We start from the raw sequence: 230686 nt of genomic DNA, 5'->3' as shown, positions 1-230686 counted from the left end.
CGCACGCGCGGATCGTGTCCATCGACACCACGCACGCGCGCGAGATGCCCGGCGTCCGCGCCGTCATCACCCACGAGGACGTGCCCGGCACCCCCCGGCACGGCCGGGGCACCCCCGACCGTCCGGTGTTCGCCTCCGAGGTCGTACGCCACCACGGCGAGCCCATCGCCGCCGTCGCCGCCGACCACCCCGACACCGCGCGGATGGCCGCCGCCGCCGTCATCGTCGAGTACGAACTCCTCGACCCGGTCACCGACCCGGAGCAGGCGTTCGAGGCCGAACCCCTGCACCCCGACGGCAACTTGATCCGGCACATCCCGCTGCGCCACGGCGACCCGGAGGCGGCGGGCGAGATCGTGGTCGAGGGGCTGTACCGCATCGGACGCCAGGACCCCGCGCCCATCGGCGCCGAGGCGGGACTCGCCGTGCCGCGTCCCGACGGCGGGGTGGAGCTGTACCTCGCCTCCACCGACCCGCACACCGACCGCAACACGGCCGCCGCCTGCTACGGACTGCCCGCCGACCGCGTGAAGATCGTCGTCACCGGTGTGCCGGGCGCGACCGCCGACCGCGAGGACCAGGGCTTCCAACTCCCGCTCGGTCTCCTGGCGTTGAAGACCGGCTGCCCGGTGAAGCTCGCCGCCAACCGCGAGGAGTCCTTCCTCGGTCACGCCCACCGCCACCCCACCCTGCTGCGCTACCGCCACCACGCGGACGCCGAGGGCAAGCTGGTCAAGGTCGAGGCGCAGATCCTGCTCGACGCGGGTCCCTACGCGGACACCTCGGCGGACGCGCTCGCCGCCGCCGTCTCCTTCGCCTGCGGTCCGTACGTCGTCCCGAACGCCTTCATCGAGGGCTGGGCCGTGCGCACCAACAACCCGCCCTCCGGCCATGTGCGCGGCGAGGGCGCGATGCAGGTGTGCGCCGCCTACGAGGCGCAGATGGACAAGCTGGCCAGGAAACTCGACCTGGACCCGGCCGAGTTGAGGCTGCGCAACGTGCTCGCGACCGGTGACGTGCTGCCCATCGGGCAGACCGTGACCTGCCCGGCGCCGGTGGCCGAACTCCTCCAGGCGGTACAGGAGTTCCCGCTGCCGCCGCTGCCCAAGGACACCCCCGAGGAGGACTGGCTGCTGCCCGGCGGTCCCGAGGGCGCGGGCGAGCCGGGCGCGGTGCGCCGGGGCGTCGGCTACGGACTCGGCATGGTCCACATGCTCGGCGCCGAGGGCGCGGACGAGGTCTCCACGGCCACCGTCAAGGTCCACGACGGCGTCGCGACCGTGCTGTGCGCGGCGGTGGAGTCCGGTCAGGGCTTCACCACGCTGGCCCGGCAGATCGTCCAGGACACCCTGGGTGTGGACGAGGTGCACGTGGCGCCCGTCGACACCGACCAGCCCGAGGCGGGACCCGGCTGCCGGGGACGGCACACCTGGGTCTCCGGCGGCGCGGTGGAGCGCGCGGCCAAGATGGTCCGCACCCAGTTGCTCCAGCCGCTGGCGCACAAGTTCGGCATGTCCACCGAGCTGCTCCAGATCACCGACGGCAAGATCACGTCGTACGACGGCGTGCTCTCGACCACCGTCGCGGAGGCGCTGGAGGGCAAGGAGCTGTGGGCGACCGCCCAGTGCCGCCCGCATCCGACCGAGCCGCTGGACGGCGCCGGACAGGGCGACGCGTTCGTCGGGCTCGCCTTCTGCGCGATCCGCGCGGTGGTGGACGTGGACGTGGAGCTGGGCGCCGTTCGGGTGGTCGAGCTGGCGGTCGCGCAGGACGTGGGACGGGTGCTGAACCCGGCGCAGTTGCGCGCCCGCATCGAGGGCGGGGTCACGCAGGGCGTGGGGATCGCGCTCACCGAGAACCTGCGCACCCCGCGCGGTCTGATCCGGCACCCCGATCTGACCGGGTACGCCCTCCCGACGTCACTGGACGCGCCGGACATCCGTATCGTGAAGCTCGTCGAGGAGCGGGACGTGGTCGCGCCCTTCGGCGCCAAGTCGGTCTCGGCGGTGCCGGTGGTCACCGCCCCGGCCGCCGTCGCCTCCGCCGTCCGCGCGGCCACCGGCCGCCCGGTCAACCGCCTCCCGATCCGGCCTCAAGCAGCAGTGGTGACCTCGCAGTGACAGACGAAGCGGCAGACGAAGCGACAGGCGAGCCCCGATACGAACCCGCCCCGAGCGTGGGCAAGTTGTTCCTGTGGGTGCTGTTGTTCATCGTGGCGGCGGTCGTCGTGGTCCTCGGCGGGATCTACTTCACCTGAGGCGAGGGCGGCGCCCGGTGCCCCGGGGTGCGGGGGTGTCTCGTACGTCACGTCCTTTTCTCACGCCGTGACGCAACGTGCGGCGGGGGCGGGGCGTCTTTACTGACGGGCCGTTGTCAGTGGCGCGGCGTAATGTTCCGGGCGGTGGGTTTCCCGGCCGCGTGCAGCGGGTGAGCCCGGACGCGTCCCGTCTCCAGGGAAGCCGTACGACGACGTACCGACGTACCTATGAAGATCGCGGGGGAAGCGATGAGCACGACCGAGACCGAGGTCACGGCGATCACACTGACCGAGGCCGAGCTGGACCGCTACGTCACCCACGCGCCCACGCGCGGTCTGCTCTCCGGTCCCGGACTGCCCGCGCACACCGGTCTGCTGACCTTCGCCGCGCTCCGCACGCACGGACTGCGCCGCCTGGGCGATGCCGCCGAGGCGGCGGAGGGGCCCTTCCGGCTCGCGGAGGAGCTGCGGGACCGGCTGGTGATAGGCGAACTGCTCGGTCCGGCCGGTCTCGAACAGCAGTCGATCCTGCTCGACGGGGTGACGGGCGAGCTGACGACGGCGTACCTGTACGACCCTGCCCACGCGCACCCCTTCGCCCCCTCCCTCGCCACCCTGCTGCGCTTCGCCGCCGTCACCGAGGAACTGGCGGGTCTGCGCGGCAGGTTCGCGAGCCTGCGCGGGCGGTACGGCACGGAGACGGCGGCCGAGGCGTCCCGCCGACTGCTCGCGCTCTTCGAGGAGGGCACGGACGGCGCGGTCCCCGCCTACTGGAAGGTGGCGGCGTTGATCCGCCCGCTGTCCCTGGTCGCCGCGCCGGGACGCTCCGGCGGTCTCACCCTCGACCTTCCCGGGCGGCTCCTGGAGGAGGAGTTCGGCTCGGGCCGGGTGGTCCGCTTCGAGGAGGTGGACTTCCCCCGCACGCTCACCCACGAGCCGACACGCCGCTTCCTGCGGGAGACGGGGCTGCCGGAGGAGGCGGTGCTGTTCCACGCGGACGCGGACGGCCCGCTGCGCACGCTCACCGAGTACTTCTCGGAGGAGGGCGCCGAGGACTACCCCCTCGACCTCCTCCCCGCCCACGCCGACCACCTGATCCGCCTCGGCCACCTGGTGGAGGACACCAGCCTGGTGCTCGACGGCCGCACCGGCGCCGTCCTCAGCTACTCCGAGCCGGACGGCACCCTCCACCCCCTCAACACCGACACCTCCACCCTCGCCTACACCCTCTGGCTCCTCCACCACGAACGCACGATCGACGACCACCTCTCCCACGAGCTGACGACCTCCGCGTACGACCAACTCGCCCTGACGATGCTCGACACGCTGGCGTCCCTCGACCCCACCGGCACCGACCCGTCGACGGACTGGCACTACTGGACGGAACTGTTCGCGGACGAGGCGGGCGGGGCGCTCTGACGCCCGCGGCTGCTGCAGTCGGTTTCGCGGATCGTGCGGATACGCCAGGATTCGCTACCCTCGCAAGCCCGCGACCAGTGCATTCCCAAATTCGCCACTTGTCACGCCACCCCGTTCGCAAGGCCGATTCGCTACCCAAAGTGGGGCAAGTTGCCGAACTCGTCTTGGTCATGCTTGAGTGCGCCGTCGACTTGCGGTTATCTCGTCTGGTGACGCCGGGTGAAGCGGTCGCCCGGCGCAACGGCTTCCCGTGGATACACGAGGCCCGGCCGCGGGGTGCATCCCGAAGCCGGGCCGGTGTGCGGGAACAGGGTGGGTCCGGCCGGGTATGAAGCGGTCGGGCCCACTCGCCCTGACCAGCCGTCCGGTTCACCCTCTTACGCGTCACATGAAGTGATCAACGCATCCCGCAATGGCAGTGACCGCCGTGAGGAACAAGGCCGCTAACTGCACCCAGTCCGACACCTGGCGGTGCCGTCGGCGCCTTCCCCGTCTCGTCGATCGCACCATCTCGCCGATCTCCCGTCTCTCAGCATCCCCAACGTCGTTGGGACCTGCCGATCCGGCAGGCGTTCCAGGAGAGACACATCGGCCTCTGGCAACCTACCGGCACGCCAGGGGTCCGCACGACCGGACGCCCCTGTTCGCCAGGCTTCGCCAGGGTCAACCCCGGGGACCGCTACCGGGACGGCCGACAGCGGTGCTGTCCGGTCCGGCCGAGACGGAGCCGGGACGGACGAACGAGGGGACGGCAGCCGGGTGGGCTGCCGTCCCCTCGTTCGTCACGTCAAGGCGCCGGAGGCCGTGGCGGGAATCGAACCCGCGTAACTCGCTTTGCAGGCGAGTCCCTGAGCCACTCGGGCACACGGCCGTGTGTTGTGGAATGAACGTAGGTGGGGGTCGGAGGGTGGGGCAAGGGGTGCAATGTGACTGTCATGGGGCGTTCATGAGCGGGGGAGGGATGGTGGGGCTCTGGACAGGGGTCAAAGGGGGGAATGGGACTTACGCTGGCCCGCATGACCGCCGTTGAGCAGCCCGACAGTGTTGTTGTGGATGGAGCCGCCGCCGAGTCCGATGAGGGTGGGGTGCTGGGGCGGGCTTATCGGGCGCTCAGTGTCGGGGTCGTGTCCGTGGTGCTGCTCATTGCTTTTGAGGCGACTGCCGTGGGCACGGCCATGCCCGTTGCCGCGCGGGAGTTGGGCGGGGTGGCGCTGTACGCGTTCGCGTTCTCCGGGTACTTCACGACCAGCCTCACCGGGATGGTGCTCGCCGGGCAGTGGGCGGACCGGCGGGGGCCCCTGGGGGCGCTGAGCGCGGGGATCGGGGCGTTCGCGGGCGGGCTTGTGGTGGCGGGGACCGCGCAGGTGATGTGGGTGTTCATCCTGGGGCGGGCGGTGCAGGGGCTCGGCGGCGGGCTGGTGATCGTCGCGCTGTACGTCGTCGTCGGGCGGGCGTACTCCGAGCGGCTGCGGCCCGCGATCATGGCGGCGTTCGCGGCGGCGTGGGTGGTGCCGTCGGTGGTCGGGCCGCTCGCGTCCGGCGCGGTGACCGAGCATCTCGGGTGGCGGTGGGTGTTCCTCGGCATCCCGGCGCTCGTCGTGCTGCCGCTCGGGCTCGCCCTGCCGCAGATCCGGCGCCTGGCCGGCGGACCGGTCGGGGTCCGGGGCGCCTCCTCGCTCGACCGGCGCCGCATCCGGCTCGCGCTCGCCGTGTCCGTCGGCGCCGGACTGCTCCAGTACGCCGCCCAGGACCTGCGGCCGCTGTCCGTACTGCCCGGACTCGCCGGTGCCGCGCTGCTCGTGCCCGCCACGCTCCGGCTGCTGCCGCGCGGCACCTATCGCGCCGCGCGCGGGCTGCCCGCCGTCGTGCTGCTGCGCGGGGTGTCCGCGGGGTCCTTCATCGCCGCCGAGTCGTTCGTACCGCTGATGCTCGTCACCCAGCGGGGGCTCTCGCCGACCCTCGCCGGGTTCTCGCTCGCCGCGGGCGGGGCGACCTGGGCGCTGGCCTCGTGGGTGCAGTCCCGGCCCGCGACCGCGCCGTACCGGGAGCGGCTGATGACGTTCGGGATGCCGCTGGTCGCGGGTGCGATCGCCGCGGCGCCGAGCGTGCTGGTGCCCGCCGTACCGGTGTGGGTCGTCGCCGTCGCGTGGGGGTTCGGCTGCTTCGGGATGGGGCTCGTGATCAGCTCCACCAGCGTCCTGCTGCTCCGGCTCTCCGCCCCCGAGGAGGCGGGCGCCAACTCCGCCGCGCTCCAGATCTCCGACGCCCTGTCCAACGTCGTCCTGCTCGCGGCGGCGGGCGCGGCGTTCGCCGCGCTGGGCGGGGGCAGCACGGCGGCGCACACCACCGGCTCCCACCCCGCCGCCTTCGCGGTCGTCTTCCTGCCGATGGCGGGGGTGGCGCTGGCGGGGGCGTGGGTGACGACACGGCTGGGTGAGCAGCGGGGCGAGTAGTACCAACGTGACCCCATGCGGTGGTACCGTTTTGGTATGGCTATGAATCTGCGTCTGCGCGACGACCAGACGGAAGCACTGAAGCTGCGAGCCGAAGAAGAGGGTGTCAGCATGCACGCCATACTGCTGAGAGCCGTGGACGACTATCTGGCTCGGACGGCTCACGAGGCACTGGTCCGCAAGGCCGCGAAGGAGCAGACCGTCAAGTGGGCCGAACTCCTGGAGCGGCTCAAGTGACGTACATCTATCTGTCGGCCGAGGATGTCCTGGCCATCGCGGCGCGTGCCGTCGATGACCAGGACATCGTCGTACGCGACCTGGGGCTGCTGGAGTCCGCCGTGCACCGCCCCTCAGCCTCGATGTTCGGACAGGAGGCGTACACCGACCTGTTCGAGAAGGCGGCGGCGCTCCTGCAGTCGCTGGCTATCAATCACCCCTTCATCGACGGTAACAAGCGCACGGCCTGGGTGTCCTGCGTCGTCTTTCTGGCGATGAACGACGTGCAGTTGCGACCGGACATCGACGCGGCCGAGCGGCTCGTCATCGCTGTGGCGACGGGGGATACGGAAGAGGTCAAGGCCATCGCCGAGGCTCTGCGCGACCTGTCGGAGTGACCGATGTGACGTCGGTCCCAACCGGGACGGCGTCCGCCTCGTCCGCCCTCGGGGGGCGGTTGCGCGCCGGTAGGGTGGCCCGGTTGTTCTTCGTAGTCGAGCCGCCCCCAGCCCCCACCCCGGAGACCGTGACTACCACCGCCGCCTCAGCCGCCTCCCACCATCTGTCCCCCGCCTTCCCCGGCCGCGCCCCCTGGGGCACCGCCAGCAAGCTGCGTGCCTGGCAGCAGGGGGCGATGGACAAGTACATCCAGGAGCAGCCGCGTGACTTCCTCGCCGTCGCCACCCCCGGCGCAGGAAAGACGACCTTCGCGCTGACGCTGGCTTCCTGGCTGCTGCACCACCATGTCGTGCAGCAGGTGACCGTCGTCGCGCCGACCGAGCACCTGAAGAAGCAGTGGGCGGAGGCGGCGGCCCGGATAGGGATCAAGCTGGACCCGGAGTACAGCGCGGGTCCCGTCGGCAAGGACTACCACGGCGTCGCCGTGACGTACGCCGGTGTCGGGGTGCGCCCGATGCTGCACCGCAACCGCTCCGAGCAGCGCAAGACGCTCGTGATCCTGGACGAGATCCATCACGCCGGTGACTCCAAGTCCTGGGGCGAGGCGTGCCTGGAGGCGTTCGAGCCCGCGACCCGGCGCCTGGCGCTGACCGGTACGCCGTTCCGCTCGGACACCAACCCGATCCCCTTCGTGACGTACGAGGAGGGCAACGACGGCATCCGGCGCTCCGCCGCCGACTACACCTACGGCTACGGCAACGCGCTCGCGGACCACGTCGTCCGCCCCGTGATCTTCCTCAGCTACAGCGGTCAGATGCGCTGGCGCACCAAGGCGGGCGACGAGATCGCCGCGCGGCTCGGTGAGCCGATGACCAAGGACGCGGTCAGCCAGGCGTGGCGCACCGCGCTCGATCCGCGCGGTGAGTGGATGCCGAGCGTGCTGCGCGCCGCCGACCAGCGGCTCACCGAGGTCCGGAAGGCGATCCCGGACGCGGGCGCGCTCGTCATCGCCTCCGACCAGGACTCCGCCCGCGCCTACGCCAAGCTCATCCGCGAGATCACCGGCACCAAGGCCACGCTGGTCCTCTCGGACGACACCGGCGCCTCGAAGCGGATCGACGACTTCAGCGCGAGCGACGACCGCTGGATGGTCGCGGTCCGCATGGTGTCCGAGGGCGTCGACGTGCCGCGGCTCGCGGTGGGCGTGTACGCGACGACGATCTCGACGCCGCTGTTCTTCGCGCAGGCGGTCGGGCGTTTCGTACGGTCCCGGCGGCGCGGCGAGACCGCGTCCGTGTTCCTGCCGACCGTGCCCGACCTGCTGACCTTCGCCAACGAGATGGAGAAGGAACGGGACCACGCCCTCGACAAGCCCAAGAAGCAGGGCGAGGAGGACCCGTACGCCGAGTCCGAGAAGGAGATGGACGAGGCGAACAAGCAGCAGGACGAGGACACCGGCGAGCAGGAGCAGTTCTCCTTCGAGGCGCTGGAGTCCGAGGCGGTCTTCGACCGGGTGCTGTACGACGGTGCCGAGTTCGGCATGCAGGCGCATCCGGGGAGCGAGGAGGAGCAGGACTACCTGGGCATCCCGGGGCTTCTTGAGCCCGACCAGGTGCAGATGCTGCTCCAGAAGCGGCAGGCACGGCAGATCGCGCACAGCCGCAAGAAGCCGGACGCCGAGGCGGACCTGCTGGAGCTGCCCGCCGAGCGGCGCCCCGTGGTCAGCCACAAGGAGATGATGGAGCTCCGCAAGAAGCTCAACACGATGGTGAGCGCGTATGTGCACCAGAGTGGCAAGCCGCACGGGGTGATCCACACCGAGCTGCGGCGGGTGTGCGGGGGTCCGCCGAGTGCGGAGGCTACGGCGGGACAGCTCAGGCAGCGGATCGAGAAGGTGCAGGAGTGGGCTACGCGGATGAGGTGACGCTCCGCTGGGTTCGACGACGATGTCCCACCCGCCCATCCGTCTCGGTCCGCTGAGAAGCGGGACTCACGGGGCTCCGCCCCGGACCCCGTAGGGCTCCGCCCCGGACCCCGTGAAGGACAACCCCGGGTCCCTCTCCGGCCTACCCATACACGGCCAAAACACCCACCCCGCCCCACTCCCCGCCCGGATTGTGGACGAAGCCTTCCGCTGAGCGAACCCGCTTCGCTACTGTCCCGCTACGCATACGCCCCGTGGCAGCGCCGCCGCGGAGCGCAGCCGTGAAAGCGACAGGGTCCGGAGCCGCCGGGCCGTCCTGCCGATCGGCGCCCTCGCAGCGCGTCGCCGACGGGATCCGCCCGGCGCCGGTCGTCGCTCGCGGGCGCCGACCTCACCGCCGAAGGAGTGGGCGTCGTGACCGCGGAGACCTCCCAGACGCTCGACCGGGGACTGCGCGTCCTCAAGCTGCTGGCCGACACGGACCACGGGCTGACCGTCACCGAGCTGTCCACCCGGCTGGGAGTGAACCGGACGGTGGTGTACCGCCTCCTCGCCACGCTCGAACAGCACGCCCTGGTACGCCGCGACCTCGGCGGACGCGCCCGCGTCGGGCTCGGAGTACTGCGCCTCGGACGCCAGGTGCACCCCCTCGTACGGGAAGCCGCGCTCCCCGCGCTGCGCTCGCTCGCCGAGGACATCGGGGCGACCGCCCACCTCACCCTGGTCGACGGCACCGAGGCGCTCGCCGTCGCCGTGGTCGAGCCCACCTGGACCGACTACCACGTCGCCTACCGCGCGGGCTTCCGCCACTCCCTGGACCGCGGCGCCGCGGGCAGGGCCATCCTCGCCGCCCGCCACTCCCGCGCCGCCCACCCCGGCTACACCCTCACCCACGGCGAACTCGAAGCCGGAGCCAGCGGCGCGGCAGCCCCCCTGGTCGGCGTCACCGGTCTCGAAGGCAGCGTCGGCGTCGTCATGCTCACCGACGCCATCCCCGACCGCGTCGGCCCCCGCGTCCTGGAAGCAGCCCAGGAAATCTCCGAGGCGCTGCGCTGACGCGGGGCGCGCCGCTCGGTTCGACCCGTGCCTTCGGGGGCCCTGTCGCCCGCGCCGCGCGGTCCGGCGCGCGCTGTCCGCGGGTGCGGCTGAGGGATGCCGACTCCGGCTGCCGTGCCCGGTTCAGGCTGCGCCGCGTCATCGACGTGCCCGACTCCGCCTGTTGGCGTGGTGCGTTGCCCCGACAGGTATGCGGCGTGGTTCCGGCGCCCGGCCTGGGTCCGCCCCCGTTCGCGTCACCCGTCGCCAGGCCGCCTGCCCGGCAGGCATGCGGAGCGGTACCGACTCGCGCCCCGGTCCCCGCCCCTCGCGTCGTTCGCCCCGGCCCGCCCCTCCGGAGCCCCGGCAGCCCGGCAGGTGCGCCGAGTGGCTCCGGCGCCCACTGGGCCCGCTCCGAATCCGCTCCCGGTCACGGGCTCGCTCCCGCTACCGCCCCCGGTCCGGCCGTCCGCCCTCAGGTCTCCCCGCCCCAGCCGACGTACCGCCCCATCAACCCCACCTCCACCCGGAGCCGCCCCCGCCCCACCCCACCCGGCGCGTTAGATTGTGGGCGTGTTTTCTCGTCTCTCGCGTCTTCAGGCCGTTGCCGTGTGTGCTGTGCCCGTGGTCGGGCTGATCGTCACGGTGGCGGTCGCGCCGTTGCCGTTCGCGGTGGCGCAGCCGGGGATGACGGCGAACGTGCTGGGGAAGAACCACGGGACGCCGGTGATCACCGTGTCCGGGGCGCCGGTCAGGAAGACCAGCGGTGAGCTGCGGATGACGACCATCGAGGCGACCTCGCCGGACGCGCGCGTCAGCCTCGGGGACGTCGTGGACAACTGGTTCCGGACCGACCGCGCCGTCATGCCGTACGGCTCGGTGTATCCGACCGGCAACTCCCTCAAGGAGATCGAGAAGCACAACTCCGCGCAGATGCAGGAGTCCCAGAACGCCGCCACCGACGCCGCGCTGAACTATCTGCACCTGGACCCCGACCACGTGAAGGTCGACCTGCGGCTCGCCAACGTCGGCGGACCCAGCGCCGGGCTGCTCTTCACGCTCGGCATCGTGGACAAGCTGGAGGGCGACGGCAGCGGCGGCGACCTGACCGGCGGTCGTACCGTCGCGGGCACCGGCACCATCGACGCGGACGGCAAGGTCGGCGCGGTCGGCGGGGTGCCGCTGAAGACGCGGGCCGCCCGGCGCGACGGCGCCACTGTCTTCCTGGTGCCGAAGGCCGAGTGCGCGGACGCCAAGGCGGAGCTGCCCAAGGGGCTGCGCCTCGTCGCGGTCACCGACCTCAAGGGCGCCGTGAACTCCCTGGTCGCCCTGGAGAAGGGCAAGGGGAAGATCCCCAGTTGTTGAGAGGAGACGCCCCCTAGCCCGGCGCTTCCCCCGCCGCCTGCTCCACCAGCGGGATGATCCGCAGCGGCACCGGCGTCTCCATCACGATCGTCGTCGACGCCCGCTCGATCCCCTCGAACCCCACCACCCGGTCGATCACGCGTTGCAGATCGGCGTTGGAGCGGGCGACCAGGCGGCAGAGCATGTCACCGGTGCCCGTCGTCGTCAGCAGCTCCAGGACCTCGGGGACGCCCGTGAGGTGGGCTCGTACGTCCGGTCCCCGGCCCTGGCGGATCTGGAGGGTCGCGAAGGCGGTGACCGGGTAGCCGAGAGCCGCCGGGTCCACCTGCGGACCGAAGCCGCGGATCACCCCGCCCGCCCGCAGCCGGTCCAGGCGCGCCTGCGCCGTACCCCGGGCCACCCCCAGACGGCGGGACATCTCCAGCACACCGATGCGCGGCTCCTCGGCAAGCAGCACGATGATCCGGCCGTCCAGATGATCGATCGCCACGACGCCCTCCCGGGATGGTCATCCTGTACAGAAAGTCCGCCGGTACGGCCGTACGGCTGAACAGACTGCCCAGTCAATACGCGAACTATTGCGCACCTTGCGGACCGGAGCCACCCTTCGGCTATGACGCAGACCACAGACCACACTCCCGACACCGCCCGGCAGGCCGACCCCTTCCCGGTCAAGGGAATGGACGCGGTCGTCTTCGCCGTGGGCAACGCCAAGCAGGCCGCGCACTACTACTCCACCGCCTTCGGCATGACCCTGGTCGCCTACTCCGGACCGGAGAACGGCAGCCGGGAGACCGCGAGTTACGTCCTGGAGAACGGCTCCGCCCGCTTCGTGCTCACCTCGGTGATCAAGCCCAGCACCCCGTGGGGCGAGTTCCTCGCCCGGCACGTCGCCGAGCACGGGGACGGCGTCGTCGACCTCGCCATCGAGGTCCCCGACGCCCGCGCCGCCTTCGCCTACGCCGTCGAGCACGGCGCCCGCCCGGTCACCGAGCCGTACGAGGTGAAGGACGAGCACGGCACCGTCGTCCTCGCCGCCATCTCCACCTACGGCGAGACCCGCCACACCCTGGTCGAGCGCTCCGGCTACGACGGTCCGTACCTGCCCGGGTACGCCGCCGCCGAGCCGATCGTCGCGCCGCCCGCCCAGCGCACCTTCCAGGCCGTGGACCACTGCGTCGGCAACGTCGAACTCGGCCGCATGAACGAGTGGGTGGAGTTCTACAACAAGGTCATGGGCTTCACGAACATGAAGGAGTTCGTGGGCGACGACATCGCCACCGAGTACAGCGCGCTGATGTCCAAGGTGGTCGCGGACGGCACCCTCAAGGTCAAGTTCCCGATCAACGAGCCCGCCGTCGGCAAGAAGAAGTCCCAGATCGACGAGTACCTGGAGTTCTACGGCGGCGCGGGCGTCCAGCACATCGCGCTGAACACCAACGACATCGTGCGCACCGTCCGCACCATGCGCGCGGCCGGAGTCCAGTTCCTCGACACCCCGGACTCCTACTACGACACCCTCGGCGAGTGGGTCGGCGACACCCGCGTGCCGATCGAGACCCTGCGCGAGCTGAAGATCCTCGCCGACCGCGACGAGGACGGCTACCTGCTGCAGATCTTCACCAAGCCGGTCCAGGACAAGCCGACCGTGTTCTTCGAACTCATCGAGCGCCACGGCTCGATGGGCTTCGGCAAGGGCAACTTCAAGGCGCTGTTCGAGGCGATCGAGCGGGAGCAGGCCAAGCGCGGGAACCTGTAGGCGAGTTGGGGGCGCCGCAAGCTGCTTCGAGAGGTCGGCGCCCCCACCACTGGCTACAGCGCGTCCTCCGGCAGCGTCCCGTCCTCCGGGTCGCCCAGCCCCGCCACCGCCCGCCGCGCCTCGGGCGCCCACACCGGCGAGAAGTACGGGTTCACAAGCAGCGCGTCCGACAACTGCCGCCGGGCGAGCCCCACATGTCCCAACTCCCGCTCGATCATGCCCCGGTGGAAGGCGTGGAGGGAACTGCGCACCCCGCCGCCCTTCGCCTTGTCCGTCGCGACGGTCGCGTACTTCAGCGCCTCCTCCTCGTCGCCCGCCCGGTGCAGCGCCCAGCCCAGCGCGTCGGCCACCTCGATGCCGGGCTGGCGCTTCCACTCCGCGCGCAGCCGGGTCACCGCCTCGTCCGGGTCGCCGTGGTCCGCCTCCAGGCGCCCGAGCACCAGCTCCTCGTCGACCCCGCCGGAGGCGGCCCGCGCGGACAGCGTCCGTACCGCCGCGTACTGCTTCTCGGCGTCCTGCGCGCGACCCAGCGACTCGTACAACTCCCCGAATTCCAGGGCGGTCCGGGGGTCCGGCTGCTTGGCGAGGGCGTCGCGGTACGCGGTCAGCGCCTGGTCGGTGCGGCCCAGCGCGGCCAGCGTCCGCGCCCGCCCCGCCGCCGCCGTACCCTGCGCCGGGTCGAGCCGCAGCGCCGCCTCGAAGTGCCGCAGCGCGTCGTCCCGGTCGCCCCGCTCCCACGCCAACTGCCCGACCCCGGCCAGCCACGCCGCCTGCTCGGCGGGCGTACCGGCGGAAGCCGCCGCGTCCGTCAACTGCGCCACCGCGTCCTCGCGCCAGCCCCGGTCCCGGTACACGGCGGCCGCCCGCGCCATCACCGCGGGTCGCTCGGCCGGGGAGGTGCGCAGCGCCATCAGCTTGTCGAGGGTGCTCCGTGCCCTGGTGTAGTCACCGAGCCCGTTGTACGCGTCGATCAGCGGCGGATACGCCGACCAGCGCTTCGGCGTCAGCTTCAGCGCCTGCTCGCCGTACCGCTTCGCCGCGGGGAAGTCCCGGCGCGCGTTGGCCAGCGCCGTGAGCGCGCCGAGCGCCTCCGCGTTCCGGGTGCTCCTCACCTGGAGCGAGGTGTTCAGCGCCCGCTCCGCCTTCGGGAAGTCCGCCGCGTCGGCCGTCTGCCGCCCCCGCGCCACGTACGCCGCGCCCAGCGCCGCCCAGGCTCCCGCGTCGGCGGGGTGCTGCCGCACCGCACTCTCCTGCCGGGCGATCAGCTCCGTGAGCTGGGGCAGCGCGGCGGGCAGCCCGGTGGTGACCGCCGTCAGCGCCATCGCCCGGGGACCCGGCGCCGGAGCCGGGGGACGCTGCTCGCGCGGCCGGGGACCGGTGGGCGGCAGGGCGAGGACCGCCCCCGCCGCCGCCCCGCTCACCAGCGCGACGGCCAGCAGCCGCCGGGGCCACCGCCGCCGACGGCGCGGCGCGGACTCGGCCACCAGGGACGTACCGGGACCGGCGTGCCCGTACTGTCGCTTCTCCATGCGGCAACTGTGCGTCAATATGACAAGCGCATCCGGGTGGCTCAAGGGCGGCGCGTGCGGGGTTCACACCGATGGCCCCGAGTGCGACGCTCGGATCATGAGCCGTATCGAAGCGCCCCGCGACGACGACACCATGACCGTCGGCAGCCTCACCGACCGGCTCCTCGCGGGGCTGCCCGCCGAGGCCGTGCTCACCGACCCCGAGGTCACCGTCTCCTACGCCAACGACATGGCGAGCTTCTGCCCCGCCGGAACACCAGCCGTCGTCGTACTGCCCCGGACCGTCGAACAGGTCCAGCACGTCATGCGCACCGCCACCGAGCTGCGCGTGCCGGTCGTCCCGCAGGGGGCGCGCACCGGGCTCTCCGGCGCGGCCAACGCCTCCGAGGGGTGCGTCGTGCTGTCCCTCACGAAGATGGACCGCATCCTGGAGATCAACCCCGTGGACCGGGTCGCCGTCGTCGAGCCCGGCGTCGTCAACGCCACGCTCTCCCGCGCCGTCGGCGAACACGGTCTGTACTACCCGCCGGACCCCTCCAGTTGGGAGACCTGCACCATCGGCGGCAACATCGGCACCGCCTCGGGCGGGCTGTGCTGCGTCAAGTACGGGGTCACCGCCGAGTACGTCCTCGGGCTCGACGTCGTCCTCGCCGACGGCAGGCTCATGTCCACCGGGCGCCGCACCGCCAAGGGCGTCGCCGGGTACGACCTCACCCGGCTGTTCGTCGGCTCCGAGGGCTCGCTCGGCATCGTCGTACGCGCCGTGCTCGGTCTGCGCCCCAAGCCGCCCGCGCAACTGGTGCTGGCCGCCGAGTTCGCCTCGGCGGCCGACGCCTGCGACGCGGTGTGCCGGATCATGGCGGGCGGACACGTGCCGTCCCTCCTGGAGCTGATGGACCGTACGACCGTCAAGGCGGTCAACGACTTCGCCCGCATGGGACTGCCCGAGACCACCGAGGCGCTGCTGCTCGCCGCCTTCGACACCCCGGACCCCGCCGCCGACCTCGCCGCCCTCGGCGCGCTGTGCGAGGAGGCGGGCGCCACCCAGGTGGTGCCCGCCGAGGACGCCGCCGAGTCCGAACTCCTCCTCCAGGCCCGGCGGCTCTCGCTGACCGCGCTGGAGGCGGTCAAGGGCACGACGATGATCGACGACGTGTGCGTGCCCCGCTCCCGGCTCGGCGAGATGCTCGCCGGGGTCGAGCGGATCGCCGCCGCGTACGACCTCACCATCGGGCTCTGCGCGCACGCGGGCGACGGCAACACCCACCCCACCGTCTGCTTCGACGCCCTCGACCCCGACGAGTCCCGCCGCGCCCGCGAGTCCTTCGACGAGATCATGGCGCTCGGACTCGAACTCGGCGGCACCATCACCGGGGAGCACGGGGTGGGGGTGCTGAAGAAGGAGTGGCTGGCCCGGGAGATCGGACCCGTCGGGGTCGAGATGCAGCGCGCGGTGAAGGACGTCTTCGACCCGCTCGGCATCCTCAACCCCGGCAAGCTCTTCTGAACACCCGCCGGGTGCCCCGCCGTTCACCTGGCGAGCAACTGGTCGAGCGCGGCGTCGATCCCCAACTGCTCCGCCTCGGCACCCGGCGCCACCACCCGCAGCGTCCGCTCCAGCCACGCCGAGACCTGCGGCGTCGGCGCCTCCAGGAGGGCGTCCCCGTCCGGCGAACTGAGCGCCATCAGCACGACACTGCGACCGTTCACCTTCGTCGGCCACACCCTGACGTCCCCGTGCCCGCACGGCCGGAAGACCCCCTCCACCAACAGCTCCCGGGCGAACGTCCAGTTGACCGGGAAGTCGGAGTTGATGTGGAACGTGACGTGGATCGCGTACGGGTCGTCCGAGCGGTAACTCAGCCGCGCCGGGACCGGGATGCTCCGCTCCGGCGAAAGGATGAGCTTGAGCTCCAGTTCCCGCTCCACCACCGTGTGCTCCATGACCTGCGTTTCCTCTCTCACCGGGACCTCCTGGACGGGCCCACGGGAAGGGAGAGGGCGCTGAGGCTCCGCCATTACGCGACTTCCGAAAACTTTTTTCCGACGCCTCCCCCGCTCCTTCGCGCACAGGTCCGGCATCGCCCGGAAAGGGTGGGTCCGGCCGGACTGGCGGTGCCGGATGCGCGGGTCTGATAGATGTGGGGGTTCCTATCCCACCTCCGAGCAAGCAGATACGGGACGGACTTGGCTTCTCCCTCGCCTAACGGCGGGGGATTCCAGCGGTCGCCCGCTGGGCTTCCTGCTTCGTCGACGACCGCCCCGTCCGGGAGGACTCCCGTTGAGGTCTTACACCGCCTCCACAGGCAACGGCCGCCAGCCCGGCGGCCAGAATGTTGCGTGCCGCGTTCACGTCGCGGTCGTGCAAGGTGCCGCACGCACACGTCCATTCGCGGACGTTCAACGGCAGGCTCTCGCGGATCTCACCGCAGGTTCCGCACAGCTTCGAACTGGGGAACCAGCGGTCGACCACGACCAGGTCGCGCCCGTACCAGGCGCACTTGTACTCCAGCATCCATCAGAGTTCCGCCCACGAGGCGTCCGAGACGGCGCGCGCGAGCGTGGCGTTCTTGAGCAGGTTGCGGACGGTGAGGTCCTCGATCACGACCGTTTGGTTCTCACGGACGAGACGAGTGTTCAGTTTGTGCAGGAAGTCCCGGCGCCGGTCGGCGACCCGGGCGTGCACCTTGGCGACACGACGCCGGGCCTTCTCCCGGTTCGCCGAGTCCTTCCGCTTGCGGGACAGCTCCCGGTGGGCCTTGGCGAGCCGGACGCGGTCCCGGCGTTCGTGCTTCGGGTTGGCGACCTTCTCTCCGGTGGACAGGGTCACGAGGGAGGTGATCCCGGCGTCGATGCCGACCGCTGCCGTGGTGGCCGGGGCGGCGGCGACGTCGTCCTCGCACAGCAGGGACACGAACCAGCGCCCGGCCGCGTCACGGGACACGGTCACCGTGGAAGGCTCCGCCCCCTTGGGCAGGGGGCGCGACATGCGGATGTCCAGCGGCTCCGGCATTTTCGCCAGCGTCAGACGGCCGTCGCGCCATGCGAAGCCGGACCGGGTGTACTCGGCCGCGGCGCGGGACTGCTTCCTCGCCTTGAAGCGCGGGTACTTCGCCCGCTTGGCGAAGAAATGCGTAAAGGCCGCCTGAAGATGCCGCAGCGCCTGCTGGAGCGGAACCGAGGAGACCTCGGTGAGGAAGGCGAGTTCCTCGGTCTTCTTCCACTCGGTCAGCATGGCCGACGACTGGGCGTAGGAGATGCGGCGTTCCTCGCCGCGCCAGGCGCGCGTGCGCTCCTCCAGCGCCTTGTTGTAGACGAGCCGGACACAGCCGAAGGTGCGGGACAGCTCCGCCGCCTGCTCGCCCGTGGGATAAAAGCGGTACCGGTACTTGAACGCCCGCTTCACCTGCCGCCCCATGCGTCACACTCTCTCAGCTCCCGTGTGCACCCAGGGGGACAATCGGCAGTCGACGGACGCCGAATCGCCCGGGCGGCGATTCGCCCTACCCTGTCCTGCCCCGCAGGAGTCCGTTTTCTCCCCGGCACGAAGGCCGGGGCATCCACGGAGGAACCCCGATGAGCGCCCCTACGCCGGCCCACGGTGACGACAGGCCCCGTGAGGGCTACTACCCGGATCCGTCCATTCCCGGTTACGTCCGCTACTGGAACGGCACGGCCTGGATGCCCGGGACCAGCCGTCCCGCACCGGCCGACGGCGAGCCGCTCACCCCGCCCGGTGGCCGCGCGGCCAGTCCCGCGGTGGTCGAGGAGACGGGGCCCCACTTCTTCGACGAGGAGCCGCCCACGGGGAGTCCGGCGTGGGACACGGACGCGCCGGTGGCGGACACGTTCCTGAGCCGTCGGCCTACGCCGGGGCCGGGGGCGCCGCCGGTTCAGGGGGCGTCGGGGTTCGGTGCGGGTGGGGACGGTTCGGGGGCGGGTGTTCCCTTCGCGCAGGGTGGTGCCCAGGGGGCGGACGGTTCCGGGTTCGGGGCGGCTCCGCAGGGACCGGTCGGTGGGGGAGTTCCGGGGGCGCGGGGTCCGGGTGGATCCGGTGAGGGGGTGCCTGTGGCGTCGGGCGGGCAGTTCGCCGCTCAGGGGGGTGCCTCCGGTGGTGCTCCTGGGGCAGGTGGGGCGGAGGGTGGCAATTGGGCTCCGGGCGGCACCCCCGGTGGGGCGAACGGTCCTGCCGGACCTGAAGCCCCGGGTGTGGCCGCCGGTGGGTTCGGTGGCGTTGGCGCTCCCGGTGTGCAGGGGCAGGGCGGAGTCGACAGTCGTCCCGGTGGGCAGGTACCCGCTGGGGCTGGTGATGCCCATGGTGCTCAAGGTGCCACTGGGGGCGGTGGTCCCGCGGCGGGCGCCGGTGGCTTCGGTCCCGCGCACTCCGGGAACCGTCCCGGCGGGGCGGGTGGCCGTCCCGAAGGCGCGGCCGCTCTGGGGTTCAACGTCGTCACCCCGCCCGGTGCCCCCGGTGGGTTCGGGTCCGTCGTGCCCGGGGCGCGGAGTGCGCAGGCGGGTGGTCCCACCGCGCCGGATCGCGGCGGGCAGAACGCCGGAGGCGGGCAGGCGTCGTGGGCTCAGCAGGTGCATCGGTTGGCCGGGGGAGGGGAGGAGCAGACGGTCGCGCCGTGGAAGCCGGTGGTGGAGGACCCGTTCCTCGCCGCGGTGAGACGGCAGGCGGCGGGGCGCCCCGCAGGGCTCGGCAAGCGACTGGTGGCGCGGCTCATCGACAGCCTCTTCGTCGGCGCGGTCACCGCGGCCGCCGCCGTACCCCTGGGCGTCCGCACCGTGGACCACCTGCGGCACAAGGTCGAGGCGGCGCGGCTGTCGGGCCGTACCGTCACCGTCTGGCTGATCGACGGCACGACCGGCACGTACCTCGCCGTCGTCCTCGCCGTCCTGCTCCTCTTCGGCGTCGCCTACGAGGTGCTGCCGACCGCGAAATGGGGCCGTACCCTCGGCAAGCGGCTGGTCGGGCTCCAGGTGCGGGACATCGAGGCGCACGAGCCGCCGACCTTCGGCGCCGCGCTGCGCCGCTGGCTGGTGTACTGCGTGCCCGGACTCCTCGGGATCGGGGCGGTCGGGGTGCTGTGGGGGCTGTTCGACCGCCCCTGGCGCCAGTGCTGGCACGACAAGGCGGCGCACACCTTCGTGGCGGACTGAGGGCGCCGGACGGTACTCCGTACGGCCGCCCGCCGGGTGCGGAGCCGGGGCGTTCGCGGTCCACTCGGGCCATGAGCAGCGAACCGCCCTCCGGCTCCGGACCGCAGCCCCCCGACGACGATCCGCTGAGGAAGCGCCCCCCGTCGGAGCAGGGGTGGGGCTCGCCGTACGACGCACCGCACGGCGGCCGGCAGCCCCCGCCCCCGGGCGGCGGTCAGCAACCACCCGGCGGTCAGCAACCACCCCCCGGCGGTCCCCAGCAGCCCGGCGGCAACCCCTACGGCCCGGGCAACCCCTACGGCGGTCAGGGCGGCGGCGGTCCGTACGGCGGTCAGGGCGGTCCCTACGGGGGGCAGGGCGGCGGTCCCTACGGCGGTCCCGGAGGGCCAGGCGGTCCCGGTTATCCCGCCGACCCCCTCGCCGGGATGCCCCCGCTCGCCGAGAGCGGCAAGCGCACCATCGCCCGCATCCTCGACATGATCATGGTCGGTATCGTCGTCTGGCTGGTGACCTGGGCGTTCGGGGTGCACCAGTACGACGTGAACGGCCAGGGCATGAACGCCGGGAAGTCCTTCGCGCAGTCGATCATCGCGGCGATCCTCTACATCGCCTACGACACGATCCTGATCGCCAGGACCGGCCAGACGCTCGGCATGAAGTGGTTCCACATGCGCGTGGCCAACCTGGACAACGGCTCCACGCCCTCCCCGCAGACCTCCCTGGTCCGCGCCCTGGTGCTGTGGCTGCCGTTCGCCTTCTGCTGCGCCTGCATCTGGACCGCGATCTGCGGCGGCTGGAGCTACTTCGACCGCCCCTACAAGCAGGGTCTGCACGACAAGGCGGCCAAGACGGTGGTGGTCAGCACGCGGTAGCCGACGGCGGGCACAGGGCGGCGCTCACGTACGGAGAGGGGCGGACCGGGGCGAGACACCCGGTCCGCCCCTCTCCGTACGCGTGCGAAGCGGGGCGCGAACTCCCGTCAGGAAGCCGTCCGTTCACGCACCGGCTCGGCCGAGGCGCCGACCGGCTCGCGGCGCGCGCTCTCCAGCCGCGTGGGCGCGGGCATGGTCCGCGGCGCGGTCTCGGGGTGCGCGGCGCGCGCCCGGCGGGGGTGCGGCACGGTCATGGCCACCAGGACGCCGAGGGCGAGCGCGGCCAGGGCGATCACGGCGATCCCGGGGCCGGAACTCGTCTGCGACAGCAGCAGCATGGCGAGGGTGGAGAAGATCACGGTGCAGGAACCGTAGGCGAGCTGTGCGGTGGTCGGACGAGGCATGGCAATCGTGTCCTCGGAAGATGAATGTGGGGGTGCCATCGGACTCTCCCCGCGTCCATGCCCGAGTCACGCGCCGGGTAAGCGTGACCTTGCCCGGGGCGCCGGTGCACAGGGGGCGCACGGAGTCATGACCTTCGCCAACTGGGCGGATGCACGCGCCCGTTGAGGGGACGCGCTCATCCGTAAAGCGGACCCCCGCTCCGCATAGTGCACCTGTCCTGTACAAGTCAAGGTCTGTCTTTTCTTCTAAACCTCTAGTCAAATAACGGCACTTGACTACACGCGTTGATCGTGCGCGCACGGATCCTTCCATGAACCGGAACCCTCCTGCCGTGCGCGCGGCGCGGGGGAGGAAATCAAGTGACCAGCAGATCCTGGACGTTCAGAACCACGGCGATAGGCGTAGCCCTCGCCGCGGCCTCCGCCACGTTCGTGACGTTCGCCGTCGCGGAGGCGAGCGCGGCGCCCCGGTCCGCGGCCGAGAACCGGCACGACCCGGCGCCGGTCGCCCAGCGGAAGCACGACCTCGACGGTCCGCTGAGCAAGACCCAGCAGGCCCAGCGCCGGGAGGCGGTCTCCCAGCTCATCGCGGGCAAGACCAAGCTGCAGGACCGCCACGGCTCCAAGGTCGTCCAGCTCAAGAGCAAGAAGGGCGACAGCAAGTACGTCGAGCTGGGGCGGGAGAAGACCGACAAGATCTTCACCATCCTGGTGGAGTTCGGCGACAAGACGGACTCCCGGTACGGCGGCACCCCCGGGCCGCTGCACAACCAGATCGCCGCGCCGGACCGCAAGAAGGACAACTCCACGGCCTGGCAGAAGGATTACAACCAGGCGCACTACCAGGACCTCTACTTCGGCACCGGCAAGAACACCGAGTCGCTGAAGAAGTACTACGAGAAGCAGTCCTCGGGCCGCTACTCGGTCGACGGTGAGGTCACCGACTGGGTCAAGGTCCCCTACAACGAGGCCCGTTACGGTTCCAACAAGGCGTCCACCGGCGCCTGGTACGCGGTCCAGGACGGCGTCAACGCCTGGGTCGCCGACCGCGAGGCGGCCGGTGACAGCGCCGCGGAGATCCACGCGGAGCTGGCCAAGTACGACCAGTGGGACCGTTACGACTACGACGGCGACGGCAACTTCAACGAGCCCGACGGTTACATCGACCACTTCCAGATCGTGCACGCCGGTGAGGACGAGTCCGCGGGCGGCGGCGCGCAGGGCGAGGACGCCATCTGGGCGCACCGCTGGTACGCGTTCGGTACCGACGCGGGCGCGACGGGTCCGTCCGACAACAAGCTCGGCGGCACCCAGATCGGCGACACCGGCATCTGGGTCGGCGACTACACCATCCAGCCGGAGAACGGCGGACTCGGCGTCTTCGCCCACGAGTACGGTCACGACCTCGGGCTGCCGGACGAGTACGACACCGCCGGGGGCGACAACTCCACCGGTTTCTGGACCCTGATGTCCTCCGGTTCCTGGCTCGGCACCGGCAAGGAGTCCATCGGTGACCTGCCCGGCGACATGAACGCCTGGGACAAGCTGCAGTTGGGCTGGCTGACCTACGACACCGCCAAGGCGGGCGTCTCCTCCTGGCACAAGCTGGGTCTTGCCGAGTACAACACCAAGTACCGTCAGGGGCTGGTGGTTTCGCTGCCGGACAAGGCGGTCACCACCGAGGTGGTCACCCCCGCGCAGGGCGCCAGCCAGTGGTGGAGCGGCAGCGGCAACGACCTCAAGAACACGCTGACCCGGTCCGTCGACCTCACGGGCAAGTCCTCGGCCACGCTGAGCCTGGACGGCTGGTACGACATCGAGGCCGGCTACGACTACCTCTACACCGAGGTGTCCACCGACGGCGGCGCCAACTGGACCGCGATCAACGGCACGGTGGACGGCGCGGCCATCCCGGAGGACGGCTCCGGCAAGCCCGCGCTCACCGGCACGGTGGACGCCTACAAGAAGCTGTCGTTCCCACTGGACGCCTACGCGGGCCAGAAGATCCAGGTGCGGTTCCGCTACCAGACGGACGGCGGGGTCGCGCTGAAGGGCTTCGCCGCCGACGAGATCACGGTCACCGCAGACGGCTCCGCCGTCTTCTCCGACAATGCCGAGTCGGCGGACGCCGGTTGGACCGCCACCGGCTTCTCCCGGATCGGGGCTTCCTTCACCAAGGACTACGCGCAGTACTACATCGCGGAGAACCGGCAGTACGAGTCGTACGACAAGACCCTCAAGGTCGGTCCGTACAACTTCGGTTACGCCTCGAAGCCGGGCTGGGTGGAGCACTACCCGTACCAGAACGGCCTGTTGATCTGGAAGTGGGACACCTCCCAGGCGGACAACAACACCAACTCCGAGGACGGGCACCCCGGTACGGGTCTGATCCTGCCGGTCGACTCGCACCCGGCGGCGATGAAGTGGTCCGACGGCACGCTGCTGCGCAACCGCATCCAGGCGTACGACTCGCCCTTCAGCCTCTACGGCACGGACGGGATCACGCTGCACAAGAGCGACGTCGCGACGAAGTTCAAGGCGTCGAAGGGGGTGTCGGTCTTCAACGACCACGCGAGCACCTACTACGACCCGGCGAACCCCACCGGGGGCGTCAAGATCACTGACACCAACACCAAGATCAAGATCACCAAGGAGGCGGCGGACGGCTCGACGATCGAGCTGGAGGTCGGGCGCGCGGTGAAGTAGTCGACATCATCGCAGGTCACAGACGTATCGGCGGCAATCCCCTGGCGGGTTGCCGCCGATCGTGTTTAGGTGCGTCCTGTGGACGGCTTATTGACACCGGACGGAACGGGGATGTGACCGCATGGCCGCAGGAGGCTTCAGCAGACTGCCGAACGGCACGGTGGTGGTGGCGCTCAACCTGCCGCACGGCTCCGCCGGGGTCCGCGTCCTGGTGCACGCCCGCAACCGGGCTCGCGCCCTGACCCGCCTGCGCAACCTCGGTCTCCGAGCGGTGTACCTCCGGGGGAACACGGCGCCTCCCACCCCGGACGAGATCACGGCGGTCCTCCACCACCCGGACGGCCTGGTCTGGCGCACGACCCCCCTGGACGGCACGTCGCCCTCCGGCCTGTGGCGCCCCATCCGCTCCCTCCTACGACCTGCGGTTTTGCCGGGGCGGTGAGGTCCGCCGTCGGCTGCGGGTGCGTTGTGGCCGGTCGCGTAGTTCCCCGCGCCCCTTGGGTGGGACCGGTTCCGTCGGCTGCCAGGTGACCCGGCGGTTCTGTCGAGGGGTGAGGTGCGTTGTCGGGTGCGGGTGCGTTGTGGCTGGTCGCGCAGTTCCCCGCGCCCCGTGGGTGGGACCGGTTCCGTCGGCCAGTGACAACGGGGGCTCCTGCTGACCGACGTCGCTGGTCCCACCCCAAAGGGGCGCGGGGAACTGCGCGACCAGCCACCGCGTACCCGCACGTCGGACGGAGTCCTCAGCCGCTGACCACCGGCTTGCCCGTCAGCTTTACTCCGGCTTCCCGCAGGGATTCCAGGGCGCGGTCTGTTGTTTCCTGGGACACGCCTGCGGTGAGGTCCAGGAGGACGTGGGTTCGGAAGCCTTCCCGCGCCGCGTCCAGGGCGGTAGCCCGCACGCAGTGGTCGGTGGCGATGCCCACCACGTCGACCTCCTCCACGCCCCGTTCCCGGAGCCAGGAGGCGAGGTCCGTGCCGTTTTCGTCGGCGCCTTCGAACCCGCTGTAGGCGGCGGAGTACGCGCCCTTGTCGAAGACCGCGTCGACCGCGCCGGAGGCGACCGCGGGGGCGAAGTTGGGGTGGAAGCCGACGCCCTCGGTGCCGGCGACGCAGTGGGCGGGCCAGGAGTGGACGTAGTCGGGGTTGTCGGCGAAGTGGCCGCCGGGGGCGATGTGGTGGTCGCGGGTGGCCACCACGTGCCGGTAGCCGGAGCCGGCCGCCTGGCCGATCAGCTCGGTGACGGCGGCGGCCACGTCGGCGCCCCCGGCCACCGCGAGACTGCCCCCCTCGCAGAAGTCGTTCTGCACGTCTACGACGATCAAGGCGCGGCGCATGCTGGTGTCCTTCGAGTGGGGTCCAAGGAATCGAGCCTAGAGACTTCCGGGCTCCGGCGGGAGAGGGCGTGAACGGCGTACAGCGGTCCCGCTCTAGCTACCCGAGCCCAGGTGCACGTACTCCGTCGGAAGGACCGGCTCCCCCCGGGAGAGCTGGGTCGCCGACAGCGGCAGGTTCGCGCGGGCGGCGCTGTGCCGGTCACGGGCCACGTCCAGCGGCTCGCGGGCGATCACCTCGCCGCCCTTGACCAGCTCGACCAGCAACTGCCGGTCCGCCAGCTCGTCCGGCACCGCACCCGTGCCCACGACCTCCGCCTCCGCGATCCCGGAGCCGTCCAGCCGCCGCGCCGCCCACTTGCGCCCGCCGATGGAGGTCTTGCCGCCGCTGGACTTCTTCGCCACCGGCACCAGCGGCGCGGCGGGGTCCGCGGACTCGGCGCGCGCGACCAGCTTGTAGACCATCGAGCAGGTCGGATGCCCGGAGCCGGTCACGAGCTGCGTGCCCACCCCGTACGCGTCCACGGGCGCCGCCGCCAGCGAGGCGATCGCGTACTCGTCCAGGTCCGAGGTGACGACGATGCGCGTCTTGACCGCCCCCAGCTCGTCGAGCTGCCGCCGCACCCGGTGCGCGACCAGCAGCAGATCCCCGGAGTCGATCCGCACCGCGCCCAGATCGGTCCCGGCCACCTCCACCGCCAGACGCACCGCCTCGGCGACGTCGTAGGTGTCCACCAGCAGCGTCGTCCCCGCGCCCAGCGCGTCGACCTGGGCGCGGAAGGCGTCCCGCTCGTGGTCGTGGAGCAGGGTGAAGGCGTGCGCGGAGGTGCCGACGGTCGGGATGCCGTAGCGGAAGCCCGCGGCGAGGTCGGAGGTGGTGGCGAAGCCGCCGATGTAGGCGGCGCGCGCGGCGGCCACGGCGGCCAGCTCGTGCGTGCGCCGGGCGCCCATCTCGATCAGCGGCCGGTCACCGGCGGCGGAGGACATGCGCGAGGCGGCCGCCGCGATGGCCGAGTCGTGGTTGAGGATCGAGAGGATCACCGTCTCCAGCAGCACGCACTCCGCGAAGCTGCCCTCGACCCGCAGCACCGGCGAGCCGGGGAAGTACACCTCGCCCTCGGGGTAGCCCCAGATGTCGCCCCGGAAGCGGTAGTCCGCGAGCCAGTCGAGGGTCGCCGCGTCGACGATCTCCCGCTCGCGCAGGAAGTCGAGCATGGGCGCGTCGAAACGGAAGTTCGTCACCGCGTCCAGCACCCGCCCGGTGCCCGCGACGACTCCGTACCGGCGCCCGTCGGGCAGTCGCCGGGTGAAGACCTCGAACACACTGCGCCGCTCGGCCGTTCCGGCCCGCAGGGCGGCCTGCAGCATGGTCAGCTCGTACTGGTCCGTGAAGAGCGCCGTCGAGGGGACGTCGACCGGCAGCCCAAGGTCCGCTGCGTTCATGGGGAGCGATGGTACTCCCATTTCGTCAGTGTGACGATTTCTGGGGCACGTGGCAGCATTGCTGTGTGACGTCACCCGCTCCCGTAGAGATCGAACGCACCGAGTCGGCGGAGGAGGTCTTCGCCGTACCCGAGCCCGACGTCCCCTGGGTCACGATCGTCCACAACGACCCGGTCAACCTCATGAGCTATGTGACGTACGTCTTCCAGACGTACTTCGGCTATCCCAAGGACAAGGCCACCAAGCTCATGCTCGACGTCCACCACAAGGGCCGGGCGGTCGTCTCCAGCGGCAGCCGCGAGGAGATGGAACGCGACGTGCAGGCGATGCACGGCTACGGTCTGTGGGCCACCCTCCAGCAGGACCGGAAGTAACCCAGACACATGCCCGGACACTTCGAACCGCTCCCCGGCGGCGGCGCGGCCGTCGCGCTCGACGACGTCGAGATCTCCATCATCCGGTCCCTGGCCGTGCAGCTCCTGGAGCTGATCGGTCCCGGTCCCGCCGAGGACGCCTCCGCCGACCCGCTGGCCGGGCTGTTCGCCGAGGGCCCGAGCGAGCCGCCGAGCGACCCGGTGCTGCGCCGGCTCTTCCCGGACGCCTACACCGACCCCGAGCGGGAGCCGGACACCGCCGCGGAGGCGGCCGAGCGCGAGGAGCACTCCGCCGAGTTCCGCCGCTACACCGAGAACGACCTGCGCGCGGGCAAGCGGGAGAACGCGCTCGCGGTGATCCGCACCCTGGACGCCCCCGCCTCGGCGGCGGCGGACGAGGGCGTGGCGGTGCTGAAGCTCTCCCCGGACGAGTCCCGGCAGTGGCTGACCGCGCTCAACGACCTCCGGCTCGCGATCGGCGCCCGGCTGGAGATCACCGACGAGGACGACACCGATCCGCTGTACCACCTCCCGGACCACGATCCGCGCAAGCCGATGGTGCTCGCCTACCTCTGGCTCGGCGGGCTCCAGGAGACGCTCGTCTCCACGCTGCTGCCGTAAACCCCGCTGCCGTAACCCTGTTGCCGTAGCCGTTTGTAACGATCCGCCGGATTTTGTGTTCGCTCAGAGGACGCTCAAATCCGGATAACGATCGCGTCACCGTTGCGGCCTGGTATGTCCTGTTCGCGCGCTCTTTGTCCGCTTCTTCCAGTGTGATGCGCCACACGGACCCCCTGTGATCATTGTTGCGGTCGTGATAAATCTTCACGACCGCCCGGCGAACACCACCCATGTTCGACCGGGTGCGCCACCGAGCCGGCGACCGCCGGCCAGGCACGGGCGGGCTCGCAACCCGCCCAGCTCCATCAGTTCCGGGGGGATCGAAACCCGATCCGAGGCCGCTGACCGGCCGCGGGTCGGCATGGAGAAAGGCGCACCACCATGGCCTCTGAGAAGGTCACCGAAGCCCCTGAGGAGGGGTACGAGCGAGGACTCGGCAGCCGCCAGGTCCAGATGATCGCCATCGGCGGCGCGGTCGGCGTCGGCCTGTTCCTGGGAGCCGGGGCGAACATCGCCAAGGCCGGTCCCAGTCTGATCCTCATGTACGCCCTCGCGGGCGCGATCATCTTCTTCATCATGCGGGCCCTGGGCGAGCTGCTGCTCTACCGCCCGGTCTCCGGTTCGTTCGCCGAGTACTCGCGCGAGTTCCTCGGCCCCTTCTTCGGTTACTTCACCGGCTGGACGTACTGGCTGATGTGGGTCGTGACCGGCATGGCCGAGCTGACGGCTGCCGCGATCTACGTCGACTACTGGTTCCCGGGCGTCCCGCGGTGGGTCACCGCGCTGGTCTTCCTGGTGGTGCTGTTCGGCGTCAACCTGATCTCCGTGAAGCTCTTCGGCGAGCTGGAGTTCTGGTTCTCGATGGTCAAGGTCACCGCCCTGATCGGCATGATCGTGATCGGTCTCGGCGTGCTGACCTTCGGCTTCAGCGCCGCCGGTGACACCGCCTCCGTCTCGAACCTCTACGCGTTCGACGGCTTCTTCCCCAAGGGAATCGGTTCTTCCCTGATGACGCTCCAGGGCGTCATGTTCGCCTACCTCGCCGTCGAGCTGGTCGGCGTCACCGCGGGCGAGTCCGAGGACCCCGAGAAGACCCTGCCGAAGGCGATCAACACGCTGCCCTGGCGCATCGCCCTCTTCTACGTCGGCGCCCTGACCGTGATCCTGTGCGTGGTCAAGTGGACCGAGTTCTCGGCGGGTGTCAGCCCGTTCGTGAAGGCGTTCGCGGAGATCGGCATCCCGGCGGGCGCGGGCATCGTCAACTTCGTCGTCCTGACCGCCGCGCTCTCCTCCTGCAACTCCGGCATGTACTCCACGGGACGCATGCTGCGCACCCTGGCGGACAGCGGCGAGGCGCCGAAGATCTTCTCCCGCCTGTCGTCCTCCAAGACCCCGGCGATCGGTGTCACCGTCTCGGTGCTCTTCATGGGCATCGGCGTGGTCCTGAACTACGTCGTCCCGGCGAAGGCGTTCGGCTACGTCACCTCCATCGCCACCGCCGCGGGCATCTGGACCTGGCTGATGATCCTGATCAGCCATGTGCTCTACCGCCGCAAGGTCGTCGCGGGCAAGCTGCCCGCCTCGTCCTTCCCGGCGCCGGGCGGCTCGGTGTGCTCGTACATCGCGATCGCCTTCCTGCTCTTCGTCACGGGCTTGATCGCGTACGATGCCGACTCCCGCATCTGCCTGTACGTGATGGCGGTCTGGGCCGTCGCCCTCGGCATCGGCTGGTTCGTCATGAAGTCGCGTACGCCGCAGACCGGGGAGCGCGACGAACCCGCTCTGGAGAAGGTGGGCTGACCCCACCGACAGGACCATCCAGGACGCCCGGCCGTCGGGAGTACTCGTGGCACTCCCGCCGGCCGCCGCTCAGGGCGTCCGCCATGTGGGCCGTCCCGTACCGCACCTCGGTACGGGACGGCCCATGCTCCTATCCTGGCGACCATGCTGACCATCACCCAGGACCTGTACGACAAGATCGTCGCCCACGCCCGCGCGGACCACCCCGACGAGGCGTGCGGCGTGGTCGCGGGACCGGAGGGCACCGACCGCCCCGAGCGCTTCGTCCCGATGCTGAACGCGGCACGCTCGCCCACGTTCTACGAGTTCGACTCGCAGGACCTGCTCAAGCTCTACCGGGAGATGGACGACCGCGACGAGGAGCCGGTGATCGTCTACCACTCCCACACCGCGACCGAGGCGTACCCCTCGCGCACCGACATCGGCTACGCCAACGAGCCCGGCGCCCACTACGTCCTGGTCTCCACGGCGGACGCCGACGGGCTCGGCGATTTCCAGTTCCGTTCCTTCCGCATCCTGGACGGCGAGGTCACCGAAGAGGAGATCAAGGTCGTCGAGGCGTACTGATCTCACATCGCGGTCGGAAAATGTCCGGCATGTGGGAACACCTTCCGGGCGGCGGTCCGGGAATCGATACGATGAGCTCATGGTTCTGACCGTGGTGTGGGCCCACCGCCGACGTCCGCGGTGGACGTAGCGAGCCCGCAGCCCCGACGACCCCTTCCGACAGGAGCCCGCAACCATGGCCATCGAGGTCCGCATCCCCACCATCCTCCGCCAGTACACCGACGGCCAGAAGGCGGTCGAGGGCGCCGGGGCGACCCTCGCCGAGCTGTTCGCCGACCTGGAGACCCGGCACGCGGGCATCCGGGACCGGGTGGTCGACGCCGGTCAGTTGCGCCGGTTCGTGAACGTCTACCTGAACGACGAGGACGTGCGCTTCGTGGACGGCATCGACACCAAGCTGTCCGACGGCGACACCGTGACGATCCTGCCGGCGGTCGCCGGTGGGATGGTCTGATCGGTCGTCGGGCTCCATGCGCTACGACTCCCCGCTGGCCGCGGTGGGCGACACCCCTCTGGTGCGTCTGCCGCGGCTCTCGCCGTCCCCCGACGTCCGCCTCTGGGCCAAGCTGGAGGACCGCAACCCCACCGGCTCGGTCAAGGACCGCCCCGCGCTGCACATGATCGAGCAGGCGGAGAAGGACGGCCGGCTCACCCCGGGCTGCACGATCCTGGAGCCCACCTCGGGCAACACCGGCATCTCGCTCGCCATGGCCGCCAAGCTCAAGGGCTACCGGATGGTCTGCGTCATGCCGGAGAACACCTCGCAGGAGCGCCGTGACCTGCTCGCCATGTGGGGCGCGGAGATCATCTCCTCCCCGGCGGCGGGCGGCTCCAACACCGCCGTGCGCGTGGCCAAGGAGCTGGCGGCGGAGCACCCCGACTGGGTGATGCTCTACCAGTACGGCAACCCGGACAACGCGGGCGCCCACTACGCCACCACCGGACCCGAGATCCTCGCCGACCTGCCCTCGGTCACCCACTTCGTGGCGGGGCTCGGCACCACCGGCACCCTGATGGGCGTCGGCCGCTATCTGCGCGAGCAGAAGCCGGACGTGAGGATCGTCGCCGCCGAGCCGCGCTACGACGACCTGGTCTACGGGCTGCGCAACCTCGACGAGGGCTTCGTGCCCGAGCTGTACGACGCCTCGGTGCTCACCACCCGGTTCTCCGTCGGCTCGGCGGACGCGGTGGCCCGTACCCGGGAACTCCTCCAGCAGGAGGGCATCTTCGCGGGCGTCTCCACCGGCGCCGTGCTGCACGCGGCGATTGGGGTCGGGCGCAAGGCGGTCAAGGCGGGGGAGAGCGCGGACATCGTGTTCGTGGTCGCCGACGGCGGCTGGAAGTACCTCTCCACCGGCGTCTACACCGCCGCGACCACAGAAGAGGCGGTCGAGGCGCTGCACGGCCAGCTCTGGGCCTGACCCGCCTCAAGACCACCCGCCTCAAGACCGCCCGCCTCAAGACCACCTGCCACAAGGCTCCTTCCGGTCAAACCCGGGAGGCGCACAAGATCGCGTCAGCCCCCTCCTATGAGGGGGCCAACCGCTTTCTATGGCGGGGCAAAGAATTCCCTGCGGTACTGCCGGGCGTCCGCGCCCCGGGGCTACGTTCCTCCCGCGACCTGTCATGTCACGCTCATCGACATGCCGGACGTCTGAGAGTGTCATGCCCATGACCGCGCGCTCTGCCGCCGCTACGCGCGTCACGTGCCTGCCAATCCAGTGCGAGAACCCCACTTCCCATGGAGGCAGTTCCCCATGCGTGAGTCACGCACCGGCGGGCGGAGACGGAGTCTGTCCAGACTCCTCGCCGTCGCCCTCCCCGCACTCGCCCTCTCCGTCGCCGGATTCACCGCGGCCCCCACGGCCTCGGCCGGCACCACCGCCCCGGCCACCTCCCACGCCTCGCGCACCACCCAGAACCACAAGGCGCTGACCGACCCGGACCGGCAGACCTTCCACACCACCGGCAAGGCCGGCCAGAAGGTCCCGACCACCCATCTGTGCGCCACCGCGAAGGCGGGCCAGGCGTCCTGCTTCGCCCAGCGCCGCACCGACATCAAGCAGCGGCTCGCCTCCGCGGTCGCCGCCGCCACCCCCTCCGGCCTCTCCCCGGCCAACCTGCACAGCGCCTACGCCCTGCCCTCCACCGGCGGCTCGGGGCTGACCGTCGCGGTGGTCGACGCCTACAACGACCCCAACGCCGAGGCGGACCTCGCCACCTACCGCTCCACCTACGGTCTGTCCGCCTGCACCAAGGCCAACGGCTGCTTCAAGCAGGTCTCCCAGACCGGCTCCACCACCTCGCTGCCCACCAACGACAAGGGCTGGGCGGGTGAGGAGGCGCTGGACATCGACATGGTCAGCGCGGTCTGCCCCAACTGCAACATCATCCTGGTCGAGGCCAGCTCCGCGAACGACACCGACCTCGGCAAGGCCGAGAACGAGGCCGTCGCGCTGGGCGCCAAGTTCGTCTCCAACAGTTGGGGCGGCAGCGAGTCCTCCTCCCAGACCACCGAGGACACCCAGTACTTCAAGCACCCCGGCGTCGCCATCACCGTCTCCGCCGGTGACGAGGGCTACGGCGCCGAGTACCCGGCGACCTCGCAGTACGTGACCGCCGTCGGCGGCACCGCGCTCACCACCGCGTCCAACTCCCGCGGCTGGAGCGAGTCCGTCTGGCACACCAGCTCCACCGAGGGCACCGGCTCCGGCTGCTCCGCCTACGACCCGAAGCCCGCCTGGCAGACCGACACGAGCTGCGCCAAGCGCATGGAGTCCGACGTCTCCGCCGTCGCCGACCCGGCCACCGGCGTCGCCGTCTACGACACCTACGGCGGCTCCGGCTGGGCGGTCTACGGCGGCACCAGCGCCTCCGCCCCGATCATCGCCGGTGTCTACGCCCTCGCGGGCACCCCGGGCGCCTCGGACTACCCGGCGCAGTACCCCTACAACCACACCGCGAACCTCAACGACGTGACCAGCGGCAGCAACGGCTCCTGCTCCACCTCGTACTTCTGCACCGCGCGCGCCGGTTACGACGGTCCGACCGGCTGGGGCACCCCCAACGGCACCGCCGCCTTCACCTCCGGCGGCTCCAGCGGTGGCGGGGGCGGCGGCACCTGCACCTCGGCGCAGTTGCTCGGCAACCCCGGCTTCGAGTCCGGCAACACCACCTGGTCCGCCAGCAGCGGGGTCATCAACTCCGACAGCGGCGAGGCGGCGCACGCCGGTTCGTACAAGGCGTGGCTCGACGGCTACGGCTCGTCGCACACCGACACGCTCTCCCAGTCGGTGACGATCCCCGCGGGCTGCAAGGCCAGCTTCACCTTCTACCTGCACATCGACACCGCCGAGACGGGCAGCACCGCGTACGACAAGCTGACCGTGACCGCCGGTTCGACCACCCTGGCGACGTACTCCAACGTCAACGCCGCCTCCGGGTACGCGCAGAAGACCTTCGACCTGTCGTCCTTCGCGGGCCAGACGGTCACCGTGAAGTTCAGCGGCGTCGAGGACTCCTCGCAGCAGACCAGCTTCGTCGTGGACGACACCGCCGTCACCACGAGCTGAACCGCACCAGCACCTTTGGTCCCGCGCGCGGAAGCCGTCCGCGCGCGGGACGCGCGCGTTTGCGGGGAGCCGATCGCGCCGGTGGTACGTCACATCACCAGCGGTGCCGAGCGGCACCGGACACGACGGAGAGGCGGACCCCATGCGCCGTACGACGTCCCGCGCCCTCGCGGCGACGGCCCTGCTCCTGCTGCTCGCGGGCTGCGGGGGCGAGTCCACGCCCTCGGCGTCGACCAAGCCGTCCGCCGTCCCCTCGCGCCCGGGCGGCTGCGCGGACCAGGTGCGGCTGACCTCCGCCGCCGCGGGGAAGACGGTGTGCCTCAAGCGGGGCGGCGAGCTGCGGCTCACCCTCGACGGCACCAGGTCCCGCCCCTGGGAGCCGGTCCGGACGAGCGGTCACGCGCTGACCGCGATCAACGCCGGGATCGTGCTCCAGCCCGGCGACGCCACCGCCGCCTACCGCGCCGCCGCCACCGGCACCGTCCACCTGACCTCCAGCCGCCCCCTGTGCGCGCAGCCCACCAAGCCGGGCGGCGTCTCCTGCAAGGGCATCCAGGAGTTCCGGGTCACCGTGCGGATCGGCTAGGACAGGCCCTAGCTCCCGGCAGCCGGTTCGGTCAGCGCCTCGATCAGATGCGGGGTGACCCGGCGGGCCAGACCCTGGACGGCGTCGTCGCGGGTGCTCTGGATCAACTGGAGCGCGGTCAGACCCTCGGACAGGGCGACCACCAGCCGGGTCAGGTCCTCGGTGGGCACCGCTGCCTGCCGTCCGGTGGCCGCGAGCGCGCGGGCGACCAGTCGGGCGAGCCCCTGGGTCAGCCGCTCCTCGTGCACGGCGAGCGCCCGCGCGGTCCCGGGGTCACGGGCGGCGTGCAGGGTGAACTCCATCGACACCAGGAACCAGCCCCGCTCCTCGGGGCTCTGCCCGATCCGGTCCAGGAACCGCGCGACCGGATCGCCCTCCGCCTCCAGACCGGACCCCGCCTCCGCCAGCCTGGCCAGCAGCCGGTCGGTGTGCGCGTCGTACAGGGCGAGGAACAGCTCTTCCTTGTCACGGTAGTTGGAGTAGAAGGCGCCGCGCGTCAGCCCCGCCCGCTCGACGATGTCGCTGATCGAGGTGGCGTGGAAGCCCCGCTCGGTGAACAGGGCCAGCGCGCTCTCCATCAGCCCGGCGCGGGTCAGCGGGCGGCGCTTGGTGGGTGACTTGGGCACGGCGGAACCTTTCGTACGGCAGCGGGGCGGCGGGCGTTGCCGGACTCCAGTGTCCGGGCTCCCGCTCCGGCGGTGCGCGCGGGGGCTCAGCTCCCGGTGCCGTAGTCGTCGTAGAAGCCGCGACCGGTCTTCACGCCGAGGTGTCCGGCGTCGACGTAGGTCCGCAGCAGATCGCGGGGTCCGGTGGGCAGACCGGGGCGCTCGGCGGCGTAGTGCTCCTCGATGTCGAGGACGACGTCCAGTCCGACCCGGTCCATCATCCGGAACGGACCGGCGGGGGTGTGCATGTTGATCTGCCACATCCGGTCCACCTCCTGCGGGGTCGCGACGCCCTCCGCGACGACGGACAGCGCCTCCCGCTTGATGGCCGCCCAGACCCGGTTGAAGATGAAACCGGTGCTCTCGCGGCGCGCCTCGAAGGGGAAGATCCCGTACTCCGGCAGCACCCGCAGCAGCAGATCGAGGACCGCGCGGTCGGTGCTGCCGCTGGACATCAGGTCCACGGCGGGCTGCTCGGGCGGCATGTAGAAGTGCATGTTCACCACGCGCTCCGGCTCACGCACCCGGTCGGTGAACTGCCGGGTGGGGTACGACGAGGAGTTGCTGGCCAGGATCGCGTCCGGGTCCGCGAGCCGGTCCAGGTCGCCGAACACCTGCTTCTTCAGCTCCAGCTTCTCCGGCACCGCCTCCACCACGAGCCAGCTCCCGGCCAGCGCCGCCGCGAGGTCCTCGCTCGCGACGACCTTCCCGGGCGCCCCGCCGAGGACGGAGGCGGCGACCTCGGGAAGGTGCTCCCCGACCCAGGCGCGGGCGGCGTCGGCGGCGCCTGGGAAGGGGTCGTACACCCGGACCTCGCCGCCCCGGTCGGCGAACATCAGCGCGATGCGGCGGCCGAGCGTACCGGCGCCGATGACGGTCACCGGGCGCTCGTCGACGTCTTCGGGAAGGGTGAAGGACATGGCCGTGCTCCTCTGCGGGCGGATGCATCCCCTGTCGGATACACCATGTATCGAATACATCGTGCATCCGATACATGGTGTACGCAAATGGCGCGGGCGTGCCGAGGGCAGGGGAGTCCCGGACTCGGGACAGGCTGGTGCTCCGCCGGGCGACCTAGGGCCTGTCCGGTGGATCTTCGTGGGCCCGCGACGCCTGGCACGCACTCTCGCCGCACGCCCGAATCACCCGAGTACGTCCAGTACGAGGGAGATCCGGGCGCACGCCGAGAGCACGCACCAGACGCCGCGGGCTGCTCCACGAAGATCCGCCGGACAGGCCCTAGCGCGCCAGGTGGCGGACCTGGTCCCACAGGGCGGGGTCGACGACGCCCACCCGGCGCCGGAAGTCGCGCACGCGGACCTCGCGCAGCTCGTCGGTGCGCAGGAAGCTGGGGCGCCCCTGGGCGTCGCCCACCGAGCCGGGCGGCAGCGGGATGACCCCGGCGCGCTGGTCGTGGTACTTGCTGGTGATCTTCGCGACCGTGACCCGGTCACCGCGCACCGACAGCACCAGACACGGCCGGTCCTTGGAGTCCGGGCGGTCTTCGTAGGGCACGTCGGCCCACCAGATGTCGCCCGGTCGCGGACGGTCCGTCAGAGTCCGCGCGCCGTCCGGGGATCGGGTGCCCGGGCGGGGTCCCGGCGCGGGGCGACCGGGCGGGCGCAACCGCCGTCTGCGCGGACGGTGACCGCGCCCCCAGCCGTCCACCAGCGTGGCGACCAGCGCGAGCAGCACCACCGCCGCGAGCGCGAGCCACCAGGACGTGTCCATGAGGACGACGTTACCGGCGCGCGCCACGCCTCGCGCGCCCTTGGCGCATCCCAACGCGCCCCCGATCCAGCCGAACCGGTGACACCGCAGGTGAGTTCGCCCACAACGGCGCCGGGCGGAGGAGCGACCCGTGCTTTCGCGCCTTACGCTCGACGAACCGCACGCCCCGCCCTTCCGTAATCCGCCCATCCGTCCCCCGCCAACGGAGGTTTCTGCTTCATGAAGCTCACCGTCGTCGGCTGCTCGGGGTCGTTCCCGTCCGCGGAATCGGCCTGTTCGAGCTACCTCGTCGAGGCCGACGGCTTCCGGTTGCTTCTCGACATGGGCAACGGCGCCCTCGGCGAGCTGCAGCGCCACATCGGTCTCTACGACCTCGACGCGATCTTCCTCAGCCATCTGCACGCCGACCACTGCATCGACATGTGCGCCTACTTCGTCGCGCGCTACTACCGGTACGACGGCGGCCGCTGCGCCCCCATCCCGGTCTACGGCCCCGAGGGCACCGAGCACCGGCTGACCACCGCCTACGCCGACACGCCCTCGGCGTCCTCGATGAGCGAGGTCTTCGACTTCCACACGGTCAAGCCGTCCACCTTCGAGATCGGTCCGTTCACCGTGCACACCGAGCGGGTCCGGCACCCGGTGGAGGCGTACGCCATCCGCATCGAGCACGCGGGCAAGTCCCTGACGTACTCCGGCGACACCGGCGTGTGCGAGGCGCTGGACGAGCTGGCCCGGGACACCGACCTCTTCCTGTGCGAGGCCGCCTTCACCCACGGCAAGGAGAACATCCCCGACCTCCACCTCAACGGCCGCGAGGCCGGCGAGACGGCGACCCGCGCGAACGCCGGTCTCCTGCTCCTCACCCACATCCCCCCGTGGACCGACCCCCAGGTCAACCTGGCGGACGCCCGCGCGGCGTACGCGGGCCCGGTGGAACTGGCGCTGCCTCGCACGACGTACGAGCTGTAGCCGCACGGCGCCTTTCGCGCTCGCGGCGCGACGAAGGCCCCGGGACCTCATCGGTCTCCGGGGCCTTCGTCGCGCTGCGGGGAGGACTCACGCCTTGGTGAGGTCCTCCACCTCCTCCTCGGGCTCACGGCCCGGGGTCGGCAGGTCGAACTTGGTGATCGCGAAGCGGAAGAGCACGTAGTAGACCGCGGCGAACACCAGACCGATCGGGATGATCAACCAGGGCTTGGTGGCCAGGTTCCAGTTCAGCACGTAGTCGATGGCACCGGCGGAGAAGGTGAAGCCCGCGTGCACGCCCAGCGCCCAGGTGATGGCCATGGACAGGGCGGTCAGCACCGCGTGGATCGCGTAGAGCACCGGCGCGATGAACATGAAGGAGAACTCGATGGGCTCCGTCACGCCGGTCACGAAGGAGGTGAGGGCGAGGGAGATCATCATGCCCATCACGGCCTTGCGGCGCTCGGGGCGGGCGGAGTGCGCGATGGCGAGGGCGGCGGCCGGGAGACCGAACATCATGATCGGGAAGAAGCCCGACATGAACTGTCCGGCGGTCGGGTCACCGGCGAAGAAGCGGTTCAGGTCGCCGTGGACGATGTCGCCGGCCGCGTTCTTGAAGTCACCGAGCTGGAACCAGGAGACGGCGTTCACGAACTGGTGCATGCCGACCGGGATCAGCGCACGGTTGACCAGACCGAACAGACCGGCACCGAAGGCGCCCAGACCCGTCATCCACTCGCCGAAGTTCGAGATGCCCTCGCCGATCGGCTCCCAGATCAGACCGAAGACGACACCGACCAGGGTGCCGACGAAAGCCATGATGATCGGCACCAGACGGCGCCCGTTGAAGAAGCCGAGCCAGTCGACCAGCCGCTTGCGGTGGTAGCGCTGCCAGAGCACGGCGGCCAGCAGACCCATGATGACGCCGCCGAGAACGCCGGGGTTATTGTAGGTCGCGGCGATGTCCGCGCCCTTCTGGACCTTCGCCTCGGTGACCGGGAACGCCTTGAGGACGTTGCTGTACACCAGGAAGCCGACCAGTGCGGCGAGCGCGGTGGAACCGTCCGCCTTCTTGGCGAAGCCGATGGCGACGCCGACACAGAAGAGAAGGGGCAGGTTGTCGAAGAGCGCGCCGCCCGCGGTGGCGAAGACCGCCGTGACCTTGGCGGGCACATGCAGCTTGTCGTGAATATCGGGCTGGCCGAATCGGAGCAGGATGCCAGCCGCCGGCAGTACGGCGATCGGGAGCTGAAGGCTCCGGCCGACCTTCTGCAGGCCCTGGAACAGGCCCGATCCCCGCTTCTTTGCGGGGGCCGCCTCTGCGGTGGCGGTGCTCATACGTCCTCCATCGGTGATGGTCTACACCACTCAGTGGTGTAGACCTGTTTGTAGCACGATGGCGTCGATATAAGGAACCCGTGAGAACCGGGGGGTTTGGCGGGGCTCCGGGGCGTGGTGTAGACCAGTCTGCGGACCAGCAGCGGTTCCGATGGGTTCGGATCAGGGAGAAGGAACATGGCCACCAAGGCTGAGAAGATCGTCGCCGGGCTCGGCGGCATCGACAACATCGACGAGATCGAGGGCTGCATCACCCGTCTGCGGACCGAGGTCCACGACGCCTCCCTGGTCGACGACGCCGCCCTGAAGGCCGCGGGCGCCCACGGTGTCGTCAAGATGGGCAACGCCATCCAGGTCGTCATCGGCACCGACGCCGACCCGATCGCCGCGGAGATCGAAGACATGATGTGAGCCGACCGGCTCGCCGCGCAGGGGCTCCTTCCCTCCCGACCGGGAAGGAGCCCTTCGTCGCGCCCGCGGGGGAAAGGGACCCCGCCCGCGCCCGATAGGGTCGTCCCCATGTCTCGCATCGACGGCCGCACGCCCGAACAGCTCCGCCCGGTCACCATCGAACGCGGCTGGAGCAAGCACGCCGAGGGCTCCGTCCTCGTCTCCTTCGGCGACACCAAGGTCTTCTGCACCGCCACCGTCACCGAAGGCGTCCCCCGCTGGCGCAAGGGCAGCGGCGAGGGCTGGGTGACCGCCGAGTACTCCATGCTGCCCCGCTCCACCAACACCCGCGGCGACCGCGAGTCCGTGCGCGGCAAGATCGGCGGTCGCACCCACGAGATCTCCCGCCTCATCGGCCGCTCCCTGCGCGCCGTCATCGACTACAAGGCGCTCGGCGAGAACACCATCGTCCTCGACTGCGACGTCCTCCAGGCCGACGGCGGCACCCGCACCGCCGCCATCACCGGCGCCTACGTCGCCCTCGCCGACGCGATCGCCTGGGCGCAGGCCAAGAAGCTCGTCAAGCCCGGCCGCAAGCCGCTCACCGGCACCGTCAGCGCCGTCTCCGTCGGCATCGTCGGCGGCGTCCCGCTGCTCGACCTCTGCTACGAGGAAGACGTGCGCGCCGAGACCGACATGAACGTCGTCTGCACCGGCGACGGTCGCTTCGTCGAGGTCCAGGGCACCGCCGAGGCCGAGCCCTTCGCCCGCGACGAGCTGAACGCCCTGCTCGACCTCGCCGTCACCGGCTGCGACGAACTCGCCCTGCTCCAGCGCGCCGCGCTCGAGACCACCCTCGGCGCCTAGGGCCCTAGGCAAAGCGGCGGTCAAAACAGGGGGGGGGCGCCGGGCAACCCCCGCTCGCCCCACGGCGTCTGTGACGGTACGGGCGCGCGGCCGAAAGACCGCGCGCCCGGCCAGCCGTACCAGGGGAGGAGCACGACATGGCCGCCGGCCGCCGCCGTACCACCGCCATCGCCGCCGCACTGGCGGGCGCCGCGCTCACCGCCGGGCTCGTCGGCGGCTGCGGCGCCGTGGACAAGGCACTGGACTGCGTGCGGACCGCCGACTCCGTCGCGGACAGCGTCACCGACCTCCAGCAGGCGGTGGAGAACGCGAGCGACGACCCCACCCAGGCCGACGCCTCCCTCGACGCCATCCAGAAGGACCTCGACCGGATCGGCGACCGGACCGACGACGCCGGCGTCAACAAGGCCGTCGACCACCTGGACCGCGCCGTGGCGGGCGTCCGCCGGGCGATCAAGGACGGCGACGCCACCCCGGACGTCACCCCCGTCACCGACGCGGCGGGCGAACTCACCAAGGTCTGCACGCCGTAAGGGCGTTGAGCCACGGGGCTCAGTGACCCCGGTGGCGCTCCCGCTGCTCCTCGCGGCGGGCGCAGCGCCGCTCGTGCCGCTCCTGACGGCGCAGGTCCCGCTCCTGGCGGCGCAGCTCCTTCAGGCGCAGCCGCTCGGCCCGGGTCACCTTGCGCTCCACACTGACCCCGCCCCAGAAGGCGAACCCGCTGATGATCACGCGGGGCGCCCCGGGCTCGCCCGGCTCGTCCCACTCGGGGTGCTCGAAGCCGCCCATCACGCCGATGCCGCGCACATGGACCTCGACGCCCGGCGGGACGGTGATCTCCATGCCGCCCAGCACCGCTACGCAGTTGATCTCGACCTCGCGGTCCGCGAAGTTCGCCTCGCGCAGGTCGATCTCGCCGCCGCCCAGGAACGCGAAGCAGGTGAACTTCTTCGGCACCGTCCAGCGCCCCTTGCGCTGGAAGCCCGACAACACCGCCACCGCACCCGTCGAGGAACCCTCCCCGCCGGTGATCCGCGACGCCCAACTCCCCTCGGGGACAGGCTGCTTGACGAACGACACGGGCGACGGCGCCGCCACCCCCGCCACCGGAAGATCCCGGGTCAGCGGGGTCAGCTCGCCGTACGTACGCGCCGTGTACGCGCCCTCAAGACGCTCCTCGAACTCCTGCATGTCCAGGCGTCCTTCGGCCAGGGCGTCGCGCAGCACCTCGGCGACGCGCTCACGGTCCGCGTCGGAGGCCCTGAGGTCCGGGACGGCATCGGGAGAGCGAAGGTCCGGAACAGCGTCGTCGGTCATGACAGCAGACTACGAGACCGCCTTCTCCGCGTACATCTTGGCGATGACCGACTCGATGTCGGGTTCGCGCACCGAGAGGTCCACCAGGGGATAGACCGCCGCCAGATGCGCCACCAGCGGCGCCGCCGACTGCCCCGCCGGGAACGCCAGCCACTGCCGGGGACCCTCCACCCGGACCACCCGCGCCGAGGGCACCTCCACCGGCGGCAGCTCCCGCTCCAGGTCCACCACCAGCGTCCGCTCGCCGTCCGCCGCCTCGTGCAGCCCCGCCAGCGCGCCGTCGTACATCAGCCTGCCGTGGTCGATCACCATCACCCGCGAGCACAACTGCTCGATGTCCTGGAGGTCGTGAGTGGTCAGCAGGACCGTGGTGCCGCGCTCGGAGTTCAACTCCTTGAGGAATCCCCGGACTTTCGCCTTCGAGACGACATCCAGACCGATCGTCGGCTCGTCCAGGTACAGCACCTCGGGGTCGTGCAGCAGGGCGGCGGCGATGTCGCCGCGCATCCGCTGGCCCAGGGAGAGTTGGCGTACCGGAACATCCAACAGGTCCTGGAGTTCGAGGAGTTCGACGCAGCGGTCCAGGTTCTCCCGGTAACGGGCGTCCGGGACGCGGTACATGCGGTGCGCCAGCCGGTACGAGTCGATCAGCGGCAGGTCCCACCACAGCGTCGTACGCTGCCCGAACACCACCCCGATCCGGTGCGCGAGGCGCGTCCGCTCCCGCGACGGGTCGATCCCGGCCACCCGCAGCCTGCCCGCGCTCGGCGTCAGGATGCCGGTCAGCATCTTGATCGTGGTCGACTTCCCGGCGCCGTTCGGACCGATGTACCCCACCATCTCGCCGCGCGCCACGGTGAACGACAGCGAGTCCACCGCCCGCACCTCGCGCCGCTCCCGCTTCAGGAACCCGGTCTTCCTGCGCACCTGGAAGACCTTCTCGACCTTCTCCAGCGCGATGAAATCAGCGTCCGCCATCCGCTAGCTCCCTGTGCTCCGATACGAACGAAGTCCCGCCCGCCACGCCAGCCCCGCCAGCGCGCAGCAGCCCACCGCGACCGGCAGCGGCGCGAACGCCACCCACGCCGGAAGACGCAGCGGATACGGCCGCCCCAGCACATAACAGGCGGGCAGCCAGTTGACGAAGGCCAGCGGCAGCACGAACGTCACCCCGCGCACCAGCTCCCGCCCGAACACCGTCGGCGGGTACTGGAGCAGCGTCGTACCGCCGTAGGTGAACGCGTTCTGCACCTCCGAGGCGTCCTGCGCCACGAACTGGAACGCCGCCCCCGCCACGAACACCGCGCAGAAGATCCCGAACCCGCTCACCACCGTCAGCGGCAGCAGGATCAGCTTCGGCGCCGTCCAGTCGACGTCCAGCTCTGCCAGCGACCAGCCGAGCACCAGCGCGCCCTGCGTCACCCGGCCAAGGCGCCGCAGCGCGAACTTGTCCGCCGCCACCTGCGCGAGGACCGGCGCCGGGCGGACCAGCAGGGTGTCCAGCGTGCCGTCGCGCACCCGGCGCCCGAGGCGGTCCATCGAGCCGATCGCCAGGTCGGCCAGACCGAAGGACAGCCCCGACAGCCCGTACAGGAACGCCACCTCCGGCAGCGTCCAGCCGCCCAGCTTCTCCACCCGCGAGAACATCAGCATGATCGTCACGAAGTCGAAGGAGGTCGCCGCGAAGTTCCCGAACGCGGTCATCGCGAAGGACGCGCGGTACGCCATCGTCGAGCGCAGCCACATGCCCGCCACCAGCCGGTAAGTGCGGGCGCCCTCCCGCACCCGCCCCACGGTGTCCTCAGCCACCCTGGACCACCACCCGCCGCGTCGCCGCCGACTGCAGCAGCCTGCCCGCGCCGAGCAGCGCCACCGCCCACGCGCCCTGGAAGAGATACGTCCCCAGCGGGTCCGCCCGTCCCAGCAGCACGTCCGCCGGAGCCTGAAGCAGCGAGGACCACGGCAGCGCGCGCACGACCTCGCCGAGCGCGCCCGGGAACACGTTCAGCGGCAGCAGCATCCCCGAGCAGAACACCCCGGCCAGCCACGCCATTTGAGCCATTCCGACCCCGTCCATGAGCCAGAACGCGCTCAGCGCGACGAGATAGCGGATGCCGAAGCCCACCAGCATCGCCAGCACGACCGCGACGAGGAAGGCGAGCCACGTGCCCGCGTCCGTGGGCAGATACGCCGGGTAACACAGGACGCCCACCACGAACGGCACGACCCCGCGCCCCAGCAACTGGAAGAACGCCCGCCCCAGATCCGTGGCCAGCCACCACAGTTGAAGATCCGCGGGGCGGTACAGGTCGATCGCCACATCACCCGTACGGATGCGTTCCATCAACTCCTCCTCGGCGCCCCCGCCGCCGATCGCGAGCGTCGACAGCAGCGCCTGCCCCAGCCACACGTACGTCACGGCCTGCGCCTCGTCGTACCCCCCGAGGTGCGGGCGGGCGTCCCACAGGGCGCGATAGGTGGAGACGATGACGAGTCCGAAGACCGTGTTGGTGAACACCCCTGCCGCAGTGGCTGCCCGGTAGGTCGCGTACCGTCTGAATCCCCCTGCTGCGACGGCCGCGTACAACCGTCCCGCGCTCACGTCGGTCCACCTCCTGGACTCTTCGACACCGAAGCGCAGGAGCCTAGTCCGGAGGCCCGGCGACCGGCCACGCATTTTCCGTGCCGGAAGCGTGCCTGAATCCGGGAACGGAACGCCAGGTGCGAGAGTCTTCAAACTGGGGGCGCAGGTAGGCGTACGAGGCGTACGGAAACGTACGACGCGAAACAGGAGTCCGTGCACGAGATGAGCGACGAGCAGCCGCATCGGCCGACCGAGGGCGGGGCGCCCGGCGCACCGCAGCCGGCTGAGGGGCCCGAACCGGGCCACCAGGCGAAGCCGGTCCCCCGGACCCCCGGGGGTCCGGGGGGCGGGACGGCCGAGGGGGACCAGCCACGTGACGCGGGCGATTCCCCTGCGGGGCGCCCTGCCGGAGGTACGGACCGCCCGGGTCCGACTTCCGACGCGGGGCGCCCGGGGCAGGGTGGACGGCCGGGCGAGGGTTCCGGTGCGGGGCGTTCCGGGGCGGGGCGTCTGTCGGGCGACGGCTCCGGTGCGGGTCGTCCCGGTCAGGGTGGCCAGCCGGGTCAGGGTTCCGGTGCGGGTCGCCCGTCGGGCCAGGGTTCCGGTGCGAGTGGTCCGGGGCAGGGCAGCCAGAGCGGTCAGGCCGGTGGTCCGGGTCGCCCGACACAGGGTGGCCAGGCTGGCGGCGCGGACGGCGCGCGTTCGGGCGGTCAGGCTTCCGGTGCGGGGCGCCCCGGTCAGGGCGCGGGCGCCGATTCTCCGGGTCGGGTCGCTCAGGCGGGTCAGCCCGCCGGTACGGGTCGGAGTGGTCAGTCGAACCAGGCGGGGCAGGGCGGACAGCCGGGCCAGGCTTCTGGTGCGGGCGCTCAGACCGGTGGTCCGGGTCGTCCGGCACAGGGCGGTCAGACCGCCGCCGACCGCGCGTCTTCGCAGGGCTCCGGCGCGGGTCGTCCGGGCCAGGGTGCTGGTCAGGTCGGCGGTTCGGGTGGTTCCGGCCGCGAGGGCCAGGGCGCTCAATCCGCTGGCGCCGACCGTCAGGGCCAGGAGCCGTCGGCGGCTCGTACTGCCGACCGTCCGGGCCGGACCGGCCAGGCGCCCCAGGGCACCGGTGCCGAGCGCTCGACGCAGGGCGGCCGGGCGGACCAGCTCGGCGGCGCGAGCCGTCCGGGCCAGTCCCCGTCCGGCGGCGCGGGTCGCCCCAGTCAGACCGGTGACGCGTCCCGTTCCGCGCAGGGTGGCCAGACGTCCCAGGGGACTGGTGCCGAGCGCTCGACGCAGAGCGCCCAGGCGTCCCCGTTCGGCGGCGCGAGCCGTCCCGACCAGGGCTCCGGTGCCGAGCGTCCGGCTCAGGGCGGCGGCGCGTCCCGTCCTGGCCAGACCGGCCAGACCGGCGGAGCCTCCCGTCCCGCTCAGGGCGGCGGTCAGGCAGCCCAGCTCGGCGGCACGTCCCGCACGGGCCAGACCGGCCAGACCGGCGGCGCCGCCGGTCAGGGACCCGGTGCCGACCCCTCCGGGCGCCCCAACCAGGCTCCCCAGTCCGGCCGTTCGGCCTCCGGTGCCCCCGGTGCCAAGCAGGGCACCGCCCAGACCCCCTCCGTCCCCGGACCTCGTTCCGGTGCCGAGGAGACGCCCGCTGCCGAGAGCACGCAGGTGCTCCGGCGGATCAAGGCGCCGCAGGGCGCCAAGGGCGGGAACCAGAGCGAGCCCCCGCCCACCGAGAGCACCCAGGTGCTGCGGCGGATCAAGGACCCCAAGGGCGAGCCGCCCGCAGACGAGCACACGCAGGTGCTCCGGCGCGTCAACGCCCCCCGCCAGGGGGACAAGCAGCCCACCACGCCCGCCGCCCCCACCGTCACCGGCACGGGAAGCGCCGCCGCGGCCACCAGCGTCATCCCCCGTACCTCGGACACCGCCCCGGAGACCACCACCGCAGCCAGCGGCAGCGGTAACGGCAGCGGTAACGGCAACGGCAAGAAGCCCAAGCGCACCGGCTGGCGCCGCTTCGTCCCCGGCTGGCGCCTGATCCTCGGCACCGTCGTCGTCGGCGCACTGCTGCTCGTCGGGCTCTTCTTCCTCGGCTACTCGATGGTGAAGATCCCGCCCGCCAACGCCCTCGCCACCAAGCAGAGCAACGTCTACCTCTACGCCGACGGCTCCCAGCTCGCCCGCGACACCCGCGACAGCCAGGTCAACCGCGAGAACGTCAACCTCTCCGAGGTCTCCAAGAACGCCCAGCACGCCGTACTCGCCGCCGAGGACCGGGACTTCTACACCGAGCCCGCCGTCGACCCCAAGGCGATGCTCCGCGCGGGCTGGAACATGGCCACCGGCAAGGGCAAGCAGTCCGGCTCCACCATCACCCAGCAGTACGTGAAGAACTACTACCTGGCGCAGGAACAGACCCTGACCCGCAAGGCGAAGGAGTTCTTCATCTCGGTCAAGCTCGGCCGCGAGAAGTCCAAGGACGAGATCCTCCAGGGCTACCTCAACACCAGCTTCTTCGGCCGCGGCGCCTACGGCATCCAGGCCGCCGCCCAGGCGTACTACGGCAAGGACGCCGTCAAGCTCGACGCCGCCCACGCCGCCTACCTCGCCGCGCTCGTCAACGCGCCCAGCGAGTACGACGTCGTCGCCCACCCCGAGAACAAGCCCGCCGCCGTGGCCCGTTGGAACTACGTCCTGGACGGCATGGTCAAGAAGGGCTGGCTGTCGCAGTCCGAGCGCACCGGACTGAAGTTCCCCATGCCGAGGGAACAGACCATCTCCACCGGTCTGTCCGGCCAGCGCGGTTACCTCGTCGAGGCGGTCAAGGACTACCTCACCGACCACCACATCCTCACCAAGGAGCAGATGACGCGCGGTGGTTACCGCATCACGACCACCATCCAGAAGGACAAGCAGGACGACTTCGTCAAGGCCGTCGACGACCAGCTCATCTCCAAGCTGAACAAGAACAACAAGGCCGACACCTACGTCCGCGCGGGCGGCGCCTCCGTCGACCCCAAGACCGGTCGCGTGGTCGCGCTCTACGGTGGCATCGACTACCTGAAGCAGTACACCAACGGCGCCACCCGCGGTGACTTCCAGGTCGGCTCCACCTTCAAGCCGTTCGTGTTCACCTCGGCGGTCCAGAACGGCTCCACCACCCAGGACGGCAAGCCGATCACCCCGAACACCTACTACGACGGCACCAACAAGCGCCCCGTACAGGGCTGGAGCGGCGGCGCCTACGCCCCGGAGAACGAGGACCAGAAGTCGTACGGCCAGATCACCGTCCGCAAGGCCACCGACCTCTCCGTGAACTCGGTGTACGCGCAGATGGCCGCCGACGTCACCGGCGCCAAGGTCAAGAAGACCGCGATCGACCTCGGCATCCCCGCCGACACCCCCGACATGTACCCCTCGCCGTCCATCGCGCTCGGCACCGCCAACGCCAGCGTCCTGGAGATGGCCCAGGCGTACGCCACCCTCGCCAACCACGGGCGGCACGGCACGTACACGCTCATCGACAAGGTCACCAAGGGCGGCAACCCGGTGACCCTCCCCGGCGGGCAGTCCAAGCAGGTCGTCAGCCGTGAGGCAGCCGACACCACCACCTCCGTGCTCCGGAGCGTCGTCGAGACCGGTACCGCCATGGCCGCGAAGGCAGCGGGGCGCCCCGCCGCGGGCAAGACCGGCACCGCCGAGCGCGACACCGCCGCCTGGTTCGCCGGGTACACCCCCGACCTGGCCACCGTGGTCGCGGTCATGGGCCAGGACCCGGTCACGGCACAGCACCAGCCGCTGTACGGCGCGCTCGGCCAGCCCCGTATGAACGGTGGCGGTCCGCCCACCGCGATCTGGGCGCAGTACACGAAGGACGCCCTCAGCGGGAAGCCCGCCGCCACCTTCGACCTGGACCTCCAGCAGGGCGCCGAGGTCGAGGCACCCGCCACCCTGGCGCCCACCGAGCCCGGCACCGACGCGGGCCAGGACGGCGGCACCGCCACCGGCACGCCCAGCCAGGGCGCCACGCCGACCGACGGCGGCCAGACCGGCGGCGCCGCCACCGGCACGCCCACCGACGGCGGCGCGACCGGCGGCACCCCGACCGACGGCGGCGCCACCGGCGGCGCCCCCACCACCGGCGGGGCGGCGACCGGCGGAGACGCCGCGGGCGGCGCGGCCACCGGCGGCACCCCCGGCGGCGCGACCGGCGGTGACGCCACCGGCGGCGGTGGCGCGGCCGACGGCGGCGCGGGCGGTCTCCCGGCCGGGCTCGGCGGTCCGGCGCTGAACGGGCGCCGCGACTGACGCCCGTACGGCCGCACGGCTGTACGACTGCATGACTGCACGACGGAGGGGCTGGTGACCAGGTCACCAGCCCCTCCGTCGTATCAGCGGGTCCTACAGGTACAGCCCCGTGGAGTCCTCCGACCCCTCGAACCGGTCGGCGGCCACCGCGTGCAGATCACGCTCGCGCATGAGCACGTACGCCACCCCCCGCACCTCGACCTCGGCCAGGTCCTCCGGGTCGAACAGCACCCGGTCACCGGGCTCCACCGTCCGCACGTTCTGCCCGACCGCCACCACCGCGGCCCAGGCCAGCCTGCGCCCGACCGCCGCCGTGGCGGGGATCAGGATGCCGCCGCCCGACCGCCGCTCGCCCTCACCGGTCTCCTGCCGCACGAGAACCCGGTCGTGCAGCATCCGGATGGGCAGCTTGTCGTGGTGGGGCGTGCTCTGCTCGTCTCTGTTGGCGCTCACACCCCAGAACCTACCCGCCGCGGCTCAGCGCCTGCGCCGCCGGGTCGCGCCGACCACGACCAGACCCACCGCGCCCGCCACGATCAGCGCGGCGGGCACGATCCGCTCCATGCGGGGCGCGCCGTCGTCGTCCACGAACTGGTCCCGTACCTCGGTCATCACCCGGTTGGCCGTGACGAACGCCTGGCCGAAGACGTGGTCGAGGTTGGCGACGGCCTTCGCCTTGGCATCGCCGACGATCGTCTTGGGGTGCACGCGCACCCCGATCTCGTCGAGCGTCTCGGCCAGCACTTCACGACGGCGCTTGATGTCCGCCTCGATCTGCGCCGGTGTTCTGGTGTCCGACGTCTCCGCCACCGTACGGCCTCCGAAGTCTGCTGATGCTTTGTGGTGAACAGTCTGTCAGTTCCTGGCCGCTCCGCACGGCGAGGGGCCCCGGTCCGTCCGATTAGGCTGGCGGGATGAGCGAGCGACTCCAGCCCGGGGACCCGGCCCCGGCCTTCACCCTCCCCGACGCCGACGGCAACGAGGTGTCCCTGGCGGACCACAAGGGCCGCAAGGTCATCGTCTACTTCTACCCCGCGGCACTTACCCCCGGCTGCACCAAGCAGGCGTGCGACTTCACCGACAACCTCGCGCTGCTGGCCGGCGCCGGCTACGACGTCATCGGCATCTCCCCCGACAAGCCGGAGAAGCTGGCCAAGTTCCGCGACGCGGAGTCCCTGAAGGTCACCCTCCTGGCCGACCCCGACAAGCAGGTCCTGGAGGCGTACGGCGCCTACGGCGAGAAGAAGCTCTACGGCAAGACCGTCGTCGGCGTCATCCGCTCCACGGTGATCGTCGACGAGAACGGCAAGGTCGAACGGGCCCTCTACAACGTCAAGGCGACAGGTCACGTAGCGAAGATCATCAAGGACCTGGGCATCTGACCCCACCCCGCCCCACGAACGGCCCGCCCCGGACCCTTCCGGCGCGGGCCGCACTTCTCTCCGCCCCCCCGCTTTCCGTTTTCCGTGCGCGACCGTCCGATAACCGGTTCGTTAGTCCAAGCGGGCGACGAACGTGCGGCCGGGGCGGAGGGGCTGGAGGTGGATCCGAAGAGCTGGAAGCGGCGGTACGTCCACGAGCGGATGAAGAAGCTCGGGGTGGACGTCTCGCACTTCGAGCGTGAGGGAGCCAAGTGGACCAAGCAGGTCCTCGAGCCAGTCGTCGCTCGGTCGAAGAGTGTCAACGAGGTCCTGCGGCGGCTCGGGCTCGACTTGGTGGGCGGCAACCACACGAACATCTCCCGTCGGATCAAGGCCTACGGCATCGACACGTCGCACTTCACGCCGTTGGCCCCCAGGGAGAACCAGAGGCGCGGCCGGACCGGCGTGCAGCTCCTGGCCGAGGACACGTCGGCACACGCCAGACGCATCCCGAGCAGTCGGCTCAAGAAGGCGCTGCGCGAGCTGGGCGTGGAAGAACGGTGCGCCTTGTGCGGTATCGAGCCGGTGTGGCTCGGCGAGCCGCTCCCCTTGGAAGTCGACCACATCGACGGCAACTGGCGCGACAACCGCATCGAAAACCTGCGTCTGCTCTGCCCCAATTGCCACTCCGCGACGGACAGCTACCGGGGCCGGGGAAAGGGGCGCTCCTCGTGAGCAGCGGTGTGCGGTACACCCGAGAGCGCCTGGCCGAAGCCGCAAGGCGGTGCTCAGACATCGAGGAGGTCATCGTCTTCCTCGGCGCCGGTTCGTATGGCGGCCTGCGCCGATACCTCATGAGGCGCTTCGCTCATTTCGGTATCGACGTCTCTCATTTCCCGCCCTTCGGAAGGCGGGGGCGACCCACACCCGAGGAGTTGCGCGTGGCGGTCGCCGCATCGGCTTCTCTCACCGAGGTGCTCCGCCGTCTGGGCCGGAAGAACAACGGCACACAGCGAGCGAACCTCCACCGGTGGATCGCCGAGGACCGTCTGACGACCGCGCACTTTCTCGGGCAGGCTCACCAGCGAGGAAGGCCGGCGGTCAATGCCCGGCGGGCACAGGACGTTCTGGTCCGGCACGACGGCGGGCAGCGCATCGCAACCAAGAGCCTGCGTCGCGCGCTTCACGAGGTTGGCACCCCTGATCGCTGCGCGAAGTGCGGTGTTGGTGCCGAGTGGATCGGCAGACCCATGACGCTGGAGGTCGATCACATCAACGGGGACTGGCGGGACAACCGCCGCGAGAACCTGCGTCTGCTGTGTCCCAACTGCCACGCGATCACGGCCACCTGGTGCCGAGGTGGTCGGCGACGGCATACTTTTCCCCGGTAATGTATGGCCGAGGCAGGCGCCCGTACGCCAACGGCCGAGCGGCGATCTTTAGGTGGTCGTGTTTGTCGGTTCGAATCCGACCGGGCGCACAGGAAAACGGAGTCCCGCACCTTCGAATCGAAGGCGCGGGACTCCGTCGTGAACTCAGCCCAGCAGCTCCCGCACCACCGGCACCAACGCCCGGAACGCCTCCCCCCGATGGCTGATCGCGTTCTTCTCGTCCGCCGACAGCTCCGCGCACGTCCGGGACTCGCCCTCCGGCTGGAGGATCGGGTCGTAGCCGAAGCCGTTCGTGCCGGACGGGGTGTGGCGCAGGGTGCCGCGGAGCTGGCCTTCCACCACGCGCTCGGTGCCGTCCGGCAGGGCGAGGGCGGCGGCGCAGGCGAAGTGGGCGGCGCGGTGTTCGTCCGCGATGTCGGAGAGCTGGGCGAGGAGCAGGTCCAGGTTGGCCCGGTCGTCGCCGTGGCGGCCGGCCCAGCGGGCGGAGAAGATGCCGGGCGCGCCGTTCAGTACGTCCACGCAGAGACCGGAGTCGTCGGCGACGGCGGGCAGACCGGTGGCCTGGGCGAGCGCGTGCGCCTTGAGCAGCGCGTTCTCGGCGAAGGTGACGCCGGTCTCCTTGACGTCCGGCACCTCCGGAAAGGCATCGGCGCCGATCAGCTCATGGGGCAGTCCGGCTTCGGCGAGAATCGCCCTCAGCTCGGTGATCTTTCCGGCGTTACGGGTGGCGAGGATCAAGCGGGTCATGGGGTCAGTATTCACGCCCCCGACGCCGGCCTTGCCCGGCCCCCTGCGGCGCGGGTGCCCGTAGGACGGCACCCAGAGCCGCACCCGCGAGCCCCCGAACCCCCGGAGGGCTAAAGCTCCGCCTGCCCCGCCCCCCGCAGCATCCGCAGGTCGAAGACCTCCGCCATCTTGTGGAAGCCCAGGTCGCTGGGGTGGAGGTGGTCGCCGGAGTCGTACTCGGGGCGGAGGTGGTGGGGGGCGTAGGGGTCGCGGAGGGCGGCGTCGAAGTCGACGACCGCGTCGAAGACCTTGCCCGCGCGGATCTGGGCGTTGACCTGCTGGCGGACGACCTCGCGGGAGGGCGTCCAGCCGAGGTGTCCCTGGAACGGCATCAGCGTGGCGCCGACGACCTTCAGCCCGCGGGCGTGCGCCTGGCGGACCAGCGTGCGCAGACCGTCGGCGATCTTGTTCGGGTCCGCCCGGCGCGGGTTGCGCAGGATGTCGTTGATGCCGAGGTCGATGATCACGACCTTGGTGTTGGGGCGGCCGAGCACGTCCCGCCCGAAGCGCCCGATGCCGCTGGGGTTGTCGGCGGGGCGCCCGAGACCGTCCGCGAGGACCTGGTTGCCGCTGATGCCCTCGTTGACGACGGTGTACCGGGGCAGATTGTCCCCGCTCTCCACGGCCGCGCGCAGCCGCTGGGAGAGCGCGTCGGGCCAGCGCCGGTTGGCGCCGATCGTGGAGGTCAGCCCGTCGGTGATGGAGTCGCCGAAGACGACGGCGGTGCCGTCCGCCTCGTGGCTGATGACGTCCAACGCGGTCAGGTACCGCCAGAAGGGCGTCTGCGCGGTGTACGGCGTCCCGGTGGCGTCCTCGGTGCGGTCGCCCGCCGCGATGTACGAGAGCTGCCGGGCGCGCGGGTGGTAGGTGACCGGACCGGAGGGGGTCGGGGAGTACGTGGTGACCAGCACGTCCGTGTCGTGCGGGATGTTCACCCGCACCGCGTCGCTGGTGATCTGCTCGCCCGCCGGGATGACGACGCTCGCGGCGCCGTTGAAGCTGAGCCGCCGCATCGTTTCCGCACGGGCGGCGGCGGTGTTCTGGCCCGCGGAGACGGCGAGCGAGGCGTGCGTGATGGTCAGCGGGGTCTGGCCGTAGAGGTTGGACAGCGTGATGCGGGCGCTCGTACCGCCCGTGCCCACGTGCACGACGTTGCGCACCGAGCGCCCCGCCATGCCGAGGGTCTCGGTGCCGGGCTCGGCGCCCGCGGGCGCGGCGGACCAGGCTCCGACCCAGGTCCCCGTGGAGGCGGGGGCGACGGTGGAACCGTGGTGGGGGCCGCTGTCGGCGACCGTGCCGCGCGTGGTGTCCTCACCGCGTGTCGTCGTGACGTAGATGACGCCGGACAGGATCACGACGAGTGCGGCGAGCGCACTGAGCAGGGCATAACCGTGGCGCTTGGTCACGCTGGTGCTGATCTCCTCGGGGCCTGGAGCCGGGGGCTCCGCTTCCAAAGATCCCATGATGGGCCATGGGACCGACGGGGTTGACAGGACCCTGCCCGAACCACCCCTCTGACAGACGTGAGGAACCCGTGTTCCGTTCCTGAAGTCCCCAGGAAGGGACAATGTGTGTGCGAGATCACCGGACGGGTGGAGCGAGATGGAACACGCGGAAGAGGACAGGCCGGACGGCGGGGGCGGCGCCCCGGGCGGTACGGCTGGTACGGGCGCTACGGCGGGTACGGACGGTACGGCTGGTACGCCCGGCGCTGTCGGCGCGGTCGGACAGCGGCGGCCGGGCGGCGCGGCGTCGTACCGCACCATGACCGCCTTCACCCCCGCCGACGAGGAACGGCGGCGCGGGGTACGGAACATGAAGCTCACCGCGACCGGGATGCTGCTGTTCGTCGCGGTGGTCTACGTCCTGGCCACCTGGGCGGAGCACGCGGGCGCGGGTCCCTGGTCGGGGTACGTCGCGGCGGCGGCCGAGGCGGGCATGGTGGGCGCGCTCGCGGACTGGTTCGCGGTGACCGCGCTGTTCCGGCACCCGCTGGGGCTGCCCATCCCGCACACCGCGATCATCCCGACCAAGAAGGACCAGCTCGGGGTGTCGCTGGGGGAGTTCGTGGGGGAGAACTTCCTCTCCCAGGACGTCGTACGGCAACGTCTGCGCGCGGTCGGCATCGGCAGCCGGCTCGGCGCGTGGCTCGCGGAGCCGGAGAACGCCGACCGGGTCACCGCCGAGCTGGCCACCGCGCTGCGCGGCGCCCTGACCGTGCTGCGCGACTCCGACGTGCAGGCGGTGGTGGGCGAGGCGATCACCCGCCGGGCGGACTCCCGCGAGATCGCCCCGGCGGTGGGCAAGCTGCTCGACCGGATCGTCGAGGACGGCGGGCACCGGCGTGTCGTGGACCTGGTGATCTCCCGCGCCCACGACTGGCTGGTACGGCACCGCGACGATGTCATGGTCGCGGTGGAGGGCGGCGCGCCGGGCTGGACCCCGCGTTTCGTGGACCGCAAGGTCGGCGAGCGGATCTACAAGGAACTGCTGCGCTTCGTCACCGAGATGCGCGAGATGCCGACCCACCCGGCGCGGGGTGCGCTGGACCGTTTCCTGGTCGACTTCGCCTCCGACCTCCAGTCCGACACCGAGACCCGGGCGCGGGTGGAGCGGCTCAAGAGCGAGGTGCTGGGGCGGGGCGAGGTGCAGGACCTGATCGCGTCCGCGTGGACGGCCGTGCGGTCGATGATCGTCGCGGCGGCGGAGGACGAGCGCAGCGAGCTGCGGCTGCGGGTGCGGGCGGGGCTGATCTCGCTCGGGACGCGGATGGCGACCGAGCCGAAGATGCAGGAGAAGGTGGACCGCTGGGTGGAGGGCGCGGCGGTCCACGTCGTCACCACCTACCGCGACGAGATCACCTCCCTGATCACCGACACGGTGGCGGGCTGGGACGCGGAGCACACGACCCGCAAGATCGAGGCGCACATCGGGCGCGACCTGCAGTTCATCCGGATCAACGGCACGGTGGTGGGGTCGTTGGCGGGGCTGGTGATCTACGCGGTGTCGCGGGGGTTGGGGGCGTAGGGCTGCGCCGCTTCGGCGGGGGTGGGGTGCGGTGGGTTGGTATGCCGGGGGCGAGCTGTTGTTGGGCGAGGATGCGGGGCGGGGCGTTGGCTTGGGTGGAGGCGCCGCTGTCGGTGGTGCGGGTCAGGGCTTTTGCCCGGGTGGGGTGCCGTTGCCAGGGGTGCGGGGCGGGGGATTGCCTCGGGCGGGGGAGTCGCTGGCGGGGGAAGCGGGTGGAGCCTTGGCTCGGGTGGAGGTGTCGGTGACGGGAGAGTGGGCCGGGGCCGTAGGCGTCGACCGGGGGTTGGGGTCGTAGGGTCTGCGCGGCTTCGGCGGGACGGGGGTCATAGCCCTTGGCCGGGGGTCGTAGCCGTTGGTCGGGCTGGCATGTGGGCGTGGGCGACGCTGAACGGGTGATCGTCGGGCCTGTTTCCTTCCGGCCGGGGAACCTGGATCTGCACCTTCGACGAGGAGGCAGCAGCCCATGAGCCGAGCCGAGACACCGGCGTCCCGCCGTACCGCTCCCACGATCACCACCGACATCCCCGCGAGGCTGGACCGGCTGCCCTGGTCCCGCTGGCACTGGACCATCGTGGTCGGTCTGGGCACCGTATGGATCCTGGACGGTCTCGAGGTCACGGTCGTCGGCAACATCGCGAGCCGGCTGTCGGAGCCGGGCAGCGGGCTGACGATCTCGTCGGGGCAGGTCACGGGCGTGGCGGCGGCGCTGTACGTGGCGGGCGCGTGCATCGGCGCGCTGTTCTGGGCGCGGCTGACGGACCGGTTCGGGCGCCGCAAGCTGTTCATGATCACGCTGGCGGTGTATCTCGCGGCGACGGCGCTGACCTCGCTGTCGACCGAGGCGTGGTGGTTCTTCCTGTTCCGCTTCCTGACGGGCTTCGGCATCGGCGGGGAGTACGCGGCGATCAACTCCGCGATCGACGAACTGATCCCCTCCGAGCACCGGGGGCGGGTCGACCTGATCATCAACGGCAGTTTCTGGCTGGGCGCGGTGGGCGGTTCGCTGCTGTCGATCCTGGCGCTGGACACGGCGTTCCTGCCGGAGAACCTGGGCTGGCGGCTGACGTTCGCGCTGGGCGCGGTGCTGGCGCTGGTGATCCTGCTCGTACGCCGTCACGTACCGGAGAGCCCGCGCTGGCTGCTGATCCACGGCAGGGACCGGGAGGCGGAGGAGATCGTCGCGGGGATCGAGCGGAGGATCGAGGCGGACAGCGGCGAGCGGCTGCCGGAGCCGTCGGGGCGCCTGGAGATCCACCAGCGCGGCACGGTGACCTTCCGGGAGATCGCCCACACCCTCTTCGCCCGCTACCGCAGGCGCGCGATCCTCGGCTTCTCTCTCTTCATCGGCCAGGCGTTCCTCTACAACGCGATCACCTTCGGTTTCGGCGCGATCCTGACGAAGTTCTTCGACGTCCCCTCAGGGCGGACCGGCTACTACTTCGCCGTCATCGCCGTAGGCAATTTCTTCGGCCCCCTCCTCCTCGGCAAGCTCTTCGACACGGTCGGCCGCCGGATCATGATCTCCTCGACGTACCTGCTCTCAGGAGTGCTCCTCTTCGGCACCGCCTGGCTCTTCGACCGCGGCGTCCTGAACGCGGCGACCCTGACCGCCTGCTGGTGCGCGGTCCTCTTCTTCGCCTCCGCGGGTGCCTCCAGCGCCTACCTCACCGTCTCCGAGATCTTCCCCATGGAAACCCGCGCGATGTCGATCGCCTTCTTCTACGCCCTCGGCACCGCGGCGGGCGGCATCAGCGGCCCCCTCCTCTTCGCAGACCTGACGGCCACGGGCCACGTCGGCGACACGGTCCTCGCCTTCCAGATCGGCGCGGCGCTGATGTGCGTGGCGGGGCTGGTGGCGGCGGCGCTGGCGGTGAACGCTGAGCGGCGGGGGCTGGAGGATGTGGCTGCGCCGCTGACTGCGGTGGGTGGGGGTGGGGAGGAGAAGTGAGCCGGGGGAGGGCGCAGGCTGGGGCCGACGGGTGACGGGGTGCGGCCCCCACCGCCCTAGGCGGGAAGGCCGCCCGGCGACGCGCCCCCTCGGCGGGACGACCCTTGACCCGGCCGGCCTGCGACGCTCCGGGAGGCGAGGGCGCCGGAGACGCCGAGGACGCACGGCCAGACGTCCACCGCCATGGACGGGACTGAGCGGTGGTGGTCCGGTGACGGCCCAGGAGGCGAGGGCGCCGGTGACGCCCAGGACGGACGGCCGGGCGCCCACCTCCAGGGACGGGGGAACCTAACCCCGTCGGTCCGCGCCGGCCCAGGACGCGAGGGCGACGGCACCGGCGACGCCGAGGACCGACGGCCAGGCGCCCACCTTCTTGGCCAGCGGGTGCGAACCGGCGAAGGCGGCGACGTACGCGGCGGTGAGCCCGCCGGCAACCGCGTTACCGGCCTGAGCCTGCCACTGCCGGGCAGCGGCCGCACCGGCGGCAGCCAGGACAACCCCGCCGAGCGGACGCTTCTTGGTCCAGCGGGCAACGCCGTACCCCCCGACAAGCCCAGCGGCAGCGATCGCCGCACTCGGAACCCTGGCCATGAACGCCTCCTGATTGTTCCCGTATGTCGTGTCTCGGCCGAGGCTAACGCGCGCCGCGGGCCGGGCTTCGACCGGGGCGGACGCGCGCCGGCGAGCGGCCTCCGGCCGGGTGGCGGTGGAGCGGACACGCGCCCACGGACCGCCCCCTACCAGGCAGCCACAGTCGGACATTGGCTGAAACCGCACCTCATACGGCTGGAAGGACGGGGTATCCGGAGCTTTGCCACCCCATGCCACAGCACGCAGGAGGAGCACAGATGACCGTGACGACGTCGCAGCCGAGAACCACCATCCCGGCGCCCCTGTCCCTGACCGACGCGATACGCGAGGCGGGCCAGTACGGGACCAGGGCGGAGGCGGCAGCCGTCACGCATACCGTCCTCACGGCCTTGGCCGCGCTCGTCCCCCTCGAAGACCGCGAGGCTCTGACGGCCACCCTCCCCCCGGAAGCCGCCAACCCCCTCCTCACCCAGCCCCCGGCCCCTCACGCCCTCACGGCCCGCGAGTTCGTCGACTCGATCGCGACCGAGATGAACGTCCCCTCGGCCACGGCCCGCTGGCACGTGACGTCGGTGCTCACCGCCCTGTCCCACCAGTCGGCTACCGTCGCGACGCGCCTCATCAACTGCCTTCCGCCGGGCTACGCGTTGCTGTTCGGTCGGGCGGAGTTGGTGACCGCGGCGTAGGCGTCAGGACTCCAGCGTGCCCGCGAAGTAGCCGAGACCGGGGTCGTCCGGGGTGCCGACGAGAAGCCCGCGATCGAGCAGGATGTTGTTGTGCTCGCAGCTCGTCTCGGGGAGCATCACGCAGGCGTGGCAGGCGGCGAGGTTGGTCCCGATGGCGCCGGACGCCTCGGACTCGACGCACAAAGGGTCTGCGGAACACCACTCGGCGCGGCGAACGGCCGACCGGATCACCCGGTCGAGGCGTTCCGGCTCGCCCTGAGCCACGAGGCCTCCGAGGCTGCCCGCCGAGTCGCTGGTCGCCGTGTACACGAGCACGCCCGCCATGTCGTCGGTGGCGTACAGCCGCTCACGCAGGGAGGCGGCAGGATAACCCGCTTCCAGACTCCACTCGTTGATGAGGGTGTGGGCCAAGGTGTGCAAGAGCACCATGCGAGGTGTCGCCGGAGACGGCACGGCACGGCTCGGATCGTCGGCGCGCTGCTCCAGCACTCGCTGGTGGGCCGTCCGCATGCGTTCGGCCCGGGCCGCCACCGAGGACGTCTTTTCCCAGAGGCCCAGGCGTTCCTCGTCGAGACGCAGGAAGACGCCCTCGCCGCGGACCTCCATGGCCGGCAGCCACCGGAGGGGCTTTTCGGAGAGCGGCATCTCCTTCGCGTCGGTGGTGGACTCCGCGTCGACGAGCCTGGTGAATGCCTTCAGGACCCGCACCTCACGAAGCTTCTTGACCAACATCGGGCCGGTGACACCCAGGGGATCGAGCACACTGCCGTCACCGAGCGGCGTCTCGCAGAGGAATTCTTCCTCACGGGAGTGTTCGCTCTCGTCGTTGCCGGCGCGCAGGCGCTCGTACTCCTTGTTACGCAGGGCGCGGTATCGATGATCGAAGGACGGGGCTGCGTCGCCCTCGGCCTCCTCCTCGCGTTCCGCGTCGAGCAGGGTCATGACTTCGTCCAGGGATAGGGGCCACGGCTCGTCGAAGACGGCGTCGAGATAGGCCTCGACACGCGTGCGGTCGTCGTACTTCCTGAGCTTTTCCCAGTGGTCGGCGAGTGGATCGGAGCGGCGGCTGCTCCACGGCGGGATGGAGAGTGCCGACTTCAGCACCGGCTGCCAGACAGAGGAGGAACCGCGTTGCAGCGTGCGCAGCGGGCGTCCGCAACCCTCGGCGGGGACGGAAGCGCCGAGCCAGGGGCGGGTGCCCCGGCACGTCAGCCCGAGATCCTTCAGCGCGCTCCTGCGGAAGGAACCCTCCATCGAGACCTCGGGCACCTTCCCGCAGGTGCAGGAGACGAGGATCGAGCGGAGCGAGGAGGTACGCCCGGAGGTGCGCATCATGAGCTTGCCCCCGCAGTTCCCGGACGCCCCCGAACCGCCGTCGGTCGAGCGGTGCACCCACTGCCGGTAGGGGAACTCGTCGAGGTGCCCGGCCTCGCAGGCGACGACGAAGCGGGAGGGGACCAGATCCACCTCGCATGTGCCGCAGACGCTCCGACCGGGTGGTGGAGCGAAGTCCCGATGCCTCTGCAGTTCGTTGCATTCGGGGCAGGAATGCATCAAGGGGAAGCGGCGCACCCGCAGACCGTCGTTGCTGTCGTCGTCGGACGCCGGCGGCAGCCGGAAGTGATCCACCCCGAGCAGCCGTTCCAGACGGCGTTCGTGGACGCGCGGCGCCTCGCGGTCGCTCCAGCTCCGGTCGGCCTCGTCCAGGCCGGAGACGATGAAGGACTCGTGGTCGACGGCGACGAGCGAGCCGACGCCGTATGTAGTGATCGCCTGGGCACGACGGACCGTGCCGCGTCGCAGCAGGTTGAGGGCGGGCGTGGAGCCGTTCGCTCCGGTCCGGCGGCGGCGCGTGGGCGGCGGGGTCATCGGGTTCCCTCCATGAACAGAGCAGACTCGGCGTCGACGTCGCGCAGGCTCCACAGCGTGGACCACGCCTCGACGTTGGACTCGTCGTCGTACGGTTTCAGGAGCGCGGGCGCACGGCTGCCCTTCTGCGGTTCGAAGAGCAGCCGGTTGTGAATGTCGGCCATCTCGAGCCACCACATGACGAACTCCTCGAAGCCGTCGTCGACGGCGCGGAGCTCCGTCTCGTCCACCGCGCGGACACGCTCCAGCAGCAGGTCCTTGATACGCCCGCGAAGGACGTCCTCGTAGACCTCGACCTTGCCGGCGCCGTCGTTCGGACGGGCTTCAGGGATCAGGATGCGGGCGAGGGCCACGATCACCGCGTGCAGGCCCCTTTCACGGGCGCGGGCGGAGAACGGGGTCACGGACGTGGACTCGACCTCGCGGTAGAGAGCCGAGTGGTAGTGCTGGAAGTTCTCGTAGTGGGAACGGTCCCGGGCCCGAGCGGAGTTGAACATGACCGCGACCAGGCCCGGATGGGCGCGCCCGACGCGGCTCGTCGCCTGGATGTACTCGGCGGTCGTCTGCGGTTGGCCCGTCACGGCCATCAGACCGAGCCGGTCCACGTCCACGCCCACCGCGATCATGTTGGTGGCGAGCAGGACGTCCACGGTGTCCTCGTCGGGGAGCCGCTTCTCGATGCCCTTGAGCCGCGTGGGGATCTCGCTGGCGTCGATGCGGCTGGTCAGCTCCGAGTAGTTGGCGACCTGGCGCACCGCGACGCCCTCGCGCTCGGCGAGCAGCTCCGAGTAGGCCACGACGTCGTCATGGACCTGGAGTTCGGCCGCGGAGAGGAGTCGCAGACTGTTGAAGTAACCGACGAGACTCCAGTACGCGTCGCGCACCTTGTCGTCAGTGTCCGCGTGCATCGCCCGGTGCAGCAGCGTGGCGTAGGTACGGATCAACAGCGTCGACTGGCTGGTGCCGGGGGCCAGCAGACCGACGTAGCGGCGGCTCGCCTTCTCCTCGCGGGGGGTCTCCACGGCGAACCACGAGTCACGCGCGTCCAAACCGGCGGGCGGGAACTGCCGCACCTCACGGGCGAAGAGGTGGCGGCCCTGGTCGGCCGCACGACGGATGGTCGCCGTCGAGGCGATCACTTTGGGGCGGTCGGCCAGGGCGTCCACGGCGGTCTCGTACAGGCCGGTGAGTGTGCCCAACGGGCCGGAGATCAGGTGGAGTTCGTCCTGGACGATCAGCTCCGGGGGAGGGGTGGCGTCGTGCGGGTCGTCGAGGTTGAAGAGCGCGGACGTCGCCGGGCGCCACGGCATCGAGGCGAACTTGTCGACGGTGGCGATGACCAGTGTCGGGCGTGCGTCGTAGACCGCCTCGTCGATCAGGTGGACAGGCAGTCCGTCGGCGAAGTCGCAGTCCGTGCCGGGGCAGCGTATGTACATCCGCTGGGCGATCGTGTCGGCCTCGTAGTTCCTTGCGTCGAGGCGGGTGCCGCACCAGGGGCAGGCATGCAACTGTACGGGGTTCTCGGTGGCGAGCCGCTTGTCCAGGTCGGCGCGCAGGTCGTCGAGCCTTTCGGCGGCCTCGGCCAACGTGTTCGGCGTGGCCGAGCGGCCAACCCACATACCGACGGAGAACTCCTCATCACCCAGTTCGGGCGTGTGGCGCCGCATGCGCTCCATGGCACAGAGCAGGATCGCCGCACGCTCGAACTGCTGCAGGGTGAGCAGCCGCAGTGTGTAGCGCATGAGGACGGTGACACCGCCGCCGTCGGCCCCCTTGCGGATGCGGCGCAGGAAGGACGTGAGAGCGATCAGTCCGAGGTAGGCCTCCGTCTTGCCGCCACCCGTGGGGAACCACAGGAGGTCGGAGATCTTCCGATCGTCGTGCTTCGGATCGTCGATACCGGCCAGGCAGAGCAGCAGGAAGGCGATCTGGAAGGGCCGCCAGCGGCCGGCGGACGGATCGGGGCTGCCGACGCGTCCGCCCTTCACCCAGGCGCTGCGCGCGCGCTGATCGGCCATGGCGCGGTTGGCGAGCCGGAACGCCCTCATCAGTTCGGGCTTGGCACGGAGCAACCCGATGCCCTCACGGATCCGGCCGAGTGCCTCGCGGCAGGCCTTCACCTGGTCCCGCGCCGGCTTCTCATGAGGACCGCCGATCAGGGCGTCCGCCTCGACCGTCTTCCGGTCGATCCAGTCCTCGTAGCCCCTGGCCAGTGCCTCCAAGGCCGCCAGGACCTCGGCGTCGGGCCGCTCCGCCAGCCCCAGCATCGACAGGGAGGAGCTGTCGATCTCCGGGTTGGAGTCGGTCAGCAGCACCTCCACGCTGGGCACGAACTCGCTGCGCACCTCGGCGACGGCGGCCTCGCGCGTCTCGGTCACTCCGATCGGCGAGGGCACCCAGTCCCATGAGGCGGCGCAGCCGTGCCCTACCGCGAAGGTCGGGGCGTGGCGGTGCAGCAGCCGACTGGTGGCGATGTCCGGGTCGTGCGCGGCGGACGGGGCGGGGCGCTCGACGATCGCGCTGGAGCCGTCGGTGGCCCGGACCTTCAGACCGCACTGGAACAGGGCGAAGGCGTCCTGGAGGTCCCATTCGCCGACCTTCTGTTTGTTGACCAGCGTCACCGTGATCGTGACCGTCCCGGTGATCGGGTCGGGACGGCGGACGACGACGCGCAGCTGTGTCCTGTCGTCGAGGTCCACCCCCAGGCTGCTGGCGGGGGTGGTGACGTCGACCGGCACGTCGGGGAGGTCGAGTTCCTTGCGGTGCCACCGTTCCCGCTGGTCGGCCGTGGTCCGGGCCTCGGCGCGGCGCGCCGGGGTCGGATTGCCCTCCGCGTCGGTGGGCTCGTAGACCGCAGCCCGCGTGGAGACCACGATCGTGCTTATGCCCGGAGCGACCGCGAAGGTCAGACCCATGGAAGAAGGGCGCTTGTCTCCCGAGACGCCGACATCCTCGGCACTGCCGGACTCCTCAGCGTCCCCGCGGTTGGAGACCGGAGCGGCGTCCAAGCCGTCCTGTTCGGCGGCGTTCTCACCCTTCCGTTCCTTCGAGGCACGCGGGTACAGCACGCCTGTCAGGTAGCGGTCGATCGGTGCGTCCTGGGCGAGTACCTCGGCCCGGTCCTCCGGCGCCGCATCCTCGGCAGGGCCGAAGAGCTCACGGCGGAGGCCCGCGAGGAGTTCTTCGTCCCGCACCCGGTAGTGCTCGGAGTGCCGACCTGCCTCGTGCGTCATGCGCCCTGCTCCTTGCCCTCAACTCGTCGAAACATGCCGATGCCGGTGATCCGGGGAACGATCCAAACTCCTCGGTCACCGAGGCCGGCGTTGGCGCCGGCAGCGACGCCACCCGCCACGGTCTCCAGAGAGTCGATCCGCAGCCCATGGATCTCGTCCGGCCACCACGGGTCCCACGTCCGGCTCACCTTCTGCACCCGGAACAACTCCTCCCTGAAGCGCTCTGACGCCTCGCCGATCTCCCGTCCTTCGTGGACCAGGGCGTACGGCGGACTCTGGGACTCGCCCATCGGCAGGTCGTGGCGCTTGCACAGGACCACCTCGTGCCCGGGGCGGACCCGCTCCAGGAGGTACGCCTGGGTCGCTACGGCGTCGGACGCGTGGCCGGGCGGGTCGTCCCCGCAGACGTCACCGGCCTCGGCGACGATCCCGTACCTGTCGTACGACCGCCATCCACCGACGTACCGCCGACCGTTCTTGCGGCCGCCCGCTCTCCGGAAGAGCGGCAGCTCGGGCGGACTCATGTGGTACAGGTCGTGCCGAGCGCGCGTCATCGCCACGTACAGCGCTCGGGCCTCTGCGGGCAGGTCCAGTTGGTCCTTGTACTGCTTGTGCAGCTCGGCGACGCTCGGCGGGGTCAGTATGATCACTCGGTCGAACTCCAGGCCCTTGGCCCGGTGCACGGTGGAGACGACGATCCGCGCGGCCTCCGGGTCGGCCGCCTCGTCGGGAAACCGGCCGTCGGCGAGGAGACGGCGCAGCCGGTCCAGATCGAGCGCGGTGCGCCCCGGCGAGCGCGTGGCGCGCCGCAGCACCGTCCACAGAGCCGCAGCATTCGGTTCATGGGCCAGCGGGATCTCTGCGAGCAGGGAGCGGAACCGCTCCTCGGTCAGACCGGTCGCCTCGGTACGACGCAGCAGCTCTGCCACCCAGTAGGGCACCGGCCGCTCCTCAAGCGGGCGGCGTAGGCGGTGCTCGACGCCGTTCTCGTGGAGCAGGCGGGAGACCACCAGCGCCTGCCGGTTGTCGCGGGTGAGGATCGCGCAGGTGTCGGAGAGCGCCCGCAACCCGTCCAGGGAGAGCTGATCGGTGAGGTCGCCCATGCCGTTCGCTGGGGCGAGAAGCAGGTCGCGCAGCTCCTCGTAGAGAGCCCCGGCATCGTCCGCGTCGGTGATCCGCTGGAGCCGGGGACCGTGCGCCAGCGCGACCCGCGCCTCGGGCGTGGCCGCCCGGAAATTCTGAGTGAGGTGCAGTTCCACCAGGTCGTCCGGGTAGGAACAGCGCAACCAGTCGAAGAACCGGCCGGTCTCGTCCGCGCGCTCGGCCGGGTCCTCGATCTGGAAGCCGTAGACGGACTGCGCGGCGTCGCCGACGACGGTGAAGCCGCAGCTCTCCCGGTAGCGGTCGAGGAGCGTCTCCACCAGTTCGCGGCGGGCGCCCAACAGGTCCTGGACCTCGTCGATCACGACATGGGCGGGATGGACGGCCTCCCCTCCCTCCAAGGCGCCCTTCTCGATCGCCTCGGCCGCGGCGGTGATCCGCTCGTCGAAGCCGACGGCGTGCCACTCGCGGTCCGGGTACGCCTGGCGGAGGATGCCGTACGCCCAGGCGTCGAAGGTCTGGGCGCGCACCCGGCGGGCCCGCTCCCCGTGCCGGGCTATGCGCTCGCGCAGCTCGCGGGCCGCGGCCCGCGAGAAGGTGAGGACCAGGATCTCGGCCGCGTCCAAAGCCTCCTCGGGGTCCTCGTGACCGCACAGGGCGTCGAGCCGGCGCACCAAGGTGTGCGTCTTGCCCGCCCCGGCGCCCGCTGTGACCAGCACCCGGGCGTCCCAGGGCTGCTCGACCACGGCCCGCTGCTCGTCGGTCAGCGGGGGGCTGTCGAGGTAGGCGTCGGTCACTTACGGCTCCAGAGGTGCTCGAACTGGGTGAAGGCGAGCTGGGTGTCGAAGTTGGCGATGTTGTCGCTGACGTCGAGGATCAGACAGGTGTCCTCGCCGCCGTTCCTGGGGCCGCGCAGACCGCGACCGATCATCTGCTGGTAGACGTTGGTGCTGTAGACCGGTCGGGCCACCACGACGACGCGGGTCGCGGGGGCGTCGAACCCCTGGGTGAGCACGCCGTAGTTGGTGAGGACCCGGACACGACCGGCACGGAAGTCCTCGATGCGTCGACGCCGGTCCTGGGCACTGGTGGTCGCGTCCACCGCGGCCGCCCGGATGCCACGGTCGTTCAGCATGGCCGCGAGATACTTGGCGTGGTCCACGGAGGTGGCGAACAACAGCGTCGGCCAGTCCTTCGGGAGTGCGGACACCTCGTCGACGATGCGGCGGCTGCGCGCATGGTCGTCGGCGAGTCGCTGTTCCGCGGCACGGGAGAGCGTCGCCATCCGCTCGGCCTGCGCCTTCTCGTCCCGGGTCAGTTCGATCCGGCCGCCTTCCAGCGTGCGGTGCTCGACCTGTGCGAGCATCCCCCACTCCACGAGGTCCCGATAGGGATCGCCGGAGGGGAAGACGCCCTCGTCGAGCCGCCGGTTGCCGAAGCGGTTCACCAACCGGCGGGTCTCCTCCTCGTTGGTGTTGCGGAACGGGGTGGCGGTCAGACCCAGCAGATGACGCCTGGTCTCGTACTGCGTGAGACCCAACTGCCCGAGGATCTCCGTGTACCGCTTGGACACGGCGGTGTGCGCCTCGTCCACGATCACCAACGACGCCTGCCGCAGCCAGGTGTACGCGTCGGTGCTCAGACACCGTTCCAGCTTCGCGTCCGTCGCGACCACCAGATGGGGGTGGCCCACGACCTCGCCGACCTCGTTGCTGCTCCACAGTCGGCTGATGGTCAGCGGCCGCTCCGCGCCCACCTTGCTCCAGACGAACTTCCAGCTCTGTACCGCCTGTTCGCACAGCTCGTCGGTCTGCGCGATCCACAGCAACGGGCCGTCCAGATCGCCCGCCTGCTTGACCCAGCGGATCACCGCCTCGGCGGTGACGCGTGTCTTGCCGGCGCCGGTGGGCAGCGACAGCATCGCGCGCTGGGGTGCGAGCCGGTCGAGCAAGGTCATGATGTTCCGGACCAGGTCCTCCTGGTAGCCGTGCAGGCCCGGGAAGTCCCGAGGGCCGTCCACGGTCTCGAAGGCGGGAGGGGCGGGCGTCCTGGAGCCGGCGAACGCGGCGGGCAGTCTCAGGTCCGACACGAAGGCGACGGCGGCCGCAGAACCCCCGTAAGCCACGGGTGCGTTGGGGAACCGGGCCTGGATGTCCCGGGCGTGCTGCTGAAGGACGCCGTCGCCGTGCGCGTTGAAGGCCATCTGGGCGATCCTGTGGCCGGAGGGTTCGGCCCCGCCGCTGTCCTGCAGCTCGGTGTCCATCAGGCCCTCGGGGAGCCCCGAACGGAGTGCCTCCGCGCCGATCAGCAGCTCGAGCTTGTCGACCACGTCCTCGGCGTCGCGTACGGCCTTGAGCGCCGCCTTGGTCGCGCCGTCCCGAGCCATGCGCTCCTGGTGCTCGAGCACCGCCCGGCAGCCGGCGGAGCCCAGTCCGAGTTCCAGCTCGCGGTCGATGAGTCGCAACATGGGTTCGGCGTCGAGAGGCACGCGTACCTTGACCGTCCCACCCTGACGCACCGCGTCCAGGGGGCGTGGCTTCGTGCCATTGGGAGTCCGGGTCACCTCCTCCAGCTCGGTGCAACGCTGCACCATACTGTTCCGGTTGCCGCTGTTCAGCCGCTGGCGCAGCGCCGGGTACAACTCGACCAGGGGGACCGGGTCGCCCTCGGGAACCTCGCGTGTCTCCCGGCTGATGACATCGGCGTAGCGGAGCATGCCCCATTTCTCGACCATCAGCTCGGCGTCCGCGGCAGTTGCGACCAGCAGGGCGGGAAGCTGTTCGGCACGCAGCGCCTGGTACTCGGCGGTCCCTACGGCGACGGTGATCTCGTCGTCGGGGCGAGTGTCCCAGGTGTCACCGACGCGGCAGCGGGTCAGGGAGTCCTCGGGGAAGTCGGCCCCGAATCGGGTCAGCATCGCGTAGGTGGCGCCCACGAACGCATCGTCCATGCTCCGGGACACCTCGGAGAGCAACGCGTCCCAACGGTCGGACGGCACCTCGTCGATCGTGGCGGGCAGCCGCAACTTGCGGGCCTTCTCGGGAGAGACGTCGGCGACCGGCAGCACATCGCGGTAGTCCGCGAGCTGGGGTCCGACGGCTTCCCGCAGCGGCTTGATCCCCTGCGAGGTGGCGACGGTCCCGTGCTCCTTGAGCACCCATCGGATGGGCGAGATCACGGCCTTCCGGGTGCTGGACTGCGCGCCGATCCGAAGCGTCCAGTTGTCCACCACGGCGTCGTCGGGGAGAACCCTGAGGAAGGCCGCACGCGATTCCGCCGACAGGGACCGGAACAGGTGCAGCGGTCCACCGATCGCCGAGCCCTCCACCTTCATGCGATTGAGAGAGGGGGGACGGGTCGTACCCTGCTGGGCCAGTACGCGCAGATAAGCGGCGTGAACAGCCTCCCGGTACTCCTCGAACCAGGCCTCGCCCTCCGGCCGCACCGACGACGACGGCCTTTCCCGCAGGCCGATCTCCGGAAAGACGGAGAGGTCGTCGGAGTGGAACTTCTTGTCCACGGCGATGCTCGGGTCGCGCTCGGCATCGACCACCACACCGGGCAGCATGCAGTCGCGTACCGGTCGGAACCTGCCGTCCGCCGTCCGGACCCGCAGCGTCTCGCGTGGATCGGGCACGCGCTCCAGCACCTTGTTCACCAGCCGACGCCCACCGGCCCGACGGAACAGCTCCCAGAACCGCTCCCAATCGGTGCTGCCGTAGCCTTCGAAGCCCCGGTCGAGGACGCTGATGAAGCGACCTTCGGCATCGGCCTCCCGGATGCCCAGGACGTTCAGCGCGTGGGCGAGCGACGGGTCTCCGCCGACCTCGCCGGCCACGTACACCAAGGACTCGCGCAACCCTCCGTCGTCGGCGCGACGGAACACGCGGCCGGGGACGGGAGCGACCATGCCGTGCTCCTCGGTGAGCACGATCCGAGCCTGTCGGGCCTCTTCGGCGTGGGGGTTCTCGACCTCGATCATCTCCGCGAGGATGCGGATCGCCGTGGCGGACGCCTCGGCGGTGCCGCAGGCGACGAGTGCCTCCAACCACTCGCGAACATCGCTTCGTTCGTGTCCGGCCGCTCCGAGGATGTGCTCGACCTTGCCGGACCGGGTCGCGTCGTCCGCCTCGACGCCGGGGTGCAGCCAGTCGGCGGGACGCCCGGGGCACTCGTGCCACATGCGCAGCCAGCGGGCGAGGTGCTTCTGGTCCTTCTTCTCGAAGCGAGGGTGCACGCGCAGCTCGGTCGGCACACGCAGCACCCCTTCCTGGTCGGGGAGCGAAGGGCTGACCGCCGACCGGGACCAGATCTCGCGGGTCAGGAATTCGTCGGCCCAGCTGATCGATTCCTTCACCCGGCCGGGCAGCAGCTTGAGGTACGCGGCAGGGTCCTCGGCGGGGGACAGTCCTGGGAGCGAATCGACGACAAGTGCCGCCGCCGCCCTGATCATCTCCTGGTTGAACGGCGAGGAGTCGAGCAGATTCTGTCGGTCCTCGTTCGTCTTCCAGGCGCCGTTGAGGATGCCGCTCAGGGACATCTCGTACTTGGTCGGGAAGAAGGACCAGAACTTGCCGCGACCACGGGCTCGCGAGTTGACGTACAGTCCGCTCTCCGGGTCCTTCTCCAGGGCGGGAACGCCCCAGGAGAGGTCGAGCGACACCCGGTCGTGGAGTTCGCCGGCGTCCGCCCGAGCCGCGGGGCCGGGAGTGTGGGTGGTGGTGAACACGCGCCACCGGATGGTGGCGGCGGCTTTCCCGGTCCTCTCCTCGATCACGGTGTGCAGGTCACCGGCCTGACGGGCGGTCAACACCCGGCGGACCACGGGCCGGGGACGCCGGTCCTCCAGGACGACCTTCGCGACATGCGGGGAGAAGAGCTGGAAGCCCACCGGGAACTCTTCGCGGGTTTCGCCGTTCTCCTTGGTGCGGTTGCCGTGCATGTCTCGGCCAAGCCGGTCGTCCGCCTTCGCCAGCAGCGGGAGACGGACCACGGTGGTGGCCCAGGTCAGCAACTCGTCCAGGACGGGATCGGCGGCACGTTCGACCTGCATGTCGAGCGGACGGGCCATGCGCAACACGGGGGCGTCGAACTCCGGGCCGTAGCGCTCGACGACACCGGGCACGGACTTGATCTGCTCGTACGACCAGGCACGGTCGAAACCGAAACTTCCGGTGCGGCTGAAGAATTCGGGGGCGTCGGTCACCACGAGGACCGATTTCACACCGACACCGAATCGTCCGATCTGGCCACCGCGTTTCTTCGACATGCTCATCCGGAGAATGGTCTCCGCACCCTCAGGGGTGACGGGATTTCCCTCGTTGGCGCAGTACAGATGCGTCTCGGTGAGTACGGCGTGGACCTTACCGCCCGGCTCTTCGGAGATTTCGTCGGCTGCATTCTGGACGAGTTCGAAGAGCTGGCGATCGCCGTATCCGCCCTGAGTGATGCGACGTTCCCCATTTGCGTGCTCGGCGATGAGGCCGGCGTCCACCGCATAAGTCTGAAGAACGCGGGAGGACTGTTGGAGAACGGTTTCGATGACCGACGGGGACGAAGTCGACACTGTTTCTGCACTCCTGGGATGTCGAGATCCGGGACAAGGCGCGAGCGACGGGCCGGCTGCCGACTCGGGACAGCCGGCCCGTCGCTCGGGCGAGTGATGCCGAGAGGCGCATGGCAACGCCCCGAATCAGTGCTCGTCGCAGCATGCGGATCGTGCTGCGGGCAGCCGGAAACCTGCGGTGAGCTGCTGCTCGGACCGTCAGAAGGTGTCGTCAGGCAGTCCCTGGACCCACTTGGCGAGCTCAGGGAAATACTTGATGAATTCGTCTTCCGTGATTTCGTGTATCTGGATTGTTTCCCGGGCCCGGGCCTTGTTCTCCGCCGTCAGGATATTCAAATGAAATGTGCTGAGGTTGCGAGAATCGGTCAAGTGGTCGCCATGGTCGTCATGGCTCTCGTCGTCCATCGAGTGGTTCCCCCCACAGTGTCGACTTGTCGAAAATGTGTGCGCATGCGGGCACACAAGTCCCCCATGGGCAGGTTGCTCTCCTCGATGGAGACGCTCCCTTTCGAGCAGGCTAGCGGGTTCGGAACCCGGTCCGCCAATGTCTTGCCGGATCCTTTTTCTGGACCCGCGGACGGTTGTTTTTCCGCCTCCGAATCCGGATGGTGGGCATGGCTCCGTCCCGGCCGTCCGCTTTCCCGATTTCGGTTCCGCGAACGAGGAGGCCACTCCACCGGAATCGACGGTATAGGGCGTCTCGCGCGACCGCAAGACCCGACTTCCTTGGAATTCGAGTGCGAAGCGAATGGTTCCGCTTACTGATTGATGGGCAATTCGTCGGAACGGTGGTCAACTCGGCCATATAGGACACTCGGCTGGCACGGTTCGGGCGGTCGAGTGCGGTCAACTGTTGTTTGACAGTGTCGCGTTCGTCAAATTAGCCTCCTGGTCTGCCATACGCGAGCGGGCGTGCGGCTCGGAGGGGAAGCGCAGGTGGCATGTGGAGACAGGTGAGGAGTTCGGGCCCTGGCTGGCCCGGCAGCTCAAGCTCGCGGGGAAGACGCAGGCCGAGTTGGCCGACGAGCTGAAATTGACCCGTGCCGCCGTCTCCGCGTGGATCACCGGCAGGTCGACTCCGCGCCCGACCGTGATGGCGGACATCGCCAAGGCGCTCGGCACGGACGTCGGCACGGTGCACACCCGCACCACCGATACACAGCTCGGCCTTCCGACCACCTGGTACCACCGCCCCGGTCACCCCGACGGAGGCCGCGAACTCGGCAACGCCGCGGCGTTCGCCTTCGACGCGGACGTCCAGGTGCTCGCCCGGGAGACCTGCCAGAACAGCCTCGACGAACGGCTCACGGGGAATGGCCGGCCTGTCAAGGTTCGTTACACCTTGCACGAGCTGACCGGGAAGATGCTCGAGGACTTCCGTGAGGCGATCCTGTGGAACGACCTCTACCCCCACTACGCGGCCGTCTCGGAAAGCACTGGGCACCAGAAGGTCGGACGGGTCGTCGATGCCGGTGTCCGGGACATGTACGAGAAGGGCCGCCTGGTCCTGCTGCGGATCGACGACTACAACGCGTCCGGTCTCACCGGCGACGACTACGCGGACGGGAAGTTCGCCGCCGTGGTCAGAAGGCAGTTGGAGAGCCTCAAGTCCAGCAGCGGAGCGGGTGGTTCGTACGGCCTCGGCAAGGCGACCCTGTGGGCCACGAGCGCGCTGGGGCTCGTGTTCATCAACTCGACCCTGTCCGCGCCCCATGAGGGACGGACGGAGCGACGGGTCATCGGTCGGCTCGAACTCCCCTGGCGGCAGGTGGCCGGTGAGGCGTACGCGGGACCTGCGTGGTTCGGGCGGCCCGACCCCGACTCGCCCGGTGCCCGGGTCGCCCGCTCGTGGTGGGCGGACGAGGAGACCGTGGCTCGTCTGCACCTGACCCGTGAGGGCGACGAGCCCGGTACCTCCTTCCTCGTCGTCGGCGCGCATGACGTCGCCAGCATCGAGGAGAAGGGTCGCTCGGACGAGGACAAGGCGGTGGACGACGACGGGGTGGAGGACACCCGCGACATCGAGCGGATGCACGCCCGACTGGTCGAGGCGCTGAGTCGCGACTTCTGGGCCGCGATGATCGGTGGCGGCGGCAGGCCGCCGTTGCTGGAGGTCTCCGTCCGGTCCCTGCGGAACGGCGAGGAGGTCATCGAGGAGGAGCAGGTCGACCCGTCGTCCATGCAGCCGTCCCGAACCCGTGCCCTGCGAGCCTACTTCGAGGGCACCACCGTCGAGCGCCTCACGGAGGCCGGGCAGGTGGCGGCACGCAGAGTCCCGCTCAAACTGCCCCTGTCCGGAGGAGCCCGGGGAACCCTGGGCACGCACGAAGCGGTCCTTCTGCTCACCGACGCCGCGGAGAACGACAAGGTCAAGAACCGGGTGCATTCGTTGCGCGGCAACCGTATGACGATCAAGAACGCCACGGTGTCGAGCCTGCCGGTGGGGACCAATCCTTTCCAGGCGGTCCTGCTCGCGGGTGAGGCGGCGGGGGAGTCGGCCCCCTTCGCGGCGGAGGCGGAGGATTTCCTTCGGGCTGCGGAGCCGCCCGAGCACGACGGCTGGGGGCAGACCGAGGAGCTGACGCTGCGGTGGTCGCCCTCCGCGTACCGACGCATCAACTTGCTGACGCGGGAGGCCAACCAGGCCGTCAGGGAACTCGTCGCACGATCGAGGCGGAGCGATCGTGCAGGCGGGGAAGTGCTGCGCAAGGCGCTGACGGTGAAGACGAGACCCAAGGCCAAGAAGGCGTCGACCGGGCCGGTGGTTCCCGTGCTGGCCGATCTCGACGCGACTGTCGGTGAGGGTGGGGAGTGGCAGATCGTCGCCGACGTGAGCATCCCGCGCGGTGACGAGATCACGCCCATGGTGCCGGTCGCCCAGTTGGACGTCCGCTCGGGGGGCCGTCCTCGGCTGGAGTGGGCCGAACTCGTGGCCGTCGAGGGCTGTGAGGTGGAGGACGGCGTCCTGCGGTTCGCCCCCGGTGTCCGCCGAGCGAAGTTCCGGGGCTCGACCGATGTCGGCAGCCATCCGGTGAGGACCACGCTCACCCGCCTGGTCGTGGAACTCCGCGCCGGCACGGGGGAGTGACGCGTGAAGATCTATCCGTACAAGCGACTCAACAGGCCGGTCGCGCTCAGGGTGACCTCGGTCTCCCTCAAGCTTCCCGACGGCACTCGCGATCGACTCGAGACGTCCGCGTACTCGACCCAGCAGCAGACCGTCGCGCTCGGGACGGCGGGTCACCACGACTGGGTGACCGCGACCATCGGGCTGTCCGCCACTCTGCCGCCCGGCGCGAACGCGTCGGACGCGCCCTGGTCGGACCTGCAGGTCCTGGCCGTGCTGAGCGACGGGGAGACCAACAGCCGCACCGTGGCACGGTTGAGGAGGGACAGGGACGACGGTCGGGACTGGTCCGGCTCCCTGGAGGTGCTCCGAGACGATCACATGAGCCGAGCCTTCCTCGCCGTGCACGCCGTCGGAACCGTGGACGGAGTGCGTGGCCGGGCCATCGCCGAGACCGATCGAAGCTGGATCGTCGACACCGTCTCGGACGAGCCAGTTCGTGGGCTCCAGCTGGATGTCCAGAAAGCTTCCTTCAGCAAGACCTCCAGGGAGTGGTTGCACGCCTACACCGACGCGCCCTGGATCGTGGACACTGCGGCCCGCGTTCCCACCGTGTTCGTGAACACCGACGTCGAGGGGGTCATGAGGCTGCTGGACGGTGGTGGCTCCGGAGTGGAAGGAAAGGTGCGTGACCTCCTGGTCGCGCAGATGTCCACCGATGTCTGGACCGCCGTGTTCCATGCCGCCGTCGGCGACCTGGAGGTGGAACCCGGCAGCGGCCCGGTCTTCCCGACCGACTGGAAGGGCGAGGTGCTGCGGGAGATGCTCCCGGACGTGGTTCCCGGCGTCCATGTCGAGCAGGCTCTGCGCGAGGTCCATCGCCGGCGCACCGGCGACTCGGGCTGGGCGGAACTGCAGACCCGTATCCATTACGCGGCGGTCCGCCGGGCAGATGCCGCCAAGGCGCTCGGCTACGCCATCCGCAGCCTGGAACAGATGAATCGTGGGAGTGACACGTGATCACCAGACCGAACCACGTGCCGGAGCGGCTGGCCCTGCTCGCCACCTCGGCCGCCGAACCGTTCCTCACGGAGGAGCTGCTCAAGGCTGAAGGGGTGCACGCCGGCATCGATCTCGCCAAGGTCGTCGAGCCGCTCCCCGAGGACGACGCCAGGTGGTCGGTCGAACCGATACGGAGTCTGGTGGAAGACGCCATGTTCGCGTTTCGCGAGGATCGCACCCGAGCCGACGCGTGGCTCGCGCCGCGGCTTCACGCCACGCTACGCCTGAGTCGGCGGGAGGCGGCGGACAAGCGGCTGTGGAACCACCTGGCCCTGGCCGTCGCTCCCGACTATGTCGCCTGGCGTCATCTGGCGGAGCCGACGGCGAAGAAGCCGGAGCCTCGCATCGCTGCGGAGCGCTTCCGAGGTCCTGGCGACCGGCAGTGTTTCTCCCGTCTGTGGTGGGCGGCAGAGCTCTTCCGGAACGGACCGGATTACGAGCCCGTGGAGGTGGCCTGCGGCAACCAGGACCTCATCCATACGGTTCTCCGCCTCGAACTGATCGACCACCGCCCCACGGCTCAGGCCCTGGTCCGGCTCCTGAAGAACGGCCGGGTCGCCAACGGCAGGGAGGTCAACGGCCTGAGCACGGCGATCAACGCGGCCGGTGCGACGCTCGTCTACGACGTCCTGGCGCCGGACGAACCTCGAGATCCCACGCCGTTGCGGGACTGGATCGCAGGTGCGGCCTCGGCCGGACCGGTCGCACGGCGCGGACTGCCGGAAGGCCCGGACGAGGCTCCCGCTCCGGAGGAATCCGTGGCCGCGCTCACCGAGTACTTCGCGGAACTCTTCGAGACCGCGCCCGTCAGGGGCCGGGACAAGAGCTGACCGACCTACCGCTTGGCCGGCGCCGTCCTGCGCGGGCGTGAGGAGGGCGGCGGCACCTGGTCCTCGGCGCGCGGGCACTTGTCCGTGCAGTGGTCCGCGTCCCCACAGCCGTGGGTCCGCAGCTTGGCCCGCTGCTCCTCCGTGGCCGCCTGCCACGGCTTGCGCAGGACCTCGACGTCGGGCGCGGGGAGGCCGAGCGCGGCGCTCAACAGGTGCATACCGAACGCGGGCGGAACGGCGTTGCCCACCTGCTGGGCCTGCGCCTTGCCGGACCACGGATAGTCCGGGGGGAAGCTCTGCAGCATCCCCGCCTCGTTCATGGTGAACCGCGCGCCCTCGTGGACGATGTTCTCGTCGAGGTGTTCGAAGACCACGAAGCGAGAGATCCGCCCGGTGACGGTGGCAGCGGGCTGCTGATCGGTCCGTACACCACGGCGCCCCGGGTTTCCGGCGCTGCCGTAGTTCGAGCGGACCAGGAAGGACGCCGAACGACCGAGATGAGTGCCCACCGGCCGGCGCAGCGCGTCGGCCATCGACCGCCACGAGGGCAGGTGCTCAGCCGCTTCTTCTCCGCGCTGCCGGGCCTTCGACGCGCCGGTGTCGTCCAGGGTCGGCTGACGGACCTGGTCACCGGTCGAGGTGGCCCGCTGGTTCCATACCTTCCGTTCGTAGGCGCGATGGGTCGGAGACGGCAGCGGAGGCGTGCCGAGTCCTACGCGTCGGGCGATCAGCACCGCACGCGATCGCGTCTGAGGCACCCCGTACGTCTCGGTGGCGAGAACGCCGACAGCGACCTCGTACCTCGTCCCGTCGGGCAGCCCCTTGTCCCGCAGCGCCTCGGCGTAGCGCGTCCAGACCGGGGCGACCGTGGGCACCTGCTCCAGGACGATGACGTCGTACGGACGGTGGTCCCGGTTCGGACTCCTGGTCGCCCGGACGGCGTAGCGGAGAGGCTCCAGGACCAGTGCGGTGCGCGGGTCGCTGAGTCTGCTCAGGCCCTTGTCGATCTCTTCGTCGGACTCGCCTGCTATCAGACGGTCGATGAATTTCTTGACCTTTTCCAGGGCCTCACGACCGGCGCCGTGTCCGGCCACCGAGTACGTCTGGCACGGAGGACCACCGGCGAGGATGTTGATCTCCGGCGGAAGCGACTCGAAGCTGTTCCGACGAAACGCGCTCACATCGGCGTGGAGGGTGTCCAACCCTGCTGCGTACCGGGTCAGGCAGGCGCTCTTGTCCCACTCGATGCCGAGACTGGGGATGTCCAGTGCGTGCGCCGCCACGTCCAGCCCTCCGGGGCCCGAGAACAGATCCAGGACAAAAGGGTTGTCGAGGACGTGCTGGGGGGGCGCCGAACTGGTCATGAGGGTGAAGTCTAGCCGGCTCCGGAAGGTGCCGGATCACTGTTCAGGGCCTCGGCGACGGCTCGTCCCAGGGCGTTCCCCACCGGGGGCGGGGTCGCGTGGCCGACCTGCCGGTACCGCGCCGTCTTGAGCCCGCTGATCTGCCAGGACACGGGGAACCCCTGCAGCACCGCGGCCTGCTCGACCGTGAGTTTCACCATGTTGTCCCTGCCGAGTGCCGGGGCCCAGATGAAGTCCGGGCCGGGAACCCGGTCACCTACGGTATGCGCGTTCACGCCCATCGTCGCCCACTTCTGCTTCGCCCTGCTGGGGCCGAGGTCGGCGCCGCCCCGGTTCTTCGAACCGCCCACCAGCGTCGGAGCGGGCTGGTCGGCGCCAGCGGCCCAGCGGTCGGCGTCCGCCCAACCGCGTGCGGCCATGGACGGCCGCAGAGCAGTGCCGACGGTCATCGGTTCCGTGACTGTCGGCACCGGCGGTCGAAATGCTTCGGCCCACTCCTGGCGTACGGCCACCAGCACGCCGTGCTTCCGGCTCTGGGGAACACCGAAGTCGACTGCGTTCATGACGAACCAGTTCAACGCGTACCCCAAGTGATGCAGCTCGGAATGCACGAAGTCACGGAAGCGTCGATGGGCGTCCGCGTGGACGAGCTCCGGAACGTTCTCGATCAGCACCGCGCGCGGTCTGATCGCGTGGACGAGATACACGGTCGCTTCCAGGAGCCGCTCCTCGATGCCGGTGTCCACTCGGCGCGCGGTCGCACTGGATCTCACTCTGGGGAGGCCAGCGGCGAGGAGGTCCACGTCGTAACTCACTGGGTGTTCGGACGGGTCGAAATCCAGCAGATCAGATGTCAGTACGTTCCACTGCGGCCGGTTGGCCCGCAGAGTCGTGACGGCGAGCTCGTCGTCGTCCAGCAACAGGCGCGGCTCGAACCCCGCTTGCTCCAGTCCGAGAGCCAGGCCGCCCGCTCCGGAGCACACGTCGACGAAGGTCAGATCCCCCACGCTTCTCCCTTCGGCGCGCGTTCTGCCAGACGCTGTTCCACAGTGGCGCGTACGCGCGCGGTCACTTCCTCGGGAGCTTCGTGCTCCCAGAACCGCAACACCGTCCAGCCTTGTGCCGTCAGGTGTTCCGTCGTCTCCCGATCACGGGCCATGTTCCGGTCGAGCTTGTTGCGCCACCACTCGGCATTGGCCTTCGGCTGCGTGGCGTGAAGTGGGCAGCCGTGCCAGAAACACCCGTCGATCAGAACCGCGACCTTGGTCCGGGTGAACGCCACGTCGATGCGTCGCCGAGCCATGCCGGGCACGGGGTACTCCACGCGGTAACGCATACCGGCCGCGTGCAGCAGACGGCGCACGGCCAGCTCGGCATTCGTGTCCTTGCCGGCCTGGCGGGACATGCGCGCCGAGACGTCAGGGGAGGAGGGTTTCACGTTGTCCAATGGTGTCGCGCCTCAGGCGTACATGTCGTTCGGACGCGGGCGCCCGGCCGAGGCGACCGGCTCCGCATTCTGGGACGCCGGTCACCTCAGGCTTGCGGAGTCCTGTGGCATTCCGTGTACGGCGTCCCCGACCCGCACCAACACCCCGCCCCCCGCTCCGGCGGCCACTCCGCCGCCAACCCCCGTGCCGCCAGAGTCGTCGCGTACTGCGGGAGCAGCGCCGCGTCGGAGGGGGACGCGCCCTCCGAGGCCGCGAACGCCTCGTAGGAGGGGACCGTGCCGGTGACGATGCCGAGGTTGGGGGTGCCGGAGGTGGCGAGTTCGCGGAGGGAGGTTTCTATGAGGTGGAGGTGGTGGTCGTGGGTGGGGTATTCGGAGGTCAGGGAGGGGTACGCCGTGAGGAGTTCGGTGAGTTCGGGGGCGGGCCAGTGGAGGACGGCGACCGGGAAGGGGCGGGAGAGGGCCTCGCGGGCGGCGTTGAGTTCGGCGTGGAGGCGGGAGATCTCCGCTTCCAGTTCGGCGGGGTTGTCCGAGCCGAGGGACCACACGCGCTTGGGGTCGTGGAGTTCGTCCAGGGAGACCGGGGAGGCGTGCAGGGTGTCGGCCACGCCGTCCCAGTCGTCGTGGGGCAGCCCCAGCATCCGGCGGACCCGGTGACGACCGAAGAGCAGGGCGTGGGTCGCGTACGGCGGGCGCTCCGGGACGTCGGCCAGGAGCAGCCGCGCGCCCTCCGAGTACGTCTCGTGCGCCGCTTCCAGTTCGTCGTGCGACTCCAGGGACTCCGCCACGATCACCCAGGGCGCCGGGTCGCGCGGAGCCGCCATGCGGATGCCGTCGATGATCGCGCGCGCCTCCGCCTCGTGACCGTACTCCCACAGGTTCGACGCCTTGAGCGCGCGGACGAGCTGAGGGTGGTCCAGCGGAGCCGCGCCGGACAGCAGGCGGTCGTACAGCGCGGTCGCCGCGGGGCGGTCGCCGGACAGCTCCAGGTGGGCCGCGGCGCGCAGCAGCAGCGCTTCCGCGTCCTCCGGATACAGCCCGGCGGTCCGCTCCAGGCGTGCCGCCTCAGCGGTGTGGTCGACGTTCTCGGCAGGCGTGTCGGGGCGCATGGGTGACACCGTACTGCCGACCACCGACACAGGTGGAGGGTGCGTCCGGCATCGACCTCCGGGGGAATTCCGGGATTTCTCTTCGAATCCGGAACCACTGCGGGATCTCCCGCGTTCCCAGACAAGAGAAGATCCACGAGCGAGTGCAGGGGCAGGGGGTGGTGTCGGTGCGACCGGTCGTCGTCCCGCTCGTCTTCGTGCAGCTTCTGCTGCTCCAGGCCGCCCTCCTCGGCACCGGCACGCTCTCCGCCGCCGTCGCCCTCGCCGCGACCACCGCGGCCGCCTCCGCGCTCACCGTCTGCTCGCTGGTCGCCCGCCGCGTCCCCGCCGTACCCCGCACCCGCGTGCGTACGGCGATACGCGACCGGGACCGGCGTACGGCCTTCCTGCCGCAGCGTGATCCCGATGCGGCCGGCCGCCGTCGGCCCCGGGCTCCCGGAATCGCCCTCCCGGCGATCCACGCGTAGCCGGAGAAGCAATAGGGAACCCCGACCGGGTTCCGGGCTTCTTCGTGCTTCCCGCGTGCGTCGTCATGCCGCCCTGCCATGCGCCACACCCGGCACGACGCACCCCACTTCCGGAGGGTCCCACCCATGTCCGTCTTCGCCCGGCTCGTCGAGCAGCTCGCGAGCCTGCTCCAGCCGCTCTGCCACGCCTCCGCGGCCGCCGCCGCGATCGTCCTGTTCACCGCGCTCGTACGGCTCCTCGTGCATCCGCTGTCCCGCGCCGCCGCGCGCGGACGGCGGGCGCAGACCGCGCTGCGGCCACGGCTCGCGGAGCTGCGGACGCGGCACGCGAAGGACCCGGAGCGGCTGCGGGCGGCGGTGGCGCGACTGCACGCGGAGGAGAAGGTCTCACCGTTCGCGGGACTGCTGCCGAGCCTGCTCCAGATGCCCGCCTTCTTCCTGCTCTACCACCTGTTCTCCAACACGACGATCGGCGGCGGGAGCAACGGGCTGCTCGCGCACGACCTGTTCGGTGCCCCGCTCGGCGGCCGCTGGGCCGACGCGCTCGGCACCGGCGGGGTGTTCGGGGCGGCCGGGGTCGTCTACCTCGCCCTGTTCGCCGTCGTCGCGGCCGTCGCCACCGTCAACTACCGCACCACCAGGAAGCTGGCGGCCGAGAACCCCGTCATGACACAGGAGAACGCCGTCCCGGGGCTCGGCACCGTCGGGAAGGTCATGCCGTTCATGTCCTTCCTCACCCTGGTCACGGTCGCGGTCGTGCCGCTCGCCGCCGCGCTGTACGTCGTCACCAGTACGGCGTGGAGCGCGGCGGAGCGGGCGCTGCTGTAGCCCGCCGCGCTCCCGGAAACCGTCGGAACAGGTCAGAACAGGATCGACGCCAGCCTGCGCCACGCCTCGCGCGGCAGGTCGTCGCGGGAGGTGTCCTCCTCGACGACCTGGAGGGCGACATGGTCGGCGCCCGCCGTGAGAAAGGACTCGACGCGGTCGCGGATGCGGCCGGGGTCGCCCCAGGCGTACAGCGCGTCGATCAGACGGTCGCTGCCGCCGTCGGCGAGGTCGGCGTCGGTGAAGCCGAGGCGGCGCCAGGCGTTGGTGTAGTTCGGGAGCTGGAGGTACATCGCGACATGGCCACGGGCCAGCGCGCGGGCGCGGGCCGGGTCGGGCTCCAGGACCACGCCGAGTTCCGGCGCGAGCAGCGGCTCGGGACCCAGGATGTCGCGCGCCTCGGCGGTGTGCTCGGGGGTGACCAGGTAGGGGATCGCCCCCAGGGCGCGCTCGCCGGACAGCTCCAGGGTCTTGGGACCGAGCGCCGCCAGCACCCGGCGCCCCGCCGGGACACCTGCCTTGTCCAGCTCGTCGAGGTAGGAGACCAGCGCCGAGAACGGGCGCTTGTACTGCTCCGCCAGCTTGGCGTGGCTCACGCCGAGACCGAGCAGGAAGCGACCGGGGTAGGTGGAGTCCACCTCGGAGAACTGCGCCGCGCTGTCCGCCGCGTCGTACTGCCAGATGCTCTGGATGCTCGTGCCGACGACCAGACGGGAGGTCGCCCCGAGCAGCGGGAGGGCGTGGCGCGGGGCGCTGCTGCCGCCCAACCAGGCGGCGCCGTAGCCGAGTTGTTCCAGTTCCGCCGCCGCCTCGGCGATCGCGTCGCGCCGGTCGGGGTACTCGGAGCGCAGTCCCACGCTCCAGACGCCGTACCGGCCGATCGCGTCCTTGGCGATGCGTTCGCTCGTCGACTCGCTCATCGGGTCTGTCCCTCCGGCTGGGTTGGTGCCGTCGATCGTCGGTACTCGATCGTCGTGCACACCGGTCCCAACCGGAGGGAGCCGCGCGGTAATCCCGGGGCGCGTGAGACGGATGGGGGCGCTCAGCGCGCCAGGAACCGCTCCAGCGCCTCCACCACCAGCCGGTGGTCCTCCACCTGCGGCAGCCCCGAGACCGTCACCGAGCCGACGACACCCACGCCGTCGACCGTGATCGGGAAGGAACCGCCGTGCGCCGCGTACTGATCGGGGTCGAGGCGGGAGGAGTCCTCGAAGGTCGTGCCCTTGGCGCGGAAACGGGAGCCGACCAGGTACGACGCGGCGCCGTAGCGCTCCACGACCCGGCGCTTGCGGGCGATCCAGGCGTCGTTGTCCGGGGTCGAGCCGGGCAGCGCGGCGTGGAAGAGCTGCTGGCCCGCGCGGTGGATGTCGATCGCGATGGGCGCCTGGCGCTCGCGGCCCAGTTCGACCAGGAGCGAGCCGAGCGCCCAGGCGTCGTCGTACGTGAACGTACGGAAGACCAGGCGCCGTTCCTGTTCCTCCAGGTCCGCGACGTCGGGAGCCGGTGCGGGAGTGGACGTCATCAGAGGGTCACCGTCACCTTGTCGAGAGCGGAGCGGCGAGCCGCCTCCAGGACGTCGAGCGCCTCGGCTGCCTCCAGGGCGGACACCGGGTTGGGAGCGGTGCCGCGCACGGCGGCGGCGACGGCCGCGTAGTACGCCGGGTAGTCGCCGGGCAGGGTCTCGACGGCGGTGCCGCCGCCGGTCACCGGGGACTCGCCCGCGCCGAGGCGGCCCCACAGCTCCGACTCCTCGGTGCCCCAGGCGGTGTCCGTGCCGGGGCGGGCGCCGTCGCGCAGCGCCGCCTCCTGCGGGTCCAGACCGTACTTCACGAAGCCCGCGCGCGAGCCGAGCACCCGGAAGCGGGGACCGAGCTGGGCGGTGGTCGCGGAGACGTACAGGTGGGAGCGGACGCCGCTCGCGTGGGTCAGGGCGATGAACGTGTCGTCGTCGGTCTCGGCGCCGTCGCGGCGGACGACCGCCTCGGCGTAGACCTCGGTGACCGGGCCGAACAGGACCAGCGCCTGGTCGACGACGTGGCTGCCGAGGTCGTAGAGCAGACCGCCGATCTCGGCCGGGTCGCCGGACTCGCGCCAGCCGCCCTTGAGCTGCGGGCGCCAGCGCTCGAAGCGGGACTCGAAGCGCCAGACGTCCCCGAGACCGCCGTCCTCGATGAGCTTCTTCAGGGTCAGGAAGTCGTTGTCCCAGCGGCGGTTCTGGAAGACGGAGAGCAGTACACCGCGCTCGTCCGCGAGGGCGGCCAGCTCGCGCGCCTCGGCGGCGGCGCCCGCGATCGGCTTGTCCACGACGACCGGCAGACCCGCCTTCAGGGCGGTGGTGGCGAGCGGCACGTGCGTCTTGTTCGGGGACGCGATGACGATCAGGTCCAGCTCGTCGGCGCGCTCGAACAGCTCCTCGGGCGTGGCGGCCACGCGTACGTCGGGGAACTCGGCGCGGGCCTGCTCCTGCCGCTCGGGGTTCGCGGTGACGACCGTGTCCAGGACGAGGTCGTCGGTGGCGGCGATCAGCGGGGCGTGGAAGACGGAGCCGGCGAGGCCGTAGCCGATCAGGCCGACGCGGAGAGGGGTACCAGTCATGCGTCCCACTTTCGCAACGCTGTTGCCAAAGTGCAAGCGGCGGGGACAATGGACCGTGTGAACAGGACGAAGAGCGGCCCCGGCCCGGTGGGAGCGAACCTCCTCGCGGTGCGGTCCCACAACACCGCGCTCGTGCTCGATCTGCTGCGGGGCGCGGGGGCGGAGGGGATCAGCCGTCTGGAGCTGGCCGAGCGTACGGAGCTCACCCCGCAGGCCGTCAGCAAGATCACGGCGCGGCTGCGGGAGGAGGGGTTCGCGGCGGAGGCGGGGCGCCGGGCTTCCACGGGGGGCAAACCGCGGACGGTGCTGCGGCTGGTCCCCGAGGCGGGGCACGCGGTCGGTGTGCACCTCGACCGGGACGAGTTGCGTACGGTGCTGCTCGATCTGAACGGGACGGTGGTGGGGGAGCGGTACGGGACTGTCGGGCTCGGTGGTGGGGCGGAGGCGGTGCTCGATCTGGTCGCGGCGGAGGTGACGGCGCTGGTCGGGTCGGTGCTGGGATGTGGTGTGCCTGCCGACGCGCCGACGCTGCTCGGGGTGGGGGTCGCGCTGCCGGGACCGCTCGATCACGTCCGGGGTGTACTGCACCGGGTCACCGGGTTTCCCGAGTGGGCGGGGTTTCCGCTGCGGGACGCGCTCGCGGAGCGGCTGGGGGTGCCGGTCGTGGTGGACAAGGACACGAATGCCGCTGCGCTGGGGCTCGCGGCTGGGGGTGAGGGCGGGTCCTTCGCCTACCTTCACCTCGGTACGGGGCTGGGTGCGGGGCTCGTGATCGGGGGGCGGGTGCATCGGGGGGCGCGGACCGGGGCGGGGGAGTTCGGGCACCAGGTGCTTCAGCTCGACGGGCCGGTGTGTCCGTGCGGGAACCGGGGGTGCGTGGAGGTGCTGTGCCTTGCCGCTGCGGGGCGGGGGGAGACGTCCGAGGCGGCGCGGGTGCTGGGTGTGGGGGCGGGGAATCTGGTGGGGTTGCTGGACATCGACCTTGTGCTGCTCGGGGGGCGGACGGTTGCGGGGGCGCCGGAGGTTTATGTGCGGGGGGTGGCGGAGGTTCTCGCGGAGCGGGCTCGGCGGGCGGGGTTGTCGGAGGGGGTGCCGGAGGGGGTGCCGGAAGGGGTGCCTGTACGGGTTGCCTCCGGCGGGGAGCGGGGGGTGGCTGTGGGGGCGGGGCAGTTGTTGTTGGGGTCGGTGTTTGGGCGGGATGGGTAGGTGGGGGTGGTGCCGGGGTTTCCGCCTCGGCTTCGCCTTCGGCGGGGTTGGTTCCCACCCGCACCACCCGTGCGGCTTTCGTTGTCGGGTGCGGGTGGCCCCTGTGGGGGGTTCTCGCCGTCGGCGGCCTTGGGTGCGTGGTGGGGTGGTGCGGTGTTCGCCGCGTGCGGCTTTCGTTGTCGGGTGCCGGTGGGCGCCGTGCGGGGTTCTCGCCGTCGGTGGCCTTCGCGGTGTGCTGCCGTTGGGGGTGGTTGGCGGAGCCGGTTGGGGGAGGGGGGTGCACTGATCGGGGGGAGTTGGTGTGTCGTCCGGGGGTGGGGGGCGGTGTGGTGGGGTTTGTTGGGAAGTTCATATGGTCATGCGATCGTTTTCCCTCGCTTCTCTTCCTTCCGTTTTCTGTCTTGCCTCGGCTTCCGTTCTGCTCCCGTTGAGCCCCTCCGCCGCTTATGCCGCCGCCGGGTGCGCGCCCACCGGGGACGGTCGGACCTTCCCGCTGGAGACCCGGATTCACGGGGGGCCCAACTCCTATGCGGCGGGCGGTGATTACGGGACCTGGTACATCGACCTCACCAACACCGCCAAGGTCGCCTGCACCGGGGTGCACCCGGTCGTCGTCCTCGTGGACGAGCGGCGGGCGCTGAAGCCCGCGCAGCCGAGGATGGATTTCTACGACGGCTCGCGGGCGCGGGCGGTCCGGTTCGTGAGTACCGATGAGCAGGAGCTGATCGGTGTGCTGGAGGGCGACGGGTTCGGGGGGTTCACGGTGGCTCCCGGCAAGACGGTGAGCGTCAAGGTGCGTCTCGCCCTCGCCGCCGACGCCGCCCCCGAACAGGTCACCGCGAACGCCGCCGTCATCCAGCGCAAGGGCGACGACGGGGACTGGGTGGGGGAGTCCAACGCCTACCGGTTCGGCATCACCGACGAGGAGAGCGGCGAGGAGGAGCGGGGTGAGGAGGAGGTGCCGTCGGCACCGGCGATTCCTTCGGCGCCAGCGGTCCCGTCAGCACCGGCGGTTCCGTCGGTACCGGCAGTTCCGTCAGCCCCGACAATGCCGACAGGCGTGCCCGCCGTACCCACCGGCAGCGCCAGCCCCGGTCAGGACAGCACCGGCACCAGCACCGCCGAGACCAAAGCCTCCGGCACCACAAGCCCTCGGACCCCGGCTCCCACCCTCACCGGCGCCGAATCCCCCGGTCCCACCCTCTACCCGACCACCCCCCGCCCCACCCCGACCGCCAAGGCACCCGGCACCGCCGAGACCGCCGACACCGACACCCCCGCCGCCCCCGACGACGTAACGGAGCCGGAGGACACGGAGACCTCGGACGACACAGGGACCTCGGACGACACGGAAGGCACCGACTCCACCCAGGACTCCGACGACTCGGAAGCCCCGGAAACCTCGACCGACCCTGCCGACCGCCCGGAACTCGCCGCAACCGGCCCCACCCCCACCACCCCCCTCCTCACCGCCGCCTCCGCCCTCCTCGCCCTCGGCGCCGCCGCCTCCCTGATCGCCCGCAGGCGCCCCCGCACCCACCCCCGCCGACGTCACTGACCCCGTCACCCTCACTACGCTGGGGGCTGCACCGCACTCAAGCCGGGAGACGGAGACGTACATGGCAGACCGCAAGCCCATCGAGTCGTGGCTCACCGACATGGACGGGGTGCTGATTCACGAGGGTGTTCCGATCCCCGGTGCCGATGCCTTCCTGAAGAAGTTGCGGGAGGCGGAGCGGCCGTTCCTGGTGCTGACCAACAACTCCATCTACACCGCCCGTGACCTGCACGCCAGGTTGCGCAGGCTGGGTCTGGACGTGCCGGTGGAGAACATCTGGACCTCCGCGATGGCCACGGCGCAGTTCGTGAACGACCAGCGCCCCGGCGGCAGCGCGTACGTCATCGGGGAGGCTGGGCTGACCACCGCGCTGCACGACGTCGGCTACATCCTCACCGACCACGAGCCGGACTTCGTGATCCTCGGGGAGACCCGCACGTACTCCTTCGAGGCCATGACCAAGGCGGTCCGGCTGATCAACGACGGCGCCCGGTTCATCGCCACCAACCCGGACAACGTCGGTCCCTCCACCGAGGGCGCGCTGCCCGCCACCGGGTCGGTCGCCGCGCTGATCACCGCCGCCACGAAGAAGAAGCCGTACTTCGTCGGCAAGCCCAACCCGCTGATGATGCGGGCCGGGCTCAACGCGATCGGCGCGCACTCGGAGACCTCCGCGATGATCGGCGATCGCATGGACACCGACGTGCTCGCGGGTCTGGAGGCGGGGATGCGCACCTTCCTCGTCCTGACCGGCGTCACCCAGCCCGACGAGGTCGACCGCTACCCGTTCCGCCCCTCCGAGGTCGTCGACTCGATCGCGGACCTGGTCGACCTGGTCTGAGGTCCGGGACGGGGTCGCGGCGCGGGGTCGCGGCGCGGGGTCGCGGGGCGGGGAACGAGCCGGGGCTCGGGTCTCGGCGCCGAGACCGCGCGCCGAAACCCGCCCGCACCCGAGCCCCACCCGGGTCCCGCCCGGACCCACCCGTTCGGAGCAAGCGCCCCCCTTCCGGGGATGCGGGGGCGCTCCGCTCGGGGGAGCCTCCAGATATCTGGAGGTTCACGATGTGCTCAGCTCGCCTCACTCTCTGTACGTCACTTCTGGCGGCGGTCGCCCTCGCTCCCGCCACGCTCACCACCACCGCCCACGCGGCGGACGGCGGGGTGACCGTGTCCCCGGCCGCGCCCGCACCCGGCTCCGACGTGTCCCTGCGGGTGAACGGCTGTTCCGGCTCGCAGGGCAGCGCGGTGTCGTCCGCGTTCGTCTCCGCCGCCCGGCTGATCGGCAGCGGGGGCGCGCTGACCGGGGACACCCGGGTGCGCACCGCGCTGCAGGCGGGGGCGTACGACGTCACGGTCACCTGCGCCGGACACTCGTTCACCAGCCGGATCAAGGTGGCCGACCGGGCCGCCGGTGACTCCGGCCAGGCGACGGGTCCCGACGACCCGGCGGACGACTCCGGCGAGGAGCCGCTGACCGCCGCCTCGCCCATCGCCCCGGTCCACGCGGGCGGCGGCGGCACGGCGCAGGGCGTCACGGCCCAGGGTCTAGCGGCAGACGACCTCGCGGCAGACGGTCTCGCGGCGGACGGGAAGAGCGACACCCTCTTCGCCACGGTCGCCCCCACCGGCTCGGGTCCCGGCGCCGCGCAGGCGCTGTCCGGGCTGGCTCTCGCGGGCTGCGCGGCGGCGGGAGTCGTCCTTCTCCGGTCCCGCCGGAGACGCGGCACCGACTGAGGGCACGGAACGCGTCATGCCCGATGAATCCACCGCGTCCGGCGAGGGCGCGCACACCTCCGGAACCGGTCGGCTGGTCATGCTCACAGCCTGGGCTGTCCTGCTCCTCGGACTGTGGCTGTGGGGCCGCGAGGCGACCGGACTGCCGGACACCTCGACCGGCGACCTGGCCGGGCTCGGCAGGGCGTACGACGGCACCCCCCTGCCCGCCCCGGCGAAGCCGCTGGACGCCTCGGCTCCGACCCGCCTCGACATCCCCCAACTCGACGTCCAGGCACCGGTGATGTCACGCGGACTGGACAGCAAGGGCGCCATCGTCCCGCCGCCCTTCGACCAGCCGGGTGTGGTCGGCTGGTACGGCGCCGGAACCGCGCCGGGCGCCCCCGGCACCGCGCTGGTGGTCGGGCATGTCGACACCACGACCCGCGCCGCCGTGTTCTACCGGCTCAGCACCCTCAAGCCCGGCGAGAAGGTCCGTGTCGTGCGCGCGGACAACAAGGTCGCGGAGTTCACCATCGACGGCGTCCAGGTGATCCCCCTGACCGACTTCGACGCCGACCGCGCCTACGGCACCCGCAAGCCCGGTCGCGCCGAGCTGCGCCTGATCACCTGCGGCGGCACCTTCGACCGCACCACCCGGAGCTACACGGCGAACGTCGTCGTCTCGGCGTACCTCACCGCCACCGGTCCCTGACCCCGGCCATCCGAAAGCCTCAACTCCCTTTCCTGGACGACCTCGTGGCGTCCGCACCGGTATGCCACGATTGGTACCCGACCGGATGCGCTCCAGGGGGGAATCGCATGTACGACGGCAGGGGGGACCGTCCTTCGGGACGGGCACGGATGTCCGCGATGCTGCTGGGGGCGGCACTGCTCGCGGCAGGGTGTTCCTCGGGGGACGGCGGCGGCAAGGACGCGGGAGCCAAGAACACCGGCGCGCGGATCACCCAACAGCCGCGCGCCACCGACCCGTTCTGGGTCAACCCGGACGGCAACGCGGCCCGCCAGGTCGCCGCCTACGAGAAGGCGGGCAGAAAGACCGAGGCGGACCGGATCCGCAGGATCGCCGAACAGCCCACGGGGGAGTGGATCGGCCCGGAGAACCCCGAGCAGGAAGCCCGCGGCTTCACCGAGGCAGCCGAACGCTCAAGCCGCACCGCCCTGTTGGTGCTCTACAACATCCCGCACCGCGACTGCGGCCAGTACTCGAGCGGCGGCGCGGCCGACGGCGACGCCTACCGCGCCTGGATCGACGGCGTGGCCCGGGGCATCGGCGACCGCCCCGCCACCGTGATCCTCGAACCGGACGCCCTCCTCCACCTGGTCGACGGCTGCACCCCCGCCGAGTTCCACGAGGAGCGCTACGACCTGCTCTCCGGCGCGGTCGACCGGCTCAAGTCCCTGAAGAACACCAAGGTTTACCTGGACGCGGGCAACGCGGGCTGGGGTCACCCCGACCAGATCTACGCCCCGCTGCGACGCGCCGGTATCGCCCGCGCGGACGGCTTCGCCGTCAACGTCGCCAACTTCTACTCCACCAAGGACTCCCTCACCTACGGCAAACGCCTCTCGTCCAAGGTCGGCGACAAACACTTCGTGATAGACACCAGCCGCAACGGCAACGGCCCGTACACAGGCGGAAATCCGGACGAGCGTTGGTGCAACCCGCCGGGGCGGGCGCTGGGCGCCGCCCCGACCACGACGACGGCGGACCCGTTGGTGGACGCCTACTTGTGGGTGAAACGCCCGGGTGAGTCGGACGGCACGTGCAAGGGAGGTCCGAAGGCGGGAGATTGGTGGCCAAGTTACGCCTTGAAGCTAGCGGCGCCCCCAACTCCCTGAAAGGGGCGCGGGGCTGTGTCGATTTGCGGCTCCGCCGCGTGGGCGCGACAAGCCACAGCGCTCCCGCACCCATCCACGAACCCGCGGGAGCGCTATGGAACTTGGACCCACTTCGCCACAGACGGAGTCCCCTGATCGTCATCCACGAACAGCATGTACCACCCCGACGGCACCAGATTCCGACTCGTCGGCACGGTCACAGTGACCCGATCCCCGGACGTCTTGAAGTCCAGCGCGATGGACCGCTGATCCACATCAGTGACATGCGTGGACGCACTCGGCCGGATCAACCGCACCTTCCGAACACTGCGCGCATGCCGAGAGGTGAACGTCCCCGAGTCCCCCCGCGCGATGACACCGGGTCCCCCGCTCAACTCCGGCCGGGCGTCCCGGTAGAGATACGGCGGGCTGTAGACCTCGACCCGCTGCTCGAACACCCCCGGCTTGGTGTTCGCCCTGTCCCCGTACAGCGAGTCGGAGCCGAAGAACAGCACGCGCCCGTCCGGGAGCAGCAGGGAGCCGGAGTGGTAGTTCCGGCCCACCAGCGGGTCCGCGACGCGGGTGAAGCTGTTGCCGTCGGGGTGGTAGAGCCGCGCCTGGTGGATGTTGGAGTCGCCGCGCCCCCGGTAGTCCTCGGAGCCGCCGGAGACCAGCACGGTGTCGTCGGGCAGGATCGAGGACTGCGGATACCTGGTCCCCTTCTCCAGTCGCGGACCGTCCGTGAAGCGCGGTCGCTTGGCCTTGAGATCGATGAGCCGAGTCTTCTTACTGGACAAAGAAGACTCGCCCACCCCGCCCCCGCCGATCACCAGGAACCGCTCGTCCTGGGCCGGAGGCAGCAGCACGGTCCCGGAGGTCTCCAACCGGTCCGGGTCACTGAGCCCGGGCAGATCGGTGAACCTGTTGCTGTCCAGGTCCCAGATGCCGGGCGTGCGCCCCACGTCGTCGGGACCGTAGCCCGCGTTCGACCCGGAGTAGAAGATCTTGCCGTTCTGCAGCAGGAACAGCGCCGGGTAGGTCGGGAACTGGCGGATCTTCTTGGTGTACGTCCACTTCCGGGTCCTGGGGTCGAAGACCTCGTTCTTGCCGGGGACGAGCTGACCGATGTCGTCGAGCCCGGAGACGCTGAGGATCTTGCCGTCGGACAGGGTGGTGAGCGTCGGGTACCAGCGGGCCTCGTGCATCGGGTCGACCTTGATGTACCGCTCGGCCACCGGGTCGAACTCGTAGGCGTCGCGGATGCCTTGGAAGTCCTTCTTGTCGAGCGCGAGCTTCTGCGCGATGCCGTACGTGTTGCGCGCGTCGGCGCCCTTGAGGCCCTGGACACGGTAGTTGTCCTGCGTACCGGTCTCGTACGTGGCGCCGCTGCGCTGCGCCTCGACGTAAATGCGCCCCAGACCGGGGTCGTTGCGCAGGAACTTGCCGGTCTTGCGGTCGAAGACCTTCTTCGCGCGGGCGACGAGCACCGGGTCCTTGGAGACGAACGTCTTGCCGTTGGACCGCCCCGTGAAGCGCGTGCCCGCGGGCAGCGTCATCGGCTTGTCCGGGTTCTCGTTGTGGACGATCATCAGCCCGCCCGCCTTGGTGACGTCGCCCTTGAGCTTCTCGTACCGCTTGGTGCCGCCCGCGATCAGCAGGTTGCCGTTGGCGAGCTGGGTGTGGCCGGTGCAGAACAGGTCACTGGGCGTGGGGATCTTCTTGATCGTGCCCTTGACCGGGTCGTAGAGCCGGGTGTCGAACTTCTTCCGGTCGAAGTTGTCCTGGTTGTTGCCCGACCCGGCGACCAGCAGCACCTTGCCGGTGTGCAGCAGCGCCGCGTGGATGGTGTCCTGGCGGTACTGCTTGGGGAACTCGATGACGTCCCAGTGCCCGTTGGCCGCCTTGTACTCGGGCTCGTTGATCTTGTACTGGTGGTACTGCGCGGTGCCGAAGCGGTAGAGCCAGGGGCCGTTCATGCCCGCGAGCGCGAGCACGACGACGCTGCCCATGGCGAGCCTACGGACCCGGCGGCGACCGGTGTGGTTTCTCATTCGGTACGCCCCCCGAGCCCGCCGAGGGCGATCGGCAGGGTGCCGTCGCGCTCACCGTCCGGCGGTGGTCCGCTCCAGGCGGGGCGGGGGTGCGGGATCTGCCTGGCGGGCTCGGTCACCACCTCGGCTTCGACGACTACCTTGGATCCTGTCACTACCTGGGCCCCGGCGACCGTCTCGGCCTCGCCCATGACCTCGGTCCCCGAGTCCGTCACCCGCCCGACCCCCCGCCGCTCCTGCCACAGCGCATACCGCCACGCGAAGACCGGCGCCGCCGTGATCAGCAGCGCGAACACCGCCCAGGTGATCATCGCCGGATGCGCGTGCCCGAGCGCGAAGCCCGCCGTCAGCGACCCCGCGAAGACGGCGATGAAGAACCAGTGGATGCGGAAGGTCCCGAACAGCGTGTCAGGGCTGGCGGATTCGCCCTTCGGCGTCACCACGAAGCGGCTCTTGCGGCGCAGTACGGCGTCCAGCAGCGAGCGGGCGTAGACCGGCGCGGACAGCGCCGACATCACCATGCCCGCGACCCCGCCGGAGCCCTCCGGCTCGTGCGGGGAGACGTTGTGCCGCCGGTTCCAGACGTACAGACCGATCTGGAGCGCGGAGGCGTTGCCGTAGAGCATCAGCCACACGGTCGGGTCGATGTTCACGCCCGAGGCGCCCAGACCCAGGAACAGGGCGCAACTGAGCGCCGCCAGGATCCAGTTGAGGGCGGACATCGGGTAGAACACGATCATCATCGTGTAGTTGAAGAGCTTGCCGGGCGGCAGCGTGAACAGACCCTTCCAGTACTGCTTGAGGATCGTCTCGTACGTGCCCCGGGACCAGCGCAGTTGCTGGGTGAAGAAGTCGGTCCAGGCGTTCGGACCCTCGCCGACCGCGAGCACGTCGGGCGTGTAGACGGACTTCCACTTGCGTCCGGTGGCGGGGTTCCGCGTCCGGTGCATCTCGAAGCCGGTCGCCATGTCCTCGGTGATCGAGTCGTACAGCCCGCCGATCTGCCGGATGGCGCCGATGCGCACCGCGTTGGAGGTGCCGACGAACATCGGACCGCCGTACCGGTTCCCGGCGCGCTGGATCAGCGCGTGGAAGAGGAACTGCTGCGACTCGGCCGCCTTGGTGACGAAGGTGTCGTAATTGCCGTACACCTGCGGTCCGATGACGAAGCCGACGTCCGGGTCGCGGAAGTAACCCAGCATCCGCTCCAGGTAGTTGGGGAGCGGGACGTGGTCGGTGTCGACGGAGGCGAAGAAGTCGTACGCCTCGCCGTGCGCCTCCAGCCAGGCGTTGTAGTTGCCGTGCTTGGTCTTCGCGCGGTACGGACCCTCGGGGCGGTTCCAGCGCTCGACGCCCTTGCGGCTGAAGTGGTGGACGCCGAGCCGGGCGCAGACCTCCTTGACGGCAGGGTCGTCGCCCTCGTCGAGGAGCCAGACGTGCAGCAGACCCCGGTGGCGCAGCCGGACGGCGGCTTCCAGGGTGCGGGTGACCATCTCCAGCGGTTCCTTGCCCGGCACGAAGGTGGTCAGGAACGCCACCCGGGTGCCGTCCTCGGGCACCACCGGCACCGGGTCGCGGGCGACGAGGGTGGCGTGCGCGTTGGACAGCACGTTCACACAGCGGAAGAACTCGATCAGACCGATCGAGACCAGCATCACCGTGTCCAGGGCGGGCAGCGCGGCGAAGGCGGGATAGTCGCGCTCGGTCCAGTGCTCCGGCTGGAGCAGCCAGCCCAGCAGGACGAGCGAGAGCAGCGGGGCGGCGCCGAGCATGAGCGCCGCGCGTATACGGTGCGGCTCCTGCGCGAGCAGCGAGCGGTAGCGGACGGTGTAGGGCCGGCCGGGCGGCGGCTCGGTCAGCGGTCCGGCGAGGCGGCTGTAGTGCTCGTAGTCGTATCTGGGCAGGTTCCTCCTGATCCTTCGGAACTGGCCGTCCCGGTGCTGGACGGCGCGGAGCCGCGTGGTCCGCGACGGATCGTCGCTCTGGTCATGGCTCTGCCGGGCGCCCTGCGGCGTCGACGTCATGAGTGATCCCCCCACACGCGCGTCGGCGCGTGTTTCGTCGGTCTTCCGCCCCGCCGGTGCCCCCTCGGCCGTCGCGGGACGGTGAACTCCGGTTGACGCGGCATCCCCCTCGGCGCCGCTCGGTCGGCGGGCTCCCCTCCCGCCGGTCGACCACCGGTATCAAACCCCCAACTGCCGTGTTTCCACGGCATGATGGACAACAGGGTTCTACGGCGTCGAGCATGATCGCAAGATGCGAAACGCGGTGTTTACCGGTCAAAAGTGTTCATGTACCGCACAACGCGATCAGGCCCCTCGTTTTCACGAGGGGCCTGATCGTTGTCTGTGCGCCGCCAGGGACTCGAACCCCGGACCCGCTGATTAAGAGTCAGCTGCTCTAACCAACTGAGCTAGCGGCGCCTGCTGACAGAGAAAACTCTACATGACCTGGAAGGGTGCTCCGACCACCGTCGGGGCGGTCCCGGGCGCCCCGGCCTGCGGGGGAGTGGTCGGCGTACATCATTCGGACCGTCAACATGCGCGTCCCGCCGACAGTTGTGAGACTGATCGACGTGCACACTCGCGGACAAATCCACCCCGAATGTGAGGTAGATCGCATGATCGCTCCGGTGTTCGAGGAAATCGAGCCCGTGAGCGACTGCGACTGCCCCGGCTGTGTCCTCGGGCGGCGGACGGCGCCCCGTCCGTCGCCCGGCGGTTTCCACGGCCGCCCGGTGGCGCGGGGTGCCGCGGTGGTGGCCGTGGCGTCCGCCGCGTCCGCCGCCTTCGGGGCCGTACCACAGGCCGTCGCGCTGGCCGGGGAGCACGCCCCGGCCCGTCCCGCCCGCCCCGGCGCCCCGACGGCGGACGGTACGGCCGGCACCCCGCAGGGCGGCACCGCCCCGCTCTTCGGGTCCGGCACCTCACAGCCCCTGACCAGCCGCTCCCCGGCCATGACCCGGACCCAGATCATCAACCGGGCCAAGCTGTGGGTGGACGCGCAGGTGCCGTACAGCACGAGCAAGTACTGGTCCGACGGCTACCGCCAGGACTGCTCGGGCTATGTCTCCATGGCCTGGGGGCTGCTCTCCAACGAGTGGACGGGCAGCCTCGCCCAGTTCGGCGTGAGGATCACCAAGGAGGAGCTGCAGCCCGGCGACATCCTGCTCTTCCACAACGCCGCCGACCCGCAGAACGGCTCCCACGTCGTGATCTTCGGCGGCTGGACCGACTACACCCGCACCGCCTACACCGGCTACGAGCAGACCCCGCCGCACACCCGCCGCCAGAGCACGCCGTACCCCTACTGGAACAACACCACCAAGTACGTCCCCTACCGCTACAAGAACGTCACCAGCGGGGCGTCCGGTTCGGAGCCCACCGGGGGCGCGCTCACCCCCTTCCCCGGCGCCTCGCGCTTCGGTCCGGGCGCGAACAACGCGTACGTCACCCAGCTCGGACAGATGCTCGTCGCGCGCGGCGGCGCCTCCTTCTACACCACGGGTCCGGGACCGGTCTGGGGCGAGGCGGACCGGCGGGCCACCGAGGCGTTCCAGAAGGCGCAGGGCTGGACCGGCTCCGCCGCCGACGGGCTGCCGGGTCCGCGCACCTGGGAACTGCTCGTCACCGGCACCGGCAAGGACATCCCGCCCGTCAAGACGGGCTCGGTGCCCGCCTACCCAGGGCGGGACTACTTCCGTCCCGGCGCGAACAACGTCTACGTCACCCGGCTGGGGCAGCAGCTCGTGAAGAAAGGATTCGGCAGCTACTACGCCACCGGTCCGGGACCCCGCTGGAGCGAGTCCGACCGGCGGGCGGTGGAGGCGTTCCAGAAGGCACAGGGCTGGCGCGGCTCGGCAGCCGACGGCTACCCGGGTCCCGACACCTGGCGCCGCCTGTTCACGTAGCCGCACCGCACTCGCACCCGCACCCGGACGCGGACGCGGAGCCGGACGCCCCCGGCCCGCACCGCCCGACCCCGTCACCCACCCACTGATCCCCGATCTCACCCCTTTGTCATGACGCATCTGGCGCGGAGGCTGGAGGCACCCATGAGCACGACCGCACCGCACACGCACGAGTCCGAGTCCGAGGAACAGCCCGAGGGCGCCCCGGCCCCCACGGGCGCGAACGGCCACCGGCCGCCCCGGCTGATCCACAACGAGGTGACCACCGAGATCCCCGTCCATCTCCTCTTCCGCGACGACCCCGCCCCCGCGCCGGTCCCGCTGAAACCCGCCGTGGTGGGACGCAGACAGGGCACCGGCGAGCAGCCGCGCCTCGCGCGCCCGGCGCCGCGGACCCGCCCCCGCCCGGTGCCCCCCGCCGACCCGGAGCTGGTGGAGCGCCCGGCGCGGGTGCTGCCCGGCGCCGTCGGGGTGTGCGCGGGGCTCGGCGGGGTCGCCGGGTGCCTGGCCACCTCGTGGTGGGCGGGGGTGCTGCCGCCGCTCGCCCTGGAGTCGCTGCGGCTGCCGTCGTACACGGGCGCGGGGCTCGGTCCGGCGCAGTGGGCGGCGTACGCCGGTGCCGGGGCGGTCGGGCTGTTCGGGTTCGCGGGGCTGGCCCGGGGGCGCACCGGACGGGCCTGGGTGCTCGGGATGTTCGGGCGCTACCGGGGCACGGTCCGCCGTACCGGACTGCTCTGGGTGAACCCGCTGCTGCGGCGGCGCCGGGCGGACGTACGGCTGCGGCACTGGCGCAGCGAGGCGATCCCGGCGGCGGACGCGAGCGGGGTGGCGCTGCGGGTGTCGGTGCTCGTGGTGTGGCGGGTGCGGGACACCGCGCGGGCGCTGCTCGGGATCGAGGACCACGAGGGCTATCTGCGCGAGTGCGTGGAGGCGGCTCTCGCCCGGGTGCCGGTGGAGGCGCCGGGCGGTACACGCGGTGGCGCGGACGCGTCGGCGGAGGTGCTGACCCGGCTGGTGGCGGGCGACGCGACCGCAGCCGGTCTTGAGGTCTTCTCGGTACGGCCGCTCCGGGTGGAGTACGCCCCCGAGGTGGCCGCCGCCATGCACCGGCGCCGGATCGCCGCCCTGGACGCCCAGCAGCGGGCCACGATGCTCAGCTCGGTGGTGGACTCGGTGGAGGACACGGTGACCCGGCTGACCGTGCGCGGTCTGGTCGAGCTGGACGACTACGAGCGCAAGGCGCTGGTACGGGACCTCACCGTGGCGTTCTGCTCCGGGCGCGGGGAGCCCGCCTGAGGTCCGCCCGCCCGGGGTGCGCGCACGGTATGGACATGTTCAACTCCCGGTAATAATCTGGCACTTGGTCTAGACCTACTGCACGGCTCAGTGAACTTCCCCCACGTTCTCCCAGGAGCGGCAGCATGAAGACCAAGTTGTCCGCCGCCCTGCTCGTCGCGGTGACCGCGGGAGCCTTCGGGCTCTCCACCACCGCGGCCAGCGGGCACGGCTACACCGACCTCCCGGTCAGCCGGCAGAAGCTGTGCCAGAACGGCACCGTGGCGAACTGCGGCGACATCCAGTGGGAGCCGCAGAGCGTCGAGGGTCCCAAGGGCTTCCCCGCCTCGGGTCCCGCCGACGGCCAGCTCTGCAACGGCGGCGTGAGCCGCTTCGCCCAGCTCAGCTCGCCGGTCACCCCCTCCGGCGGAGCCTGGCCCACGACCCGGGTCACCGGTGGCCAGTCGTACACCTTCCGCTGGCAGTTCACCGCCTCGCACGCCACCACCGACTTCAGCTACTACGTCACCAAGCAGGGCTGGAACCAGAACCACGCGCTCTCCCGCTCCGACCTCAACCTCACCCCGTTCCTCAAGGTGCCGTACAACAACCAGCGCCCGCCGTCCTCCCTCAGCCACAGCGGGACGCTGCCGACGGGGCTCAGCGGGCATCACGTCATCCTCGCGGTGTGGACGATCGCGGACACGGGCAACGCGTTCTACGCCTGCTCGGACGTCACGTTCTGACCTCCGGCCGATCTCTGAGCTTCGCTTGAGTCCGGCCGCGTCGCCGTGCGGGTAGGGTCCGCATGCGCCTGGTGGGCCGACCGGGTCCACCGGGCGCACGAGTCCCGGATCCGACGTACGGGGGGTACGCGCGCCCATGGATTTCTTCGACCTCTGCATGATGCTGATTCTCGGTGTGATAGCCGTCACCGCCGTGGCCCTCGTCCGGCGGGCGCGGCAGCGGCGTGCGGCCTGGGCGAGCGGGCTGACCGCCCGGGCCCGGGTGGTCCGGGCGTGGACGACGGCGCGGGTGGTCAACAACGTGCCGCAGCGGGTGCAGTGGCACGAGTACGACTTCACCACCGGCGACGGCCGCGCCGTCCGCTTCAAGGAGAGCGGAGGTCCGCGCGACCGCGACGAGGGCGACGTGGTCGTGATCCACTACGCCGCGCACGAGCCGGACAAGGCCACGGCCGGTGAGCCCCTGCCGGGCGCGGAGATGGTGAGCACCACCGTGTGGCTGCTGCTCCTCGCCGTGATCGCGGGCTACGTGATCCACGAGTGGGTCACCCTGTCCCGCTTCTGAGCGGCGCCGTCACCCGCGGCTCGGGGTCACGCCTGCTCGTCGTTCGCGTCCTCGGCGCCGACGGCCGGTTCGGGTTCAGCGGGGGCGGTGTTGATCCGCAGGCACCCGTCGTGGCCGAACATCTCGATCAACCGGGACAGGTGGGCTCGGGCCGCGCTGCGGCCGGGGGTGTGGTCGCTCACCGTCGCCCCTCCAGCTCCGCCCACACGATCTTGCCCCAGGGCTTCTTTTCCGTGCCCCACTTGGTCGCCAGCCCCGTCACGAGGGCCAAGCCGCGTCCGCCTTCCTCGTCGTCCTTCGGCGTGCACAGTTCGGGCAGCACGTGGGAGAAGTCCGACACGGCCACGCGGACCAGGCGCCGGGCGGTTGCGGCGCTCTTGGGGTCACGTGGAAGGGTCTCGCTGTACCCGGGGTGTCCGGTCGGACGGGCCCGGGTTGTAGGTTGCGGCATGTCGGTCTGCTCCTTCAGAACGGCCACGCCCCGGGACCGGTCGCACGGTCGCCGGGGCACTGTCCGCTCATGTAAGCGACATGCCAGGGACGTTGACAGGGGCGCAGCGTCCCACTTTCAGCACGCTATTCGCCGACTCCCAGGAACTCCGCCAACGGCCGCAGTCCCGCCGGGTGGTTGGGGAGCGTCCACAGGTCCCGCACGATGGCCACGGCCAACGTGTGGTGCTGCATCCATGTGGGCGCCACCCGGCGCAGGGACTCCAGCGCTTTCACCGCTCCTGCGGCATCCCCGGTGTCCGTGTGCGCCCGGGCCACGTCCAGCAGCAGCCACGTCCGCCAGGACGGCGGGGTGTCCTTGCTCAACCGCATCCCCTTGGCCAGCGCCAAGGCGTCTTGTGGGTGCCCGTACTGCACGGCGAGGCGGACGCGTTCGATGCGGACCGACGACGGGCTGAAGACGCTCACCATGCGGTTGTCGCTGCCCGCAGGCAGCTTGGAGACGCGGGCCGCTTCCTTCTCCGCTTCCGCCATCAACTCCGCCGCACGCTCGTAGTCGCCGCTCCGCGCGGCGGACGTGGCGGCGCTCATGGTGAGGGCGCCCCACACCTTCAGCCCGTCGGCCGTGTCGGTGTGCCCGCCGCTTTCGATGGCTTCGGCCGAGCGGAGGGCGATCCCCAGGGCGTCTTCCAGGCGGCCTTGCCGCTGGTAGGTCCAGGCGACAGAGTTCACGATCATGGGGACCAGGAGCGGGTCCGCGGATTGCTCCGCCGCGCTGATGGCCCGCTCCAGGCTCGTCAGCGCAAGGTCCGTCTTGCCCATGCGCACGGCGACGTGTCCGGCGAGCTGGAGCGCCTTGCCCAGAGCTGCGAAACCGGCCCTACGGTCGTCGTCGCTCCCGGACACCGTGGCGGAACGCGCGTCGGTGATCAGGTCGGGCAGGCTCTTCATCACGGAGTCGAACTCGGCCGCGTGATACCGCGACCACCCGTCCGCGATCTGCTCGCGCAGCCGCTCCATGGAGAAGTCCGGGCCGGTCGGTTCGGGCTGAGGTCCCCACAGCGAGGGCATCACGGCCCGGCGTACAGCGACGAAGCGCGGGCCGTCGCTCTCTCCGCCTGCCGCGACTGCCGGAGGGTCGCCCAGCAGTGTGGTCAGCTCCACGCCCAAGCCGTTGGCGAGAGCGTGCAGCATGGGGAGGCGCGCCGAGTGCTTCCGCCGCTGCTCAAGCTGCCGGATCACATCGACGGACACACCGGAGCGCTCGGCCAGCTCTTCTTGCGTCAGGGAGGCCAGACGGCGCAGCCGACGCAGCGTCTTCCCCAGGTCTTCGTTCGCCACGCCGCCACCGTACGCTGCCGCACCCCACGGGCAGCCGAAGTGCCTGCCGATCCGAAGGGAGCCAAGCCCGATGACCTCCACTGTGCGCTTGCGTCACTACGGCGACGAGGTAGTGGGCTTCGCCTACGGGGCTCCCGCGGCCGAGGGCCGGGAGTGGTGGCGGGAGCACCTGGAGGCGGCACCGGAGCGTACGGCGACGTTCCACGTCTCGGAGCTGATGGTCCGCGCGCCGTGGCGGAAGACGGGCACCGCCGAGCGGCTGCACCGGGCGCTGATGGACTCCCGTGCCGAAGCCCTGGCCGCGCTGCTGGTGGACGTGACCCACCCGAAGGTCCAAGCCTTCTACGAGTCCTGGGGCTACCGGAAAGTCGGGGAGGACCAGCCGTTCCCCGACTCCCCGGTGTACGCCGTGATGGTCGCGGATCTGCCGCTGTCCTGACCGGTACCGGAGCGGCTTCCGAGAACGCCGAAGGCCCCCCGCTCGCGCGAGGGGCCTTCGTTCTGTGCGCCGCCAGGGACTCGAACCCCGGACCCGCTGATTAAGAGTCAGCTGCTCTAACCAACTGAGCTAGCGGCGCGTGACTCTCGCCTTCCGCTCTTCGCGGCTGGCGACAGAGAAAATACTACCCGGTCCCCGGGGGTGCTCGTGACCACCCGCCGAGCGCCTACAGCGCGAGCGACAGCAGTACCGGCGCCGCGCTGCGGTGGAGCGTGTCCGCCGCCTGGCGGAGGCGGTGGGCGCGTTCCACCGGGAGGGAGACGGCGAGGCAGCCGACGGCGGAACCGGCGGTGACGGGGACGGCCGCGCAGACCGTGCCGACCGCGTACTCCTGGAGGTCCAGGACCGGTGCGGTGGGCGGCTGTGCGGCGAGGCGGGACAGCAGCAGTTTGTCGCTGGTGATCGTGTGCGAGGTGAGGCGGGCCATCCGGTGCCGGGACAGATGGTCGCGGCGGGCGCCCGGGTCGAGCTGGGTCAGCAGGCTCTTGCCGACCGCCGTGGCGTGCGCCGAGCAGCGGAAGTCCACCCACTCGTTGACCGCCGGGGCGGCCGGTCCCGCCGCGTACTGGGTGACGTGGACCTCGCCGTCCACGTACCGGCTCAGGTAGACCGCCGCGCCCACCGAGTCGCGCAGCCGGTCCAGGACGTGCTGGATTTTCTCGCGCAGCGCGCGCTCCCGGCCGTGCGCCGAGGTGAGCCGGCGCAGCGCGTCCCCGGTGATCCAGGCGCCGTCGGTGAGCTGCTCGACGTACCCCTCGCGGCGCAGCATGCGCAGCAGGACGGTCAGCCGCTCGGCGTCCAGGCCGGTGCGGCGGGACAGGACGGCGTCGGTGACCCCGGCGGAGTGACGCGCCACCCACTCCAGCACGCGCAGCGCGTCCTGGGCCGAGTGGTACGGGGCGGTCGGCTCGTGCTTCAGCGCCACGGTTTCCCCCTGCGCTCGCTCGCTTGTGGCCGCGAGGTCCGGTCGGGACCGTTTTCCACGATAACGGCCAACGGGCCCCGGAGAGGAGGGGGTTGACAAACTCGCCGGTCCCCCTCCCGGACCCCTCCGAGCTGCGGCGCAGACCCTGTGGCATATGCCGGAGGCATCACCCAACGCCTGGACCTCGGCTTCCCGCGTTCACCCTCCGCGCTCACAGCACCGCGCTGAGGAACTCCCGGGTCCGCTCCTCCTCCGGATCGCTGAAAATCCTCTCCGGCGGACCCGACTCCACGATCCTGCCCTGGTCGAACATCAGCACCTGGTCGGAGATGTCCCGCGCGAAGCCCATCTCGTGGGTCACGCACAGCATGGTGATGTCGGTGCCCCGCGCGATGTCCCGCAGCAGGTCGAGGACGCCCGCGACCAGCTCGGGGTCGAGCGCGCTGGTCACCTCGTCCAGGAGCAGCACCCGGGGTCGCATCGCCAGCGCCCGCGCGATCGCCACGCGCTGCTGCTGGCCGCCGGAGAGCCGGGTGGGCCGGGCGTCGCACTTGTCGGAGAGCCCGACCAGCTCCAAAAGCTCCCGCGCCCGCGCCTCCGCCTCGTCGCGGTCCATGCCGAGGACCTGGACGGGCGCCTCGGTGATGTTGCGCAGCACCGACATGTTCGGGAACAGGTTGAACTGCTGGAACACCATGCCGATCTTCTTGCGCACCTCCCGGATCTGCTTCTCCGGGGCGGGGAAGAGTGCCTCGCCGTCCACGGTGATCGTGCCCTCGTCCGGCTTGGTGAGGGTCATCAGCATCCGCAGGATCGTGGTCTTGCCCGAGCCGGAGGGACCGATCAGGGTCACATGGCGACCGGCGTCCACGGAGAAGTCGAGCCGGTCGAGGACCGTGTTCTCGCCGAACTTCTTGCTCACCCCGGCCAGCCGGATCAGCTCGCCGCCGGGGGCGCTCCCGGCCGGGGTGAGGTCGGCGGCCGTCGGGTTGATGTCAGCGGACAAGGCGTCGCTCCAGGGCTCGCAGGAGAAGGGAGGCCAGATAGGACAGGACGATGAAAGCCACCCCGATCACGGTCAGCGGCTCGGTGAACTGGAAGTGCTGCTGGGAGAAGAGCCGGGCGCGGCCCAGCATCTCCAGCACGGTGATCACCATCAGCATCGGTGTGTCCTTCAGCATGGAGATCACGTAGTTGCCGAGCGCGGGCACCACCCGGCGCACGGCCTGCGGCAGGATCACCGCCGTCCAGGTCCGGCGCCGCGACAGGCTCAGCGCGGTGGCCGCCTCCCACTGCCCGGCGGGCACCGCCTCGATACCGGCCCGGTAGACCTGCATGGTGTACGTCGAGTAGTGCAGCCCGATCGCGACGACACCGGTGGTCAGCGCCGAGAAGGTCAGCCCCCACTCGGGCAGCACGTAGAACAGGAAGAACAACTGCACCAGCAGCGGGGTGTTGCGCACGAACTCGGTGACCGTGCCCACCGGCCAGCGCACCCAGCGCGAGGGCAGCCGCATCAGCAGCGCCCACACCAGACCCAGCGTGAAGGACAGCAGCGAACCGAGCGCCAGCACCTTCAGGGTGACAAGGAGCCCCTGCCAGAAGTACGGCATGAAGCCGCCGACCGCGTTCCAGTCCCAGGTCATGCCGCACCACCCCCGCCGGTGGCGACACCGGTCGTCTGCGCGCGCTTTTGTTCACGCGCCGCCGTCTCGGTCCCCGCGTCCTTGCCGAGCCCCGCCTTCAGCCGCTTCTCCAGCATGCGCATCAGCCGGGTGAGGACGAAGGCGATCACGAAGTAGATGAGCAGCACGTACGCGTAGATCTCCGCGCTCTGCTGGAGCGCGAGCCGCACCAGATTGGCGCTGAACGTCAGATCGCCCATGCCCATCACCGACACCAGCGCGGTGCCCTTGAGCAGCTCGACCAGCAGATTGCAGAACGAGGGGATCATCTCCGGCACCGCCTGCGGCAGCAGGACCAGCCGCAGCCGCTGCCAGGGCGTGAACCCGAGCGCGATCCCGCCCTCGCGCTGCGCGGGGTCGACCGCGTTCAGCGCGCCGCGCACGATCTCCGCGCCGTACGCGCCGTAGGTGAGACCGAGCGCCAGGGTGCCCGCCCACAGCGGGACCAACTGCCAGCCGAAGGCGATCGGCAGCACGAAGAACACCCAGAAGATCATCACCAGCGCCGAGGTGCCGCGGAACACCTCGGTGTACAGCCCCGCCAGGAAGCGGGTGATCCAGCGCTGCCCGGTGCGCGCGACGCCGACCGCGAAGGAGACGACGGTCGCCAACGCCGTGCTGAACAAGAGCAGTTGGACCGTGGTCCAGACGCCCTTGAGGACGAGTATCCAGAGCCCTGAGGTCATCGGCCGCACAGCTCCTTCGCGGTCAGGTCCGTCATCTCGTCCTTGGTGAACCCGAAGGGACGCAGAATCCGGAGCAGTTCGCCGCTCTTCTTCAGCTTGTGCAGCTCGGTGTTGAAGGCGTCGCGCAGACGCGTCTCGCCGGGACGGAACGCGAACGCGCCCCCGTCGATCTGCCGTTGACCCTTCACCACGGGCGCGAACGGCTCGATTGCCTCCGTCTTCGCGGACTTCCTCACCACCTGGCGGACGGTGACCGCCGTACCGGCGAACACGTCCACCCGCCCCGCCTCGACCGCGTTCAGCCCGGCCACCTGGTCGGGCACGATCAGGATGTCGCTCTCCTTGTAGCCCGCGTCCACGGCGTGCTGGATCTGGGCGTACCCGGTGCCGGTCGCGAACCTCGCCTTCTTCGCCACCACGTCCTTGTACGAGCGCAGACCCTTCGGGTTGCCCTTGCGGACGACGAAGGAGTCCAGCATCTGGTAGTCCGGGTCGGCGAAGATGACCTGCGCACAGCGCTCGGCGTTGACGTACATCCCCGCCGCGACCACGTCGAACTGCTGGGAGTTCAGACCCGGGATGAGCGAGCCGAACTCGGTCGGCACGGGCTGCACCGCGTCCACCCCGAGCCGCTTGAAGATCACCCGGGCCAGCTCGGGCGCCTCGCCCGTCAGCCGCCCCTGCCGGTCGATGTACCCGAAGGGCACCTCCCCGGCGATCCCGAGCCGTACGACGCCCTGCGCCCGCAGCCGGTCGAGCAGTTCACCGCCCCGCGTGCCCGCCGCCGGAGCCACCCGGGTGCAGCCCGCCGCGCCGAGCCCGCCGAGCCCGCCGAGCGCCGTCGCGCCGAGCAGCAGCGAGCGTCTGCGCAGGTGTGGCCGGATTCCGTCTCTGCCGTTGCCTGGTGGAGAAGCCATGGCGGCGCCGCTACCCAGCCGATCACGGTGTATGCCCGCCGGTTCAGGACGAGATCAGTGGCCGGGGACGTACCCCCGCTTCTTGTCCACCACGTTGACCAGCGGCCGGCCCGCCGCCCAGCGCTCGTACAACTCCACGAACTGCATGCCCAGTTCGTCGCGCCAGCCGACCGTGTCACCGGCCATGTGCGGAGAGACGAGCAGCCCCGGCGCGTGCCACAACGGGCTGTCGGCGGGCAGGGGTTCGGCGGCGAACACGTCCAGGGCGGCGCCCGCGATCCACCGGTCGCGCAGCGCCCCGGCGAGCGCGTCCTCGTCGACCAGATCGCCCCGGCCGACGTTCACGAACACCGCCGAGGGCTGCATGACCCCGAACCGGCGCGTGTCGAACATGCGGTACGTCTTCTCGGTCAGCGGCGCCGCCGCGATCACCCAGTCCGCGCGGGCGATCAGCCGGTCCAGGTCGGCCGGTCCGTGCACCCCGGTCCTGGGCACCCGGCCCACCAGCGCCGGGGTCACCCCGAGCGCCTTCAGGGTGCGGGCGATCGCCCGGCCGATCGGTCCCGAGCCGACCACGCACGCCCGGGTGCCCGCGACCCGCCGCGTCTCGCGGTGCCGCCACTCGCGCCGCCGCTGGAACTCCACCGTCCCCGGCAGGTCCTTGGCGACGGCCAGCACCAGCGCCGCCACGTACTCCGCGACCGGCTGCTCGAACACCCCGCGCGCGTTGGTCACCACCGTCTCGCTCGCCGCCAGCTCCGGGCACAGCAGATGGTCCACGCCCGCGCTCGCCGTGTGCACCCACACCGGGCGCGGACCGTCCCCCGGCCACGCCGCGCGGACGGCGGTGGAGGCGAAGTCCCACACCAGCAGCACATCCGCCTCGGGCAGCCGCCCGGCGAGTCCGGCGGCGTCGGTGCGCAGCACACGGACCCGGCCGGTGAGCCTGCCAAGGCGGGGCGGCGGATCGGTGTCGAGGACCAGCAGGGTGGGACGGGTCGGAATGTGCATCGGCCTCCCGGGTCCGGGGGCGCGCGGAGCGTCCGGCACTGGCGGACCGACCACGTTGGCACGCCCACCGGACCCCGTCAACGACCACGGCCCGCTCGGCCACGCGGGGACGGTGGCGCCCTTCACCCCATGGGTTCGGCTCCGACGGGGTACGTGACCGGGAGGCGCCGCCCGGCAACCGGGGCGGCGCGCCGACGGCCGGACCCGCACAGGACCCGGCCCGCACACGAACCCGACGGAAGGGCCGACATGACCGCACTCGGACTGCTCTGCACGGACCACCGGGGCGAGGACGACTACCCCCGCATCGAGCAGCTCCTCGGCAGCGACGTCCGGGTGGACCTCGTACGCCTCGACCCGGGCGCCGGGATCACGGGCGCCGCGGAGGAGCTGCGGCTGTCCGGAGCCGACGCGGTGGTGCGTACGGGGGAGGGCTTCACGCACGACGCGGAGGACGAGGCCAACCGGGTGGAGGAGCTGGCCCGGCAGACCGGGATGCCCGCCTCCTCCACCGCGCTCGCCTTCGTCAACGCCGCCCGCGACCTCGGCGCGACCCGCGTCGCGGTGGCGGCGCCCGCGGGCACCCACGAGGACACCGCCCGGCTGCGCGGCTTCCTGCGCGCGGGCGGGCTGGAGGTGACCGGCACCCACACCGCCGAGTCCGGCGGCGACGAGGACGCCCTGCTCGCGCTCGTGACCGCTGCCGACACCCCGGACGCCGAAGCCGTGCTGCTCACCGACCCCGCCCTGGAGGCAGCCGCGCAGGTGCCCGCGCTGGAGAAGGCGGTCGGCAAGCCGGTGCTCACTGCGAGCCAGGTCACCGTGTGGGAGGGACTGCGGCTGGCCGAGCGCCGGGTGCACGCCCCCGACCTGGGCGCCCTGTTCACCCGCACCCCCGCCTCGGAGCTGTGACAGCGGGAGACCGGGGGCGGGGCGGGAAATAAACGGGGACCGTCTCCTGTTGGCCCGTGGCAGGACAGCCACGCCGGACAGCAGGAGGCACCCACCGTGTCGGCAGACGAGATCCGGGGCGCCGCCCTCGGCACCGCCCCCGTCCCCCTCTCCGTACTGGACCTGGTCACCGTCGGCGCGGGCAGCACCGCCACCGACGCGCTGCGCACCAGCGCGGACCTGGCCCGGTTCACCGAGGGGCGCGGTTTCCACCGCTTCTGGGTCGCCGAGCACCACTCCATGCCGGGCGTCGCCTCCTCCTCGCCCGCGGTGATCCTCGCCCACCTCGCCGCCCACACCGAGCGCATCCGGCTCGGTTCGGGCGGCGTCATGCTGCCCAACCACGCCCCGCTGGTCATCGCGGAGCAGTTCGGCACCCTGGAGGCGCTCGCGCCGGGCCGGATCGACCTCGGTCTCGGTCGCGCCCCCGGCACCGACGGGGCGACCGCCGCCGCGCTGCGCCGCAGCGACACCCTGCACGAGGGCGCCGACGACTTCCCGCAGCAACTGTCCGAGCTGACCCGCTTCCTGGACGACGACTTCCCCGACGGCCACCCCTACGCCCGTATCCACGCCGTACCCGGACCGGTGCAGTCCACCAGCCCCGGCGGGGTGCAGTCTCCGCACCGCCCGCCGATCTGGCTGCTCGGCTCCTCCGGCTTCAGCGCGCAGCTCGCCGGAATGCTCGGTCTGCCCTTCGCCTTCGCGCACCACTTCTCGGCGCACAACACCATCCCGGCGCTCGACCTGTACCGGGAGACCTTCCGCCCCTCCGCCGTGCTCGCCGAGCCGTACGCCCTCATCGGCGTCTCCGCGCTGGCCACGGACGACGAGCGCGAGGCGGCACGTCAGGTGCGGGCGGCGGCGCTGAACATGGTCCGGCTGCGCACCGGGCGCCCCGGGCTCTTCCCGGACCCGGAGGAGGCGGCGAAGCACGAGTTCAGCCCGATGGAGGAGGACTTCGCGTCCTCCTGGACGAAGAACATCGTGCACGGCGGCGCCGAGGAGGTCCGCGCGGGTCTGGACGACCTGCACAAGCGCACCGGCGCCGACGAACTGATGCTCACCACCCACGCCCACCGCGGCGAGCTGCGCCTGCGCTCCTACGAACTGATCGCGGACGCCTACGGTCTGCCGACCGCGTAGGAACCCCTGCCCGCCGCGCAGGCGCTCCTACGTGCCGAGCGGCGGGGCGGCGTGCGACGGTCCCGCCGCACAGGACCGCACCCCGAGCAGCTCGGAGATGCCCTCCGGCGGCACCGGGCGGGAGTAGAGCCAGCCCTGCCCGGTGTCGCAGCCGATCCTGCGCAGCCTCGTCGCCTGCGCCGAGGTCTCCACGCACTCGGCGGTGACGGTCAGCCCGAGCCGGTGCGCGAGCTGGATCATCGCCTCCACGATCACCTCGTCGGCGGGGTTGGCGGGCGTGGCCGAGGTGTCGCGCTCGCCCTCGTACTGGAAGCCGCGCACGAAGGAGCCGTCCAGCTTGAGCACGGACACCGGCAGTCGGCTGAGGTAGGCGAGGTTCGAGTAGCCGGTGCCGAAGTCGTCGATGGCGATGCGCACGCCCATGTCACTGAGCGCCTGGAGCGCCTGGATGGGCCGTCCGGCCGAACCCATCACGGCGGACTCGGTCAGCTCCAACTGGAGCAGATGCGGGGCGAGACCGGTCTCGGCGAGGACCGTCGCCACGTCCGTGACCAGGTCGGAGTCCCACACCTGGCGCACGGCGACGTTCACGCTGACGAAGATGGGCGGCTCGCCCGGATGGTCGAGCTGCCACTGCCTGGCCTGGCGGCAGGCGGTGGCCAGCGCCCAGCGGCCGAGCGGCACGATCGAGCCGTCCTCCTCGGCCAGACCGATGAACCGATTCGGCGTCAGGGTGCCGAACTGCGGGTGGTGCCAGCGGATCAGCGCCTCCACTCCGCTGAGCGAGCCGTCCTCCATGCCGACCAGTGGCTGGTACTCCAGGGCGAACTCGCCGCGCTCGATGGCGGGGCGCAGCGCGGAGGTGAGCGCCTGACGGGTCATGAGGTGCGCGTTGCGCTCGGGGTCGAACAGGGTCCAGCGCGCCTTGCCGTCGGTCTTCGCCCAGTACAGCGTGGTGTCGGCCGCCTGCATCAGACCGGTCGCGGTGGTCCCGGCGGCGTGCCGTTCGACGACGCCGACGGAGGCGGTCAGGTTCAGCCGCCGACCGCCCAGGTCGAAGGGCTCCTCCAAGGCGTTCAGCGCGGACCTGGCGAGGTCGGAGAGCTGGTCGGTGCCGGTGGAGTCCTCCACGAGCAGCGCGAACTCGTCGCCGCCGAGCCGCGCCACCAGCGGCGTACCGGCGCGCCCCTGGCCGCACTCGGTGGCCACCCGGGTCAGCCGCTCGGCCACGGCGGCGAGCAGCCGGTCGCCGACGCGGTGGCCGTGGGTGTCGTTGACCGCCTTGAAACCGTCGATGTCCAGATGGCACAGCCCGATCCGCCCGGTGCCGCCCGACTCGCCGGGCTCGGTCTCCAGCGCCGCCGACAGCCGCTCGAAGAACAGCGTGCGGTTGGGCAGCCGGGTCACCGGGTCGTGCATCCGCAGATGCCGTATCCGGGCCTGGAGTTCGCGGCGGGCGCTGATGTCGGTGAGCGACAGCAGGACACCCGGACGGCCGTCGGCCAGCGGGGCGACGGTGATCCGCGCCCACACCGCCGTGCCGTCGGGGTGTTTCAGGCGCCGGGTGCAGCGCAGCCGGGCGCGGCGCCCGCGCAGCACCTCGCGGTAGGCGTGCCAGGCGCGGGCGTCGGTGGTCAGGCCGGTCAGATCGGCTGCCGGACGGCCCGTCAGGGTCTCCGCGTCGGTGCCGAGAAGGCGGCCCAGGGCGGTGTTCGCGCTGACCACGAGCCCGTCGCCGTCCACGAGGGCCATGGCGAGCGGGGCGGCCGCGAAGACGCGCCGATAGGTCATGTAGTCACTGTCTGTGACGGCTGACCGGTCGAGGTCTGCCGCGGGCGTCGGCCCTTCGGACGTTCCGCTCACCGCTCGCTCCCGCAGTGCACTCGATCGTTGTCCGTCGTTGTCCGTGCCGGAAAGTGTGCCGATCATAGAGGCTGGTACCGGGGCCTTCCAGCCGGTCTTCAGTGTCCCCGGCGGACCCCACGTTCCGACAGATCGTTTCTGCTCGCACCTGGACGGGTTCTTCAGGGCTCCGACCGGTTGTGACGTTGCGTGAGTGATTCGGGGTGTCGTCCGCCGGTGCACACCGGCGCACGAACGGGCGCACTCACCCTTCCGGTTCAGATAAACAGGGCATCTTCTGACAAACCGCCACAGGCTGGATTCGGTGTCCCCTGAACCGCGTCCGGAGGTCTGTCCGTGCCCAAGCTGCGCAGTGCCGCCGCCGTGGCCACCACGATGTCGGCGCTCGCCGCGACCTCGATCCTCGGCGGTCCCTCCGTCGCCGAACCCTTCTCCACCGCGCCCTGCGCCCTGCACCGCACCACCGCCCACCACTCGGAGGGCGCGGACACCTGGAACCCCGCCTACGCCCGCCCCCTCGGCACCCGGAACGCCGTCCTGGTCTTCCTGTCCTTCCCGGACGCCGTCCCGCGCACCACTCCGGCGCAGTTGACGGCCGACCACTTCCCGGAGACCAGCGACTTCTACACCCGCGCCTCCTACGGCCGCTTCACCCTGCGCCCGCACCCCGTGAACCGCTGGCTGCGGATGCCGCGCCCCTCCACGTCGTACGCCATGAAGCGCGACTGGGCCGCCGCCGACCGGTCCGCCTATCTGCGCGACGCGTTCACCGTCGCCGACAAGGCGGTGGACTTCTCCCGCTACGACGTCGTCTACCTCGTCGCCGACCCGGACGCGCCCGGCGTGGACTCGGACGCGACGAAGGTCGTCAACCTGGACACGCCCGTCCGGCTGGACGGCAAGGACGTACGCCGGGTCGTCACCGTCTTCGAGCAGCATCCGCCGGACCGGCTGGTCCTCGCCCACGAGACCGGCCACGTCTTCGACCTGCCCGACCTCTACCACCGCCCGCTGGACAACAAGGGCGACTGGGACACCTATGTGGGTGACTGGGACCTGATGGGCAGCCAGTTCGGTCTCTCCCCCGACCTGTTCGCCTGGCACAAGTGGCGGCTGGGCTGGCTCGGCCCGCGCCAGGTGACCTGCGTACGGGGCACCGGTCCGACCCGGCTCACGCTGGAGCCGCTGGAGGCAGGACCCGGGGTGACGGTGCCGGGTGCGGCGGGAGCCCCCGCCTTCGGGCTCGGGCGCGGTACGAAGCTCGCGGTCGTGCGCACCGGACCGGACAGCGCGCTCGCCTTCGAGGCGCGCGCCTCCGCCGGGAACGACGACTCCGGCTGCCGGGAGGGCGTCCTCGTCTACCGCGTCCGCTCCCGCGCCGAGTCCGGCGACGGACCCGTCCAGGTGATCGACACCCATCCGCACAGCTCGGCCTGCTGGGAGAACTCCGTCTACCCGCCGCTCGCCGACGCCCCGCTCACGGCGGGGGAGAGCTTCACCGTGCCGGGGGACGGCGTGAAGGTGGAGGTGGAGGAGCGGACGGCGTCCGGGGCGTGGACGGTCTCCATCACGCCGGGCGTGACAGGGTGAGGGACAGGTCCGCGCAAGGGATGCCGGAACGCGGTCAGGCCCCCCGCTCGCGCGAGGGGCCTGACCGTTGTCTGTGCGCCGCCAGGGACTCGAACCCCGGACCCGCTGATTAAGAGTCAGCTGCTCTAACCAACTGAGCTAGCGGCGCCTGCTGACGTCGTAGACCTTAGCATCCTGGTCGGCGGGAGGAAAAATCGATATCCGCACCGCCGCGCGGGCCGCCCGGACCGCCGCCCAGAGCACCACCTCGGGTCCCGGCAGCCACGGCTGCCGGGTGTCCGGCGCGACCAGCCAGCGCGAGCCCGCCGGGCCCGCGGGGTCCTCGCCGTACAGCGCCGGGACGGTCACCGCGTCCCCGGTGCCGTGACACAGCAGCGGCGGTACGGCGTGGGTGCGCGGACCCCACTCCTCCCAGGTCAGCAGGGAGGGCAGCCGCTGAGCCGTGCCCGGCGCGGTGAACAGCAGCGTCCGTCCCCGGTGCACCGCGACCGGACCCGAACCCGGACCCTCGCCCCACAGCCGGTCCAGCATCCGCCGGCCGAAGATCGCCGGGGCGCTCACCACGTCGAAGACGCTCCCGCAGGGCAGCACCACCGGGGCGCCCGGACGCTCCTCCCACAGGGCGAGCGTGCTGCGCGGATACGTTCCGGCGGAGGCGAGCCAGGCGGCGCCGTCGGCGGTGGCTGCGGTGACGTTCGGTGCGCTGCTCATACCGACAGGTCTACCGCCGGTGAGCATCCGCTTCCCCTGGGTTGCGGAAAATAGGGACAGGGCGGTGCGGGAGGGGGTATCTTGCCCGCTCGGCATATGCCAGACGGGTCGGACACGGATGGCGTCGGCGGCGTCAGCGCGGGTCGACGGGCGTACGCCCCTCCGTCTCCGCCCCGCGCATCAGATCCCGCCCGAACTCCACCATTCTCCGGGCATAGTCCTCGGTCCACTCCGCGCGCTCGGCGAGGTCCGCCGAGGTCAGCCGGTCGAACCGGCGCGGGTCGGCGAGCTGCGCCGCCGCGATCGCCTGGAACTCCATCGCGCGGTCGGCCGCCGCGCGGAACGCCTGGGTCAGCTCCGTCGCCCGGGTCAGCAGCGTCCTCGGGTCCTCGATCGACTCCAGGTCGAAGAAGTGCTCCGGGTCTGCCGCCGCCTCGGCGGGCTCGAAGAGCAGGGGCGCGGGGCGTAGCCGCGGTTCGTTCCGACGCGGCGTGGGCTCCGCCATGTCCACATCTCCTCCTCTACGTTTCCGGCCCCCCTCGGGGTGGGCCACCGTCCATTGTCCCGTATGCACGCAAGGGCGCGGCGGTCATCGCGCGGTCGCGCCGGACGCTTGTCGCGGCGCCTCCTTCGAGCTCGGTCATGTGCGCCACCGCGATGACTCAGTGGAACAAAGGTGATCCGTCGAAGGCGCCCGCGTTCAGCGTGATGCCGTGGGCTTCCCCCCTCTCTGCCTTGGGATCGATTCCCTCGGGACTGACGCGCATGCCTGGAACGACAGACATCGGCCGCCCCGCGCCTGCGGACGAGTGAGTTCACCCGAAGCCAGAGTTCTTTCGAGCTCCGCCTCGGCCCGTTCCAGGAGCGCGTTCAGCTCGGCCCCCGTCATGGACTGTGCTTGCCTACATGTCGGGCCCGAGGGTGGTCAGGTCGAAGCTGTCGCTGATGGCCTTGTAGCCGTCCGACGTGAGGTTGACGTGGTCTCCGGTGTCCGAGTCGAAGGGGGCCGGGTCGCTGTTCAGCTTGAGGGAGGGTGGGTCCGTGGTGCTCGCCGGGTCCGGGACCGCCACGGCCGACTCCGCGTCGACATAGCTCACGGTGGGCGTCGTGAAGTCGACCTGATCGGTGATCCAGGTGTTGGCGTCGCCCCTGTTGCCGTCGACGGCGGCGGTGCAGGGGGCATAGCCGTCGCACGGGGTGAGGGTGGTGAAGACCGTCTTGAGGCCCCACGCCTTGAGCTGGTCGCGCAGGAGCCCGTACGACTCCTCCAGGGTGGTGTCGTCGGTGCCCGCCACGATGTCCTTCAGGCCCTCGTCGACGACCACGGTGGTGATGCCGGGCAGGTCGAGAACGTCACGGTCGAGACGGGTCAGTACGGCCGGGCCGCCCCGGTCGCTCTGGTCGGCGGCGAGACGGTTGTTTTCGATGCCGGACGCGACGACGCCGTAGTCGGGAACGCCCTGATCGTTGTTCTGAAGGGCGGTGGCGAGGTCGTCGGCGAGACGGGGGGTGCTCAGCCCCGGGGTGGTGCCGTCGGCGAAGGCGTCTACGAGCTGGTCGCCGAGTACGGCGACGGTGGGCTGATCGCCGCTGGTGGTGACGTCGATCCCGGTGAGGACGTTGGTGAACCAGCCCCAGAACGTCCCCGTGCCGGTGAAGGCACCGGTGCCGGTGTCGGCGGTGTGGTCCCCGGCGCCGACGGCGCTGACGTACTCGGTGGCCGAGCCGGCCCAGCTGTGCTGCACGAGATAGGGCACGTTGTTGGAGAGATGCAGGCTGATCAGGACGGGTACGCCGGCGCTCGCGGCGAAGCCGATCGGGTCGCTGTAGACCTCACCCCCGACGGGAATGGTGACGCTTCGGCTGCCCGAGTTGAAGGTGAGGTCAGTGGGCACCGCGGTCGGGGCGGCACCGGAGGACTGGGTGGCGATCGTGGTGTGGTCGATGGTCAGCGGTGTGCGGCCGAGAGCGTTCGACAGACGGATGCGGACATGCGATCCGCTCACGCTCGGGGTGGCGGCGATGCGGAAGGTCTGGTCCTTGTAGTCGGTGCTCTCGTAGTTGAAGGCACCCTCGTCGGGGGAGCTCCAGGCGCCGGTCCACTTGCTGCCGCCGGGCGCCGTGCCGGTGTCTCGGATGGCCAGGCCCATGATGTGCAGACCAGGCACGTACTTGCGTGCGGCATCCGTCAGGTCCGGGAGCGTTACCGAACTGATGGGAGCGCCTGCCTTGAGGGGGACGGCGAAGGCGTAGATGTTCGCGCTGCGGGTCTCCTGGGAACCGTTGGTGTGGTTGCGGTGCGGGAGGGTGACGGCGGCAAGGGAGTTGGAGCCGTACACCCAGTCGGGGACGTTGAGGTGATACGTCTGCGGATCACTGCCGTCCGCGTAGGTGATCGCACCGCTGGGGCCGCCCGCCTGGCAGTCCTCGTACTGACCGTTGCCGAGGGTGCATTCGCCGTCGCCGACGGAGGTGCCGTCGGGTACGACGGGACTGGTGAAGTCGTCGTCATCGCGCTGCGAGGCGACGAAGCCGTAGGTGGAGAAGCCGAGGAAGACCAGCGCCCGGCCGCTGCCGTTCATCTGGATTGTCTGGTTGGCGGCCATCACGTTGTCGCCGGAGGCGGAACCGAAGTTGGGCAGTGTGAAGGTGGCGCCGTCCACGGTGATCTTGCCGTTGGGCTGCCATCCCGCGGCCTTGAGATCCTGGAGGGACACGGTTGCGCCGACGCCGTCGGCATCTGCCGCGTCCTGGGCGTGGTCGTCCGTGACCGCGGTGTTGTTGAAGGCGTCCTTGAGGCCGGCGTACGTCTTTCCGGCGTGACCCAATGCCGTGAACTGGTACTGCTCCTGAGCGGAGACGTTGCCTGCCGAGTCGATGGCGTACACGTACAGCGTGTGCGTTCCCGGCGCGGTGGGAGTGAGCGTGATCGTCGCGGCGTTGCCCGAGGCCGTGACCGTCTCGGCGCTCGGCGTGTTCGAGGTGGGCGGGCTGGCGTCCAGGTTGTACAGGAACTTGGTCGCGCTGTCGGTGCTGAACTTGAACTTGCCCGAGACCCCCGCGCCCGTGATGCCCGCCGTGTCCTCGGGGTAGAGACCGTCGGTGTTCGTGACCGTCGGTGGTGCGGGAGCGGTGAGGTCGACGGTGAAGTGGCAGCTGGACGAGGCCGCGCTGGTGTCCTTGCCGTCGCTGGACGTGACGTTCCAGCCAACGGTGTCGCCGCTCTTCAGCCCGCTCATGAAGCCGGCGGACAGTTGTTTGGGAGCGTTGGCCCCACTGGCGACGGTGGCGCTGGTGGTCGTGGTGGCCGAACCGCTGTTGCCCCAGTACTTGTAGGTCGCGGCCAGATCGTCCTTGTCCCCGTCGCTGACGGTGGCATTGAGGGTGGGGGGCGTGGTGATGAGCGTCTTGCCGATGACCGGGTACGGGGTGGACGTGCCGCAGCCGACCGAGTGTGTACCGAACTTGGCGGCCAGACTCGCCGGTTTGCCGGGTACGTGGTTGTACTCGATGGACATCGAGGGGTTGTTGGCGAAGCGCTTGAAGTAGTCGCCGTCGCCGCTGTCGTCATGGCTGTTGACCAGGGCGAAGGTCCAGCTGGAGTCGTGAGCGGCCGCCTTCTTCGCGATGGCGGAGGTCACCGAGAAACCGCCGGAGGGCTCACTGGTGCAGGCCGGGCCGAAGCTCTTGGTGGCCAGGAGGCTGGACAGGGACGGCTTGTTGTTCCACGTGGTCTTCGAGCTGATGGAGCCGGACAGGTAGAGCTTGATGTCCGAGGAGAGGCTGCAGCTGGCCGAGTAGTTCTCCTTGGCATCCACCGTGGCGGAGACGATGTGGGTGCTCCAGACGGCCGAAGGGATGCCGAGCTGGAAGTACGAGCGCTCGAGGCCGATGCATCCGGACCAGGCGTTGTAGCCGACCCCGGGGTCGCCGTACTGGGTCGAGTCGTAGTTCTTCGCCGACGGGCACCCCTGCTGGGTCTCGATGTAGTGCTGTTTGCCGCCGGAGGCGTAGTGCGGGTTCCAGGTGGGATCGATGTAGACGGGGTATTGGGTGCTCGAACCGGTGAGCAGTTTCTGATCCGGAGTCAGTGAGAGGGTTGAGCCGGTGACGTCGTCGGCGACACGGGCGACCTTGGCGCCGATGCCGGGAGTTCCGTCGTCGGTGGTGCCGTCCGGGGACCCCGTGGCCTCCGTGTGCGAGCTGGTGCTGACGAGTTCAGTCGTCATGCCGCCGGTGGTGGAGTCCCACATCACCGGCTGAGGGGCGCTGAACATCACCTGCCCCGCCGGAGTGGCTGCTTCGAGGTTGTCGTGACCGTCGTCGGACACCTTCACACCGACGGCGTGCGTGGTTAGTTTCAGGGTGTCGAGAGCCGGATTCGCGGCCGCCGCCGCGGTCTTGACGACGATCAGTTCCGAGAAACCGCCCAGGGGGTTGGCGGTCAGTCGCAGATCCACGTCGTCGAGGACGTCGGGGTAGGTGATCGTGGCGCCGGACACGGTCGGCTGCGGCAACTCCTGGGGCCAGGAGAAGGACAGTTGAGCCTTGCCGCTGGTCATGGAGACCAGCGCGCCGGTGCCGCCGCCCGAGAAGGTCAGTGGTTCGGATGCGGCCTTGGGGCTGTAGCTGCCGTCGGTGTTCTGCCGGAGCGTGGCGTCGACCGGCACCCAGGAACCGTCCTGGCGGACTCGCTGGGGCATGAGACTGGTGGTCCAGGTGACGGTGCCCGACGGGTTGGCCTGGACCGCGGCGGTTTCCGTGGTCAGTGCGTCAACTTGGGCCGGGCTTCCTGTGGAAGCTGCCTTGCTCTGGGCTGTGGCCAGCGCCGCTTGCTGATCCTTCGACAGCCCCGAGGTGTCGCCCGGGCGCGTGGTGCCCAGCGGCCCGTCCGGGTCGGCCTCGGGCAGCGTCGGCGCGGGCTTGGTCCCGGGGGGCGTGGCCGAGCCCTGCGTACCGGAGCCCGCGTCGGCCACGGCGGGTTGCGCCGCCGGGCCGGTGGCGGACAAGGGCAGCAGGAGAGCGAGCGCGATGGCAGCGGTCCGGAATCGCGGCCGTATTCGCCGCTCTCTTCGCATGGAACGACGGCGGGGCTGTTCGGGCACCTGATTCCCCCCAGAAAAACGTGTTCTGACGATGTCAACCCAAGGCGAGAGGACGCTACCGGCGCATCCATGCATCGGACAAGCAGTGTTTTGCATCGAATCCGACCGGCTCAAAGTGAACGAAGAACAACCGGACATTTCTTCCCTAAGAGATGCAACGGCAGACATCTCTGATTTCAAGCATCGCCCTAAATAACACGGGAATTGAAGGTGGTCGGAAAGTTGGGAGATCCTTTGTGATCTTGGCGTGCCCGTGGAGCAGTCTTGATCGTGTGTATGCGGACTTACCTGCAACTACTTGCTAGCTTCACCATGCCTTCACTAGGGGATGGGATTCTAAAGTGGGTGAATGGGCGAGATTCGGGCGGGGTGTGGAGAGGCTCGTCAGGCGGAAAACGTCCGCTCGACTCTGGCTGATCCTCGTCACATTCATGGCGCTCCTGGTGCCTCTTTCCGTGGCCACTCCGGCGCTTGCCGCCGGGGTGGCCAAACACAGTTACCTCGTCAAAACCGGCAGGGAAAAATCCGTTCCCGTCACGCGCGTCAAGGGGCGCCCTGTCAAGCGCCCGCACATGACGCGCTGGAATGCGAAAGACGCCCGGAGAACCTGGCCCCGAGCAGGTGAAGCCGATGCGGCATTGCCGGCGGCCGCCCCGAAGAAGGCGGATGCGCGGTCTGGTACGCAGGCCCGGGCGGGGAATCTGCCCGTCGTCGTCGCCCCGGCGACGAAGGGTGCCCACCGGGCGGCCGCAGGTACCCGGTTGCGCATCTCCCTGCCAGGGCAGTCGGCGGCCCGGCATCTGGGAGTGCGCGGGGTGCTCCTCACCGTGCGGCCCCAGACCGCCACGGCGGGTGGAAGTGCCCAAGTCGGCCTGGACTACTCGGCGTTCAAGGGCGCCTACGGTGGTGACTGGGCCACGCGCCTGCACCTCGTCCAACTGCCGGCCTGTGCCCTCACCACGCCGAGTGCCGCTCACTGCCGCAAGGAGACCCCACTCCCCTCGGCCAATGACGCGAAGCGGCAGCAGGTGACCGCGGCCATTCAGCTGCCGGACACGAAGAACACTGCACACGCGACGACCTCAGACTCCGCGACCGCCTCCCCGATGGTGCTGGCGGCAGTGGCCGGCGCTTCGGGCGGTGGCGGCACCTACGGCGCGACCTCGCTCGCCCCGTCCGGCCAGTGGTCGGCCGGCGGCTCCACCGGAGCTTTCTCCTACTCCTACCCCATCTCCGTACCCGACGTCCCCGGCAGCCTGGCGCCGAGCATCTCGCTGGACTACGGCTCCCAGAGCGTGGACGGTCGCACCTCGTCGACGAACGCCCAGTCCTCCTGGGTCGGCGACGGCTGGGACTACGAGCCGGGTTTCGTCGAGCGCAGCTACGCGTCCTGCGCCGACGACGCGACCGGAGGCTCCCCGAAGACCTCCGACGAATGCTGGTCGGACGACGTCGACACCCTCACCCTGTCGCTGAACGGGGGGTCCAACACGCTCGTCCACGACGACGCCACGAACACCTGGCACCCCCAGGGCGACAACGGCGAGAAGGTCGAGGTCAAGACCGACACGGTCAACGGCGACAACGACAACGAATACTTCGTCGTCACCACCGCCGACGGCACCAAGTACTACTTCGGCCGCAACCGCCTCCCCGGCTGGACCTCCGGGAACGCGACCACCAACTCGGTCTTCACCACGCCGGTGTACGGCAACGACGCGGGTGAGCCGTGCCACGCCTCAACGTTCGCCGACTCCTGGTGCCAGCAGGGCTACCGCTGGAACCTCGACTACACGGTCGACCCGCACGGCAATGCCATCAGCTACTGGTACTCGCCGGAGACCGACTACTACGGCCGGGACAACACCACCACCCCGACCCCGTTCACCCGCAGCGGCTATCTGGCCAAGATCCAATACGGGCAGCTGGACGGGAAGGTCTACGACAGCACCGCGCCCGCCGCCGCTCAGGTGTTCTTCGACACGGCCGAACGCTGCCTTCCCGACTCCGGGTTCGACTGCGCGGCCTCGAAGATGACGTCGGCCAACGCCTCGCACTGGCCGGACGTCCCCGTCGACCAGGTGTGCGCCTCTTCGGGCAGCTGCGACAACCACGGCCCGGCGTTCTTCACCACCAAGCGGCTGACCGGCATCCGTACGCAGGTCCTGGTCGGCACCACCTACAGCGACGTGGACGCCTGGTCCCTCAATCACACTTTCCCCACCACCGGGGACACCACCACCCCGTCGCTTTGGCTCCAGTCCATCACCCGCACCGGCAAGGACGGTGGCAGCCTCGCCTTGCCTGCGATCACCTTCGACGGGCAGGCGCTGGCCAACAGGGTGGACGGCCTGGACGGCTACCAGCCGATCACCCGCTACCGGCTCACCACGATCACCACCGAGTCCGGTGAAGTGATCGCGGTCAACTACAGCGACCCCCAGTGCCACCGCGCGGACACCACCGTGCTGCCCTCCAGCGAGGACGACAACACCTATCGCTGCTACCCGCAGTACTGGACACCACCGGGGCAGACCTCGCCCCAGCTGGACTGGTTCAACAAGTTTGTTGTCAACTCCGTCACCACGGAGGACCCCACGGGCGGCGGCCTGCCTGTCCAGACCTCGTACAAGTACGTGGGCAACCCAGCCTGGCACTTCAACGACGACCCGCTCACCCAGGCCAAGTACCGCACGTGGAACCAGTGGCGCGGTTACGGCACGGTCGAGACCCGCACCGGTACCTCGCCGGAGAAACTCACGCTTTCGCGGCAGATCTTCTTCCGCGGGATGGACGGCGACAAGACCTCGTCGGGCACTCGCAGTGTCACCCTCAACGACAGCGCGGGTGACGACTCGCAGAAGGACTCCGACTGGCTCGCCGGCCAGACCTTCGAGTCACAGTCGTTCAACGGTGACGGCGGAGCCCTGCTGTCGGACGGCGTCTCCGACCCGTGGAGCTCGTCCGCGACAGCCACGCAGTCCCGCACGAAGGCGGGCCTGGACGCGCTGGTCGCGCGTCGTACCAACGTCCAGCGGGCCCACACGGTCACCACCAAGGCGGACGGAACCAAGCAGACCACGGAGATCGACTACACGATCGACGGCTCGACCGGTCTGCCCACGGCTGTGGACGACAAGGGCGACACCGCGACCAGTACGGACGACACATGTACCCGTACCTGGTACGCGAAGGACGCCTCCGGTAATCAGCTGCCGATCCCGCGCCGGGTCCAGGAGGTCTCGGTCGCCTGCTCCTCGACTCCTGACTACGCCAAGGACCTGATCAGCGACGACCTGACCTTCTTCGACAACTCCACGGACAACAACGCCGTACCTACCAAGGGCGACGTGACGATGGTCCAGAAGGCCGACTCGGTCACCTCCGACGGCACCATCCACTACATCACGGCACTGAAAAACACCTACGACTCCTACGGCCGCGAGGTCACCGAGACCGACGCGGACAACCGCGTCACCACCACCGACTACACCCCTGTGAGCGGGGCTTCGCCGACCTCTGTCAAGGTCACCCAGCCGAAGGTCACCGGGCAGACGGCCGGCTTCGCCACCACGACCACGCTCGACCCGGGCCGTGGCGTGGACCTCAAGACCACCGACCCGGCCGGGTACTCCTCCACCAGCGCATACGACCCGCTGGGTCGGCTCACCTCGGTGTGGAGTCCGGGCTTCTCGACCAGCAACAACCCCAACACCAAGTACAGCTACGACCTCAATCCCGGCGCTCCGTCGACGGTCACCACCCAGACCCTGCTCGGCAACAACACTTACCGCACCTCGATCTCGCTCTACGACGCGATGCTGCGCCCTCGCGAGACGCAGACGGCGACCCAGGACGGCGGCCGGGTCATCACCGACACCGCCTACGACAGCCACGGCTGGGCGGTGTCCAGCTCCGACCCGTACTACAACAGCGGCAGCCCGGACCACACCCTCGTGGACGCCGCGGACTCGCAGACACCGTCCCAGACCGCCACGCTCTACGACGGCGCGGGCCGGGCCACCGCCTCCATCGCCTACCACTTCGCCACCGAGAGCTGGCGCACCACGACCGCCTACCCGGGCTCCGACCGGGTGGACGTCACCCCGCCTGCGGGCGACACTCCGACCACGACCTACACCGACGCCCACGGCCAGCTGGTCAAACTGCTTCGCTACCACGGCAGTTCACCCACCGGTGATGCGGACACGGTCACCTACACCTATGACGCGGCGGGGCACCAGGTCGGCCAGGACGACGGCCAGGGGCACACCTGGTCCAGCCACTACGACCTGCTGGGCCGCCGCACTTCGCAGAACGATCCCGACGCCGGGCAGTCCTCGTCGAAGTACGACAACGCGGGCCAGCTGCTGTCGACGACCGACGCTCGCGACAAGACGATCAGCTACCAGTACGACGAGATGGGCCGCAAAACGGCCGAGTTCGACACCACAGGCGGCGCCGACCCGTCCGCGGCCAACGAATTGGCCTCATGGACGTACGACACGCTGAAGAAGGGTGAGCCAACCTCCTCCACCCGCTACGTGGGAGGTACCAGCGGCACCGCCTACTCGGACAAGGTTCTCGGTTACGACAGCCACGGCTGGACGCAGGCCACCGAACTCGTGGTTCCGTCGGCCGAGGGCGCGCTGGCGGGCAATTACATCCACCAGAACACGTACAACCTCACGGGAACGCTGAGCAAGTACACCGACCAGGACCCGGCTGCCGTCAAACTGCCGCAGGAGACCGTCGGTTACACCTACGACTCCTTCGACCGCCCTGTCGCGGTCGGCGGTGTCGCCGGCTGGGAGTACGTCAACAAACTCACCTACACCGAGTTCGACGAACCGCAGCAGTTCACCTACGGAACGTCCGGAAACTTTGCCCAGCAGACCCTGGCCTACGACGACCAGACCCACCGCCTGACCGGCTCCACCACCGTCACCCAGTCCGGCGCGGCGATGGCTGACCAGACCGGCTACACCTACCAGCCCTCCGGCAACGTCACAAAGATCACCGATAAGCTGGAGACCGGTCGGACCGACACCCAGTGCTTCACCTACGACTGGGCGCAGCGGCTCAAGGCCGCATGGACGGCCACGGACAACTGCGCGGCCACGCCCGTGCCGGGTTCCGCCACGACGGTGGGCGGCCCCTCGCCGTACTGGCAGTCGTGGTCCTACGACGCCACCGGTGCGCGGAGCACCCAGGTGGACCACGACCCGTCGGGCAACACCGCCCACGACGCGACGTCCACCTACACGCCTTTCGCGGCGGGCAAGGGCCCGGCGCACGCCGTTTCCCAGGTGGATACGGTGGTACCGGGCGACGCGGCTTCCGACACCACCAACTCCTACACCTACGACGCGGACGGCAACGCCACCACCCGCACCACCCGGGCGGGCACCGACACCCTCACCTACAACGACGAGGACGACCTCACGGAGCTGTCGTCCACGGGCTCGATCGGCGACACCAAGTACCTCTACGACGCCGACGGCAATCTGCTGCTCCGCCGCAGCCCCGACGCCACCACGCTCTACACGGGCGACGAGGAGATCACCCTCAAGAAGAACGCCACCAGCTGCGACGGAGTGCGCTACATCTCCCTCGGCGGTGAGACAGTGGCCAGCCACTCCTCCGACGGCCACGACACCTACCTCGTCCCCGACCGGCAGGGCACCGGCACCCTGGCCATCGACTCCCAGACCCAGCAGGTGGTCCGCCGGCAGTACAAGCCCTTCGGCGAGTCCCGCGACGCGACCGGCACCTGGACGGCCGGGCAGCGTGGCTACGTCGGGGGCACCCAGGACGACAACACGGGCCTGACCAACCTCGGCGCCCGTGAGTACGACCCGTCCATCGGCCGCTTCCTCGCCCCGGACCCCCTGCTGGACCCGAGCGACCCGCAGTCCTGGAACGCCTACGACTACGCCGACGACACCCCGGTCACCGGCTCCGACCCCTCCGGCCTGTGCATGGCCGACCTGTGCGGCGTCGGCTATCCCATCGGCGGCACCGGAACCGGCAAGAACAACCCCAAGCGCTACGTCACGACCGGCCCCGTCGACCCGGGCGGCCCGAACCACACCATGTGCCACTACGGCCAGTGCACCGACGGCCACGCGCTCGGTGGGGGCAAGGGCACAGGTGGCGGCAATATCAGCACCAAGACGTCCGACCGGCAGGCCGAGGCCAAGGCGGCGCAGCGGGCCAAGGCCACCGCGAACGCGGCCGCCGCGGCGGCGAAGAAGCAGACGTCCGGCCTGAAACACCAACTGCTCGGCCTGGTGGCCGATGTCATCGGCGTCACCGACGCCTACAACTGCTTCACCAAGGGCGACGTCATGGGCTGCATCAACACAGCCCTGACCTTCGTCCCCTGGGGCAAGGCATTCGAGGCCATCAAGGTCGGCATCGAAGCGGTCAAGATCTGGCGGGAACTGGACCGCGCCTACGCCGCCGTCAAGGACGCCGAGGAAGCCGCGAAACTGGCCGACGACGCGCTGGACGCGGAACGCGCGGTGGCGAAGGCGGAAGAGGCGGGCTCGGACGGGGTGGGCTGCTTGGAGCAGGCCGCCCACAGCTTCACTCCCACCACCGAGGTCAGACGCGCGGACGGCACATCAATACCGATCAGCAAGGTGAAGGCCGGCGACACCGTCCTCGCGACCGACCCGCAGACGGGCATCACCGCGCCGGAGAAGGTCCAGCGGGTCATCGTCACCACCACCGACAAGGACTTCACCACCCTCACCCTGGACACGGCCCCCACCCGCGGCCCCCCGTCCCGCAAGCCCGCCAAGCAGCAGACCCTCACCACCACCTGGCACCACCCCTTCTGGGACGCCACCCACCACCGCTGGACCGAGGCCCACGACCTCACCCCCGGCACAAAACTCCGCACCACCGCCGGCCACACCCTCACGGTGACGGAAGCCCGCAACTTCCACCACCACGGGATCACTTACGACCTCACTGTCGGCACGCTGCATACGTACTATGTGCTGGCGGGGGCCACGCCGGTTCTTGTGCATAACTGCAACAAGAATCAAGGGATTTACGAGTTCGAGGATCAGCTGAACCCCGGAAAGACGTATGTCGGCAAGACGAAGAACTTCAATAACCGCTTGCAGGATCACATCGACAGTGGGCGCCTGAAGAGTCGCGGAGATGCGACCTGTACGCACGTTTGCGGAACGAATGATGACTTGTTCGTTGCCGAACATCTCCGGATGGAAGAACTGCGCGGTCAGGGAGTCGATCTGTCGAATGACATTGCGTCGCCGGGCAAGAAAATCTTGGAGCAAAGGCAAGATGCCGAAAAATTCGAACAACTCGAACTCTGGTAGGAGCAGCTCGAAGTGACTGATTTCTGGAAGGTCATCGGCTCAAGCTCCGTCCAGGATGAGAGCGAGATCGACTCTGCCCTGGAGCGGATCTCCGGGCAGCTCAGCGTGATGACGCCCGATGCCTTGACTCGATTTGTTGAGCGACTTCGGGAGTCGCTCTATCGGATCGACAGGAGGGATCTGGCGGAGGTGCCAGTGGTGCTTGCCAATGGTTTGAAACTCCCGCAGACGAGCGACCACTTCCTTTATGCCCGATGCGCGTGCATCTTGGCGGGAGAAAGGGCGTACGGCGATGTCCTGAGTTCTGGTGTCGGATTCGATCGCTTCGTTGCGCCGTTTGCTCAGGAGGCTGAGGGGTTGCTCTACCTCGCGTCGGAGCAATACGAAAGGAAGACCGCCTCCAGGATGAACGTCGAGGGCTATTTCTCGATCGAGTCGAGGTCGAACATTCAGGGATGGGTCGACTGATCCCTGCTGGGATTTGATTTACCTGAGGACGTACTGAAGGCCCGCCGGAATGGTTCCGGCGGGCCTTCAGGGTCTTTTGACGGCAACCCGACAGCTACAAGAGGATGCGCGGAGGTGCACTGTCTAATTCAGGCGCAGGCGGCGGAGGGGTCCGAGGCCATCAGGGGTGGGACCATACAAACGGTAAGGACGCGGAATAACTCCATGCCGACATCGAATACGGATGGGCATGGTGAACCGGCTCACCCCTGCGGTCGTTGTGGCCGACTGCCGGAAGACCTGGAGATCAACTGATGTCCCTGATTCGCTTCGACTCGCTCAGCGAGGATCTGCTTGGGGCGCTCGTTGTGTCCGGATGGAGCGCAGGCAGGAAGGTTGATCCAGGTCAATGGGTCGTGCCGCTGGAGGGTGAAGGGTACCGGTCCCATCCATTGGCAGAGGAAATCCTCGCGGCGATGGGTGGGCTCTCGATCGAGCCGGTCAATCCAGTCGGTCCGAATTTCAGTAATGACGAGCCTTACAATTTCGATCCCCTCGCCGCTGGATCAGGGCGGCGTGGTCTAGGAACAGAGGTGGAGGGGCGTTCTCGGTGGGGACTTTTCCCATCGGTGAATGGCTCAGTTATTCCAGCGTGTTCGTCGAAGCTGGGGGGAGGGTGGTTGCTGCTGGCATGGGTTGGATTTGGGAGCTTGGTTCCACATTTGAAGACTCCCTGGAATTGGCGGTCTGTGCGAATCGCCCACTGATCTGTCTGTATTCCGATCCGGGACTCGATCCTTGGCCGACACCTGATTCTCGTTAGCCAATCTCGGCCGCGTAGAGCGTCGCCTAACGGGGCTTCCGGCCGAGTTGACGGCAACTGCTCTCGGAGCTTTGCTGCTCGGCATCCCATACCGAAATCCTCGCCTTAGCACGACACTCCAGCCCTGCTGCTTCGATGGGTGCCTCCTGAGGACGTGGGGAGCTTGCCCATGCACCACACGCAGAGGCTGGGGTCGGCCCACTGCCTGGTTGAACCGTCAGGAACCGGTGACACTGATCGTCCCTGACCCAGGGGCCCAACTCAGCCGACTGCAAGCAGGGGGTGATGCCGGCTAAGTAAGGGCATGGCGTGGTGGACGCGGACTTTGTGATCAGGGGCGCCAGCTCACCCGGTGTTCCGCCAGATGCGCCAGCACCGCATGATTCGCCTCCCACCCGTCAGGAAACTTCACCAGCGTGCCGAGCTGGACCGGTTCTGTGGAGGGGTAGTCGTCCAGGAGGGTGTCGACGCCGGCGCGGCAGACGACGACGCAGGCGTGGCGGTGGCGGGAGGCGAGGACGCAGAGGCGGCCGGTTTCGAGGTGGAAGGCGGTGGCGTCGGGGCGGCCGGAGAGGGGGTGGAGGACGACCGTGACGTCGTACTCGCGGCCCTGGAGGCGGTTGGCCGTGTCGACCGTGACGCCCGTCATGCCGAGGTCGGACAGGGCCGTGCGGATCGCCGCCGCCTGGTCGCGGTGGGCGGTGCCGACGGCGACGCGGGCGGCGGTCAGGGGGGTCGGGTCGGGGGAGCGTTCCGAGAGAGCCGCGCCGCCCCGGTCCAGCAGGCGGCGTACGACCAGGGCCACCGCCCGCACCGCCTCCGGGTCCGTGCGCGGGGTGTGGCGGGCAGGCAGCTCCAGCAGACCCCAGCCGGACTCCGCCGCCTCGTCGATCACCCGGTCCGGACCCGAGCCGTCCGAGGGCACCGCGAAGGACAGACGGCGGTCGCCGTGCCCGGTGCCGCTGCGGAACGGGGTGTACGGGTAGAACGCCGCCGAGACCAGCGGAGCCGCCGAGGCGGGCAGCCGCCAGGACACCGGCAGCCGGTGCTGCGGCAGCCGGGGGTTGTGCGCGAGGAGCGTGCTCACGGCCGACGCCGACGGGTCGTACGACAGCCCCGCCCACTGCTCGCCGCCCACGATAGAGAACGGGTCGAGCTGCCCCGGGTCGCCCACGAACAGCGCCCGCTCGAAGAGCCCGGCCACGGCCAGCAGCGAGTCCGAGCGCATCTGGTACGCCTCGTCCACGATCGCGTGCCGCCACGGCTCGTCCACCGTCACATGCGCCCACTTCGCGGCCGTGGACAGCACCACGGGGAGCCCGGCGAGGTCCGCCGCCTTCGCGGAGGCGCGCACGTTCGCCAGCGCGTCGAGCGAGCGGTCGTAGGCGTCGGCGTCGCTGCTGTGCAGACGGCCCACCGGCAGGTCGGGGTTCTTCTCCGCGAGCCGCAGCACCAGGTCGTCCACCTGCGCGTTGGTCTGCGCCACCACCATCAGCGGGCGCCCGGCGTCCGCGAGTTCGAGCGCCGCGCGGACCACGAGGGTCGACTTGCCCGCGCCGGGCGGGGAGTCCACCACCACGCCCCGCTCGGTGCCGTTGAGGGTGTCGTGGAGGATCGCGTCCGTGGCGCGCCCGGCGGCGGTTCCCGGATCGAAGTCCACCGTGGTCACAGCACGTCCTCCTCGGTCATGGCGTCCGGCGCCTCGGTCACGGTCCCGTCCGGCGGACCGCCGTGGGTCCACGGGGTGTCCTCCTGGTCGGGGAGCTTCGCCCCGCCCCGCTGCTCGTGCTCGAAGAGCGTGAAGCAGAGCCGGTCGCCCTTCTCCGGCACCGAACCCGCCTCGGGCTCCCTGCCCCGCCCCATCTTGTCCGTGATCCGCAGCACGAGCAGCCCCTCCTCGGGGTCGCCCTCGTATCCCGTGAACTCGGCGGACTGCGGCTTGCCGTTCAGCGAGCGGTACGCCTTCGCGCGCTCCGCCAGATGCGGACGGTCCTCGGTGCGCACGGTCACCAGCGGGCGCGGGCTCGGCCGCTTGCCCTCGCTGTACGCCATGACCACGTCGACGACCTCGCCCGCGAACGCCTCCCCGGCCAGCCGCCGCCCCGCCATCACCAGCGGATCGTCCAGCGCCTCCTGCGCCTCCAGACGGGACTGCTCGCGCTCGCGCGTGGCCAGCTTGTTCGCCGCCGTCACCGCGTCGTCCCGGCGCGGCTGCGGGGGCTCGCCCGCCAGCACCCGGTCCCGGTGACCGGTGAACGACCAGCGGTCCCGCGTCCACCGCTCCTCGACGTGCGCCCCCTCGGGCAGCGCCCGCAGCAGGTCGAGGCCGTCCCACACCGCGTCCCAGGTGGGCCGGGTGACCTGTTCCACCAGTTCGCGGATCCTGTGCTCGGCCCGGGTGACGGCGGCCGTGCGGTCCTCCGCGTCCACCGGGTCCTCGGCGGCGGCGAGGGCGGTCCGTGCGCGGTCGTACGCCTCGATGGCCGGGGCGAGGAGCTTGTTGTCGAACGCCGGGTCGGTGGCCGGACCGGCGGGCGGGCAGGTGAGCTGCCCCTGGGCGTCCCGCTCGCGCTCCGCGCGGAAGGCGGCTTCGGCGCCCGAGCCGCCCGCGGGCGGCTCGATCCAGGCGAGGAGGGCGCCCAGATGCTGGTCCTCCAGGCTGCTCTGCCCGGTCGCCCAGTGCCGGGACAGTACCTCGGTGAGCGCGAGCAGCAGCGAGGAGCCGGGCACGCGCGCCCGCTCGCCGTAGTGGGTCAGCCAGCGCCCGAGCAGCGGCACCCGGGGCGGCGCCGGGTTCGGCGCCTCCGGCTCCTGCTCGGCGGTGCGCCGGAAACGCGTCGAGCGACCCAGCAGGCGCACGTACTCCACGCCCGCCCGGCTCGGCACGACGAGCTGCGCCGCGTCCGCGCACAGGTCGACCTCGACCTTGACCCGCTTGCCGGTCTCCGGGTCGGTCTCGGTGCGCTCGGCCGCCTCCACCGCCTCGGCGTGGGAGTCGATGTACGGCAGCACGACGTCGGCCAGTTCGGCGAGGAACGCGAAGCGCAGGTCGCGGTCGCGCGGCTGGGGCACGACCAGCAGCCGCGGCGCGTCCCGGTCGGTGCCGACCAGCGCGCCGAGCGGGGCGCCCGCCTCACCGGAGGTGGTCAGCGGCACGAACACCAGCGGGCGGTCGGAGAGATGACGGTGCCGGACCGTCGTGAGCGGCTGTGCCACGCCGGTGCCGACTGCCTCCAGGCGGGCGAGGGTCGCGATCAGGGACACAGGGACACCTCCCGCGCCGCCGCCGCGTGCGCGAGCGCCTCCGCGCGCAGGGCGGCGGCCCGGCGCAGCGCGGCCACCGCCGGGTCGTCCGGGTCGCCGCTCTCGCCGCGCGCCGCCGAGAGGACCTCCTCCACCGTGCGCAGACCGCCCAGTTCGGCCCGCAGGGGTCGTCCGAGCCGGGTCACCGCGCCGGACGCGCGCGAGCGCTCCCGGCAGTGGAAGGCCAGTTCGCAGGAGGACAGACACTCCGGCGCGTACGTCGCCGGAACCGCGTCGACCGCCGCCGTCAGCTCCTCGGGCGTGCGGTCCGGGGCGAAGCAGGTGCCCTCCGGCAGGGTGTCGGCGATCTCCTCGATCCGGGTGAGCCGGGTCAACTGCCGTGCCGTCACCGCGCGCTGACGGCGCACGTCCACCGCGCGCGCGGTGGGCAGGTTGGAGAAGTCCTTCGGGCACACCAGCAGCACCTCGTGCCGTACCCGGAGCGCCGGGTCGAGCCGGGCGGCGACCTCCTCCAGGGCCAGCGCGTACACCGCCGACTGGCGGGCGGCCGCGCCCACCTTCGACGGGTCGGCCGAACCGTCCAGCATCGGGAACGACTTGATCTCCACGACCGTCCACACGCCGTCCGGGTGCACCACCACCGCGTCCGGCTCCAGGTACACGGGCGCCCCCGCCACCTCCAGGGTGAGCATCGGGTGGTCCAGGAGCGTCCAGCCGCCCGCCTCCGCCGCCTCGCGCAGCGCCAGTTCCGTACGCGCCGTACGCCCCTTGGGACCGTCGGCGGTCAGGTCGGGCACGGCGGCGCCCGCCGGGGGCTCGGTGGCGGGGTCGAAGCAGGCGTGCGCGAGGCGCAGCAGCTCGGCGCCGCGGTCCGCCTTCACGCGCGCCTCGAAGACGTTGCCCCGGATCAGGGCGAACTGGGACTGGCCGTAGTCCGAGGGGGAGCCGAGACCGGTCGCCAGGCGCGCCTTGTCCACCCCGGCGCCGTCCAGGATCGCGCGGCGGCTGCAGCCCGGGTTGGACGCGAGCGCCGCGAGGGCGCGGGCGTCCAGGGGCTTGGCCGGAACCTCGGGACCGCGCAGCTCAGCGAGCCGGTGCCGGAGTGCCGTCGCCCGCTCCGCTGGGGGAGGCGTCCGGTCCTGCCGGGGGATCGACCCGAGACTCGCGCTGCCGTGGAATTCGCTCACCCGCGGAAGTCTGGCATCCGCCACTGACAACGGGGGAGAGAACACCGGCCGGAGCCGCCCCGGCGAGGCTCAGCCGCGCCTTCACCGCGTCCGCCGCGCGCAGCACGTACGGCGCGAGCAGCAGCCCGGCGCCCATCACCGCCGCGCCTGCCACCGCGTCCAGCAGATAGTGGTTGGCGGTGCCCATCACCACGAGCGCGGTGAACAGCGGATAGATCACCGCGCCCGCCCTGGCCAGGGGTCCGCGGCCGTAACGCCACAGCATCACGCCGCAGAACAGCGCCCAGCCGACGTGCAGGCTCGGCATCGCCGCGTACTGGTTCGTCATGCCGCCCATGCCGCGCGGGGCGCTCGCCTCGCCGCCCCACCAGCCGTACGAGCTGTAGTACGCCATGGTGTCGGTGAAGCCGTGCCCCGGGTGCAGCAGGCGCGGCGGGCAGGTCGGCAGCAGCGTGAAGCCGATCAGACCGATGAACGTGGACGTCATCAGCCAGGTGCGCGCCGCCCGGTAACGCGCCGCGTGCGAGCGGAACAGCCAGACGAGTATCGCGGGCGTGACCAGGTAGTGCAGCGAGGCGTACCAGAAGTCCGCGGGCACGCCGAGCCAGGGCTCGCGGGTGAACAGACGGTTGAGCGGGTGCTCGGCGTCCAGGTGCAGCAGTTGCTCGATCCGCAGGATCGCCAGACCGTGGTCCACGGCAGAGGAAACGTCCCCGCGCGCGAGGAGCCGGCCGGCCGAGTAGCAGCCGTAGACCAGCAGGATCAGCGGCAGTTCGGTCCACCAGCGCAACCGGGGTCGCGGCGCCGCCTCGGTGCCCGGTGTCTCGGTCTGCCGCATCCGATCGCCCTCCCCCTTCTGTGCCCCTGCGCGTACGGCCTGTGCCCCTGCGCGTACGGCGCCCCCGTCGGGCGCCGTGACACTTTACGTGCCGGTCTCCGCCCCGCGGGGGCGCTTCAGCCCTGGAAGACGCCGTCCTCGCCCGCCGGGTTGCCCGCCCCGCCGGTGCGCGATGATGGAGGGACCTGGGCTGTCGTTACCCCGGCGGCCACCTGGCATTCCCTTCCCGGAAAGGTCTCCCATGGCACCGCGCATCCTGCTGGCCCGGCACGGACAGACGGCCTGGTCGCTGTCCGGCAAGCACACCGGCAGGACGGACATCCCCCTCCTGGAGGAGGGACGGCGCGGCGCCAAGCTCCTCGGCGAGCGGCTGCACCGCTCCCCGCTGGGCGGGCTCCCGCACGCGGAGGTGCGCACCAGTCCGCTCGTGCGCGCGAGCGAGACCTGCGAACTGGCCGGTTTCGGCGAGCGCGCGACCACCTGGGACACGCTCATGGAGTGGGACTACGGCGCCTACGAGGGGCTGACCCCGGCGGAGATCCACGCCGACCGCCCCGGCTGGCTGATCTGGCGCGACGGGGTGCCCGGCGGGGAGAGCGTCGCGGACGTCACCGCGCGCGCGGACGAGGTCGTCGAGTGGGCGCGCTCCGCCGACCGCGACGTCCTGGTCTTCGCCCACGGTCACATGCTGCGCTCCATCGGCGCCCGCTGGCTCGGTCTGCCCCTGGACTTCGCCGCCCGCATCCGGCTCAACCCGACCTCGCTGTCGGTGCTCGGCTGGGCTTACGGCGAACCGGCGATCGAGAACTGGAACGACGTGGGGCACCTGGTGGGCTGACGGGCGCGGGGCGACGGGCGCAGGGCGACGGACGCGGGGCGGCGGGCCCGGGTCGGCGGGCTCCTCCGCGCGCGGGGTGGCGTACTTCGCGGAAGGCGGCCGTACGCGCGCGTGCCCGTGCGCTCAGACCTGCCGGGGGCGCGGCACCGACGCGTGGCGTTCCAGGAACTCCGACACACCGGACGCGCGCCGGTGCGGCAGCAGCACGCGCGCGGTGCCCGCGAGCATCGTCTGGATGCGCGAGGACTGCACCTGGGCGAGCAGTTCCAGCACCCGCAGTCCGGCGGAGGCTGCCTCGTCGGGGCGGCCGTCGCGGGCCAGGTCGTCGGCGAGCTCCGCGGTGTACAGCGCGATGTTCCGGGTGAAGTGCGGGTCCTGGAGGTCCGCCGCGCGCCGCGCGTGCCGGGCGGCGCGCCACCAGTCGCCCAGCGTCGACCAGCACTGCGCCTCCAGACCCGCCAGCTCGGCCTGCCCGTAGAAGCTCATCCACTCGGGGTCGGTGTCCGACTCGCCCCGCGCGAACAGCGCCTGCGCCCGCGCCATCGCCTGACGGCAGCCCGCGCGGTCCGCGAGCCCCGCCCAGCCGCCCGCCTCGCGCAGCGCGAGCAGCGACATCAGCCGGGGCGAGCCCAGCGGGCGCGCCGCACGCTGCGCCGCCTGCGCCGCCCGCACCGCCTCCCGGGGGCGCCCCGCGTCCCGCGCGAGGAACGCCGTGTTGCAGAAGGCGTGCGCCTCCAGAGCCGCGTCGCCGGTCATCCGGGCGGTGGCCAGCGCCTCCGCGTAGTGCGAGCGGGCGTCGTCGAAACGGCCCGAGTCGTGGGCCAGCCAGCCGACCGAGATGGCCAGTTCACCGGCGCCCGAGTGCAGCCGGTCGGCGGTGGACTGCCGGGTGGCGCCCGCGTCGAGCAGCTCGTAGGCGAGGCGCAGCGGCTGGGCGGCGTGCCGGTACAGCCCGTCGGCGCCGTGCTGGTCGTCGAGCACCCGGATGCGGCGGACCGCCTCCTCGACGGCGGCTGCCTCCGTCGTGCCGGGGCGGCGCGGTGTCCCGGCCGCCGAGGCGTCCGTGGTGAGCCCCAGGGGGCCCAGGGCGGCGGCGGCCATCGTGGCGCCCCCGCCGGTCATGAATGCGCGACGCAGCACGTCGCTCTCCTCGTGGTTCAGTGGGTCGTTCTCGTCCGGCTCGTCCGGGCGGTACGGGTCGTGCGGGTGCGGGTCGTACAGGCGCGGCCGGTCGTACGGGTGGCCCCGTGGCTGCTCCCGCGCGGCCGGCGCCGGACCGGACCGCTCCCTGGCGGGAGCGGCCGGACGTGCCGCCCGCCCGCGGACGGCCGAGCGCGGCGCGAAGCCGAGGTCGGTCAGGGTGCGGCCGGGGAACATGTGCAGGAACACCCGCTCGTACGCGTAGTTGGGACAGCGGATCTCACCCGCCTCGACCCTGCCGACATAGCGCGCGTCACAGCTCACCCGCTCCCCGATCTCGCGGGCCGCGCGCCGTACCAGCGCGGCGAACTCCGCGGGGGAACGGCGGCCGCGCAACTGCCGGAAGGCGGTGTTGGGCCGGGGCGGCCGGTCGGGCTGCGCCGAGGTCTCGGTTGACGACGCCATGGCGGTCCTCTCGTACGAACCGTCGAACCGTGCCCGAGCCGGGGCGAATTCGGGCAGAGCTGCCCGGACGACACCCTGGTTCCGGCGGGCACGAACGTACCGGCTGTGTCCGGCCCGACACGCAGTGTTTGGCTACAAAACGGATATCTCATCCACGATCTGCCATGAACTGCCATCCTTTGCGGCACACTTGCGCCGTAGCCGTTGACGGCATCGCGCGTTGTACCCCATGGACCGCAACGGGGCAGCGTGTGGAGGCCGGCATGGAGACCAGCCAGAACAACGAACCTTGTACGGCGCCGACATGGTCACGGGCGCCGGGCGACGCGGGGTGCGACCTGGTGACGGTGCCGACCCGGCAGGGGCTTGAGGCAGTGGACATCCTGCGCCGGGGCGCGGTCGCGGCGGTCGGCCCGGTCCTGCACGACGACGGCCGCGACACCCTCGGCTTCCTGGTCCCGGCCGGTACGGCGGCGGGCTGGGACCTGCCGGGCAGCACCTGCGTCCGCACCGAGGGCCGCGGTCTGCGCCTCACCCCCGACCCCCCGCTCGCGGGCTCCGACTGGCTCCTGCCCCCCGACGACGGCGACCCCGCCACCGACCCGGCGGTACTGCGGCGGGCGCTGGGGGAGGCGGCGCGGTTGATCGAGGCGGCGGACAGTTGCCGGTGACGGAGCGCTGCCGCTGAGCTTGGCGAGAGGGGTCGACTGCCGTTCACCGCGCGGCCGGGGTGAGCCGGTCGGTAGCGGCCTTTCGTCGGGAGATCGAAGGCGAGCCGGACAACAGCGACCGTTCGCCGGGAGGCCGAGGTGGACTGCCGAGCGCCGCCGGGAGGCTGGTGGGAGCCATCTGCGGCTGCCGCTCCGGGGCGGTCGGCAGGAGGCATCGCTTGCCGGTTCGGGCGCCCCTGAGCGGGGTCCGCCGCCGCGTAGGCGTCGGGGCAGGGCTGCGCCGCTCGCCGCCCCGGGTGTCGCTGACCGAAGGCTGCCGCCGCGTCGGCGTCGAGGTCGGTCGGGGTCGCGCCGCCCGCCGCTTATCCCGCCGCCGAGGCCAGTCGGGGTCGGTGGCGCCGCCGTCGATCTGCGGCCCGGGCGCGTCCGTGCCGTCGTGGTCGCCGCCCCCCGGGGCCCCGTCCGGCGCTCCCCCGTGTCACCTGCGAGAATGGGGGGATGGGCAGGGCCAGGAGCAATCGGCGCGGGGCGTCCGCCGAGGCTGTCGTGGAGGCGGTCGACGGGGGGCTCGCCGAGCTGATCCCGGACCCGGACCGCTCCCGCGCCTGGACCCTCCTGGTCGACGGCGCGCCCCAGTCGCACGTGGACCTGGACGACCCGGCGCATCTCACCTTCGAGTACCAGCGCCGCATCGGGCACGTCATCGACCTCGCCGCGCCGCCCGGCAGGCCGCTGCGCGCCGTCCACCTCGGCGGCGGCGCCCTCACCCTGGCCCGCTACGTCGCCGCGACCCGGCCCCGCGCCACCCAGCAGGTCGTCGAACGGGACGCGGCGCTCGTCCAGTTGGTCCGCCGGGAACTGCCGCTCGACCCCAACTCCCGGATACGGGTGCGCTCGGCCGACGCCCGTGAGGGTCTGGCGAAGGTGCCGGACGGCTGGGCCGACCTGATCGTCGCGGACGTCTTCAGCGGCGCCCGCACCCCCGCCCACCTCACCTCCACCGAGTTCCTGGACGAGGTCCGCCGCGCCCTGAGCCCCTCCGGCATCTACGTCGCCAACCTCGCCGACGGTCCGCCGCTCACCCACCTCCGCGGTCAAATAGCCACCGCCGCCGCCCGGTTCGCGGAACTCGCCCTGATCACCGACGCGGCGGTCCTGCGCGGCAAGCGCTTCGGCAACGCGATCCTCGTCGCCGCCGACACCCCGCTCCCCACGGCGGAGTTGACCCGCCGAGCCGCCTCCGACCCCCACCCCGGCCGCGTCGAACACGGCCGCGCCCTCCTGGACTTCACCGGCGGCGCCGCCCCGGTGACGGACAGCGCGGCGGTGGCGTCACCGGCTCCGCCGTCGGGAGTGTTCCGCTCCAGGTGACCGCTCGGTCTCAGGGGTTTCGCGGCGGCACGGTGTCCCGGTCGACGCGGGTCGGCGGAGTGACCGGCAGGGTTTCGAGCGCGGGTTCGTCCAGCAGCAGTCGGGCCGTCTCCGCCGAGCAGCCGACGTAGGTCGACAGCAGGTCGTAGTCGGTGGTGACCACCCAATCGCGGTCCCGCGGCCACCGGAACTCCGGTCCACTGTCCCCGACCGCGTCCCGCACCGCCTCCCGCACGCTCGCCAGTTCCGTCAAAGTCCCGGTACGGACGAGTGGTTCGTCCTCGCCCCAGAGCAACGCCGCGAGATCGTAGGCGAAGTGGACCGGCTGGTCACCTGACACCTCGGCGAGCACGCGGGCGAGCGTCCGTCGGCTGCCGCTGTCGAGCGCGCCGGACTCGGCCGTCCAGAGCGGGTGTTCCGCACCGTCGTCCGCGTTCCGCAGCCAGTGGTGGGACAGTTCGGCGCAGAAGGGGACGCCCGAATCCTCGGCCCACGCCCGCCAGGTGCGGTCGTGACCCGATCCGTCCGTCGCCTCGAAGCGGTGGAAGATCCGCACGTACGCCTCGAACCCGCTCGGCACCAGCTCGGACACCACGTGCCCAGGACCGGGCTCCGGGCGGCCGAGCCGGTCGTGGAGCCAGTCCAGCTCGGTGCCGTCGTACGTCCAGGGGCGCGTCTGCGTCATGGCGCCATTCTCGCCGCCGGGCGGACGGTGACCGTCGATCAGTACGTCTGTACGTCCACGTGCGGCGGACCGTCGTGCCAGTCGCAGAAGACCGTCACGCGGTCCGTGCTGCGGCTGAACTCGACCCGGATCCAGGTCTCCGTCTTCCACACCTGCATCGACCAGCCGGTCCCCGGGGACGCGGAGACGAGGGTGGCACTGGCCGGTCCCACGTCGAAGACCGCGCGGCCACCGGGGGTGTCGTACGGCTTGACGTCGCCCGCCGGAGCGGGAGCCGAGGTCGTGGGGGAGGAGGGGGTCGGTTTGGAGGAAGGGGTGGTCGTACGGACCGGGGGGCGGGACGGGGTGGGGGTCGCCGCGCGGGGGGTGCCGCCGGACCTCGGGGACGGGCGGCTCGTGGCGGGCGGGGACGGTGAGGCATGGGCGGCGGCTGCCTCGGCGGCCGTGATCGGGACGGCGCGCGGCGGGTCGTACGCCGTGCCCGCCATGACCGTGTGCACGCCCCACCAGGAGAGGGCAACCGCCGCTCCCGTGGCGAGCAGCCACGCCAGTACGTGTACGAGTCCTCTGCGCATCGGGGCCATACTGCCTCAGCCGCCACCGGCCGCGCACGGGGCCCTAGTTGTCCACAGGGAGTTGTCCACAGGCCACGACCCGGCTCGTCCGCATGGCGTACGGTGCGGCGCATGGCAAGTGTGCTCGTGGTCGAGGACGATCAGTTCGTCCGCTCGGCGCTCATCAGGCATCTCACCGACGCCGCCCACACCGTGCGCAGCGTGGGCACGGCGCTGGAGGCGCTGCGCGAGGTCGCCCACTTCCGGTTCGACGTGGTCATACTCGACCTCGGACTGCCGGACCTGGACGGCTCCGAGGCGCTGAAGATGCTGCGCGGCATCACCGACGTGCCGGTGATCATCGCGACCGCGCGGGACGACGAGACGGAGATCGTCCGGCTGCTCAACGCCGGTGCGGACGACTATCTGACCAAGCCGTTCTCCGTCGAGCACCTCTCCGCCCGCATCGCCGCCGTGCTGCGCCGCGCCCGCTCCGGCGGCGGGGAGGCACCGCCCCCGGCGGTGATCCGGGTCGGCGGTCTGACCGTCGACCCGCTGCGCCGCCAGGCGGAGCTGGACGGCAGCCGACTGGACCTGACACGCCGGGAGTTCGACCTGCTCGCCTTCCTCGCCGGGCGCCCCGGCGTGGTCGTCCCGCGCAAGGAACTGCTCGCCGAGGTCTGGCAGCAGTCGTACGGCGACGACCAGACCATCGACGTCCATCTCTCCTGGCTCAGACGCAAGTTGGGCGAGACGGCAGCCCGCCCGCGCTATCTGCACACCCTGCGCGGGGTCGGCGTGAAGCTGGAGCCGCCGCTCGCGGGGGAGTCGCCGCGATGAGATGGGCCCTGGTCAAGGTGTGTCTCGCGGTCACCACGATGGTCGTCGTCGCCTTCGCCGTGCCGCTCGGTCTGGTCGTCCAGGAGATGGCCCGCGACCGCGCGTTCTCCAACGCCGAGCGCGAGGCGGCCGCCGTCGCTCCCGCGCTGTCCATCACGACCGACCGGGACAAGCTGGAGCGGGTGGTGGCCGCCGCCGGGGTCGAGTCCGGCATGGCCGTGCACCTGCCCGCCGAGGACGGCCGCGCCGCCACCGACCTGGGGCACGGCCGGGCAGCCGCCCGCGACATCGAGGCGGTGCGCCGGATGGGCCGTGCCTCCACCGCCGAGGTGCCCGGCGGTTCCGCGCTGCTCCAGCCCGTCGCGCTCGGCTCCGGTGCCATCGCGGTGGTCGAGGTGTGGGTGCCGGAGGCCGAGATGAGCAACGGCGTCGGCACGGCCTGGGCGGTGCTCGCCGCCGTCGGCATCGCGCTGATCGCCGGTTCCGTCGCGGTCGCCGACCGGCTCGGGGTGCGCATGGTGCGCCCCGCGCGACGGCTCGTGGAGGGGGCGCGCGAACTGGGCGAGGGGCACCTCGGCGCCCGGGTGCCCGAGGACGGTCCGACCGAACTCCGGCTCGCCGCCGTCGCGTTCAACTCCATGGCCGACCAGGTCGTCCAGCTCCTCGCCAACGAGCGCGAGCTGGCCGCCGACCTCTCGCACCGGCTGCGCACCCCGCTCACCGTGCTCCGGCTGAACGCGGCATCGCTCGGCGCCGGAGCCGCCGCCGACCAGACCCGCGCCGCCGTCGCCCAACTGGAGGGCGAGGTGGACACCATCATCCGCACCGCCCGCGAGGCCAAGCCGCAGACGGCCGCCGCGGGCCCTGGCACGGGCTGCGACGCGGCCGAAGTGGTGCGCGAGCGCATGGAGTTCTGGTCCGCGCTGGCCGAGGACGAGGGTCGCAAGTGGCGGGTCGCGGGCGCCGAGCGTCCGGTACGCGTCCCTGTCGCCCGCGCCGACCTCGCCGCTGCTCTCGACGCCCTGCTCGGCAATGTTTTCCGGCACACCACGGAGGGAACGGCTTTCGCGGTGGACGTGCACAACGCCGACGACGCGGTGATCGTGCTCGTCTCCGACGCGGGCACCGGCATAGCCGACCCGGAGACCGCCATGGCGCGTGGCCAGGGTTCCGGCACGGCGGGCTCGACGGGTCTCGGGCTGGACATAGTCCGCAGGCTGGCGGAGTCCACCGGCGGCGACGTCCGGATCGGCTCCTCGGTCCTCGGCGGTACCGAGGTGCGCATCTGGCTCCAGCTCGACGGCCGCAAGCCGGACCGGCGCGGCCACCGGGGCACCGAGCGGCGCCGCAGGCGCACGCCCGCGCTGCGCTGACGGACGGACCGCCCCGAGGAGCGCCGCCGTGACACCGCCGAGGCGGCCGGGAGACCACGAATCCGGCGTATTGGTCTCGACCTTTAACCGCTCCCGATCTCTTCCTTAAGCGCACCCTAAGGTCTCGAACGGCCGTCCCTATCAAGCCGATTGCCCGATTCCGCATCGGTAGCGTGCTGCCTCACCACCCCCCACCCCGCTACGAAAGACAGGCACGCGCATGAGCAGCACGCACCGGCGCAGGATCAGCGGCAGGAACAAGGCGATAGGCGGCATCGTCGCCGCGGCCGTCGCCGGTGGCGGCGCCTTCTTCGTGACCGGAATCGCCCACGCGGCCGGTGTCGGCGCCGTCTACACCAAGAACAGCGACTGGTCCTCCGGCTACAGCGGCCAGTACGTCATCTCCAACGACACCGACCAGACCGAGAAGTCCTGGACCCTGGAGTTCGACCTCCCCCAGGGCGCCAAGCTCAGCTCCCTGTGGAACGCCGACTCCAGCGTCAGCGGACAGCACGTCACCGTGAAGGCCGCCAAGTGGGACGAGGGCATCGCCCCCGGCAAGTCCCTCACCGTCGGTTTCGTGGTCAACGGCGGCGGCGACCCCACCGGCTGCCAGATCGACGGCACCTCGTGTTCCGCCGACTCCACCGCCACCCCCGAGCCGAGCGGCCGCCCCACGGACACCCCCTCGGCCGAGCCCACCCAGCCCGCCCCCACCAAGAGCGACACCCCCGCCCCCACCCAGAGCACGGGCAGCGGCACCACCAAGAGCGCCGGCTTCGCGCCGTACGTGGACACCTCGCTCTACCCCGCCTTCGACCTCGTCGGCACCGCCGACGCCACGGGCGTGAAGAACTTCAACCTCGCCTTCGTCACCGACGGTGGCGGCTGCACCCCCAAGTTCGGCGGTGTCTCCGACCTGACCGCCGACGGCGTTGCCTCGCAGATCGGCGCCCTGCGCGCCAAGGGCGGCGACGTCCGGGTCTCCTTCGGCGGCGCCACCGGCACCGAGCTGGCCACCACCTGCTCCTCCGCCGACGCGCTGGCTGCTGCCTACGGCAAGGCCGTGGACGCCTTCAAGCTCACCAAGGTCGACTTCGACATCGAGGGCGCCACGCTGCCCAACGCCGCGGCCAACACCCGCCGCGCCCAGGCGATCGCCAAGCTCCAGGCCGCCCACCCCGACCTGAACGTCTCCTTCACCCTCCCGGTGATGCCCCAGGGTCTGACCCAGGACGGCGTCAACCTGCTCTCCGACGCCAAGTCCAACGGCGTGCGCGTCGACGCCGTCAACATCATGGCGATGGACTACGGTCCGGCGTTCAGCGGCGACATGGGCGACCTGGCCGAGCAGGCCGCCACCGCCACCCAGGCGCAGATCAAGGGCGTTCTCGGTCTCTCCGAGGAGGACGCATGGAAGACCGTCGCGGTCACCCCGATGATCGGCGTCAACGACGTCGCCTCCGAGATCTTCAAGGTCGAGGACGCCACCCAGCTCGTGAACTTCGCCAAGTCCAAGGGCCTGGGCGCGCTGTCCATGTGGTCCGGCACCCGCGACAAGCAGTGCGACGGCGGCACCAAGCCCACCGCCGACGCCACGTGCAGCTCCATCAACCAGGACAAGTTCGCCTTCTCCAAGGCGTTCGCGGCCTACAACTGACCTGCTGATCAGGGGGGACTGATCAGAGGAGCGCCGATCGGCGGAAACGGATCGGCGGCTGACGGCGACCGATGACCCGGGGGCCCGGCGGTGACACACACCGCCGGGCCTTCGCCGTACAGCCGTACAGCCGTACCGCCTTGCAGTCCGCCCGGACGGGCGAGGGCTCAGCCCGCCGACTCCACCGTCGGCAGCGCGCCCGTGCGCGCCACCTCCGCGTACCACCGCGCGCTCGACTTCGGCGTGCGCTCCAGCGTCGCGTAGTCCACGTACACCGCGCCGAACCGCTTCTCGTAGCCGTAGGACCACTCGAAGTTGTCCATCAGGGACCACAGGTAGTACCCGCGCACATCGGCGCCGTCGGCCAGCGCCCGGCGTACGGCGGAGAGGTGACCGTGCAGATAGGCGACGCGCTCGGGGTCGTGCACGCGGCCGTCGGCGTCGGGCTTGTCGTCGTAGGCGGCGCCGTTCTCGGTGATGTAGAGCGGCAGCCCCGGTGCCTCGCGGGTGTAGCGCATGAGCAGGTCGTACAGTCCGCTCGGGTCGACGGTCCAGCCCATCTCGGTGCGCTCGCCCGGGGTCTGGTGGAAGAGGACGTCGTCGGCGGCGGGCCAGGGAGAGTGCTCGCTCGCGCCGTGACCGTCGGCGCGCGGTCCCTTCAGCTCGCCTTCGGCGGCCGAGACGAGGGCGGGGCTGTAGTAGTTGAGACCGAGCGCGTCCAGCGGGGCGTTGGCGGTGCGCAGGTCGCCGTCGAGCACGAAGGACCAGTCGGTCAGCCGGGAGGTCGCCTTCAGCAGCGAGTCCGGGTAGGCGCCGCGCAGCAGCGGACCGTGGAAGACGCCGTTGGCGAGGTCGTCGATGCGGCGGGCGGCTTCGAGGTCGGCCGGGCTCTGCGACAGCGGGCGTACGACCGCCGAGTTGAGGCTGATCGCGACCTTGTTGCGGGCGGGCATCGCCGCGCGCAGCGCCGAGGTGCCGAGTCCGTGCGCGAGGTTGAGATGGTGGGCCGCCTTCAGGGTGGCCACCGGGTCGGTGCGGCCGGGGGCGTGGACGCCGGAGCCGTAACCCAGGAAGGCGCTGCACCAGGGCTCGTTGAGGGTGATCCAGTTCTCCACGCGGTCACCGAGCGCCTCGCCGACCAACTGCGCGTACTCCGCGAAGCGGTGGGCGGTGTCGCGCTCGGGCCAGCCGCCCGCGTCCTCCAGCTCCTGGGGGAGGTCCCAGTGGTAGAGGGTGACGGCGGGCTGGATGCCCTTCTCCAGGAGCTCGTCGACCAGGCGGCGGTAGAAGTCCAGACCGATCTGGACGGCCGGACCCCGCCCGGTCGGCTGCACGCGCGGCCAGGAGACGGAGAACCGGTAGGCACCGAGACCCAGGTCCGCCATGAGGGCCACGTCCTCGCGGAAGCGGTGGTAGTGGTCGACGGCGGTGTCACCGGTCTCCCCGCCCGCCGTCTTGCCGGGCGTATGGCTGAAGGTGTCCCAGATCGACGGCGTACGGCCGCCCTCGCGCACCGCCCCCTCGATCTGGTACGCGGAGGTCGCGGCGCCCCAGAGGAAGCCGGGCGGGAAGGTCACCGGGGAGGTGGCGGCGGAGGTGACCGGCGAGGCGGCGGGGGAGTCGGTGGGGGAGGTGACCGGCGAGGCGGTGGGGGAGGAGTCGGGCATGGAAGCGCTCCCATCGAGAGTCGGGAAGACCGAGAGTCGGCAAGACCTGGGGGAACCTGGGGAACCTTGGGGAAGGGGAGAAGGGGCCGGGGCGACGCTGACCCGGCCCCCGGAGCGGAACCGGTCAGCCCTTGATCGCGCCCTGCATGATGCCGCCCACGATCTGCTTGCCGAACAGCAGGAAGGCGATCAGCAGCGGCAGCGTGCCAAGCAGCGCGCCCGCCATGATCACCGACTGGTCCGGGACATAGCCGGTGCCGAGCGAGTTCAGGGCTACCTGCACGGTGGGGTTCTGCTGGTTCAGGGCGATGATCGGCCACAGGAAGTCGTTCCAGGCGAACACGAAGGTCAGCAGCCCGAGCACCGCCATCGCGGGCCGCGCGGCCGGGAAGACCACGTGCCAGATGATCCGCAGACTGCTCGCCCCGTCCACCCGCGCCGCCTCGATCAGCTCCGTCGGCAGCGCCTGCACCAGGTACTGCCGCATGAAGAACGTGCCGAACGCGGTCACCAGGCTCGGCAGGATCACCGTCTGGAGCTGGTTCGACCAGCCGAAGTCGCTCATCCACAGATACAGCGGGACGACCGCGAGCTGCGGCGGGATCATCATCGTGCCCACGGTCAGCAGGAGCAGCAGCCCCGAGAAGCGGAACCGCAGCTTGGCGAAGGCGAACCCGGCCAGCGTCGCGAAGACCACCGTGCTCACGGTGATCGTGCTCGCCACCAGCAGCGAGTTGAGCATCGCGGTGCCGAGCCCCGCCTGCTCCCACGCCGCCTGGAGGTTCTTGAACAGATTGCCGCCGAACCACAGCGGCGGCGGGGTCTGCGCGAGCCGCCGGTCGGTGCGCGAGGCGGCGATCGCCGTCCACACCAGCGGCGCCAGCGAGACAAGCGCGAACACGGTCAGCGCCACGTACGTCACCGGGCCCGCGTGCAACTGCTTGCCCGCGCCCGTGACCCGGCGCCGCCCGGGCGAGGGCACCGGCTTCGCCGCCTTCGGCAGGGTCAGTTCACTGGTGGTCATTGGGACTTCCTCAGCCATCGGGTGAACAGCAGGTTGACCGCCGCGACGATCAGCAGGATCAGGAACATCGACCACGCGATGGCGGACGCCTTGCCGAGGTTGCCGATGATCCAGCCCTGGTCGTACATGTACAGACCGAGCGTCTGGTACTGGTGCTCCGAGCCGCCCTTGGACCCGCTGACCCCGCCGAACAGCAGCGGCTCACCGAAGAGCTGGGTGGAGCCGATGGTGGAGACCACGATGGTGAACAGCACCGTCGGCCTGAGCTGCGGGATGGTCACGTGCCGGAACTGCTGCCAGCGGTTGGCTCCGTCCAGCGCCGCCGACTCGTACAGGTCCGCCGGGATCGCCTGCATCGCGGCGAGATAGATCAGCGCGTTGTAGCCGGTCCAGCGCCAGACGACGATCGTGGACACCGCGAACTGCGAACCCCAGTCGGATTCGCGCCAGTTGACCGGGTTCACACCGAAGAAGTGCAGAATCCAGTTCACCATGCCGCCGTCCCACGAGTACAGCAGCGTGAAGACGAGCGTCGCCGCCGCGACCGAGGTGGCGTACGGCGTCAGCATCACCACGCGCCACACGGTCGAACCGCGCAGCCGGTAGTTCAGCATGTGGGCGAGCCAGAGCGCCGCCAGCAACTGCGGGACCGTGGAGATCACACCGATGGTGAAGGTGTTCTCCAGCGCGTTCCAGAAGAACTCCGAGGAGAGCAGGTTGCGGTAGTTCGCGAAACCGGTCCAGGACTGGTGGTCGAGCGCCGAGAGCTGTACGTCGTGCAGCGAGTACCAGGCCGTGTAGAGCAGCGGGACCAGGGTGAACGCCGCGAACAGCAGGAAGAAGGGGGACACGAACGCGTACGGCGACGCCTTGGTGTCCCAGCGGTAGAGCCGGCTGCGCCAGGAGACGGGCGCGGCCGGCGCACCGCGGTCCCGAGCGCCCCGGGCCGCGCCCGGCGGGGTGCCGGGCGCGGCCTCGGCGCTCGACGCGGGATGCGCGAGAGCCTCTTTGGACGTCACTGGCCGAGCACGTCCTTGATCTCGGCGGACGCCGCCTTCCAGCCCTCGGCCGGGGACTTGCCCTTCTGCTCGACCTGGAGGATGCCGATGTCGCTGATCGCGCCGTCGATCGGCTTGTCCTTCGGACCGAGCGGCTGGGCCGGGATGGTCTTCGCGGCGTCGGAGAAGATCTGCGTGAGCGGCGCGTCGGAGAAGTACGCGGTGGTGTCCGCCGCGGGCTTCAGGTCCGCGTACGCCGCCGGGGTGGACGGGAAGCTGGCCTGCTTGGCGAAGACCTTGGCCTGCTGCGCGGGCGCGGTCAGCCACTTCGCCAGGGCGACCGCCTCCTTCTGGTGCTTGCTCGCGGTCGGCACGCCGAGGAAGGAACCGCCCCAGTTGGACGCCGCCGGGGCGGGCGCCACGTCCCACTTGCCCTTGCCCGAGTCACCGGACTTCTGCTCGATGTAGCCGATCATCCAGGCAGGGCAGGCGACCGTGGCGAAGGAGGCGTTGGCGAAGCCGTTGTCCCAGGTCGGGTCGAACTGCTTCAGCTTGGCGGACATGTTGCTGGTCGCCACGCTCATCGCGGCGTCCCACGCGGCCTTCACACCGGGGGACTTGTCCCAGACGACCTTGCCGTCCTTGTCGTAGTTCCGCTCGGAGGCGCCGCCCACCGCCGCGTTGTACACCGAGGCCGCCGAGTCGACGTACTTGGTGCCCTTCGGCGCCTTCTTCATGTACTTCTTGCCGAGGTCGACGTACTTCGACCAGTCGCCCTTCCACAGCTCGGCGAGCTTGGTGCGGTCGGTGGGCAGACCTGCCTTGGCGAAGAGGTCCTTGCGGTAACAGACCGCCATCGGACCGGTGTCCGTGCCGAGACCGATGAGCTTGCCGTCCTTGGTGGTGGCCTGGGCGAGCTTCCAGTCCAGCCACTGGGACTTGTCGACGTCCTTGCCGAGGTCGACGAACTTGTTCGCCTGCGTCTGCACCGCCTCGGTGATGTTGCCGACCTCGATGGCCTGGATGTCGTCGGTGCCCGCGCCCGCCTGGAGGCGGGTGAGCACCTTCGGCCAGTACACGTCGGTACGGGTGGTGACGTTCTCCTTGATGGTGATGTCCGGGTGGAGCTTCATGTACTCGTCGTACAGGCCGGCCTGCTTGTAGCCGAAGACGCCGAAGGTGCCGACGGTCAGCGTGGTCTTGCCGCCGCCACCGCCGTCCGCGTTCGACGAGCCGTCGTCCGAGTCCTTGGAGCAACCGGCCAGCAGCCCCGTGGTCAGCGCGGCGGCGGCCATCAGGGCCACCGTTCCGCGAGACCTGCGGATGCTCGTGCGCATTGCGTCCTCCTGTTGCCTGACGTGCCGACCCCCCGGCCAACTGCATGGAACTACTGCTGGAGCTGGGCCCGTTCGTACGCACTGCGGCTCGGGCGGGGAACGTGCGGGATGTGTAGGTGTCAGGTACCGTGGGAGCGCTCCCACGAGTGATGTGTTGAAGGGTCGTCCGTCCGGGGCGGGGTGTCAAGGGAGTGCGCATGCCCAAGTCCCTTCAGTTATCGGGCTGTTAAATAGTCCGGCGCGGCAAGGCGGCACGGACCGGGTGGCGTTGCCGCAGGGCACTGTTACATTCCAGGCCGGGGGCGGGTAAGGCCCGAGGCGCGGGCTGTCGGACGAGTTCGGGTGCGGGTACGGGTACGGCGGGAAAGGCGGAGGCCATGGCGAGCCACGGAGCGCGGGGCGGCCGGAGTGGGGGACGGCCCACGCTCGAGGAGGTGGCCGCCCGTGCCGGGGTGGGCCGGGGCACGGTCTCCCGGGTGATCAACGGCTCCCCCCGGGTCAGCGACGCGACCCGCGCCGCCGTCGAAGCCGCCGTCGAGGAGCTGGGCTACGTCCCCAACACCGCCGCCCGCGCGCTGGCCGCCAACCGCACCGACTCCATCGCGCTGGTCGTCCCCGAGCCGGAGACCCGCTTCTTCGCGGAGCCGTACTTCTCCGACATGCTGAGCGGAGTCGGTGCCGAACTCGCCGACACCGAATGGCAGTTGCTCCTGATCTTCGCGGGCAGCGACCGCAAGCGGCAGCGGCTCGCGGACTACCTCTCCGCCCACCGCGTCGACGGCGTCCTCCTGGTCTCCGTCCACGCCGACGACCCCCTCCCCGACCTCCTCGACCGCCTGGAGATCCCGGCCGTCATCAGCGGTCCCCGCTCGGCGGGCGAGACCCTCACCTCGGTCGACTCCGACAACTACGGCGGCGCCCACTCGGCGGTCTCCCACCTGCTCGCCCGCGGTCGCCGCCGCATCGCCCACATCACCGGCCGCCCCGACGTCTACGGCGCGCAGCGACGGGCGGACGGCTACCGGGACGCGCTGCGCGAGGCGGGCGTGGGCGTGGACGAACTCCTCCTCGAACCCGGCGACTTCACCGAGGACGGCGGCCGCCGCGCGATGACCGAGCTGTTGAGGCGCCGCCCCGACCTGGACGCGGTCTTCGCGGGCTCCGACGTCACCGCCGCCGGCGCCCGCCGCGTCCTGCGCGAAGCGGGCCGCCGCATCCCCGAGGACGTGGCGTTGGTCGGCTACGACGACTCCGCCATCGCCCGCCACATGGACCCACCCCTGACCAGCGTCCGCCAGCCCATCCAGGAGATGGGGCGGGCGATGATCGGGCTGCTCCTGGAGGAGATCGCGGACCGCCGCCCGGCGGCTGCGCGAGGGCTGGAGCGGCGGCATGTGGTGCTGCCCACGGAGCTGGTGGGGCGGGAGTCGGCGTAGTCGCCGCCCCGGAGCGAGCCCTGTTCTCTTCTCTCAGGACCTCCTACTTCTCCCCGTCGGCGGACCGGAGCTGGAAGTCGACGACGACGCAGCCGACCTGTCCGTCGTCGGTGCGGCCGATCCAGACGGGGTAGGACCCGTCGCCCCGGCCGGCACGGAAGGCGATGAGGTTCGGCCCGGACTCCGTGCCGGGCAGTTCGACGCTGAACTTGCTGTCGAGGGGCAGGAACACGTCCTCGTCCAACTGCTCTTCGGTCACCCTGCGCGTCGCATCCAGGAAAGCCGCTGTGCCGGTGTCCACGCCGACCCCGTGGAACTGGCCCTCGCCGAGCAGCCCGAGGTCCTCGTCGGGCCGGAGGAGCATGTCCCACTCGCTGGGCGGGACGTCCAGGAACGTCACCCTGGCCGCGGCGACACCGACCTCGCGTGCCGTGCGCAACAGCGACAGCGTGACCGGGAACTCGCCCGGTGGCACGGCGACGCCCCGCGCGTTCTCGTCGATCCAGCCGGGGTCCGAGACCGCCAGCCGCCCTGACGTGATCCGCAGCAGACCGGCGTCGACGGGCTCGACGACGCCCGGGCCGTCCGGAGTGTCGCACGCACCCGGACTGAACAGTTGCTCGATCCCGGTGGCGCGCAGCGGTCCCGCCCCTTCGTCCACCGACACGTCGTTCAGGACGACGGTCGTGGCGGGCTCGTGGCCCTGCTGGGCGAGGAGCGGTGCGAACACCTGCCAGTCGCCGAATTCCGGTACGGGGTAGAGGAAGTCCTCGACGGGCGCCGGGAACGGTCCGGATGTGCCGGCGCGCGAGGGCTCCGTCGACGCTCCCCTCGGCCCGGCGACCTCGGACCTCACCTCGACCTGCCCGTCGGCCGAGACGGTCGTCGTCTCCGTAATATCCCGCTTCCCGGACGCGTGTTCCCGCTCGCCCGCGAACTGCCATCGGACGTTCCGGTGAGCCAGCAGCATCCCCGTGCCGTGCGGCTTGAGGTCGATCATCTGCATGCGCCAGGACCTGTCGTCGAACAGATACACACGCCACATCCGGCGCGGCCAGAATTCGACCAGCGCCAGCGGTCGCTCCCCCGCGGACAGCAGAACCGCGTAATCCTTCCCGGCGGCATGCTTGCGTGCCGCCACCGCGCGCGACATCGGGTCCGGATGGGTCATTCCCGGATGAGAACCCCACGTCTCGCCGTACGACACATCAAGACTGTCCACCATCACAGCCGCACATCTCCCCCCGAGCATCCGAAGCTTCGCCGTGCCGTCAGTCTGCCAGTGGGGTGTGACACACAGGATTGTCGGAGGCCGGCGGCATGGGGGTACCGACGAAATGGGCCGCCCCAGGTGAATGGCCGCACAGCTCGGCTACCTGCTCACCGCCGGCGCCCTCCCGCAGGTCTCCCTCGGCATCATCCCCACGGACACGGCGTACGGAACCCCCAACCGTCTGAGATCGAACTCCACTTGGCGGCGTTCGAACAGCTCCGCTCCATGGCCGTCTACGGCCCCGACGCCCGAACTCTGATCCGCCGCGCCATCGAGGCGCTGGACCGCCCGAGGAACTGAGTCGACACGCGCCCCCCGTCCCGCCAGACTCCCCCGATGACCAGACGAACCGACACGCCCCCCACGTGGGACGAGCGTGCGCAGCTCACCACGTTCCTCGACTACGCCCGGGACACCGCGCGGGCCAAGTGTGAGGGGGTGTCGGAGGAGGATGCGCGGAAGGCGCCGTTGCCGGGGTCGCCGTTGATGACGTTGTGTGGGTTGATCAGTCATCTGCGGTGGGTGGAGTACTACTGGGTCCAGGTGATGTTCCTCGGGGAGGAGCTTCAGGGACCGCTGGCCGGTGCCACCGAGGACGATCCGGATCCGGAGATGCGGACGGCGGTCGACGTTCCGTTGGGGCAGTTGCTCGCCGAGTACGAGGAGCAGAGCGACCGTTATCGCCGGTTGGTGTCCGAGTACGAGCTGGACGCGAAGGCGAAGCGGCCCATCGGGGACGGGCGGCACGTCGATCTCCGCTGGGTGATCCTGCACCTCATCGAGGAGACCTCCCGGCACAACGGTCACCTCGATGTCGTACGGGAGCTTGTGGACGGGCGGACCGGCGCCTAGCCCGTCGTCTCGTCCACGTGCGTCAGCCGCCCGTCCGTCAGATGCCAGTACCTCTGGTGAGGGGTCAGGCGCCAGGTTTCGGTGGCGGTGAGGGACTGGGTGATCCAGGTGTGGAGCTGGGGGAGGGCCTGGGTGCGGAGGAGGGGGCGGGTGGTGGCGCGTTGGGGGGTGGGGACCGGGTGGACGTAGAGGGAGAAGCCGACCGAGTCGGGGTGGATGCTACGGCCGTAGGTGCGGGGGAGGGGGGCTGTCCAGGACGCGCTCAGGACGATGGTTCCGCCGGCCGGGCCGGTGAGGAAGTCCAGATCTCTGACCTCACTCATGAGCGGACCCAGGTGTTCAGTGATGTCGGTCGTGGTGAGGGGCCAGGCGAGGCCGCGGGGCAGGCGGCGGTTTCGTGCGGACATGACAGAGAGGGTGGCAGAGAGGGTGCCCGGTGCGGAAACGACTTTGGGCCGATCCGTCGGAACGGATCGGCCCAAAGTCCATCAGGGTGAGTGACGGGACTTGAACCCATTTTTTACACAGTTGACCTGCAAGGGTGTCGAGAGGTTGGACAAAGTACCCCCGTTCGATGACGCTGTCCGTACGGTCAACCAGGAGCTGGGGACACTACGCGACAGGCTCGGGCTCCTGTCGACCTATCAGCTCATGGCCTGGTGGTCTACGAGCGACGACTGCGGATGCCCCCGTACCGGCGCAGGGTCAGTGACCGTCTCCGAGCCGAAAGGCTCCATCAGAACCTCAAGCAGCAGCACGTGTACCTCCAGGCGGATGTCGATCGGAAAACTCTGCAGGCCATCGAGGCCGGCCGCAGCGACCCCACCCTCGAAGTCCTGCTCCGGCTCACATACGTCCTCGGCATGCCGATCGAAGATCTCTTCACGGAACGGCCGCCCTCGTCGGAGGGGCGAGGGCGGCCGGACCACTAGGTGTGATACCTCGGGACGCGAGTAGGCGGCCCGGGTCAGGGACGGTAGAACGGGATTGTCGGCCGGTACGGCTCAGGCATCTGCGGGAGCCGCCCGTAGTCGGGAAGCGGCACTCTCTGAGCGCGGGAATCCGCGTCCGTACCAGCTTCAGCAATCGCAGCGGAGTGGTCTTCGCTCACGCCGGTCGGCACCCAGTCCTGTCCGTCCCATTCCTCTACACCGCGCGGCGCATCCGGGTGGACATGCGCGCCGGTGGGTTCGTTACCGAGGGACGCCGCTCGCCGCTCGCCCTGCTCAGGGCGGCGGGCGTCACGGCGTGCGGCCCATTGGTCCAAAGGCTCGTTGTCGTCCGCCACGCGGCGCTCCTTTCTGACTGCGCGATCCAGTGTGTCCCGCCAACGCGGCTGTGGGGAAGGCTGGTTCAGAGAGTGGCCGTCCATCCGCCACGTGCCAGCGTGGTCTCACCGTCGGGTGCGACGGTGACCTCCGCTCCGTAGACCGGGAGTTGACCGGTCTCCACCCAGCGCCAGCGGATCTTGTCGAGGATGTCGTACAGGCGACGCGGGCCACCTTGGTAGACGGTCGCCGTGCGCTCGCCGGGTGCGGTGCGGGCGCGGGCCCAGGAGCCGTCGGGGTGCAACATCCAGGTCATGCGGGCGCCGTCGTCGTCGCTGCCGTTACGGTGCTCGATGCCGGGCGCGGTCAGGGAGAGCATGGACCACACCTCCCACGCCTGCATCACATCCAGCACAGGGAGGGAGGACAGGCTGACCTCGCCGTCGTCGGTGCTGGCCCTGGTGAACAGGTCGTTGAGCGCGGGCGGGTAGTCGTCGCCGGTGCGGGTGGTCATGAACGCCGCCCGGTCCCATTCGACCCGGCCGGTCGCGCCGCCGTCCGGGGTTTTGTCGGCGGTGACGATCAGTCCGGTGCCCGCGATGGTGGTCACCAGGCGGCCGCCCGGCGCGAGGGCGTGGAGCCAGGTGGCGGGGATGCGGGGCACGGACACCATGGACACGATCCGGTCGAAGGTGCCGGGGAGTTCCCCGGCCGCGTCACCCGTGAACACATCGGGGTGATGGCCGATGCAGTCGAGGCGGTCGGAGGCGGCCTCCGTGAGGTATGGGTCAACGTCCATCGTGGTCACCAGCCGGTCGCCGAGCAGGTCGCAGGCGAGAGCGGCGCTGTATCCGGAGCCGGTGGCCAGGTCGAGCAGCCGGTTGCCCTGCATGACGCGGCCGTGTTCGAGCATCGATACGACCAGGCCGGGCAACGTCGACGACGACGTGGGGTGCCCGGTGACCACCTGCCCGTCGGGGGTGTGGTCGGCGTGGACGGGCCCGACGCGGGTGACGAGCGTGGTGTCCGAGTACGCGGCCTTCACCCACGCCTCCTCGTTGGCGGGGCCGTCCACGGCGGTCCAGCCACCGCCACCCGGCACGAACCAGCGGGGGACGAAGAAGTGGCGGGGAATATCGGCGACCGCTGTCCACCAGGCCGAGCTGGAGTGGGCAGCCTCTGCTGCGAGGTCGGCCGCGTACGGCTTCCAGTCCATGTGCATCAGATGACTCCTTGTAGCTCGTCGGCGAGCGCCTGGACGATCGGTAGGCCGGTCTCGGCCTGGATCCAGTCCCATTGCCCGCACGGGTTGACCTCCAGGAACGTCCACGTGCCATCGGGACCGACCACGAAGTCGGCCGCGCCGTAAGCCAGTTTGAGTCGGCGCATGAGACGGCCCATTCCCGCGGCCACGTCGTCGGGCACGGCGGTGACGGAGTAGCTGAGGGACCCGTAGTCGCTGCGCCAGTCCTCGTGAGAGGCGTCGCTGCCCGCGTGGATCGCGGCCGCGAACATCCGACGGCCGACCACGGTCAGCCGGACTTCGTGATCCTTCGGCACCCACGCCTGGAACAGGTGCGCGGTGGTGTCGATGCCGTCCAGGTCGGTGAGGTCGCCGGGGGCCAGGCGGTGGGTGTAGACGGACTTGAGCTGCCCGTCCTCGATGAGTACGGGCGAGGCCACCGGCTTGCACACGATGCCGCCGTCCGCCCGAGCGACGAAGTCGCGTACCGCTGCAGGGGAATTGGTGAGCATGGTAGGCGGGACGCTCAGTCCGCACGCGCGGGCGGCGGCGAGCTGTACCGGCTTGTACTCGGCGCGGGCCATGGTGGTGGGGTGGTTCACCCAGCGGCACTCCAGCGCCGACAAGACCCCGCCGAGACCGGCGCGCGCCTGGGCGGCGGCGAACCTCTTCTCCGGGCCGGACATGTTCTCGGGGAACCGGAACGCCCCGGGGGCGCGGTAGTAGACCGCGCCGACCCGGGACAGATCCACCGCCCGGTGCTCGGTGGCCCGTCCACTCAGTTAACTGGTCGATCCGCGCGGCCAGAGCGAGCTGCTGCGGGAAGTCGGCGGTGTCCATGCGGAACACCTCGACACCCCGTTCGGTCAGCTCTGTGACGACGCGGTCCGTGGGCCAGTCGTCGTTGGCCGCGATGATCAGGACGGGCGAGTTCATCAGTCCTTCGCCCCCTCGTCCAGCGGCGGCGGGTTCTTGACGTTGCCGTCCGGAACGGTCGGCGTGTGCGTGTTCGCCATGCAGGTCAACAGGCCGCCGTCGTACGACAGGTTGACCTGCCGGTCGCGGTCGTAGTGGTGCTGCGGGAGGCGGATGGCGTTGGTGGAGTCGGGGACGCGGGCGAACCGCAGCGCCCATGGACGGGTCTGCGACTCGGACGGCGCCTCCTCGCTGTGCGGGATACGTCCTCCGGGCGGTGCGAGCGGGAACGCCTCGCGGTCGAGAGCGGTGGTCATGTGCTTCTCCCATCAATTCGGTCGTGCACGGAGTGCGGGAACGACCCGGCGCGGAGCGGATGCCTTGCCGCAGGGGAGCGCTTCGAGCTGTGCGCTCTGCGCCGGGAGTTGTGCTCTGCCCGAGGGCCGGGAACAGGCGGCACCGAGTCGCCGGGCAGAAGACTTCGCGGCCTACCCGGTCGGCGTCCGGGTCGAGCCCGGACGGTTCTGCCCGGCCCAGGCGCGGATGACGAGGTTGAAGACGTGCTCGAGGGAGCAGAGGTCGTAGCGGTACCGCGGCGGCGCGACCCAGTAAGGAATGGGCGGGTTGACCCTGGTGAGGGACGGCACGGTCAGGTGGTGGCCCGGGCCCAAGTAGGGGGTGCTGGTGAGGAAGTCGGGCCAGTAAGTGAGTGGCCGCCAGGGGGCGAGCGCCCAGTAGGCCCGCTGGCGGGCGAACGCTCCGGCGATGATCGGACCGCGCAGGGTGTCGCGGGCAGCGGCGGCGATCACCTTGTCATCGTCGCTGTCCACGGCGGTGTGCAGGATGTCGGCGGGGATGCGCACCGCCCCGAATCGCCCGCCGAGCGGCAGTAACGCGCTCCCGAACCTGGTCCAGCTCCGAAGCACTACCTGCGGCTGCGCGTGCGTGCCGGACAGCCAGGAGATGACGGCTTCGGGCGGGTCAGGCTCAGAGCGGACATGGGCCGCCCCTCCGAGCGACGACAGGGACGGCGGCGCGGGCAGATCGTCAGTTTCCTGCGGCACGGCGATGCCTCCCCGGCTGTTTATGAGCCTTGCCCAGCCCCCGGACCGTTCGCACGGTCGCGGGGACCTGTCTGTTAGCAGGATGCCGACGCAAAGAGGCCCCAACTATCAGTCCGCACTGATAGCCGGGGTCAGAGATTGACGCTCAGTTACATGCCGAGGTAGGCGCCGAAGTTTCTGAAGCTGTCGGGCAGTTGGCGTTGGGCTGCTTCCAGTCCGGTGAACGTCTCGCGGACGGTCGGGTGGTAACGAGTCTGCTGCGGGGCGAGCTTCCGCGCCGCAAGCAAGCTCTGAAATGCCTCCTGGACCTGGCCGGTCCACATCTGCGCCCGCGCCACTTCGGCGTGATGGTGAGCGAACCGGGATGGCGCCCAGCCTTCGGGGATCACCATGTCCTTCGCCTGGCGCACTGCCTCCGGGTACAGGTCCAGCTCCGCGTACACGCTCACCCGGTGCACGCCGACGTTGGTGGGCCCGAAGCTGAGCCAGTGGACTGTCTCCGCCGGGCCGGTGCGCTTCGCGATACGGTCCGCCTCGGCGAGGTACTCCTGGGCGGCGTTCTTGTCTTTGTCCCGGCCGGCGAGGACCGCCGCGCCCAGGTGTAGCTGTCCGGCGACGACGTCCCGGACGCGACCAGCCTCCGCCTGTCCGAGGGTCGCCATGCCGAGGCCGACCAGCCGCTTGCCCGTCTTGTAGTCGCTGGCCCGCAGGTAGGCCAGGGCCCGCAGGTACTGGCGCATACCGCCGAGCACGGGGTCGGAGGCGCGCTGTGCCGCCCAGTCCATCCGGTCCAGCGCGACGGTGCACAGGTCCGGGTAGCCGAGCTTGGTGGTGACGTCGTACGCGGTGCGGTAGGTGCTGGCCAGCAACTGCCAGGTGCGTGCGGAGCCGCCGGTGTGCGCCACGGTCGTCGTCTCGTGGATCAGCGCGGGTAGCTCCGTGGCGACCTGCTTGATGTTCGTGGCGCGGACCAGGGCGCACAGCTTCTCGGCCTCCGCCTCCAGATCCTCAATCGGGCGCGGAGCCACGTCAGGGTCGGGCCCGAGGTCGTAGACGTTGAGCGCCTCGCGGATCGGGTTGATGAGGCCGTCGAGCTGGTCGCGCCGCAGCTCCTCGAGGTAGGGCTGCCCGTTCAGCTCGGAGACGGCCACCGACAAGGCGCGGGCGAGCGCTCCCGTCACCGACGGGCTGGCCGCCATGACCCCCTGCTCCACCTTCGTCAGTGTGCTGTAGGACACGTGAGAAAGGTCGGCCAGCTCGCGCTGAGTCAGTTGACGGATTTTGCGGAGGTGCTTGATGCGTGCGCCTGTGTGTTCTTCAGAGTGCCGGGGCATACAGGTCTCCGTTCTGAACTCGACACTCGGAACGGTACCCCGGAGCCACAACTGTGGTACCGGCTCAACGGCCCCCGCTCTACCGCCACATGTGGCGAAGCGGGGGCCGTTGTCGTACGCCGAGATGTGTCCGAGAACGACGAAGCAGCCCCACCCCCCAGCGTGGAGGGTGGGGCCACGTCACAGGTTCAGGACGTCAGGTCGAGGTCGTGGCCGCGTGGAAGGCGCAGTACGGCAGCCCGTGCCAATTGGCGATGCGCTTGGGGCTCGCGGGGCGCCGCACCCACTCACCCTCTTTCGCCGGATGGGGCACTCTCGCCTCTGGTTGGCGAGCCACAACGCCATGTCGTCCGGTGTGACATTGCAGATCGTCGCCTGAACCGCGTCGCCCGTAGTCGGCATTCGTTCGCTTGTCCACGCCGGTCCCACGAACCCGCGGCCTCGGACCCACCTGTGCGGCCACCTGTCGCCGTATGCCTTGACCAGTTGGCGGAACAAGAAGGGTTCCGTTCCCAACTGTTCCCAGGATCACAGAAATGATCAAGGGCTGACCTGCTTTCGCAGGTCAGCCCTTGATCATTTAGGGTGAGTGACGGGACTTGAACCCGCGACATCCTGGACCACAACCAGGTGCTCTGCCAGCTGAGCTACACCCACCACGACCGGCGGTTGAACTTGTCGTTCCCCGACCGGCCGAGAAGAAGTCTACAGGGTTCTCGGGGGTGCTCGCGCACACGTTTCCCTGCGGGGGCTACGGGCGGGGCAGCACGTACTTCGCCGCGATCGTCTTCGCCGTCTCCGAGTCCGGTCCCGGCTGGGGGACGAAGACCGCCTCGCGGTAGTAGCGCAGCTCGGCGATGGACTCGCGGATGTCGGCGAGCGCGCGGTGGTTGCCGTTCTTCTCCGGGCTGTTGAAGTACGCCCTCGGGTACCAGCGCCGCGCCAGCTCCTTGATCGAGGAGACGTCCACGATGCGGTAGTGGAGGTGCGCCTCCAGCGTCGGCATGTCGCGCAGCAGGAAGCCGCGGTCGGTGCCGACCGAGTTGCCGCACAGCGGTGCCTTGCCCGGCTCCTTGACGTGCTCACGGATGTACGCGAGCACCTGCCCCTCGGCGTCGGCCAGCGTCGTACCGCCCGCCAGCTCCTCCAGCAGGCCGGACGCGGTGTGCATCTGGCGCACCACCTCCGGCATCGTCTCCAGCGCGGCGTCCGGCGGACGGATGACGATGTCCACGCCCTCGCCGAGCACGTTCAGCTCGGAGTCGGTGACGAGGGCGGCCACCTCGATGAGCGCGTCGTCGGACAGCGAGAGGCCGGTCATCTCGCAGTCGATCCACACCATGCGATCGTTCATGTGTCTCACCTTACGGTGAGCCGACCCCACCTGAACCCGGCCGTGCGCGAGGTATGGGGGAGGGGAGGAGGCGTGTGACTTCCGCCTCCTCCCCTCCCGCCGACATCCCTACGGGGTCCGTACGGCATCCCGTACGGCATCCCCTACGGGTCAGACCCCGCCCCGCGCCCCCGGCAGCAGACTCACCGCACCCGCCGCGTGCCTGCGGCTCTGGAGCGGGACTCCCCCGTCACGCTCCGAGTGCAGTACGGCGGGCACCTGCCCGACCACGCCGTGACCGGCCAGACCGACCCCGGCACCGGACACCCCGGGCGGCGGCGGCAGCGGGGACTCCTGCTCGACCGGCCGTTCGCCCTGGGGCCTGCGGGCCCGGTAGGCGGCACGGTAGGCGGCAGGCGACGAGCCGAGCTGGCGGCGGAAGTGCCCGCGCAGCGCGACCGGCGAGCGGAAACCGCACCGCCCCGCGACCTCGTCCACGGAGTAGTCCGAGGTCTCGAGCAGCCGCTGTGCCTGGAGCACCCGCTGGGTGATCAGCCATTGCAGCGGCGCGCTGCCGGTGAGCGAGCGGAACCGCCGGTCGAACGTACGGCGGCTCATGTAGGCGCGTGCCGCCAGCGTCTCCACGTCGAACTGCTCGTGGAGGTGTTCCAGCGCCCAGGCGACGACCTCGGCCAGCGGGTCGGCGCCGATCTCCTCGGGTAAAGACCTGTCGAGGTAGCGCTCCTGACCGCCACTGCGGCGCGGCGGGACCACCAGGCGCCGGGCGAGCGCGCCCGCCGCCTCGTTGCCGTGGTCCGTCCGCACGATGTGGAGACAGAGGTCGATCCCGGCCGCCGTCCCCGCGGAGGTCAGCACGTCGCCGTCGTCCACGAAGAGTTCCCGTGGATCGACGTGCACCGACGGATAGCGCTTGGCCAGCGTCGGCGCGTACATCCAGTGGGTGGTCGCCGGGCGGCCGTCCAGCAGACCGGCCGCGGCCAGGACGAACGCCCCGGTGCACAGGCCGACGATGCGGGCCCCCTCCTCGTGCGCGCGGCGCAGCGCGTCGAGCGCCTCCTCCGGCGGCGGGGAGGTGATCGAACGCCAGGCCGGTACGACGACCGTCCCCGCGCGGGAGATCGCCTCCAGGCCGTGCGGCGCGGTGAGTTCCAGTCCCCCTGTGGTCCGCAGCGGGCCGTCCTCGCCCCCGCACACCAGCAGTCGGTAGCGCGGTACTCCGGCGTCCTGGCGGTCGATCCCGAACACCGAAAGCGGTATGGAACTCTCGAAGATGGGGCCGCCGCTGAACAGCAGCACCGCGACGATCTCCTTGCGGCGTCGCCCGGCGAGCTTCCGGGCTGCGGCATCCGGCGCTGCGGTGGAGTCGTGGCTCATACTGCTAAGCCCCCCTCGGTGGTCGCGGCTCCTCGGTTGTGTCGCTCCTGCACGTTTCCCCTCGGTCCTGCACGAGTCCCCCGCCGTAAGACAGTCAAGATCGAATCTACTGGCTGCCGTGGTCTGCCGGTGGCCAGTTCTCCACGTCACGCATTGTCGACATGACAACTTGGCGTGAAGCATTCGATCACGAAGGGTTGCACTCGTGGGCCGCGCAGGGAAGTACGCCTCGGCGCGGTGGCCAAACCGCATAGGGTGCGTGGGGTCTCGTGGACCCTGTTTGTGCAGGTGGAACGGGGGATGAGGGGTGGTTGCGACCCCTCCGGAGCGATATTCAGAAGTTGGCTGAAAAGCAGCGTTCCGAGGCGCGGAAACCGGTCAGTCAACCGGTGTCTGTCGTTCCGCCTCCGTCGCGGCGCGCTCGAAGTGGCGCAACAGGACCCAGCATGTCCCCGTCACCGCGGTGAGCCCCAGACCCGCGCCGGCGGCGGTCACCGGCGCCGTGCCGCACCACAGCAGGACCACGGGGACGAGCAGACACCCGAACACACCCCAGCCGATCACGTCACGCACGGTGTCCGGCACGGACGGCGCGGACGGCGCGGACGGCGCGGACAGGGCGGACGGCGCGGGCGACGCGGACCGCGTGGATGCAGCAGAGGGCGCGGAGGGAGCAGACCGCACCGACGACGCGTACGGCGCCGACGACTCGGCGCGCGGTGCGGCGGCGGCGCGGGGCCGGGATGCGGGCATCGGGGTGCTCCCTGGGGGCTGCGGTTCAGCGGGTTCAACGCGGCCGCGCCCGCTCGGTCACCGGTCGGGCGCGGATTTCCGTACAACGGTCACCCATCGGCGTTCCGTACAACGGTCACCCGTCGCCCCCGGACGGGTCCCGCACCCGCCCGCCAATCCCGCACAAAACCGCGTGTACGGGGCAGCGACCATTGCGCCCCGGGCGTCGCTCGTGCATTCTCCGGGGAACCCCCTGGGGCACCCCGGAGGGCCGCTCACGGAGCGTGCGGGAGATCTGGGCCCGGGAGGCGTGCCGCCGTACCCTTGGGGGTATGGGCTTGGGAAGACGAATCCCGGACACAGCTCCGCCGCACGATGTCCCCCTCCCATAAAAGGATCACAACGCCGAGACAGCCATGGCCGGTCACGAATTCTTCGAACCCGCGGACCGCAAGCGGCCGGTTGCCGAACCGACGGCGGCCGACCCCCTGGCGGCGGAAGAGGCACGCCCTTCCTGCGATCCCGCCTTCCAGCACGGAGTGGTCGTCGGCTTCGACGGCTCCACCTCCAGCGAGCGCGCCCTCGCCTACGCGATCGGCGTGGCCCGGCGATCCGGCTCCGGCCTGATCATCGTCCATGTGGCCAACCGGCTGCCCACCACCGTGTGGGCGGGCTGCGAGCCGCCCGTCTTCGTCGACGTCCCCGACCACCGCACCGAGGTCCTCGGTCTGGAGCTGGCCTGCGCGGACCATCTCGCCGAGGTGCCCTGGATCCTGGTCGAGCGCGGCGGCGACATCTGCCACGAACTCGAGGAGGTCGGGCGGGAGTACGAGGCGGACGCGATCGTGGTCGGCTCGACCCACGGTCTGGTCGGCCGGCTCTTCGGCTCGGTGGCGGGACGGCTCGCCAAACGGGCCCGCCGTCCGGTGATCGTGATCCCCTGACGTCCCGTAAGGGGCGCGCGCGAAGGCGTACGAGACCCCAACGCGCCTGCTGATGCGCCTGGTTGACTCTTGAACCAGGTGTCCGGAAGCCCCCGGCGGGGCATGAACCCGCCGGGGGCTTCGGTGCGTGTCGCAGCGTCGGCGGGTGACGGCCGCCGACCGAGGGGGCGGCACGGAATGGACCCCCACGTCGGGCACGTAGGGGTCCGTTCTCCGAAAGGGAGCGGGTGGACTACTCCACCGTCACCGACTTGGCGAGGTTGCGCGGCTTGTCGATGTCGCGACCCAGGACCTTCGCCGCGTGGTAGGCGAGAAGCTGGAGCGGGATGCCCATGAGGATCGGGTCCAGCTCGTCCTCGTTCTTCGGGACCACGATGGTGCGGTCCGCCTTCTCCTGCTCCTGGTGGGCGACCGCGAGGATCTGACCGCTGCGCGCCTTGATCTCCTCAAGGGCGGCGCGGTTCTTCTCCAGCAGGTCGTCGTCGGGGACGATGGCGACCGTCGGCAGGGCGGGCTCGATCAGGGCCAGCGGACCGTGCTTCAGCTCGGAGGCGGGGTACGCCTCGGCGTGGATGTAGGTGATCTCCTTGAGCTTCAGGGACGCCTCGCGGGCGACCGGGTAGCCCCGGACGCGGCCGATGAAGAGCATCGAGCGGCTCTGCGCGTACTCCTCGGCCAGCTCGCGGACCTGCTCCTCCTGCTTGAGGATCTCGGCGATCTGGGCGGGCAGCTTGCGCAGACCCTCGATGATCCGCTTGCCGTCGCGCACCGACAGGTCACGGGTACGGCCGAGGTGCAGCGCGAGCAGCGCGAAGGCGACCGTGGTGTTGGTGAAGCACTTGGTGGAGACCACGCACACCTCGGGTCCCGCGTGCACGTAGATGCCGCCGTCCGCCTCGCGGGCGATGGCCGAGCCCACCACGTTGACCACGCCGAGGACGCGGGCGCCCTTGCGCTTCAGCTCCTGCACGGCGGCCAGTACGTCGTACGTCTCACCGGACTGGGAGACCGCGACGTACAGCGTGTCGGGGTCGACGACCGCGTTGCGGTAGCGGAACTCGGAGGCGGGCTCGGCGTCGGCGGGGATGCGGGCCAGCTCCTCGATCATCTGGGCGCCGATCATGCCCGCGTGGTACGAGGTGCCGCAGCCGAGGATCTTCACGCGGCGGATGCGGCGCGCCTCGCGGGCGTCCAGGTTGAGACCGCCGAGGTGCACGGTGGAGAAGCGGTCGTCGATGCGGCCGCGCAGCACGCGGTCCACGGCGTCGGCCTGCTCGTGGATCTCCTTGTGCATGTAGGTGTCGTGGCCGCCCATGTCGTAGGAGGCGGCTTCCCACTCCACGGTGGTGGGCTCGGAGCTGGTCCGGGTGCCCTCGGTGGTGTAGGTGCGGAAGTCGTCCGCCTTCAGGGTGGCCATCTCGCCGTCGTCCAGGGTGACGATCTGGCGGGTGTGGGTGACCAGGGCGGCGATGTCCGAGGCGACGAACATCTCCTTCTCGCCGATGCCGAGCACGACGGGGGAGCCGTTGCGGGCCACCACGATGCGGTCGGGGAAGTCGGCGTGCATGACGGCGATGCCGTAGGTGCCCTCGACGACGCGCAGCGCCTCGCGGACCTTGTCCTCCAGCTTCTCGGCCGCCGAGCGGGCGATCAGGTGGGTGAGGACCTCGGTGTCGGTGTCGGAGAGGAACTCGACACCGTCCGCCTCCAGCTTGCGGCGCAGGTCGGAGGCGTTGTCGATGATGCCGTTGTGGACGACGGCGACCTTGTCGTCGGCCGACATGTGCGGGTGGGCGTTCACGTCGGAGGGGGCGCCGTGGGTGGCCCAGCGGGTGTGGGCGATGCCGGTGGTGCCCTTGAAGCGCGCGGGGACCTTGGCCTCCAGGTCACGGACCCGGCCCTTGGCCTTGACCATCTTCAGACCGGCCGACTTCGGGGAGGAGACGACGATGCCCGCCGAGTCGTAGCCCCGGTACTCCAGGCGCTGCAGACCCTCAAGCAACAGCGGGGCGACGTCCCGCTTACCGATGTATCCGACAATCCCGCACATATAAGTCTTCCCTCACCCTGGAGTTTCTCAGCCGTAGACCATGCGGCGCAGTTGCCTGAGCGTCAGCTCCGGCGGCGCCACGGCCCGGTATTTCAGGTCCGCCTCGATCTGTTCGAAGATCGCTGTGTTCCGCAGCCCCTCGGCCTGCAGTTCACGGTGGCGGCGACGGACGTACTCCTGGGTCGTCTCGTCGAACCACGCCAGCACGTCCTGTATCACCCGCAGCGCTTCGCCCCTGCTCAGCGGGGTGGAGCGCGTCAGATGATCGACAAGTTCCTCGTGCACCCGGTAGATCCTGGGGCACGATCGCGACTTTCGCAAGAATCCTGCCCGAAATCGGGCAAGCGCCTGTTGGGGCTCCGATGGGGTGCTGTTAGCCGGAAATCCACCCCGCGTCCTGGGCGGCGTCGCCCGCGCCGGGCACCTTCTGGTGACATGGACATTCCTCGTATGGGCGTACCCGAGAAGCTGGCCGACCGCATGAGCATGGCCGAGCAGCACGAGTATCTGCGCTCCAGGTTCTCCCGGCGGACCATGATCAGAGGCGGCGCGGTGACGGTGGGCACCGTCGTCGGCGGCGCGTTCGTCTCCGGCGCCTCGGCCCAGGCGGCAGCCCCCACGGCGGGTACCGCCGCCACGCTCCCCGCCCACCGCCCCGCCGAGAGCGTCGACGGCGCCCTCGTCGCCCCCTTCGGACGCCATCTCGCCTGGGGCAACGACCCGCGCACCGAGGTCACCGTCTCCTGGCAGGTGCCCGTCGCGGTCAAGCGGCCGTTCATCCGGATCGGCGCCCACCCCTGGGACCTCTCCCGCAAGATCCAGGCCGAGGTCCGCACCCTCTACACCCCCGCCGGAGTCGGCGCCAGCGGCGACCACACCCAGTACTACGTCCACGCCAAGCTGACCCACCTGCGCCCCGGTCAGACCTATTACTACGGTGTCGGACACCAGGGCTTCGACCCCGCCGCGCCCCACCTCCTCGGCACCCTCGGCACCTTCACCACCGCCCCCGCCGGGAAGAAGCCCTTCACCTTCACCGCCTTCGGCGACGAGGGCGTCGGCTACCACGGACTCGCCAACAACGCCCTGATCCTCGGCCAGAACCCCGCCTTCCACCTGCACGCGGGCGACATCGCCTACGGCGACCCCTCCGGCGCGGGCAAGACCGCCGACACCGGCTTCGACTCGCGCACCTGGGACCAGTTCCTGCACCAGACCGAGTCCGTCGCCAAGCAGGTCCCGTGGATGCCCGCCTACGGCAACCACGACATGGAAGCCTGGTACTCGCCCAACGGCTACGGCGGCGAGGAAGCCCGCTGGACCCTCCCCGACAACGGTCCGGACCGCAAGAACCTCCCCGGCGTCTACTCCTTCGTCTACGGCAACACCGCCGTGATCTCGCTCGACGCCAACGACATCTCCTACGAGATCCCGGCCAACCTCGGCATCTCCGGCGGCACCCAGACCAAGTGGCTGGAGACCCAGCTCAAGAAGTACCGCGCCGCGAAGGACGTGGACTTCGTCGTGGTCTTCTTCCACCACTGCGCCTACTGCACCTCCACCGCCCACGCCTCCGAGGGCGGGGTACGGCAGGAGTGGGTGCCGCTGTTCGAGAAGTACACCGTGGACCTGGTCATCAACGGCCACAACCACCAGTACGAGCGCACCGACGTCATCAAGGGCGACAAGGTCGTCAAGAAGCTCCCCATCGGCGGCACCGCCTACCCGGAGAGCGAGGGCGTCGTCTACGTCACCGCCGGTGCCGCCGGGCGCAGCCTGTACGCCTTCACCGCGCCCGACTCCTACGAGGGGCACGAGCACGAGGTCGAGTCGGTCGCCTCCTTCGTCAACCTCAAGGACGGCAAGCACAACGAGTCCGTCACCTGGTCCCGGGTGCGCTACCTCGACTACTCCTTCCTGCGCGTGGACGTCACACCCGCGCCGAAGGGGCACACGGCGAAGCTGACCGTGTCCGGCATCGCGGAGACCGGCGAGCGGATCGACCACTTCACGGTGGCGCGCAAGGCGAAGTAACGCGTCGAGCGGCACGGGAAACGGGCACCCCGGAGGACCGTACTCCGGGGTGCCCGTCGCTTCTGCTCCCTGGTGGGAGCCCTCAGCGCCCGGCGAGCGGGTTCTCCAGGGTGCCGATGAGCTGGAGCGCGCCGGAGGGGTCGGCGAGGTCCACCATCTGCTTGTTGTTGCGCAACTGGAGCCGGTTCAGGCAGGACAGCGCGAACTCGGGGGCGAACATGTCGTACTGCGCGAACTTCTCCGTGAGCTGCGGGTTCGCCGCCTGGTACTCCCGGGTGACCTCCGCGACCGTGCCCCAGAACGCGTCCTCGGTCAGGACGCCCTCGGCGGCCAGGTTGGACGCCAGGAAGCGGAAGAAGCAGTCGAAGACGTCCGTGAAGATCGACAGCAGCTTCGTGTCCTCGGGCACCTCGACCCGGATGCGCCGGACCTCGGGCGGCAGCACCGCGTCCGGGTCCATCACGGCGATCTCCTCCGCGATGTCCTTGTACACCGCGCGCCGGACCGCGCCGTCCTTGAGCACCAGGATCACGTTCTCGCCGTGCGGCATGAACACCAGGTCGTAGGCGTAGAAGCTGTGCAGCAGCGGCACGTAGTACGCCCGCAGATAGTCGCGCAGCCAGTCCACGGGCGTCTGCCCCGAGCGCTCGATCAGCGCGCCCGCGAAGGAGGCGCCGTCCTGGTCGGTGTGGAGCAGGGATGCCATGGTCGCCAGCGACTCGCCCTCGGCGAGCCGGGACACCGGGGACTCCCGCCACAGCGCTGCCAGCATCTTGCGGTACGGCGAGTAGCGGTCGGTCGCCTGCTCGTACTCCAGGTGCCGGTAGCCGACGGCCGCCTGCTCGCGGATGATCGTCAGACCCGTCTCCCGCAGCACCGGGTCGCTCTCGATCAACTGCGCCAGCCAGTCGTTGATCGCCGGGGTCGCCTCCATGTAGGCGGCGGAAAGACCGCGCATGAAGCCCATGTTGAGGACGGACAGAGCCGTCTTCACATAGTTCTTCTCCGGGTGCGAGGTGTTGAAGAACGTCCGGATGGACTGCTGGGCCAGATACTCGTCCTCGCCCTCGCCCAGGCACACCAGATGGCGGCGCGCCACCTCGGCGGCGAACGTCACGCTGAGCTTGTTCCACCACTGCCAGGGGTGGACCGGGATCAGCAGATAGTCCTCCGGGTCCAGACCCTGCCCGGTGAGCACGCCCCGGAACCGCTCCAGGGTGGCATCCCCCAGCTCCCGCCGGAAGAACTCCTCGTACTCGACGCCCGCCCCGGCGGTGAACGCCGCCCGCGAGCGGTGCGCGGCCAGCCAGACCAGTTGCACCGGGCTCGCGGTCTCCGGCGCGTACGCCAGATACTCGTGCACACCGAAGCCGAGCCGCCCGTTGTTCGCGACGAAGCACGGGTGACCCTCGGTCATCCCGGTCTCGATCTCCTGGAACGAGCCGGTCGCCAGCTCCTTCGCGGTGACGCGGGGCTTGGTGAGCTTGTAGCAGGTGCCGGACAGGGTGGAGGAGATCTCCTCCAGATAGACCGGCAGGATCTCCTCGCTCAGCCCGAGCGCTTCCTTGAACTCGATGAAGAAGTCCAGGGCGGCGAGCGGGAGTTCGGAGCCGTCCCGGTGCCGGGTGATCGAACCGGCGTCGACCTGCCAGTGGTCGAGTCCCCGGCGGACGGCGGAGAAGCGGTACGAGGTGAGCTTGTCGTCGCTACGGACGACGTACCCCTCCCCGTCCTCCTCGGGCGTGAGCAGCCGCTCGTGGGCGAACTCCGCGAGCGCCTTGCGGATGAGCAGGCGGTTGGCCTGCTCCCAGCGCTCGGGGGAGAGGTGGGCGACGGAATCGGCGAGCGTCACGCGGCCACCCCCGTCGCCGCCTCGAACCGCTCCCGCGTGCAGAAACTCAGCAACGCCCGCTTCTCCGGCTTCTCTATCTCCCGCACTGCCTCGAAGCCGACAGCCTCGTTCAGCACGTGCACCGCCTTGTTGTGCACGTCCGGCTCCACGACCACGCGCCGGGTCGCCGGGTCCGCGAACAGATGCGCCATCACAGCCGTGATCACCGACCGGGTGAACCCGTGCACAGGCGTGTCCGTGGGCGGCACCAGGAAGTGCATCCCGACATCGCCCTCCTCGGGCTCGTACAGCCCGACCAGCTCCCGGTGCGCGGGGTCGTAGCTCTCCATCAGGAAAGCCGGCACCCCGGACTCGTCCAGCCCGATGAAGGCGTGGTGGTGCGCGTCGGCCGCGATCTCCATGTAGGCACGCTCGACGTCGACGAGCCGCGCGTCCTGCATCATCCAGAACGCGGCCTTCGGGTCCGTGACCCAGCCGTGGACGAGACTGGCGTCCTTCAGGGGGTCGAGGGGACGGATCGTGAAGGTCATACGGCGAACTCCTGGAAGGCGATGGTCTTCTCCACCGGGTAGTACTCCCTGCCGAGCAGGTCGCGGATGATGGAGGCGTTCCGGTAGGGGCCCATGCCCAGGTCGGGGCTGGTCACGCTGTGGGTGTGGACGCCGGCGTTCTGGAGGAAGACGCCCCGGCCCGTGGTGTCGATCGCGTAGTTGCGGGCGATGTCGAAGTTGCCGTGGGAGTCGTAGCGCAGGCGGTCGCGGACCGGCTTGAGGAACTCCGGCTCGCGGTACTGGTAGCCGGTGGCGAGGACCAGGCCGTCGCTCTCCAGCTCGAAGTCCTTGCCCTGCTCCTCCTGGCGGAAGGCGAGGCTGTAGGTGCCGTCCTCGTAACGGGCGCTCGTGAGGGCGGAGTTGGTGAGGAGGCGGGTGGGGACCGGGCCGCCGAGGTTCTTCTGGTAGAGCAGGTCGAAGATCTCGTTGATCAGCTCGCCGTCGATGCCCTTGAACAGACCCTTCTGCGCGGTGGCGAGCCGGTAGCGGGTGTCCTCCGGGAGCGCGTGGAAGTAGTCGATGTACTCCGGGGAGGTCATCTCCAGCGTGAGCTTGGTGTACTCGAGCGGGAAGAAGCGCGGGGAGCGGGTGACCCAGTTCAGCCGGTAGCCGTGGACGTCGATCTCGCTGAGCAGGTCGTAGTAGATCTCCGCCGCCGACTGCCCGCTGCCGACCAGGGTGATGGAGCGCTTCTTCTGCAGCTCCGCCTTGTGCTGGAGATAGCGGGAGTTGTGCAGGAAGTCGCCGCCGAGGTCCTGGCACGCCTCGGGGATGTACGGCGGGGTGCCGGTGCCGAGGACCAGGTGCTTGGCGCGGTAGGTGTCACCGGCGTCGGTGTGCACGGCGTACACGCCGTCCTCGTGACGGACTTCGGTGACCGTGGTGTTGAACCGCACGCTGGTCAGCTTGTTGGCGGCCCAGCGGCAGTAGTCGTCGTACTCGACCCGCAGCGGGTAGAAGTTCTCGCGGATGTAGAACGAGTACAGACGGCCCTTCTCCTTCAGGTAGTTGAGGAAGGAGTACGGCGAGGTCGGGTCGGCCAGGGTGACCAGGTCCGACATGAACGGCGTCTGGAGGTGGGCGCCGTCGAGGAACATCCCGGCGTGCCACTCGAAGTCCGGCTTGGAGTCGAGGAAGACGCCGTTCAGCTCGTCGATGGGCTCGGTGAGGCAGGCCAGTCCGAGGTTGAAGGGACCGAGGCCGATCCCCACGAAGTCAAGGACGGGGCTGGCTTCAGGAAGCGCGGTCAAGGGACTCTCCCAGGTACTGCTCGGCGTGGCCGGCGATCAGATCGAGGACGGCGGCGATGTCGGCCGCGGTGGTCTCGGGGTTGAGCAGGGTGAACTTCAGGTAGTGACGTCCGCCGACCTTGGTGCCCGCGACGACGGCGTCACCGGAGGCGAACAGGGCCTTGCGGGCATAGAGGTTGGCGCGGTCGATCTCGGCGGGGTCGGTGACACCGGCCGGGATGTAGCGGAAGACGAGGGTGGAGAGGGTGGGCTCGACGACCACGTCGTAACGGGGGTCGGTGGCAAGGAGCTTCCAGCCCTCCCGGGCCAGTTCGCAGACCTCATCGAAGAGTTCGCCGATGCCGTCGGCGCCCATCACGCGCAGCGTCATCCAGAGCTTGAGCGCGTCGAAACGGCGCGTGGTCTGGAGGGACTTGTCGACCTGGTTGGGGATGCGCTCCTGGACCATGCGGCGGGGGTTGAGGTACTCCGCGTGGTAGGTGGCGTGCCGCAGGGTGGCCACGTCGCGCACCAGGAGGGCGGACGAACTCACCGGCTGGAAGAAGGACTTGTGGTAGTCCACGGTGACCGAGTCGGCGCGCTCGATGCCGCTGAGGCGGTCGCGGTGCTTCAGTGAGGTGAGCAGTCCGCAGCCGTACGCGGCGTCGACGTGCATCCACACGCCGAACTGCTCGCACAGCTCGGCGATTTCGGGCAGCGGGTCGATGGAGCCGAAGTCGGTGGTGCCCGCGGTGGCGACGACGGCCATCGGGACAAGACCGTCCTGCGCACAGCGCTCCAGCTCGTGGGCGAGCGCGACGGTGTGCATCCGCTTGTCGTGGTCCACGGGGATGGTCACGACGGCGTCGGGTCCGAGACCGAGCAGTTTCGCGGACTTCTTCACGCTGAAGTGGCTCACCTCGGAGGCGAACACCCGCAGTTTGTCGAGCGATTCGGTCTTGGTCTCCTCGCGGGCGAGCAGCAGCGCCTGGAGGTTGGACTGGCTGCCGCCGGAGGTGAAGACCCCGTCGGCGTTCTCACCGAGACCGATGCGCTCGGTGGTCCAGTCGATCAGTTTCCGCTCGATGAGCGTGCCGCCCGCCGACTGGTCCCAGGTGTCCAGGGAGGAGTTGACGGCGGAGAGCACCGCCTCGCCGAGCACCGCCGGTATGACGACCGGGCAGTTGAGGTGGGCGAGGTAGCGGGGGTGGTGGAAGTAGACGGCGTCGCGGAGGTACAGCTCCTCCAGCTCGTCCAGGACGGCGGCGGTGTCGCCGAGCGGGCGGTCCAGGTCGACGGCGTCGATGCGGGGGGTGAGGTCGTCGACGGTGACGCCGGTGAACGGACGTTCGGTGGTGGCCAGTTTGGCAGCCACCCGCTCTACTCCTTCGGTCACGGAGCGGCGGTAGTGCTCCGCGGTGAGGCCATTGAGCAGGTGCGAGCGCATGTGGGGGTCCTCCGAGGGGACTGTCCGTGCGGGAACATCAACTTAGGTTAGCCTAACCTAAGTTAGCTCGCGAGTGATCACGGGGGTGCGGTGACGGGAGTCACGTCGGCGCGGCGCTCGGCTTTGGCGGGCGGGGGCGGGGGGTGCGGTTGCCCGCGCTCGCTCACGTGGGGGTACCGGGGTGCGCTGCCGGTGCGGGCTTGCTACGTGGTCGGCCGTCTGTGGGGCTGGACCGGGCTGCCGATGACCGCTCGCGGGGGAGCGGGGGTGCGGCTCTTGGTGGTGAGCCTGGTGAATTGGCGGGGGGTGGGTGCGGGCCGGGTGAGTCCGACCCCGTCTCCGGCGGCGGCGCGGGGCTGGGCGGGACAGGTGGGATTCGGCGTCATCGCCCCTGCACCGTCCCGGTGTTCAGCCCGCTGTGTCGCGGTGGCGGTTCGCTCCGTGCGTGAGTGACCGTCCCGCACGTGAGCCGCGCCGTCCGTACCCGAACCGGGTCGTCCCGCAGGCGAATCCGGCCGTCTCGCACGCGAACCCGGTCGCTCCGGCGCGATGGCGGCGCGGTCGGCACGTGAAATGGCGCGCCCCGTAGGCGAATCCGGCCGCTCCGCACGTGACGTCAGTCGTGCCGCACGCGCACCCGACCGCTCCGCCCCGGCGGCGAGCCGTCCCGTACACGAACCCGGCCGCCCCTTCCGTGAAGCCCGGTGGGACGGGCTGGGGAACGGGGCGGCCGGGGCCGTCGTCATGCGGGGCTCCTGAAGGTCAGGAAAGGACGGCTCAGCCGACCTTCTTCGCCGTCTCGATGGCCTTCGCGAGGTTCTCGAGGAGCGGGGCGCACTTGGCGTAGGACAGGATCGGCTCGGCGGAGCGCGGGATGACCTGGCCGGCCTTGACGGCGGGGAGCTTCTTCCAGGTCGCCTTGGTGATGTCGGCGGGCTGGAGGGCGGAGGTGCGGTCGTCCATCATGATGATGTCGGCCTTGTACTTGTCGACGTTCTCCCAGCTCAGCGTCTCGAACCAGCCGCCGGTCGCCTTCTTGGCGGACTCCGAGGGCTCGACGAAGTTCACGCCGAGGGACTTGAAGTACTCCAGGTCGGCGGAGAGGTTCGTGCCGGAGACGTAGAAGACGGTCGGCGCGGCGGAACCGGCCATGACCTTGATCTCCGGGCGGGACTTCGCGGCCTTGCGCAGCCGCTCGGAGGCGTCCTCGAAGCGCTTCTTCGCCGCGGTCACCTCGGCGGCCTTCATGTCCGCGCCCAGCGACTCGGCCAGCTCCCACACGCGCTGGAGCGGCTTGGACAGCGGGCGGTCGAAGACGGAGATCGCGACGCTCGGCGCCAGCTTGGCGATCTTCGAGGCGGACTCCTGCGGCACGTACCAGAGGGTGCCCTTGGCGTCGTAGGTCGTGGAGATGAGGACCTCGGGACCGAAGGCGGCGTACTTCTCGATGTTGAACTGGTCCCAGACGTTGCCGAAGACCGTGAGCTTCTTGACGTCCAGGTCGCCCGCCTGCACGTCCGCCTTGCCGTCCTTCGTCGTGGTCGGGCCGAACACGCCCTTGACCTCGACGCCGTAGTCGTGGAGCGCGGCGGCTATGCCGGTGAAGGCGACGATCTTCGTCGGGACGCTGTCCAGCTTCACGGTGGTGCCGCGGTCGTCCTTGTAGCTCCACGCGCCGGACTTGCCGGGCTTGGACTGCCCCTCGGAGCCACCGCTCTTGCCCTTGTCGTCCCCGCAGGCGGCGAGCGCGACGCCGAGCCCGAGAGCGCCGCCCGCGGCGAGCAGACCGCGACGAGTGAGGGTGGTACGCGTGTGGGACATGGAGTGACTGCTTTCGACCGGGGCTTGATCGCCCGCCGGACTGGTTCGGGGCAAGGTTAGCCTAACCTTGCCCTTTGTCCAGGGGGTGGCAGGGGCCTTCCGGTGCGCAAGTGATGCCCGATGGGCCGTCAGAACCTGTGATTCGTGACGACGGCGTTGCCGTAGACGTCGTAGACGGAGACGAATCCGGCCGTGGAGTCCTTCCACGAGGCGAACGCCTCCGCGATGGCGTCCGCCGCGCCCTGCGGGTCCGCGACCGGGGTACGTCCGCCGCCGATGTCCGTGGCGACATAGGCGTTGCCCGCGTGTGCGTCCCAGGTGCCGACGATGCGGTCCACGCGGGCAGCCGCCGACTTCTGCGCGTCGGTGCCGTGCGCGGCGGTCCAGGTCCGGAACTCCCGCGCGTTCGCCTTCGAGCGCGTCCGGTCCTGGTCGGCGGGGAGCCTCTCCGCCGCCCGGGTCGTGCCGTCCGGGCGCGCGGTGTCCTCCAGCACCGAGCAGCCGGTGCCCCCGCCGACCAGGAACGCGGTCAGGGCGAGGGCGGCGAGTGCCCGCGAGCGGGGGCGTGCGGGACGTACGACTTGAGACGTCATGGTCCCAAACCTACTGAGAAATAGCGTAGTTGACGTGACATCAGGTGATCGCGGGGGTGGGATGTGTCACCCCCGCGATCACCTCGGCGGCGGGCCGGAGGCGGCGGAGCGGATCGTCGGAACCTCAGCCCGTCAGACCCAGTTCGCGGGCGATCAGCATGCGCTGGACCTCGCTCGTGCCCTCGCCGATCTCCAGGATCTTGGAGTCGCGCCACATGCGGGCGACCGGGTACTCGTTCATGAAGCCGTAGCCGCCGTGGATCTGGGTGGCGTCGCGGGCGTTGTCGACGGCGACCGTGGAGGAGTAGAGCTTGGCGATGGCGGCTTCCTTCTTGAAGGGTTCACCGGCGACCAGGCGGGCAGCCGCGTCGCGCCAGGCGAGGCGGGCGGTGTGCGCCTTCATCTCCATGTCGGCCAGCTTGAACTGGATGGCCTGGTTGGTGCCGATGGGACGGCCGAAGGCGTGCCGCTCCTTGGCGTAGCGCACCGACTCGTCCACGCAGCCCTGGGCGAGCCCGGTGCCGAGGGCGGCGATGGCGATGCGCCCCTCGTCCAGGATGCGGAGGAACTGGGCGTAGCCGCGGCCCTCCTCGCCGAGCAGGTTGGCGGCGGGGACGCGCACGTCCTGGAAGGACAGTTCGCGGGTGTCGGAGGCGTTCCAGCCGACCTTGGAGTACGGCGCCGCGACCGTGAAGCCCGGGGTGCCGGAGGGGACGATGATCGCGGAGATCAGCGGCTTGCCGTCGGGCTTGCGACCGGTGACCGCGGTGACCGTGACCAACCCGGTGATGTCCGTGCCCGAGTTGGTGATGAAGCACTTGGAGCCGTTGATCACCCATTCGTTCGTGTCCGGGTCCAGGCGGCCCGTGGTGCGCGTGGCACCGGCGTCGCTGCCGCCGTCCGGCTCGGTCAGCCCGAACGCGCCGAGGATCTCGCCCGCGCACAGCCGGGGCAGCCACTCGGCCTTCTGCTCCTCGGTGCCGAAGAGGTGGATCGGCATGGCGCCCAGCGAGACGCCCGCCTCCAGGGTGATGGCCACGGACGAGTCGACCCGGGCCAGCTCCTCCAGCGCGATGCCGAGCGCCAGATAGTCGCCGCCCATGCCGCCGTACTCCTCCGGGAACGGCAGCCCGAACAGACCCATGCGGCCCATCTCGCGGACGATCTCGTACGGGAACTCGTGCCGCTCGTAGAAGTCGCCGATCTTCGGCGCCACGACGTCGTGCGCGAACTCCTCCACCGTGCGGCGGAGTTCCTCCAGCTCGGGGCTGAGACGGTGGTCCATGCTGATCACTGGTCCTTGTCGGGCTGAGTCGTGTTGCCGAGGGCGCGGACGGTTCGGGAGGGGCTCGGGCGGCCCAGGTGCCCGGCCATCCACACGCTGGTGGCGGTCAGGCGGTCGAGATCGACCCCGGTCTCGATGCCGAGGCCGTGCAGCATCCAGACCAGGTCCTCGGTGGCGAGGTTCCCGGTGGCGGACTTGGCGTAGGGGCAGCCGCCCAGACCCCCGGCGGAGGCGTCCACGGTGGTCACCCCGTGCTGGAGGGCGGCGAAGGTGTTGGCGAGCGCCTGGCCGTAGGTGTCGTGGAAGTGCACGCCGAGGGCGTTGGTCGGCACGCCCGACTCGTTGAGCAGGGCGAGCAGTTCGAGCACATGGCCCGGGGTGGCCACCCCGATGGTGTCGCCGAGGCTCAGCTCGTCGCAGCCCATGTCCATGAGCGCCGTGCACACCTTGACGACCTGGTGGAGCGGGACGGCGCCCTCCCACGGGTCGCCGAAGCACATCGACACATAGCCGCGTACGTGGGCGCCCGCGTCCTTCGCCTGCCGCACCACCGGCTCGAAGACGGCCAGCGACTCGTCCACCGAGCGGTTGAGGTTGGCCTTGGCGAAGGACTCGGTGGCGCTCGCGAACACCGCGATCCGGCGGGCGCCGAGCGCGAGGGCACGGTCCAGACCGCGCTGGTTGGGCACCAGCACCGGGAGGTCCGCGTCCAGATCGCCGAGGAGCGGGAACAGCTCCTCCGCGTCGGCCAGTTGGGGCACCCACTTGGGGTGCACGAAGCTGGTCGCCTCGATGGTGGTCAGACCCGCGTCGGCCAGGCGGCGCACGAACTCCGCCTTCACCGCCGTCGGTACGGCCGTCTTCTCGTTCTGCAGTCCGTCGCGCGCGCCCACCTCGTGGATGCGCACCCGGGCCGGGAGATCCGGCGCCGGTACGACCATGGGCAGTCCCTCGGTGCTCACTCCGCCGTCTCCTTCGGCTCGATGACCGCCAGGACCTGGTCCATGGCGACCGTGCTGCCGGGGGTCACGTCGAGTTCGGCGACCGTGCCCGCGTGCGGGGCGGAGACGACGTGCTCCATCTTCATCGCCTCCACGACCAGCAGGCTCTGCCCCGCCTCCACCTCGTCGCCCACGGCCACCTTCACCACGGTCACCGTGCCGGGCATGGGCGCGGTCAGCGAGTCGGCGCCCGCGTGCGCGGAGCGGGTGAGGGAGGCGACGACGGGGTCGTGGTCCCGGACCTGCCAGGCGTCGCCGTCCCGGCCGAGCCAAGTGCCGTCCGGCGGCGTGGCGAAGGTGTACGACACCCCGTCCAGCTCGAACGCGAAGCGGTGCCCGTCCGCCGAGAAGGCCCCTGGGGTCACCCGGACCGGGGTGTCCGCGCCGTCCGGAAGCAGCTCGGTCCCGCCGTCGGCGGTGCGGCGTACGCGCACGGTCACCGGCTCTTGGCCCGGCGCCCGCAGGGGGTGAGGCGTCCAAGCGCGCGCACCACCGAGCCGCCACCCATCGGCTGCGCCGAACGGATTCACCCAGCCGGTCCCGGCCGCCGGGGCGAGCGCCGTCTGTCGCAACAGCGCTGCCGCCGCGTACACCTCCTCCGGCACCTCGGTGGTGACCAGCTCGTCCACCACCCGCTCCACAAGACCCGTGTCCAGCTCGCCCGCCACCACCGCCGGATGCGCCAGCAGCCGCCGCAGGAACCCCGCGTTGGTCGGGACGCCCAGGGTGACCGTCTCCGCCAGGGCGCCGCGCAGCTTCCGCAGAGCCGTCGCGCGGTCGGGGCCGTAGGCGATGACCTTGGACAGCATCGGGTCGTACAGGCTGCCGACCTCGGTGCCCTCGGAGAGACCGGAGTCCGTGCGGACCCCGTCGCCCTGCGGTTCGCGGAGCAGCAGGACGGTGCCGCCGGAGGGGAGGAAGCCTCGGGCAGGGTCTTCCGCGCAGACGCGCGCCTCCACCGCGTGCCCGGTCAGCGTCACGTCCTCCTGGGCGAAGCCCAGCCGCTCACCGGCGGCGACCCGGAGCTGCCACTCGACCAGGTCCAGTCCGGTGACCAGCTCGGTGACCGGGTGCTCGACCTGGAGGCGGGTGTTCATCTCCATGAAGTAGTAGGAGGAGGGGTCGCCGCCCGGCACGATGAACTCCACCGTGCCCGCGCCCCGGTACCCGCACGAGCGCGCCGCCTGCACGGCCGCCTCGCCCATCGCGGCGCGGGTCGCCTCGTCGAGCAGGACGCTGGGCGCCTCCTCGATGACCTTCTGGTGGCGCCGCTGGAGCGAGCACTCGCGCTCACCGAGGTGGACGACGTTGCCGTGCCCGTCCGCGAGCACCTGGATCTCGATGTGCCGGGGGCGGTCGATCCACCGCTCCACCAGCAGGGTGTCGTCGCCGAAGGAGGTGCGGGCCTCGCGGCGGGCGGCCGCGATCTCCTCCTCCAGGGCGGAGACGTCCCGGACGAGACGCATCCCCTTGCCGCCGCCGCCCGCCGAGGGCTTGAGCAGCACCGGGGTACCGATCTCCCGCGCCGCGTCGGCCAGTTGGGCGTCGGTCAGCCCGCTGCCGCTGGAGCCCGGCACGACCGGGACCCCGGCCGCCGCGACCGTCTCCTTGGCGCGGATCTTGTCGCCCATCAGGGCGATGGCGTCGGCGGACGGACCGATGAAGACCAGCCCCGCCTCCTCGCAGGCGCGCGCGAAGCCCGCGTTCTCCGCGAGGAAGCCGTACCCCGGGTGGACGGCCTGGGCGCCGGTGCGGGCGGCGGCTTCAATCAGCCGCTCCACCGACAGATAGCTCTCCCCGGCGGGCGCCGGGCCGATCCGGACCGCCGTGTCGGCCTCCCGGACGTGCCGCGCGTCCGCGTCGGCGTCGGAGAAGACCGCCACCGAGCGCACACCGAGCGCACGGAGCGTACGGATGACCCGTACGGCGATCTCGCCCCGGTTGGCGACCAGCACTGTGTCGAACACGAATTCCCCTCCCGCTACATCCGGAAGACGCCGAACCGGGGCTCTCCCAGCGGCGCGTTGGCACAGGCAGTCAGGGCGAGGCCCAGGACCTGGCGGGTCTCCAGCGGGTCGATCACGCCGTCGTCCCAGAGGCGGGCGGTGGCGTAGTACGCGCTGCCCTGGTCCTCGTACTGCGCGCGGATCGGTGCCTTGAAGGCGTCCTCCGCCTCGGCGGACCACTCCTCGCCGCGCGCCTCCATCTGGTCGCGCTTGACCGTGGCGAGCACGGACGCGGCCTGTTCGCCGCCCATGACGGAGATCTTGGCGCCGGGCCACATCCACAGGAAGCGGGGGGAGTAGGCGCGACCGCACATCGAGTAGTTGCCCGCGCCGTACGAACCGCCGACCACGACCGTCAGCTTCGGCACGCGCGTGCAGGCGACGGCGGTGACCATCTTGGCGCCGTGCTTGGCGATGCCGCCCGCCTCGTAGTCCCTGCCGACCATGAAGCCGGAGATGTTCTGCAGGAAGACCAGCGGGATGCCGCGCTGGTCGCACAGCTCGATGAAGTGGGCGCCCTTCTGGGCGGACTCGGAGAAGAGGATGCCGTTGTTGGCGACGATGCCGACGGGGTGACCATGGATGCGGGCGAAGCCGGTGACCAGGGTCTGGCCGAACTCGGACTTGAACTCGCTGAAGCGCGAGCCGTCCACCACGCGCGCGATGATCTCGCGGACGTCGTAGGGGGTGCGGGAGTCGACCGGGACCGCGCCGTACAGCCCGAAGGGGTCCACCTTGGGCTCGACGGGCGCCGTGACCTCCCAGGGGGCGTCCTTGCGGGCGGGGAGGGTGGCGACGATGTTCCGCACGATCCTCAGCGCGTGGGCGTCGTCCTCCGCGAGGTGGTCGGTGACGCCGGAGACGCGGGAGTGGACCTCGCCGCCGCCCAGCTCCTCCGCGGTGACGACCTCGCCGGTGGCCGCCTTCACCAGCGGGGGACCGCCGAGGAAGATCGTGCCCTGGTCGCGGACGATCACCGCCTCGTCGCTCATCGCCGGGACGTACGCCCCGCCCGCCGTGCAGGAGCCGAGAACGGCGGCGATCTGCGGGATGCCGGCGGCGGACATGCGCGCCTGGTTGTAGAAGATGCGGCCGAAGTGGTCGCGGTCGGGGAAGACCTCGTCCTGCATGGGCAGGAAGGCGCCGCCGGAGTCGACCAGGTAGACGCAGGGGAGGCGGTTGTCGAGGGCGACCTCCTGGGCGCGGAGGTGCTTCTTGACCGTCATCGGGTAGTACGTGCCGCCCTTGACCGTGGCGTCGTTGGCGACGATCACGCAGGTGCGACCGCTGACCATGCCGATCCCGGCGATGACTCCGGCGGCGGGAGCCTGTCCGTCGTACATCCCGTCGGCCGCGAGGGGGGCCAGCTCCAGGAAGGGGGAGCCGGGGTCGAGCAGTGTGTCCACCCGGTCCCTGGGCAGCAGCTTGCCGCGCGCGGTGTGGCGGGCGCGCGCCTTCTCGCCGCCGCCGAGGGCGGCGTGCGCGAGCTTCGCGCGCAGCTCCTCGCCGAGGGCGAGATGGGCCTGTTCATTGGCCCGCCAGGCCGTCGACGCGGGATCCGCCGCGCTCGTCAGCTCCGGTGCCTCGTGCATCCTGCGAACCCCTCACCTTGTTAATGAGCGTTAACGCATTTCCCTCAGGTTAACGACCGCTAACCTCGCTGTCTAGAATGAACCGCATGGCCAGCAGAACCGACGCCCCGACCCGGCGCCAGCAGATCCTCAGGGAGGCCGCGCGCCTGTTCGCCGAGCGCGGCTTCCACGGTGTCGGCGTGGACGAGATAGGAGCGGCGGTCGGCATCAGCGGTCCCGGGCTCTACCGGCACTTCCCCGGCAAGGACGCGATGCTCGCCGAGCTGCTCGTCGGCATCAGCGGTCAGTTGCTGACGGGCGCCCGGCGCCGTCTCTCGGAGGCGGACGGCCACGCGGACGCCTCCGCCGTCCTCGACTCCCTCATCGAGGGGCACATCGACTTCGCCCTCGACGACCGCCCGCTGATCACCCTCCACGACCGCGAACTGGACCGCCTGCGCGAGAGCGACCGCAAGCTCGTCCGCCAGCTCCAGCGCCAGTACGTCGAACTCTGGGTGGAGGTCGTCCGCGAGGTCCACCCACTCCTCACCGAACCCACCGCCCGCTCCGCCGTCCACTCCGTCTTCGGCCTCCTCAACTCCACCCCCCACCTCGGCCGAGCGGGCACCCTCCCCGGCCGGGGCACCACGGCAGCGCTGCTGCACCGGATGGCGCGGGGGGCGTTCGCGTCGGCGGGCGCGTGACGGCTCCGCCGGTGGGGCGGGTGAGATGTGTGGGCTCGCCGGATTCTGAGCGGGCACGCTTCCCGGCCGGGGCTGTGGCGGCGTTGTCGTGCCGGATGGCGTGGGGGCGTTCGCGTCCGTGATCGGCTGGGGCTTCGCCGGTGGGTTGTGGTGGTGGGGCGGGCGGGATGTGTGGGCTCGCCGGATTCTGAATGGGCATGCTTTCCGGTCGGGGTTGTGGCGGTGTTGTCGTGCCGGTTGGCGTGGGGGCGTTCGTGGGCGGGAGGGGCTGGGGCTCCGGCGGTACGCTGCGGTGCCGTGGACTACGTCAGGATGCGTGCCCTCGTCGAGGAGCTGGATGCCTTCGCCTCCGGGCTCGAAGGGGCGTGGCAGGTCGAGATCGGGGCGGCGGGGCCCTCGCTTGCCTTGCGGCGCTGCCCGAAGCGCCACGCGGGGATCGTCCGCAGGCTGCGCGAGCAGGTGGACCGGCAACTCCGCGCCACCCACCCGGACCACATCTGTGCGTCCCCGCACATCGAGCACCCGACGCTGGGCCGGATGCTCCACCCGGACCTGGCGGTCGTCCCGCGGGCCGCGCTCGACGAGGACGGCCCGGCGGTGGACGCCTCGCAGGTTCCGGCGTCCGCCGAAGTCGCCGTCGCGGCGGACGGGAGGCCGGCCGCCTTCGCCGCCATGGGCATCGCCCACTACCTGATCGTCGACCCCCGCACCGGCACCATCGAGGTCCACTCCGACCCCTGCAAGGGCCGCTACGCCCGCAAGGACGCGTACATCTTCGGCGACGCCGTCCCCTTCGGTTCCTGGCTCATCGACACCGCCGACTTCCGCCGGTACGGCAAGGCCGGTGACTGACACCGCTGACACCGCGTACGCGGGCAGGTGGGGAAGCTCACCCTGGACGGTGACCGTACTCGCCGGTACCTTCGGTTGAGCAAGCGCTTAGACATGCCCGATGTCATGCCGAGGTACGTGGAGGTGGCGGCGTGCGCCGTACGGTTTTCAACGAGGATCACGAGGCGTTCCGGGAGACCCTTCGGGACTTCATCGAGGCCGAGGTCGTGCCCGTCTACGACGAGTGGTTCGCCGCCGGCCAGGCTCCCCGCGACTTCTACTACAAGCTTGGCGAGCTGGGCATCTTCGGGATCAACGTGCCCGAGGAGTTCGGCGGCGCGGGCATGGACAGCCACAAGTTCGAGGCGGTCCTCTACGAGGAGACCGCCCGCGCGGGCGTCCAGTTCGGCGGCTCCGGCGTGCACGTGCTGCTCGCCCTGCCGTACATCAAGATGCTGGCCACGGACGAGCAGAAGAAGCGGTTCCTGCCGAAGTTCGTCACCGGCGAGGAGATGTGGGCCATCGCGATGACGGAGCCCGGCACCGGTTCCGACCTCGCGGGCATGAAGACCACCGCCAAGCTCTCCGAGGACGGCACGCACTACGTCCTCAACGGCGCCAAGACCTTCATCACCGGCGGCGTCCACGCCGACAAGGTGATCGTCTGCGCCCGCACCTCCGCCCCGAAGGAGGACGACCGCCGCTTCGGCATCTCCCTCTTCGCCGTGGACACCAAGTCCGAGGGCTACTCGGTCGGTCGCAAGCTCGACAAGCTCGGTCTGAAGACCTCCGACACCGCCGAACTCGCCTTCGTGGACGTCAAGGTCCCCGTCGAGGACCTGCTCGGCGAGGAGAACAAGGGCTTCTCTTACCTCGGCCACAACCTCGCCTCCGAGCGCTGGGGCATCGCCTTCGGCGCCTACGCCCAGGCCAAGGCAGCCGTCCGCTTCGCCAAGCAGTACGTCCAGGACCGCACGGTCTTCGGCAAGCCGGTCGCGCACTTCCAGAACACCAAGTTCGAGCTGGCCGCCTGCCAGGCCGAGGTGGACGCCGCCGAGGCGGTCGCCGACCGCGCCACCGAGGCGCTGGACGCCGGTGAGCTGACCCCCGCCGAGGCCGCCTCCGCGAAGCTCTTCTGCACCGAGGTCGCCCACCGCGTGATCGACCGCTGCCTCCAGTTGCACGGCGGCTACGGCTACATGAACGAGTACCCGATCGCCCGCCTGTACGCGGACAACCGCGTCAACCGCATCTACGGCGGCACCAGCGAGATCATGAAGACGATCATCGCCAAGGACATGGGCCTGTAAGCCCCCCGAAATGACTGGCCGATACCACTACACGTCATGAGCCAGGCACTTCAGGACCTCCTCGATCTGCTCGACCTCGAACGGATCGAGGAGGACATCTTCCGCGGGCGGTCCCGCTCCGCCGTCGTCCCCCGTGTCTTCGGCGGACAGGTCGCGGCCCAGGCGCTCGTCGCCGCGGGCCGCACCGTCCCCGCCGACCGCCACGCGCACTCCCTGCACGCCTACTTCCTGCGCATGGGCGACCCCGGAGCGCCGATCGTCTACAGCGTCGACCGCATCCGCGACGGCCGCTCCTTCACCACCCGCCGCGTCGTCGCCGTCCAGCACGGCAAGCCGATCTTCCATCTCTCCGCGTCCTTCCAGACGTTCGAGGACGGTCTCGACCACCAGTCCGCCATGCCGCTGGCGCCCGACCCGGCCACGCTGCCCACCTCCCCGGAGCGGCTGCGCGGCTACGACCACCTCGACCCCGAGGTCGTCGAGCGCTTCCTGGAAGCCCGCGAGGCGATCGACCTGCGCTACGTGGACGAGCCGCCGTACGGCGAGTTCGGCACCCCGCGCGAACCGCACAGCCAGGTCTGGTTCCGCACCAACGGCAAGCTGGACGACGACCCCCTGCTCCACGTCGTCCTCGCCACCTACGTCTCCGACATGACCCTGCTCGACTCCGTGCTGCTCGCGCACGGGCGCGGAGGGTGGGCCGTCGGCGACGTGGTCGGCGCCTCGCTGGACCACGCGATGTGGTTCCACCGCCCCTTCCGTGCCGACGAGTGGCTGCTGTACGACCAGGAGTCACCGTCCGCCCACGGCGGCCGGGGTCTCGGTCAGGCGCGCATCTTCACCCGGGAGGGGCAGCTCGCCATCTCGGTCGTCCAGGAGGGCGTCGTCCGCGTCCCGCGCTGAAAATGGCACCGTCAACAACCGTGTGGCGAAGGGGACTTGACACTGCCGTCAGATACATGGTTGCTCGAAGTGACGAGTGGCGCATGGGGTACTAGGCTCTATCAGTGAAAGCCGCAACGCACGGTTTGCCCGGCCGACGAGCTTCCGGACGCCCGGATCTCAGCCGCAGCACCCGGTGACGCACAGCGTACGGATGACTGACAGGCGTCGGCGGCTCCACATCGTGCCGCTCAGACATTGCGGTGACATCTGAAGACCGCGCCGCATCTTCCTCTTCGCGGCGACGGCCATCCACCTCGCCCCCAGCCTGGGGACACGCGAGAGACGATGGAGATGGAAGGTATTCCCATGCGATCACAGCGCACGAGGCGCCTCGTCGCGATGTCCGCCACCGGCCTGCTGCTGGCCGGAGGAGCCGCGATAGGCACCGCGGGCACCGCCTCTGCAGCCCCGTCCCACAACAACGACCGCAGCTCCTACGGCAACGACTGGGGCGGCAGGAACCACAACGGCTGGAACAACGGCTGGAACGACAACAACTGGGGCAACAACGGTCGGTACCACCACAACAACTGGTGGAACGACAACGACTGGGGCTGGGGTGACTGGGGCTACGGCCATGGCCACAACGGCTACGGTCACGGCGGCTACGGCCATGGCGACTACGGCCACGGCGGCTACGGCCACGGTGGCGGTCATGGTGGCGGCCACGGCGGCGGTCATGGTGGCGGCCACGGTGGCGGCGGCCACGGACGCTGACTCATTCACCGCGATCTGAGCGCGATGTGCGGCCCTGGACGGGGCCGTGCATCGCGCTCGGCGCGTTACAGCCCCGCTTCCGCCAGGAGATAGGCGGTCATCGGGTCGTAGAAGCGAGGGCTCACCACATGGTCGTCGAGCGGCACCGCGACCTGGAGGGTGCCCTCGGACTCGGCGAGGAAGAGCGCCGGGTCGTTGCAGTCGGCGTAGCCCACCGCGTCCACGCCGTGCTGCGCGGCGTATCCCGCCCAGCCGTGATCGGCGACCACGAGATCGGGCAGCGGGCGCCCGGCGCGCTCAAGTCCGGTGAGAATGGCGCGCATCGGCTCGCCCGAGTGGGTGTGCCAGAGGGTCGCGCCGTGCTCCAGGACGGCCACGTCCGCGAACTGCATGACGTACCCCTCCTCCGTCGTCAGCCCGTCGGGGATGACGGTGATCTCGCAGCCCGCGGCGCGCAGCGCGGCGGCAGTGGCGCGGTGCACGTCGAGCAGCCCGCCCGGGTGACCGGTCGCGAACAGCACCCGCTGCTCGCCCTCGGCCGCCTTGCGCAGCCGTGCCGCCATGCGGTCCAGCGCGTCCACGGTCAGCTCGGGGTCGATGGTGTCCTGGCCGTACCGGTGACCGGGATCGTCGTTCACGCCGACGCGTTCGGCCATCACCGCGAGCACGTCCTGCTCGTCGGACCAGCGCTCGCCCAGCTCCAGACCGAGCCAGAAGTGACGGTCTCCGTTGGCGAGCCTGCGGTAGTGGGAGAGGTTGTTCTCGCGGGGGGTGGCGACCTCGCCCGCGATACGTGTTCTCACCAGATGCTCGACCAGCTCGGCGCGGCTGGGTGTCCCGGGTATCGGCATGCCCCCCATTGTGGGGCAGCGGGCCGGGTGCCGTCTCCGGCATCGCGCCGCCGCGGGTCTCAGCCCCGGCGCAGCGCGAACCACAGCTCCATCCGTACGTCCGGATCGTCCAGATCGGCGCCGAGCAGCGTCGCGCAGCGGGCGATCCGCTGGCGCACGGTGTTGCGGTGGACGCCGAGCGCGACCGCCGTACGGTCCCAACTCCCGTGCAGCGAAAGCCAGGCGCGCAGGGTCTCGGCGAGCGCGGGTCCGGCGGCGAGCGGGGCGAGCAGGGCGCGGGCGTGCGCCTCGGCGTCCGCCGGGGGCACCAGGTCCGCGAGCCCCGGGCGGGCGCCGTGCCGTACCAGCGCGGTGCGGGTCGCGCGGGCGCGGGCCAGCGCGCGCGCCGCCTGCGCGTCGGCGGCGGACCAGTCCGCGGGCTGGGCGGGCGCGCTCACCCCGAGCGTCCACCCGGGCTGCGGCTCCGGCTCGCGCCCGCCGGGCACCAGCACCCGTACGACGTCCCGCGCGAGGTCGGTCAGCGGCGAGCCCAGCGCCGCCCCCAGCGCGGCGGCGGTTACGGCGTCCGGCGTCCTTCCCTCGGGCCGTGCGTGCACGACGACCCATGGCTCCTCCCGCCCCGGGCGCAGCAACGGCACGACCTCCTCGGCGGACGCCCCCAGCAGCAACCGCACCAGCGCCGAGGACCGGTCCGCGCCCGCCCCGCTCTGATGCTCCCCGGTCAGCAGCGACAGCAGCACGGCGGCGACGGACGCGATGGTGTGGTCCCCGGCGGTCCGCTGCCCGGCGGCGACCCCGAGCACGAACCCGCCCGCGGTACCGAGGGCGTAGGCGGCGAGGTGGGTGCCGTGGTGGGTGTCGGTCGCGGAGGTGGGGGTGGGGCGGGGGGTGCTGCCGGGGCGGGGTTCGGGGTCCGTCCCGGGTCGAAGGGCGGCGTCGGCTTCCGGCGCGGGCTCGGGCTTGAGGGGGGCGTCGATGTCGGTGCCCGGGGGTCCCGCCGCGGTGCCGTCCTCCCGAGCCGTGCCGCCCGCCGCATCGCCCTCCCCGGCTCCTGCGGACGGCGTCCGCAGTGGCCGTACCACCGACGCCAGCCGGGCCAGTGCCTCCCGGGTGTCCGGGGTCGTGGGGGTGCGGCCCGCGGAGGCGATCAGTGTGCCGTCGGGACCGTAGAGGACCGCGTGGCCCGCGAGGCGCTGGGCGAGCTGGCGGAGGACGGAGGGGACCGGGTCGGGGCGGGAGGCGGCGGCGGTCAGGCTCTGCTGTGCCTCGGTGACACGGCGGAGTTCGGCGAGGCGCGCCTGGGCCATCAGTTGCCAGACGGCACGGGCGACACCGGAGAACGTCGTGCGCGGAGGCACATCAAGGAGGGGCAGCCCGTGCGCCTCGCAGGCGGCGACCAGCGCGCGCGGCACCGTGTCGTGCACCGGGGCGAGTCCGAAGCCGAGTGCGGCGCCGCCCGCCGCGACGATCCGGGAGACGTAGTCGTAGAAGTACGCCCCGGAGCCCGCCGCCTCCGGCACGTGCACCCCCGCCGTGAGCAGCAGCTCGCCGCCCAGGAGATAGGGGTACGGGTCGGCCATCTCCGAGGTGTGCGCCCAGTGGATCACCGTGTCCGGGTCCTCGGGTCCCGCGATCTGCCGCAGCCCCAGGTCCTCCCGCGCGAGCAGAGCGGCGAGCGGTACGGGCGGGGTCGGCGGCACAGCCGGGGCGATCGGTTCCGTCATGATGTGCGATTCCTCCGTCCCACCCCGTTCAAGTGGATGAAACGTACACTTCGCAGTCGCTTTCCGGCCACCTAATCTCTAGGCGGAACGGCAGCCACGGGTACGGGCGGATGTCCCCGCGAGAAGCTGCCGTCGCACCCCCACGACACCGCACGACACGCCACCGGACTGCGCGAAGGAGGGCCCCGCCCATGGCCGTCGACTACACAGTGATCGTCGTCTATCTCGTCGGAATGCTGGCCATGGGCTGGTGGGGGATGCGCCGGGCGAGGTCGAAGAGCGAGTTCCTGGTGGCGGGCCGCCGCCTGGGTCCCGCGATGTACTCCGGCACCATGGCCGCGATCGTCCTCGGCGGCGCGTCCACCATCGGCGGCGTCGGACTCGGCTACCGCTACGGTCTCTCCGGCGCCTGGATGGTCTTCACCATCGGTCTCGGGCTGCTCGCCCTCTCGGTGTTCTTCTCGGCCCGTATCGCCCGCCTGAAGGTCTACACCGTCTCCGAGATGCTGGACCTGCGCTACGGCGGTCGCGCCGGGGTCATCTCCGGCGTCGTCATGTGGGCGTACACCCTCATGCTCGCGGTGACCTCGACCATCGCCTACGCCACGATCTTCGACGTGCTGTTCGACATGAACCGCACCCTCGCGATCGTCCTCGGCGGCTCGATCGTCGTCGCGTACTCCACCCTCGGCGGCATGTGGTCGATCACGCTCACCGACATGGTGCAGTTCGTGGTCAAGACCATCGGCGTGCTGCTCCTGCTGCTGCCCATCGCCGTGGTCAAGGCGGGCGGCTTCGCCGAGATGAAGGCGAAGCTCCCCACCACGTACTTCGACCCGCTGGGCATCGGCGGCGAGACGATCTTCACCTACGTGCTGATCTACACCTTCGGCATGCTGATCGGGCAGGACATCTGGCAGCGCGTGTTCACCGCCCGCGACGACCGCACCGCCAAGTGGGGCGGCACGGTGGCCGGCACCTACTGTCTCGCCTACGCCGTCGCGGGCGCCGTCATCGGCACCGCCGCCAAGGTCCTCTACCCGAAGCTCGCCAACCCGGACGACGCGTTCGCGACCATCGTCAAGGACGAACTCCCCATCGGCGTACGGGGCTTGGTGCTCGCCGCCGCCCTCGCCGCCGTGATGTCCACCTCCTCCGGCGCGCTGATCGCCTGCGCGACCGTCGCGAACAACGACATCTGGTCCCGGCTGCGGGGTCTGGTCCGCCCGCAATCCTCCGCGGACGAGCCGCACGACGAGGTCAGGGGCAACCGCGTCTTCATCCTGATCATGGGTCTCGCGGTGATCGGCACCGCCATCGCCCTGAACAACGTGGTCGAGGCGCTGACCGTCGCGTACAACCTCCTCGTCGGCGGGCTCCTCGTGCCGATCCTCGGCGGTCTGCTGTGGAAGCGCGGCACCGTGCAGGGCGCGCTCGCCTCCGTGATCGTCGGCGGTCTCGCGGTGATCGGTCTCATGGCGGGCTACGGCATCCTCGCCAACGAGCCCGTCTACTACGGTCTGCTCGCCTCCCTCGTCGCCTACGTCGTCGTCTCGCTGGCCACCAAGCCCACCGACGAGCGCGTCCTCGCCGTCTGGCGCGACCGCCTCGCCGGCAAGTCCCCCGAACTCCCGTCCGAACCGGTCCCGGCTCACCAGTAGAGTCGTACGGAAAGCAGTACATGCGCGACGAAGCGCAAGGAAGAAGGCATTTCAGCATGAGCAGCTCCGAGACGCCCCGCGGGCCCGTCGACTCCTCCCGCGTCCCGCGCTACGCGGGCCCCGCGACCTTCGCCCGGCTGCCCCGCCTCGACGAGGTCGGCCGCGCCGACGTCGCCGTGGTCGGTGTGCCGTTCGACTCCGGCGTCTCGTACCGGCCGGGCGCCCGCTTCGGCGGCAACGCCATCCGCGAGGCGTCCCGGCTGCTGCGCCCGTACAACCCCGCGCAGGACGCCTCCCCCTTCGCCCTCGCGCAGGTCGCGGACGGCGGCGACATCGCGGTGAACCCGTTCAACATCAACGAGGCTGTCGACACCATCGAGGCGGCGGCGGACGACCTGCTCGGCACCGGCGCCCGCCTGATGACGCTGGGCGGCGACCACACCATCGCGCTGCCGCTGCTGCGCTCCGTCGCCAAGAAGCACGGTCCGGTCGCGCTGCTCCACTTCGACGCGCACCTCGACACCTGGGACACCTACTTCGGCGCCGAGTACACGCACGGCACGCCGTTCCGCCGGGCGGTGGAGGAGGGCATCCTCGACACCTCCGCGCTCTCCCACGTCGGCACGCGCGGTCCGCTGTACGGCAAGCAGGACCTCACGGACGACGAGAAGATGGGCTTCGGCATCGTCACCTCGGCGGACGTCTACCGCCGGGGCGCCGACGAGGTCGCCGACCAGTTGCGCCAGCGCATCGGGGACCGCCCGCTGTACATCTCCATCGACATCGACTGCCTCGACCCCGCCCACGCCCCCGGCACCGGCACCCCCGAGGCGGGCGGCATGACCTCCCGCGAGCTGCTGGAGATCCTGCGCGGGCTCGCCTCGTGCAACCTGGTCTCGGCGGACGTGGTCGAGGTCGCCCCGGCGTACGACCACGCCGAGATCACCTCGGTCGCGGCGTCCCACACCGCGTACGAACTGACCACCATCATGAGCCGTCAGATCGCGGCGGCCCGGAAGGACGCGTAAGCGCAGTGACTCACGACCACGACCTGGTGCTCCGCCCGACCGAGGCGCAGATCTCCGCCGCCCTGAACCCTCCTCCCGGGCGCAACGGCGGCGACCTGGTCGTGGAGACGCTGGCCGGGCTCGGCGCGACGACCGTCTTCGGGCTGCCCGGCCAGCACGCCCTCGGCATGTTCGACGCCCTGCGCCGCTCCGCGCTGCGCTACATCGGGCTGCGGGTGGAGAACAACGCGGGTTTCGCGGCGGACGCGTACGGCAGGATCACGGGGGAGGCGGCGCCGCTGCTGCTCTCCACGGGTCCGGGCGCGCTGACCTCGCTGGCCGCGCTCCAGGAGGCGGCGTCGGCGTCGGCGCCGGTCCTGGCGATCAGCAGCCAGATCCCGACGGCGGGGCTGGGCGGTGGCCGCCACGGTTATCTGCACGAACTCCCGGACCAGTCGGCGTCGTTCCGGGGCGTGGTGAAGTCGGTTCACACGGTCCGCTCGCAGTCGCAGATCCCGTCGGCGATCGCGGAGGCGTGGCGCTCCGCGCTGACCGCTCCGCACGGTCCGGTGTGGGTGGAGATCCCGCAGGACGTGCTGCTCGCGGAGACCTCGCTGCCGGTGGTGACGGCACCGGACGCGACCCCGGAGGAACTGGTCCCGCGCGTCGAACTCACGGCGGTCGCGGCGGACTTGCTGTCCCGTGCGGAGCGTCCCGCGATCATCGCGGGTGGCGGAGTCGTACGGTCGGACGCCTCGGGCAAGCTGCTGGGGCTCGCGGAGGCGCTGGACGCCCCCGTGGTGACCACCTTCGGTGGCAAGGGCGCCTTCCCCTGGGAGCACCCGCTGTCCCTCCAGTCCTGGCTGGAGGACCGGCACACGACGGACTTCCTGGAGGACGCGGACGTTCTCCTCGTCGTCGGCTCCGGACTCGGTGAACTCTCCTCGAACTACCACACGTTCAAGCCGCGCGGCCGGGTCATCCAGATCGAGGCGGACCTCGGCAAGCTGGAGTCCAACCACCCGGCACTGGGCATCCACGCGGACGCCCGCCTCGCGCTTCAGGCGCTGCTGGAGACGGTGTCGCCGCGGACGGACGAGACGGCTCCCGCGCGGGTACGAGAACTGCTGGACAAGGTCACGGCACGCATCTCCTCCCAGGAACTCACCCTGGAACAGGACGTGCTGGCGTCGGTACGCAAGGCGCTGCCTCCCGGCTCCCCGTCCTTCTGGGACATGACGATCCTCGCCTACTGGGCCTGGTCCGCCTTCGACCCCCGCGGCTCCAACACCATGCACTCCGCCCAGGGCGCGGGCGGCCTCGGCTACGGCTTCCCCGCCGCCCTCGGCGCTGCCGCCGCCGACCCCACCCGCCCGGTCCTCGCCGTCTCCGGCGACGGCGGCGCCCTCTACTCCATCGCGGAACTGGCGACCGCCCGCCAGTACGACCTCCCGGTCACCTGGCTCATCGTCGACGACGGCGGCTACGGCATCCTCCGCGAATACATGACGGACGCCTTCGGCGAACCCACCGCGACGGAACTGACCCGCCCGGACTACGTCGCCCTCGCGGAGTCCTTCGGCGTCCCCGGCGTCCTGACCTCCCCAAAGACCCTGGAGACGGACCTGTCGAAGGCGCTGGCGACTCCGGGACCTTCCGTGGTCGTACTCCCGGCGGTACTGCGGATGTTCGCACCGACACACCTGGACTGACCGGCGTCACTCCCCGGCCGCGCCGAGCAGCACCTCTGCCAGCTCGCGCGGCCGGGAGAACATCGGCCAGTGCCCGGTGCCCATCCGGACGAGCCGCCAGTGCCCGTCGACCACCAACTCGGCTACCTCGTCGTCTAGTTCGTCCCCGGCGAGTTCGCACAGGACGTAGGTCGCCTTCAGCTCGCCGAGCGGCCGGGTGAGCACGGCGGGCTCGGTCAGGGTGCGGCCGGGGTGGGGCGTGGCGTTGTCCACGATCCGCGCGATCTGCTCCTCGGCGAGGCCGTGCCCGTCGAAATGGGACGCGGAGACGAGCGGCCAGAAACCCTGGTTCCCGGCGATGGACGCCTCCACGGCGGCCCCGCCGTCCGGCCACTGCGACACGAACGACTCGCCGTCCGCCGGAACGCTGGAGTCGACGAACACGGTGTGCGTCACCCGCTCCCCGATCCGCTCCGCCGCCTGCCCGACGGGAATTCCGGCGTAGCTGTGCCCCACCAGGACGACATCACGCAGATCGTGCCGTCCGACCTCGTCGACGATGTCCTGGACATGCGTCTGCTGCCCGGCCGGGACACCCTGCCGATCGGCGAGACCGGAGAGCGTCAACGGGTGCACCCCGTGCCCGGCTGCCCGCAGATGCGGTACGACGTCGTCCCATGCCCAGGAGCCGAGGCGTGCGCCCGCGACCAGTACGAAGTTCGCCATGGAGGAACCGTAGCGAGCGGGGCGCCCAAGGCGCCCGGCAATTCCTCCCGCCCGGCCGGACATGCCGGCACTCCTGCGCGGACGACTGAACGGCGGGCGGAACACGACCTAGGGGCGCTCGGAGCCGCCCCGGAGGAACCCCGCGCTGGTAAGCACCCCCAGGAGCACCAGCGCCGCGTTCATCGCGATCGCCGTCTTCAGCCCGCCCAGGACCGCGACCGCACCCGTGCCGGTCATCGCGCCCGTCGTGATCGGCAGCTCCGCCGCCACCGAGGGCACCGCCGAACGCCGTCCCGGTCAGTGCGGAGTCGCTCGCCTCGTCGGCTCACCAACCCGAAGACCCCAGTTCGACCGCACCGTTCGCAATCGGAAGCAACATCAAGCACCAGTAAAGAACCAGTCAGGCGTGGGCAAGTTGTGAGGGGAAGTCGTGCGAATTCGGACAGGGTCCGTGCAACCCCCGCCAGGGTCCGTTAGTCAACTGGACATGAAATCCCGGACTCCACGTCGTACCGGAGCGGTCGCCGCCGCGCTCGGTGTCGCGTTGCTCATACCGGCCGTGGCCGCCACTCCGGCGTCCGCGGCCTCGGCCGTCAGTTGTACGTCGTCGAAGGCGGGGCTGGCGGACAAGCTGGAGAAGGACATCACGGCGGCGCTGGCGAAGCGGAAGAGCAGTGTCGCGCTCGGTGTGTACGACCGCTCGACCGGCACCACCTGCTCCCTGCGGGCGACCAGCGCGTACGACTCGGCCAGCACCGTCAAGGTCACCGTGCTCGCCACGCTGCTCTGGGACGCCAAGAAGCACAACCGGTACCTGACGAGCACCGAGACCACGCTCGCCAAGGCGATGATCACGCAGTCGGACAACACCGCCACCAGCAAGCTGTGGAAGCAGCTCGGCGTGACCAAGGTCAAGGGCTTCCTGGCGGCGGCCAAGATGACCAAGACCACGCCGGGGGCGGACGGTTACTGGGGACTGACCCAGATCAACGTCACCGACGAGCAGAAGCTGCTCAAGCTCGTCACCGCCAAGAACAGCGTGCTGAGCGACAGTTCGCGGGCGTACATCCTCAAGCTCATGGGCCAGGTCGTCTCCTCCCAGCGCTGGGGCACCCCGGCAGGCGCCCCCTCCACGGTCGCCGTGCACGTCAAGAACGGCTGGCTCCAGCGCTCGACCCACGGCTGGCGCGTCCACAGCCTCGGCACCTTCGACGGCGCCGGGCACGACTACATGCTCACCGTGCTGACGCAGGACAACAGCACGATGGACTACGGCGTCACCACCATCCAGAACGTCTCCAAGGTCATCCACAAGGACCTGGTCCCGACGGCGTCCAAGTCCGCCGTCTACGTCCCGACCAGCACCCCGCGCGAGGCCGTCGTGGCCACGCCACCGCAGGGCTGACACCCCCTCGTCACGGGCCCGGTTCCTCCGTCCACCGGAGGAACCGGGCCCGTGCTCATGCGTCAACAGCCGTACCGCTGTGCGTCCTTGGGTCCCGCCCCCTACCGTGACCCCCATGACCTTGCGCAGGAGAACCCGCCCCGTCCTCTCCGCAACCCTCGCCGCCGCGTTCTGCCTCGCGGCACCTGGAGCGGCGGCGCACGCCAACGCATCGCGGAATCACGCCTGTTCCCCCGCCGTCACCCTCGACCGCTTCTCCGACGCGCTCGACAAGACGACGTACGACGGCAGTTACGTCGGCAACCTCTCCGCCCTCGCCGTGGACCGCGACGGATCGCTCGCCGCGCTCGCGGACCGCTCCACGCTGTTCCGGCTGGACGCGAAGACCCTGCGGCCCACCGGCGCGACCAACCTCGCCGACGAGAGCGGAAAGGAGCTGGACTCCGAGGGACTCGCCGTGGACCGGGACGGCACCCGGCTGGTGACGTCCGAGACCGAGCCGTCCGTACGGCGGTACTCCCGCGCGGGGAAGATCCTGGAGCGGCTGCCCGTCCCCGACGACCTCCGCGTCGCCCCCGCCGGACGCGCCACCGCCAACCAGACCTTCGAGGGGCTGACCCTGCTGCCCGGCGGGCACACCCTGCTCGCCTCGATGGAGTACGCGCTCGACGGGGACGACCCCGGCACCGTCCGCTTCCAGACGTGGACGCGGGAGCACGGGCGGTTCCGGCTCGGCGCGCAGTACGCGTACCGCACCGACGACCCGAGCCTCGGCGTGCCCGAGGTGCAGTCCACCCCCGACGGGCGCCTCCTCGTGCTGGAGCGCGGCTTCACGGCGGGCGTCGGCAACACCGTCCGGCTCTACCTGGCCGACCCGCGCCACGCCACCGACACCTCACGCGTCCCGGACCTCACCGGACAGCCTGGCGTACGCCTCCTGCGCAAGACCCCGCTCGCGGACATCGCCGACTGCCCCTCCCTCGGCGCGACCGCCCGCCAGCCCCAGCCCAACCCGCTGCTGGACAACATCGAGGGCATGACGGTCACCGGGCGGGACGGCACAGGTCGGCTGAAGGTGCTCCTGGTCAGCGACGACAACCAGAACCCGGCCCAGACGACCCGCTTCTACTACCTCCGGGTGCGTACGGGCGCTACCGGGTCTGTTCGCAGTGCACCGGGCTTCAGCCCGGTAGTGAAGCGCATCTGAGTTCTGCTCTGGCCTGCCCGCCAGTAGTGGCGGACGAGATCGGGGAACTCCTGGCGGAGCCTGCGCGAGGACACGCCCTTGAGGGAGTTCACCAGCCTGGACGCGGCGACCTTCGGCGGGAAGTTCACGAGCAGGTGGACGTGGTTGGCCTCGCCGTTGAACTCGACCAGCTCGGCCTCGAAGTCCTCGCACACGGCCCGCATGATCTGTTCGCAGCGCGTCAGGTACCGGTCGGTGAAGATGGTATGCCGGTACTTCGTCACGAAAGCCAGACGGACACGCGTACGGACCAATGGTGATGGATCGTATGAATGTTCCCATCGATACTTGCCATCCCGCTGCGTACGGTGATCGGTGTGCAGCTTCGGTACAGCTTCCGCCTGTACCCGGGCGCCGGACAGCGCGCGGCGTTGGCGAGGGCGTTCGGGTGCGCGCGGGTGGTCTACAACGACGCGCTCCGCGCTCGGGAGACCGCCCGAAGCGAAGACATGCCGTTCCCGAAGACCGGGGACCTGTCCAAGACGCTGATCACCGAGGCGAAGAAAACCCCCGAGCGGGCCTGGCTCGCCGAGGTGTCGGCGGTGATCCTGCAGCAGTCCCTGCGGGATCTGGACACGGCGTACCGGAACTTCTTCGACGGCCTGAAGGGCAAGCGCCCGCGCATGGGCGCACCCCGGTACAAGTCCCGCAAGGACACCCGGCAGACGGTCCGGTTCACCGCGAACGCCCGCTGGTTGATCACCCCGGGTGGGAAGCTGCGCCTGCCGAAGATCGGCGACTTGCAAGTGAAGTGGTCGCGGACGCTGCCCTCGACGCCGTCTACGGTAACGGTGGTCAAGGACAGCGCGGGCCGGTACTTCGCGTCGTTTGTGGTGCAGACCGACCCGTCGGAGGTGCTGCCCGAGGTGACGCCCAAGGTGGGTATCGACCTGGGCCTGACGCACTTCGCGGTCCTCTCGGACGGCCGGAAGATCGACAGCCCGCGCTTCCTGCGCCGGGCCGAGAAGCGCCTGAAGAAGGCCCAGCGGGAGTTGTCCCGCAAAGAGAAGGACAGCAAGAACAGGGACAAGGCCAGGGTCCGCGTCGCACGGGCACACGCCCGCGTCGCCGACGCGCGCCGCGAGTTCCACCACCGGCTCTCCACGAAGCTGATCGGCGAGAACCAAGCGATCGCGGTGGAGGACCTGGCGGTGAAGGGACTCGCCCGCACGCGCCTGGCCAAATTCGTGCACGACGCCGGGTGGTCGGCATTCGTGAACATGCTGGAGTACAAAGCCGCCCGGTACGGGCGCACCTTCATCCGGATCGGCCGCTTCGAGCCCACGTCTCAGGTGTGCTCGCAGTGCGGCGTCAAGGACGGCCCCAAGCCCCTGCACGTCCGTGTGTGGACGTGCTCGGCGTGCGGGGCCATCCTTGACCGGGATGTGAACGCGGCGGTCAACGTCGCCAAGGCGGCCGGACTGGCCGTGTCAGCCTGTGGAGCGCAGGTAAGACGGGCACCCGTGCCCGCACCGCGCAGCGAAGCAGGAACCCACCCGACATCGCAGCCTTCAGCGGCGCGGTAGGCGGGAATCGTCGTCCTTCAAAGCGGCGAGGATGTCAATCGCTGAGGCTCCCGTCCGCGTTCCAGTCGTCCGGGATCTCCGAGGACAGCCCGAGCGCGCGGGCGCGGTTCATGATGTGGCGGCGGATCGTGTCGTGCGGGTCGCGGCGACCCCGGCCGACCGCGTGGATCGCCCGGCGCAGATCCTCCGCGCCGTGCAGGTCCGCCGGGCGGACGGGGTAGCCGCCGTCCGGCAGTGCCCAGCCCTCGGCGGCGCTGTGCCGCCGGGCGGCGGCGTCCAGGTCGGCGGCGTCGGGCGTGTCGATGTTTCCCTTGTCCATGCGTGCGCCTCCGGCGGTTCTGCGGTGGATCCCTGCACCGCGACGCATTCCAGCACAGATGCGGACACCCCGCCCGGTGGGCGCCGCCCGCCGTACGGCAGCTCGTACGGAATACCCCCCTGCCACCCCGCGTTTGTGCCTCACGGAAGATCAGGGCGATGGACGGAGGACACCCGCGTGGGACCGCAACGGGGATGGGCACGGCGACTGGCGGGATACGCCTGGCGGTATCCGAAGGACGTCGTCCTCGCCCTCGGCTCCTCGCTCGCCGGGATGGCCGTGATGGCGGTCGTGCCGCTGATCACGAAGGTGATCATCGACGATGTGATCGGCGGGCACACCCGGGCGATGGCTCCCTGGGCGGGCGCCCTGATCGGCGCCGCGCTCCTCGTGTACGCGCTCACGTACGTCCGCCGCTACTACGGCGGCCGGGTCGCCCTCGACGTGCAGCACGATCTGCGGACCGAGATGTACCGCACGATCACCCGGCTCGACGGGCGCCGTCAGGACGAGCTGTCCACCGGGCAGGTCGTCGGCCGGGCGACGAGCGATCTCCAGCTCATCCAGGGTCTGCTGTTCATGCTGCCGATGACCATCGGGAACGTGCTGCTGTTCCTGATCTCGCTCGGGATCATGGCGTGGCTGTCGCTGCCGCTCACCCTGGTCGCGCTCGCGGTCGGACCGGCGCTCGGCTGGATCGCCCGGCGCAGCCGGAGCAGGCTGCACCCCGCCACCTGGTACGCGCAGGCGCAGGCAGCCGCCGTCGCCGGGGTGGTGGACGGCGCGGTCAGCGGCGTCCGCGTGGTGAAGGGGTTCGGGCAGGAGGAGCAGGAGACCGGGAAGCTGCGCGAGGTCGGCCGCAGGCTGTTCGCGGCGCGGCTGCGGACCATCCGGCTGAACAGCAAGTACACCCCCGCCCTCCAAGCCGTGCCCGCGCTCGGCCAGGTCGCCATGCTCGCCCTCGGCGGCTGGCTCGCGGTCGGCGGGCACATCACGCTCGGCACGTTCGTCGCCTTCTCCACCTACCTCGCCCAGTTGGTCGGTCCGGTGCGGATGCTCGCCGTGGTGCTCACCGTCGGCCAGCAGGCTCGCGCGGGCACCGAGCGCGTCCTGGAGCTGATCGACACCGAGCCGACCCTGAAGGACGGCACCAAGGACCTCCCGCCCGACGCCCCCGCCTCCGTCGAGTTCGACGACGTGTCCTTCGGCTACGACGCCGACCGCCCCGTCCTCGACGGGCTCAGCTTCGAGATCCGTCCCGGCGAGACCCTGGCCGTCGTCGGCACCTCCGGGTCCGGCAAGTCCACCCTCTCCCTGCTGCTGCCCCGCTTCTACGACGTGAGCCGCGGCGCCGTCCTGGTCGGCGGGCACGACGTGCGCGAGCTGACCCTCGACTCGCTGCGCGCCGCGATCGGTCTGGTCCCGGAGGACTCCTTCCTGTTCTCGACCTCCGTCCGCGAGAACATCGCCTACGGCCGCCCCGACGCCACCCAGGACGAGATCGAGACCGCCGCCCGCGCCGCCCAGGCGCACGGGTTCATCGGCGAGCTGCCCCAGGGCTACGACACCAAGGTCGGCGAGCACGGTCTCACCCTCTCCGGCGGGCAGCGCCAGCGCGTCGCGCTGGCCCGCGCCCTGCTCACCGACCCCCGCCTGCTGGTCCTGGACGACGCCACCAGCGCCGTCGACGCCCGGGTGGAGCACGAGATCCACGAGGCGCTGAAACAGGTGATGGAGGGTCGTACGACCCTGCTCATCGCCCACCGCCGCTCCACCCTGAACCTCGCCGACCGCATCGCGGTCCTGGAGGGCGGGCGCCTCGCGGACATCGGCACCGACGCCGAACTCCAGAAGCGCTCCCCGCTCTACCGCAGGCTGCTCACCGACCCCGACGAGCTGGGCGGAATCTCCCCGGGCCACGCCGTCCCCGCCGAACCGCGCGAGGACACCACCGTCCGCGAGGAGCTGGACGCCGAGTTCGACGCCGAGCGCGGTCTCACCCCGAGGCTGTGGACCGGCGACCGCGCACCCCGCGACCGGGCGCTCGCCGGTACCCCCGCCACCCCGGAACTCCTCGCCAAGGTCGAGGCGCTCCCCCCGGCCACCGACACCCCCGGCGTGGACGAGGCGCGCGCGGTCCGCCCCGAGGACTCCTACGGACTGCGCCGTCTGCTGCACGGCTTCGGGCGCCCCCTGCTGATCAGCCTGCTGCTCGTCGCGGTCGACGCGGGCGCGGGTCTGCTGCTCCCGATCCTGATCCGGCACGGCATCGACCAGGGCGTCACCCGCGCCGCCCTCGGCGCGGTCTGGGCGGCGTCGCTGCTCGGGCTGCTCACCGTGCTGGTGCAGTGGGTCGCGCAGTACGGCGAGACCCGGATGACCGGACGCACCGGTGAGCGGGTGCTCTACGCGCTGCGCCTGAAGATCTTCACCCAGTTGCAGCGGCTCGGTCTGGACTACTACGAGCGCGAGCTGACCGGTCGCATCATGACCCGGATGACCACCGACGTGGACGCGCTGTCCACGTTCCTCCAGACGGGTCTGGTCACCGCGTTCGTCTCGGTCGTCACCTTCTTCGGGATCATGGGCACCCTGCTGGTGCTCGACCTCCAGTTGGCGCTGGTCGTCTTCGCCACGCTGCCCCCGCTGATCGTGGCCACCTTCTTCTTCCGCCGGGCGAGTGTGAAGGCGTACGAGCTGGCGCGTGAGCGGGTCTCGGTCGTCAACGCCGACCTCCAGGAGTCGGTCGCCGGGCTGCGGATCGTGCAGGCGTTCCGGCGCGAGGGCGACGGCGGGCGCCGGTTCGCCGCGCGCAGCGACAGCTACCGCCAGGCGCGCATCCGGGGTCAGTGGCTGATCTCCATCTACTTCCCGTTCGTCCAGTTGCTGTCCTCGGTCGCGGCCGCCGCCGTGCTGATCGCGGGCGCCGGACGGGTGGAGGCGGCCACGCTGACCACCGGCGCGCTGGTCGCCTATCTGCTCTACATCGACCTGTTCTTCGCCCCCGTCCAGCAGCTCTCCCAGGTCTTCGACGGCTACCAGCAGGCGACCGTCTCCCTCGGCCGCATCCAGGAGCTGCTGCGCGAGCCCGCCTCCACCGGCTCCGCCGCCGAACCCCTGGAAGTGCTCTCGCTGCGCGGCGACATCGCCTTCGAGGACGTGTCCTTCGCGTACGGCGACGAGGAGGAGGCGCTGACCGGCGTCGCCCTGACCGTCCCGGCGGGGCAGACGGTCGCCTTCGTCGGCGAGACCGGCGCGGGCAAGTCCACGCTGGTCAAGCTGGTCGCGCGGTTCTACGACCCGACCTCGGGCAGGGTCACCGTCGACGGCACCGATCTGCGCTCCCTGGACCTCACCTCGTACCGCCACCGGCTGGGGGTCGTGCCGCAGGAGGCGTACCTCTTCCCCGGCACGGTCCGCGACGCCATCGCCTACGGACGCCCCGACGCCACCGACGCCGAGGTGGAGGCGGCGGCGCGGGCGGTGGGCGCGCACGAGATGATCGCCACGCTGGAGGGCGGCTATCTGCACGAGGTCGCCGAGCGCGGGCGCAACCTCTCTGCCGGTCAGCGCCAGCTCATCGCGCTCGCCCGCGCCGAGCTGGTGGACCCCGACATCCTGCTCCTCGACGAGGCGACCGCCGCCCTGGACCTGGCCACCGAGGCGCAGGTCAACCAGGCCACCGACCGCCTGGCGGGGCGCCGTACGACCCTGGTGGTCGCCCACCGGCTGACCACCGCCGCCCGCGCCGACCGCGTGGTCGTGATGGACCACGGCCGGGTCGCGGAGGACGGCACCCACGACGAACTCCTCGCCCTGGACGGCCGGTACGCCGAGCTGTGGCGGACCTTCGTGGGGGAGTCGGAGCCGGAGGAGCCGGTGGGCGTGACGGGCTGAGCCGGACGCCCGGCGCGCGGGAGAGTCCGTGCGCCGGGGCGCCCGCGCTCCGCGCGTTTCGCTGACGGTCGTGCAACCGTCCGGCACATCCCGTGCGTCCGTACACCAGTACGTACATCGAGGGCGTATGCGCGGGGCGCGGGGGAGGCACGGAGAGTGGCCGGTGATGCGATACGTCGGCTGTCGGCGGCCGTCGTGGCCGTGCTGACGGTCCTCGGGGTGCTCGTCCTCGCCGCCCCCGGCGCCGGTGCCGCCCCGCGCCGGGACTGCCCGGGGCACCAGGTGCGCAGCCTGCCGTTCCGCACCGGTGTCGTCCGGCTCTACAAGCGCGACGGCTACGTCTGCGCGGTCACCGTCGCCAAGGCTCCCGGCGCCCCGCGCCTGATGTCCCTCAGCGTGCAGGCGCGCGGCAACCGACCGGTGACCGACAAGGGGCACTACCGCGACCACGCGGGACCGGTCACCGTGCACGCCGGACACCGCTGCGTCCGGGTGCGCGGCGCGGTGGGGCGCGGCTCGGTCAGCTCCGGCTGGATCCTGTGCTGACCCCCGACACGCCCGGTAGACCCAACACCCCCTGGTGTCACACCAGTTGCTCGGATAACTTCCGGCGCACATGTGTCTCACAGGGGAGAGTCGAATGCGCAAGGCCCTCAGATGGCTGCTGGCGCTCACGGTGCTGCTCGGCACCCTGAGCGCGGCAGGCACCGCAGGGGCGGCCACCGCCGCGCCCGCCGACATCAAGGACCGGCTCCTCGCCATACCCGGCATGAGCCTGATCGAGGAGAAGCCCTACTCCGGCTACCGCTTCTTCGTCCTGAACTTCACCCAGCCCGTGGACCACCGGCACCCGGACCGCGGCACCTTCCAGCAGCGGATCACCGTGCTGCACAAGGACACCAGCCGCCCGACCGTCTTCTACACCGGCGGCTACAACGTCTCCACCACGCCGTCGCGCCGCGAGCCGACCCAGATCGTCGACGGCAATCAAGTCTCCCTGGAATACCGCTACTTCACCCCGTCCCGTCCGGCGCCCGCCGACTGGTCCAAGCTCGACATCTGGCAGGCGGCGAGCGACCAACACCGCGTATTCCAGGCACTGAAGAGCATCTACTCCGCCAACTGGCTGGCCACCGGCGGCTCCAAGGGCGGCATGACCGCCACCTACTACGAGCGCTTCTACCCGCGCGACATGGACGGCGTGGTCGCCTACGTCGCCCCCAACGACGTGGTGAACAACGAGGACTCGGCATACGACCGCTTCTTCGAGCACGTCGGCACCAAGGAGTGCCGCGACCGGCTGAACGCCGTCCAGCGCGAAGCCCTGGTGCGCCGCGAGGCGCTGGAGAAGCGGTACGCGCAGTTCGCGACCGAGGGCGGCTACACCTTCACCACCGTCGGCTCCCTGGACAAGGCGTACGAGGCTGTCGTCCTCGACTACGTGTGGGGCTTCTGGCAGTACAACGGTCCCGACTGCGACAGCATCCCGGCCGACGCGGCGCACGCGAGCGACGACGCCATCTGGGACTCGGTGGACACGATCTCCGGCTTCTCCGCCTACACCGACCAGGGACTGGAGCAGTACACCCCGTACTACTACCAGGCGGGCACCCAACTGGGCTCGCCCACCATCCACTTCCCGCACATCGAGCGCCGCCTGATCCGCTACGGCTACCAGCCGCCGCGCGACTTCGTGCCGCGCTCCATCCCGATGCGCTTCCAGCCCGGCGCCATGCGGGACGTGGACACCTGGGTCCGCCACCACGCCCGCCACATGCTGTTCGTCTACGGCCAGAACGACCCGTGGGGCGCCGAGCGCTTCCGCCCCGGCGCGGGCGCCCGTGACTCCTACGTGTTCACCGCGCCCGGCATGAACCACGGCGCCAACGTCGCCGGTCTGACGGGCGGTCAGCGCACCCTGGCCACCGCCCGGATCCTCGACTGGGCCGGGGTCGCCTCCCCGGCGGTCCAGGACGACCCGGCGGCGGCGAAGCCGCTGGCCCGCTTCGACGCGCGGCTCGACGTACGCGACGTGGAGCGCGAGCCCGCGCTGCGGCCGTAAGGCGCCACGGCAGTAAGGGCGCCGACCGGGAGGGAACCGGTCGGCGCCCTCGCCCGTCCAACCCCCGAACGCCGGACCAGTGCGCGGTGCGGTGTCGGCCGGGTCCGCAGACCAGGAACCGACATCACCCTCCCAAGCCGCACCGCGACCGGCGTCCCCGCCACCGGCGCGCCCCCCTCCCATGCGCCGGTGGCGGCCCCGTTCCCGGGCTCCGCTCGCCCCGGTGACCCGCCCTGTGCGGTCCCTTGACGGAAAGAAACTTCCCGGATATTGGTGATTCCTCGGAAGTTTCCTTCAGCTTTTCTCCTCCGGAAGGGGCGCACGTGCCCGACACCCGCACGGCAAGCACGGGAAACACCGCACGACCGTCCAGACGCGCCGTCCTCGCCGCCACCGCCGCCCTCACCGCGACGCTCGCCGCGCCCGCCCCGGCAGCCCACGCCGCCGTCACGCCGGACGACAAGGCGCTGCGCGCGCTGATCGCCGCCATGACGCTGGAGGAGAAGGTCGGCCAGCTCTTCGTGATGCGGGTCTACGGCCACTCCGCCACCGCCCCCGACCAGGCGGACATCGACGCCAACCGCCAGGAGCTGGGCGTCGCCACCGCCGCCGAGCTGATCGCCAAGTACCGCGTCGGCGGCATCATCTACTTCACCTGGGCGCACAATACCCGCGACCCCAAGCAGATCGCGGACCTGTCCAACGGCATCCAGAAGGCGTCCCTCGGTCTCAAGCGCGGGCTGCCCGTGCTCGTCGCCACCGACCAGGAGCACGGCGCGGTGTGCCGGGTGGGCAAGCCCGCCACGCTGTTCCCGGGCGCGATGGCCGTCGCCGCCGGGCGCTCCTACACCGACGCCCTCGCCCTCGGCCGCCTCTCCGGCACCGAGCTGCGCGCGATGGGCGTCAACCAGGACTACTCGCCCGACGCGGACGTCAACATCAACCCGGCCAACCCCGTCATCGGCGTGCGCTCCTTCGGCGCCGACCCGCAGCTCGCCGGGCTCCTGGTCTCCGCCGAGGTGAAGGGCTACCAGACCGCCCGGGTCGCGGCGACCGCCAAGCACTTCCCCGGGCACGGCGACACCGCGACCGACAGCCACACCGGCTTCCCGGTCATCACCCACACCCGGGAGCAGTGGGAGAAGCTCGACGCGGTGCCCTTCCGGTCCGCGATCTCCGCGCGCATCGACTCGATCATGACCGCGCACATCCAGTTCCCCGCGCTCGACCCCTCCGGCGACCCGGCGACCCTCTCCCACCCGATCGTCACCGGCATCCTGCGCGGCGACCTCGGCTACGACGGCGTGGTCATCACCGACTCCCTCGGCATGGAGGGCGTGCGCACCAAGTACGGCGACGACCGGGTGCCGGTGCTCGCCCTCAAGGCGGGCGTGGACCAGCTCCTCAACCCGCCCTCCATCGACGTGGCCTGGCGCGCCGTACGGGACGCGGTGCGCGGGGGCGAGCTGACCGAGTCCCGCCTCGACGAATCGGTTCTGCGCATCCTGCGGATGAAGGCACGCCTCGGACTCTTCGACCACGCCTACACCACCCACGCCCGGGTGACCTCGGCCGTGGGCACCAAGTCCCACCTGGCCACCGCCGACCGCATCGCCGAGCGCACCACCACCCTGCTGGTCAACGACGGCAAGGTGCTCCCGCTCGACCGCCGCCGCACGCCCCGCGTCCTGGTGGTCGGCGCCGACCCCGCCTCCCCCTCCGGCACCGACGGACCGCCCACCGGGGTCATGGCCGCCGCCCTGAAGGAACTCGGCTTCACCACCACCGTCCTCGCCACCGGCACCGCCCCCTCCTCCGCGACCGTGACCAAGGCGGTGACGGCGGCAGGGAAGGCGGACGCGGTGGTCGTCCTGACGTACAACCTCACCGCCACCGACCCCCAGCGCACCCTGGTCGAGAAGCTTCTTGCCACCCGGCGCCCGGTGGTCGCCGTGGCCGTCCGCAACCCCTACGACGTCGCCCAACTGCCCGCCGTCAAGGCGTACTTGACCTCGTACGGCTGGACCGACGTCGAGGTGCGCGCCGCCGCCCGGGTCGTCGCGGGCAAGGTCGCCCCGCGCGGCAGGCTCCCGGTGCCGGTCCAGCGGGCGGACGATCCGGCGCAGGTGCTGTACCCGCTCGGCCACGGGCTGACGTACTAGACATACGTCACGCACCGGGCAGGACACCCCCGAAGGGCGGAAAGCACCCCTGTCGACTGGCGCGGCGCCCGCGCGGCGCGTCAGGCTGAGCGGGGTCTTCGGGGGGAGTGCGATGCGCGGGAACGGTGCCGTGGGCACGGCGGCACGGCTGCCGTCCGCGTTACTGCTGGCGCTGGCGGTGCTGTGGAGCGTGACGGGCTGCCAGAGCACGGCACCCTCGGCAGGGGTGCGCCCCTCCTCGGCGCCGCCGACGCACGACGGCACGTTCCTCGCCCTGGGCGAGTGCAGCTCCTTCGGTCCGACCAGCTTCACCGAGGTGCCCTGCTCGGGGGAGCGCGCCGCCGCCCGGGTCGTCGCCCGCCACGACGGCCCGGTGACCGAGGGACCGCCCTGTCCTCCGGCCACCGACTTCGTCCTGCACATCGGCGGCGGGCGCCCCACCACCGGACGCACCACCGCCCCCGCCGTCCCGCGCGGCTACGCCTGCATGCGCAACCTCCAGCCCCCGCACCCCGGCGACCCCGGTCACGGCGGCGGTCCCCGCACCGTCCCCGGCGACTGCGTCTACGACTCCGGCGGCGGCCAGGTCCGCGAGACCGCCTGCGACGGCACGGGCACCCACAAGCCGGGCTACAAGGTCACCGAGACAGCCCCGAACCGCCGCGCGTGCCCGCCGTCCACCTCCCTGTACGTCCAGGTGGGCGGACCCGACCCGGTGGGGTGCGCGCGGCGGCTGTGACTCGGCAAGGCGGTGACTCAGCCCGGCAGCGCCGCCACCTCGTCCGCCGTCGGGTACGACTCCTGCGCACCCCGGCGCGTCACCGCCACCGCCCCCACACGGGCGGCGTGGGCCGCCGCCTCCGCCAGAGGGGCACCGGCGCCCAGTCGCCACGCCAGCGCGGCGGTGAAGGCGTCACCGGCGCCCGTGGTGTCGACGGCGCTCACCCGCACCGGGGGCACGAGACGGACACCCGACTCGTCGCACACCAGCGCCCCCTCGGCGCCCAGGGTCACCACGACCGACCGAGGTCCGAGGGCGAGCAGCGCGCGAGCCTGAGCGGCGGGGTCCTCGGTGGAGCCGTCCAGCAGGACGCGGGCCTCGTGCTCGTTGACGACCAGCGGATCGCAGGCGGCAAGCACCTCGGGCGACAGCGGGCGCGGCGGAGAGGGGTTGAGCACGAAGCGGGTGCCCTCGGGCAGGCGCCGCACCACCTCCGTCACCGTCTCCGGCGGGATCTCCAGTTGCGCCGACACCACCCGCGCCGCGCGCAGCAGCGGCTCGGCGACGCGCACGTCCTCGGGGGTGAGGCGGGCGTTGGCGCCGGGGGAGACGACGATGCTGTTGTCGCCCGAGGGGTCGACGGTGATGAGGGCGACGCCGGTCGGGGCGCCCCCGGTCAGGACGCCCGCCGTGGCGACCCCGGCCGAGCGCAGGGAGTCCAGGAGCAGACGTCCGTGGCCGTCGTCGCCGACCCGCGCGAGCAGCGCCGTACGGGCACCGAGGCGGGCGGCGGCGACCGCCTGGTTGGCGCCCTTGCCGCCCGGGTGGACGGCGAGGTCACCGCCGAGGACGGTCTCCCCGGCGCCGGGGCGCCGCTCGACCGCCACCACGAGGTCGGCGTTGGCCGAGCCCACGACCAGCAGGTCGTAGTCGTACATGAACAGGACTCCCTGAGCAGTGAGTTGGAGCGTCAGCCGGTGAAGCCGGCCACGTTCTCGCGGGTGACCACCTTCACCGGCACCTTGACGGTCGGCGCGGTCTTGCCGCCGTGGAGCGCCTTGAGGGCGTTGTCCACCGCGATCCGGCCCAACTGGGTGGGCTGCTGCGCGACCGAGGCGTACAGCGTGCCGTCCTTCACGGCCCTCAGACCGTCCGGGGTGCCGTCGAAGCCGACGACCTGGACGGACTTGCCCGCCTTGGCGCCGAGCGCCTTGACCGCGCCGAGGGCCATCTCGTCGTTGGCCGCGATGACGCCCTGGACGTCGGGGTGCGCCTGGAGCAGGTTCGACATGACGTCCAGACCCTTGGCCCGGTCGAAGTCGGCGGGCTGCTGGGCCAGCACCTTGATGCCGGGGTAGTTCTTCAGCCCCTGGGCGAAGCCCTGGGCGCGCTCACGGGCGGCGGAGGTGCCCGGCTGCCCCTGGAGGACGACGATCTTCCCCTTGCCGCCGAGCTTCTCGGCGATCGACTTCGCCGCCAGCTCACCTCCGGCGACGTTGTCGGAGGCGACCAGCGCCGCCACGGACGCCTTGTTGACGCCCCGGTCCACGGCGATCACCGGGATCTTGGCCCGGTCCGCCGCCTTGACCGAGTTGGCGGCGGCGTCCGAGTCCACCGGGTTGACGACGATCGCGTCGTAGCCCGAACCCGTGAAGTTCTGGAGCTGGTTTGCCTGCTGGGAGGCGTCGTTCTGGGCGTCCGTGACGGTCAGGTCGATGCCCCGCTTGCGCGCCTCGGCCTGGGCGCCCGAGCGGATCTGCACGAAGAACGGGTTGTTCAGCGTGGACAGCGACAGACCCATGCGCGGGTTGGCGGCGGCGGAGGAGCCGCTGTGCAGGAACGAGGTCGCGCCGACGATCGCCACGGTCACCACGGCGGCGAGCCCGTAGGTCGCCGCCTGCCTGCCCTTGGGACCGCCCGCGCCGGGCACCGGCGACGTGCCCGCCTTGCGGCGCACCGCGTCGAGCAGCACCGCGAGCGCGATGACGACACCGATGACGACCTGCTGCCAGAAGGCGGAGACGTTCAGCAGGTTGAGTCCGTTGCGCAGCACCGCGAGGATCAGCGCGCCGACGAAGGTGCCGGACGCCTTGCCGGTGCCGCCCGCGAGCGAGGCGCCGCCGATGACGACAGCCGCGATGGCGTCCAGCTCGTAGCCGTCGGCCGCCTGCGGCTGCGCCGAGCCCAGGCGGGCGGCGAGCACGATGCCCGCGACGGCGGCGAAGACACCGGAGAGCGCGTACACGGCCAGCTTCTGCCGCTTGACCCGCAGACCCGAAAGGCGCGCGGCTTCCTCGTTGCCGCCGATCGCGTACATCGAGCGTCCGATGTAGGTGCGCCCGAGGATCAGCGCCGCGAGCAGCCCCATGACCACCATGACGAGCACCGGCACGGGCAGCCTGCCGCCCAGGTTGTCCCCGAGGTGGGAGACGGAGTCCGGGAACGGGATGGGCACGCCGCCGGAGATGACCAGCGACAGACCGCGCGCCACGGACAGCATGGCGAGCGTCGCGATGAACGGCGGCAGCTTGCCGTAGGCGATCAGGAAGCCGTTGACCAGACCGGCTGCCACACCCGTGCCGAGTCCGAGGACGACCGCGAGTACGACCGGTATCCCGGACTGCGTCGCGCTCCAGGCGAGCACGGTCGAGGTGAGCGCGGCGACCGAGCCGACCGACAGGTCGATGCCCGCCGAGACGATCACGAAGGTCACGCCGAAGGCGAGGATCGCCGTCACGGCGGCCTGGACGCCGATGTTGAGCAGGTTGTCCGTCGTCAGGAAGTCGCCGGACAGCGCGGAGAGCGCGACGACCAGGACGATCAGCGCGGTCAGCGCGCCGTTGTCGAGCAGCAGGCGGCGCAGGCCGCCCGGGGCGCCCTTCGCGCCCGTCGTGCTCTTGAGCGTGTCAGTTGCCACGGGGGGCCTCCGTTCCGGGAGTGGGAGTGGGGGTGGTGTTGTCGGTGTCGGTACCGGTGGTGCTCGTGCTCACGGCGAGGGACATCACCGCGTCCTGCGTCGCCTCGGCGGCGGTCAGTTCGCCCGCGATCCGCCCCTGCGCCATCACCAGCACCCGGTCGCTCATGCCGAGCACCTCGGGCAGATCGCTGGAGATCATCAGGACGGCGGCACCGGCGGCCGTGAGTTCGTTGATCAACTGGTAGATCTCGACCTTGGCGCCGACGTCGATACCGCGCGTCGGCTCGTCGAGGATGAGGACCTTGGTGTCGGCGAGCAGCCACTTGCCGATGACGACCTTCTGCTGGTTGCCGCCGGAGAGCGTGCGCACCGGCTGACCGAGCCCGGCCATGCGCACCCCGAGCTGCCCGGCGATCCGCCCGGCCGCCTCGTGCTGCCCCCTGCGGTCCACAAGCCCTGCCCGGGTCGCGGACCGCAGCGTGACCAGACCCAGGTTCTCCGCCACGGAGGCGTCGAGCACGAGCCCCTGGCCCTTGCGGTCCTCCGGCACGAGCCCGATCCCGGCGGCCATGGCCGCGTTCACGTCGCCCCGGCGCAGCTCGGCGCCCGAGACCCGCACGGCACCGGCGTCGTACGGGTCCGCGCCGAACACCGCCCGCACCACCTCGGTACGCCCCGCGCCGACCAGCCCCGCGATGCCGACGACCTCACCGGCGCGCACCTCGAAGCTCACGTCGTGGAAGACGCCGTCGCGGGTCAGCCCCTCGACCGAGAGCAACGCCGCGCCCCGCTCGGGCCGTTCACGCGGATACTGCTGCTCGATGGAGCGGCCCACCATGAGCCGGACGAGTTCGTCCTCGGGCGTGGACGCCGGGACCTGCCCGACGCTGCGCCCGTCCCTGAGGACGGTCACCCGGTCGCCCAGGGCGGCGATCTCCTCCAGGTGGTGGGTGATGAACACGATCCCGACGCCGTCCGCGCGCAGCCCGCGCACCAGCGTGAACAGCCGCTCGACCTCCTCGGAGGTGAGCACGGCGGTGGGCTCGTCCATGATCAGCACCCGGGCGTCCAGGCTGAGCGCCTTGGCGATCTCCACCATCTGCAGCCGGGCGATGCCGAGTTCACGCACCCGCGTGCGCGGCGAGACCTGGACGCCGACCCGCGCGAGCAGCTCCTCGGCGTCTGCCTCCATCCGCCTGCGGTCGACGAGTCCGAACCGGCGCGGCTGCCGTCCGAGGAAGATGTTCTCCGCGACGGTCAGCTCGGGCACCAGGTTGAACTCCTGGTAGATCGTGGCGATCCCGAGCCGCTCGGCGTCCTGCGCGCTCTGCACGCGGACCTCCTCGCCGCCGACCAGGATCCGTCCGCCGTCCGGCGTGTGCGCCCCGGACAGGGTCTTGATGAGGGTGCTCTTGCCCGCGCCGTTCTCCCCGAGCAGCACATGGACCTCGCCCCGGCGCAGCGCGAAGTCGACGCCGTCCAGCGCGATCACGCCGGGAAAGGACTTGCGTATCCCTTCGACGCGCAGCAGTTCTTCGGGGTCGCTCACGGTGTGCTCCTTCGCACGGGGGTGGGGGACACGGGGGTGGTGGGCTGAGGGACGGAGGGTTCCGGTACGCGGGGTGCCGGGCCGGTGGGTTCCGGGGCGGCGGACTCGCCGCACGAGCGGCGGACGACCAGCCGGGCGGGCAGGGTCAGGGAGTCGGCGGACCGCCCCTCGATGCGGTCCACCAGAGCCCGTACGGCCGCCCGGCCCAGCTCGCCCGTCGGCTGGGCGATCGCGGTGATGGGCGGGTCGGTGTGCACGAACCACGGGATGTCGTCGAACACGGCCAGCGCGATGTCGTCGGGCACGCGCAGCCCGCGCGCCCGGATCGCGTCCAGGGCGCCGAGCGCCATCAGGTTGTCGGCGGCGAACACCACGTCGGGCGGCTCGGGCAGATCGAGGAACCCCTCGGTGATCCGCCGTCCGCTGCCGGCGCGGAAGTCGCCCCGGCCGATGTACTCCTCCGGCAGCGGCAGCCCGAACGCCGCCATGGCCTCCCGGAACGCCTCCACCCGCTCGCTGCCGGTGGTGGTCGCCGCGGGACCCGCGATGATCGCGAGCCGCCGGTGCCCGAGCCGGTGCAGATGCGCCACGAGGTCGCGTACGGCACGGCGTCCGTCGGCTCGTACGACCGGCGCCCGCGCGCCCGGTATCCACCGGTCCACGAACACCATCGGGGTGCCCGCGCGGGCCGCGTCGAGCAGCAGCGCGGAGTCCATGTCGGCGGGGGAGACGAGGAGACCGTCGATCCTGCGGTCCAGCAGGGTCCGTACGTGATGGTCCTGGAGGTCGGGTCGCTCGTCGGCGTTGCCGATGATCACGCTGTAGCCGAGGGCGCGCGCCTCCTCCTCCACCGAGCGGGCCAGCTCGGTGAAGTACGGGTTCAGCACGTCGCTGATGACCAGCCCGAGCGTGTGGGTCTGGTCGGTGCGCAGCGAACGGGCCACGCCGTTGGGGCGGTAGCCCAGCGCGGCGACCGCGCTCAGTACGCGGGTGCGTGCGTCCGCGCTCACCGACGGGTGCGCGTTCAGAACGCGCGAGACCGTGGCGACCGAGACGCCCGCTGTGGCGGCGACGTCCTTGATGCTCGCCATCGACGGCTCCACCTCCTTGTGGAATCGTTTTCAACGACGTGTCCGGAGGATTGGAATCGATTACACGGGCGTTCGGCAACCCCCTTCGGGCAGGCCGAAATCGGATTGTGATGAAGTGCGCTCAGATGAGCGCCCTTGATCCGCGCCCGGTCCGGGGCCGTTCCGTGCCCGCTCAGCCCGCCCCTGTCACCCCTCACCGATACCGTCACCCCCATGGCCCAACAGTCGGGAAACCCCTCCGGCGAGCACCGCGCGGCTCAGCTCGAAGGGGTGCTGGAGCGCATCACCTACGCCAACGAGGAGACGGGCTACACGGTCGCCCGCGTCGACACCGGACGGGGCGGCGCCGACCTGCTCACCGTGGTCGGCGCGCTGCTCGGGGCGCAGGTGGGGGAGTCGCTGCGGATGGAGGGGCGCTGGGGCTCCCACCCGCAGTACGGCAAGCAGTTCCACGTCGAGAACTACACGACCGTGCTGCCCGCCACCGTCCAGGGCATCCGGCGCTATCTCGGCTCCGGACTGGTCAAGGGCATCGGACCGGTCTTCGCGGACCGGATCACCCAGCACTTCGGCATCGACACCCTGCGGATCATCGAGGAGGAGCCGGGGCGGCTCATCGAGGTCCCCGGGCTCGGTCCCAAGCGCACCCGGAAGATCGCCGACGCCTGGGAGGAACAGAAGGCGATCAAGGAGGTCATGCTCTTCCTCCAGACCGTCGAGGTCTCCACCTCCATCGCCGTGCGGATCTACAAGAAGTACGGCGACGCGTCGATCTCGGTGGTGAAGAACCAGCCCTACCGGCTCGCCGCCGACGTCTGGGGCATCGGCTTCCTCACCGCCGACAAGATCGCCCAGTCCGTCGGCATCCCGCACGACAGCCCCGAACGCGTCAAGGCGGGACTCCAGTACGCCCTGTCCCAGTCCACCGACCAGGGGCACTGCTACCTCCCCGAGGAACGCCTCATCGCCGACGCGGTCAAGCTGCTCCAGGTCGACACCGGTCTGGTCATCGAGTGCCTGGCCGAACTCGCGGACCCGGAGCGGGAAGAGCCCGGCGTCGTACGGGAGAAGGTCCCCGGACCCGACGGGGGCGAGGAGGTCACCGCCGTCTACCTCGTCCCCTTCCACCGTGCCGAACTCTCCCTCGCCGCCCAGGTGTCGCGCCTCCTGCGCACCGGCGAGGACCGGATGCCCGCCTTCCGCGACGTGGCCTGGGACAAGGCGCTCGGCTGGCTGAAGAGCCGTACCGGCGCCGACCTCGCGCCCGAGCAGGAAGCCGCCGTACGGCTCGCGCTCACCGAGAAGGTCGCCGTGCTCACCGGCGGACCCGGCTGCGGCAAGTCTTTCACCGTGCGCTCGATCGTGGAGCTGGCCCGCGCCAAGCGCGCCAAGGTGCTGCTCGCCGCCCCCACCGGACGCGCCGCCAAACGGCTCGCGGAGCTGACCGGCGCCGAGGCGTCCACCGTGCACCGCCTGCTGGAGCTGAAACCCGGAGGAGACGCCGCCTACGACCGCGAACGCCCGCTGGACGCCGACCTGGTGGTGGTCGACGAGGCGTCCATGCTGGACCTCCTGCTGGCCAACAAGCTGGTCAAGGCGGTGCCCCCGGGCGCCCACCTCCTCTTCGTCGGGGACGTGGACCAGTTGCCCAGCGTCGGCGCCGGGGAGGTGCTGCGCGATCTGCTCGCCGAGGGCGGACCGGTGCCCGCCGTCCGGCTCACCCGCGTCTTCCGCCAGGCGCAGCAGTCCGGCGTGGTCACCAACGCGCACCGGATCAACGCCGGGCGGCATCCGCTCACCGACGGGCTGAAGGACTTCTTCCTGTTCGTGGAGGACGACACCGAGGAGGCGGGGCGGCTCACCGTGGACGTGGCCGCGCGCCGTATCCCCGCCCGCTTCGGGCTCGACCCGCGCCGCGACGTGCAGGTGCTCGCGCCGATGCACCGGGGACCGGCGGGCGCGGGCGCCCTCAACGGTCTGCTCCAGCAGGCGATCACACCGGGGCGCCCCGACGTCCCGGAGAAGCGGTTCGGCGGCCGGGTCTTCCGCGTCGGGGACAAGGTCACCCAGATTCGCAACAATTACGACAAGGGCGAGAACGGCGTCTTCAACGGCACCGTCGGCGTGGTCACCTCCCTCGATCCGGTCGAGCAGCGTCTGACGGTGCGCACCGACGAGGACGAGGAGGTGGGATACGACTTCGACGAACTGGACGAGCTGGCCCACGCCTACGCGGTGACCATCCACCGTTCGCAGGGCAGTGAATACCCGGCGGTGGTGATCCCGGTCACCACCAGCGCCTGGACCATGCTCCAGCGCAACCTGCTCTACACGGCGGTCACCCGGGCCAAGCGGCTGGTCGTCCTGGTCGGCTCGCGCAAGGCGATCGGGCAAGCTGTGCGCACCGTCTCGGCGGGACGGCGGTGCACCGCGCTCGACTTCCGGCTGACCCCGAGGTCCGCCCGCGAACCCGCCCTGGAAAAATGATCGATCAAACGAGTCACGAAGGTCACAGAGCACTTCCGCAGGGTCCGCGCAGGCGGCAGGATGTGCAGGTTGACGGCACTGAGTGCCGCCAACAGGCCAAGTGGCGACCCCGAGTGCACTCTCCTGAGCCAAATGGGGGATGGTAGAGACAGTCAGGGCACCTCGAAGATGAGGCACTAAGTCGGTGAGGGAAGACGTGAGCGACAACTCTGTAGTACTGCGGGTCGGCGACGGCGAGTACACCTATCCGGTGGTCGACAGCACCGTCGGTGACAAGGGCTTCGACATCGGGAAGCTCCGCGCCCAGACCGGTCTGGTCACCCTGGACAGCGGCTACGGCAACACGGCCGCGTACAAATCCGCCGTCACCTACCTCGACGGCGAGGCGGGCATCCTCCGCTACCGCGGCTACCCGATCGAGCAGCTCGCCGAGCGCTCCACCTTCCTCGAGGTGGCGTACCTGCTCATCAACGGCGAGCTGCCCACCGTCGACGAGCTGACGACGTTCAAGAACGACATCACGCGGCACACCCTGCTGCACGAGGACGTCAAGAACTTCTACCGGGGCTTCCCCCGCGACGCCCACCCGATGGCCATGCTGTCCTCGGTCGTCTCGGCGCTGTCCACCTTCTACCAGGACAGCCACAACCCCTTCGACGAGCAGCAGCGCGACCTCTCCACGATCCGCCTGCTCGCCAAGCTGCCGACGATCGCGGCGTACGCCTACAAGAAGTCGATCGGCCACCCGTTCGTCTACCCGCGCAACGACCTCGGCTACGTCGAGAACTTCCTGCGCATGACGTTCTCGGTGCCGGCGCAGGAGTACGACCTCGACCCGGTCGTCGTCTCGGCGCTCGACAAGCTGCTGATCCTGCACGCGGACCACGAGCAGAACTGCTCGACCTCCACGGTCCGCCTGGTCGGCTCCTCGCAGGCCAACATGTTCGCCTCGATCTCCGCGGGCATCAACGCGCTGTGGGGCCCGCTGCACGGCGGCGCCAACCAGTCGGTCCTGGAGATGCTGGAGGACATCCAGGCCAACGGCGGTGACGTCGACTCCTTCATCCGCAAGGTGAAGAACAAGGAGGACGGCGTCCGCCTGATGGGCTTCGGCCACCGGGTGTACAAGTCCTTCGACCCGCGCGCCAAGATCATCAAGGCTGCCGCGCATGACGTCCTCTCCGCGCTCGGCAAGTCCGACGAGCTGCTGGACATCGCGCTGAAGCTGGAGGAGCACGCGCTCTCCGACGACTACTTCGTCTCGCGCAACCTCTACCCGAACGTCGACTTCTACACCGGTCTGATCTACCGCGCCATGGGCTTCCCGACCGAGATGTTCACGGTCCTGTTCGCGCTTGGCCGCCTGCCGGGCTGGATCGCCCAGTGGACCGAGATGATCAAGGAGCCCGGCTCCCGCATCGGCCGTCCGCGCCAGATCTACACGGGCGTCGTCGAGCGCGACTTCATCCCGGTGGAGGAGCGCTGATCCCAGCGCCGTAAGGCTTCGGACTCCGGGGTGCCGCAGGGCGCCCCGGAGGCGGAACGAGCCTGAAAAGCAAAGAAGAAGGCGCCCTGGCGCGTCGGTCCCCCCACGGGCCGACGTCCAGGGCGCCTTCCCATGCCCCGGTGCGGATTCCCCCCACGGGATCCGGGCCGGGCGCTCGGAGAGGCAGCGCCTGAATTCGCTGCCTGAGCACGGCGGGCGAACCCACCGCGCTCCAGTGATGCACAACGGTTGCGGTCTGCCGGGACAGCGCACGCTGGGAGGGCCGCTCAAAGCTTCCCGGTGTACGTGCCCCGGCAACGCATCTCTGGAGAAGTCCCCCAAGACGACTCCAGATGCCAGCCGGCGCCCCCCAAGACGCTGGACTGACACCGCCAACTTAGACCTTCGAACCCCTTCGATGGTTACGTTCGCATCACTGTGATCTGCGTCTCTTGCATATGTCCTTTAGGTGCACAAGAGCCCCGATACGGTGATCGGGTGCCCAAGCGTAAGGATGATGCGCGAGCCTTGTGAAGAGCTTATGTGAGGCAAGGGCCCGACTCTAGAGGGACTCTTACTTCTCCCGGCCCGAACCGCCGGTAACCGGGGGGTATTTCAGGCAAAGCGGCGCAGTCGCAGGCTGTTCGTGACGACGAACACGGACGAGAAGGCCATTGCGGCGCCCGCGATCATGGGGTTCAGCAGCCCCGCGGCGGCCAGCGGCAGCGCGGCGACGTTGTAGCCGAAGGCCCACACCAGGTTTCCCTTGATGGTGGCGAGGGTCTTCCGGGACAGCCGGATGGCGTCCGCGGCCACTCGCAGATCGCCGCGCACCAGGGTCAGATCGCCCGCCTCGATGGCCGCGTCGGTCCCGGTGCCCAGGGCGAGTCCGAGGTCGGCGGTGGCGAGCGCGGCCGCGTCGTTGACGCCGTCGCCCACCATGGCCACGGTCCGCCCCTCGCGCTGGAGCCGCCGTACCGCCTCCACCTTGTCCTCGGGGAGGACCTCCGCGATCACCTCGTCGATGCCGACCTCCCGCGCGACCGCCTCCGCGACCGTGCGGTTGTCGCCGGTGAGCAGGACCGGGGTGAGACCGAGGGAGCGCAGCTCGCGCACCGCCTCGGCGCTGGTGTCCTTGACCGCGTCCGCGACGGCCAGCACCGCGCGGGAACGCCCGTCCCAGCTCACCGCGACGGCCGTACGCCCCGCCTCCTCGGTCATGGCGCGGGCGGCGACCAGTTCCTCGAACAGCTTGTGGTCCAGGCGCCCCACGACCACGTCATGACCCTCCACACGGCCGCGTACGCCCCGTCCGGGGACGTTCTCGAAGTGCTCGACCGGCGGCAGCGTGCCGACGCGCTCCTCGGCTCCTGCGGCGATCGCACGGGCGACGGGGTGCTCGGAGGCGTGCTCCAGGGCGCCCGCGAGCCGCAGCACCTCTTTTTCGTCCTCGCCGAAGGCGGTGTGCACCTCCTGGAGCGTCATCCGGCCCGTGGTGACGGTGCCGGTCTTGTCCAGCAGGACGGTGTCGACGCGGCGCGTGGACTCCAGGACCTCGGGACCCTTGATGAGGATGCCGAGCTGGGCGCCCCGCCCGGTGCCGACCATCAGCGCGGTCGGGGTGGCCAGACCCAGGGCGCACGGGCAGGCGATGATCAGCACGGCGACGGCGGCGGTGAACGCGGCGGCGGTGTCCCCGGTGACGCCCAGCCAGACGCCGAAGGTGCCGAGCGCGATCAGGATGACGACGGGCACGAACACGGCGGAGATCCGGTCGGCGAGGCGCTGTACCTGAGCCTTGCCGTTCTGCGCGTCCTCCACCAGGCGGGCCATCCGGGCGAGCTGGGTGTCCGCGCCGACCCGGGTCGCCTCGACGACCAGCCGTCCGCCCGCGTTGACGGTGGCGCCGGTGACCCGGTCGCCGGGGCTCACGTCCACCGGCACGGACTCGCCGGTCAGCATGGAGGCGTCCACGGCGGAGACGCCCTCGGTCACCGTGCCGTCGGTGGCGATCTTCTCGCCGGGCCGTACGACGAACCGGTCACCCACGGCCAGCGAGGACACCGGCACCCGCGTCTCGCGCCCCTCGCGCAGCACGGTCACGTCCTTGGCGCCCAGCTCCATCAGCGCCCGCAGCGCGGCGCCCGCACGGCGCTTGGAGCGAGCCTCCAGGTACCGGCCGAGCAGGATCAGCGCCACGACCCCGGAGGCGACCTCCAGATAGATCGAGGAGGCGCCCTCGGCGCGCGAGACGGTGAGGCGGAAGGAGTCGTGCATCCCGGCCATGCCCGCGTCCCCGAAGAACAGCGCCCACAGCGACCAGCCGAACGCCGCCAGCGTGCCCACCGAGACCAGGGTGTCCATGGTCGCCGCGCCGTGCCGCAGATTCGTCCAGGCGGCCCGGTGGAAGGGCAGCCCGCCCCAGACGACGACGGGCGCGGCGAGGGTCAGCGAGAGCCACTGCCAGTTGGTGAACTGCAGCGCCGGGACCATGGCGAGCAGGACCACCGGGACGGCGAGGGCGACGGAGACCAGCAGCCGCTGTCGCAGCGCGGCCGACTCCGCATCGCGCCCCTCGGCGCTCTCCCCGGTCCCCTCCTCCGGCTCGGGCTCCGGCGGCGGGGGCTCCTCGGCGGTGTACCCGGTCTTCACGACGGTGGCGATCAGGTCGGGGACCGTGACGCCGGGACCGTAGCTGACCTTCGCCTTCTCCGTGGCGTAGTTGACGGTGGCGCTCACGCCGTCCATGCGGTTGAGCTTCTTCTCCACCCGGGCGGCGCAGGACGCGCAGGTCATGCCGCCGACGAGCAGCTCGACCTGCGTGGTGGTGCCGTCCGTCTGCCGTGGCTCTGAGGTGGTGCTGGTCATGTCCGGACTCCAGACATCGGACCGGGCCGTACGGAATCCAGTATGAGCTGGTCGGTACGGCCCGGTCGGGGAAGGTGTGCTCCGGTCGCGCTCGGGGTGCGGGCCGGACGTGTGACGGGTGCCGTCAGGCGCGGCCGGCCAGCTCGAAGCCCGCCTCGTCGACGGCGGCGCGGATGGCGTCCTCGTCGAGCGGGGCGGCGGAGACGACCGTGACCTCGCCGGTCGAGGCGACCGCCTTGACCGAGCTGACGCCGGGGATCTCGGAGATCTCGGCGGAGACGGAGCCCTCGCAGTGGCCGCAGCTCATGCCGCTCACCTGGTAGACGGCGGTGACGGAGCCCGGGGTGTCGGTCTGGGCGCTCATGTCGTTCTCCTCGTCGGACGTGCGTGGGGCGGGGCCCGTGTGGCCGGTGGGGTTCTCGGGGAACCTCACCTCTGTCAACACTATACCCCTAGGGGGTATTCCCCAAGGGCTCCCCGATGGTGGGTGAATCCTCCCGCACCCTATGTATACGCGCGCTTTGTCGCAGTACGGCGAACGCCCGCGCACCGCCCCTCGGGGGACGGCGTGCGGGCGTTCGGGGCACGGGATGGTGACGGAGGCTCAGTCTCTGCGGCCGCGGTTGCCCGGGCGCGAGGCGACCCAGGCGCGCACCGTGTCGGCGTACCAGTAGGGCTTGCCGCCCTCCACGAGGTCGGGCGGGGGCAGCAGGCCGTGTTTGCGATAGGACCGCACGGTGTCCGGCTGCACCCGGATGTGCGCCGCGATCTCCTTGTAGGACCAGAGCCTTCGGTCGGTCATGAGTCGCACCTCCCTGCGCGCGCGCCGCGGGCACGACCGGGGGCGGCCGTCGGGGGACCGGGCGCAGCGCTGGTGATCACAAGCCTGTGCCGACTCAACGACACAGAGTGACCACCGGGAGGGGTTTGTGGGTCGGGTGTGACGGAGAACCCGCGTACGCGCGACGTATGTGACAGGAGGGGCGTATTCGTGACGGAACCGCAGCCGATCAGTATGACGAGCGGCGGGCGTGGGAGATTGACGCGCGGGGGCGCGGCTGATCCGGCGAGGGGCGGGGCGTCAACCTCCGGCCCGTGTCATACCCCGCACGAGCGCAGGAACGCCCGGGTCCGCCGCGCGATCGGCAGCGGACGGTCCGGCGCGCACGGGTACATGTCCTGCTCGACGATCGCGAACAGATCGGTGTCAAGGCGCGCCGCCGCCTCCAGGACCGGACCGAGCGCGGGCACCCCGGCGGGGGGCTCGCACATCACGCCCCGCGCGACCGCCGGACCGAACGGCGTGCCCTCGGCGCGCACCCCGGCCAGGATCTCCGGGTCCACCTGCTTGAGGTGGAGGTAGCCGATCCGCTCGCCGTAGGTCTCGATCAGCTTGACGCTGTCGCCGCCGCAGTAGGCGTAGTGCCCGGTGTCCAGGCAGAGCGACACCTCGGCGGAGTCGGTGCCGTCCAGGAAGCGGGTGACGTTCTCTTCGGTGTCGATGTGGGTGTCGGCGTGCGGGTGGACGGCGATCGTCAGGCCGTACCGCTCGCGCACCTCGTGGCCCAGGCGCTCGGTCAGCGCGGTCAGGTTCCGCCACTGCTCCGCCGTCAGCTCCGACGGCTCCAGCACCTCGCCGGTCTTGTCGTCGCGCCAGAAGGAGGGGATGACGACGAGATGGCGGGCGCCCGTCGCCCGGGTGAGGTCCGCGATGGCCGCGACGTGCTCCCAGGTCTTCTCCCACACCGCCGGACCGTGGTGCAGCCCGGTGAAGACCGTGCCGGCGGACACCTTCAGACCGCGCCGGACGGTCTCCTCGGCGAGCACGGCGGGGTCGGTCGGCAGATAGCCGTACGGACCCAGCTCGATCCACGCGTACCCGGCGTCCGCGACCTCGTCGAGGAAGCGCTGCCAGGGCACCTGCCGGGGGTCGTCCGGGAACCACACACCCCAGGAGTCGGGGGCCGATCCGACGCGGATACGGGACAGTGGGGAAGTCGGCAGCGACGTCATGGGCGCCAGCGTGGGCGCCTGCCGGAAGGGGTGTCAATACCTGGTCCGAATGTCCGGACAAAACATTGACAGGGCTCACCGGACCGGACTAGAACACCGGGAAGAGACCCGGGACGAAGGGGAGCCGATGGCGTACGACCTGATCACCATGGGGCGGATCGGGGTGGACCTCTACCCGCTCCAGACCGGGGTCCCGCTCGACCGGGTGTCGTCCTTCGGCAAGTTCCTCGGCGGCTCGGCGACCAACGTCGCGGTCGCCGCCGCCCGGCTCGGACTCCGTACGGCGGTGATCACCCGCACCGGCGCCGACCCCTTCGGCGACTACCTCCACGAGGCGCTGCGCGGCTTCGGCGTGGACGACCGCTGGGTCACCCCGGTCCCCGGACTGCCCACGCCGGTCACCTTCTGCGAGGTCTTTCCGCCGGACGACTTCCCGCTCTACTTCTACCGGCTGCCCAAGGCGCCCGACCTGGAGATCCACCCCGGCGAACTCGACCTCGACGCGATCCGCGCGGCGCGTGTCTTCTGGGTCACCGGCACCGGACTGAGCGAGGAGCCGAGCCGCGGCGCCACCCTCGACGCCCTCGCCCATCGCGCCCGCTCCGGCGTGACCGTCTTCGACCTGGACTGGCGCCCGATGTTCTGGAGCGACCCCGACATCGCGCGCCCCTACTACGCCGAGGCGCTGCGGCACGCCACGGTGGCCGTCGGCAACCTGGACGAGGTGGAGATCGCCACCGGGGTCCGCGAACCCCGCGCCGCCGCCGAGGCGTTGCTCTCCGCCGGGGTGGAACTCGCCGTGGTGAAACAGGGACCCAAGGGGGTCCTCGCGGTGAGCCGGGACGGGGAGAGCGCCGAGGTGCCCCCGCTCCCGGTGACCGTCCTCAACGGTCTCGGCGCGGGCGACGCGTTCGGCGGCTCGCTGTGCCACGGGCTGCTGGCGGGCTGGGACCTGGAGACGGTGATGCGGCACGCCAACGCGGCGGGCGCCATCGTGGCATCGCGCCTGGAGTGCTCCTCCGCGATGCCGACACCGGACGAGGTGGCGTCCGCGCTGGCGGCGGGAGCGGTGCGGTGAGCGCGGGCCGCGCCACAGACGGCGCTCCCGTCCGCCCGGGGGCCCCTTTCGGGAGTCGGGGCCCAGCCGTCGTCAGGGCCCAGGCCGCCACCGCCGCCACCGCCGCCACCGCCGCCACCGGCGGGGCCGGAGTCCGCGCCGAGGCGCGTGACGCTGCCGATGCCCGAGCCGTCCCCAGGGTCCGCCCCGGCACCGGCCCTCGCGTCGACGTCTCCGCCCTGGTCCACCTCCGCACCCGGCACCCCGAAGCCGTCGCCGAGGCAGCCGCCCGCCGCGTCCGGCGTCCGCTGCTCCGGGCCAGTGAGCGGCTGCTGATCGTCGCCGCCGACCATCCCGCCCGGGGCGCGCTCGGGGCGGGCGGCCGGGAGTTCGCGATGGCCAACCGGGCGGATCTGCTGGAGCGGCTGTGTCTCGCGCTGTCCCGCCCGGGGGTGGACGGCGTGCTCGCCACCGCCGACATCCTGGACGACCTGCTGCTGCTCGGCGCCCTGGACGGCAAGGTCGTCATGGGGTCCATGAACCGGGGCGGACTCCAGGGCGCGAGCTTCGAGCTGGACGACCGCTTCACCGGGCACCGTCCGCAGGACATCGAGCGGCTGCGCTTCGACGCGGGCAAGCTGCTGCTGCGCGTCGACTACTCCGACCCGGGCTCGCTGACCACGCTGGAGAGCGCGGCGCGTGCGGTCGACGCGATGGCGGAGCGTCAACTGCCGCTGTTCATCGAACCGTTCCTCAGCAGACGCGGCGCGGACGGACGACTGCGCAACGATCTCTCCGCGGAGGCGGTCACCCGCTCCCTCGCCATCGCCTCCGGGCTCGGCGGCACCTCCGCCTACACCTGGCTGAAGGTGCCCGTCACCGAGCATCCCGAGGACATGGCCGAGGTCATGGCGACCACCACACTGCCCGCCGTGCTGCTCGGCGGCGAGGCGGGCGGCACGGCACAGGAGCAGGCAGCCGCCTACGAGAAGTGGCGCGGCGCGCTCCAACTGCCCACCGTGCGCGGTCTGGTGGTCGGCCGCTCGCTGCTGTACCCGGCGGACGGCGACGTGGCCGCCGCCGTGGACACCGCCGCCGGACTGCTGGGAGAGCCGCATGACGACCAGTGACGGACTGCATCTGCCCGCCGGAACCGCGGCGAACGCCCCGTACGTCCTCGACGTCGGTCCCGGCTCCGGGCGCTCCGGGCGCTCCGGCTGGGCGCACACCGCCCTGCGCGTCGTCGACCTGGAACCCGGTGCCACGCATACCTTCGACACCGGGGACGCCGAGTGGATCGTGCTGCCCCTGCAAGGCGCATGTACCGTACAAGTTGACGATGAGAAATACCAGGTCCAGGGCCGGGTAAGCGTTTTCGCGGAGGTCACCGACTTCGTGTACGCACCCCGGGACGCCCGGGTCCAGATCGCCTCCGGCGCGGGAGGCCGCTTCGCCCTGGCAGGAGCGAAGTGCGAGCGACGACTCCCCGCCCGCTACGGCCCCGCGCCGGAGGTCCCCGTCGAAGAGCGCGGCAGCGGCACCTGCGCCCGCAGAGTGCGCAACTTCGCCGCCGCCGACACCTTCGACTGCGACAGGCTCATCGCCGTCGAGGTGATCACCCCCGGCGGCAACTGGTCCTCGTACCCGCCGCACAAGCACGACGAGCACCTGCCGGGGGAGGAGTCCGAGCTGGAGGAGATCTACTACTTCGAGATCGAGGACGGCGGTCTCGGCTACCAGCGTGTCTTCCCCTCCCGCGAAGGCGGCGCCGACGTGCTCGCCGAGGTCCGCACGGGTGACGCGGTGCTCGTCCCGGACGGCTGGCACGGACCGTCGATCGCCCAGCCCGGACACGCCATGTACTACCTGAACGTCATGGCGGGACCCGGCGCCACCCGCGAATGGCGCATCCGCTTCCACCCGGACCACACCGCAGGGGGGTACCGATGACCACCGTCCGGCTCACCGTCGCGCAGGCGCTCGTCCGCTTCCTCGCCGCGCAGCACACCGAGCGCGACGGTGCACGACGGCGGCTCATCGGCGCCACCTGGGGGATCTTCGGGCACGGCAACGTCGCGGGACTCGGTCAAGCCCTGGTTGAACACCGGGAGTTGATGCCGTTCCACCAGGGTCGCAACGAACAGGCGATGGTGCACGCGGCGGTCGGCTACGCCCGCCAGTCCAACCGCCTCTCCACCCACGCGGTGACCACCTCCATCGGACCCGGCGCCACCAACCTCGTCACCGGCGCCGCCCTCGCCACCATCAACCACCTCCCCGTCCTGCTCCTCCCCGGCGACGTTTTCGCCGGCCGCCCCGCCGACCCGGTCCTCCAGCAGCTCGAAGTCCCGTACGCGGGCGACGTGTCGGTGAACGACACCCTGCGCCCGGTGTCCCGCTACTTCGACCGCATCACCCGCCCCGAAACCCTGATCCCGAGCGCACTGGCAGCCGTACGCGTCCTCACCGACCCGGTCGAGACCGGTGCCGTCACGCTCGCCCTCCCGCAGGACGTGCAGGCGGAGGCGTACGACTGGCCCGAGGAGTTCTTCGCCGAGCGGGTGTGGACCGTACGGCGTCCGGGAGCCGATCCGACCGAACTCACCGAAGCGGTAGGGGCGATCAGGCAGGCACGGCGCCCTCTCGTGATCGCGGGCGGCGGGGTCCACCACAGCCGCGCCGAGGAGGCGCTCGCCGAGTTCGCCGCCGTCACCGGCATCCCGGTCGCCTCCACCCAGGCGGGCAAGGGGTCCTTGGCGTACGACCACCCCCAGGACGTGGGCGGCATCGGGCACACCGGCACCGCCACCGCAGATGAACTCGCCCGCGCCGCCGACCTGGTGATCGGCGTCGGCACCCGGTACACCGACTTCACCACCGCCTCCGGCACCCTCTTCGAGCACCCCGGCGTGCGCTTCCTCAACCTAAACATCGCGCCCTTCGACGGACACAAGATGTCCGGACTCCCGCTCATCGCGGACGCCCGCAGCGGGCTCGGGGAGCTGACCGAGGCGCTTCAGATGCACGACCACCGGGTGCCGGAGGAGTACATCGAGGGCTACTCGGCGGCCAAGGCGGACTGGGAGCGCCGGGTGGACGCCTGTTTCGCCGCCGCCGACCCGGACGCGGTGCCGACCCAGCCGCAGGTCGTCGGCGCGCTCGACGCCCTCGTCGACGAGAGCGACATCATCGTGAACGCCGCCGGGTCCCTCCCCGGCGACCTGCACAAACTCTGGCGCGCCCGCTCCCACGACCAGTACCACCTGGAGTACGGCTACTCCTGCATGGGCTACGAGATCCCCGCCGCCCTCGGCGTGAAGCTCGCCGCGCCCCACCGGAACGTCTGGGCGCTCGTGGGCGACGGGACGTATCTGATGACGCCGACCGAGATCGTCACCGCCGTGCAGGAGGGCGTGGCGGTCAAGATGGTGCTCATCCAGAACCACGGGTACGCGTCCATCGGCGGTCTCTCGGAGTCGGTCGGCGCCGAGCGCTTCGGCACCGCCTACCGCCACACCGTGCCCGACGGGACCTACACCGGCGCCCCGCTCCCCGTGGACCTCGCCGCCAACGCGGCGAGCCTCGGGATGCGGGTGCTGCGCGCCCGGACGGTGGGGGAGCTGCGGGACGCCCTCGCCGAGGCGCGCGCCGCCGACACTCCCACATGTGTCTACGTGGAGACCGAAACGTCCGACAGTGTGTCGGGCGCGCCCCCGGCCGCGGCCTGGTGGGATGTTCCCGTGGCCGAGACCGCGACCAGGCCGTCCGCGGTCAAGGCACGCGAGCTGTACGAACGGCACCGGTCGGCCCGCCGCCGCCCTCTGTGACAAGGAGCCCGAGGACATGACGAAGACCGTCAACCACTGGATCGGCGGCAAGACCGCCGAGGGCGCGTCGGGTACGTACGGGCCGGTCACCGACCCGGCGACCGGCGAGGTCACCACCCAGGTCGCCTTCGCCACGACCGAGGAGGTGGACGCGGCGGTCGCCGCCGCCAAGGACGCCTTCGCGACCTGGCGCCACTCCTCGCTGGCCCAGCGCACCACGATCCTCTTCAAGTTCCGCGCGCTCCTCGACGAGCACCGCGACGAGATCGCCGCGCTGATCACCGCCGAGCACGGCAAGGTGCACTCCGACGCGCTCGGCGAGGTCGCGCGCGGTCTGGAGATCGTGGACCTGGCCTGCGGGATCACCGTGCAGCTCAAGGGCGAGCTGTCGACGCAGGTGGCGACCGGCGTCGACGTGTCCTCGATCCGCCAGCCGCTCGGTGTCGTCGCGGGCATCACGCCGTTCAACTTCCCGGCGATGGTGCCGATGTGGATGTTCCCGATCGCCGTCGCGTGCGGCAACACTTTCGTGCTGAAGCCGTCGGAGAAGGACCCGTCGGTCTCTCTCAGGATCGCCGAGCTGCTGGCCGAGGCGGGTCTGCCGGACGGCGTGTTCAACGTCGTGCACGGCGACAAGGTGGCCGTCGACCGGCTCCTGGAGCACCCGGACGTCCAGGCGGTGTCGTTCGTCGGCTCGACCCCGATCGCCCGCTACATCCACACCACCGCCTCCGCCCACGGCAAGCGCGTCCAGGCGCTCGGCGGCGCCAAGAACCATATGCTGGTCCTCCCGGACGCCGACCTGGACGCGGCGGCGGACGCGGCGGTGAGCGCCGCCTACGGCTCGGCGGGCGAGCGCTGCATGGCCATCTCCGCGGTCGTCGCGGTCGGTGCCATCGGCGACGAACTGGTCGACAAGATCCGCGAGCGCGCCGAGAAGATCAAGATCGGTCCCGGCACCGACCCCACCTCCGAGATGGGCCCGCTGATCACGGCGGCCCACCGCGACAAGGTCGCCTCCTACGTCTCCGGCGCCGCCGCCGAGGGCGCCGAGGTCGTGCTCGACGGCACCGGCTACACCGTCGAGGGCTACGAGGACGGCCACTGGATCGGCATCTCCCTGCTCGACAAGGTGCCGACGACCGCCAAGGCGTACCAGGACGAGATCTTCGGCCCGGTCCTGACCGTGCTGCGCGTGGACACCTACGACGACGGCATCGCCCTGATCAACGCCTCCCCCTTCGGCAACGGCACCGCGATCTTCACCCGCGACGGCGGCGCCGCCCGCCGCTTCCAGTTGGAGGTCGAGGCCGGCATGGTCGGCGTCAACGTCCCGATCCCGGTCCCCGTCGGCTACCACTCCTTCGGCGGCTGGAAGGACTCCCTCTTCGGCGACCACCACATCTATGGCAACGACGGCACGCACTTCTACACCCGCGGCAAGGTCGTCACCACCCGCTGGCCCGACCCCGCCGACGCCCCGGCAGGCGTGGACCTGGGCTTCCCGCGCAACCACTGAGCCGTACACCCGTCCGGGCCCGAAGGCGTGCACAGCGCCTCCGGGCCCGGTTTTTTTCGGCTCGGCACCTGCGGTTCCCGTACCGGTGACAAGCGGGGAACCACCCGCGAGATGCCGCTGTATGCGTAGCCGGAGAGGCGGTTTGGCTACGGAATCCGTAGATGAACACCCATTGACGCGCCGGTTTTCGTCGGTGTTCGATGCAGCCGCCGGGAGCGAGAGACATGACGTACGCCACGAACCGCCGGAGGCGATAGCGCTCCCGCCCGAGCCCTCACCGCACGAGTCGATCGGACCGCCGCATGACCGACACGCTCCGCCCCGCCGAGGCCGCCACCCCCGGGCAGCCGGCCGACAGCCCCCAGAAGCTCAAGCGTTCCATCGGCGTCGTCGGCGGCACCCTGCTGACGCTCTCCTGCGTGACCCCCGCCTCGACCCTCTTCGTCGTCGTCCCCGACCTCTTCGGCACCCTCGGCACCGCCACCGCGCTGACCATCGCCATCGGCTCGCTGCTCTGTATCGCCGTGGCGTTCTGCTACGCCGAGCTGGGCACCCTCATCCCGAGCGCGGGCGGCGAGTACGCCATGGTCTCCACGCTCGCCGGACGGCTCACCGGCTGGCTGGTCTTCGTGCTCTCCCTGCTGGTCGTCATGATCGTGCCGCCCGTCATCGCGATGGGCACCGCCGACTACCTCGCCCCCGTCGTCCACCTCGACCCCTCGCTCACCGGCGCGGCGGTCATGCTGCTCGCCACCCTCGCCGGACTGCTCGACCTGCGCGCCAACGCCTGGATCACCGGGATCTTCCTGGTCCTGGAGGTCATCGCGGCAGCCGTGGTCGCCGTCCTCGGCTTCGCCCACGGGCACCGCGGGCTCGGCAGCCTCGTCTCGATGCAGGTCGCGGGCGCCCACGGGCACACGGACGCGGTGACCGGGGTCCTTGTCGTCTCCGGACTCGCCATCGCCCTCTTCGTCACCCAGGGCTTCTCGACCGCCGTCTACCTCTCCGAGGAACTGGAGCACCCGCGCCGCGACGTGGCCCGTACCGTGCTCGCCACCCTCGCCATCTCCACGGTGATCATCCTGGTGCCGGTCGCCGCCATCACCATGGGCGCCACCGACCTCAAGGAGCTGACCGGCGGCGACATCAGCGCCATGGTCACCGCCTGGTCCAACACCGCCGTCGGCACCTTCGTCAGCCTCTGCGTCGCCCTCGCCATCGTCAACGCGGGCATCGTGATGGTCATCCAGAACTCCCGCGTCCTGTTCGCCTCCGCCCGCGACAAGGCGTGGCCCACCCCGGTCAACACCCTCTTCTCCCGCCTCGGCCGCTTCGGCTCGCCCTGGGTCGCCACCCTCGCCGTCGGCGTCCCCGGCGCGCTGTTCTGCTTCGTCGACCTCGACACCCTCTACGGCGTCACCGGCGTCTCCGTGACCGCGATGTACCTGCTCGTCGCCGTCGCCGCCCTGCTCGGCCGCCGCGACGCCCACCGCCACACCCCCGCCTGGCGGATGCCGCTGTGGCCCGCGATGCCGGTCCTGCTCATCGTCGTCCTCGCCTACGTCCTCACCCAGCAGGACGTCAGCTATCTCCTGTGGACCGGCGGCATCACCGCCGTCGCCACCCTCTACTGGGCGCTCTACCTCCGCCCCCGCGCCGCCACCCACTGGCTCGTCTCCCTCCCGGAGGACACGCGCCCCTGACAGCCCCTCGTCCGCGCCCCGGCCGCATACCGCACTCGCGGTACACCCGGCCGGACGCGTACTCCCCGGGGAGGGGCGGGGGTTCCGCCCGGCGGCGCCGTCCGCCGCCGCCCCGGGCCCTTACGGTGGGGACATGGATCTTCGAGTGCCCGCGGCGCGGCTCCTGAAGGGGCCGCGCCGGGCAGCCGCCGCCCTCGCCGCCGCCGTGCTGCTCGCGGCCGCCGGAACCTGGACGGCGACCGCCTCCGGCGACGACACCCCCCGCGTGCACCAGGTCAACCAGAGGCTGACCACCGCCGACGGCACCCACCTCGCCACCTCCTTCTTCACCGACGGCCGCCCCGGCCGCCACCCCGCCGTCCTGCTCGCCCACGGCTTCGGCGGCAACAAGAAGGACATGCTCGGCCAGGCACAGAACCTCGCCCGGCACGGCTACGCGGTCATGACGTGGTCCGCGCGCGGCTTCGGCGGCTCCACCGGCGAGATCGGTCTGAACGACCCGAAGCACGAGGTCAAGGACGTCTCCCAGCTCATCGACTGGCTCGCCAGACGCCCCGAGGTCCGCCTCGACGCCCCCGGCGACCCCCGCGTCGGCGTGGCCGGAGCCTCCTACGGCGGCGCCATCTCCCTGCTCGCCGCCGGATACGACCACCGCGTCGACGCCATCGCCCCCGCCGTCACCTACTGGAACCTCGCCGACGCCCTGTTCCCCGACGGCGTGTTCAAGAAGCTGTGGGCCGGGGTCTTCTTCAGCTCCGGCGGCGGCTGCGCGGACTTCGAGCCCGCCCTGTGCCGGATGTACCAGCGCGTCGCCCAGTCCGGCACCCCCGACGCCGACGCCCGCCGCCTCCTCGAAGAACGCTCCCCCTCCGCCGTCGCCACCCGCATCAAGGTGCCCACCCTCCTCTTCCAGGGCCAGACCGACTCCCTGTTCACCCTCGCCCAGTCCGACGCCGCCGAACGGGCGATCAAGGCCAACGGCGCCCCCGTGAAGGTCGACTGGATCTCCGGCGGCCACGACGGCGGCGACAACGAGACCGACCGCGTAGCCACCCGGATGCGCTCCTGGTTCGACCGCTACCTCAAGGACGACACGTCCGCCGCCACCGGTCCCGCCTTCCGCGTCACCCGCACCGGAGGCGTCGACTCCACCGACGGCACCGTGCGACTGCGCGGCGCGAGCGGCAACGCCTACCCCGGTCTCCACTCCCACCAGCACACCGTGAAGCTGACCGGCGGCACCCAGCACGTCGCCAACCCGGCCGGCGCCGGACCGCCCGCCGTCTCCGCGCTGCCCGGACTCGGCAGCCTGGCCCGGCTCTCCGCCCTCGGTACCGGTGTCTCCCTCGACTTCCCCGGCCAGAACGCCCACTTCGACTCCGCCCCGCTGCGCTCCACCCTCCGCGTCACCGGCTCGCCCACCGCCCGCGTCCACGTGAAGTCCACCTCCGACGACGCGGTCCTCTTCGCCAAGCTCTACGACGTCGGACCCGGCGGCACCCGCGTCCTGCCCTCCCAGTTGGTCACGCCCCTGCGCGTCACCGGCGCCCGCGCGGGCAAGGACGTCACGGTCACCCTCCCCGCCGTCGACCACGAGATCCAGAAGGGCCACCGCCTCCGCCTGGTCCTCGCCTCCACCGACCTCGCCTACGCCTCCCCGACCGCCCCGGCGACGTACACCGTCTCGCTCCAGGGCGCCCTGAGCGTGCCCACCGCACCCGGCGTCACCACCGCCCGCACCCCGCTGCCCTCCTGGGTCTGGTGGCTCCCCCTCGCGGGCGCCGCCCTCGCCGCAGCCCTGCTCCTCACCGCCCGCCGCCCCACCAGCGCCCCCGCCCCCGACCCGGAACTGGCCGAAGTCCCGCTCGTCATCGGCGACCTGAGCAAGCGCTACGCCGGTTCCGCCGACCGGTACGCCGTACGCGACCTCTCCTTCCGCGTCGACAAGGGCCAGGTCCTCGGACTCCTCGGACCCAACGGCGCGGGCAAGACCACCACCCTGCGGATGCTGATGGGACTCATCCGCCCCGACGCGGGCGAGATCCGCGTCTTCGGCCACGCCGTACGCCCCGGCGCCCCCGTCCTCTCCCGGGTCGGCGCCTTCGTGGAGGGCGCGGGCTTCCTGCCGCACCTGTCGGGGCGGGAGAACCTGGAGCTGTACTGGCGCGCCACCGGCCGCCCCGCCGAGGACGCCCATCTGGAGGAGGCACTGGAGATCGCGGGACTCGGCGACGCCCTCGACCGCGCGGTGCGCACCTACTCCCAGGGCATGCGCCAGCGCCTGGCCATCGCCCAGGCCATGCTCGGACTGCCCGACCTCCTCATCCTCGACGAGCCCACCAACGGACTCGACCCGCCCCAGATCCGCGAGATGCGCGAGGTGATGATCCGCTACGCGTCCGCCGGGCGCACGGTCATCGTCTCCAGCCACCTCCTCGCCGAGGTCGAGCAGTCCTGCACCCACCTCGTGGTGATGGACCGGGGCAGGCTCGTCCAGGCGGGACCGGTGCGCGACATCATCGGCTCCGGCGACACCCTCCTGGTCGGCACCGGCACCCCGGTGCGCGAACCGATCGTGGAGAAGGTCGCCGCCCTGCCCGGCGTCGCCTCCGCCGTGCGCACCGAGGACGGGCTGCTGATCCGCCTGGAACCCGGCGCCACCGCCGAGGCACTGGTCGTGGACCTCGTCCGCCTGGAGGTGCCCGTCGCCTCCGTCGGACCGCACCGGCGCCTGGAAGACGCCTTCCTCACCCTGATCGGAGGCACCCCGTGAGCACGCTCACCCCGGGCGCGGACACGGCACCCGGCTACCGCCCCGTCCGCACCCTGCCCGTGCGCGTGGAGCTGATCCGCCAGCTCAAGCGCCGCCGGACGCTGGTCATGGGTCTGCTCCTGGCCGTGCTGCCGTTCGTGCTCCTCGCCGCCTTCGCCATCGGCGGCGAGCCCGGCAGCCGCAGCTCCCGGATCACCCTGATGGCCACGGCCACCGACTCCGGCGCCAACTTCGCCGCCGTCGCCCTGTTCGTCTCGGCCGGCTTCCTGCTGGTCGTCCCGGTCGCCCTGTTCTGCGGGGACACGGTCGCCTCCGAGGCGAACTGGTCCTCGCTGCGCTATCTGCTCGCCGCGCCCGTGCCCCGGGTCCGGCTGCTGTGGTCGAAGCTGGTCGTCGGGCTCGGGCTGAGCCTCGCCGCGATGGTGCTGCTGCCCGCCGTCGCCCTCGTCGCGGGCACCGCCGCCTACGGCTGGGGTCCGCTGCGCATCCCCACCGGGGGCGCGCTGGAGCCGGGCGTCGCCGTGCAGCGCCTCGCGGTCGCGGTGGCGTACATCTTCGTGTCCCAACTGGTCACCGCCGCGCTCGCGTTCTGGCTGTCGACGCGTACGGACACCCCGCTCGGCGCGGTCGGCGGCGCGGTGGGTCTGACCATCGTCGGCAACGTCCTGGACGCCGTCACCGCGCTCGGCGACTGGCGCGACTTCCTGCCCGCGCACTGGCAGTTCGCCTGGGCGGACGCCCTCCAGCCGCACGCCGAGTGGGCCGGGATGATCCAGGGCGCCTCGGTCTCGGTGTCCTGCGCCCTCGTCCTGTTCGCCCTGGCGTTCCGGGGCTTCGCCCGCAAGGACGTGGTGTCGTAGGGCACTTGGGCATCCCGACGCGAGGCGTCCGGACATACGAAACGGCGGGCCACCGGGGAAACCGGTGGCCCGCCGTCGCGGTACGGGCTCGATCAGCCGTTGCCGGCGCCGTTGCCGGACAGGGCGGAGATGTCGTCCAGGATGTGCGAGAGCGGCTCGTCGCCCTTGGCCTGGGTGGAGTTCTCCACGCACTGCTGGTTCTGCGGCGAGGACAGCACCGGGATGTCCTGGACACCGACGTTGACCAGCGCGAGCACCGACTGGGCGTTGAGCTTCGCGGGCAGGCCGATGCACGGCTTGTTCAGCGAGCCCTGGACCAGCGCGAGCTGCGGGCTCATGTCACCGAAGGTGGCCGAGTTGCCGAACGACTGCGAGGCGCCGTTGCCGCTGAACGAGGTGGTGCCGTGGTCGTCCCCGATGGCGAGGGCCTGCGGGGCGGCCACGCCCGCGAGACCGGCGACGGAGGCGGCGACAGCCGCGGTTGCCCACAGCTTCTTCATGTGCGTTCCCTTTCGAAAGGCGGACTCCGGGGAGGAGTTGCGTGATCGTCAACGGGCCGGCGGACACCGGGGTTGCGGTCTGTGCCCCTAACGGGGCAGCGCAGTGCGATGAGTTCACAAGCGCCCCCTCGTTCGTGGAGTCACGCCCAAGTCCCTTGACTCATAAGTGAGTTCAGCAGTCCCTGGACATGCCGACGGGCCGCCGATCGCTCGGCGGCCCGCCACGCGGGGCCCGCGAGGGGCCCCGCACATCTCCGGATCAGTGACTGATCAGTTGTTGCCGGCGCCGTTGCCGGACAGGGCGGAGATGTCGTCCAGGATGTGCGACAGCGGCTCGTCGCCCTTGGCCTGGGTGGAGTTCTCGACACACTGCTGGTTCTGCGGCGAGGACAGGATCGGGATGTCCTGGACGCCGACGTTGAGCAGACCCACCAGGGACTGGGCGTTGACCTTCGCGGGCAGACCGATGCAGGGCTTGTTCAGCGAGCCCTGGATGAGCGCCATCTGCGGGCTCATGTTGCCGTAGGTGGCGGAGTTGCCGAACGCCTGCGAAGCACCGTTTCCGCTGAACGAGGTGGTGCCGGTGTCGTTGCCGATGGCCAGGGCCGGCGACGCGGCGACTGCGGACGCACCGACAACGGAGGCGGCGACCGCGGCGGCGGCCAGAACCTTCTTGATCACTTGCGATTCCCTTCTGGAGAAACCCCGTCACCGGAGTGCACGGCTCAACTGCCCCGCCCACCGCGGGGTTCCTCCCGTTCACTCCGATGGCCCACACGGGATGCCGCCGAAAGCCCGGTTTCCCAAGGGAAATCCGCATCCACTCCGCGCCGCGGTCCGATCCGATCGGGTGACATACCGCAACCATTTCGCCGCCCCGGGGTTGATGCCGGACAGGAACGTGCGTCTTGGCGTGGAGCCAGGGAAAGGAAAGCGAAATGCTGAAGAAGGCAATGGCCGCGGCCGCGGTCGCCGCGTCCTTCATCGGGGTGTCGGCGGCTGCCGCCCCCCAGGCTCTCGCCATCGGGAACGACACCGGCACCACGTCGCTGAGCGGCAACGGCGCCTCGGAGGCGTTCGGCAACAACGTCACCGGCGGCAACCTCAGCCCGCAGGCCACCCTGGTCCAGAGCTCGCTCAACAAGCTCTGCGTCGGGCTGCCCGTCAAGGCGGACGTGCAGTCGGTCCTCGCGCTGGTCAACGTGGGTGTCCAGGACATCCCGGTGCTGTCCTCCCCGCAGAACCAGCAGTGCGCGGAGAACTCCACCCAGGCGAAGAACGACGAGCCGCTCTCCCACCTGGTGGACGACGTCTCCGTCCTCGCGGGCAACGGCGTCGGCAACAACTGACGCCCCACGGACCGGTTCGCCGGTCCGCACCGAAGGCCGCTCCCGCACGGGGGCGGCCTTTGCCGTTTCCCCGTGATTTCCCGCGTTTTCCGCCCCGGTCGAATCCTCTCCGACTGCGCCAAGCTGTCAATTCCGTGGAGGCGTTCGAGTGAATTCAGGGGCGACGCGCGTTCCACGGTTTCTTCGGCTGTCTATCCCTCGTTTCACAGCCTGCCGGTCATGGTGCGAGCCGTTCAAGCTGTGCTCGCTCGGTTTCGGCCGACATAAGGACATGACCGCAGAGAAGGGAAACACCATGAAGAAGACCGCTGCTGTCGTCGTCGGCGCCATCCTGGCCCTGGGCGGGGCGGCCCCCGCCTTCGCCGACGCCGGTGCCGAGGGTGCGGCCGTCGGTTCGCCGGGTGTCCTGTCGGGCAACGTCGTCCAGATCCCGGTCCACGTTCCGATCAACGTGTGCGGCAACTCGGTCAACGTCATCGCGCTGCTGAACCCGGCGTTCGGCAACGCCTGCGTCAACGGCTGACCCCACCGCCACAAGGCACCAGCTGCACGGCTGCGTTCAGGCCGGCCCCGGACCGTCGATCCCTTCGAATCTGCGTTCCGGGGCCGGCCTTCCCACTTCTTCGAGCAGGAAGACCACGAGAGTGAGACAGACCCTCAGCAAGGGCATCGTCGTGGCCGCCGCCGCGGCCGCGACCGGCGTGCTGTCCTTGTACGGCAGTCAGGCGCTCGCCGATTCGGGAGCGCCCGGCGCGGGACAGCGCTCGTCCGGCGCACTGTCCGGCAACACCCTGCGGGTACCGGCGCACGTGCCGGTCACCATCTGCGGCAACACCGTCGACGTGTCGGCAGCCCTCGACCCGGCCCTCGCCGAGTCCTGTGTGACCGGCAAGAGCGCGCGCCACCACGACTCCTACGGTGACGACGACTCCGACGACTCCGGCTACGGCTCCGGCGGCCACACCACCCCGCCGCCCGCCTACGGCCACGCGACCACGGCGCCCGCGACGACCCCGCCCGCGTCCTACGGCCACGACGAGACGACCGCTCCCGCCTCGTACGGCGACGACGACGAGGACGAGACCACCCCGCCGCCGTCCTACGGCCACGACGAGACCACCCCGCCCGCGTCCTACGGGGACGACGACGAGGACGAGACCACCCCGCCCGCGTCCTACGGGGACGACGACGAGGACGAGACGACGCCCCCCGCTTCGTACGGGGACGACGACGAGACGACCCCGCCCCCCGCGTACGGCGGCCACGAGACCAAGCCGCCCGCGTCCTACGGGGACGACGACGAGACCACGCCGCCGCCCTACGGCGGTGAAGAAACGACTCCTCCGCCGTACGGCGGTGAGGAGACCACGCCTCCGCCGCACCACAGCACGCCGCC

General features: G+C 70.9%; 190 protein-coding genes, 6 tRNA genes and 5 pseudogenes (1 of these 201 cut by a window edge). 98 read left to right on the top strand and 103 right to left on the bottom strand.

Annotation, left to right across the window (positions count from 1 at the left end; genetic code table 11):
• From IF655_RS18150 to IF655_RS18140, 3 genes are all read left to right on the top strand, one after another.
• A protein-coding gene (locus IF655_RS18150) for a molybdopterin cofactor-binding domain-containing protein (RefSeq protein ID WP_199585855.1) crosses the window boundary here: on the top strand, positions 1 to 2120 show its 3' portion. 190 nt of this gene lie to the left of the window's left edge; only the last 2120 of its 2310 coding nucleotides appear in the window; the start codon falls outside the window, past its left edge; it ends in the stop codon at positions 2118 to 2120.
• On the top strand, positions 2117 to 2257 hold the full coding sequence (locus IF655_RS18145; RefSeq protein WP_199585854.1) for a hypothetical protein: 141 nt from the start codon (positions 2117 to 2119) through the stop codon (positions 2255 to 2257). The genes IF655_RS18150 and IF655_RS18145 overlap by 4 nt, the downstream gene beginning before the upstream one ends.
• 249 nt (positions 2258 to 2506) lie before the next feature.
• The gene (locus tag IF655_RS18140; protein WP_199585853.1) at positions 2507 to 3676 is read left to right on the top strand and encodes an SUKH-4 family immunity protein; all 1170 of its coding nucleotides are present in this window, start codon (positions 2507 to 2509) and stop codon (positions 3674 to 3676) included.
• A 799-nt stretch (positions 3677 to 4475) separates the two neighbouring features.
• On the opposite strand, the gene IF655_RS18135 is transcribed toward IF655_RS18140, so the two are convergent.
• Positions 4476 to 4547: transfer RNA gene (locus tag IF655_RS18135), tRNA-Cys, on the bottom strand.
• Between the two features lie 145 nt (positions 4548 to 4692).
• Between IF655_RS18135 and IF655_RS18130 the strand changes: the two genes are divergently transcribed.
• From IF655_RS18130 to IF655_RS18105, 6 genes are all read left to right on the top strand, one after another.
• Complete coding sequence (locus IF655_RS18130; RefSeq protein WP_199585852.1) at positions 4693 to 6129, top strand: MFS transporter; 1437 nt, start codon at positions 4693 to 4695, stop codon at positions 6127 to 6129.
• Between the two features lie 36 nt (positions 6130 to 6165).
• Positions 6166 to 6366: a ribbon-helix-helix protein, CopG family gene (locus IF655_RS18125; protein ID WP_196462387.1), complete on the top strand. Its 201-nt coding sequence runs from the start codon at positions 6166 to 6168 to the stop codon at positions 6364 to 6366.
• On the top strand, positions 6363 to 6743 hold the full coding sequence (locus tag IF655_RS18120; protein WP_199585851.1) for a type II toxin-antitoxin system death-on-curing family toxin: 381 nt from the start codon (positions 6363 to 6365) through the stop codon (positions 6741 to 6743). Before IF655_RS18125 ends, IF655_RS18120 begins: the two co-directional genes overlap by 4 nt.
• 128 nt (positions 6744 to 6871) lie before the next feature.
• Positions 6872 to 8668 (top strand): DEAD/DEAH box helicase, encoded by a 1797-nt coding sequence (locus IF655_RS18115; protein WP_199585850.1) that lies wholly within the window; start codon positions 6872 to 6874, stop codon positions 8666 to 8668.
• A 414-nt stretch (positions 8669 to 9082) separates the two neighbouring features.
• On the top strand, positions 9083 to 9724 hold the full coding sequence (locus tag IF655_RS18110; RefSeq protein ID WP_199585849.1) for an IclR family transcriptional regulator: 642 nt from the start codon (positions 9083 to 9085) through the stop codon (positions 9722 to 9724).
• A gap of 552 nt (positions 9725 to 10276) precedes the next feature.
• The gene (locus IF655_RS18105; RefSeq protein ID WP_199585848.1) at positions 10277 to 11068 is read left to right on the top strand and encodes a S16 family serine protease; all 792 of its coding nucleotides are present in this window, start codon (positions 10277 to 10279) and stop codon (positions 11066 to 11068) included.
• Positions 11069 to 11081: 13 nt separating this feature from the next.
• Here the strand turns inward: IF655_RS18105 and IF655_RS18100 are convergent, their stop codons facing one another.
• Positions 11082 to 11558, bottom strand: a complete 477-nt coding sequence (locus IF655_RS18100; protein ID WP_199585847.1) for an Lrp/AsnC family transcriptional regulator — start codon at positions 11556 to 11558, stop codon at positions 11082 to 11084.
• Positions 11559 to 11681: 123 nt separating this feature from the next.
• On the opposite strand from IF655_RS18100, the gene hppD reads away from it, so the two are divergent.
• Entirely contained in the window at positions 11682 to 12827 is a 1146-nt protein-coding gene (gene hppD / locus IF655_RS18095; protein ID WP_199585846.1) for a 4-hydroxyphenylpyruvate dioxygenase, read from the top strand.
• A 53-nt stretch (positions 12828 to 12880) separates the two neighbouring features.
• Here the strand turns inward: hppD and IF655_RS18090 are convergent, their stop codons facing one another.
• Positions 12881 to 14356 carry a lipopolysaccharide assembly protein LapB gene (locus IF655_RS18090; RefSeq protein WP_199585845.1) on the bottom strand — a complete coding sequence of 492 codons (1476 nt, stop codon included), beginning with the start codon at positions 14354 to 14356 and terminating at the stop codon, positions 12881 to 12883.
• Between the two features lie 97 nt (positions 14357 to 14453).
• Here IF655_RS18090 and IF655_RS18085 point away from each other — a divergent pair, with 97 nt between their 5' ends.
• Complete coding sequence (locus tag IF655_RS18085; protein ID WP_199585844.1) at positions 14454 to 15863, top strand: FAD-binding oxidoreductase; 1410 nt, start codon at positions 14454 to 14456, stop codon at positions 15861 to 15863.
• A 23-nt stretch (positions 15864 to 15886) separates the two neighbouring features.
• On the opposite strand, the gene IF655_RS18080 is transcribed toward IF655_RS18085, so the two are convergent.
• Together IF655_RS18080 and IF655_RS18075 are read right to left on the bottom strand one after the other, a co-directional pair.
• The gene (locus IF655_RS18080) at positions 15887 to 16300 is read right to left on the bottom strand and encodes an SsgA family sporulation/cell division regulator (protein WP_199585872.1); all 414 of its coding nucleotides are present in this window, start codon (positions 16298 to 16300) and stop codon (positions 15887 to 15889) included.
• A gap of 259 nt (positions 16301 to 16559) precedes the next feature.
• Positions 16560 to 17774, bottom strand: a pseudogene (locus IF655_RS18075) (RNA-guided endonuclease InsQ/TnpB family protein).
• Between the two features lie 158 nt (positions 17775 to 17932).
• Between IF655_RS18075 and IF655_RS31665 the strand changes: the two are divergent.
• A pseudogene (locus IF655_RS31665) lies at positions 17933 to 18028 on the top strand (DUF2510 domain-containing protein); the annotation flags it as partial.
• Here IF655_RS31665 and IF655_RS31660 read toward each other — a convergent pair.
• The gene (locus IF655_RS31660) at positions 18016 to 18204 is read right to left on the bottom strand and encodes a hypothetical protein (RefSeq protein WP_307814963.1); all 189 of its coding nucleotides are present in this window, start codon (positions 18202 to 18204) and stop codon (positions 18016 to 18018) included. The pseudogene IF655_RS31665 and the gene IF655_RS31660 overlap by 13 nt on opposite strands.
• Before the next feature lie 745 nt (positions 18205 to 18949).
• Between IF655_RS31660 and IF655_RS31655 the strand changes: the two genes are divergently transcribed.
• Both IF655_RS31655 and IF655_RS18065 read left to right on the top strand, forming a co-directional pair.
• Positions 18950 to 19519 (top strand): RDD family protein, encoded by a 570-nt coding sequence (locus tag IF655_RS31655; protein WP_307814962.1) that lies wholly within the window; start codon positions 18950 to 18952, stop codon positions 19517 to 19519.
• A gap of 71 nt (positions 19520 to 19590) precedes the next feature.
• Positions 19591 to 20391: an RDD family protein gene (locus tag IF655_RS18065; protein ID WP_199585842.1), complete on the top strand. Its 801-nt coding sequence runs from the start codon at positions 19591 to 19593 to the stop codon at positions 20389 to 20391.
• 107 nt (positions 20392 to 20498) lie between these two features.
• On the opposite strand, the gene IF655_RS18060 is transcribed toward IF655_RS18065, so the two are convergent.
• Complete coding sequence (locus IF655_RS18060) at positions 20499 to 20795, bottom strand: hypothetical protein (RefSeq protein WP_199585841.1); 297 nt, start codon at positions 20793 to 20795, stop codon at positions 20499 to 20501.
• A 360-nt stretch (positions 20796 to 21155) separates the two neighbouring features.
• Here IF655_RS18060 and IF655_RS18055 point away from each other — a divergent pair, with 360 nt between their 5' ends.
• A complete protein-coding gene (locus IF655_RS18055) occupies positions 21156 to 23501 on the top strand; it encodes an immune inhibitor A domain-containing protein (protein ID WP_199585840.1) in 2346 nt (781 codons plus the stop codon).
• Positions 23502 to 23622: 121 nt separating this feature from the next.
• The gene (locus IF655_RS18050; protein ID WP_199585839.1) at positions 23623 to 23943 is read left to right on the top strand and encodes a hypothetical protein; all 321 of its coding nucleotides are present in this window, start codon (positions 23623 to 23625) and stop codon (positions 23941 to 23943) included.
• A 298-nt stretch (positions 23944 to 24241) separates the two neighbouring features.
• Here IF655_RS18050 and IF655_RS18045 read toward each other — a convergent pair whose 3' ends face one another.
• Both IF655_RS18045 and IF655_RS18040 read right to left on the bottom strand, forming a co-directional pair.
• Entirely contained in the window at positions 24242 to 24835 is a 594-nt protein-coding gene (locus IF655_RS18045; RefSeq protein ID WP_199585838.1) for an isochorismatase family protein, read from the bottom strand.
• A 93-nt stretch (positions 24836 to 24928) separates the two neighbouring features.
• Complete coding sequence (locus IF655_RS18040) at positions 24929 to 26275, bottom strand: nicotinate phosphoribosyltransferase (RefSeq protein ID WP_199585837.1); 1347 nt, start codon at positions 26273 to 26275, stop codon at positions 24929 to 24931.
• Between the two features lie 8 nt (positions 26276 to 26283).
• Between IF655_RS18040 and clpS the strand changes: the two genes are divergently transcribed.
• From clpS to IF655_RS18000, 8 genes are all read left to right on the top strand, one after another.
• Positions 26284 to 26649 carry an ATP-dependent Clp protease adapter ClpS gene (gene clpS / locus IF655_RS18035; RefSeq protein ID WP_051095398.1) on the top strand — a complete coding sequence of 122 codons (366 nt, stop codon included), beginning with the start codon at positions 26284 to 26286 and terminating at the stop codon, positions 26647 to 26649.
• Positions 26650 to 26658: 9 nt separating this feature from the next.
• Positions 26659 to 27270 (top strand): DUF2017 domain-containing protein, encoded by a 612-nt coding sequence (locus tag IF655_RS18030; RefSeq protein WP_199585836.1) that lies wholly within the window; start codon positions 26659 to 26661, stop codon positions 27268 to 27270.
• A 381-nt stretch (positions 27271 to 27651) separates the two neighbouring features.
• Positions 27652 to 29070, top strand: a complete 1419-nt coding sequence (locus tag IF655_RS18025; RefSeq protein ID WP_199585835.1) for an amino acid permease — start codon at positions 27652 to 27654, stop codon at positions 29068 to 29070.
• A 144-nt stretch (positions 29071 to 29214) separates the two neighbouring features.
• Positions 29215 to 29637, top strand: a complete 423-nt coding sequence (locus IF655_RS18020; protein WP_199585834.1) for a Mov34/MPN/PAD-1 family protein — start codon at positions 29215 to 29217, stop codon at positions 29635 to 29637.
• Positions 29638 to 29812: 175 nt separating this feature from the next.
• The gene (locus IF655_RS18015; protein ID WP_018549662.1) at positions 29813 to 30091 is read left to right on the top strand and encodes a MoaD/ThiS family protein; all 279 of its coding nucleotides are present in this window, start codon (positions 29813 to 29815) and stop codon (positions 30089 to 30091) included.
• 16 nt (positions 30092 to 30107) lie between these two features.
• Positions 30108 to 31058, top strand: coding sequence for a PLP-dependent cysteine synthase family protein (locus tag IF655_RS18010; RefSeq protein WP_199585833.1), 951 nt, complete (start codon positions 30108 to 30110; stop codon positions 31056 to 31058).
• A 336-nt stretch (positions 31059 to 31394) separates the two neighbouring features.
• On the top strand, positions 31395 to 33209 hold the full coding sequence (locus tag IF655_RS18005; RefSeq protein ID WP_199585832.1) for a S53 family peptidase: 1815 nt from the start codon (positions 31395 to 31397) through the stop codon (positions 33207 to 33209).
• 142 nt (positions 33210 to 33351) lie between these two features.
• Positions 33352 to 33795 (top strand): hypothetical protein, encoded by a 444-nt coding sequence (locus IF655_RS18000; protein ID WP_199585831.1) that lies wholly within the window; start codon positions 33352 to 33354, stop codon positions 33793 to 33795.
• 8 nt (positions 33796 to 33803) lie between these two features.
• On the opposite strand, the gene IF655_RS17995 is transcribed toward IF655_RS18000, so the two are convergent.
• The 3 genes from IF655_RS17995 to IF655_RS17985 all read right to left on the bottom strand — a co-directional run bounded on the left by IF655_RS17995 (position 33804) and on the right by IF655_RS17985 (position 36191).
• Positions 33804 to 34421 carry a TetR/AcrR family transcriptional regulator gene (locus IF655_RS17995; protein ID WP_199585830.1) on the bottom strand — a complete coding sequence of 206 codons (618 nt, stop codon included), beginning with the start codon at positions 34419 to 34421 and terminating at the stop codon, positions 33804 to 33806.
• An 86-nt stretch (positions 34422 to 34507) separates the two neighbouring features.
• A complete protein-coding gene (locus tag IF655_RS17990) occupies positions 34508 to 35380 on the bottom strand; it encodes a 3-hydroxyacyl-CoA dehydrogenase family protein (protein ID WP_199585829.1) in 873 nt (290 codons plus the stop codon).
• A gap of 319 nt (positions 35381 to 35699) precedes the next feature.
• Complete coding sequence (locus tag IF655_RS17985) at positions 35700 to 36191, bottom strand: type II toxin-antitoxin system PemK/MazF family toxin (protein ID WP_199585828.1); 492 nt, start codon at positions 36189 to 36191, stop codon at positions 35700 to 35702.
• Between the two features lie 219 nt (positions 36192 to 36410).
• Here IF655_RS17985 and IF655_RS17980 point away from each other — a divergent pair, with 219 nt between their 5' ends.
• The gene (locus IF655_RS17980) at positions 36411 to 37163 is read left to right on the top strand and encodes an MBL fold metallo-hydrolase (protein WP_199585827.1); all 753 of its coding nucleotides are present in this window, start codon (positions 36411 to 36413) and stop codon (positions 37161 to 37163) included.
• A gap of 87 nt (positions 37164 to 37250) precedes the next feature.
• On the opposite strand, the gene IF655_RS17975 is transcribed toward IF655_RS17980, so the two are convergent.
• Positions 37251 to 38498 (bottom strand): PTS transporter subunit EIIC, encoded by a 1248-nt coding sequence (locus IF655_RS17975; RefSeq protein ID WP_199585826.1) that lies wholly within the window; start codon positions 38496 to 38498, stop codon positions 37251 to 37253.
• 177 nt (positions 38499 to 38675) lie between these two features.
• Here IF655_RS17975 and IF655_RS17970 point away from each other — a divergent pair, with 177 nt between their 5' ends.
• From IF655_RS17970 to IF655_RS17960, 3 genes are all read left to right on the top strand, one after another.
• A complete protein-coding gene (locus IF655_RS17970) occupies positions 38676 to 38909 on the top strand; it encodes a glucose PTS transporter subunit EIIB (protein WP_199585825.1) in 234 nt (77 codons plus the stop codon).
• Between the two features lie 108 nt (positions 38910 to 39017).
• Entirely contained in the window at positions 39018 to 39755 is a 738-nt protein-coding gene (gene rph / locus IF655_RS17965) for a ribonuclease PH (protein ID WP_199585824.1), read from the top strand.
• A gap of 137 nt (positions 39756 to 39892) precedes the next feature.
• A complete protein-coding gene (locus IF655_RS17960; RefSeq protein ID WP_199585823.1) occupies positions 39893 to 40288 on the top strand; it encodes a hypothetical protein in 396 nt (131 codons plus the stop codon).
• A gap of 19 nt (positions 40289 to 40307) precedes the next feature.
• On the opposite strand, the gene IF655_RS17955 is transcribed toward IF655_RS17960, so the two are convergent.
• Genes IF655_RS17955 through IF655_RS17940 form a run of 4 tightly spaced genes read right to left on the bottom strand, consistent with a single transcriptional unit; the run spans position 40308 to position 43674 of the window.
• Positions 40308 to 41072: a DUF1707 domain-containing protein gene (locus IF655_RS17955; protein ID WP_199585822.1), complete on the bottom strand. Its 765-nt coding sequence runs from the start codon at positions 41070 to 41072 to the stop codon at positions 40308 to 40310.
• Positions 41073 to 41081: 9 nt separating this feature from the next.
• Positions 41082 to 42050, bottom strand: coding sequence for an ATP-binding cassette domain-containing protein (locus IF655_RS17950; RefSeq protein ID WP_199585821.1), 969 nt, complete (start codon positions 42048 to 42050; stop codon positions 41082 to 41084).
• A gap of 3 nt (positions 42051 to 42053) precedes the next feature.
• On the bottom strand, positions 42054 to 42818 hold the full coding sequence (locus tag IF655_RS17945; RefSeq protein ID WP_206776048.1) for an ABC transporter permease: 765 nt from the start codon (positions 42816 to 42818) through the stop codon (positions 42054 to 42056).
• A 55-nt stretch (positions 42819 to 42873) separates the two neighbouring features.
• Positions 42874 to 43674, bottom strand: coding sequence for an ABC-2 family transporter protein (locus tag IF655_RS17940; RefSeq protein WP_199585819.1), 801 nt, complete (start codon positions 43672 to 43674; stop codon positions 42874 to 42876).
• Between the two features lie 1632 nt (positions 43675 to 45306).
• Between IF655_RS17940 and IF655_RS17935 the strand changes: the two genes are divergently transcribed.
• On the top strand, positions 45307 to 47949 hold the full coding sequence (locus IF655_RS17935; RefSeq protein WP_199585818.1) for a transglycosylase domain-containing protein: 2643 nt from the start codon (positions 45307 to 45309) through the stop codon (positions 47947 to 47949).
• Between the two features lie 93 nt (positions 47950 to 48042).
• Here IF655_RS17935 and IF655_RS17930 read toward each other — a convergent pair whose 3' ends face one another.
• Both IF655_RS17930 and IF655_RS17925 read right to left on the bottom strand, forming a co-directional pair.
• Complete coding sequence (locus IF655_RS17930; protein WP_135788791.1) at positions 48043 to 48345, bottom strand: co-chaperone GroES; 303 nt, start codon at positions 48343 to 48345, stop codon at positions 48043 to 48045.
• Positions 48346 to 48426: 81 nt separating this feature from the next.
• A complete protein-coding gene (locus IF655_RS17925) occupies positions 48427 to 48759 on the bottom strand; it encodes a DUF3618 domain-containing protein (protein ID WP_199585817.1) in 333 nt (110 codons plus the stop codon).
• A 104-nt stretch (positions 48760 to 48863) separates the two neighbouring features.
• Between IF655_RS17925 and bcp the strand changes: the two genes are divergently transcribed.
• From bcp to IF655_RS17905, 4 genes are all read left to right on the top strand, one after another.
• Complete coding sequence (gene bcp / locus IF655_RS17920; protein ID WP_199585816.1) at positions 48864 to 49331, top strand: thioredoxin-dependent thiol peroxidase; 468 nt, start codon at positions 48864 to 48866, stop codon at positions 49329 to 49331.
• Positions 49332 to 49430: 99 nt separating this feature from the next.
• Positions 49431 to 50045, top strand: a complete 615-nt coding sequence (locus tag IF655_RS17915; RefSeq protein WP_307814960.1) for an HNH endonuclease signature motif containing protein — start codon at positions 49431 to 49433, stop codon at positions 50043 to 50045.
• A complete protein-coding gene (locus IF655_RS17910; protein ID WP_199585815.1) occupies positions 50042 to 50701 on the top strand; it encodes an HNH endonuclease signature motif containing protein in 660 nt (219 codons plus the stop codon). Before IF655_RS17915 ends, IF655_RS17910 begins: the two co-directional genes overlap by 4 nt.
• A gap of 16 nt (positions 50702 to 50717) precedes the next feature.
• Positions 50718 to 50790, top strand: a tRNA-Leu gene (locus IF655_RS17905).
• A 55-nt stretch (positions 50791 to 50845) separates the two neighbouring features.
• Here IF655_RS17905 and rdgB read toward each other — a convergent pair.
• Positions 50846 to 51448, bottom strand: coding sequence for an RdgB/HAM1 family non-canonical purine NTP pyrophosphatase (gene rdgB / locus IF655_RS17900; RefSeq protein WP_199585814.1), 603 nt, complete (start codon positions 51446 to 51448; stop codon positions 50846 to 50848).
• Positions 51449 to 51558: 110 nt separating this feature from the next.
• Positions 51559 to 52893, bottom strand: coding sequence for an SGNH/GDSL hydrolase family protein (locus IF655_RS17895; protein WP_199585813.1), 1335 nt, complete (start codon positions 52891 to 52893; stop codon positions 51559 to 51561).
• Positions 52894 to 53089: 196 nt separating this feature from the next.
• Here IF655_RS17895 and IF655_RS17890 point away from each other — a divergent pair, with 196 nt between their 5' ends.
• Positions 53090 to 54514, top strand: coding sequence for a DUF445 domain-containing protein (locus IF655_RS17890; protein WP_199585812.1), 1425 nt, complete (start codon positions 53090 to 53092; stop codon positions 54512 to 54514).
• Positions 54515 to 54977: 463 nt separating this feature from the next.
• On the top strand, positions 54978 to 56462 hold the full coding sequence (locus IF655_RS17885; protein ID WP_199585811.1) for an MFS transporter: 1485 nt from the start codon (positions 54978 to 54980) through the stop codon (positions 56460 to 56462).
• 288 nt (positions 56463 to 56750) lie between these two features.
• On the opposite strand, the gene IF655_RS17880 is transcribed toward IF655_RS17885, so the two are convergent.
• The gene (locus tag IF655_RS17880) at positions 56751 to 57053 is read right to left on the bottom strand and encodes a hypothetical protein (protein WP_199585810.1); all 303 of its coding nucleotides are present in this window, start codon (positions 57051 to 57053) and stop codon (positions 56751 to 56753) included.
• A 257-nt stretch (positions 57054 to 57310) separates the two neighbouring features.
• Between IF655_RS17880 and IF655_RS17875 the strand changes: the two genes are divergently transcribed.
• Positions 57311 to 57739: a DUF2267 domain-containing protein gene (locus tag IF655_RS17875; protein WP_199585809.1), complete on the top strand. Its 429-nt coding sequence runs from the start codon at positions 57311 to 57313 to the stop codon at positions 57737 to 57739.
• Between the two features lie 3 nt (positions 57740 to 57742).
• On the opposite strand, the gene drmB is transcribed toward IF655_RS17875, so the two are convergent.
• The 5 genes from drmB to IF655_RS17850 form a co-directional block, all read right to left on the bottom strand.
• Positions 57743 to 59608, bottom strand: a complete 1866-nt coding sequence (gene drmB / locus IF655_RS17870) for a DUF1998 domain-containing protein (protein ID WP_199585808.1) — start codon at positions 59606 to 59608, stop codon at positions 57743 to 57745.
• On the bottom strand, positions 59605 to 62841 hold the full coding sequence (locus tag IF655_RS17865; protein WP_199585807.1) for a helicase-related protein: 3237 nt from the start codon (positions 62839 to 62841) through the stop codon (positions 59605 to 59607). The genes drmB and IF655_RS17865 overlap by 4 nt, the downstream gene beginning before the upstream one ends.
• Positions 62838 to 64739 carry a UvrD-helicase domain-containing protein gene (locus tag IF655_RS17860; RefSeq protein ID WP_199585806.1) on the bottom strand — a complete coding sequence of 634 codons (1902 nt, stop codon included), beginning with the start codon at positions 64737 to 64739 and terminating at the stop codon, positions 62838 to 62840. Before IF655_RS17860 ends, IF655_RS17865 begins: the two co-directional genes overlap by 4 nt.
• Positions 64736 to 69508, bottom strand: a complete 4773-nt coding sequence (locus tag IF655_RS17855; RefSeq protein ID WP_199585805.1) for a DEAD/DEAH box helicase — start codon at positions 69506 to 69508, stop codon at positions 64736 to 64738. Before IF655_RS17855 ends, IF655_RS17860 begins: the two co-directional genes overlap by 4 nt.
• Before the next feature lie 198 nt (positions 69509 to 69706).
• Entirely contained in the window at positions 69707 to 69913 is a 207-nt protein-coding gene (locus IF655_RS17850; RefSeq protein WP_199585804.1) for a hypothetical protein, read from the bottom strand.
• A 538-nt stretch (positions 69914 to 70451) separates the two neighbouring features.
• Here IF655_RS17850 and IF655_RS17845 point away from each other — a divergent pair.
• From IF655_RS17845 to IF655_RS17835, 3 genes are read left to right on the top strand one after another with little or no spacing between them, the layout of a single operon-like run.
• Positions 70452 to 72596 (top strand): helix-turn-helix transcriptional regulator, encoded by a 2145-nt coding sequence (locus IF655_RS17845; protein ID WP_199585803.1) that lies wholly within the window; start codon positions 70452 to 70454, stop codon positions 72594 to 72596.
• Positions 72597 to 72599: 3 nt separating this feature from the next.
• Positions 72600 to 73595, top strand: coding sequence for a hypothetical protein (locus tag IF655_RS17840; protein ID WP_199585802.1), 996 nt, complete (start codon positions 72600 to 72602; stop codon positions 73593 to 73595).
• The gene (locus tag IF655_RS17835; protein ID WP_199585801.1) at positions 73592 to 74467 is read left to right on the top strand and encodes a DUF6339 family protein; all 876 of its coding nucleotides are present in this window, start codon (positions 73592 to 73594) and stop codon (positions 74465 to 74467) included. Before IF655_RS17840 ends, IF655_RS17835 begins: the two co-directional genes overlap by 4 nt.
• 5 nt (positions 74468 to 74472) lie before the next feature.
• Here the strand turns inward: IF655_RS17835 and IF655_RS17830 are convergent, their stop codons facing one another.
• The 4 genes from IF655_RS17830 to IF655_RS17815 all read right to left on the bottom strand — a co-directional run bounded on the left by IF655_RS17830 (position 74473) and on the right by IF655_RS17815 (position 78387).
• Positions 74473 to 75831, bottom strand: coding sequence for a DNA cytosine methyltransferase (locus IF655_RS17830; RefSeq protein WP_199585800.1), 1359 nt, complete (start codon positions 75829 to 75831; stop codon positions 74473 to 74475).
• A gap of 11 nt (positions 75832 to 75842) precedes the next feature.
• Positions 75843 to 76838, bottom strand: coding sequence for a DNA cytosine methyltransferase (locus tag IF655_RS17825; RefSeq protein WP_199585799.1), 996 nt, complete (start codon positions 76836 to 76838; stop codon positions 75843 to 75845).
• Positions 76826 to 77236 (bottom strand): very short patch repair endonuclease, encoded by a 411-nt coding sequence (locus IF655_RS17820; protein ID WP_199585870.1) that lies wholly within the window; start codon positions 77234 to 77236, stop codon positions 76826 to 76828. Before IF655_RS17820 ends, IF655_RS17825 begins: the two co-directional genes overlap by 13 nt.
• 128 nt (positions 77237 to 77364) lie before the next feature.
• On the bottom strand, positions 77365 to 78387 hold the full coding sequence (locus IF655_RS17815; RefSeq protein ID WP_199585798.1) for an SEC-C domain-containing protein: 1023 nt from the start codon (positions 78385 to 78387) through the stop codon (positions 77365 to 77367).
• 167 nt (positions 78388 to 78554) lie between these two features.
• Here IF655_RS17815 and IF655_RS17810 point away from each other — a divergent pair, with 167 nt between their 5' ends.
• Entirely contained in the window at positions 78555 to 78854 is a 300-nt protein-coding gene (locus tag IF655_RS17810; RefSeq protein WP_374100294.1) for a DUF6412 domain-containing protein, read from the top strand.
• Positions 78855 to 78980: 126 nt separating this feature from the next.
• Positions 78981 to 79682, top strand: a complete 702-nt coding sequence (locus IF655_RS17805; protein ID WP_199585796.1) for a membrane protein insertase YidC — start codon at positions 78981 to 78983, stop codon at positions 79680 to 79682.
• 32 nt (positions 79683 to 79714) lie between these two features.
• On the opposite strand, the gene IF655_RS17800 is transcribed toward IF655_RS17805, so the two are convergent.
• The 3 genes from IF655_RS17800 to IF655_RS17790 all read right to left on the bottom strand — a co-directional run bounded on the left by IF655_RS17800 (position 79715) and on the right by IF655_RS17790 (position 82274).
• A complete protein-coding gene (locus tag IF655_RS17800) occupies positions 79715 to 80599 on the bottom strand; it encodes an LLM class F420-dependent oxidoreductase (RefSeq protein ID WP_199585795.1) in 885 nt (294 codons plus the stop codon).
• A 122-nt stretch (positions 80600 to 80721) separates the two neighbouring features.
• Entirely contained in the window at positions 80722 to 81201 is a 480-nt protein-coding gene (locus tag IF655_RS17795; protein WP_199585794.1) for a heme-degrading domain-containing protein, read from the bottom strand.
• Positions 81201 to 82274, bottom strand: coding sequence for a Gfo/Idh/MocA family oxidoreductase (locus IF655_RS17790; protein WP_199585793.1), 1074 nt, complete (start codon positions 82272 to 82274; stop codon positions 81201 to 81203). Before IF655_RS17790 ends, IF655_RS17795 begins: the two co-directional genes overlap by 1 nt.
• 48 nt (positions 82275 to 82322) lie before the next feature.
• Between IF655_RS17790 and IF655_RS17785 the strand changes: the two genes are divergently transcribed.
• The 6 genes from IF655_RS17785 (at position 82323) to IF655_RS17760 (ending at position 88614) form a co-directional block, all read left to right on the top strand.
• Positions 82323 to 83480, top strand: a complete 1158-nt coding sequence (locus tag IF655_RS17785; protein WP_199585792.1) for an ROK family transcriptional regulator — start codon at positions 82323 to 82325, stop codon at positions 83478 to 83480.
• A 427-nt stretch (positions 83481 to 83907) separates the two neighbouring features.
• Positions 83908 to 85038, top strand: a complete 1131-nt coding sequence (locus IF655_RS31650) for a hypothetical protein (RefSeq protein ID WP_199585791.1) — start codon at positions 83908 to 83910, stop codon at positions 85036 to 85038.
• 61 nt (positions 85039 to 85099) lie between these two features.
• Positions 85100 to 85879, top strand: coding sequence for an HAD-IIA family hydrolase (locus IF655_RS17775; RefSeq protein ID WP_199585790.1), 780 nt, complete (start codon positions 85100 to 85102; stop codon positions 85877 to 85879).
• A 221-nt stretch (positions 85880 to 86100) separates the two neighbouring features.
• Positions 86101 to 86772 carry a hypothetical protein gene (locus IF655_RS17770; RefSeq protein ID WP_199585789.1) on the top strand — a complete coding sequence of 224 codons (672 nt, stop codon included), beginning with the start codon at positions 86101 to 86103 and terminating at the stop codon, positions 86770 to 86772.
• Positions 86773 to 86788: 16 nt separating this feature from the next.
• The gene (locus tag IF655_RS17765) at positions 86789 to 87466 is read left to right on the top strand and encodes a class F sortase (RefSeq protein WP_199585788.1); all 678 of its coding nucleotides are present in this window, start codon (positions 86789 to 86791) and stop codon (positions 87464 to 87466) included.
• Positions 87467 to 87573: 107 nt separating this feature from the next.
• Entirely contained in the window at positions 87574 to 88614 is a 1041-nt protein-coding gene (locus IF655_RS17760; RefSeq protein ID WP_199585787.1) for a glycoside hydrolase family 6 protein, read from the top strand.
• A gap of 92 nt (positions 88615 to 88706) precedes the next feature.
• Here the strand turns inward: IF655_RS17760 and IF655_RS17755 are convergent, their stop codons facing one another.
• From IF655_RS17755 to IF655_RS17745, 3 genes are all read right to left on the bottom strand, one after another.
• Positions 88707 to 90644: a kelch motif-containing protein gene (locus IF655_RS17755; RefSeq protein WP_199585786.1), complete on the bottom strand. Its 1938-nt coding sequence runs from the start codon at positions 90642 to 90644 to the stop codon at positions 88707 to 88709.
• Positions 90641 to 92668, bottom strand: coding sequence for a glycosyltransferase family 2 protein (locus tag IF655_RS17750; RefSeq protein ID WP_199585785.1), 2028 nt, complete (start codon positions 92666 to 92668; stop codon positions 90641 to 90643). Before IF655_RS17750 ends, IF655_RS17755 begins: the two co-directional genes overlap by 4 nt.
• A 325-nt stretch (positions 92669 to 92993) precedes the next feature.
• A tRNA-Lys gene (locus tag IF655_RS17745) sits at positions 92994 to 93067 on the bottom strand.
• A 197-nt stretch (positions 93068 to 93264) separates the two neighbouring features.
• On the opposite strand from IF655_RS17745, the gene IF655_RS17740 reads away from it, so the two are divergent.
• The 4 genes from IF655_RS17740 (at position 93265) to IF655_RS17725 (ending at position 97140) form a co-directional block, all read left to right on the top strand.
• Complete coding sequence (locus tag IF655_RS17740) at positions 93265 to 94554, top strand: peptidoglycan-binding protein (RefSeq protein WP_199585784.1); 1290 nt, start codon at positions 93265 to 93267, stop codon at positions 94552 to 94554.
• A gap of 144 nt (positions 94555 to 94698) precedes the next feature.
• Positions 94699 to 95850, top strand: a complete 1152-nt coding sequence (locus IF655_RS17735) for an SPFH domain-containing protein (RefSeq protein WP_199585783.1) — start codon at positions 94699 to 94701, stop codon at positions 95848 to 95850.
• Between the two features lie 125 nt (positions 95851 to 95975).
• Positions 95976 to 96575, top strand: a complete 600-nt coding sequence (locus IF655_RS17730) for a lytic polysaccharide monooxygenase (protein ID WP_199585782.1) — start codon at positions 95976 to 95978, stop codon at positions 96573 to 96575.
• A 136-nt stretch (positions 96576 to 96711) separates the two neighbouring features.
• Positions 96712 to 97140 carry a hypothetical protein gene (locus IF655_RS17725; protein ID WP_199585781.1) on the top strand — a complete coding sequence of 143 codons (429 nt, stop codon included), beginning with the start codon at positions 96712 to 96714 and terminating at the stop codon, positions 97138 to 97140.
• Positions 97141 to 97166: 26 nt separating this feature from the next.
• Here the strand turns inward: IF655_RS17725 and IF655_RS17720 are convergent, their stop codons facing one another.
• From IF655_RS17720 to IF655_RS17710, 3 genes are all read right to left on the bottom strand, one after another.
• Positions 97167 to 97322, bottom strand: coding sequence for a hypothetical protein (locus IF655_RS17720; protein WP_199585780.1), 156 nt, complete (start codon positions 97320 to 97322; stop codon positions 97167 to 97169).
• The gene (locus IF655_RS17715) at positions 97319 to 97591 is read right to left on the bottom strand and encodes an ATP-binding protein (protein ID WP_199585779.1); all 273 of its coding nucleotides are present in this window, start codon (positions 97589 to 97591) and stop codon (positions 97319 to 97321) included. The genes IF655_RS17720 and IF655_RS17715 overlap by 4 nt, the downstream gene beginning before the upstream one ends.
• A gap of 125 nt (positions 97592 to 97716) precedes the next feature.
• Positions 97717 to 98931: a helix-turn-helix domain-containing protein gene (locus IF655_RS17710; protein WP_199585778.1), complete on the bottom strand. Its 1215-nt coding sequence runs from the start codon at positions 98929 to 98931 to the stop codon at positions 97717 to 97719.
• A gap of 100 nt (positions 98932 to 99031) precedes the next feature.
• On the opposite strand from IF655_RS17710, the pseudogene IF655_RS17705 reads away from it, so the two are divergent.
• Positions 99032 to 99370 (top strand): annotated as a pseudogene (locus IF655_RS17705) (GNAT family N-acetyltransferase); the annotation flags it as partial.
• Positions 99371 to 99435: 65 nt separating this feature from the next.
• Here IF655_RS17705 and IF655_RS17700 read toward each other — a convergent pair.
• From IF655_RS17700 to IF655_RS17670, 7 genes are all read right to left on the bottom strand, one after another.
• A tRNA-Lys gene (locus tag IF655_RS17700) sits at positions 99436 to 99509 on the bottom strand.
• A gap of 87 nt (positions 99510 to 99596) precedes the next feature.
• A complete protein-coding gene (locus IF655_RS17695; protein ID WP_199585776.1) occupies positions 99597 to 100355 on the bottom strand; it encodes an IclR family transcriptional regulator in 759 nt (252 codons plus the stop codon).
• Between the two features lie 211 nt (positions 100356 to 100566).
• Positions 100567 to 101349: an ectoine/hydroxyectoine ABC transporter ATP-binding protein EhuA gene (gene ehuA, locus IF655_RS17690; protein ID WP_199585869.1), complete on the bottom strand. Its 783-nt coding sequence runs from the start codon at positions 101347 to 101349 to the stop codon at positions 100567 to 100569.
• Between the two features lies 1 nt (position 101350).
• Complete coding sequence (gene ehuD, locus IF655_RS17685; protein ID WP_199585775.1) at positions 101351 to 102001, bottom strand: ectoine/hydroxyectoine ABC transporter permease subunit EhuD; 651 nt, start codon at positions 101999 to 102001, stop codon at positions 101351 to 101353.
• The gene (gene ehuC, locus IF655_RS17680; protein WP_199585774.1) at positions 101998 to 102726 is read right to left on the bottom strand and encodes an ectoine/hydroxyectoine ABC transporter permease subunit EhuC; all 729 of its coding nucleotides are present in this window, start codon (positions 102724 to 102726) and stop codon (positions 101998 to 102000) included. The genes ehuD and ehuC overlap by 4 nt, the downstream gene beginning before the upstream one ends.
• A complete protein-coding gene (ehuB, locus tag IF655_RS17675) occupies positions 102723 to 103643 on the bottom strand; it encodes an ectoine/hydroxyectoine ABC transporter substrate-binding protein EhuB (RefSeq protein WP_199585773.1) in 921 nt (306 codons plus the stop codon). The genes ehuC and ehuB overlap by 4 nt, the downstream gene beginning before the upstream one ends.
• 54 nt (positions 103644 to 103697) lie before the next feature.
• Positions 103698 to 104654 (bottom strand): D-2-hydroxyacid dehydrogenase, encoded by a 957-nt coding sequence (locus IF655_RS17670; RefSeq protein ID WP_199585772.1) that lies wholly within the window; start codon positions 104652 to 104654, stop codon positions 103698 to 103700.
• Positions 104655 to 104903: 249 nt separating this feature from the next.
• Between IF655_RS17670 and IF655_RS17665 the strand changes: the two genes are divergently transcribed.
• Both IF655_RS17665 and IF655_RS17660 read left to right on the top strand, forming a co-directional pair.
• On the top strand, positions 104904 to 105566 hold the full coding sequence (locus IF655_RS17665) for a decarboxylase (RefSeq protein ID WP_199585771.1): 663 nt from the start codon (positions 104904 to 104906) through the stop codon (positions 105564 to 105566).
• A gap of 96 nt (positions 105567 to 105662) precedes the next feature.
• Positions 105663 to 106751 carry an LLM class flavin-dependent oxidoreductase gene (locus tag IF655_RS17660; RefSeq protein ID WP_199585770.1) on the top strand — a complete coding sequence of 363 codons (1089 nt, stop codon included), beginning with the start codon at positions 105663 to 105665 and terminating at the stop codon, positions 106749 to 106751.
• Positions 106752 to 106778: 27 nt separating this feature from the next.
• On the opposite strand, the gene IF655_RS17655 is transcribed toward IF655_RS17660, so the two are convergent.
• Positions 106779 to 108614, bottom strand: coding sequence for a bifunctional diguanylate cyclase/phosphodiesterase (locus IF655_RS17655; RefSeq protein WP_199585769.1), 1836 nt, complete (start codon positions 108612 to 108614; stop codon positions 106779 to 106781).
• Between the two features lie 375 nt (positions 108615 to 108989).
• Here IF655_RS17655 and IF655_RS17650 point away from each other — a divergent pair, with 375 nt between their 5' ends.
• Entirely contained in the window at positions 108990 to 110204 is a 1215-nt protein-coding gene (locus IF655_RS17650; protein WP_199585868.1) for a M6 family metalloprotease domain-containing protein, read from the top strand.
• A 74-nt stretch (positions 110205 to 110278) separates the two neighbouring features.
• Here IF655_RS17650 and IF655_RS17645 read toward each other — a convergent pair.
• The 4 genes from IF655_RS17645 to IF655_RS17630 form a co-directional block, all read right to left on the bottom strand.
• Positions 110279 to 110352, bottom strand: a tRNA-Lys gene (locus tag IF655_RS17645).
• A complete protein-coding gene (locus tag IF655_RS17640) occupies positions 110343 to 110915 on the bottom strand; it encodes a bifunctional DNA primase/polymerase (protein ID WP_199585768.1) in 573 nt (190 codons plus the stop codon). Before IF655_RS17640 ends, IF655_RS17645 begins: the two co-directional genes overlap by 10 nt.
• Positions 110916 to 111048: 133 nt before the next feature.
• A complete protein-coding gene (locus IF655_RS17635) occupies positions 111049 to 111420 on the bottom strand; it encodes a hypothetical protein (protein ID WP_199585767.1) in 372 nt (123 codons plus the stop codon).
• Between the two features lie 397 nt (positions 111421 to 111817).
• Positions 111818 to 115924 carry a hypothetical protein gene (locus IF655_RS17630; RefSeq protein ID WP_242488785.1) on the bottom strand — a complete coding sequence of 1369 codons (4107 nt, stop codon included), beginning with the start codon at positions 115922 to 115924 and terminating at the stop codon, positions 111818 to 111820.
• Positions 115925 to 116781: 857 nt separating this feature from the next.
• Between IF655_RS17630 and IF655_RS17625 the strand changes: the two genes are divergently transcribed.
• A complete protein-coding gene (locus IF655_RS17625) occupies positions 116782 to 123375 on the top strand; it encodes an RHS repeat-associated core domain-containing protein (RefSeq protein WP_242488784.1) in 6594 nt (2197 codons plus the stop codon).
• A 12-nt stretch (positions 123376 to 123387) separates the two neighbouring features.
• The gene (locus IF655_RS17620; RefSeq protein ID WP_199585764.1) at positions 123388 to 123843 is read left to right on the top strand and encodes a DUF4240 domain-containing protein; all 456 of its coding nucleotides are present in this window, start codon (positions 123388 to 123390) and stop codon (positions 123841 to 123843) included.
• A 1133-nt stretch (positions 123844 to 124976) separates the two neighbouring features.
• Here IF655_RS17620 and IF655_RS17610 read toward each other — a convergent pair.
• From IF655_RS17610 to IF655_RS17595, 4 genes are read right to left on the bottom strand one after another with little or no spacing between them, the layout of a single operon-like run.
• Positions 124977 to 126314 carry an AAA domain-containing protein gene (locus tag IF655_RS17610; protein WP_199585762.1) on the bottom strand — a complete coding sequence of 446 codons (1338 nt, stop codon included), beginning with the start codon at positions 126312 to 126314 and terminating at the stop codon, positions 124977 to 124979.
• Entirely contained in the window at positions 126311 to 127909 is a 1599-nt protein-coding gene (locus IF655_RS17605; protein ID WP_199585761.1) for a hypothetical protein, read from the bottom strand. The genes IF655_RS17610 and IF655_RS17605 overlap by 4 nt, the downstream gene beginning before the upstream one ends.
• Positions 127900 to 129060: a hypothetical protein gene (locus IF655_RS17600; protein WP_199585867.1), complete on the bottom strand. Its 1161-nt coding sequence runs from the start codon at positions 129058 to 129060 to the stop codon at positions 127900 to 127902. Before IF655_RS17600 ends, IF655_RS17605 begins: the two co-directional genes overlap by 10 nt.
• Positions 128993 to 129934 (bottom strand): phosphatase PAP2 family protein, encoded by a 942-nt coding sequence (locus tag IF655_RS17595; protein ID WP_199585760.1) that lies wholly within the window; start codon positions 129932 to 129934, stop codon positions 128993 to 128995. The genes IF655_RS17600 and IF655_RS17595 overlap by 68 nt, the downstream gene beginning before the upstream one ends.
• 241 nt (positions 129935 to 130175) lie before the next feature.
• Here IF655_RS17595 and IF655_RS17590 point away from each other — a divergent pair, with 241 nt between their 5' ends.
• Positions 130176 to 130772: a histidine phosphatase family protein gene (locus IF655_RS17590; RefSeq protein ID WP_199585759.1), complete on the top strand. Its 597-nt coding sequence runs from the start codon at positions 130176 to 130178 to the stop codon at positions 130770 to 130772.
• A 123-nt stretch (positions 130773 to 130895) separates the two neighbouring features.
• Here the strand turns inward: IF655_RS17590 and IF655_RS17585 are convergent, their stop codons facing one another.
• Positions 130896 to 132377 carry a hypothetical protein gene (locus IF655_RS17585; RefSeq protein ID WP_199585758.1) on the bottom strand — a complete coding sequence of 494 codons (1482 nt, stop codon included), beginning with the start codon at positions 132375 to 132377 and terminating at the stop codon, positions 130896 to 130898.
• Positions 132378 to 132640: 263 nt separating this feature from the next.
• Here IF655_RS17585 and IF655_RS17580 point away from each other — a divergent pair, with 263 nt between their 5' ends.
• Positions 132641 to 133048 carry a hypothetical protein gene (locus tag IF655_RS17580; protein ID WP_199585757.1) on the top strand — a complete coding sequence of 136 codons (408 nt, stop codon included), beginning with the start codon at positions 132641 to 132643 and terminating at the stop codon, positions 133046 to 133048.
• 498 nt (positions 133049 to 133546) lie between these two features.
• Positions 133547 to 134419: a spermidine synthase gene (locus tag IF655_RS17575; RefSeq protein WP_199585756.1), complete on the top strand. Its 873-nt coding sequence runs from the start codon at positions 133547 to 133549 to the stop codon at positions 134417 to 134419.
• 10 nt (positions 134420 to 134429) lie between these two features.
• Here IF655_RS17575 and IF655_RS17570 read toward each other — a convergent pair whose 3' ends face one another.
• Both IF655_RS17570 and IF655_RS17565 read right to left on the bottom strand, forming a co-directional pair.
• Positions 134430 to 135104 carry a hypothetical protein gene (locus tag IF655_RS17570; RefSeq protein ID WP_199585755.1) on the bottom strand — a complete coding sequence of 225 codons (675 nt, stop codon included), beginning with the start codon at positions 135102 to 135104 and terminating at the stop codon, positions 134430 to 134432.
• Positions 135105 to 135142: 38 nt separating this feature from the next.
• Entirely contained in the window at positions 135143 to 135679 is a 537-nt protein-coding gene (locus tag IF655_RS17565; protein ID WP_199585754.1) for a hypothetical protein, read from the bottom strand.
• Positions 135680 to 135790: 111 nt separating this feature from the next.
• Between IF655_RS17565 and IF655_RS17560 the strand changes: the two genes are divergently transcribed.
• From IF655_RS17560 to IF655_RS17550, 3 genes are all read left to right on the top strand, one after another.
• The gene (locus IF655_RS17560; RefSeq protein ID WP_199585753.1) at positions 135791 to 136498 is read left to right on the top strand and encodes a response regulator transcription factor; all 708 of its coding nucleotides are present in this window, start codon (positions 135791 to 135793) and stop codon (positions 136496 to 136498) included.
• Entirely contained in the window at positions 136495 to 137871 is a 1377-nt protein-coding gene (locus tag IF655_RS17555) for a HAMP domain-containing sensor histidine kinase (protein WP_199585752.1), read from the top strand. The genes IF655_RS17560 and IF655_RS17555 overlap by 4 nt, the downstream gene beginning before the upstream one ends.
• Positions 137872 to 138091: 220 nt before the next feature.
• Positions 138092 to 139531, top strand: a complete 1440-nt coding sequence (locus IF655_RS17550; protein ID WP_199585751.1) for a cellulose binding domain-containing protein — start codon at positions 138092 to 138094, stop codon at positions 139529 to 139531.
• A gap of 167 nt (positions 139532 to 139698) precedes the next feature.
• Here IF655_RS17550 and IF655_RS17545 read toward each other — a convergent pair whose 3' ends face one another.
• From IF655_RS17545 to IF655_RS17530, 4 genes are all read right to left on the bottom strand, one after another.
• Positions 139699 to 141198 (bottom strand): GH1 family beta-glucosidase, encoded by a 1500-nt coding sequence (locus IF655_RS17545; protein WP_206776004.1) that lies wholly within the window; start codon positions 141196 to 141198, stop codon positions 139699 to 139701.
• 124 nt (positions 141199 to 141322) lie between these two features.
• Positions 141323 to 142222 (bottom strand): carbohydrate ABC transporter permease, encoded by a 900-nt coding sequence (locus IF655_RS17540; RefSeq protein ID WP_199585750.1) that lies wholly within the window; start codon positions 142220 to 142222, stop codon positions 141323 to 141325.
• On the bottom strand, positions 142219 to 143241 hold the full coding sequence (locus IF655_RS17535; RefSeq protein WP_199585749.1) for a carbohydrate ABC transporter permease: 1023 nt from the start codon (positions 143239 to 143241) through the stop codon (positions 142219 to 142221). Before IF655_RS17535 ends, IF655_RS17540 begins: the two co-directional genes overlap by 4 nt.
• The gene (locus IF655_RS17530; RefSeq protein WP_199585748.1) at positions 143238 to 144557 is read right to left on the bottom strand and encodes an ABC transporter substrate-binding protein; all 1320 of its coding nucleotides are present in this window, start codon (positions 144555 to 144557) and stop codon (positions 143238 to 143240) included. The genes IF655_RS17535 and IF655_RS17530 overlap by 4 nt, the downstream gene beginning before the upstream one ends.
• Before the next feature lie 377 nt (positions 144558 to 144934).
• Here IF655_RS17530 and IF655_RS17525 point away from each other — a divergent pair, with 377 nt between their 5' ends.
• Positions 144935 to 145993 carry a LacI family DNA-binding transcriptional regulator gene (locus IF655_RS17525; protein ID WP_199585747.1) on the top strand — a complete coding sequence of 353 codons (1059 nt, stop codon included), beginning with the start codon at positions 144935 to 144937 and terminating at the stop codon, positions 145991 to 145993.
• A gap of 43 nt (positions 145994 to 146036) precedes the next feature.
• Here the strand turns inward: IF655_RS17525 and IF655_RS17520 are convergent, their stop codons facing one another.
• On the bottom strand, positions 146037 to 147164 hold the full coding sequence (locus IF655_RS17520; protein WP_199585746.1) for a DUF4241 domain-containing protein: 1128 nt from the start codon (positions 147162 to 147164) through the stop codon (positions 146037 to 146039).
• 184 nt (positions 147165 to 147348) lie between these two features.
• Here IF655_RS17520 and IF655_RS17515 point away from each other — a divergent pair.
• Positions 147349 to 147566, top strand: a pseudogene (locus IF655_RS17515) (transcriptional regulator); the annotation flags it as partial.
• 36 nt (positions 147567 to 147602) lie between these two features.
• The gene (locus IF655_RS17510) at positions 147603 to 148118 is read left to right on the top strand and encodes a DinB family protein (protein WP_199585745.1); all 516 of its coding nucleotides are present in this window, start codon (positions 147603 to 147605) and stop codon (positions 148116 to 148118) included.
• Here the strand turns inward: IF655_RS17510 and IF655_RS17505 are convergent.
• A complete protein-coding gene (locus IF655_RS17505; RefSeq protein ID WP_199585744.1) occupies positions 148115 to 148525 on the bottom strand; it encodes a hypothetical protein in 411 nt (136 codons plus the stop codon). The two genes, IF655_RS17510 and IF655_RS17505, sit on opposite strands and share 4 nt — an antisense overlap.
• Positions 148526 to 148801: 276 nt before the next feature.
• Here IF655_RS17505 and IF655_RS31800 point away from each other — a divergent pair, with 276 nt between their 5' ends.
• A complete protein-coding gene (locus IF655_RS31800; RefSeq protein ID WP_374100295.1) occupies positions 148802 to 149050 on the top strand; it encodes a helix-turn-helix domain-containing protein in 249 nt (82 codons plus the stop codon).
• 35 nt (positions 149051 to 149085) lie between these two features.
• Here IF655_RS31800 and IF655_RS17495 read toward each other — a convergent pair whose 3' ends face one another.
• The 10 genes from IF655_RS17495 to IF655_RS17450 form a co-directional block, all read right to left on the bottom strand.
• Complete coding sequence (locus tag IF655_RS17495) at positions 149086 to 149406, bottom strand: DUF6087 family protein (RefSeq protein ID WP_199585742.1); 321 nt, start codon at positions 149404 to 149406, stop codon at positions 149086 to 149088.
• A 65-nt stretch (positions 149407 to 149471) separates the two neighbouring features.
• Positions 149472 to 150608: a protein-L-isoaspartate(D-aspartate) O-methyltransferase gene (locus IF655_RS17490; protein ID WP_307814955.1), complete on the bottom strand. Its 1137-nt coding sequence runs from the start codon at positions 150606 to 150608 to the stop codon at positions 149472 to 149474.
• On the bottom strand, positions 150608 to 151381 hold the full coding sequence (locus IF655_RS17485; protein ID WP_307814953.1) for a RimK domain-containing protein: 774 nt from the start codon (positions 151379 to 151381) through the stop codon (positions 150608 to 150610). The genes IF655_RS17490 and IF655_RS17485 overlap by 1 nt, the downstream gene beginning before the upstream one ends.
• Before the next feature lie 183 nt (positions 151382 to 151564).
• Positions 151565 to 151861, bottom strand: a complete 297-nt coding sequence (tgmA, locus tag IF655_RS17480; protein ID WP_199585741.1) for a putative ATP-grasp-modified RiPP — start codon at positions 151859 to 151861, stop codon at positions 151565 to 151567.
• Between the two features lie 171 nt (positions 151862 to 152032).
• Complete coding sequence (locus IF655_RS17475; RefSeq protein ID WP_199585740.1) at positions 152033 to 152608, bottom strand: hypothetical protein; 576 nt, start codon at positions 152606 to 152608, stop codon at positions 152033 to 152035.
• A gap of 149 nt (positions 152609 to 152757) precedes the next feature.
• A complete protein-coding gene (locus IF655_RS17470; protein ID WP_199585739.1) occupies positions 152758 to 153942 on the bottom strand; it encodes a helix-turn-helix domain-containing protein in 1185 nt (394 codons plus the stop codon).
• Between the two features lie 584 nt (positions 153943 to 154526).
• Positions 154527 to 154599, bottom strand: a tRNA-His gene (locus tag IF655_RS17465).
• A gap of 94 nt (positions 154600 to 154693) precedes the next feature.
• Complete coding sequence (orn, locus tag IF655_RS17460; protein ID WP_199585738.1) at positions 154694 to 155296, bottom strand: oligoribonuclease; 603 nt, start codon at positions 155294 to 155296, stop codon at positions 154694 to 154696.
• A gap of 150 nt (positions 155297 to 155446) precedes the next feature.
• The gene (locus tag IF655_RS17455) at positions 155447 to 156670 is read right to left on the bottom strand and encodes a helix-turn-helix domain-containing protein (RefSeq protein ID WP_199585737.1); all 1224 of its coding nucleotides are present in this window, start codon (positions 156668 to 156670) and stop codon (positions 155447 to 155449) included.
• Between the two features lie 378 nt (positions 156671 to 157048).
• Complete coding sequence (locus IF655_RS17450; protein ID WP_199585736.1) at positions 157049 to 157423, bottom strand: hypothetical protein; 375 nt, start codon at positions 157421 to 157423, stop codon at positions 157049 to 157051.
• 395 nt (positions 157424 to 157818) lie between these two features.
• Here IF655_RS17450 and IF655_RS17445 point away from each other — a divergent pair, with 395 nt between their 5' ends.
• A complete protein-coding gene (locus IF655_RS17445) occupies positions 157819 to 158346 on the top strand; it encodes a universal stress protein (protein ID WP_199585735.1) in 528 nt (175 codons plus the stop codon).
• A gap of 232 nt (positions 158347 to 158578) precedes the next feature.
• Here the strand turns inward: IF655_RS17445 and glmS are convergent, their stop codons facing one another.
• Positions 158579 to 160396, bottom strand: coding sequence for a glutamine--fructose-6-phosphate transaminase (isomerizing) (gene glmS, locus IF655_RS17440; RefSeq protein WP_199585734.1), 1818 nt, complete (start codon positions 160394 to 160396; stop codon positions 158579 to 158581).
• A gap of 27 nt (positions 160397 to 160423) precedes the next feature.
• Positions 160424 to 160681, bottom strand: a complete 258-nt coding sequence (locus IF655_RS17435; RefSeq protein WP_199585733.1) for a hypothetical protein — start codon at positions 160679 to 160681, stop codon at positions 160424 to 160426.
• Positions 160682 to 160846: 165 nt separating this feature from the next.
• Between IF655_RS17435 and IF655_RS17430 the strand changes: the two genes are divergently transcribed.
• Positions 160847 to 162430 carry a metallophosphoesterase family protein gene (locus tag IF655_RS17430; protein WP_199585864.1) on the top strand — a complete coding sequence of 528 codons (1584 nt, stop codon included), beginning with the start codon at positions 160847 to 160849 and terminating at the stop codon, positions 162428 to 162430.
• 82 nt (positions 162431 to 162512) lie between these two features.
• On the opposite strand, the gene IF655_RS17425 is transcribed toward IF655_RS17430, so the two are convergent.
• The 10 genes from IF655_RS17425 to IF655_RS17380 form a co-directional block, all read right to left on the bottom strand.
• Positions 162513 to 164282, bottom strand: coding sequence for an IucA/IucC family siderophore biosynthesis protein (locus tag IF655_RS17425; RefSeq protein WP_199585732.1), 1770 nt, complete (start codon positions 164280 to 164282; stop codon positions 162513 to 162515).
• Complete coding sequence (locus IF655_RS17420; RefSeq protein ID WP_199585731.1) at positions 164279 to 164812, bottom strand: GNAT family N-acetyltransferase; 534 nt, start codon at positions 164810 to 164812, stop codon at positions 164279 to 164281. Before IF655_RS17420 ends, IF655_RS17425 begins: the two co-directional genes overlap by 4 nt.
• Positions 164809 to 166083, bottom strand: a complete 1275-nt coding sequence (locus IF655_RS17415; protein ID WP_199585730.1) for a lysine N(6)-hydroxylase/L-ornithine N(5)-oxygenase family protein — start codon at positions 166081 to 166083, stop codon at positions 164809 to 164811. The genes IF655_RS17420 and IF655_RS17415 overlap by 4 nt, the downstream gene beginning before the upstream one ends.
• Entirely contained in the window at positions 166067 to 167509 is a 1443-nt protein-coding gene (desA, locus tag IF655_RS17410; protein ID WP_199585729.1) for a lysine decarboxylase DesA, read from the bottom strand. Before desA ends, IF655_RS17415 begins: the two co-directional genes overlap by 17 nt.
• 777 nt (positions 167510 to 168286) lie before the next feature.
• The gene (locus IF655_RS17405) at positions 168287 to 169330 is read right to left on the bottom strand and encodes an ABC transporter substrate-binding protein (RefSeq protein WP_199585728.1); all 1044 of its coding nucleotides are present in this window, start codon (positions 169328 to 169330) and stop codon (positions 168287 to 168289) included.
• 128 nt (positions 169331 to 169458) lie between these two features.
• Complete coding sequence (locus tag IF655_RS17400; protein WP_242488782.1) at positions 169459 to 169923, bottom strand: hypothetical protein; 465 nt, start codon at positions 169921 to 169923, stop codon at positions 169459 to 169461.
• A gap of 124 nt (positions 169924 to 170047) precedes the next feature.
• A complete protein-coding gene (locus IF655_RS17395; protein ID WP_199585727.1) occupies positions 170048 to 171208 on the bottom strand; it encodes an acyl-CoA dehydrogenase family protein in 1161 nt (386 codons plus the stop codon).
• Between the two features lie 5 nt (positions 171209 to 171213).
• Complete coding sequence (locus IF655_RS17390) at positions 171214 to 172170, bottom strand: hydroxymethylglutaryl-CoA lyase (RefSeq protein WP_199585726.1); 957 nt, start codon at positions 172168 to 172170, stop codon at positions 171214 to 171216.
• Positions 172167 to 174176, bottom strand: a complete 2010-nt coding sequence (locus tag IF655_RS17385) for an acetyl/propionyl/methylcrotonyl-CoA carboxylase subunit alpha (RefSeq protein ID WP_199585725.1) — start codon at positions 174174 to 174176, stop codon at positions 172167 to 172169. Before IF655_RS17385 ends, IF655_RS17390 begins: the two co-directional genes overlap by 4 nt.
• A 14-nt stretch (positions 174177 to 174190) precedes the next feature.
• Positions 174191 to 175807: a carboxyl transferase domain-containing protein gene (locus IF655_RS17380; protein ID WP_199585724.1), complete on the bottom strand. Its 1617-nt coding sequence runs from the start codon at positions 175805 to 175807 to the stop codon at positions 174191 to 174193.
• A gap of 86 nt (positions 175808 to 175893) precedes the next feature.
• Between IF655_RS17380 and IF655_RS17375 the strand changes: the two genes are divergently transcribed.
• From IF655_RS17375 to IF655_RS17355, 5 genes are all read left to right on the top strand, one after another.
• Positions 175894 to 176490, top strand: coding sequence for a TetR/AcrR family transcriptional regulator (locus IF655_RS17375; protein ID WP_199585723.1), 597 nt, complete (start codon positions 175894 to 175896; stop codon positions 176488 to 176490).
• A gap of 297 nt (positions 176491 to 176787) precedes the next feature.
• Positions 176788 to 177342 (top strand): Uma2 family endonuclease, encoded by a 555-nt coding sequence (locus IF655_RS17370; RefSeq protein WP_307814952.1) that lies wholly within the window; start codon positions 176788 to 176790, stop codon positions 177340 to 177342.
• 131 nt (positions 177343 to 177473) lie between these two features.
• On the top strand, positions 177474 to 178631 hold the full coding sequence (locus IF655_RS17365) for an acyl-CoA dehydrogenase family protein (protein ID WP_199585722.1): 1158 nt from the start codon (positions 177474 to 177476) through the stop codon (positions 178629 to 178631).
• 36 nt (positions 178632 to 178667) lie between these two features.
• A complete protein-coding gene (gene tesB / locus IF655_RS17360) occupies positions 178668 to 179534 on the top strand; it encodes an acyl-CoA thioesterase II (protein ID WP_199585721.1) in 867 nt (288 codons plus the stop codon).
• A gap of 348 nt (positions 179535 to 179882) precedes the next feature.
• Positions 179883 to 180293 (top strand): hypothetical protein, encoded by a 411-nt coding sequence (locus IF655_RS17355; RefSeq protein WP_199585720.1) that lies wholly within the window; start codon positions 179883 to 179885, stop codon positions 180291 to 180293.
• A gap of 65 nt (positions 180294 to 180358) precedes the next feature.
• Here the strand turns inward: IF655_RS17355 and IF655_RS17350 are convergent, their stop codons facing one another.
• A complete protein-coding gene (locus tag IF655_RS17350) occupies positions 180359 to 181144 on the bottom strand; it encodes a phosphatase (protein WP_199585719.1) in 786 nt (261 codons plus the stop codon).
• A 59-nt stretch (positions 181145 to 181203) separates the two neighbouring features.
• Positions 181204 to 182868, bottom strand: a complete 1665-nt coding sequence (locus tag IF655_RS17345; RefSeq protein ID WP_199585718.1) for a PucR family transcriptional regulator — start codon at positions 182866 to 182868, stop codon at positions 181204 to 181206.
• A gap of 191 nt (positions 182869 to 183059) precedes the next feature.
• Here IF655_RS17345 and IF655_RS17340 point away from each other — a divergent pair, with 191 nt between their 5' ends.
• From IF655_RS17340 to IF655_RS17330, 3 genes are read left to right on the top strand one after another with little or no spacing between them, the layout of a single operon-like run.
• Positions 183060 to 184529, top strand: a complete 1470-nt coding sequence (locus tag IF655_RS17340; RefSeq protein ID WP_199585717.1) for a sodium:solute symporter — start codon at positions 183060 to 183062, stop codon at positions 184527 to 184529.
• A gap of 56 nt (positions 184530 to 184585) precedes the next feature.
• Positions 184586 to 185557 (top strand): agmatinase, encoded by a 972-nt coding sequence (speB, locus tag IF655_RS17335; RefSeq protein WP_018544987.1) that lies wholly within the window; start codon positions 184586 to 184588, stop codon positions 185555 to 185557.
• 5 nt (positions 185558 to 185562) lie between these two features.
• Positions 185563 to 187248 (top strand): thiamine pyrophosphate-binding protein, encoded by a 1686-nt coding sequence (locus IF655_RS17330; protein ID WP_199585716.1) that lies wholly within the window; start codon positions 185563 to 185565, stop codon positions 187246 to 187248.
• 6 nt (positions 187249 to 187254) lie between these two features.
• On the opposite strand, the gene IF655_RS17325 is transcribed toward IF655_RS17330, so the two are convergent.
• The gene (locus IF655_RS17325) at positions 187255 to 187953 is read right to left on the bottom strand and encodes an alpha/beta fold hydrolase (RefSeq protein ID WP_199585715.1); all 699 of its coding nucleotides are present in this window, start codon (positions 187951 to 187953) and stop codon (positions 187255 to 187257) included.
• A gap of 108 nt (positions 187954 to 188061) precedes the next feature.
• Entirely contained in the window at positions 188062 to 188223 is a 162-nt protein-coding gene (locus IF655_RS17320; RefSeq protein WP_242488781.1) for a hypothetical protein, read from the bottom strand.
• Positions 188224 to 188440: 217 nt separating this feature from the next.
• Between IF655_RS17320 and IF655_RS17315 the strand changes: the two genes are divergently transcribed.
• Together IF655_RS17315 and IF655_RS17310 are read left to right on the top strand one after the other, a co-directional pair.
• Positions 188441 to 189358 (top strand): serine hydrolase, encoded by a 918-nt coding sequence (locus tag IF655_RS17315; RefSeq protein WP_199585714.1) that lies wholly within the window; start codon positions 188441 to 188443, stop codon positions 189356 to 189358.
• A 115-nt stretch (positions 189359 to 189473) separates the two neighbouring features.
• The gene (locus tag IF655_RS17310; protein WP_199585713.1) at positions 189474 to 190565 is read left to right on the top strand and encodes an esterase-like activity of phytase family protein; all 1092 of its coding nucleotides are present in this window, start codon (positions 189474 to 189476) and stop codon (positions 190563 to 190565) included.
• 20 nt (positions 190566 to 190585) lie between these two features.
• Here IF655_RS17310 and tnpA read toward each other — a convergent pair.
• A pseudogene (gene tnpA / locus IF655_RS17305) lies at positions 190586 to 190858 on the bottom strand (IS200/IS605 family transposase); the annotation flags it as partial.
• Between the two features lie 63 nt (positions 190859 to 190921).
• Between tnpA and IF655_RS17300 the strand changes: the two are divergent.
• Positions 190922 to 192130 (top strand): RNA-guided endonuclease TnpB family protein, encoded by a 1209-nt coding sequence (locus tag IF655_RS17300; RefSeq protein ID WP_199585711.1) that lies wholly within the window; start codon positions 190922 to 190924, stop codon positions 192128 to 192130.
• A gap of 34 nt (positions 192131 to 192164) precedes the next feature.
• Here the strand turns inward: IF655_RS17300 and IF655_RS17295 are convergent, their stop codons facing one another.
• Positions 192165 to 192449 (bottom strand): hypothetical protein, encoded by a 285-nt coding sequence (locus IF655_RS17295; protein WP_199585710.1) that lies wholly within the window; start codon positions 192447 to 192449, stop codon positions 192165 to 192167.
• Between the two features lie 177 nt (positions 192450 to 192626).
• Here IF655_RS17295 and IF655_RS17290 point away from each other — a divergent pair, with 177 nt between their 5' ends.
• The 5 genes from IF655_RS17290 (at position 192627) to IF655_RS17270 (ending at position 201309) form a co-directional block, all read left to right on the top strand.
• The gene (locus tag IF655_RS17290) at positions 192627 to 196346 is read left to right on the top strand and encodes an ABC transporter ATP-binding protein (protein ID WP_199585709.1); all 3720 of its coding nucleotides are present in this window, start codon (positions 192627 to 192629) and stop codon (positions 196344 to 196346) included.
• Positions 196347 to 196502: 156 nt separating this feature from the next.
• A complete protein-coding gene (locus IF655_RS17285) occupies positions 196503 to 196892 on the top strand; it encodes a hypothetical protein (RefSeq protein WP_199585708.1) in 390 nt (129 codons plus the stop codon).
• A 94-nt stretch (positions 196893 to 196986) separates the two neighbouring features.
• Positions 196987 to 198408 carry a S28 family serine protease gene (locus IF655_RS17280; RefSeq protein ID WP_199585707.1) on the top strand — a complete coding sequence of 474 codons (1422 nt, stop codon included), beginning with the start codon at positions 196987 to 196989 and terminating at the stop codon, positions 198406 to 198408.
• Between the two features lie 323 nt (positions 198409 to 198731).
• Positions 198732 to 200570: a glycoside hydrolase family 3 protein gene (locus tag IF655_RS17275; RefSeq protein WP_199585706.1), complete on the top strand. Its 1839-nt coding sequence runs from the start codon at positions 198732 to 198734 to the stop codon at positions 200568 to 200570.
• A 112-nt stretch (positions 200571 to 200682) separates the two neighbouring features.
• The gene (locus tag IF655_RS17270) at positions 200683 to 201309 is read left to right on the top strand and encodes a hypothetical protein (protein ID WP_199585705.1); all 627 of its coding nucleotides are present in this window, start codon (positions 200683 to 200685) and stop codon (positions 201307 to 201309) included.
• A gap of 17 nt (positions 201310 to 201326) precedes the next feature.
• Here the strand turns inward: IF655_RS17270 and IF655_RS17265 are convergent, their stop codons facing one another.
• From IF655_RS17265 to IF655_RS17250, 4 genes are read right to left on the bottom strand one after another with little or no spacing between them, the layout of a single operon-like run.
• On the bottom strand, positions 201327 to 202229 hold the full coding sequence (locus IF655_RS17265; RefSeq protein WP_199585704.1) for a ribokinase: 903 nt from the start codon (positions 202227 to 202229) through the stop codon (positions 201327 to 201329).
• A gap of 32 nt (positions 202230 to 202261) precedes the next feature.
• Entirely contained in the window at positions 202262 to 204208 is a 1947-nt protein-coding gene (locus IF655_RS17260) for a substrate-binding domain-containing protein (RefSeq protein WP_199585703.1), read from the bottom strand.
• A complete protein-coding gene (locus IF655_RS17255) occupies positions 204198 to 205757 on the bottom strand; it encodes a sugar ABC transporter ATP-binding protein (protein WP_199585702.1) in 1560 nt (519 codons plus the stop codon). The genes IF655_RS17260 and IF655_RS17255 overlap by 11 nt, the downstream gene beginning before the upstream one ends.
• Positions 205754 to 206848, bottom strand: a complete 1095-nt coding sequence (locus IF655_RS17250) for a LacI family DNA-binding transcriptional regulator (RefSeq protein WP_199585701.1) — start codon at positions 206846 to 206848, stop codon at positions 205754 to 205756. Before IF655_RS17250 ends, IF655_RS17255 begins: the two co-directional genes overlap by 4 nt.
• 213 nt (positions 206849 to 207061) lie before the next feature.
• On the opposite strand from IF655_RS17250, the gene IF655_RS17245 reads away from it, so the two are divergent.
• Positions 207062 to 209335: an ATP-dependent RecD-like DNA helicase gene (locus IF655_RS17245; protein ID WP_199585700.1), complete on the top strand. Its 2274-nt coding sequence runs from the start codon at positions 207062 to 207064 to the stop codon at positions 209333 to 209335.
• Positions 209336 to 209531: 196 nt separating this feature from the next.
• Positions 209532 to 210821, top strand: coding sequence for a citrate synthase (locus tag IF655_RS17240; protein WP_018545005.1), 1290 nt, complete (start codon positions 209532 to 209534; stop codon positions 210819 to 210821).
• Positions 210822 to 211436: 615 nt separating this feature from the next.
• Here the strand turns inward: IF655_RS17240 and IF655_RS17235 are convergent.
• From IF655_RS17235 to IF655_RS17220, 4 genes are all read right to left on the bottom strand, one after another.
• Positions 211437 to 213689 (bottom strand): cation-translocating P-type ATPase, encoded by a 2253-nt coding sequence (locus tag IF655_RS17235; protein ID WP_199585699.1) that lies wholly within the window; start codon positions 213687 to 213689, stop codon positions 211437 to 211439.
• Between the two features lie 124 nt (positions 213690 to 213813).
• The gene (locus tag IF655_RS17230) at positions 213814 to 214053 is read right to left on the bottom strand and encodes a heavy-metal-associated domain-containing protein (RefSeq protein WP_199585698.1); all 240 of its coding nucleotides are present in this window, start codon (positions 214051 to 214053) and stop codon (positions 213814 to 213816) included.
• 240 nt (positions 214054 to 214293) lie between these two features.
• Entirely contained in the window at positions 214294 to 214491 is a 198-nt protein-coding gene (locus tag IF655_RS17225; RefSeq protein ID WP_018545008.1) for an AlpA family transcriptional regulator, read from the bottom strand.
• 296 nt (positions 214492 to 214787) lie between these two features.
• Positions 214788 to 215702 (bottom strand): sugar phosphate isomerase/epimerase, encoded by a 915-nt coding sequence (locus tag IF655_RS17220; protein WP_199585697.1) that lies wholly within the window; start codon positions 215700 to 215702, stop codon positions 214788 to 214790.
• Positions 215703 to 215829: 127 nt separating this feature from the next.
• Between IF655_RS17220 and iolC the strand changes: the two genes are divergently transcribed.
• The 8 genes from iolC (at position 215830) to IF655_RS17180 (ending at position 227441) form a co-directional block, all read left to right on the top strand.
• Complete coding sequence (gene iolC, locus IF655_RS17215) at positions 215830 to 216780, top strand: 5-dehydro-2-deoxygluconokinase (RefSeq protein ID WP_199585696.1); 951 nt, start codon at positions 215830 to 215832, stop codon at positions 216778 to 216780.
• 218 nt (positions 216781 to 216998) lie between these two features.
• Entirely contained in the window at positions 216999 to 217889 is an 891-nt protein-coding gene (locus IF655_RS17210; protein ID WP_199585861.1) for a deoxyribose-phosphate aldolase, read from the top strand.
• Positions 217876 to 218709: a 5-deoxy-glucuronate isomerase gene (gene iolB, locus IF655_RS17205; RefSeq protein WP_199585695.1), complete on the top strand. Its 834-nt coding sequence runs from the start codon at positions 217876 to 217878 to the stop codon at positions 218707 to 218709. Before IF655_RS17210 ends, iolB begins: the two co-directional genes overlap by 14 nt.
• The gene (gene iolD / locus IF655_RS17200) at positions 218706 to 220586 is read left to right on the top strand and encodes a 3D-(3,5/4)-trihydroxycyclohexane-1,2-dione acylhydrolase (decyclizing) (RefSeq protein ID WP_199585694.1); all 1881 of its coding nucleotides are present in this window, start codon (positions 218706 to 218708) and stop codon (positions 220584 to 220586) included. Before iolB ends, iolD begins: the two co-directional genes overlap by 4 nt.
• A gap of 16 nt (positions 220587 to 220602) precedes the next feature.
• Complete coding sequence (gene mmsA, locus IF655_RS17195; protein ID WP_199585693.1) at positions 220603 to 222105, top strand: CoA-acylating methylmalonate-semialdehyde dehydrogenase; 1503 nt, start codon at positions 220603 to 220605, stop codon at positions 222103 to 222105.
• 302 nt (positions 222106 to 222407) lie between these two features.
• Positions 222408 to 223808: an APC family permease gene (locus IF655_RS17190; RefSeq protein ID WP_199585692.1), complete on the top strand. Its 1401-nt coding sequence runs from the start codon at positions 222408 to 222410 to the stop codon at positions 223806 to 223808.
• Positions 223809 to 223941: 133 nt separating this feature from the next.
• Positions 223942 to 226581, top strand: a complete 2640-nt coding sequence (locus tag IF655_RS17185) for an alpha/beta fold hydrolase (RefSeq protein ID WP_199585691.1) — start codon at positions 223942 to 223944, stop codon at positions 226579 to 226581.
• The gene (locus IF655_RS17180; RefSeq protein WP_199585690.1) at positions 226578 to 227441 is read left to right on the top strand and encodes an ABC transporter permease; all 864 of its coding nucleotides are present in this window, start codon (positions 226578 to 226580) and stop codon (positions 227439 to 227441) included. The genes IF655_RS17185 and IF655_RS17180 overlap by 4 nt, the downstream gene beginning before the upstream one ends.
• A gap of 92 nt (positions 227442 to 227533) precedes the next feature.
• Here IF655_RS17180 and IF655_RS17175 read toward each other — a convergent pair whose 3' ends face one another.
• Both IF655_RS17175 and IF655_RS17170 read right to left on the bottom strand, forming a co-directional pair.
• A complete protein-coding gene (locus IF655_RS17175; protein ID WP_199585689.1) occupies positions 227534 to 227941 on the bottom strand; it encodes a rodlin in 408 nt (135 codons plus the stop codon).
• A 270-nt stretch (positions 227942 to 228211) separates the two neighbouring features.
• Positions 228212 to 228622 carry a rodlin gene (locus IF655_RS17170; RefSeq protein ID WP_018545019.1) on the bottom strand — a complete coding sequence of 137 codons (411 nt, stop codon included), beginning with the start codon at positions 228620 to 228622 and terminating at the stop codon, positions 228212 to 228214.
• Between the two features lie 257 nt (positions 228623 to 228879).
• Here IF655_RS17170 and IF655_RS17165 point away from each other — a divergent pair, with 257 nt between their 5' ends.
• From IF655_RS17165 to IF655_RS17155, 3 genes are all read left to right on the top strand, one after another.
• Entirely contained in the window at positions 228880 to 229290 is a 411-nt protein-coding gene (locus IF655_RS17165; protein ID WP_199585688.1) for a rodlin, read from the top strand.
• Between the two features lie 295 nt (positions 229291 to 229585).
• A complete protein-coding gene (locus IF655_RS17160; RefSeq protein WP_199585860.1) occupies positions 229586 to 229813 on the top strand; it encodes a chaplin in 228 nt (75 codons plus the stop codon).
• A gap of 121 nt (positions 229814 to 229934) precedes the next feature.
• The coding region (locus tag IF655_RS17155) for a chaplin (RefSeq protein WP_199585687.1) at positions 229935 to 230686 on the top strand (752 nt) is incomplete at its 3' end.

The sequence above is a fragment of the Streptomyces sp. DSM 110735 genome (genome assembly GCF_016482685.1).
Taxonomy (GTDB): domain Bacteria; phylum Actinomycetota; class Actinomycetes; order Streptomycetales; family Streptomycetaceae; genus Streptomyces.
Note: the sequence above shows the minus strand (reverse complement) of the source record. Positions and strands in the feature narration are given on the sequence as shown.

What these genes read in the sequence shown, in the direction of transcription:
- IF655_RS17270 (WP_199585705.1), top strand. Translation starts at nt 200,683, where the DNA reads ATGCGCGGGAACGGTGCCGTGGGCACGGCGGCACGGCTGCCGTCCGCG.
- IF655_RS17885 (WP_199585811.1), top strand. Translation starts at nt 54,978, where the DNA reads ATGAGCCGAGCCGAGACACCGGCGTCCCGCCGTACCGCTCCCACGATC.
- IF655_RS18065 (WP_199585842.1), top strand. Translation starts at nt 19,591, where the DNA reads ATGAGCAGCGAACCGCCCTCCGGCTCCGGACCGCAGCCCCCCGACGAC.
- IF655_RS17785 (WP_199585792.1), top strand. Translation starts at nt 82,323, where the DNA reads ATGGACCGTGTGAACAGGACGAAGAGCGGCCCCGGCCCGGTGGGAGCG.
- IF655_RS17280 (WP_199585707.1), top strand. Translation starts at nt 196,987, where the DNA reads ATGCGCAAGGCCCTCAGATGGCTGCTGGCGCTCACGGTGCTGCTCGGC.
- IF655_RS17315 (WP_199585714.1), top strand. Translation starts at nt 188,441, where the DNA reads ATGAAATCCCGGACTCCACGTCGTACCGGAGCGGTCGCCGCCGCGCTC.
- IF655_RS17650 (WP_199585868.1), top strand. Translation starts at nt 108,990, where the DNA reads ATGTCGGCGCTCGCCGCGACCTCGATCCTCGGCGGTCCCTCCGTCGCC.
- speB (WP_018544987.1), top strand. Translation starts at nt 184,586, where the DNA reads ATGAGCAGCTCCGAGACGCCCCGCGGGCCCGTCGACTCCTCCCGCGTC.
- IF655_RS17310 (WP_199585713.1), top strand. Translation starts at nt 189,474, where the DNA reads ATGACCTTGCGCAGGAGAACCCGCCCCGTCCTCTCCGCAACCCTCGCC.
- mmsA (WP_199585693.1), top strand. Translation starts at nt 220,603, where the DNA reads ATGACGAAGACCGTCAACCACTGGATCGGCGGCAAGACCGCCGAGGGC.
- IF655_RS18045 (WP_199585838.1), bottom strand. Translation starts at nt 24,835, where the DNA reads ATGCGCCGCGCCTTGATCGTCGTAGACGTGCAGAACGACTTCTGCGAG.
- IF655_RS17805 (WP_199585796.1), top strand. Translation starts at nt 78,981, where the DNA reads ATGTCCGTCTTCGCCCGGCTCGTCGAGCAGCTCGCGAGCCTGCTCCAG.
- IF655_RS17565 (WP_199585754.1), bottom strand. Translation starts at nt 135,679, where the DNA reads ATGCGCAGAGGACTCGTACACGTACTGGCGTGGCTGCTCGCCACGGGA.
- glmS (WP_199585734.1), bottom strand. Translation starts at nt 160,396, where the DNA reads ATGTGCGGGATTGTCGGATACATCGGTAAGCGGGACGTCGCCCCGCTG.
- IF655_RS17430 (WP_199585864.1), top strand. Translation starts at nt 160,847, where the DNA reads ATGGGCGTACCCGAGAAGCTGGCCGACCGCATGAGCATGGCCGAGCAG.
- IF655_RS17880 (WP_199585810.1), bottom strand. Translation starts at nt 57,053, where the DNA reads ATGGCCAGGGTTCCGAGTGCGGCGATCGCTGCCGCTGGGCTTGTCGGG.
- IF655_RS18010 (WP_199585833.1), top strand. Translation starts at nt 30,108, where the DNA reads ATGCGCTACGACTCCCCGCTGGCCGCGGTGGGCGACACCCCTCTGGTG.
- IF655_RS17550 (WP_199585751.1), top strand. Translation starts at nt 138,092, where the DNA reads ATGAGCAGCACGCACCGGCGCAGGATCAGCGGCAGGAACAAGGCGATA.
- iolC (WP_199585696.1), top strand. Translation starts at nt 215,830, where the DNA reads ATGGCGTACGACCTGATCACCATGGGGCGGATCGGGGTGGACCTCTAC.
- IF655_RS17990 (WP_199585829.1), bottom strand. Translation starts at nt 35,380, where the DNA reads ATGTCCTTCACCCTTCCCGAAGACGTCGACGAGCGCCCGGTGACCGTC.
- IF655_RS17220 (WP_199585697.1), bottom strand. Translation starts at nt 215,702, where the DNA reads ATGACGTCGCTGCCGACTTCCCCACTGTCCCGTATCCGCGTCGGATCG.
- IF655_RS17715 (WP_199585779.1), bottom strand. Translation starts at nt 97,591, where the DNA reads ATGCCGCAACCTACAACCCGGGCCCGTCCGACCGGACACCCCGGGTAC.
- IF655_RS17295 (WP_199585710.1), bottom strand. Translation starts at nt 192,449, where the DNA reads ATGGACAAGGGAAACATCGACACGCCCGACGCCGCCGACCTGGACGCC.
- IF655_RS17245 (WP_199585700.1), top strand. Translation starts at nt 207,062, where the DNA reads ATGGCCCAACAGTCGGGAAACCCCTCCGGCGAGCACCGCGCGGCTCAG.
- IF655_RS17570 (WP_199585755.1), bottom strand. Translation starts at nt 135,104, where the DNA reads ATGACGCAGACGCGCCCCTGGACGTACGACGGCACCGAGCTGGACTGG.
- IF655_RS17575 (WP_199585756.1), top strand. Translation starts at nt 133,547, where the DNA reads ATGGGCAGGGCCAGGAGCAATCGGCGCGGGGCGTCCGCCGAGGCTGTC.
- IF655_RS17850 (WP_199585804.1), bottom strand. Translation starts at nt 69,913, where the DNA reads ATGGACGACGAGAGCCATGACGACCATGGCGACCACTTGACCGATTCT.
- bcp (WP_199585816.1), top strand. Translation starts at nt 48,864, where the DNA reads ATGAGCGAGCGACTCCAGCCCGGGGACCCGGCCCCGGCCTTCACCCTC.
- IF655_RS17420 (WP_199585731.1), bottom strand. Translation starts at nt 164,812, where the DNA reads ATGACCTTCACGATCCGTCCCCTCGACCCCCTGAAGGACGCCAGTCTC.
- IF655_RS17345 (WP_199585718.1), bottom strand. Translation starts at nt 182,868, where the DNA reads ATGACGGAACCGATCGCCCCGGCTGTGCCGCCGACCCCGCCCGTACCG.
- IF655_RS17165 (WP_199585688.1), top strand. Translation starts at nt 228,880, where the DNA reads ATGCTGAAGAAGGCAATGGCCGCGGCCGCGGTCGCCGCGTCCTTCATC.
- IF655_RS17875 (WP_199585809.1), top strand. Translation starts at nt 57,311, where the DNA reads ATGACCGTGACGACGTCGCAGCCGAGAACCACCATCCCGGCGCCCCTG.
- IF655_RS17400 (WP_242488782.1), bottom strand. Translation starts at nt 169,923, where the DNA reads ATGACGTCTCAAGTCGTACGTCCCGCACGCCCCCGCTCGCGGGCACTC.
- desA (WP_199585729.1), bottom strand. Translation starts at nt 167,509, where the DNA reads ATGCGCTCGCACCTGCTCAATGGCCTCACCGCGGAGCACTACCGCCGC.
- IF655_RS17950 (WP_199585821.1), bottom strand. Translation starts at nt 42,050, where the DNA reads ATGGCGGACGCTGATTTCATCGCGCTGGAGAAGGTCGAGAAGGTCTTC.
- IF655_RS17355 (WP_199585720.1), top strand. Translation starts at nt 179,883, where the DNA reads ATGCGATCACAGCGCACGAGGCGCCTCGTCGCGATGTCCGCCACCGGC.
- IF655_RS17750 (WP_199585785.1), bottom strand. Translation starts at nt 92,668, where the DNA reads ATGACGTCGACGCCGCAGGGCGCCCGGCAGAGCCATGACCAGAGCGAC.
- iolB (WP_199585695.1), top strand. Translation starts at nt 217,876, where the DNA reads ATGACGACCAGTGACGGACTGCATCTGCCCGCCGGAACCGCGGCGAAC.
- IF655_RS17175 (WP_199585689.1), bottom strand. Translation starts at nt 227,941, where the DNA reads ATGAAGAAGCTGTGGGCAACCGCGGCTGTCGCCGCCTCCGTCGCCGGT.
- drmB (WP_199585808.1), bottom strand. Translation starts at nt 59,608, where the DNA reads ATGACCCCGCCGCCCACGCGCCGCCGCCGGACCGGAGCGAACGGCTCC.
- IF655_RS17930 (WP_135788791.1), bottom strand. Translation starts at nt 48,345, where the DNA reads ATGCTGCACGACCGGGTTCTCGTGCGGCAGGAGACCGGTGAGGGCGAG.
- IF655_RS18050 (WP_199585839.1), top strand. Translation starts at nt 23,623, where the DNA reads ATGGCCGCAGGAGGCTTCAGCAGACTGCCGAACGGCACGGTGGTGGTG.
- rph (WP_199585824.1), top strand. Translation starts at nt 39,018, where the DNA reads ATGTCTCGCATCGACGGCCGCACGCCCGAACAGCTCCGCCCGGTCACC.
- IF655_RS17190 (WP_199585692.1), top strand. Translation starts at nt 222,408, where the DNA reads ATGACCGACACGCTCCGCCCCGCCGAGGCCGCCACCCCCGGGCAGCCG.
- IF655_RS17815 (WP_199585798.1), bottom strand. Translation starts at nt 78,387, where the DNA reads ATGCGCCCCGACACGCCTGCCGAGAACGTCGACCACACCGCTGAGGCG.
- IF655_RS17185 (WP_199585691.1), top strand. Translation starts at nt 223,942, where the DNA reads ATGGATCTTCGAGTGCCCGCGGCGCGGCTCCTGAAGGGGCCGCGCCGG.
- IF655_RS31800 (WP_374100295.1), top strand. Translation starts at nt 148,802, where the DNA reads ATGCCCCCGTACCGGCGCAGGGTCAGTGACCGTCTCCGAGCCGAAAGG.
- IF655_RS17585 (WP_199585758.1), bottom strand. Translation starts at nt 132,377, where the DNA reads ATGGCGTCGTCAACCGAGACCTCGGCGCAGCCCGACCGGCCGCCCCGG.
- IF655_RS17375 (WP_199585723.1), top strand. Translation starts at nt 175,894, where the DNA reads ATGGCCAGCAGAACCGACGCCCCGACCCGGCGCCAGCAGATCCTCAGG.
- IF655_RS17525 (WP_199585747.1), top strand. Translation starts at nt 144,935, where the DNA reads ATGGCGAGCCACGGAGCGCGGGGCGGCCGGAGTGGGGGACGGCCCACG.
- IF655_RS17640 (WP_199585768.1), bottom strand. Translation starts at nt 110,915, where the DNA reads ATGAGCAGCGCACCGAACGTCACCGCAGCCACCGCCGACGGCGCCGCC.
- IF655_RS17960 (WP_199585823.1), top strand. Translation starts at nt 39,893, where the DNA reads ATGGCCGCCGGCCGCCGCCGTACCACCGCCATCGCCGCCGCACTGGCG.
- IF655_RS17265 (WP_199585704.1), bottom strand. Translation starts at nt 202,229, where the DNA reads ATGTACGACTACGACCTGCTGGTCGTGGGCTCGGCCAACGCCGACCTC.
- IF655_RS17510 (WP_199585745.1), top strand. Translation starts at nt 147,603, where the DNA reads ATGACCAGACGAACCGACACGCCCCCCACGTGGGACGAGCGTGCGCAG.
- IF655_RS17580 (WP_199585757.1), top strand. Translation starts at nt 132,641, where the DNA reads ATGGAGACCAGCCAGAACAACGAACCTTGTACGGCGCCGACATGGTCA.
- IF655_RS18060 (WP_199585841.1), bottom strand. Translation starts at nt 20,795, where the DNA reads ATGCCTCGTCCGACCACCGCACAGCTCGCCTACGGTTCCTGCACCGTG.
- IF655_RS18005 (WP_199585832.1), top strand. Translation starts at nt 31,395, where the DNA reads ATGCGTGAGTCACGCACCGGCGGGCGGAGACGGAGTCTGTCCAGACTC.
- IF655_RS17545 (WP_206776004.1), bottom strand. Translation starts at nt 141,198, where the DNA reads ATGCCCGACTCCTCCCCCACCGCCTCGCCGGTCACCTCCCCCACCGAC.
- iolD (WP_199585694.1), top strand. Translation starts at nt 218,706, where the DNA reads ATGACCACCGTCCGGCTCACCGTCGCGCAGGCGCTCGTCCGCTTCCTC.
- IF655_RS17235 (WP_199585699.1), bottom strand. Translation starts at nt 213,689, where the DNA reads ATGACCAGCACCACCTCAGAGCCACGGCAGACGGACGGCACCACCACG.
- IF655_RS17755 (WP_199585786.1), bottom strand. Translation starts at nt 90,644, where the DNA reads ATGAGAAACCACACCGGTCGCCGCCGGGTCCGTAGGCTCGCCATGGGC.
- IF655_RS17775 (WP_199585790.1), top strand. Translation starts at nt 85,100, where the DNA reads ATGGCAGACCGCAAGCCCATCGAGTCGTGGCTCACCGACATGGACGGG.
- IF655_RS18025 (WP_199585835.1), top strand. Translation starts at nt 27,652, where the DNA reads ATGGCCTCTGAGAAGGTCACCGAAGCCCCTGAGGAGGGGTACGAGCGA.
- IF655_RS17820 (WP_199585870.1), bottom strand. Translation starts at nt 77,236, where the DNA reads ATGTCCCGCCAGGCCGGCAAGGACACGAATGCCGAGCTGGCCGTGCGC.
- IF655_RS17380 (WP_199585724.1), bottom strand. Translation starts at nt 175,807, where the DNA reads ATGCACGAGGCACCGGAGCTGACGAGCGCGGCGGATCCCGCGTCGACG.
- IF655_RS17790 (WP_199585793.1), bottom strand. Translation starts at nt 82,274, where the DNA reads ATGACTGGTACCCCTCTCCGCGTCGGCCTGATCGGCTACGGCCTCGCC.
- IF655_RS17160 (WP_199585860.1), top strand. Translation starts at nt 229,586, where the DNA reads ATGAAGAAGACCGCTGCTGTCGTCGTCGGCGCCATCCTGGCCCTGGGC.
- IF655_RS17540 (WP_199585750.1), bottom strand. Translation starts at nt 142,222, where the DNA reads ATGACCACCAGTGAACTGACCCTGCCGAAGGCGGCGAAGCCGGTGCCC.
- rdgB (WP_199585814.1), bottom strand. Translation starts at nt 51,448, where the DNA reads ATGACCCGCTTGATCCTCGCCACCCGTAACGCCGGAAAGATCACCGAG.
- tgmA (WP_199585741.1), bottom strand. Translation starts at nt 151,861, where the DNA reads ATGACCACCGCTCTCGACCGCGAGGCGTTCCCGCTCGCACCGCCCGGA.
- IF655_RS17350 (WP_199585719.1), bottom strand. Translation starts at nt 181,144, where the DNA reads ATGCCGATACCCGGGACACCCAGCCGCGCCGAGCTGGTCGAGCATCTG.
- IF655_RS17595 (WP_199585760.1), bottom strand. Translation starts at nt 129,934, where the DNA reads ATGCGGCAGACCGAGACACCGGGCACCGAGGCGGCGCCGCGACCCCGG.
- IF655_RS17590 (WP_199585759.1), top strand. Translation starts at nt 130,176, where the DNA reads ATGGCACCGCGCATCCTGCTGGCCCGGCACGGACAGACGGCCTGGTCG.
- IF655_RS17250 (WP_199585701.1), bottom strand. Translation starts at nt 206,848, where the DNA reads ATGGCGAGCATCAAGGACGTCGCCGCCACAGCGGGCGTCTCGGTCGCC.
- IF655_RS18040 (WP_199585837.1), bottom strand. Translation starts at nt 26,275, where the DNA reads ATGAACGCAGCGGACCTTGGGCTGCCGGTCGACGTCCCCTCGACGGCG.
- IF655_RS18020 (WP_199585834.1), top strand. Translation starts at nt 29,215, where the DNA reads ATGCTGACCATCACCCAGGACCTGTACGACAAGATCGTCGCCCACGCC.
- IF655_RS18130 (WP_199585852.1), top strand. Translation starts at nt 4,693, where the DNA reads ATGACCGCCGTTGAGCAGCCCGACAGTGTTGTTGTGGATGGAGCCGCC.
- IF655_RS17560 (WP_199585753.1), top strand. Translation starts at nt 135,791, where the DNA reads ATGGCAAGTGTGCTCGTGGTCGAGGACGATCAGTTCGTCCGCTCGGCG.
- IF655_RS18080 (WP_199585872.1), bottom strand. Translation starts at nt 16,300, where the DNA reads ATGGAGCACACGGTGGTGGAGCGGGAACTGGAGCTCAAGCTCATCCTT.
- IF655_RS17340 (WP_199585717.1), top strand. Translation starts at nt 183,060, where the DNA reads ATGGCCGTCGACTACACAGTGATCGTCGTCTATCTCGTCGGAATGCTG.
- IF655_RS18085 (WP_199585844.1), top strand. Translation starts at nt 14,454, where the DNA reads ATGAGCCGTATCGAAGCGCCCCGCGACGACGACACCATGACCGTCGGC.
- IF655_RS18140 (WP_199585853.1), top strand. Translation starts at nt 2,507, where the DNA reads ATGAGCACGACCGAGACCGAGGTCACGGCGATCACACTGACCGAGGCC.
- IF655_RS18125 (WP_196462387.1), top strand. Translation starts at nt 6,166, where the DNA reads ATGGCTATGAATCTGCGTCTGCGCGACGACCAGACGGAAGCACTGAAG.
- IF655_RS17770 (WP_199585789.1), top strand. Translation starts at nt 86,101, where the DNA reads ATGTGCTCAGCTCGCCTCACTCTCTGTACGTCACTTCTGGCGGCGGTC.
- ehuD (WP_199585775.1), bottom strand. Translation starts at nt 102,001, where the DNA reads ATGACCTGGGACTGGAACGCGGTCGGCGGCTTCATGCCGTACTTCTGG.
- IF655_RS17800 (WP_199585795.1), bottom strand. Translation starts at nt 80,599, where the DNA reads ATGAGCGAGTCGACGAGCGAACGCATCGCCAAGGACGCGATCGGCCGG.
- IF655_RS17520 (WP_199585746.1), bottom strand. Translation starts at nt 147,164, where the DNA reads ATGACCCATCCGGACCCGATGTCGCGCGCGGTGGCGGCACGCAAGCAT.
- tesB (WP_199585721.1), top strand. Translation starts at nt 178,668, where the DNA reads ATGAGCCAGGCACTTCAGGACCTCCTCGATCTGCTCGACCTCGAACGG.
- IF655_RS17980 (WP_199585827.1), top strand. Translation starts at nt 36,411, where the DNA reads ATGAAGCTCACCGTCGTCGGCTGCTCGGGGTCGTTCCCGTCCGCGGAA.
- clpS (WP_051095398.1), top strand. Translation starts at nt 26,284, where the DNA reads ATGGTACTCCCATTTCGTCAGTGTGACGATTTCTGGGGCACGTGGCAG.
- IF655_RS17975 (WP_199585826.1), bottom strand. Translation starts at nt 38,498, where the DNA reads ATGAGCACCGCCACCGCAGAGGCGGCCCCCGCAAAGAAGCGGGGATCG.
- IF655_RS17945 (WP_206776048.1), bottom strand. Translation starts at nt 42,818, where the DNA reads ATGTGGCTGCGCTCGACGATGGCGTACCGCGCGTCCTTCGCGATGACC.
- IF655_RS17455 (WP_199585737.1), bottom strand. Translation starts at nt 156,670, where the DNA reads ATGAGCCACGACTCCACCGCAGCGCCGGATGCCGCAGCCCGGAAGCTC.
- IF655_RS17955 (WP_199585822.1), bottom strand. Translation starts at nt 41,072, where the DNA reads ATGACCGACGACGCTGTTCCGGACCTTCGCTCTCCCGATGCCGTCCCG.
- IF655_RS17730 (WP_199585782.1), top strand. Translation starts at nt 95,976, where the DNA reads ATGAAGACCAAGTTGTCCGCCGCCCTGCTCGTCGCGGTGACCGCGGGA.
- IF655_RS17450 (WP_199585736.1), bottom strand. Translation starts at nt 157,423, where the DNA reads ATGCCCGCATCCCGGCCCCGCGCCGCCGCCGCACCGCGCGCCGAGTCG.
- orn (WP_199585738.1), bottom strand. Translation starts at nt 155,296, where the DNA reads ATGAACGATCGCATGGTGTGGATCGACTGCGAGATGACCGGCCTCTCG.
- IF655_RS18015 (WP_018549662.1), top strand. Translation starts at nt 29,813, where the DNA reads ATGGCCATCGAGGTCCGCATCCCCACCATCCTCCGCCAGTACACCGAC.
- IF655_RS17405 (WP_199585728.1), bottom strand. Translation starts at nt 169,330, where the DNA reads ATGTCCCACACGCGTACCACCCTCACTCGTCGCGGTCTGCTCGCCGCG.
- IF655_RS18090 (WP_199585845.1), bottom strand. Translation starts at nt 14,356, where the DNA reads ATGGAGAAGCGACAGTACGGGCACGCCGGTCCCGGTACGTCCCTGGTG.
- IF655_RS17970 (WP_199585825.1), top strand. Translation starts at nt 38,676, where the DNA reads ATGGCCACCAAGGCTGAGAAGATCGTCGCCGGGCTCGGCGGCATCGAC.
- IF655_RS17445 (WP_199585735.1), top strand. Translation starts at nt 157,819, where the DNA reads ATGGCCGGTCACGAATTCTTCGAACCCGCGGACCGCAAGCGGCCGGTT.
- IF655_RS17395 (WP_199585727.1), bottom strand. Translation starts at nt 171,208, where the DNA reads ATGGACCACCGTCTCAGCCCCGAGCTGGAGGAACTCCGCCGCACGGTG.
- hppD (WP_199585846.1), top strand. Translation starts at nt 11,682, where the DNA reads ATGACGCAGACCACAGACCACACTCCCGACACCGCCCGGCAGGCCGAC.
- IF655_RS17505 (WP_199585744.1), bottom strand. Translation starts at nt 148,525, where the DNA reads ATGTCCGCACGAAACCGCCGCCTGCCCCGCGGCCTCGCCTGGCCCCTC.
- IF655_RS18000 (WP_199585831.1), top strand. Translation starts at nt 33,352, where the DNA reads ATGCGCCGTACGACGTCCCGCGCCCTCGCGGCGACGGCCCTGCTCCTG.
- IF655_RS17740 (WP_199585784.1), top strand. Translation starts at nt 93,265, where the DNA reads ATGATCGCTCCGGTGTTCGAGGAAATCGAGCCCGTGAGCGACTGCGAC.
- IF655_RS17985 (WP_199585828.1), bottom strand. Translation starts at nt 36,191, where the DNA reads ATGGACACGTCCTGGTGGCTCGCGCTCGCGGCGGTGGTGCTGCTCGCG.
- ehuB (WP_199585773.1), bottom strand. Translation starts at nt 103,643, where the DNA reads ATGGCTTCTCCACCAGGCAACGGCAGAGACGGAATCCGGCCACACCTG.
- IF655_RS17725 (WP_199585781.1), top strand. Translation starts at nt 96,712, where the DNA reads ATGGATTTCTTCGACCTCTGCATGATGCTGATTCTCGGTGTGATAGCC.
- IF655_RS17670 (WP_199585772.1), bottom strand. Translation starts at nt 104,654, where the DNA reads ATGCACATTCCGACCCGTCCCACCCTGCTGGTCCTCGACACCGATCCG.
- ehuC (WP_199585774.1), bottom strand. Translation starts at nt 102,726, where the DNA reads ATGACCTCAGGGCTCTGGATACTCGTCCTCAAGGGCGTCTGGACCACG.
- IF655_RS17325 (WP_199585715.1), bottom strand. Translation starts at nt 187,953, where the DNA reads ATGGCGAACTTCGTACTGGTCGCGGGCGCACGCCTCGGCTCCTGGGCA.
- IF655_RS17830 (WP_199585800.1), bottom strand. Translation starts at nt 75,831, where the DNA reads ATGACCAGTTCGGCGCCCCCCCAGCACGTCCTCGACAACCCTTTTGTC.
- IF655_RS17890 (WP_199585812.1), top strand. Translation starts at nt 53,090, where the DNA reads ATGGAACACGCGGAAGAGGACAGGCCGGACGGCGGGGGCGGCGCCCCG.
- IF655_RS17635 (WP_199585767.1), bottom strand. Translation starts at nt 111,420, where the DNA reads ATGGCGGAGCCCACGCCGCGTCGGAACGAACCGCGGCTACGCCCCGCG.
- IF655_RS17760 (WP_199585787.1), top strand. Translation starts at nt 87,574, where the DNA reads ATGTACGACGGCAGGGGGGACCGTCCTTCGGGACGGGCACGGATGTCC.
- IF655_RS17530 (WP_199585748.1), bottom strand. Translation starts at nt 144,557, where the DNA reads ATGCGCACGAGCATCCGCAGGTCTCGCGGAACGGTGGCCCTGATGGCC.
- IF655_RS17230 (WP_199585698.1), bottom strand. Translation starts at nt 214,053, where the DNA reads ATGAGCGCCCAGACCGACACCCCGGGCTCCGTCACCGCCGTCTACCAG.
- IF655_RS18030 (WP_199585836.1), top strand. Translation starts at nt 26,659, where the DNA reads ATGCCCGGACACTTCGAACCGCTCCCCGGCGGCGGCGCGGCCGTCGCG.
- IF655_RS17470 (WP_199585739.1), bottom strand. Translation starts at nt 153,942, where the DNA reads ATGCCCCGGCACTCTGAAGAACACACAGGCGCACGCATCAAGCACCTC.
- IF655_RS17225 (WP_018545008.1), bottom strand. Translation starts at nt 214,491, where the DNA reads ATGACCGACCGAAGGCTCTGGTCCTACAAGGAGATCGCGGCGCACATC.
- IF655_RS17490 (WP_307814955.1), bottom strand. Translation starts at nt 150,608, where the DNA reads ATGCACATGGACTGGAAGCCGTACGCGGCCGACCTCGCAGCAGAGGCT.
- IF655_RS17765 (WP_199585788.1), top strand. Translation starts at nt 86,789, where the DNA reads ATGCCCGATGAATCCACCGCGTCCGGCGAGGGCGCGCACACCTCCGGA.
- IF655_RS17865 (WP_199585807.1), bottom strand. Translation starts at nt 62,841, where the DNA reads ATGACGCACGAGGCAGGTCGGCACTCCGAGCACTACCGGGTGCGGGAC.
- IF655_RS17665 (WP_199585771.1), top strand. Translation starts at nt 104,904, where the DNA reads ATGACCGCACTCGGACTGCTCTGCACGGACCACCGGGGCGAGGACGAC.
- IF655_RS17795 (WP_199585794.1), bottom strand. Translation starts at nt 81,201, where the DNA reads ATGACGTCCACTCCCGCACCGGCTCCCGACGTCGCGGACCTGGAGGAA.
- IF655_RS17555 (WP_199585752.1), top strand. Translation starts at nt 136,495, where the DNA reads ATGAGATGGGCCCTGGTCAAGGTGTGTCTCGCGGTCACCACGATGGTC.
- IF655_RS17735 (WP_199585783.1), top strand. Translation starts at nt 94,699, where the DNA reads ATGAGCACGACCGCACCGCACACGCACGAGTCCGAGTCCGAGGAACAG.